The following is a 199338-nucleotide window of genomic DNA, read 5'->3' on the forward strand; positions in this document are numbered from 1 at the left end:
CGAGCGCCACGTCGATACGGTCATTAACCACCAATGGCACCCCCGTCCCCTTCAGTGCGGCATGGATAGTTCTGGCCCGCTCGACCATAAGTCGCGTTGGCGAGTTCTTGTCACGGTACTGGATGATCGTCGCGCCACCACGTGCAGCGCTAAGCGCAAGCTGGCCTAGGTCTCTGCCCCCGCCGATAGCATCGACATCGACAATGGCATTCAGCCGGTAATCTACTTTTGGCATGTGTTCTCTCTTTGGTTGAAGTATTCAGTATAATTCCACGGCGATTTCTTCGACCTTGGGGACGCTCTTGATCAGTCCCGCATCGTGCATGAAGACACCGAACCGTTCGTAGCGGCCGCGATCGAGCGCAGCGGGCCGCTTGGCAAATCGCGGCAGCGTGTCGATCCAGGCCTGCTTGTTCAGTGGATTGTCCAGATCCGGATAGGCCTTGACGAAGAGCTGCCAGGATTCGTCCGGGTGGTTGGTCAGATAGATCGCTCCCTTCTCCACCGCGGCGAGAAAGCGCTTGAGCCGGTCGTCCTTCAGCAAATCCGGGTGAGTGACGAAAATAAGCTCGTCATAGGGAGGCACGCCATGTTCTTCCGGGAAGAAGGCGAGCCCCTTGTGCCCTTCCTGCGCCATCTGTGTCAGCTCGAAATTGCGATAGGCACCGACGGTCGCATCCACCTGCCCGGTGATCAGCGAGGTGGAAAGGGCAAAGTTGACATTGATCAACTCGACATCCTTGGTCGACAGGCCTTCCGCTTTCAACATGGCGCCCAGCATCGCATCTTCGAAGCCCGCTACGGAAAAACCAACCTTCTTGCCTTTCAAATCCTTCAAGCTTTTGATTGGCCCGTCCGCCAGTGTCATCACCGTATTGAGCGGCGTTTCGACCAGCGTGCCGAACCGTACCAGCGGCAGGCCTTCGTCATGGTCGAGAAATAGCGTGGGCTGATAGTGGATGGCGATGTCCGCCTGCTTCGCCGCAACAAGGCGCGGCGGCGCTGCCGGATCAGCGGGCGGGATCAGCTCGACATCGAGACCAGCGCCCGCGAAGTAGCCCTTCTCTTTGGCGATGACCAGCGGCGCATGGTCGGGATTGACGAACCATTCCAGAAGAACAGTCAGCTTGTCGGCTGCCATGGCCTGACCGGAAATGCCGAAGGCAGAAACGGCGAGACCGATCATGAAAATCAGGGGATGAATGCGAAACATCGAAGATCCTTTTACATGCGATGAAATGAGGGAAATTGTCATGCCTCACGCGCCCATGGCGTCAGCCGTTTTGCCAGCGCATCCACAAGGAAGCGCAGGACAATAGTCAGCGTGGCGAGGATGATGAGGGCTGCAAAGAGCGTGTCCGTCTGCATGCGCGCGTTGGCCTGCAGCATGACGAAACCGAGGCCGCGCGACGAGCCAACCCATTCGCCGATGACAGCGCCGATTGGCGCGAAAACTGCCGCGACGCGCAAGCCGGAACCTAGTGCGGGCAAGGCGCTCGGCACACGCACGAGAAACAGTGTCGCGAGGGGCGATGCCTGCGTCAGCGCCGCTGCGTCGAGCAGATCCTGATTGGTGCGCTGCAGACCATCGGCGAAGGCCGAGGCCACTGGAAAGAAGATGATGAGGCTCGCCATGACGACCTTGGAGGCAAGGCCGAACCCAAACCACAGAACCAGCAGTGGCGCGATGGCGAAAACCGGCAACGCCTGCAGCACGAGCATCATCGGCCAGACGATCTGCCGGAAACCCGGCACAGCGCAGACGAGCAGCGCAGTCAGGATGCCGGCCAGCGCCCCAAACATCAGCCCAAGAATGATCTCCACCAGCGTGATGGCGGCGTTGGCCAGCAGATAGTGCTGCTTGTCGACCAGCGTAGCGATAACCGTCAATGGTCCCGGCAGGATGAAACGCGGCGGCGCCATCACCCAGACGATTACTTGCCAGCACAGGACCACCGCCAGTAAAGCTGCCGCTATCTGCAAAACCAGGCGCATGGCGCTGTTCACGCCACTACCGTTTCTGCCGGAGAAAATTTAAGGGAACGGGCACAGTTTGGACTCCATCATGATCGGAGATCCGGATATGTGCGAAGACAAGACTTGAGGTGTGCGAAGAAGGCTCAATTCCCGTTCCTACGCCGGCATAACCCGGATCAGGTTCAAGGGTCCAGCTCGACGCTATCTCAGCACTGTACAGTGCCCCCCTCGGAATGAAATCATGATGAAGCGGCGCAAGGACAAAGTCAATTGCGCCGCTGTGGTTGTTATCGGACTAGTTTGTCAGACGGACGTTCTCGCCGTCCACGGATTTACAGGCGGCCTCTACCTGGTAGAAAAAGTCCTGTTGCGTAAAGCCGCCCCCATCTTCCCAAGCGTGATCTTGCTTGCCGCCGCAATTGAACAGCTCGTCCAGTGGAGGGGTTGTGCCCTTCTTCAACCGCACGCCCTCAACGAACAGATAATCGACCGTATCTGGATCGTCGGTGCGCAACGTCAGGTTATAACTGCTAGAGGAAGCGCTCGGTACGCAAAGAGTATGGTTGGGGTCCGCGGGATCGGCGGTGTACTTGTATCCAATGTCGCAGCCATCGTTTTTGACTTCCATCTTGAGATACAACTTGTCGTAATCTCCGAGATTAATGGTCGTATTGTCCGGCGGCACCTGGGTTTTGACACCCGTACCACGACCATTCTCACTGTTGGGACCACTTCTGTAGGCACTTGTGTAGGTTACAGTTCCCATCACAGTTTCCACGCCATTCTTCACGACAACGATGGAAACCTTCTTGAAATACCAGCCGTACATGTCACCGGGAATGAATTTCGCCGTTGTAGGTTTCAATGGCGCCAAGGCCGTAGCATTCACGCCGATCGCAACCTTGTCCTGCTTTAGCAGATGCATGAACAGTGTGTTTGTCCCGCCGCTGATTGCCACGTTGACCTTTTGATCGGCCGCAGTGAATTTGATGGTAACCTTGTCCGCTGCCGCACCGAGATTAGCCTTGAGGTAGGCTTTTGCACGCGCTTCTGCCGCCGCAGAATTCGACCCGGTGAAAACCGACGCGCCGGCCAACGCGGCCGAGTCAGCGGCGTTCTGTAATTTGGACCGCTCATTGCTCGCGAGGCTGTAATCCACAGCCAGTCCGGTCATCCCCATGATCGGTATGAGCAGCAACCCGAAGGTTATTGCTGTTGCCCCGCTGCGGTCTTTGAGGAAATTTCGAATTTTTTTCATTGGCCCACTCCGTCGTTACATGGACCTTTGAATCTCCGGCGTAAATTCGTGCTTAGTAAATTCATTCATATTTTCACGATCATGCTCAGGCAGCACGATTTGTATAAAATCATTGTTGGAATGGTAAAAATCCGATGAAGATTGTTAGCGCTCAGGCTGGATATCCGGCCGGACGAAACCTTGGCTCGCGACGAGAAGATTGCGCGTGTAATCCTGCGTGACCTTGCGTTTGGCGAGTTCCGATGCCGTCAGCCGCTCTACCTCGGCACCATTCTGCATGACCATCAGCCGGTCGCACATATGGGTAACCACGGCGAGATCATGGCTCACCATGAGGAAAGTCAGTTTCCGGTCGCGCCTGATCTGCTCGAGCAAGTTCAATACCTCCGCCTGAACCGACGCATCGAGCGCCGATGTGGGCTCATCGAGAAGCAGGATCGACGGTTCCAGGATCAGCGCCCGGGCAATTGCAACGCGCTGACGTTGACCGCCCGACAGCTGGTGCGAATAGCGGAAGCGGAAGCTCGACCCCAATCCCACTTCATCCAGTGCGCGCAGGATACGCTTTTCGATATCACTGAACCCATGGATCACCAGCGGTTCCAGGAGTAATCGATCCACTGTCTGGCGCGGATGCAGCGAGCCATAAGGGTCCTGGAACACCATCTGCACTTCGCGGTAAAATGCCTTGGTGCGGGACGAACCCAGCGTTTTGCCGTTGACGGTAATCGTTCCGGCGCTCACCGGTGCCAAACCTGCGACAGCGCGCAGCAATGTGGACTTTCCCGAGCCGGATTCACCGACAAGACCAAAGGATTCGCCCGGCGCCACGTCGAAGCTGACACCGCGCAGGGCGAGAAAGCGGTCGAATTTCACTTCAAGCTTTGCAATGACCAATGCGTTGGACCGGGTTGGCGTCATGCGGCCCACTCCGGCTTGCGGTCGAGCACCGGCAGCGGATGCCGGTCGGCGCCGATCTGCGGCATGCAATTGAGCAACCCTTGCGTGTAGGGATGCTTGGCATTGTGCAAGTCGGTTGCGGCAATCTCCTCGACGATCCGCCCTGCATACATGACGATGACGCGGTCGCAGAACGATGAAACCAGCCGCAGATCATGCGAAATGAAAATCAGCCCCATGCCGCGATCCCGCACCAGATTGTCGAGAATCCTCAGCACGTCGAGTTGCACGGTAACGTCCAGCGCCGAGGTTGGCTCGTCGGCGATCAGCAGTTCCGGCCCGGTGATCAGCATCATGGCAATCATGGCCCGCTGACCCATGCCGCCCGAAACCTCATGCGGATGCAAATCGTAGACCCGCTCTGCATCACGGATCTGTACGGCGGCAAGCATGTCGAGCGCCCGTTTGCGTGCCTCGGCCTTGCTGACCTTCTCATGCGTCCTGAGCGTTTCGACGATCTGCCGGCCGATACTCATGACAGGATTGAGCGAATATTTCGGATCCTGCAGGATCATGGCAATGCGGTTGCCGCGAAGGCTCCGCCGCTGCTTCACCGAAGCCTCCAGCAGGTCGATGCCGTCGAAGTTGAGCTTCTGTGCAGTGATCTTCGCATGTGGCGGTGTCAGCCCCATGATGGCGCGGCCGGTCTGCGACTTGCCTGAACCGGACTCGCCGACGATGCCAAGCCGCTCGCGTCCAAGCGTGAAGGAAACGCCGCGCACCGCATCGACAGTGCCGGTACGGGTCGGAAACTGCACGCGAAGGTCCTCAACGGTCAGCATGGTGCTCATTGGTTGCTGCCCCGCGGATCCAGTGCATCACGTAAGCCATCACCTAAAAGATTGAAGCCGAGGCTGACTATAAGGATGGCGAAGCCCGGAGCTGCCGCAACCCACCATTGGTCCATTATGAAGCGTCGCCCTGAGGCAATCATCGCGCCCCATTCCGGTAGCGGCGGCTGCGCACCGAGGCCAAGAAAGCCAAGCCCGGCGGCCGTAAGGATAATACCGGCCATGTCGAGCGTTACGCGCACGATCAGCGATGAGAGACACAGCGGCATGATGTGGCGCAACACGATGCGAAACGGCGACGCACCCATCAACCGCACCGCGGCGATGTAGTCGGAGTTACGCACGGTCAGCGTTTCGGCGCGCGCGATACGCGCATAGGGCGGCCAAGAGGTGATCGCAATGGCAATGACCGCGTTCTCGATGCCAGGTCCGAGGGCGGCGACAAAGGCGAGGGCAAGAATGAGTTTGGGAAACGCCAGGAAGATATCGGTGATGCGCATCAGAATTGAATCGGTCCAGCCCCCGGCATAACCAGCGATGGTTCCAACCAGAAGGCCGATAGGCGCTGCGATGATGGCGACGAGGATGACCACATAAAGCGTCAGCCGCGAGCCATAAATCAACCGCGAAAGAATATCGCGGCCCTGGTCATCGGTGCCAAGCAAATATTCGCCGCCCGGTGGCAACAGCCGCGCATTACGCAAATCGCCGATCACGGGCGAATGTGGTGCAAGCACATTTGCAAAAGCGGCGACAAGCAGCAGGGCAATGATGATACAGAGACCAACGACGGCGAGCTTGTTGCTGGCGAAGCGGCTCCAGACCAGATAGGCCCGGCCAAGCCGAGCCTGCATGCGCGATTGCGGCCGGTCACTCATCAGCCATTCGCGGCGGGAAAGGGGGCGTGTTGTCATCTCAAAACCCATAAAATTGGGCAGAGGGTGGCGAAAACGTCGATTTTTGAGCACCGGAGCGCAGTGTACTTTTGGGTACATGAGCACCGGAGCACAGAAAATTGTCGTTTGCAGTCCGCTCTGGCAAATTTTTCATCGCGCGCGCGTCCGTGGATCAAGCGCCCGATACAGAAGATCGGACAAAAGGTTGATGGCGACGAAGACAGTGCCAATGATGATTGTACCTCCAAGCACCGCATTCATGTCGGCGTTCTGCAGCGAATTGGTGATGTAGAGCCCCAGCCCCGGCCATGAGAAAACCGTCTCGGTCAACACCGAGCCTTCGAGCAATCCGGCATAGGACAGCGCGATCACGGTGACCAGCGGCACCGCGGCATTGCGCAGGGCATGGCCCCAGATGATGCGCGTTTCGGAAAGGCCCTTTGCCCGCGCGGCCACGATATATTCCTGTTCCAGCTCATTGAGCATGAATGATCGCGTCATCCGGCTGATATAGGCCAGCGAGAAGTAGCCGAGCAGCGAGGCGGGCAGGATGATGAAGCTGAAAATGTTGCGAAACGCTTCCCAGTTCTGCTGCAAAACCGCATCGAGCAGGTAGAAGCCGGTGATCGGCGTGAATGTGTATTCATAGACGACGTCGATACGGCCCGGACCCGAAGTCCAGCCCAGCTTGGCGTAGAACACGACAAGACAGATCATTCCGAGCCAGAAGATCGGGACGGAGTAACCGATGAGGCCAATAACGCGAACGATCTGGTCGATGATGCTGCCGCGTTTGACTGCCGCGAGAACCCCTAGCGGCACACCAAAAACCGCGCCTATGAGTGTACCGAACGTCGCAAGCTCCATCGTGGCGGGAAAGACTCGCCTTATATCCTGCATGACTGGATTGGTGGTCAAAACCGAATTGCCGAAATTGCCTTCCAGGACGCCCTTCAGATAGATGAAAAATTGTTCGTAAAGCGGCAGGTTCAGGCCGAGTTCTTCACGCACCCGTTCGACCACGTGGGCGGGCGCCCGGTCACCAACGATGGCAAGAGCCGGGTCGATCGGAATGACACGTCCGATGAAGAACGTGACGGCGATCAGCCCCAGGAACGTGATGATGCCGATCAGGATGAACCTGCCGGCGGCCCAGGCGAAGTTGGAAGCCCAGGCGCCTGAGCGTCTGGTCTCCATTTGGATGTCGGGATTGGTCAACGATACAAGTCCCGGATCACTTCGAAATATTGAAAACGTAGTTCGTGTCGAATGACGGTCCGAGCTTGAAGCCCTTGAGGTTCGAACGATAGCCCGCAACCTCGATCTGCTGGAAAATCATGATGAAGGGACTGGTTGCGAGCACTTTTTTCTGCAGGTCCTGATACATCTGTGCTCGTTTGGCACCATCTCGCTCGAGGAGGGCAGCTTTGGTTTCCTTGGTCAGGTCCGGTACATCCCAGGCGTTGCGCCACGCCAATGTCTTATTTGTGCCTTCGTCGGAATTGTTGGGGTTGTTGGTGAAGGTGTCCGCGTTCGAGTTCGGATCCCAATAATCCACGCCCCACTGGCCGATATACATGTCATGGGTACGAGCCCGATACTTGGTTAGCGTCTGCTTACCATCACCTGGGATGATCTCCATCTTGACACCGCCCTGAGCAAACGTCTGCTGCACGGATTCGGCAATGCCCGTCACCGGCTGATTGTTGCGTACGTCCATGGTAACGGTGAAACCATCCTTCAGGCCTGCCTTTTCGAGCAGTTCCTTGGCTTTGGCGACATCGAGCTTGTAAGGATTCTCGTCCAGTTCGCCGAGGACGCCCTTCGGCAAGAATGTCTGGTGGATCTCGCCAATGCCCTTGATCAGCTTCTCGCCGATAGCGTCGTAATCGACGAGGTATTTCAGCGCTTCGCTCACACCTGGCTTGGCAAGGTCAGCGTTTTTCTGATTAAGGCTGATGTAGTAGACGGTGCCTTTTGGCGCGTTGGTGGTCGCAATGTCGCTGTTCTTGACCACCTGCTCCAGATCGTTGGGCTCGAGATTGCGGGCGATGTCGATATCGCCCTTCTCAAGCAGCAGACGCTGCGCTGCGCTTTCCTTCACGTGGCGATAGATGACACGCATGAGCGGCGCCTTGGTGCCCCAGTAGTTGTCATTGCGTTCAAGCACGATGATTTCGTTGGCGCGCCAGTCGCGGATTTTCATCGGACCGGAACCGGCATAGGCGGTCTTCAGCCACGCCCAGCCAAAGTCATCATTGACGACATGCTCGGAAACCAGCTTCTTGTCGACAACCGAAGCAACCGTTGCAGTCAGACAGTTCAAGACGAAACTTGGTGCGTAAGGTTGATCGACCGTGAATACGAAGGTCGAAGGATCGGTTGCCTTGGCCTTTTCGGTGACATTGTCCGGTTTCAGGCCAAACTGGGTCAGGATGAACGCCGGGCTCTTGTCGAGCTTGACGGCGCGCTCGAACGACCAGGCGACATCATCGGCCGTGACCGGATTACCCGATGCGAATTTCAGGCCCGGCTTCAGTTTGAACGTATAGGTCAGGCCATCGTCGGAAACCGTCCAGCTTTCGGCAACGTCTGCAACGACCTTCGAAGGATCGCTGATATCGAGCCGAACCAGCTTGTCGTAAGTGTTGCCGTTGATTTCACCGGTTGTGAGCTCGAAAGCTTCAGCGGGATCGAGCGTTATCACATCATCGATGGCGAAGGCTTCGACCAGGGTATCGGCTGGCGTCTCGGCCCATGCTGGCACGCCGGAAAGCAACGTCGCGGACAGCGCCGCACTGCCGAGCAGAAGGCGGAATTTCGGGTTTATCTGGTTCATCAACATTGTTCTGGTTCCCTGTTTATGAGCAATTTGACTTTTTTAATTTTCCTCGTGCCAGGCCGAGCGTAATACCCGCAGCCAGTTTTCGCGGCAGATTTTTGCCAGGTCATCTCCGGCATATCCGGCGTCCCGTAACGCCGCGACAAGATTTTGATTGCCACTCGCATCGGCAATCTCGCCGGGGATTTTAGCACCATCGAAATCCGAACCAAGCGCTACGCAATCGATGCCCATGCGGTTGACCATGTAGTCGATGTGGCGGACCATGTCGGTCAGCGGCGTATCGGCATTTTCACGCGCGTCGGGGCGCAGCATGGCGACCGCATAATTCAGCCCGACGAGCCCCCGGCTTTCTCGTATGGCGTCAAGCTGCTTGTCCGTCAGATTGCGTGCGACAGGCGTCAGCGCGTGCACATTGGAGTGACTGGCGACAAGCGGCTGATCGCTGATCCGCGCCACATCCCAGAAACCCTTTTCGGTGATATGCGCAAGATCGATGAGGATGCCGAGACGATTGCAGGCCTTGACCAGTTCCTCGCCGATCGCGGTGAGCCCGGGTCCGGTATCCGGGCTCATCGGATAGGCGAAGGGCACACCGTGCGCGAAGATATTGTTACGGCTCCACACTGGACCGAGCGAACGCAAGCCGGCGGCGTAGAATACATCGAGCGCGGCGAGATCGCCGTCAATCGCCTCGCAGCCCTCCATATGGAGCACCGCAGCGAACATGTCGTTTTGCATGCACTCGGTAATCTCGGCCGTGCTGCGGCACAATTTCCAGCCGCCGGAACGCTGGAGCTTCAGCGCGATCGAAGCCATTTCCAGCGCAATGTCGAGGGATGGGGCCCGCTCCAGCGGCGCGGCGAGCGGCGTAGAATAATGGCCATTGGCGTCTGGCGCCTTGAAGGCAAGATCACCGGATGGAACATAGATGGCACAGAGCCCGCCGATCAACCCGCCCTTGAGCGCCCTGATCTTGTCGATGTGCCCGGAGGTGGTGCCTTCGATGAACTCCTGAACCGGATCCGCTCCGTCTCTCGAATGTTTCCACAACCGGTAAAGCACATCGTTGTGACCATCGAAGACAGGCTGCATTTCAATTCCCGATCAGATTGACTTGAAAAAAGGCCACATGTTCGCCGGGTAATCTTTTGTCGACCCCTCGGCGCCCATCGCCCTTTTTTCACAAAAGATCATGATGCCCGCGAACAGGCAAGAGAGTTGTTGTACAAAAGTATAAAAAGCCGCTCACCGAGGCCAACGCCCAACAGGCGTAACTTGCCGGCCGTAGTGCGCCTGCGTCGATGACGAAAGGATGTCGTAGGGAGGAGCCAATGCGACATGGCAAATTTGGGCTGCCAAGGTAGTAGCCATCTTGATGGCAGTACCGATATGGCCTATATTCCTTCCAAAATGGAGTATCCTGATGGCCGAACCTCAATTGTCTGTGCGCAGCGCTAGAGCACGCGACTTGGCACACCGCCTGGCGAGCCGTGAAAACAGATCAATCGCCGAAATTGTAGAGCGGGCTCTTGAGTCCTATGAAATCCGCGAAACCGGCCGGGAGCCAGCGTCGACCTTCTACAGCCGCCTGTCAAAAGATGCCGGTACAGATATAGATCTGGAGGCTGTCATCAGACAAGAACGTCGCGGCCATCCGGGTCCTGAGCTTTGATATTTTTAGACACCAATGTTCTTTCCGAAACCTTACGCAAGGCGCCAAGCGAGGCTGTCATCTCTTGGCTTGTCCGGCATGATTCAGAACTGGCTTTGCCGACTGTAACCATCGCAGAAATTGCGTTCGGCATTCAGAAAATATTGCCTGATCAGCGCGCCCTTCGCCTGGAGCGGGGTCTCTCGGACTGGCGTCGGCGTTTTGCTGACCGCATATTTGGTCTAACCGAAGAGGCGGCGATGGCTTATGGCGAGATTATGGGAACTGCCACACGGCAAGGATCGATAATGTCGGCTCCTGATGGCATGATCGCAGCCATTGTTCGGGTGAATGGCGGCCGTTTGGCCACCCGGAATGTCACCGATTTCAGCACAACGGGCCTGGACCTCATCTCTCCTTGGGAAAGATGAGGCAATAACCTCTTAAGGCTATCTCAAATTTATGATGCCACTCAAACGTCGAGATTGGCCACGCTCAGTGCGTTATCCTGAATGAACTCGCGCCGGGGCTCGACGTCGTCGCCCATCAGCCTTGAGAACAGGCTGTCGGCATCCGTCGCGTCATTCACCTTCACCTGCAGCAATGAGCGGGCGTTGGGATCCAGCGTCGTTTCCCAGAGCTGATCGGCGTTCATCTCGCCGAGACCCTTATAGCGCTGCAACGAGAGGCCCTTGCGCCCGGCGGCAAATACAGCCTCCAGCAGGGCAATCGGTCCTGCGACGGAATCCGATTTGTCCTTGCGGCGCAGAACCGGCGGCTTGGAATAGATGTCATGCAGACGCGCCGAATAGCGGTCGAGCTGGCGCGCATCGGCAGAACCGATCAGCGCCATATCGAGCGTGACCGTTTCCTTGACGCCGCGCAGCGAACGCTCGAAGATATAGCCGTCGACACCGTCATCCGGCGCCGCCAGACGGCCGCTCCAGCCCTTTTCGGTTTCTTCGGCGATCAGATCGAGGCGTCCGGCAACCTCGGTCACCAGCGCCTGGGCTCTCGCCGTGTCGGAAATGGCTTCCGGGTTGAGCGCGCCGGCGATCGTCGCCTGTTCAACGACCGCGCGATCATAACGGGTGTTCAAACCCTGCAGCAGATGACGGACGGCGAGCGCATCGGTGATGACGGAGCGCAGGTCGGGACCGGTACGAACCTCACCGGAGTCGAGCTCCAGCGCAGCCTCTTCCAACCCGGAATCGATCAGAAACTCCTCATAGGCGACTTCGTTCTTGATGTACTGCGAGGATTTTCCGCGCGAAACCTTATAGAGTGGCGGCTGCGCGATATAGATATGGCCGCGCTCGATCAGCTCCGGCATCTGGCGGAAGAAGAACGTCAGAAGCAAGGTGCGAATGTGCGCGCCGTCCACGTCAGCGTCGGTCATGATGATGATCTTGTGATAGCGCAGCTTGTCCGGATTGAACTCGTCCTTGCCGATGCTGGTGCCGAGCGCCAGAATCAGCGTGCCGATCTGGTCGGATGACAACATGCGGTCAAGCTTGACGCGCTCGACATTGAGAATCTTGCCACGCAGCGGCAGGATCGCCTGGTTCTGGCGCGAACGCCCACCCTTGGCGGAACCACCGGCGCTGTCACCCTCGACGATGAAGATTTCCGACTTGGCCGGGTCCTTTTCCTGACAATCGGCAAGCTTGCCCGGCAGCGAGCTGATGCTCAGCGAATTCTTGCGGGTGATGTCGCGCGCTTTACGAGCAGCCTCGCGAGCGGAGGCAGCCTGGATGACCTTTTCGACGAGCACCTTGCCCTCAGCCGGATGTTCTTCGAGCCAAGTCGACAGCGCCTCGTTCACGAGGCTTTCCACGACCGCGCGCACTTCGGACGAAACAAGTTTGTCCTTGGTCTGCGAGGAAAATTTCGGATCTGGCACCTTGACGGAAAGAACTGCGGTCAAACCCTCGCGGCAGTCATCGCCGGTGAGCGTCACCTTGGCCTTCTTGGCCTGGCCGGTGTTTTCCGCATAGCCGGTCATCTGGCGTGTCAGCGCGCCACGGAAACCGGCGAGGTGTGTGCCGCCATCGCGCTGCGGAATATTGTTGGTGAAGCAGAGAACATTCTCGTGGTAGCTGTCATTCCACCACATGGCGACTTCCACCACGGTGTCGTCGCGCTCGCCGCGAATATAGATCGGCTCGGTGACCAGCTCTTTCTTGGTGCGGTCGAGATACTTGACGTAGGCGGTCAGTCCGCCCTCATAGAAGAGCTCGAGATCGACCGGATCGGCATGGCGGCGATCGGCAAGCAGGATACGAACACCTGAATTCAGGAAAGCGAGTTCGCGCAACCGGTGTTCGAGTGTCTTGAAGTCGAACTCCACCATCGTGAATGTGTCGGTCGATGGCAGGAACGAAACTTCCGTTCCGGTCAATCCGTCGGAATCGCCAGTCTCCTTCAACGGCGCATCGGCGACGCCATGCGTGAAGCTCATCTCGTAGATTTTGCCCTGGCGGCGAATCTTCAGCCTCAGCCAGACAGACAGCGCATTGACGACGGAAACGCCAACGCCATGCAGGCCACCGGAAACCTTGTAGGAGTTCTGGTCGAACTTACCGCCGGCATGCAGCTGCGTCATGATGACTTCCGCTGCGGAAACACCTTCGGAATGCATATCGGTCGGGATACCGCGGCCGTTGTCGGTCACCGTGCAGGAACCATCGGGATTCAGCGTCACGGTGACACGCGTCGCGTGGCCCGCCAGCGCTTCGTCGATGGCATTGTCGACGACTTCGTAGACCATGTGGTGAAGGCCGGACCCGTCATCCGTATCACCGATATACATTCCAGGGCGTTTGCGTACAGCATCCAACCCCTTGAGGACTTTGATAGACTCCGCACCATATTCCGGTGAGGATTCGACTGTCATCTCGGGTGTATCACTCATATAAAATTCAATCTTTCCTGACGCCTGAACTGGCACGCCCGTCCTTATAGCATAGCTTGGGCGAATCATGGCCCCCATTACCGCATTAGATATAGTGATTAATGCAGGTTTTTCCAATTCTGGAGGGCTTGATATCCACGGATGATGGCGGGATTTTGCCCTGGCGGCGCAACGTGCCTGCAAGCTGCCGCATGAATGCAGATTGGCAAGCAGCATTCCGTACCGCTCAAGACGCGGTGGACTTTGCATGCCAATATCCCCACATGCCATCCTGGAGGCCATTTATGGAAACCACGACCCAAGCCGCTTTTGTCCCGCCGGCGCCAGTACCGCGTACCGGTCCGGTCGGCACATTGCAGCTTATCCGCACCATTTACCGCAACCCGCTGGAGCTGTGGGGGGAGCCTTCTTATAATGAACCCTGGGTTTCCATCGACTGGTCCTTCGCCCACACGATCATCGCCAATGATCCGGGGCTGATCCGTCATGTGCTCGTCGACAATGCGAAGAATTACAAGATGGCGGCGGTACGCCAGCGCATCCTGCGCCCCATCCTGCGCGATGGATTGCTGACAGCGGAAGGCGATGTCTGGCGGCGTTCGCGCAAGGCGATGGCGCCGGTTTTCACGCCGCGCCACATCGATGGTTTCGCGGAAAGCATGAAGCGGACAACCGATGTTTTCGCTGATCGCTACGACGGTCTGACAGGCACGACCGATGTATCGCGCGACATGACCATGCTGACCTATGACATTCTTGCAGACACATTGTTTTCGGGAGAAATCGCCGGTGATCCGGACCAGTTTTCCCATGAGGTCGACCGCCTGTTCGAAACCATGGGCCGCGTTGATCCCCTCGATCTTCTCGGAGCACCTGCATGGCTGCCGCGCTTCACCCAGATAAGGGGCCGCCGCGCGCTCGCCTTCTTCCGCCAGATCGTCGCCAACACGATGGAGATGCGCAAGGCCCGCATGGCAAAGGAAGGCGACAAGGTCCCGAATGATTTCCTCACCCTCCTGCTGAAAGCCGAAGGCCCGCAGGGGCTTTCGCGCGCCGAGATAGAAGACAATATCATCACCTTCATCGGCGCGGGCCACGAAACCACGGCGCGGGCACTCGGGTGGACACTATATCTGTTGGCAAAGGCGCCATGGGAACGCGATTTGATCGAGCAGGAGATCGATGCCTTCATGGGTCAGCGCGAGGTCCCGCCGCCGCATCAATGGCTGGACGCCCTACCCTTCACCCGCTCGGCATTCGAGGAGGCCATGCGGCTTTATCCACCCGCGCCTTCGATCAACCGCGAACCGATCGAGGACGACCAGTACAAGGACCTGGTGCTCCCGAAGGGTGCCGCCGTACTCGTTATGCCGTGGACCGTACACCGGCACCGGCTTTATTGGGAAAATCCCGAAGCTTTCATGCCCTCGCGCTTTCATCCGGAAAATCGCGACAAGATCGACCGGTTTCAATATCTCCCCTTCGGTGCCGGGCCGCGCGTCTGCATCGGCGCAAGCTTTGCCCTGCAGGAGGCGATCATCGCGCTGGCGACCCTGCTCCATCGCTATCGCTTCGATATCGCAGCGGATATAAAGCCATGGCCCGTGCAGAAACTGACGACACAACCCGACGGCGGATTGCCGATGCGTGTGACTGCGAGACGGTAGATGCCGATTATCTCCCCTCTTGTGGGGGCCGAAGGCGGGCGAGACCCGTGGCTCGCCCCCGGTAGCGATTTCAGCATCTTAGCCTTGCTAAGTGCTAGAAATCGCAAGAGAGGGGATTTGCTTCCCTGAACTACCCCCTCACTTGGATTTTCCAAGGATTTAGCGAAGAGGCTAAATCCAGGAAAATCGCTTTCTCTCCCACAAGGGGAGAGATAACCGGCCACCATCTCTTGATTTCACCAGAAATTTAATATACATTTATTTCTAGTGAAAGGACCTCCCATGCGAACCACCGCGCAACATATTGAAGACACCCCAAGCAAGACCGCCGTCGTGTCCAAGGCGCTGCTGCGTTCCGCTGAATTGCTCGGCCTGACCGCCAGAGAGCTGTCAACCGTCGTCGGTCTGTCCGAACCCAGCATTTCCCGGCTCAAGCGCAGTGAGGGTAGCGGGGGGCCGCTCACCGGCAAGAGCTACGAACTCGCGCTCCTGTTCATTCGCCTCTACCGCTCGCTCGATGCCATTGTCGGCGGCGACGATAGCGTCGCGCGGCAGTGGATGCGCACTGACAATACCATGCTCGGCGGCAAGCCGCTCAACCGGATCAAAACCATTGACGGTCTCGCCCATGTCCTCGCCTATCTGGACGCCCGCCGCGCTCCTATCTGAGTCGCGATCTCTGCACGGCGCCTGCTGGCGTCTGGTTGAAGCGCAGCACCGCGTTTCCACCATGAAGCTGGTCGATACACTCGATGAGCAGGCCCTGCTTGAAGACGAGCTTGAGGCCACCAAGCCCCCGCTGCCGCCAGCGTGCGTACATCTCGATTACCTGTTGGCGACGCCGTTCCGCTATGGCCGCTATCCGGGCAATTCGCGTTTCCGCCGCGAAGGTTATTCGCCCGGCGTCTTCTATGCCAGCGAGAATGTCGAAACTGCCGTCGCCGAAACCGCCTTCTACCGGCTGCTATTCTTTGCCGAAAGTCCCGCAACACCCTGGCCGCGCAACGCACTGGAGTTCACCGCGTTCGAAGCGCGCTACGCCACCACCAGCGCAATCGATCTGACTGCAGTGCCTTTCATCGAGTTGGCGCCGCAGTGGATGCATCTGACTGATTATTCCGCTTGCCTCGATCTTGCCGACAAAGCGCATGAGGCGGGTATCGACCTAATCCGCTATCAATCCGTGCGCGATCCACATGGCGGGATCAATCTTGCGCTGCTTTCGTGCGGTTGCTTTGCCATGCCGAACCCGACGCGCATGACGACATGGCGGCTGCATTTCTCCAGCCACGGCGTCAACGCCATCTGCGACTATCCCGAACTCAGGCTTGGGTTCAGCCGGGAGATTTTTGCCAACGACCCGCGTCTGGCGGAAAAGGCCAGATCATAATTTCATTTTTTCGGCTTGACATATTCATAACTGTAGAGTTATTGATCTATTCATAGCTCGAGGGTTATCAATTATGGACACAACAGCCGACAGTATTTTCCGCACTCTCGCCGATCCGACACGCCGCGCAATTTTCGAACAGCTGATGCGGCACGGCGAGCAAAACGTGCGGGTGTTGACGGAATATTCCGGTATCTCACAGCCTGCCGTTTCCAAGCATCTCGGCGTGCTCAAGCTTGCCGGCCTGGTGCGGGATAGGCCCGACGGGCGCCAAACCCACTATAGCGCGGAACCGAAAGGTCTTGCGCCGCTGATCGACTGGATGGGCCTCTACGGCGCATTCTGGCGTGAGCGGTTCGATCGTCTCGAAGATTTGTTAAACAGGATGGACCAATGACCCAACATGCTACAGCTACAGCCGCACGTTCCCTCATCGTCGAACGGGAAATGCCGCACGCGCCGGAGAAGGTCTGGCGCGCACTCACCCAGGGCCCGCTCATCGCCGACTGGCTCATGAGCAACGACTTTGAGCCTGTTGTTGGCCACAAGTTCAACTTCCGCGCCCCGCCCATGCCGAACTGGAACGGTGTCACCGATTGCGAAGTCCTGATGGTCGAGCCGCAACAACGCCTCTCATATAGCTGGAGTGCCTCAGGCGATGACGCTGTAAATGGCGTCAAGACCATCGTCACATTCACGCTCACCCCGGTGAAAGACGGCACCTTCCTGCGCATGGAGCAATCCGGCTTCGGTCAAAACGAAGAAGCCAACTATCGCGGCGCACAATATGGCTGGCAGAAATTCATCGGACAGCTCGAGCACGTGGTTGATAAACTCGCCTGATATCGAACAGCGCGAAAAGCTGCGACCATCTCAAACCGATGAGATGGTCGCAGACGCTTAAGACAGTCTGTCAGCGTGCCAGGCGATATGATCGGCCATGAAGGTCGAGATAAAGAAATATGAGTGGTCGTAGCCGTCGCGCATGTTGAGCGTCAGCGGGATGCCGGCTTTGGCACAGGCCTCTTCCAACAGCCAAGGCCGAAGCCCGTCATCAAGAAAGCCGTCGGCCTTACCCTGATCCACCAGCAATTCGGGCACGCGGTAGCCGTCCTCGATCAATGCCACGCTGTCATAGGCGCGCCATGCCGACTCGTCCTCGCCGAGATATTTCTCGAAGGCGGGACGCGACCAGCCTGCAACCATCGGCCGTGCAATGGGCGCAAAGGCGGACACCGACCTGAAGCGTTCCGGATTCTTAAGAGCCAGGGTGATGGCGCCGTGGCCGCCCATGGAGTGGCCAAAAATGCTCTGGCGCGTCACGTCGACCGGAAACTGCGCGGCAACCAGTTCGGGAAGTTCATAGGCGATATAGCTCGCCATGCGATAATTCGTCGACCAAGGTTCCTGTGTGGCATCCAGATAGAAACCGGCGCCGCTGCCGAACTGCCAATTGTCCTTCTCGTCCGGCACATTTTCGCCGCGCGGGCTGGTATCCGGGCAGATTATTGCAATGCCAAGCTCGGCGGCAACGCGGCGGTATTCGCCCTTGTCCATCACGTTCTGATGAGTGCAGGTCAGGCCTGACAGGTACCAGAGCAGCGGCACCGGATGCTCTTTTGCCTGTGGCGGCAGGAAAACCGCAAAGGTCATGTCGCACTGACAGGCGTCGCTGCGATGGCGATAGACGCCCTGGATACCCTCAAAGCTTTTGGCAATCGATAACGTTTCCATAAATTCCCCTGATTATTGACCCAGCGAAACGATGACGTTGACAGCGGCCGCAACAAGCACCGTGTTGAAGATATACGAGACAATGGCGTGTAGCAGATTAATCTTGCGCATATCTGTACTGGTGATCGCAGTATCCGATGTCTGGGCCGTCATGCCGATGACGTATGAGAAGTAGAGAAAATCATAACCGCCGGGCTCCTTGTCGCCCGGGAAGTCGAGCCCGCCGACATGTTTGCGGGGCGTCTGCTTTGCACCCTCCGCCGTCTCGTCCGGCTGCCAGTAGAGATGGGCATAGTGGATGGCCGCCATCATGTGCACGGTGAACCAGCCAAGCGGCACTGCGGCGAGAGCCAGTGAGAGGTCGAAAGGATGCGGATCCTCACCGGAATTGATCAGCACGAACAGCGAGCTGACTGCGACGACGACCGTGCCGAAGGTCACCGCAAAAATGATCCACACCGGTTCATCGGATTTGGCCGCGTTGCGGTGCAGGTATTCCGGCGTCAGTTTCCGGACCTTGATGATGGAAAGAACCAGATAGATCACGAAGAAGACGTTGGCCGCGACGACATAAGCATTGCGTGGCGCGAAGAACAGCGCCAGAGCGAGAGCGACGAGCCCAACAGCCGCGGCAAGATAGAATGGATTATGCCGCTTCCACATCGCTTGTCACTCCGTGGTCAGCACAGCGGGGCGCTGCATGTCGACATGGGGAATCCCGTCTTCGAGATATTCTTCCGAGACCGGCACGAAACCGAAGGATTCATAAAACCGCAGCAACTGGCTTTGCGCCGATAGTTTGATCGGGCTTTCGGCATAAAGCCGCTCGCATTGTGCGATGGCCTCGACCATGAGCCTGTCGCCAAGCTTCTTGCCGCGATGTTCGGGTGAAACGACAACCCGGCCTATCCGGGCAGCCGGATCGGTCTTCGCGGGTTTGCGGATTCGCGCGCTCCCGACAAGATCGCCCCCCGAAAGCAGACGAAGGTGGAGTGCATCCAGATCCTTGCCGTCAAGCTCGGGATAGGGGCATTTCTGCTCGACCACGAAAACATCCACCCGCAATTTCAGCATGTCATACAGGTCGCGCGGGCTAAGTTCGTCCAGCCCGCTCAAGACAACCTTGACGTTCTCATCCATCAAAATGTCACAACGCTGCGGATCGACTTGCCCTCATGCATAAGGTCGAAGGCGGTGTTGATCTCGTCAAGCGGCATGGTGTGGGTGATGAGCGAGTCGATGTCGATCTTGCCTTCCATGTACCAGTCGACGATTTTCGGCACGTCCGTACGGCCGCGCGCACCGCCAAAAGCCGTGCCGCGCCAGTTGCGGCCGGTGACGAGCTGGAATGGCCGCGTCGAGATTTCCTTGCCGGCTTCCGCGACGCCGATAACAATGCTGGTGCCCCAGCCGCGATGGCAGCACTCCAGCGCCTGGCGCATCACATTGGTGTTGCCGGTCGCGTCGAAGGAGAAGTCCGCGCCGCCGTCCGTCAGGTCCTGGATCGCCTGCACGACCTTGTCGTTGCCAACCTCGTTGGGATTGATGAAATCGGTCATGCCGAACTTTTTGGCCATCGCTACCTTGCCCGGATTGAGATCGACACCGATGATCTTGTCGGCACCGACCATGCGCGCGCCCTGGATCACGTTGAGGCCAATCCCGCCGAGGCCGAAAACCACGACATTGGCACCCGGCCAGACCTTGCCGGTATAGATGACAGCCCCGATGCCGGTGGTGACGCCGCAACCGATATAACAGATCTTGTCGAAAGGCGCGTCTTCACGCACTTTCGCCAGCGCGATTTCCGGCAGGACGGTGAAATTCGAGAAGGTCGAGCACCCCATATAATGGAAGACCTCGCCGCCATCGCAGGAGAAACGGCTGGTGCCGTCGGGCATGACACCCTGGCCTTGCGTGGCGCGGATCGAGGTGCACAGGTTGGAGCGCTGCGACAGGCACGTCTTGCACTGCCGGCATTCGGGCGTGTAAAGCGGGATGACGTGATCGCCAACCTTCAGCGAGGTCACCCCGGCGCCAAGTTCACGCACGATGCCCGCGCCCTCATGGCCGAGAATGGCCGGGAATTTTCCTTCGGAATCAAGGCCGGAGAGCGTGTAGGCATCGGTATGGCAGACACCGGTTGCCATGACTTCCACCAGTACCTCGCCGGGCTTCGGCCCGCCGATCTCGATGGTTTCGATGGTCAGCGGTTTCTTGGCCTCCCAGGCAACGGCGGCGCGCGATTTCATGATTGTCTCCCTGATGCGTCTCGGTCAATGCAACGTAGTGATTTGCTGGTTGCACTATCAGGATCGCACCAAGGGTCGTCAATCGGACCGGCGACATTTCTCGCCGGAAATGGCGCGCTTCCTATGGCACGCCATGAGCCACAGCCTGCCGTCGCCTACTCCACCACCTGCACTTTCGCCGCAACCCTTGCTCTGGCGGCAGGCAGGGGCGAGCGGCCATCGAAGAAGGCCTGCACCTCATCGAAACTGGCGTAGCCGTCATGGTCGCGATCGATCTCGGCGAAATGATCGGCGACGAAGCCCCAGCCAGCATCATTGGCGTGCTTGAGTGTCAAAATTCCGCTCGCCCCAGTTGCAGATTCAAATCGGTCACGCAGATCGGCATCGAATAATCGCTGCATGTTTTCAGGTGTGATTTCGGGAGGAACCACACCGGGCGCATCAGGCGGAGGCGTTCCCAACTCCTCGGAAACACGGAGCAAAAGTGGCGGAGCCAATATTGTCGCGGTGACGGGGTGCGTCACCCCTGCCGAAGCAATACCGGACAGACCAAGGAGCGGCAGGGCGGCGAGCGCCAGGCGAACGGATTTCATTGGAGGGCTCCTGAAACAATGGCGGCCGTAACGGGCGATGCAGACGGCGCATAGGGCGGTGCTTCATAGAAGGCGTCGAGCGCTGCTTTCATCGGTGCACGCGATTCCTCCGTATTGTATGTCATATGACCGCCTGCAAAATTCTTGACCACTATCCGATCCTGAAGATTGACGTTCTTCAAATCGAGCTCAGTCTGGTAGGGCGGCGTTCTGATATCGTGATAGCCTCCGAGAATCAGTATCTTGGTGCCCGGTGCCAGCGTTGATATATTCGTCAGCTCCGGCAGGCTCGTTGTAGCATTGGATTTTGTGAAGGGTCGCTTGAAATCCCAGTTGTCGCGGAGGCCTTCTAAACTGGTGGTATAGGTCGAGTCATTCTTGTAGTTCAAATAATCGGTCCGCATCGTACGAAACTGATTAAGAAATGCATCGTCAATGTATTTATCGGCGTCGTAGCTGGTTGATGGCGTGTACATGCGCCCATCGAAACCGGACAACTTCTGGCCTTGCAGCAATTTCTCCCGGAATATGTCGACATTGAGAAGTGGTTCCGGTTCCCAGACCCTGCGCGAAATTCCAAGCCTTGTCTCAAGGTCTGTCAAAAGGGCTTTACCGCCAGCCATGGCTTCAAGTTCGGGCAGCCATTTGATTTTTTTTGATTTTGTACCGGGAGGCGGTGCCGGATATGAAAATTTATCGGCAAAGGGCGTAAATGTTTCGGCCGTGAATTTTTTCGACGCCTCGTAATATTCCGCTATCGTCTCCTTGTCCCCACGCACTTTCGCTTTTTTGTGAAAGTCTGCCAAGATTGCATAGGATGGCAGATACCCGGCGCAGGAGCGTGTCCTTGCCTGACCACAATCCGCGGAATAGTCCAGAATAGGCGAATTGAGAACGAGTCCTGTAAGAACGGTTGGCGGCTTGCCGGAAGGATCGTGTTCGTAATCGGCTGTTCCCGCCTGCAGGAGAAGATAGGCGGCAATGGGGGTGCGGATGCCACCATAGGATTCGCCGTAGAGATATTTCGGTGAGGCCTGGCGGTTATAATAATTGGTATAGCGCGTGACGAAATCCCTGAGCACGCCGGCATCTTTGTCAACTTGCCAGAAATCCTTGTTCTTGTTCGGACTGATAGCCTGCGAAAGGCCTGTCCCCACCGGATCGCAGAAGACCAGGTCCGTCTGGTCGAGCAGTGTCTCGGCATTTTCGGCCTTGTCAAATTGCTGTGGTTTCGTGCTCTTGTATTTTTCGGGTATTTCCGGAGCATTGGATATCAGACGCTGCGGCGCCCAAGATCCAAGGTGCAGCCAGATCGAGGCTGAGCCCGGGCCCCCATTGTAGAAAAAAGTCACCGGACGCTTCTCTTTCGGCAGATCTTCGCGCGTATAGGAGGTATAGAAAATCGAGGCCTTCGCGACCCGCATTTCTTTGGACTCGCTTTTTGGCGCATAGGCAATGAGGTGCCCGGCCCTGGCCGTGAACCATACTGTTTTTCCGCGGATGGACATCGAATGCCGCTTTACGGAGGATATCTCGTTGACCACTGAAGATTCGAGCGATGATTTCGCTAAATCAGCGATCTTGGACGCCATATAAGTGTTCGGATCCTCAAGCTCATAATCCTCCGGCGCGTAGAGCTTGTAGGCTTCTTCGTCCTTGCCGGCGCGGGTAAAGAGCGCCGCCACGGATTTGACCGGCGCGAACTCCTTCAATTTGCCCGCTGCCTCGATGGTCTTGCCATCCTTGACGAAAGCCTCGACGGCACGAAGCGATGCGCCTTCCGCCGTCAGACCTGCGGCATCGAGGATCTTTGCCGCCTCGGCAAACCGTCCGGTCTCGATCAAACCATCGCTGCGGATATGCGCTGCTTCGAGTTTTGCTGCCCTTGCATCCTCGATCGCAGCGTTCTTCAGCGTCTCGAGCCGTGCAAGCTCTGTCTTGGCCGTCTCGATCTTCCCGCCCGTACCCTCATATGTGGCCAGCTCATCCATCGCCAGCTTGATCTTGCCTGGGTTTGCCGTATCTCTCGGATCCCCCATCAGATCGGCAAGCTCGTCTTTTCGGACCTTCAGTTCATCGTCGGCAAGCTTGATCAATCCCGGCTTCGTCTGGTCTCCTTCAACTCCCTTCAGTTCGTCCCGGCGCTTTTCCAGATCGTCGCGCTCGCCTTTGAGCCCCGCAATTTCGCCCGGATCACCGTCCTTGACGCCCGCGAGACCATCGCGCGTCTTCTCCAGACCAGCGATTTCCCGGTTCAGTGTCTCGATCCTGCCGTTCGGCCCCTCGAGGCCGGCAAGTTCGTCCCGCCGGTCTTTGAGCGTCGTGCTCGCCGTTTCGACTTCCCCGGTCTTGGCAGCCGCCTCGACGAGCAGCCCGGCCAGTTGTTCTTCACCCTGCTGGATTTTGGCGGCAAGCGCCGCATCTGCCTGTTCAGTTTGGGTGAGTTTGGTTCCGGCGGCAGTCAAAGCAGTGGTCTTTTGACCGATCTCTGCGTTGAGCCCATCGAGCTTCGCCTGTGCCGCGGCAGTCTCGGCATCGAACGTACTCGTAGCTGTTGTGGAGGAATCGGAAGAATCGGAACCATTGCAAGCGCTGAGGCCGAGCGCTGCGAAAAGCAGCAAAAAGCGAAAATTCATAAGTGCAAAATCCTGATTACAATTGCTTACAACCCTTTCAAAATTTGCTGCGCTGCACAATTCGCCTAAAGTTTAATCAGACAAGAAAAATGCCCTTATGCGTGCATTTCATGAAGTGCACACAGTTATTGATGACCAATGATCTCGAAAAAGCTGCTGGACTTGCCGGCAGGAACCCTGTCAAAACGCCACACTATTGCAATGCCGGACACAATGCCTTGATCGACCTGCCTGCCCTTCCCGTCACCGAAATCTTTCCGGCGCTCGATGTTGCGCTGACCAATGGCAATGCTGGCGTCCTTGTCGCTCCGCCCGGTGCCGGCAAGACAACCCTCGTTCCGCTGCACTTGCTCGGTGCATCGTGGCGCAAGGACCGCACGATCATCCTCCTCGAACCACGCCGCCTTGCCGCGCGCGCCGCCGCCAGCCGCATGGCGAGCCTCATGGGCGAGGAGGTCGGCGCAACCGTCGGCTATCGTATGCGGCTTGAAAACAAGGTCTCGGCGAGAACGCGCATCCTCGTTGTCACCGAAGGCGTTTTCGCCCGAATGATCCTCGACGATCCCGACCTGAAAGACATCGCCGCTGTCCTATTCGATGAATTTCACGAGCGCAGCCTCGACGCGGATTTCGGCCTTGCGCTGGCGCTCGATGTGCAGGCGGCCTTGCGACCGGACTTGAAGCTCCTTGTCATGTCGGCAACACTCGACGGCGCGCGGGTTGGAAAACTGCTGGGCGATGCGCCGGTGCTGGAAAGCAAGGGGCGCTCCTTTCCCATCGATATCCGATATCGGGAACGCAAACCGGACGAGCGGATCGAAGATGCCATGGCCAGGGCCATCCGCGATACGCTCGCCGACGAGACCGGTAGCATCCTCGCCTTCCTGCCGGGCCAGCGCGAGATCGAACGCACCGCCGAAGCGCTGCAAGGACGCGTGCCCGCCGACGTCATGATCGTGCCGCTTTACGGTGCGCTGGAGGGTCGCGATCAGGACGCGGCGATCAAGCCGCCACCTCCCGGCAAACGCAAGGTGGTGCTTGCTACCTCCATCGCCGAAACCTCGATCACTATCGATGGCGTACGCGTTGTCATCGACAGCGGCTTGGCGCGACTGCCGAAATTCGAACCCGCCACCGGATTGACTCGTCTGGAAACCGTGCGTGCTTCCCGTGCGGCAGTCGATCAGCGAGCCGGGCGCGCCGGGCGAACGGAGCCCGGCATCGCACTGCGCCTCTGGCGAGCCGAACAGACGGCGGCGCTGGAAGCCTTCGCCCCGCCGGAAATCCTCGAAGCGGATTTGACCGGCCTCGTGCTCGATTGTGCCGCCTGGGGTGTTGCCGATCCGGCGAGCCTTGCCTTTCTCGACGCGCCGCCGGCCCCTGCAATCAAGGAAGCCAGGGCGCTTCTGGAAAATCTCGGAGCGCTGGAAAGCAATCGCGTCACGCCCATGGGCGACGCGATGCGGAAGTTGGCTTTGCCTGCGCGCCTTGCCCATATGGTGCTGACCGCGCGCGAACGCGGGCAGGCATACCGAGCAGCCGAACTTGCCGTCCTCCTTACCGAGCGCGGGCTTGGCGGCAATGATATTGATCTCGATGTGCGTCTTTCGCGCTTCCAGCGCGAACGCGGCGATCGTGCAACGCGGGCGCGTGGGTTGGCAAAGCGATTAGCGGGAAATGGCGGCGCTGCGCCTGAACCCGACAGTGTCGGCCGTCTGCTCATCGGGGCCTACCCCGACCGGATCGCCAAGGCGCGCGGCAATGGCCAGTTCACCCTTGCCAACGGGCGCGGCGGCGAGGTCGATCCAGCCACTTCGCTGGCGAAGTCGCCATGGCTGGTCGTTGCCGATCTTGCAGGCCGGGCAGGCCGTGCGCGCATCCTTGCCGCTGCGGAGGTGACGGAAGCGGAAATCCGCGATGCCTTGGCCAATCGCATCGTCAGCGGGCGGCAGGTGACCTACGATCCGACCCGCAACGCCCTGCAGGCACGCGATGCCACCCGCATCGGCGCGATTGCATTGTCCGAAAAGACGCTACCAGCACCTACAGGCGAGGAGGCTGATCTTGGCGTCATCGCCGCCATCCGCGCGCATGGTCCGGGCATTCTGCCATGGTCGAAGGAAGCGACGATCCTGCGCCGCCGGCTCGCCTGGCTGCATCAGGGGCTCGGTTCACCTTGGCCGGCGATGGACGACGATGCTCTCATCGCGTCGCTGGACGATTGGCTGTTGCCCTTCCTCAAGGGCTCTGCCCAGTTAAGCCAAATCCCCGGCCATGTGCTTGTCGAGGGGCTGCGCTCTGCTGTTCCCTTTGATCTCCAACGCAAGATCGACACTCTCGCACCGACCCATTTCGAAGTGCCGACCGGCTCGAATATCCCGATCCGTTACGATGAAGGGGAACCGGTGCTGAGCGTACGCGTGCAGGAGCTCTTCGGTCTCGGCATGCATCCCGCCATTGCCGGTGATACCATCCCGCTCCTGCTTGAACTCCTGTCGCCCGCACATCGCCCGATCCAGATCACACGCGATCTTCCCGGCTTCTGGAAAGGCTCATGGGCGGATGTGCGCAGCGACATGCGCGGCCGCTATCCGAGGCATGTCTGGCCGGAGGATCCAGCAAATGCATCGCCGACCGCCAGGGCAAAACCTCGGGGGACTTGAAGGCCGCAGCCTTGACCCTCCCCCTTGTGGGGAGGGAGGCTGCGCAGCAGCAGGGAGGGGCCCCCTCCCCGTCGCTTCGCTCCGCCCCCTCCCCACAAGGGGTAAGGCGGCAACGCTGCTGCCTCCCCAAAAACTCCACAATTCCCTTTGCACTCCGTTTGTTCTAAAGCTCCCGCATGGTTCAGGATTTCGGCATACGCTCATCTTATCTGTCGCGGCGGCTTCGGCTGACGACGCTCATTCGCCTGCGCTGGCTTGCCGTTGCTGGCCAGAGCATCGCGGTGCTTTTCGTGGCGCTCTATCTCAAATTCCCCTTCCCGGTCAGCATCTGTTTCGCGATGATCGCCTGTTCGGCGTGGCTGAACCTCCTGATGTCGTTCCGCTATCCGATCAACCACCGGCTCGAGCCGCGCGCGGCGGTCACAGTCCTCGCCTTCGATATCCTGCAGGTGGCGGGTCTCCTTTATATGACCGGCGGACTGCAGAACCCCTTCGCGGTACTGATGATCGTCCCGGTGATCATTTCTGCCACCTCGCTGCCAGCCTATTCGACCATAGCGCTCGGCCTTCTCGTCACCATCTGCGCCACAGTGCTTGCCAACGTCTACCTGCCGCTGCCCTGGTATGAGGGCCAGAGCATGCAACTTCCCTTCGTGCTCATTGCCGGCGTCTGGTGTTCGGTGGTCTCCGCCCTCGCCTTCACCGCCGTCTATGCCTATCGCGTCGCAGAAGAGGCGCGCCTCCTCGCCGATGCGCTTACTGCGACGGAGCTGATCCTGCAGCGCGAGCAACATCTCTCCGCACTGGACGGGCTTGCCGCCGCCGCTGCGCATGAACTCGGCACACCGCTTGCGACGATTGCCCTCGTCGCCAAGGAAATGGAGCGGAGCCTGAAACAGGATGACCGTTTTGCCGAAGACATCGAGCTTCTGCGTTCGCAGACCGACCGCTGCCGCGAGATTCTGAAGCGGCTTACCAGCCTGTCCTCGACCAGCGAAGAACACATGTCGCGGTTGAAGATCTCCTCGCTCATCGAGGAAGTCATCGAGCCCAACCGCAACTTCGGTATCAATATCGTGGTGAAGAAGCTGAGGGGCGAAGGTGTCGAGCCGATCATCCGGCGTAATCCCGGCATCATCTACGGGCTGGGCAATCTGGTCGAGAACGCGATTGATTTTGCCAGGGCGACAATCGAGGTCAGCTGGGGCTGGACCGACAGGACCGTGGAGATCATCGTCAGCGACGATGGCCAAGGTTTTGCCGCCGAAATTCTTGACCGGATCGGCGAGCCCTACACCACCGGCCGCGACCGCGAAATCAATGAACATGGCGGCGGGCTCGGGCTCGGCCTGTTCATCGCCAAGACGCTTTTGGAGCGTTCGGGCGCGACGATTACCTTCCGCAATCGCAACGATCCGGGACAGGGTGCGGAGGTCATCGTGAGCTGGCCGCGCAATCAACTCGCTGCCGATTGATAATCTTTGACTTTTTGTTCATTGCGAACCATTAACAACGAATAATATGAAAAAAAGAGCAGGAAACCCTGATGGAAAACACGGATCAGGACGATATTGCAGCCATAGGCGGCGATCCGACACTTCTTCTTGTCGATGACGACAAGCCGTTCTTGCAGCGTCTTGCACGCGCCATGGAAACGCGAGGCTTCACCGTCGCCATTGCCGATTCGGTCGAGGCCGGACTTGCCAGCGTCAAGACCCACGCCCCGGCCTATGCGGTGGTCGATATGCGACTAGGCGATGGCAACGGCCTCGACATTATCGAGGCTATCCGCGCCCGGCGCGAAGACACGCGTGCTGTTATCCTTACCGGCTACGGCAACATCGCGACCGCGGTCAATGCGGTCAAACTCGGTGCCATCGATTACCTGTCGAAGCCAGCCGATGCTGATGAAGTCTTTGCGGCATTGACGCGGCGTTCCGGTGAAAAGGTCGCTCCGCCGGAGAATCCGATGTCGGCCGACAGGGTTCGTTGGGAACATATCCAGCGCGTCTACGAGATGTGCGACCGCAATGTTTCCGAAACGGCCCGCAGGCTCAACATGCACCGCCGTACGTTGCAGCGTATTCTGGCCAAACGAGCTCCGCGCTAGCCTACTCTACGTCTGTTTCAGGCAAGTCTATCCCCGACAGTTCGGCCAAAGTCATGCGCGCTGCACTGACGCGGGCAAACCGCAGCGTCATCGCCTTGCGGGTTGCGCTTGCGAGCTTGTGCTCCGGCGCATCGCGGATGATCTCGGCGCCGTAGCCGTCCGAAAGAATGAACCCGCAATCTTCGGGGAAAATGTCCGCTGGAACACCCGGATGCGTGGCGAAGAACAACCGGTCGCAATGCGCGCGATAGATCGGCCATTTGCGATCCACTTTCCAGTCCTCGATCGAGGATTTGATCTCGACGATCCAGATCTCACCGCTGCGCGTCAATGCCACAAGGTCGGCGCGCCGGCCAGACGCCAAAGGCAATTCCGGCATCACCGCAAGCCCGAGTTCAAGAAAAAGCCGCTGCACACCGCGGCGCACCAGCATGGCGTTTTCCGATTGCCGCCCATCGATGAGCGGGCTTGTCTGACCCAGGCTGACTAGAGGCATGATCCGCAGAATATCGGCAAATTTGCAACCATGGCAAAAAAACTACACCGCCCGGTTGAGGATTGACAGGTTAACGAAAAACTTCGCTTTACGGTTAATCAGCCATTAACAATAATGGCGCTAGAGAGGCAACACAAGAAAACGCACATAGATTCGCTTAACATTGGGGTGACCATGCAACTCAAGACTATCGTCCTCGCAGTTGGGCTGATGGCTACAACTGCCTTGACCGGCTGTTCTACGATCGGTTTCAGCTATTCCACAGCCTCCTACAATTCCGTCGTCGACGCCGGCTACGTGATTCCCGCTGTTCCCCGCTCCAAGATCCCGCCACAGTATTTGCGCCAGCAAGTCAACTATGATGGCAGCGAGGCTCCGGGGACGATCATCGTCGATACGGGTACGAAATATCTCTATTATGTGCTCGGCGGCGGCAAAGCGATGCGCTACGGCATCGGCGTCGGCAAGCAGGGTTTCGAATGGCATGGTACCGCGCGCGTCGCGATGAAGCGCGAGTGGCCAACATGGACACCGCCGCGCGAGATGATCCAGCGCCAGCCCAAGCTTGCGGAATTCCGCGACGGCATGGACCCGGGCATCACTAATCCGCTAGGCGCCCGCGCGCTTTACCTGTTCAACAAGGGTGGCGACACCGGTTACCGCCTGCATGGCACACCGGAATGGTGGTCGATCGGCAAGGCCATGTCTTCCGGCTGTATTCGCCTGATGAACCAGGACATCATGGATCTTTATAACCGCGCGGAAGTCGGCGCCAAGGTCATCGTCAGATAATTTGCTGGCGCAGCAACGAGTCGAATAGGCCGCTTTCGAGCGGCCTTATTCGTTCCAGGGGTTGAAGATGGAAACTCCGGTGGATTGAAAGTCGGCCACATTGCGCGTGACGAGTGTCATCCCGTGAACAATTGCTGTTGCCGCAATAAATGAATCCCGTTCCGCTTGGGGATTTGGAACATGCAAATGCGCACAACATTGTGCAACAGCACTATCTACCGCAAGAATTCGTTCTCTGAATTCAATGAGAACCCAACCGTTCAGCCAAGCGCGTAAAACCAGGCCTTGCTTTGCATCTCTGCGCTCCATCAGCAGGGTACCTAATTCGAGCTCGAAGACGGTGATCGAGGACAGAAAAAAATCGTTAAAATTATTCGCAGCCGCCCAAGCCAATACTTTTGGATCCGCCTTGTTTGCCCGGCGCATCTCTGAGAGAAAATTGGTATCCAGAATGAACATCAAGAAAAATCAACAGGCTTGAAATGTATTTCCAGCTTTGGAAACTCGTAATCGAAATCTCCGTCATCACCTTGCTGGGCCAAGGCATCCGCAAGACTTTTGCCTGTTCCTGTCAACTTTCTGTATTCTTCGATGCTCAAGAGAACGTGCGCAGGCCGGCCCCGATCCGTAATGAAAACAGGTCCGTCATTCGCTGCCTTTTTAGCCTCGCTGGCGTGCTGATTGAATTCTCTACTGGAGATTGTGGTAATACCCATGAAGCCTCCTTTTTGTTGTAGATATGTTACTACATTCTCCTATCCCCTTCAAGCTTTGGAATTTCATAGTGCCTTCGAAATTCTGTCGTGTTGACCTGATACACGACCGGCCCATAGATTGTCGCAGACGCTTAAGTGAGACTGGAAGCCCATCATGTTCAAGACCGTTGCCACCAAGCCATTTGACGACCAGAAGCCCGGAACATCGGGCCTGCGCAAGAAAGTGCCGGAGTTTCAGCAGGAAAACTACGTCGAGAACTTCATCCAGTCGGTGTTCGATTCGCTTGAAGGCTTCAAGGGCAAGACGCTGGTGATCGGCGGCGACGGCCGCTACTATAATCGCGAGGTCGTGCAGATCGCCGTCAAGATGGCTGCGGCCAATGGCTTCGGGCGCGTTCTTGTCGGCAAGGGCGGCATCCTGTCGACGCCGGCAGCCTCCAATGTCATCCGCAAATACAAGGCGTTCGGCGGGCTCGTCCTGTCGGCCAGTCATAATCCGGGCGGTCCTACCGAGGATTTCGGTATCAAGTACAATATCGGCAATGGCGGACCTGCTCCCGAAAAGATCACCGAGGCGATCTTCGCCCGCTCCAAGACGATCACGCAATATGTGATCGCCGACGCCCCGGATATCGATATCGATACGATCGGCACGCAGAAGATCGGCGAAATGGATGTCGAAATCATCGATCCTGTGGCCGATTATGCCGAACTGATGGAACAGCTGTTCGACTTCGATGCGATCCGCGCCTTGATCAAGTCGGGCTTTACCCTGCGCTTCGATTCCATGCATGCGGTCACGGGCCCCTACGGCAAGGAAATCCTCGAGCATCGCCTCGGCGCACCGGACGGCACCTGCATCAATTTCGTGCCACTCGAAGATTTCGGCGGGCATCATCCCGACCCCAACCTCGTCTATGCCAAAGACCTCTACGATCTTCTGATGTCTCCAAATGGTCCTGATTTCGGCGCGGCCTCCGATGGCGATGGCGACCGCAACCTCATCATCGGCAAAGGCATCTTCATCACCCCTTCCGATTCGCTCGCCATGCTTGCGGCCAATGCGCATCTCGCGCCCGGCTACAAGGCGGGCCTCAAGGGCATCGCCCGCTCCATGCCGACCAGTGGCGCAGCGGACCGTGTGGCGGAAAAGCTGAAGATCGGCATGTATGAAACGCCGACCGGCTGGAAATTCTTCGGCAACCTGCTCGATGCGGATATGGCGACGATCTGCGGGGAGGAGAGCTCCGGCACCGGCTCCAACCATGTGCGCGAGAAGGATGGCCTCTGGGCAGTGCTGCTCTGGCTCAACATCCTTGCCGTGCGCAAGGTCAGTGTCAAAGAGATCGCGCACGAGCATTGGGCGACCTACGGCCGCAATTATTATTCGCGCCACGATTATGAAGGCGTCGATACGGCCGGCGCCAACAAATTGATGGACGATCTGCGGGCCAAGCTGCCAACGCTACCCGGTACCTCGGTCCAGGGCCTCAAGATCACGCATGCCGATGACTTCGCCTATCACGATCCGGTCGACAAATCGGTGAGCAAGAACCAGGGCATCCGCGTCCTGTTCGAAGGCGGCTCGCGCGTCGTCTTCCGCCTGTCGGGCACCGGCACGTCCGGCGCAACCATCCGCGTCTATATCGAGCGCTACGAGCCCGATCCAAAGCGCCACGATCTCGAAACGCAGGGCGCGCTCGCCGATCTCATCCGCGCCGCGCACGACCTTGCGGATATCAAAGGGCATACGGGCCGCAAGGAGCCAAGCGTAATTACGTGATTTGATCGCAAGCCCAAATAGAATATTTTCGGAGAGTTCGATGTTCTGAGGGCCGCCGGCAACGGTGGGTCTATACTCGCTATCAGCGGTTGCGGCCGTGTCAATCCAACTTCGCCACGCAACCCTGCCGCAATTAGACTTTTGAGCCCTTCGTCAAATTCTTTGGTACGGCTGTCATTCAAATGTTAACGAAACGAAATACTTAAATCATGAGGAAATTTGTAATATTCAAGACGGCCGGACGAGCTGTCTTGGAAGAGAGTTTTTGCGCGCTTGATAATACATGCTGGCGTTAGATTCGATGGCGGGGCTCAGCGATGGACAGGCACTTTCTTTGTATCCGATCGATTGGAGCAGCAATTGCAGGCGCCACGATCGCGGCTATCGTTTTGTGTTTCGGCACGTCCTCCCAGGCGGAACCCATTCGCGGTGCTGGCTCGACTTTTGCAGCACCAGTGATCGCCGCATGGTCGCAAGCCTATCGAGATGCTCGGGTGGACGGCGGTGACTTCATATCGCCCGACTGGACAGTCGACTACGAACTCGTTGGTTCGCTTGCCGGCGTAATGCGGCTCGACCAACCTGAACTCGACTTTGCAGCGACTGATGTCCCTGTTAATCCAGCCGATCTGAAAAGACACGGGCGCGAGCAGTTTCCGATCGTATTCGGCAGCGTTGCCGTGGTCGCAAATATCAACGGCTTTGAAAATGGGCGTTTGCGGCTTTCTGGCCCGGTGCTGGCCGACATCTATCTCGATAGGATAAGGTCCTGGTCCGACCCGGCCATCAAGGCTTTGAACCCGGATGCCGCCCTACCCGATCTAAAGATCAGCGTGCTTTATCGCACAGATGGTTCCGGGACGACTTTTGCCTTTACCGAGTATCTGTCCGCCGTCAGTGCCGATTGGAAAAAGCTCCATGGTGCCGACACACTGATCAAATGGCCGGTTGGGACAGGCGCTGAAGGCACGCAGGCTCTGATCAGTGCCGTCCACGCAACCAAGGGCGCGATCGCCTATGCCGAATATGGCCAAGTCGAGCGCGCCGGCCTTCCTTATGTATCGCTGCAGAACAAGGCGAACCATTTCGTGAAACCCGGTGCTGACGGCGTGCGGGATGCCGTGCACGCCATTGCCTGGGAAAAGACGCAGGACTTTCACGCCATATTGACTGACCTGCCTGGTGCCAATGCCTATCCCATAACCGCCGCGACCTTTGCGGTGGTCCCGGTCGTTGGACGTGCGGTAGATCGCTACGGCCGTGTTCATGATCTCTTCCGCCTCGCCTTCCAGATGGGCGCGGCCAAGGCGACCGAACTGGGCTATGTGCCGGTCCCGCCAGAACTGGTCAAGCAAATCGAGGACTACTGGGCGAAAGTGCCAAGCATAGAGAACTGATAACCCTTCGGTTGCCGCGGCAAGGGGACCGCACAACTGAACAGACGGATGTAATTGCGCCACCATGGCGCCTTTTGGGGACAGAGCGGATGAATATAGACCTCTTCAAGGACGTTTTCGTTCCAGTCATTGGCGGGTTGGGCATCTTCATGCTCGGGCTCGAGTTCATGTCGAATGGCATTCAGGCGCTATCTGTGACGAAGATGCGAGCGTTTCTCGCGAAGGCGGCCGGGACACCCGTAAAAGGTGTTATTGCCGGAACGCTGATTACCGGCATCATCCAATCGTCGACGGCTATGACCGTGATGGTGGTCGGCCTTGTAAACGCTGGTGTCGTAGCGCTCAGGCCGGCTATCAGCGTTATCATGGGCGCCAATATCGGCACAACACTCGGCAACGGCCTTATCGCGCTTCCACTCGGTCCGCTGGGTCTCATCCTCGCCGGGGTGTTCTCGCTGATCTATTGCTTCGCGAAGAGTGAGAAAGTCCGCAATATAGCCTTGGCCTGTATGGGTTTCGCGCTCATTTTCTATGGGCTCAATTTGATGACCGGCGGCCTTCGTCCGTTGCGCAACATGCCAGAAGTGATGGACATCCTCTCCACGCTGACGGCTGATTCTTACTTCAACTTGATCAAATGCGTTCTGATCGCCGCGCTCGTTACGGCGATGATCCACTCTTCCTCCGCGACGATCGGCATCGTCATGGGTCTCGGGGCTGCCGGGATTCTCGACTGGACAACTGCTGTGGCTTTCTCGCTCGGCGCCGATCTTGGCACGACCATTACCTCGTGGATGGCGTCGCTGAACCTGTCCAAGAACGCCAAGCGTGCGGCCTATGCCCATATCTCCTTCAATATCATCGGCGTCTGCATCACGGTTCCGCTCTTCTTCGTCTCGATCGAGGTGCTGAAATGGGTGATGCAATGGTTTGGCGGCGATCCGGGCATTCCGGTGATCGTCGACGGGAAAGAAACTTTCCCGCTGGTCCCTGTCGCCGTTGGTCTCTTCTCGACCGTTTTCAATGTCTTCAACACGGTGGTGCTCTTTCCTTTCATCGGCGTCTTCGAGCGAGTCCTGTCGCGTGTGGGCCGAACCGATGCAGAGGATATAGAGGACTACTCCACCCCGAAATTCCTCGATCGCAAGCTCGCCGGTGACTTTGCGAAAGCGATCCCGGCCGTGCAGCAGGAAACCGCCCGTCATTTGCAGGCCGGGGCATTATTCCTGGATATCGCCCGTTCATCCAAGGCGGCGCCATCCGATCCGGGTGAACACTATCTCGCGACTGATATCCTTAGCCGGGACATTCGCAGTTACACCGCGTCGCTCATGAAGGAAGATCTTCCGTATGAGCAGCTCGACCTCATCGCAAGCCTGATTGAGGAGGCTGACTTTACTGCCGCATTGACAGAATCGATGCATCAGGTCGCCAGGCGGGTCAAACGCGAAAAATTTACCCCGCAGGCCCAGCTAATCGTCGATACCGCCCTCGATAAACTCGACGCATCGCTACAAGACATCCTGCCGGACTATGGCGTCAAAAAACCGGATATGCCGGCAGGTCACGTCAGCTTGCCCGATGTAGAGGAACTTCGCGCACGAACTCTGGCGTTGGGACCGAATGCCGGCGCTGCCGAACGGGGCACCATGCTCGCCCTCCTCGGTTCCATTGAACGCGCTGAGCTCCTGATCCGCCGTATTGATCAAGAGCGCAAATCGGTCAATCGGCAGGCCGTTCTCGCCCGCTCGGCAGCTCACAAGGAGAGACAACGCCCCGTTATTGATGGAGGCATGAGTCCAATGCCGGCAGAATAGGGGCAACTCAGCCGCTGCAACAGAACCGCCGCCGCGGCTAGAGGATTCAACTGTCCTACTCGAACACAATCGCCGGGGCGGCGCGTCCGCCCTTGGCGGATGCCAGCTGGTCCCAGACTTGTGCCGCGATCTCGCGATAGGCTTGTGCCTGCGGACCGTCGGGATTGCTGACAACTATAGGCGTTCCCGCGTCGGAGGTCTCGCGGATTTCCATCACCAGCGGCACCTCGCCGAGGAAGGGCACGCCGAGGCGTTCCGCCTCCTTGCGCGCGCCGCCGTGGCCGAAGATGTCGTAGCGTGTGCCGGTGTCCGGGGCGATGAAATAGCTCATGTTCTCGACGATGCCGAGCAGCGGCACATCGACCTTCTTGAACATGTTCAAACCCTTGCGCGCATCGATCAGCGCGAGGTCCTGCGGCGTCGAGACGATGACCGCGCCGGCCAGCGGCACCTGCTGTGCCATGGTCAATTGCGCATCGCCGGTGCCGGGCGGCATATCGACGACGAGCACATCGAGGTCGCCCCACTGCACTTCGCGCAGCATCTGCGTCAGCGCCGACATGACCATCGGCCCGCGCCAGATCATCGGCGTTTCCTCATCGACGAGGAAGCCGATCGACATCACTTTGAGGCCATAACCTTCCATGGGCTTGAGCACGCGGCCGGACACAACCTCCGGCCTGCCATGCAGACCAAGCAGCCGAGGCATGGAGGGCCCGTAAATATCCGCATCCAGAATGCCGACGCTGTGGCCATTGGCCTTGAGCCCCAGCGCAAGATTGACGGCCGTCGTCGACTTGCCGACACCGCCCTTGCCCGAGGCAACCGCGATGATCGCGCCGACTCCGGGAACGCCTGATTTGACCGGCGCGCCGTGGCTGTGTCCATGCGCCGCTTGCGCGGGTGCACCTTGGGCTGCCGCGCCACTCTGGGCCACGACACGCGGTGGCGGAACTGCGCCCGCCGGAGCCGGACGTTGCGCCGGGCGCGCTGGGGGTGTTGGCCGGGGCGGGGCGTCATCGCTTGTCGGTCCGCCTTTTTTCTCGGCGGTCAGCGCAACGATAGCGCCGTTAACCCCCGGCATCGCCTTGACGACACGCTCGGCGGCGGCGCGCAAAGGTTCGAGTTCCTGCGCTCGCGCGGCCGGTACGGTGATCGAGAAGAACACCTTGTTGTCGGCGATGAAAATATCCGAAACCAGCCCGAGCTCGACAATGTTGCTGTTGAAGTCCGGCCCAGTCACCGTCTTCAATTGCTCGAGCACCTGCTCTTGGGTCACGCCTGCCATTCTAAATTCCATCCCTGTCATTCCTTCCAACTCAAATAGTGCAGTTGGAGCGAATCGCCAATGGTGAATTGCATCTAGGCGCAGCGCCTCGCCCTCCCCCTTGTGGGGAGGGAAGCTGCGTAGCAGCAGGGAGGGGTATCTTGCGGCCGCCTGAATAAGCCCCCTCCCCGTCGCTTCGCTCCATCCCTCCCCACAAGGGGGAGGGTGAGGAGTCAGGCAAAACCGGTCAAAGATGCCGTATTAAAGCTTGGAGAGGATCGGTGCCAGGCGCGCTTTATAAGCCGCGAATATTGCATCCCGGTCGCGGTGTCGGCCTTCATGCACCACATGCCGTCCGGCTGACCAGACATCGCTGACCGCGTGGCGGTCGCCCGCGAAGACCCAGCCGTCGAGCAGCCGGTCGCCTTTCAGCCCCAGCAGCGCAGGGTTTTGAGCATCGAGCGCGATCATGTCGGCCCATTTGCCTGGCGCGAGACTGCCCGCGTCGCGGCCGAGAGCCTGCGCACCGCCGGCGAGCGCCGTATCGTAGAGTGTGCGGCCGCAGGATTTGCCGACGACGGACAGCGTAACGCGGGAGACGTCACGCAAACGCTGGCTGTATTCAAGCTGGCGCAGCTCCTCCGATGGCGAAATGCGGATGTTGGAGTCCGATCCCGTGCCGAAGCGCCCGCCTGCAGCGAGATAATTCACCCCGTCGAATATACCATCGCCGAGATTGGCCTCGGTGATCGGACATAAGCCGACAACCGCGCCACTCTGTGCGACTCGGCGCGTTTCTTGCTGCGTCATGTGCGTCGAGTGGATCAGGCACCAGCGCTCACCGACCGGCAGGTGATCGAGCAGCCATGTCATCGAGCGTTGTCCGTAAGCCGCCTGCACTTCTTCGATCTCCGGGATCTGCTCGGCAATATGAATGTGGAACGGCATGCCGCGAAAATGCTGTTCCAGCGCCTTCAGATCGCTTTCGTTGACGGCGCGGATCGAATGCGGCGCGACGCCGAAACCCGCATCGGCGCTGACAGCTTTGGCCGCTTCCTGCGCCTGCCCGGCCAGTTTCGCATAGCGGTCGAAATCATTGCCGAAGCGCAATTGCCCGCCCGCCAGTGCCCGTCCGTCTACGCCGCCCTGCATGTAGGCGACCGGCAGCAGCGTCAGGCCGATGCCCGTGGCGCCTGCCGCTGCCGCGATCCGTTCAGACAACTCTGCGAGATTGGCGTAGGGCTGCCCGCCCGGCTGGTGGTGTACATAGTGAAATTCCGCAACGCTGGAATAGCCGGACTCCAGCATCTCGACGAAAGCGAAGGCGGCGATCGCCTCGATATCCTCAGGGTCCAGAATGTCGAGGAAACGGTACATGATCTCGCGCCACGTCCAGAAGCTGTCGCGCCCCGCAGGGCTGCGTGCTTCGGAAAGCCCGGCCATCGCCCGCTGGAATGTGTGACTGTGGAGGTTTGCCTGCGCCGGCAGCAGGACATCTACGGCGTAAGCATTCGGTGCAGTCTCGTTCCCGGCCACAACCGAGCCAATGCGGCCCACGCTGTCGATCTCGATCAGAACATTGTTCTCCCAGCCATTCGGCGTGAGCGCTGTCCGGGCGAACACCGATTTTCTAGCCTCAGTCATTTCTTTCCTCCCGCCGGATTGACACGTTATGTATATACATATTAACGTTACGGGCAAGACCAAAAAGGGAGCGGGCTGCGGCCGATGAGGAAAATTCTGTCCGGATTGAGGATCGCCACGCTGGAAGATATCGGCGCGCCGTATGGCCTCATTGAAAACGGCGCGATCGGCATCGATGGCGAGCGGATAGCCTGGGTTGGACAGTCCATCCCTTCCGACTGGAATGATGTCGAGCGCCAGGATTTCGGCGGCAGGCTGGCGACCCCTGCCCTCATCGATTGCCACACGCATCTGGTCTTTGGCGGTAATCGCGCCCGCGAGTTCGAGATGCGGCTCGAAGGCGCGACCTATGAGGACATCGCCCGCGCCGGCGGCGGCATCGTCTCCTCGGTCAAATCGACCAATGCCCTGAACGAAGAGGTGCTCCTTGCGCAAAGCCTGCCGCGACTCGATACCTTGCTTGCCGAGGGCGTCTCCACTGTCGAGATAAAATCCGGCTACGGGCTGAACATCGACGCCGAGCTGAAGATGCTGCGCGTCGCGCGCCGCCTCGCCACCATGCGTCCTGTGCGCATCCGCACAAGCTACCTTGCTGCCCATGCGACACCGCCGGAGTACAAGGGCCGGCCTGATGACTATATTTCCGAAGTCGTCCTGCCCGGTCTCGATGACGCACATGCGGAAGGTCTCGTCGATGCGGTGGATGGGTTCTGCGAGGGCATCGCGTTCTCGCCCGCACAGATCGCCCGCGTTTTCGACAAGGCGAAATCACTCGGCTTGCCGGTCAAGCTCCACGCCGAACAGCTCTCCAACCTGGGCGGGGCCAAGCTCGCGGCGTCGTATGGCGCGTTGTCCGCCGACCATCTCGAATACCTCGATGAGGAAGGCGCCAGCGCCATGGCGGCTGCCGGAACAGTCGCGGTGCTTCTTCCGGGCGCGTTCTATGCCCTGCGCGAAGAGCGCGCGCCGCCTGTCCAGATCCTGCGCGATGCCGGTGTCCGCATCGCCGTCGCCACCGATTGCAATCCCGGCACATCGCCGCTCACTTCGCTGCTCCTGACAATGAATATGGCATGCACGTTTTTCCGGCTGACCGTCGAAGAAGCGCTTGCCGGCGCCACGCGTGAAGCCGCGCGCGCCCTGGGCCTCGCTGACGAAATCGGCGCCATTGCGCCGGGCAAACGCGCCGAGATCGCCATCTGGAACGCAGAGCAACCAGCGGAACTTTGCTATCGCATCGGTTTCAACCCGCTCCACCAGCTCGTTTTGAAAGCATAATTGACGATGACAATAACACTCCATCCCGGCGCAGTGCCACTTGCCACTCTCGAAACGATCTACTGGCATGGCACGCCGGCAAAGCTCGATGCGTCCTTCCATGCCGGGATCGAATCGGCAGCGAAACGAATTGCCGAAATCGCCGCCGGGAATGCGCCGGTCTATGGCATCAATACCGGCTTCGGCAAACTTGCCTCGATCCGGATCGATGCTGCCGATGTCGGAACGCTGCAACGCAATCTCATCCTGTCCCATTGCTGCGGCGTCGGTAATGCGCTGCCGGAAAATATCGTACGCCTCATCATGTCGCTGAAGCTCATCTCGCTCGGTCGCGGCGCGTCCGGCGTGCGGCCGGAACTCATCAGCCTGATCGAAGCCATGCTGGAAAAAGGCGTGATCCCGGTCATTCCGGAGAAGGGTTCCGTCGGCGCTTCCGGTGATCTTGCGCCCCTCGCCCACATGGCCGCGGCGATGATCGGTGAAGGCGACGTCACGTTCGAGGCGAGACAGATGCCGGCCGCCGAGGGCCTTGCCCAGGCGGGCCTCAAGCCGGTCGTGCTCGCGGCCAAGGAAGGTCTCGCGCTTATCAACGGCACGCAGGTTTCGACGGCTCTCGCGCTTGCGGGGCTGTTTCGCGCCCACCGCGCAGGTCAGTCGGCACTGATCACCGGCGCGCTCTCAACGGACGCCGCCATGGGCTCGTCAGCACCGTTCCATCCGGATATTCATGCATTGCGCGGTCATCGCGGCCAGATCGATACGGGCACGGCACTTCGGCGATTGCTCGAAAACTCGCCCATTCGCGAGAGCCACATCGAGGGCGACGAGCGCGTGCAGGATCCTTATTGCATCCGCTGCCAGCCGCAGGTGGACGGCGCCTGCCTCGACCTGTTGCGCATGGCGGCGCGTACGCTCGAAATCGAGGCCAACGCCGTTACCGACAATCCGCTGGTACTCAGTGATGGCTCCGTCGTCTCGGGCGGCAACTTCCATGCGGAGCCGGTCGCCTTCGCCGCCGACCAGATCGCGCTCGCCATTTGTGAAATCGGCGCGATCGCCCAGCGCCGCATCGCCCTTCTGGTCGATCCGGCCCTGAGCTACGGCCTGCCCGCGTTCCTTGCCAGAAAGCCCGGCCTCAACTCCGGCCTGATGATTGCAGAAGTCACATCCGCCGCGCTCATGTCGGAAAACAAGCAGATGTCACATCCGGCGTCGGTGGATTCGACGCCGACCTCGGCCAATCAGGAAGATCACGTATCGATGGCCTGCCATGGCGCGCGCCGCCTGTTGCAGATGACGGACAATCTGTTCTCGATCATCGGCATCGAGGCGCTGACAGCCGCACAAGGGATCGACCTGCGCGAACCCCTGCAGACCAGCCCGGAACTCACCCGCGCGCATGGCGTTATTCGGGTCGCAGTGCCAACACTCGACGAGGACCGTTATATGGCTCCAGACTTGAAATCCGTTTCCGATCTCGTTGCTTCGGGCGCGCTCAACGCCGCGATTTCTTCTGATATTCTGCCGGTTCTGGATACACAATTATGAATGTGGTTGACGTCAAACAGGGATCATCCCCGATCATTCTCGGCTTTCCGCACACGGGGACCGAGGTGCCCGCCGACATTCACGCCCGGCTCAACGAAACTGGCCAGATGCTCGCGGATACGGACTGGCACATTGACAAGCTCTACGACGGCTTGCTGCCAGAGGTCACGACCGTCCGCGCTACCTTTCATCGCTATGTGATCGATGCTAATCGCGATCCCTCGGGCGTCAGTCTTTACCCCGGGCAGAATACCACCGGACTCATTCCCGATACCGATTTCGACGGCAAGCCGATCTGGCGCGGTGGCGAGAAGCCGACGGCAGCGGACATCGAATACCGGCTGAAACAGTTCCACAGCCCTTACCATGTGGCACTGGCCAAGGAGATCGAACGCGTGCACGAAGCCCATGGCCTTGTCGTTCTGTACGATTGCCACTCCATACGTTCGCACATCCCGTTTCTCTTCCAGGGCAAGCTTCCGGATTTCAACATTGGCACCAATGAGGGCAACAGCTGTTCCCCGGAAATCGCCTCGGCAGTTGGCCGTATCGCATTTGCGGCGCGCGGCTATGACGCCGTCATCAACGGCCGGTTCAAGGGTGGCTGGACAACGCGGCACTATGGCCAGCCAAAGCTCGGCATCCACGCCATCCAGATGGAACTGACGCAGTCCTCGCATCTGACGAAAGAAGCGCCGCCTTTCGCCTATGACGAGGCTAAAGCCGAACGGCTGCGCAAGCACCTCAAAGACATTCTCGAAATCATCCGACAGACCGCGATCAAGTTGGGGAGCAAATAATGAACAATCCGAGGCACAACATTCGTGAAGTGCGGGCTCCGCGCGGCGACAAGCTCAACACCAAATCGTGGATGACCGAAGCGCCACTGCGCATGCTGATGAATAATCTCGATCCCGATGTTGCGGAAAATCCTAACGAACTTGTCGTGTATGGCGGCATCGGTCGTGCCGCCCGCACATGGGACGATTTCGACAAGATCGTTTCCACCCTCAAAACACTGAACGAGGATGAAACGCTGCTCGTCCAGTCCGGCAAGCCGGTCGGTGTGTTCAAGACCCATGCCAACGCGCCGCGGGTGCTGATCGCCAATTCCAATCTGGTGCCGCACTGGGCAACCTGGGATCACTTCAACGAGCTCGATAAGAAGGGTCTCGCCATGTACGGCCAGATGACGGCCGGCTCGTGGATCTATATCGGCACGCAAGGCATCGTTCAGGGCACCTATGAAACCTTCGTCGAAGCCGGGCGCCAGCACTATAACGGCAATCTTAGGGGCAAGTGGATCCTGACGGGCGGACTTGGCGGCATGGGCGGAGCGCAGCCGCTGGCTGCCGTCATGGCCGGTGCCTGCTGTCTCGCCGTCGAGTGCAACCCGGACTCGATCGATTTCCGCCTGCGCACGCGATACGTGGACGCCAAGGCCGAAACACTCGATGAAGCGCTCGAAATGATCGAGCGCTGGACCAAGGCGGGCGAAGCCAAATCGGTCGGTTTGCTCGGCAATGCCGCCGATATCCTGCCCGAACTCGTCCGGCGCAATGTGCGCCCGGATATTGTCACCGACCAGACCTCGGCTCATGATCCGATCAACGGCTATCTGCCGAAAGGCTGGACTTTGGCCGAATGGCGCCAGAAGCGCGAAACCGACCCGAAAGCCGTCGAGAAAGCCGCCCGCGCTTCAATGCGCGAACACGTCGAAGCCATGATTGCATTCTGGGATCGCGGCATTCCGACACTCGACTATGGCAACAACATACGCCAGGTCGCCAAAGACGAGGGTCTCGAGAACGCCTTTGCCTTCCCCGGCTTCGTCCCCGCCTATATCCGTCCTCTCTTCTGCCGGGGCATTGGACCGTTCCGCTGGGCGGCACTGTCGGGCGATCCGGAAGACATTTACAAGACCGACGCCAAGGTGAAGGAACTGACGCCGGGTAACACCCATCTGCACAACTGGCTCGACATGGCGCGGGAACGCATCGCGTTTCAGGGTCTGCCGGCGCGGATATGCTGGGTCGGTCTCGGCGACCGCGACCGGCTTGGACTCGCCTTCAACGAGATGGTGCGTACCGGCGAGTTGAAGGCACCGATCGTCATCGGCCGAGATCATCTCGATTCGGGCTCCGTCGCCTCGCCGAACCGCGAAACGGAAGCCATGAAGGATGGCTCCGATGCCGTCTCCGACTGGCCGCTGTTGAATGCGCTGCTCAACACCGCCTCCGGTGCGACGTGGGTCTCCCTGCATCATGGCGGCGGGGTCGGCATGGGCTTTTCCCAGCACTCCGGTATGGTGATTTGCTGTGACGGGACCGACGACGCGGCGGAGCGCATCAAACGCGTTCTCTGGAACGATCCGGCAACCGGGGTCATGCGCCACGCCGATGCGGGCTACGAGATCGCCATAGAATGCGCGAAGGAAAAAGGCCTCAATTTGCCGGGCATTCTCGGCTGATGAGAATTCTGCGCGCCAGCAATCACCGGCAAATGCCGTGGAAGAATGGCGGCGGCGTCACCACCGAGATTGCCGTCGCTCCCCCCGGAGCTTCGGTTGGCAATTTCGACTGGCGCATCAGCATGGCGACTGTTGCTGCCGATGGACCATTTTCGCGGTTCGACGGCATCGACCGCACGCTGACCGTGCTCAGCGGTGAGGGACTGGAACTTACCGTCGAGGACGAAACACCGGTGCGATTGACGCCAGCAGGCAAGCCTCATCCATTCCCGGGAGACGTGGCTGCATCGGCAAAGTTGATTGCTGGACCAGTCACCGATTTCAATGTCATGACACGGTGGGGGCGCTGGACTCACAGCGTCGACAATCTGTCCATCGATGGGACACAGCTTCTGCCCGTCGCGGCAGATGTCTGCATCATCTTCTGCCGCAGTGGCCAGATCACCCTTGGTGAGTCGTCAGTGCTCGATGCGCATGATGCTGCGTTGATCGATGCTTCCGCAGATACGCCAGAGATTTCCGTTGGTGGGTCGGGAAAGGCAATCATCGTTCACCTGTCGCAAACTCTATCGCCCGAATAAGAGGTCGCCTTGGATCAGATGGAAAACCAGGTTACCGACACACCCAAGGGCCAGCTCTCCGCCCGTATCCACCATGACATCGAACAGCGGATCCTGCTCGGCGAATGGGCTCCCGGTTTTCGCATTCCGCTGGAACGCGAATTGATGGAAACCTACGGTTGTGCGCGGATGACGGTGAACAAGGCTCTGTCGGCGCTTGCCGCTTCCGGGCTCATCGAGCGCCGCCGCAAGGCGGGAAGCTTCGTTTCGCAGCCGCTGTCGCAATCGGCCGTTATCGAAATTCCGGATGTGCGTGCCGAAGTCGAGGCCATCGGGCAGGTCTACAGACTTGAAGTGGTCTCGCGGCAGCAGCGCCGCTCGACCCGAGACGACATGGAACGCCTTAATGTGCAAAGCCCGCGTCAGGTTCTGGCGATTCACTGCCGTCATTTCGCCGGCCGGCGCGTCCATGCTTTCGAGGACCGGCTGATCGATCTTGTCAGCGTTCCGGAAGCCGTCGATATCTCCTTTGCCGACGAACCTCCGGGAACCTGGCTGCGCGGTCATGTGCCATGGTCGGAGGCGGAGAACCGGATCAGCGCGTTCAACGCGGATTCCATGCTTGCCACTCGTTTGGACGTGAAGGAAGGCTCGGCCTGTTTGCAGGTCGAACGATCGACATGGAGAGGTAAAAGGCCGATCACCGCCGTGCGGATGTTTTACCCGGGTGAAACCTACCGGCTGGTCGCCCATTTCAGTCCGAAGGGCGCCATGCCGCGCCGCGATTCCGCCTAAACCTGAATTCGGAAGCAGGCTGGTCTGAACAGGGACATCTTTTGCGCAAGAATAGGCAAAACTCATGCAAGAGTTGCCGAAACTGGCGCAAGAATCATCGAATCTGCCTCAAGATTCTCTACCGTGACGGGAAATTTGAGTGTGCTCAGTTGCATTCCTCTTTGCCGCATGGATTTTCAGATCAGGCTGCTGTATTTAGAGCGCGAAGTGAAATGAGGCGGTAATGCGCAATATTCGGAACGACTGGCGATTGGCGGTGCGCATGCTTTGCGCATTGGCGCTCGTATTCGTTGCCTTCGCGCACCAGCCCATTTCAGCCTCTCCAGCCAGTGATATCGACCTTGCCGCCTATACTTTGCCGGACGGGTCCGTGCCCGTTCTCTGCCTCGACAACAAGGTGGATCAAGCTTCACACAAGAGCGCCTGGCACGGCAATGGCTGCGAGGCCTGCCGCCTCTCGGCATCCGTCGTTCTGCCGGTTCCGCTCATGGCGTCCGGCTTGAAAAACGAGCCGATTCAATCGCTTACGATAAAGCGGGAAGCGGTCCGGATCGCGCGCAGCCTCTTTCCGCCATCGGCTCCACCGCAAGCTCCTCCCCTCGTCTGACATAAAATGCGCCCTCGATGGCGCGTCACGGCGGCCTGCTCCAGCGGTGCCGTCACCCTTGCTGTCAGACGACTGGAACACATATGACCGTCTCAAGCATGGCTTCCGGGAAGCCTTATTATCTCAGCCTTTCACTCTACCGCGCCATCTGGCGCTGGCATTTTTTCGCCGGCCTTCTGGTCATCCCTTTCATGCTCAATCTCGCCATCACCGGCAGCCTCTATCTGTTCAAGGACGAGATCGACAACACCGTCTTCGCCTACCGCAACGTGGTTCAGCCGCGCGGCGAATCTCTTGCTCCTTCGCTCCTGACCGACAACGCGAAAGCGGCGGTGCCGGGATCAAAAGTGCTGCGATATCAATCACCTGGCACTCCAACACAATCGGCAAAAGTCACCGTCGGTACCCCCGATGGAAACGTTCTGGTCTTCGTCGATCCCTATAGCGGCGCGGTCCTTGGCAAGGTCGGCGAAAAGGAAGAATTCAGCTGGGTCGTCAAGAAAATTCACAGTCTTGAATATTTCGGCCTTGCCTTCAACCGCATCGTCGAAGCCGTAGGCGGCCTTGCGTTAGTCCTTGTAATTACAGGCTTTTATCTGTGGTGGCCGCGCAAACAGACTGGCGGTGTCGTCACTGTTCGCGGAACTCCGGACAAACGCGTGTTCTGGCGGGATCTGCATGCCGTGACCGGCGCAGGTGCGGGCGCATTGATCTTCTTCCTTGCGATCTCCGGCATGCCATGGTCGGGCTATTGGGGTGACAAGCTGAATACGACATTGTCCGGCTATGGACTTGGCTATCCCGCTCAGCTCTGGGACAACGTGCCGGTTTCAAAACTTCAGACAAAACAAGTACTTGGCAATTCCGGATGGACTGTCGAGAACGCACCGGTACCCGTGTCGACGCCAGGCGGGACGCCCGTCGGGCTCGACCGGATCGTCGCCTCCGCGGCGGCAGCAGGCATGACACCGGGCTTTGAAATTTCGCTGCCTTCTGGCAAGAAGGGGGTCTATACCGCTGCCGTTTTCCCAGACGATATCGCCAAACAACGTACTATCCACTTCGACCAATATAGCGCTAACCCATTGGTTGATTTGAAGTTTTCCGATTATGGAGCTGGAGCCAAAGCCATCGAGTTTGGGATCGGCGTGCATCAGGGCCAATATTGGGGGCTTGCCAACCAACTCGCCATGCTCGCGACATGCCTTGCCATCATCCTCGCCTCGGTTTCCGCCGTAATCATGTGGTGGAAGCGGCGTCCTTCAGGACGGCTCGGCGTGCCACCGATGCCGCAGCAGAAAAGTGTCTTTGCAGTATTTACCTTGGTCATATTGGTATTCGGCATCGCCTTTCCGCTGACCGGGTTTGCAATTCTCGGCATGTTGATCCTCGACCAGTTGATCACGCGCATCCCTTCGCCCTTGCAACGTGTATTCTCATAAAAAATATGGATAGGAGACGCCTCATGAAATCTTTTTCCAGAATTGCCGCCGTCGCGCTGGTATTTGTGTCAATCTCGTCCGCTCAGGCGCACGATCATTCCAAGATGATGCAGGGTGCCACCATGAGCGAAGACGACTCCATGGAGCCCGTAAAAGCTGGTGATCTGACCTTGAGCGGCGCCTTTACCCGCGCCACCCTGCCCGGGGCGAAAGTCGGCGGCGGCTATATCAAGATCGAAAATCAAGCGAACGAACCGGACCAGCTCATTGGCGGTTCGAGCCCTGTTGCTGCCCGGGTCGAGGTGCATGAAATGAAGATGGATGGCAACGTCATGCAAATGCGCAAGCTGAAGGACGGACTTGAGATTCCGGCTGGCGGCAGCGCCGAACTCTCTCCTGGAGGCACACATTTGATGTTGATAGACCTCTCAGCACCCCTGAAAGAGGGCGATATGGTGCCCGTTACGCTCGATTTTACCAAAGCCGGCAAGGTCGACGTCCAGTTCATGGTCGGGCCTGCAGGCGCAACAAGCATGGAGCACAATTGATGAATTTCCGTCTCTTGCGCTATGCATTATGGGCGCTGATCGCTGTATTGTGCGGCTTCCTGGTTTTCACTTACATCAACGCGCGAAATGGCGGCAATGCGCAGGCTGTGCAGCTCGGCGTCCCGTTCAATCTCGTCGACCAGAACAACGCTCCGATTACCGACGCGGCCTTCAAGGGCCATCCGACGGCGCTGTTCTTTGGTTTCACCCATTGCCCCGAGGTGTGCCCGACAACACTCTTTGAAATGGCGGGATGGCTGAAGACACTTGGCGATGAAGGCAAAGACCTGCGCGTCTTCTTCATTTCCGTCGATCCGGAGCGCGACACTCCGGGCGTCATGAAGGGCTATACATCAGCCTTCACAGACAGGATCACCGGCATCACCGGCAATCCGCAGGAAGTCGAGAAGCTCCTCAAGGGCTGGAAGATTTATGCGAAGAAGGTGCCAACCGAAAATGGTGGCTATACCATGGACCATACGGCATCAGTGATGCTGCTTGACCGCGACGGGCGGCTAAAAAGCACAATCGACTATAAGGAAAGCCCTGATGTCGCATTGAAGAAGCTTCGGCTGCTGATCGCCGGATGAAGCGTGCCATTACCATTCTCCTCCGGGCGTCAGTTTGGAGGGGAAGGATATGCTCTTTGCGGGTTGATCCGAACATTTGTATACTAAAAAACTCATAATTTCCTAGAATTATTCTAACCTATTGATATTTTTATAGGTTTTAAAGATTTAGTATTTGACATTGCGGTTTTCAGAAGCCTTTATGCGGAAAGTGCAAAAGCACATCCCTTTGATGTCTGGGCCTTGAACCCTTTCGATTGGAGGACCCTATGATAGGTCTTTTTCTGCCACGCCTGCGCGTGGTTTCCCTGCTGAACCATCAGCAACTGTATCCTGTCCCTGGCCGTAACAGCCCGAGGCAGTTGGTCACCCGCGGTCACCGCAGTGGCCCTCTCGCCCTGATCCGCAACAACGAGCAGGATGGGAGCGGCGATGTATCCGCGTATATCTGAAGCCGGCAACAATGCAGGTTGCTATTTCGATCGCACACCGGAAAAGCTCGTACTCGAAGGCTACCGGCGTTGGACGGCGGGTTTCGAAACCGGCTCTGTCATCGCTTGGGAAATGGCCTACGGGCTCTATAGCGAGCTTCTCGGTACGCGCAACGGCAACCGCGCACTATCCGAGCTGTCGTTCTTCATCCGAACCCTGCGCCACTGCGCATTATGCCCGCTCAAGACTTTTCCATTTGGTTCGCATCATGTCTGCCGGGAGGAATGCATGACTTTGGGGCTCATCGCCGGGATACAAAATTGCGACATGGTTGCGGCACGAACCTGCCTCAATGCCATGGCATGCCCCTCGCGCCAGGAGGAAGTGGAGAACGCAGCGATCAGTTTTGCCGAAACGCTGGCCGAGATGGATCAGATGCTCTTGCCGATCCCGAAATCCGCAATTGAGGACATTATTTCCCGCCCGTTGCGAGCGAACTTTCACTGAGGAGAGAAAGTGCATGATCATTACTTCACGTATGGAACGCCGCCTTTCCATAGCAGCCACCGCCTTGTTGACAGCCGCAATCTTTGTCTTGCCAATCAAGACGCGCGCGTTCAACGACGCCCGGACCAATCCAGCCAACTATACACGGCTTGCTGACGCGACGCCGGTGAAAATGCTATTGGGCAAATAGACATCCGAGCGAGTCTACCCAACTCGATCGGCCGAAAAGACGCGACTCGCTCGTGTCTTTTCAGGGCGGGACGATTATTCCAGCATGGTCGCATTTTCCAGAAAAGACCGCAGCGACCTACTCAATCGGCCACAAACGGCCGTGCTACTTAAGTTTGAGAGAATCCTATGCCCATGCGGAATAGACGACTGTTTCAGTAGACTATGCCGATACGGTAGAATATTCTAATTTTTCCCTGTAAAAGGAATTCTTTCTAACGCCCCTATTTGGAGGCGCTCTGCTACGCTTCAGTTCTAATCATACGGAGGCAGGCATGAAACATTCCCGATTTTCCCTTACACTGGCGGCTGTGTTGCTTGCAGCAACGGTCGCCATTCAGCCGATGTCTGCTGCCAACGCGGACACAACCCTTTTGAACGTGTCTTACGACCCGACACGCGAGCTTTACAAGGATTTCAATGCGGCGTTCGCAGCCAAGTGGAAAGCCGACACGGGCGAGACAGTGACCATCCAGGCATCTCACGGTGGCTCAGGTGCGCAGGCACGTTCCGTCATTGACGGGCTGGACGCCGATGTCGTGACGCTGGCGCTTGAAAGCGATGTGAACGCCATCGTCAAAGCCAAGAAAATCAATCCTGACTGGATCAAGAAATTTCCGCACAACTCTGCGCCCTACACGTCGACCATCGTTTTTCTCGTGCGCAAGGGTAATCCGAAGGGTATCAAGGATTGGGGGGACCTCGTCAAGGAGGGTGTAGAGGTGATCACGCCTAATCCTAAAACGTCCGGTGGCGCCCGCTGGAACTATCTGGCGGCCTGGGCTTGGGCCAACGCGCAATACGGCGGCGATGAAGCCAAGATCAAGGAATATATTGGAAATTTGTTCCAGCATGTTCCCGTGCTCGATTCCGGTGCACGCGGTTCGACCAATACATTCGCCCAGCGCGAACTCGGTGACGTATTGCTTGCCTGGGAAAATGAGGCCTACCTCGCATCAGCGGAATTCGGCGATGACAAATTCGATATCGTCGTTCCACCCAGCTCGATTCTCGCCCAGCCGTCGGTTGCCGTTGTCGATGCGAATGTTGATGCAAAAGGCACACGTAAGGTAGCCGAAGCCTATCTTGGATATCTTTATTCCAAGGAAGGCCAAACGATCGCAGCCAAGCACTTTTATCGTCCCTCCGAGCCTGAACTGGTACCGCCGGAGCTAATCAAAAAATTACCGGAGTTGAAACTGGTTACGATCGATGATCCAATCTTCGGCGGATGGGCAAAGGCACAGCCCTATCACTTCGGAGATGGCGGAACGTTTGACCAGATTTACAAGCCGAAACAGTAACAGCATGACATCCAACCTTGCGAAAGCGGGTTGGCGGTTTAAGCAGCCGAGCGTTATTCCGGGATTTGGAATGACGCTCGGCTTCACTCTTGCCTACCTCGCACTCATTGTTCTCATTCCTCTAACAGGCCTTGTCTTGCGCTCGGCTTCATTGGGTTTTCCCGGATTTTGGCACGTAGCGACTGATCCACGAACCGTAAATGCGCTGAGAATCAGCTTTGGGACATCCCTTATTGCTGCTGTGATCAACGTCATCTTCGGTGTCATCGTTGCGTGGGTTCTGGTGCGCTACCGGTTTCCAGGCCGTCGAATTGTCGATGCCATCGTCGACCTACCATTTGCGTTGCCGACGGCTGTTGCCGGCATTGCGCTGACGGCGCTCTATTCCAGAAACGGCTGGATAGGCCGTTGGCTCGATCTGATCGGGATCAAGGTCGCATTCACACCAATCGGCATAACGATCGCCCTGATCTTTATCGGTCTGCCCTTTGTGGTTCGGACCGTTCAGCCAGTGATGGAAGAAATCCGCAAGGAAGTCGAAGAAGCTGCAGCGACACTCGGCGCCAACCGCTTCCAGACAATTACACGGGTGCTTTTGCCGGGCTTGCAGCCGGCCATCCTGACTGGATTCGCGCTGGCATTTGCGAGGGCGGTAGGTGAGTACGGTTCTGTGATCTTTATCGCCGGAAACCTTCCTTATGTGTCGGAAATTGCGCCGCTTTTGATCGTGATCCGACTAGAGGAATTTGATTATGCAGGTGCGACCGCGATTGCTACGATCATGCTGCTGATCTCATTTTTCATGCTTTTCGTCATCAATCTCATTCAGGCCTGGAGCCGGAGGAGGTATGGTTATGGCGCTTGAACCTGTTCAAGTCATAGACCCAACAGCCACGGCGCGGCACGCCACCACCGAACGGCGCACGGCACGCTTTCTTCTGACTGGTATTGCCTTGGTCTTTCTTGCGCTGTTTCTTGTGCTTCCGCTCGTATCGGTTTTTGTCGAAGCGTTTCGCAAAGGCCCGGCCGAATATTTCGCTGCATTTTCAGAACCTGATGCTCAGGCGGCCATTCGTCTGACACTGCTGGTAGCTTCCATCGCGGTACCGCTCAACGTTGTTTTCGGCGTTGTTGCAGCGTGGGCGATCGCCAAGTTCGAATTCAAGGGCAAGGCTTTCCTGACCACATTGATCGATCTGCCGTTCTCGGTATCGCCGGTCATTTCCGGCCTCGTATACGTGCTGTTGTTCAGTTCGCAATCCGCACTGGGTCCCTGGCTGAAATCACATGGCATTGAGATCCTTTTTGCCGTGCCGGGAATCGTGCTGGCGACCATGTTCGTCACCTTTCCATTTGTCGCGAGGGAATTGATCCCGCTAATGCAAGAGCAGGGTACGACCGATGAAGAAGCCGCGTTATCGCTCGGGGCGAATGGCTGGCAGACGTTCTGGCATGTCACGCTCCCAAACATCAAATGGGGCTTGCTCTATGGCGTACTTTTATGCAACGCCCGGGCCATGGGGGAATTTGGCGCAGTGTCTGTTGTTTCAGGACATATCAGGGGCCTCACCAATACGATGCCGCTGCATGTCGAAATTCTTTACAATGAATATAATTTTGTCGCTGCTTTCGCAGTGGCTTCGCTCCTGGCGCTTCTTGCGCTGGTAACACTCGTTCTCAAGACTCTGCTGGAGCTGAGGTACGGCGCGGAGCTACGTGCAGTTGGCGGACACTAGAGAGGAATAGAATTTATGGATGTTCGCGTAAGTGGTGTGCGCAAGGAATTCGATCGGTTTCCAGCGCTGCACGACGTTTCACTTGATATCAATTCCGGCGAACTCATTGCGCTGCTTGGTCCGTCCGGCTCTGGCAAGACCACCCTGTTACGTTTGATCGCAGGGCTTGAAACTCCCACCGAGGGCAAGGTTTTCTTTGGCGATGAGGATGCTTCGCTGAAGTCCGTGCAGGAGCGGAATGTCGGTTTCGTCTTTCAACATTATGCTCTGTTCCGTCATATGACAGTGATTGACAATGTCGGCTTCGGCCTGAAGGTACGTCCGGGTTCAAGTCGGCCCAGCAAGGACGAAATTCGTCGCCGCTCGTCGGAACTTCTGGACTTCGTGCAGCTTTCCGGCCTTGAGAAGCGCTATCCGGCACAGCTTTCTGGCGGCCAGCGTCAACGCGTCGCGCTCGCCCGGGCCATGGCTATCGAACCACGTGTGTTGCTGCTGGACGAACCCTTTGGCGCGCTCGACGCGAAGGTCCGCAAGGAGCTTCGCCGCTGGTTGCGTGAGATTCACGACAAGACCAAGCACACGACTGTTTTCGTGACGCACGATCAAGACGAGGCGCTGGAATTGGCTGACCGCGTTGTGGTCATGAGCCAAGGCAGGATAGAGCAGATCGGCACCCCAGATGAGGTCTATGACCGGCCGAATTCGCCGTTTGTCTACAGCTTCATTGGTGAATCGAGTTCCATCGGCGTTCAGATCAAGAACGGCGAATTACGGCTTGATGGCCAAGCGTTGAGTATCTCGAGCGATCGACCTGACGGTGAAGCACTGCTGTATTTCAGACCGCACGATGTCGATCTTATTGAGGACTCCAACGGAGGCATCGCCGGTACAGTCGTTGCGAGCCGCCGTGTCGGTGCTACGCGGCGCATCGAGCTGCGAATAGCTGGGGTAACCGACCATGTGGAGATCGAAATTCCAGCGGACCATCCGGCAACGGAAACAAGCCGCATCGCTTTTCGCCCCAAACATTGGCGCGTCTTCCCGAAGAGCTGATACGACCCAACTGAGCGAAAGACCGGGATGGCCAAATCCCGGTCTTTTTTTGTTACAGTTAGTGGCCTTGCAGTTATCGCGAAGCGTTCGGTTGTTCGGCTGCAACCCGCCGCTACAATGGCTTTCCCCTGTGCAGAAGCTTCAAAATTGCGTACAAAGGCTAATAGAAATCTGACTCATTTTCATCAAAACTGATCGCTAACGATAAAAGTGGTGATAGCTTAATTGCCATGACCTGATTAGACCGTAAACTGAACGTGGGACGATCGGCCCCTGATCGCCTTAGTGCTGCAATCCCGAAGATTCTTTCTTCCAAACTGAAATGAAAACAATGCCCGTATTGAGCTTTTTTCAAGCGTTTGCATCCCAGAAGAAGACTGTTGGTCAGATTTTTGCTGTCCAACCTAACCCTATACGGGCTCATTATAAATCAATCGACGATTTGAGGGATCTTGGGACCCGGGTGGCGAAGGGCGAAGACGTTCGATTGCCCGATTACGAGCCGATGGTTTTCGAGCAGCGAACAGTCGAAAACGCCAGGCTGATCCTGCATTCCTACCGTTCCTCCGATGCGGCAGCACGCAACGGCGAAACGATAACACCAGCGGCTCAATGGCTTTTGGACAATTATTACCTGGTCGACCAGAACATACAGCAGGTCGAGCGCGATCTGCCCAAGAAATTTTTCAGGCAGTTGCCGCCACTTGCGAACCAGCCCAATATTCCGCGTGTAATGGCGCTCGCCTGGCTCTACGTCGCGCACACGGACAGCCAGTTTTCGCTGAATAGCCTGAGCGCCATCGTTGAAGGCTTCCAGACCGTCGAACCTCTGCATATCGGCGAATTGTGGGCACTTCCATCCGCCGTTCGCTTTATTCTAATCGAAAATGCCCGGCGTCTTTCGCTGCGCGTCGAGCGTGCCCGCCGCATGCGCGCCTATGCCAATAGCGTTGCCGACGAAATCACGCTGAACGCTGAGAAAGATACCCTCCCGCAGCTTCTGGCGCAATATGCGCCAGCGGCCAAGGACAGCACTTTTGCCACCCACCTGCTCTATCGTTTGCGTGGCGGCACCGCTCACTCTGGAGCCGCGGTCGCGTGGCTCGAAGACGAGCTCGAAAAGAATGGCAGCGATTCCGAGGATGCCATCATTCAGGAACATACACGCCAATCGACGGGCGGCGTGAGCATGGGCAATCTCATTCGCAGCCTGAAGGCGATCGATGACGTTGACTGGATTACCTGGTTTGAGACAGTTAGCGGCGTCGATGCCGTTCTGCGCGACAACTCCAATTTCGATGCACTCGACTTTCATTCTCGCAATGCCTACCGCGTTGCTATTGAAAAGATTGCCCGCCGCTCAGGCAAGAGCGAACACGACATCACACAATCGGCTCTCGAACTCGCACATAAAAGTGCTGAAGAAACCGCTGGCGAAGGTGGCGTTACCGAGCAGCGCAAACGCGATGTTGGCTATTATCTTGCTGGAGACGGCCGTCCGGAACTTGAAAAGACGTGTGACTACAAGCCGACTGTGCTTATACGCTGGGTACGTTTCTACCGGAGACTGGGTCTCGCCGGCTTGTGGGTGCCGGCTTCGTTCTTCTCAATCGCCATTCTCTTGCTGATAAATTATTTCCTGCGCCGTGCCGGATTGTCTGACGGCATGACCTGGCTGTTCACTTTGCTGGCAGTGTTCCCCACGATGGAAACAGCCAACGGCTTCGTTAACTGGATCATACCGATGTTCATGCCGCCGACGCGGCTAATCGGCTTCGAGTATAAGAATGGCCTGCCTCCGGAGGCAAAAACCCTCGTTGCCGTGCCGACGCTGATTACCTCGCGTGACTCCGTCGATGAGCATATTCGCAATCTCGAAGTGCACTATCTCACCAATCCGCGCGGCGAGGTCTATTTCGCCCTTTTGACGGACTGGGCCGACAGCAAATTCGAACAGACCGACGATGATCTCGACATCTTCGACTATGCGCGGGAGAAAATCACTGCGCTCAACGAGCACTACACGCAAAACAATCCCCGCTTCTTCCTGTTGCATCGCAAGCGTCTGTTCAATGCGCAGGAGAACCGCTGGATGGGCTGGGAACGCAAGCGCGGCAAGTTGCACGAGCTCAATATGCTGCTGCGCGGCGACAAGGATACGACGTATTTCCCGTCGAACGAGGAAGTCCCGACCGACATCAAGTTCGTGATGACGCTTGACTCGGACACACGCCTGACGCCTGACTCCGTCAATCGTCTGGCCGGCAAGCTTATTCACCCGCTCAATCGACCCATCTACAGCGCCAAGGCAGGTCGTGTGGTAAGTGGCTATGCTATCTTGCAGCCACGCGTCACCCCCTCGCTGACGACCGGCGATGATGCCTCGTTCCTGCAGCGCGTCTTTTCGGTCAATCGCGGCATCGACCCTTACGTTTTCGCGGTTTCCGATGTCTATCAGGACGTGCTGGGAGAAGGCACGTTCACCGGCAAGGGTCTTTATGACATCGATTTCTTTGAAGCCGCACTTGACGCAAAGATCGGCGAGAACGCAGTCCTGAGCCATGACCTGCTCGAAGGCGGCTATGCACGTAGCGCGCTCGTAAGTGATGTCGAGGTGGTCGAGGATTACCCCACTGGCTACAATGTCGATATCTCGCGCCATCATCGCTGGACGCGTGGCGATTGGCAGCTCCTGCCTTATCTTTTCAGCACACGACCGGGCGTCACCGCAGTCACGCGCTGGAAGATGGTCGATAATCTTCGCCGCTCGCTTACGCCGATCTTCTGGATCCTGGCTTCCATTGCAGGCTGGACATTGCTGCCACCGGGACTTGCCACACTGTGGCAGTGCTTCATGATTTTCAGCATGTTCATCGTGCCGACGATGATACTATTTACAAACTTGGTGCCGACAGACATGAACCTGTCGCTCAAAGGGCATTTTCAGGCGATTCTCACGGATATTTTTGCCGGGGCGGCAGACATTGCCCTGCGTATCACCTTCATTGCAAACATGGCTTGCTTGATGCTCGATGCGATCGTCCGGACGCTTTATCGTCTGTTCATTTCGCGCAAACATCTGCTTGAGTGGCGCGCTGCGGCCCAAGCAAAGACGAGTTCACCCGATACGCTGAGCTACTACCTGCAACTCATGTGGCCCGCGATAATTGTCGCCCTGATCGCTATTGGCCTTCCCTTGGCGATTCAAAGCCGAGCTTGGTTTCTCGCCGTCCCTTTCGCACTGATCTGGCTGCTATCGCCGGTAATTGCCTGGCTCGTCAGCCGCTCAGCCAAACCGCTCGATGATTTGAATGTGCGCTCATCCGACAAAGGTGAACTGCGGCGTTTCGCCCGCCGTACCTGGCACTACTACGATACATTCGTCACCAAAGAGCAAAACTTCATTCCACCGGACAATTTCCAGGAGGACCCGTATCCCGTTATTGCGACGCGCACGTCGCCAACCAATATCGGCATGTATCTGCTCTCGACTGTCGCAGCCCGGGACTTCGGCTGGATCAGCTTCAACGAGACCCTGACCCGTATCGACCAGACCCTCGAAACCCTCGAGAAGATGGAGAAATACCGCGGCCACCTCTACAACTGGTACGAAACGACAACCCTTCGCCCCCTACTTCCACTTTACGTTTCGGCAGTGGATAGCGGTAATTTGGCGGGTCATCTCGTCGCTTTGTCTTCGGCGCTGGAGAAATGGGCTGAGGCACCCTCAGTTTATCTACAGAGCGATCTCGACGGGGTTCTCGACGTCAGCGATATTCTTGAAGAAGCCATCAGTGACATTCCGGATGATCGCCGCGTTTTGAGGCCCTTGCGCCGTCGCCTTGAAGAACGCGTTTCCAATTTCCGCCGGGCAATCACGACGATCAAGGAGGAGCCCGAAACCGCATCGCTGCGCACAATCAACCTTGCTCTCTTCGCGGGAGATATCCAGCGCCTGACCGAAGAATTGCATGGCGAACTCGAAAGCCCGATCAGCGCCACCGCCAATGAGTGGGCGCTTCTGCTCGTCAAGACGTGTCAAGGACACACGGACGATGCAATCGGCAGTCACGAGAGCACAGACATTCTGCGCGAACGCCTGGGTACCCTCGCCACACGCGCGCGGCAACTTGCTTTCGACACCGATTTCACCTTCCTGGAGCGCAAGGAGCGGCGCCTTTTGTCCATCGGTTTCCGCGTGGAAACCAACGAGCTTGATGCAAGTTGTTATGACCTTCTGGCCTCCGAAGCGCGCCTGGCCAGCCTCTTTGCCATCGCAAAGGGCGATATCCCGGTCGATCACTGGTTCAAACTCGGGCGACTGCTGGTCCCTGTTGGCTGGCGTGGTGCGCTGGTCTCCTGGTCCGGGTCGATGTTCGAATACCTCATGCCGCCTCTGGTCATGATTGAACCACTCGGAAGCATGTTGGATCAAACCAACAAGTTGATCGTGCAACGGCAGATCGAATATGGTGAGTCCAAGGGGTTGCCTTGGGGCATTTCCGAAGCGGCTTATAACGCCCGCGACCCGGAGATGAACTACCAATACACCAATTTCGGGGTTCCGACACTCGGCCTCAAGCGCGGCCTTTCCAAGAATTACGTTGTAGCGCCCTATGCCAGCATTATGGCCAGCCAGTATCAACCGGCAGCCGCTGTCAAGAATCTGCAACGTCTGCGCGCCATGGGTGCACTCGGACAGTATGGTTTTTATGACGCCGTGGACTTTACCAAGTCACGCGTCCGCGAAGATGAAGAATATGCCGTGGTCCGCAATTACATGGCCCACCATCACGGCATGTCGATTGTCGCCGTCAACAATGTTGTGTTCGAAGGTCGCATGCGCGAGCGTTTCCACGCGGATCCTGTGATCGAAGCAGCCGAGTTGCTTCTGCAGGAGAAAGCCCCACGGGAAATACCGGTTCTCCAAGCCAAGGCAGAGAACCCGATGCGCAAGGCCGTGGAAAGCTCGGAAGAAACGGCCTCTATCCGCTTCATCCAAAATCCACTGAGTGCGCCAACCGCAACGCAGATAATGTCGAACGGACATTATTCGGTGATGGTCACTGCCAATGGCGGCGGATACAGCCGCTGGAATGGTCTTGCCATTACGCGTTTCCAACCGGACCCACTCGAAAGCGGTTACGGTACGTTCCTGTTCTTGCGGGATCTCGAAAATGGCGAATGGTGGTCAGCGACAGGCGATCCTGTGCGCGTTGCAGGCGAGAAAAGTACATCCATCTTCGCCGATTACAAGGCGGAATTCGTCAAGGAAAATGGCACGATCCATACTACCGTTGAGGCGATCGTTGCCTCGGATTCCGATGGCGAAGGCCGCCGTATCGTCATCACCAACACTGGCACCAAAGATCGCATCATCGAAGTCACGTCTTACGCCGAACTGGTATTGACGAACGAAGATACCGATACTGCTCACCCGGCCTTTGCCAAGATGTTCGTGGAGACCGAGATCGACAAGCGTGGCGATGCGATCTACGCCACGCGCCGCAAGCGGGGTAATGACGATCCGGATATCCACGTGGCCCATGTCGTAAGCGACAGTTCCGGTGCGATGCGCGAAATTCAGGCTGAAACCGACCGGCGCAATTTTATCGGCCGCGGGCGCTCTTTGCGCAATCCTGCTGCTTTCGACGAAGGCGCGACCCTCAGCGGCAGTCATGGTTTTGTGCTCGACCCCATCGCTTCGCTGCGTTGCCGTGTTCGCGTTCCCGCGCACAAGAAAGTGACGCTGGTCTTCTGGACTCTCGTACGTCCCAACCGTCAGGAGCTCGAGGAGGTCGTCTCCCGCTTCCGCCATCCGGATTGCTTTACCCGTGAATTCTCGCTGTCGTGGACGAGCTCGCAGGTTCGCCTTCACCACATCGGTATCAATCCCGACGAGGCAGCTGAATTCCAGCGCGTCGCAACCAGCCTGATCTATCCCGACAAGGCACTGCGCATGCCGTCCGAAAACATCGCAAGCGGGCTCGGCAGCCAATCCGAGCTTTGGCCCATGTCTATCTCCGGCGACTTCCCGATCCTTGCGCTGCGCATTGATGATGAAGCCGATATGGAAACCCTGAGGAACCTCTTGAAGGCGCACGAATATTGGCGTGCGAAGGGTCTTGTTGTCGATGTTGTCGTCATCAATGAACGTTCCTTCTCCTACGCGCAGGATTTCCAGCGCGGCTTGGAAGCGATCTGCGAAAATAGCCGTGCCCGCGGCGCTCAGCTCGGACCGCGTGTCCACATCTTTGCTGTCCGTAAAGATCAGATGAGCGACGCCAGCTACAACACGCTTCTGGCTGCAGCCCGTATTGTCCTGCACGCGCAAAATGGTTCGCTTTCCGAGCAATTGAAACGCATCGCAGGACTGACTGCGGACCTGGTGCCTGTCACGGAAACCAGGGGTAGATCTATAATAACCGGTGACATTGAGAATAGCGATTTGCGGGGGATCGCGCCGGCGCCGACACAGCTCATGAACAAACGGCGTCCCAAGATTTCTGCAGACGACCTATCATTCTGGAACGGGTTTGGCGGCTTCGACATGAAAAGCGGCGAATATGTCGTTCGTCTTGGTGGGCTGGGCAGCACCCCGCAGCCCTGGATCAATGTGATTTCCAACCCGAATTTTGGCTTTCACGTATCAGCCGAAGGCGCAGGTTTCACCTGGTCCGGCAATAGCCGCGACTATCAGCTGACACAGTGGTCGAATGATCCGGTCATCAACCGGTCCGGCGAGGCGATCTATGTGGTGGATACGGACAAGAACGCGGCGTTCTCACCGACGGCATCGGTGCTTCGCGACCCCTCTGTCCAGTATGAGACCCGGCATGGACAAGGTTATTCGACCTTTATTTCACGCCACGGCAATATAGGACTCGAGCTTACACATACGGTCGATCCTGACCAACCCGTTCGCCTATCGAGCCTCAAGATCACGAATAATGGCGGTACCGCCAAGCAATTGCGTGTCTATGGATTTGTTGAATGGGTGCTAGGCAATGCCCGCGCAAAGACTTCGCCATTCATCGTGCCGTCGTGCGACACTGAAACGGGAGTCCTCTTTGCTCGTAATCCATATGGCACGGACCGGCGTGAACGTGTGGCGTTCTATGCTGCCAGTGTAAAGCCGCAGTCCTATACGGCCGACCGCGCCGAGTTCTTCGGAGCGCTCGGTTCTGTCGATCGTCCAGATGCGGTGCTTCAGGCAAAGAGGCTGTCAAACCTGGTCGAAGCCGGCGGAGATCCCTGTGCTGCACTTGCAGTCGATATCAAAATCGCCGCGGGCGAAACGCAGGAGCTGGTGTTCTATATGGGCGATGCCGGCAGCCGGGAGGAAGCCCGAGCGATTCTTGCAACCCATAACAAGCGGCCGTTTGAAGACACTCTCTCGTCTTCGAGAGCGATCTGGACAGACTTCCTCGATGGATTGCAAGTTGACACTCCGGACGATGCTTTCAATGTCATGGTGAATCGCTGGTTGCCTTATCAGAGCCTCGCCTGTCGCATCTGGGCACGCTCGGCTTTCTACCAGGCAAGCGGCGCCTTTGGCTTCCGCGACCAACTGCAAGATACACTGTCCATGCTGATCCTGGATCCATCGCTCGCACGTAATCAAATTCTCAACGTGTCGGCCCGTCAATTCAAAGAAGGCGATGTCCAACACTGGTGGTTGCCAACGACTGGCGCAGGCGTTCGCACGAAGATCTCCGACGATGTGGTCTGGCTCGGCTATGCCATTGCCCACTATACCTCGGTGACTGGCGACATGAGTATACTGGATGAGCAGGTCGCTTTCATCGAAGGCAGGGCGCTCGAAAACGGTGAGCACGATGCCTTTTACCAGCCGACGATCTCAGACGAGAAAGTCAGCGTTTATGAGCACGCAGCCCGTGCGCTTGACCTTGCCGTTGCCCGCACAGGCCCCCACGGCCTGCCACTGATGCTGACGGGTGACTGGAACGACGGCATGAACCGTGTCGGTGAAGACGGCAAAGGCGAAAGCATATGGCTTGGCTGGTTCCTGATCAGCACTTTGCGCGACGTCTTGCCGATCGCAAGGCATTTCAAGGACAAGGAACGCATCCTACGATGGGAGGCCCATATTGAAAGTCTGAAAGCCGCTCTCGAGAAGGACGGTTGGGATGGCGAATGGTATCGTCGTGGCTACTTTGACGACGGTGCTCCGCTTGGATCGAAAAAGAGTGATGAGTGCAAGATCGACTCGATCGCTCAATCCTGGAGCGTCATATCCGGCTATGGCGATCCAGATCGCAGTAAGCGGGCAATGCACTCGGTCGCAACGCATCTCATCGACGATGACGTCGATATCATCAAGCTGTTCACGCCACCATTCAACAAGACGCGGCATGATCCAGGCTATATCAAGAGTTATCCGGTCGGCGTGCGCGAAAATGGCGGGCAATATACGCATGCGGCAACTTGGGCAGTTCTTGCCATGGCCAAGCTCGGTGATGCGGATGAAGCGTACCGCTGGTTCAAGAAGCTAAACCCCGTCAACCATTCGCTGACAATGGACAACGCCGAGTTTTATCGTGTGGAACCTTACGTGGTGGCTGCGGATGTTTATTCGGTAGATCCCATGCGGGGACGCGGCGGCTGGACTTGGTATACCGGATCCGCCGGATGGCTCTACCGTGTGGCGACAGAAGCTATCCTTGGCATCAGCCGCCGAAATAACAGGCTGTTCGTCGATCCTGCGCTTCCATCGGAATGGAGCGGCTTCAATTTCGTTCTGCGCAATGGCGAGGCCCGCTATTCGATAGAAGTCAAATCGGTATCAAAGGGTACCGCTAAGATCACCGTCAACGGTAAGAAGCTCACCAAAGCGGAAAATGGCATTCCATTGGAACCCACGGGTGAGCACAAAGTCATCATCGAAGTGCTCGCGTCATAACACTAGTTTCCGCGTTGTTATAACACTGCCGCCAGTGAAATTTCACTGGCGGCAGTGTTGTTTCAGGCTGAAGACCCCATTTCCAGTCGGATTACCAGTTGAGAATCTTTGCAACTGACGTCGATCTGGCGCATAGTCGAGGTTATGAAACATGCATTGAATCAGAAGCCGGATTATGAAAAGGAACTGCGCAAGGCTGGTGTTCGTATCACCAGGCCTCGGCGGATTATCATCGACATTCTGACATCTACCGAAGATCACCCCGATGCGATGAAGATTTTCCATCGTGCCATAGAGATTGACGACAGCATTTCTCTTTCCACCGTTTACAGGACCATGAATCTGCTGGAAGAGATGGGTGCCATCCATCGCCATGCTTTCAATGGCGGACCATCGCGTTTCGAACAGGCCCACGGCGAGCACCATGATCATCTGATCGATATCGATACCGGTGCGGTAGTTGAATTCAAGTCAGACAAGATTGAAAAATTACAGGAAGAGATCGCCAAGTCGCTCGGCTATGATATCGTCCATCACCGACTGGAACTCTACGGACGCAAGACCCGCCACTCCTCATAAAGCCGCTTAAAAACGGCGGCTTAATGAGCCAATACTCAGGCGGCGTTAGACGCTGGCTGCGATGTCAGCAGCTCGTAGATCAGGCCCGCATCGTGGGCGGTGCGCAGTTTTGCAATGCGCTCGGGATCACGCAGCATGCGCGCAATGCGGGATAATGCCTTAAGATGATCGGCCCCGGCATTTTCTGGCGCCAAGAGCAGAAACACGATATCGACCGGCTGGTCGTCCAGTGCCTCGAAAGCGACGGGCGTTTCGAGCTGAGCGAAAACCCCGGCAATTCGCTTCACGCTATTGATCTTTCCATGGGGAATGGCAATGCCGTCGCCAATGCCAGTTGAGCCCAAGCGTTCACGCTGTATGATCGTGTCAAATACTTCTCGCTCGCTCAGGCCGGTCAAGGCGGCCGCCTTTTCCGACATGATCTGCAAGAGTTGCTTCTTGGAATTGACTTTCAATGCGGGCAGGACAGCGTCGGGCTGAATGAGATCACCCAGATCCATTATCTCTCTTCCTTCCAATTACCACCCGCATACTGGCTGTACGCGGGCGGTAGTTCAAAATTCGCTATGAATCCGCTTCTTCACGTCGGAGCAACGTTTTCACCCGCCACTGTCGATGGATCGATCCAGCCAATATTTCCATCGGCGCGGCGATATACAATATTTACCTGCGTACTGCCAGCGTTTCGGAAAACAACGACGGGACTATCCTTCAAATCGAGTTCCACGACCGCAGAAGCCACACTCATGCTTCTCAGTGCCATCGATGTCTCCGCAACTATGGTTGGCGCATAATCTTCCGGAATATCCTCATCATCATCCGGTACGGGCGCCATCACCGTGTAAGAAACATCGTCGAAAACCCCATTTGAACCTGGAGCCTGATGCGACTTGAGACGTCTTTTGTAGCGCCGGAGACGCTTGTCCACGCGTTCACCCGCTGCGTCAAATGCAAGTAATGGATCCTGCGCTTCGCCCGCCGCCTGCAACACCGTACCGGTATCGAGGCGGACAAGACAGTCAGCAATAAATCGAGATCCCTGCTTTTCCACCGTGACATGACCGGCATATCCGCCATCGAAGTATTTGGAGACCATCTCCCCTATCCGCTCTTCAATACGAATGCGGAAAGCGTCACCAATGTCCATATGTTTCCCAGATACACGCAGACTCATGATACCTCACCTTCATTGCGATTTTTTCATTGCCCGAACCAATCTACACTGTTGTGGGGAGGCGAGCAAAGACATCCCGTACAACCCGTGCGAGCGTTTCATCGCGTTTTCAATTGCTGATTCTTCATTCAAAGGTGCGCTTTCACTTCAATTGTCGCAAATTACCGGCGCTTGTCTCCCTCACCAGACTTCTTCGGTCCGGTTCAATTACCCACTCAACAAAATTCTACACCCACGTGGCGGATGAATCCAGACTTTCCATCGTCCTTGTCCGCCGATGCCTGAGCTTTTTTTTCTCGCCGCCTTTGCACAGAGGAAGCAATATTCATCCCCTCCCGGTATTTTGCGACCGTACGCCGTGCAATCTCGATCCCTTGCTCCTTCAACAAATCCACAATTGTATCGTCCGATAGAATGTCGTCCGGTGTTTCCACGTCGATTAGCTGCTTGATCTGATGACGTACCGATTGCGATGAATGCTGCTCCCCACCTTCGGTTGCCGCGATCGCCGCATTGAAAAAATACCGTAATTCGAACACCCCCCGCTTCGTCAGCATGTACTTGTTCGCTGTGACCCGGCTGACCGTAGACTCGTGCATGCCGATCGCGTCAGCAACATTGCGCAAGTTGAGCGGCTTCAGATAGGCAACGCCGTGACGAAGAAATTGTTCCTGCTGGCGAACAATCTCACTGGCGACCTTGAGAATTGTTTGTGCCCGCTGATCAAGGCTACGCGTTAGCCAGTTGGCACTTTGCAAACATTCGCTCAGAAACGTCTTCTCGGCGGGAGAGGTTTTCGTTTTCGCTATCGTCGCATAGTAGCTGTTGTTGATAAGCACTCGCGGCAGGGCATCGGGATTAAGCTCAATTCGCCAACCTCCATCAGACGCGGTCTCCACCTGCACGTCGGGCACGATGCTATCCGCTACGCCAGAAGAAAAGGCTGTCCCAGGCTTTGGATCAAGATGCTGGATTTCCTGCAGCATAGCCAAAATATCCGCGTCACCTACATGACAAAGCTTCTTGAGACTGTGGAAATCGCGTTTGGCTAATAGATCGAGGTTCTGCAGCAAGGTTTTCATGCTCGAGCTTAAGCGGTTTTTTGCGCGCAGCTGGAGTGACAGGCACTCCGCAAGGTCGCGCGCGAACAGCCCTGTGGGCTCGAACCCCTGCAAGACTGCAATCAGTTTCTCGATGTGACTGGTATCGACACCAAACCTTGCGGCGATTTCTTCTACGTCAGCGCGCAAGTAACCTGTCTCATCAAGATGATCGGCAAGCTCAGCGGCGATAAGGCGGTCGCCCGCCGATGCAAAGGCGAAAATAATCTGCTCGGCGACATGGTCCCGAAGGGTCTGCGGCGTTGCTGTCACCTGTTCGAGGTTATATCCCTCGCCGCCTGTTGAAACATAGCCATCGCCGGAAGATGACTTCCACTGCGAAGCAAGGTCGCCGGCAATAAAATCATGTGTCCCCGGATCGTCGGGAAAGATGTTCTCGAGAGAACTATCAAACGTATCCGACATCGAACCAGAACTCGTCGATTCACCGCTCATCAGCCAATGATCGGCTTGCCCGTCCAAAGGGTTATCAGCTTCGGCATCAGTGCTCACCGCTCCTCTGCCGAATTCGCGTTCATCACTGGAAATCCGATCGATGCTGAAGCCGCGCTCATCAAGTGAAAAATGCTCGCCCGTTGTATCATCGCGCTCGAGCAGGGGGTTCTTTTCAATCTCCTGCTCTATGAATTGTTCGAGCTCGATATGCGTCAGCTGCAGCAGTCGAATCGACTGCATCAGCAGCGGCGTCATTACCAATGCCTGGGTTTGCCTGAGATCGAGCTTTGCCGACAGAGCCATGTTGGGCGAGGGTACTCCGGGTACGATTTCCTTTGCAGCTGTACAGAACTGGCCCAATCCTTGCTTGTCAATCACAAGCAAGGGAAAAACGTGTTGGTGCGGCAATTTTCAATCTAAAGACGTATAGGAAATGGCATTTCTTGCGAATGAAATCACGAAAATGGGAAAATCAGAGCTTGAACTGATCCCCAAGGTAAAGTCGTCGAACGTCCTGATTGGCAATAATTTCATCCGGTCGACCGTGGGTAAGCACTTGTCCTGCATGGATGATATAGGCCCTGTCGATCAGCTTCAGGGTCTCACGGACATTATGGTCGGTGATCAGCACACCGATGCCCCGACCGGTCAGGTGACGCACCAGTTGCTGAATATCAGCAACTGCAATCGGATCCACACCTGCAAAGGGTTCGTCCAGAAGCATGAAATTAGGACGAGACGCCAGGGCGCGGGCGATTTCCAGCCGTCGGCGTTCGCCACCTGACAGGGAAAGCGCGGGAGCCTTGCGCAGGTGAGCGATGTGAAATTCCTCAAGCAATGAGTCAAGCTCCTGAGCGCGAGCACTCCGATCTTTCTCGACAACCTCAAGGACGGCCTTGATATTGTTTTCAACCGAAAGACCTCGGAAAATCGAGGCTTCCTGCGGCAGATAGCCGATACCCAGCCGAGAACGGCGATACATCGGCATCGTCGTTACGTCGAAACCATCGATTTCTATCGTGCCCTTGTCGACCGGGACCAGACCCGTCACCATGTAGAAACAGGTTGTCTTGCCGGCGCCATTGGGACCCAGGATACCAACGGCTTCGCCGGCGCGTACCCCAAAGGAAACACCGTTGACGACCTGACGGCCATTGTAGCTCTTGGTGATGCCACGTGCGACAAGCGTGCCCTTCATACGGTCGACCGCCGCAGGGTCAGCAGGACGCATTTCCTGAGAGATGGTAGAGTCAGGCCGAGCGGAAAGCTTGCTGGAAGAGCGACGCGAAAACAAGGACACTACAGGCTCAGTTCTTCGGAGCGTTCTTGGGAGCCACAACGATAGAGACACGACCTGTCTGACCACTCTTGCAGCTTTCAAGCTGGGCCTCGCCCGTTTTGAGCTGCGCTGTCAGCTTGCACCCGACGGCAACATTGTCGCCTTGGGAAAGAACAACCTTGTTGCCAGTCAAAACCAGCACTTCAGTTTTCATATCGAAAGTGCCGTGATCACCAGTGGCGACCTGATCTTCGGATTTGACGTAGACCTTATCATTGACCTCTAGGTGATCGATATCCTGGGCTCCGGCACCAGTCACTCCCGTGGTTTTTGGCGCGTCAGCACCGGTTGTGTCTTTGCCGGTTGTGTCTTTGCCGGTCGCGTCTTTCTTGGGGCCTTTGACGTAATAAACAATCATGGAACCCGCTTTCAGAAGCGTGGCACCTTGTACGACGGTCACATTGCCTGTGAACGTAGCAGTGCCCTCATTGTCATGTACAACAAGCTTGTCCGCATCGATCTGGATCGGCTGGTCGCCTGACAATTTTATTCCGGTTGTTGCTGTGGCAGCATCCTGGGCGAGGACGGGAGCAATCATCATGGACGATGCCAACAGGCCCAACGCAACGGTCGAAATGCTGATCAGTTTTGCCCCGCACGACATCGTCTTCTCTCCTAAATTCGGGATTTCCCTTGAAATCAGCAATAATCCCCAGACGTTACTCTGACGATTTGATTTCCTTGTCACCTTCTTGCAGCTTTGTAGGCAGAATGACAAGCCTTACCCGCTTTTCAAAAGTCATTACCTTGCCGCTTTCGGTAATTTGCATACTGTCCGCGGTTATACTCGACTTGCTATTTTTTACGCTGACTGGATCGTCCGTCGACATCGTGTTGCCAGCTATATCTATATTAGCCGATTGCAGCAGGGCAGTAATGCCATCGGATGTTGTCAAGCTTATGGCGCTGTCGAGCGTCAACTGCCGGTTCGCATTGTCGTATACACCCGATTTCGCAGTGACCTGCGCTCGCAGCTCCTTACCAATCGGAATTTCCGCACTAATGCCCTCCAGAGAGATCACATTGCTGTTGCCTACGTCCTGCAACGCCTTTACGGCGCTCATTTTGTAGGGAAGCTTGTCCTTCGTAAATCCGTCAAGTTTCGGGTTGGTCATGACAAGTTTACCGTTTTCCATCCCAGCATTATCGAGCGATATATTGCTCGGCACACTCGATGTGGAAAAGAACGTGAACCAGGAAAAAACAGCGGCGCCGATCAGAGCGACCGCAGGCAAGGCAAACTTCAGAAACCGCACGCGCCTCGAGTGGCGTTCCGCAGCACGAAACACCATGGAGTCTTTGTCAGAGCCAGCGAACTGCCGGGCGACCTCAGCATGATGGTCGGCGTCGGCGGTGGCATCGCGCCCCGCATGCGTATCGTTTCTTTCAATGGACATAGGTCTGGTTGTGTTTACCGATTACAATATAATGGCTAGTTGAACGCCAATATGGTTATTTTTCGATGAAATGGACAAGTACCCGTCGCACAAGTTGCACTCGTTGCAACAAGTATGCCGTCGTTTGACGAGATACAAGGTCCAAACTGCCGAGCAAGCGCCCGCAGCAAGTCTGGACTTCGACGAAATGATGCCGCAAAGAATAACTGACCCTGGTTTGAGAGCGAATGGATAGGACGATGGCAAACGCTGCTGATGCAATTATCGATAGACGACGGCTTCGCAGGAAATTGACATTTTGGCGCGCTTTCACGCTCCTGCTCATCGCCCTTGCATTGATTTCACTTTATTTTTTTAATGCCGGCTCCGATGGGTTTTCCGGTAAATCAGCGCCGCATATCGCCAAGGTTCGCGTTGAGGGCACGATTTTTGAAAATGATGAACTGCTTAAACGTCTGAAGGACGTGGAGGATTCTGCCGCGGTCAAGGGCGTGATCCTCTCCGTCGATTCACCTGGGGGAACAACGGCCGGCGGTGAAGCTATCTATGAGGCTGTACGTAAGCTTGCCCTGAAGAAGCCTGTCGTTGCCCAAGTTGGAACGTTGGCTGCCTCGGCCGGGTACATGATTGCGAGTGCGAGCGATCACATCGTGGCGCGCCAGTCTTCGATCATCGGCTCCATTGGCGTGCTTTTCCAGTATCCTGATATTTCGGAGCTCTTGACCAAGATAGGCGTGAAAGTCGAAACGATCAAATCCAGCCCGCTCAAGGCAGAACCGAATTTTTTTAATCCCGCCAGCGACGAAGCAAAGGCGATGATTCATCGTATGATCATCGATTCCTATGACTGGTTTGTCGGCCTGGTTCAGGAGCGGCGTAAATTCACGCACGAGCAAGCTTTGGCCCTAGCCGACGGATCAGTCTTTACAGGTCGCCAGGCTGTTGCCAACAAACTGATTGACGAACTTGGCGGCGAAGACAAGGCAATCGCCTGGCTCAAAACAAAAGGTATCGATGCCAAACTTCCAGTCGTCGAATGGAAGCCCGTCGAGAAGTCCTCTCTCGGCATGTTTTTTTCGCATTCAGCCCTGAAAATGCTGACCAGATATCTCGGCCTTCCGGAAGAAAGTGCAGGGGTGCTGCGCGAATTGACAGGTGATCGCATGTTCCTTGACGGACTCGTTTCTGTTTGGCACGTTGACGGCAAGCCTGTCGGCGCGCAATAAGGATATTAAACTCATAAGATCAGTGACATAGTATTCAGGTTAGTTCTTTTTGACCTTGTCCTCCTGATCTTGAACCGGAAGGGATTTCGCTGTGATCAAATCAGAGCTCGTGCAGATCATTGCCAACCGCAATCCGCATTTGTTTCAGCGTGATGTGGAGAACATCGTCGGCGCCATCTTTGACGAGATCACCGATGCGCTTGCCGAGGGCAATCGGGTCGAGCTGCGTGGCTTCGGCGCATTTTCCGTCAAGAACCGCCCAGCGCGCAGCGGACGTAACCCGCGCACCGGCGAAAGCGTCGACGTTGAGGAAAAGTGGGTGCCCTTCTTCAAAACCGGCAAAGAATTGCGCGACAGGCTGAATGGCAACGGCTAGCGAGGCGTCGTCCAAGCATCAGGGTTGCAGGAGAGAAATATGATCAATCGTATTGTCATTGTCCTCATTCTGGTGCCGCTTGCCGTCATCCTGATTGCCCTGTCAGTAGCAAATCGCGAGGCGATATCGTTCACAATCGATCCTTTTAACCCGGGTAATCCTGCCCTCTCCTACTCCGCTCCGCTTTTCGTCTGGTTGTTTGCCTCTCTGATACTCGGTTTGATCCTCGGGAGCTTGGCAACTTGGTATAATCAGGGCAAACATCGAAAACTCGCCCGTCAGCGCAAGCTCGAAGCGGAGTTATTGCGCAAGGAAGCCCGCAAGGCGTCGGCCGAGACACCGTCTACGCCAAACCTTCCTTCACTCCATTAAACAACCGTCAAGGATATGAAATGAAACTGATCTCCCCGGCCGAGGTCGATGGGCTATTGAAGTGGCCGGATATGATCGACGCACTCGAACAGGCTTTCCGTCAAGGAGTGATTCAGCCTGTGCGCCATCATCACACCGTCGATCGCCCGGATGGCGCCGCTTCCACGCTGCTGCTGATGCCTGCCTGGTCCGACTTCAATGCTTTGGGGGATTCCTCAAAAGGCTATATGGGCGTGAAGATCGTTACCGTATCCCCGGACAATGGTGCCATTTCGAAACCAGCTGTCATGGGTGTGTATCTTTTGCTTGACGGCAAGACCGGCGAACCACGCGCGCTCATTGACGGACAGCGGCTTACCCTGTGGCGCACTGCTGGCGCATCGGCGCTCGCGGCTCGGTATCTGGCTCGTGAAGATGCGTCCAATCTCGTGGTGCTCGGAGCCGGCGCGCTTTCCGGCTTTCTCGCACGCGCGCACAGCGCCATCCGTCCTATCACGAAAATATCCATCTGGAACCGCAACTTCGCCGGTGCCGAGAAAGTAGCTTCCGAGCTCGCTGCGGATGGCTTCAACGCCAAGGCTGTGAATGATAAGCATGAGGCAATCGCCGAAGCCGATATTATAACTGCGGGCACGCTTTCGACTGAACCATTGATCCTTGGCAAACACTTGAAACCCGGCGCCCATGTGGATCTGATTGGGGCATTCACGCCTTCCATGCGCGAAAGCGACGACGAATGCGTCAAACGCGCGCGTGTTTTTGTCGATACCAAGGACGGTGCACTGAAAGAGGGTGGTGATATCGTGCAACCGATCAAGGCGGGCGTCGTCAACGAAAGCCATGTCATCGGCGATCTTTTTGACCTGACGCGCGGCACGATCAAGGGGCGCCAATCCCCGAGCGAAATCACGCTGTTTAAATCTGTTGGCGCCGCTCTGGAAGACCTTGCGGCGGGCATTTTGATCTATGAAAGGGCGATCTCGGCTTCCGCGTGAGCGTTTTTGCTTTCGCCTTCCCTCCTCTTGACATAGGAAACATCCAATCAACTGCGAGGGTGCACGGCTTGAAATCGTCTGGCGGAAAAATCAAGAAGGCAAAAGGGCTCGGTCCGAAAGCGAGCGCTCCGAAAGGAGCGGCGCATCGGCAAACCGCAGTGAAGCCGCGTCCGCAATTTGCCAAAGCCCCCCGCGCCACCGATATCGATTCTCAGCAGAAATCCGCGCCTCGTTCGGAAGCGGCTCCAAAGCGCGTTTTGACACGCCGTACCGGCGTACGCCCCCAGGAGCGGACCGGCCTCATCCTGGAAACCTCGCCTTCCGATGATTATGCACTGCTTGACAGCGGCAATGGTCTAAAGCTTGAACAGTACGGCCCCTATCGCATCGTCCGCCCAGAAGGTCAGGCGATCTGGCTACCTGCCTGGGACCGAACGGAGTGGGACAAGGCCGATGCGCTATTCACCGGCAATACGGATGAGGAGGGCGTCGGACGTTGGCACTTTCCAAAAGTTCCGCTCGGCGAGACCTGGCCGCTTGCCTTTGGCGGCATCCCGTTTTTCGGACGCTTCACGTCGTTCCGGCACGTCGGCGTTTTTCCTGAACAAGGCACGCATTGGTCACACATGGACCAGCTGATCCGCAACGCCAAACGCCCGGTCAAGGTGCTTAATCTCTTCGGTTACACAGGAGTCGCATCCCTTGTTGCTGCGCGAGCGGGAGCCGAGGTAACGCATGTTGACGCTTCGAAGAAAGCCATCGTCTGGGCGCGGGAAAATCAGGAGATGGCAGGGCTCTCCAGCAAACCCATTCGCTGGATATGCGAAGACGCAATGAAATTCGTCGCACGCGAAGAGCGGCGCGGCAGTGGCTACGACATCATTCTTCTCGACCCGCCCGCCTATGGACGCGGACCCAATGGCGAGGTGTGGCAGCTGTTCGACAATCTGCCGGACATGGTCGACCTTTGTCGCTCGATCCTAACGCCAAATCCACTTGCAGTCGTTCTGACCGCCTATTCGATTCGCGCTTCGTTTTTTGCGATCCACGAGTTGATGCGCGATGCGTTCACCGGGCTTGGGGGACAGGTCGAGTCAGGCGAACTTATCCTGCGGGAGCGTTCATCCGATCGTGCCCTTTCCACCTCCCTCTTCAGCCGCTGGAGTGCTTAATGACCCAACGGGATGATCACCAGCGCGGCAGTGGACTGGTTCGCCCTGGCAGGGTCAAGGAGGTCACCAGCCTGACCAATCCGATCGTCAAGGATTTGCGTGCGCTGGCGATCAAAAAATTCCGTGACCAGCAAGGTGTTTTCCTCGCCGAAGGACTGAAACTCGTCATCGATGCCCTTGACCTGGGCTGGATCATCAAGACCCTCGTTTATTCAAAAGCAGGCAAGGGCAATTCGCTGGTCGAGCCCGTTGCCGCGCGCACGATCGCCAAGGGTGGTGATGTTCTTGAGGTTAGCGAAAAAGTCATTGCTGCCATAACGCGTCGCGATAATCCGCAAATGGTAGTCGGTGTTTTCGAACAGAAGGTGCAATCCTTGCTGGTGATCAAACCGCAAGGCAATGAGGTCTATGTGGCACTCGACCGCGTGCGCGATCCCGGAAATCTCGGCACGATTATTCGAACCGCGGACGCAGCAGGCGCAAAAGGCGTCATTCTCATTGGGGATACCACTGATCCGTTCTCGCTGGAAACGATCCGAGCCACGATGGGCTCGGTTTTTGCAATGCCTGTCATACGTGCGACCGAAGCCGAGTTTCTCTCCTGGCGAAAAGGTTTCTCTGGGCTAGTTGTTGGAACACATCTGAAAGGTGCCGTCGATTATCGAACGATTCCCTATGCCAATAAACCGGTCGTTTTATTGATGGGGAACGAGCAACAAGGCTTGCCGGATCAATTGGCTTCATCGTGCGACAAGCTGGCGCGTATTCCGCAGGAGGGCCGTGCCGATTCGCTCAATCTCGCCATTGCGACTGGCGTCATGTTGTTCGAGATCCGGCGCGACGCATTGAAACTTGCCCCTGACGTTTGAGAAAATGGATTTATGAAAAGCAAAGCATTCTACAGTCTTCTGGCCATCATCGCCTTCGCCACGGTCAGTGATCAGATCGTCAAGTATCTCATCGAGACTGGCATGGACTACCAGCAGCAAATCGATCTCTTGCCTTTTTTCGCGTTGTTTCGCGTGCACAATGATGGGATCGCCTTTTCGATGTTAAGCGGGTTCGGAGATACAGCGCTGATAGCCCTGACGATAATCGTCATTTGTTTTGTCAGTTATCTGTGGTGGAGCACGGCCTCCACGCGCTGGATTTCACGGTTTGGTTTTGCCCTTATCATTGGTGGTGCGATCGGCAATCTCATCGACCGCATCCTGCATGGGTATGTCATAGATTATTTTCTTTTCCACCTGCCGTCATGGTCGTTTGCCGTCTTCAATCTCGCTGACGCTTACATATCGGTTGGCGCAGCATTGGTCGTAATCGAGGAAATTTTTGTCTGGTTGCGCGACCGGCGGACGGGCGGCGGGCAAACCGGCAAAAATTGAAGCGAAACTGGGTAATTAGCCCATTATCACGTCATGTAGCCGTCATCCAATTGTTGTATTCAACGAACGAACGAATACCGATAAATCTCCTGGATGAGCCAAATCGATATGACCATCGCCTTGCTTGAACCGGCTTCAATCACTAAAGATCAACGCGTGATGTCGCACGTTGATTCAACTCCCTCGCCGTTTACGGCGCCACACCTTGCGTCGGTGCTTGGCCGCATCGGCACGATGGAGGTTTGCCTCGCGCAAACGGAAGATGAGATCGCTTCGTCACAACAATTGCGTTTCAAGGTTTTTTTTGACGAGTTGGGTGCCAAAGGTTCTGCCACGATGGAGCAGCGCGATGCAGACCGTTTCGATCCCTTTTGCGATCATCTTCTCGTCTATGACACTTCAATAGCTGGCCCAAAACACAAGCAGATTGTTGGCACCTATCGGCTGCTGCGCTCCGAAAAAGCTTTCGAAACCGGCGGTTTCTATTCAGCCAGCGAATTTTCGATCGAACGCCTTGTTGCCGCCAAGCCGGAATTGCGCTTTCTTGAGCTCGGCCGTTCCTGTGTCCTCCCGGAATACCGGTCAAAGAGGACGGTCGAATTGCTCTGGCAAGGTATCTGGACCTATTGCCGCCACCACTCGATTGGCGTGATGTTCGGTTGTGCATCCTTCCAGGGAACGGTTCCTGCCGCGCACGCACTGCCTTTGTCCTTCCTGCAGCATAATTGCCGTGCGACAGCCGACTGGGACGTTCGCGCATTGCCCGCGCTTTACCATGCGATGGATCTCGTTCCGAATGAAGCGATCAATCCAAAAGTTGCCCTCTTCGCCATGCCGCCGTTGATCAAGGGCTATTTAAGGCTTGGCGCGATGATTGGCGATGGCGCCGTGGTCGACCATGACTTTGGTACAACCGATGTCTTCATTATTCTGCCAGTCAGCCGCATTTCGGAACGCTATGTCAGCCATTACGCTGCTGAAGCGAAGCGCTTCGTCTAGAGACCTTCGACTTGGACCGATCATCTGTGGAGAAAAGCCATGGATGAACTCGGAAGAGGTGTGTAAATCCCCCGTTAGCGAATAGATTGCTCCTTGATCGAAATCAGGAGAGCGTCTTGGCCGAACTGGCAGCCATCATCGAACCGTCCCCTTATGACGCTGACATATTGGCGCGACCAACGCCGATGATGGAGCAGTATATCGAAATCAAGGCGACGAATCCGGATAGTCTCTTGTTCTATCGCATGGGCGATTTCTATGAATTGTTTTTCGATGATGCGGTCGAGGCGTCGCGTGCACTCGGCATCACGCTGACGAAGCGCGGAAAGCATCTGGGCGACGATATTCCCATGTGCGGCGTACCGGTCCACGCCGCTGACGATTATCTGCAGAAGCTGATCGCGCGTGGCTTTCGCGTCGCGGTATGCGAACAGATCGAAGATCCTGCGGAGGCCAGAAAACGTGGGGCAAAGTCCGTCGTCAAACGTGATGTCGTTCGATTGGTGACACCCGGCACGATTACCGAGGAAAAACTGCTCGACCCATCCGAAGCCAATTATTTGATGACGCTCGGCCGCGTAAAGGGCTCGGATAAAGGTCAATTTGCGCTTGCCTGGATTGACATATCAACCGGCACATTCCGCGTCAGCGAAACCGATCCTGGCCGGTTGCTCGCGGACATCCTGCGTGTGGATCCACGCGAATTGATTGTCGCAGATCCGGTATTTCATGATCTGGAACTGCGGCCGGTGTTCGATGTCATCGGCCGGGCGGTTAGCCCGCAGCCACCCAGTCTATTTGACAGCGCTACGGCAGAAAGCCGTATCCAGCGCTATTTTGACGTCAGCACGCTGGATGGATTTGGCCAATTCTCGCGTGCCGAGCTTTCAGCCATTTCCGGTGCTATCGCCTATGTCGAAAAGACACAGATTGCCGAACGTCCGCCGCTGATGCGGCCAGAACGGGAGTCGGAAGGTTCCTCGCTATTCATCGACCCTGCAACCCGCGCCAATCTTGAACTTCTTCGCACGCTTTCCGGCAAACGCGAAGGAAGTCTGCTGCGAGCGATCGACAGAACGGTGACAGGTGGCGGTGCGCGGCTCCTGGCGGAACGGCTGACCTCACCTCTGACTGATCCGGCAGCGATCGCGGAACGACTGGATTCGATCTCGTTTTTCCTCCTTCGCCAACCGCTGGCAGATTTGGCGCGTGAAGCGCTGAAGGGCGTGCCCGATATGCCCCGCGCCCTGTCGCGGCTTGCAGTCGGTCGCGGCGGTCCGCGCGATCTGGGTGCACTCGCCCGCGGTCTTGAAGCAGCCGGCGATATCGCACAATTGCTGGAGCGCGAGGAACTGCCGACAGAACTCACGCGAGTGAGAGAATGTCTTCGCCAATTGCCGCTGGAATTCGCCGAACACCTTGACCGGGCGCTTGCCGATGAGCTGCCGCTTCTCAAACGCGACGGCGGGTTCGTCCGGACGGCATATCATGCCGAGCTAGACGAAATGCGGGCACTGCGGGATCATTCGCGCCGCATAATCGCCGGCCTGCAAGCCGACTACATGGAAACGACTGGCGTCAGATCGCTGAAGATCAAACACAATAATGTGCTTGGGTATTTTATCGAAGTGACCGCCAACAATGCCTCGGTCATGACCGATACGGATGAAGCCAAGAGCAAGTTCATCCACCGCCAGACCATTGCCAATGCGATGCGGTTTACGACGACGGAACTAGCAGAGCTTGAGACAAAGATAGCAAATGCCGCCGAACGCGCGCTTTCAATCGAGCTTGGCGTTTTCGACGCCTTGACCAATGAGACCGTGGCCAACGCCGATACCATTCGTGCAGGCGCTGCGGCGCTGGCGGCGCTTGACGTCTCCGTATCGCTGGCGGCTCTCTCCGAAGAACAAGGCTACTGCCGACCCCTGGTCGATGACAGCCTTGCATTCGAGATTGTGGCCGGACGGCATCCCGTTGTCGAGCAATCGCTGCGCCGGCATGCCGCCGCTCCCTTCGTTGCCAATGATTGCAATCTTTCTCCAGAAGGAGCCGGCAAGGGAGCAATCTGGCTGCTGACCGGCCCGAATATGGGCGGTAAATCCACCTTCCTGCGCCAAAATGCATTGATTGCGATTCTCGCGCAGATGGGTTCGTTCGTTCCGGCCGGCTCTGCTCATGTCGGCATTGTGGATCGTTTGTTCTCCCGCGTCGGCGCTTCGGACGATCTTGCGCGCGGGCGTTCTACCTTCATGGTGGAAATGGTCGAGACCGCCGCCATTCTCAACCAGGCCAGCGATCATTCGCTCGTCATCCTCGATGAAATCGGCCGTGGTACCGCTACCTTCGACGGCCTTTCGATTGCATGGGCTGCGGTTGAATACTTGCACGAAAAGAACCAGTGCAGGGCGATTTTTGCAACGCACTTCCACGAAATGACCGCACTTTCAGAAAAACTCGAACGGCTCAGCAATGTGACCATGCGCGTGAAGGAATGGGACGGCGATGTTGTGTTCCTGCATGAGGTCGCCAAGGGCGCCGCTGACCGATCATATGGCGTGCAAGTGGCTCGTTTGGCTGGTCTGCCGGAAGCCGTTGTCAACCGCGCCCGCGATGTTCTGCACCAGCTCGAAGCGGGAGAGACCTCTGGCAAGGCCGACAAGCTGATCGACGACTTGCCGCTGTTTTCCGTTGAAGTGAAGCGCCAGGCACCCAAGCCTGTTCAGGGTAAGGATAGTGGTCTGCTAGCAGCTATATCCACCATCAATCCGGATGAGATGACACCGCGTGAAGCGCTGGAAGCGCTCTATCGGTTGAAGGGCCTCGTCGCGAACACGACATCTTGACTGGTCTCCACAGGGAACGCGTCAAATGTAATCGTTTCGTTTGACGCAAATTCGCGCTATAGCGTGCGGCCATTATCCATAAAGACGTATTCATGAACGCTTCAGACCTGAGACTGGAACAGATCGTCAACCCGGCCAAGCTTCATCGCCAATTTGAAGAGTTGGTCACGTCAACGAACAAACTGGGCACTGCCACCGTCGAGCGAAACGACGTGTTGCAGCTTGTGAAACAGACGCTGATCGCGGGTCGCAAGTCGGCCGAAGACATGCTGATGAAGGATGCTAGCGGTACGCACTGTTCCATCCGGCTTTCTTATCTGATGGACCAGATTATTTCTGCGCTCTATGACTTCGCAATTACCCACGTATATCCCGCTGTGAACCCATCTACTGCGGAACGGATGACGGTTGTGGCGGTTGGCGGTTATGGTCGCGGGGGACTGGCCCCCGGTTCCGATATCGATCTGCTATTCTTGCTTCCTTACAAACAGACACCTTGGGGCGAGCAGGTCGTCGAGTATATTCTGTACATGCTGTGGGACGCCGGTCTCAAAGTCGGCCACGCGACCCGTAATCTGGATGAGTCCATCCGTCAGTCGCTGGGCGACATGACGATCCGCACCAGCATTCTGGAGGCCCGTTACCTTTGCGGGAATGAAGACCTTTTCGCAAAACTGGTGCAACGCTTTGATGCCGAGGTGGTCAAGGGTACCGGGCCGGCTTTCATCGAGGCCAAGCTTGCCGAACGTGACGCCCGTCACCGCAAGGCGGGCGAGACGCGGTATCTGGTGGAGCCGAACGTCAAGGAAGGCAAGGGCGGCCAGCGCGATCTGCATACGCTGTTCTGGATTGCAAAATATTATTACCGGGTGAAGACAAGTGATGAACTGGTCGACCTGGGGGTTCTTTCTCGTGCGGAACACAAGATCTTCCGTAAGGCGGAAGATCTGCTATGGGCCGTACGCTGCCATATGCATTTCTTGACAGGCAAAGCAGAGGAACGCCTTTCGTTCGATATCCAGGGTGAGATCGCCCGGCGGCTCGGCTACACCGCCCATCCTGGTCTGCGAGACGTCGAGCGGTTCATGAAACACTACTTCCTTATCGCCAAGGAGGTCGGTGATCTTACACGCATCATCTGCGCCGCTCTGGAAGAAGAGCAAGCCAAGCACGTTCCCGGTTTCAACCGGATTTTCCTCACCTTTTCGCGCCGCAAGCGAAAACTCCCGGGCACAAGTGATTTCGTCGTCGACAATCACCGCATCACCATTGCCAATGACGACGTCTTCCGGAAAGACCCAGTCAATATAATCCGCCTGTTTCGTCTGGCGGACCAGCATGGCCTGGAGTTCCACCCCGACGCCATGCAATTGGTGTCGCGTTCGCTGTCGCTGATCAAAGCTGATCTGCGGGAAAACCCCGAGGCAAACAGGCTTTTTCTGGAAGTGCTGACCTCGGAGCGCAACCCCGAGCTCATCCTGCGGCGAATGAATGAATCGGGCGTACTTGGCAAATTCATTCCCGATTTTGGCAAGGTCGTCGCGATGATGCAATTCAACATGTATCATCACTATACTGTTGATGAACATTTGTTGCGCTGTATAGCAGTCATGTCGGAAATCGACCACGGCGATCTTGGACAGGAACACCCTCTTGCCAATCAGATCATGCCCGGTTTGAAAAAAGACCGGCAGGTCCTCTACGTGGCGCTGCTCCTTCACGATATTGCCAAGGGAAGGCCGGAAGACCACTCCATTGCCGGCGCGAGGATCGCCCGGCGGATTTGCCCTCGTCTGGGCCTGTCACAGGCCGACACGGAAACCGTTGCCTGGCTCGTCGAACAGCATTTGACGATGAGTAGAGTGGCACAGTCTCGCGATCTGAACGACCGCAAGACGATCGAAGATTTTTCTGAGATTGTCCAAACCCTCGACCGAATGAAACTACTGCTGGTTCTGACTATCTGCGATATCAAAGCAGTCGGACCCGGGGTCTGGAATGGCTGGAAAGGCCAGTTGCTACGCAATCTCTTCTATGAAACGGAATTGATGCTGACTGGCGGATTTTCTGAAGTCTCCCGTAAGGACCGCACCGATCACGCCCGCACCCAGCTCGACAATGCGCTGTCATCGTGGCCGCAGATTGAGCGCCAGTCATACCTCGCATTGCACTATCAAAACTACTTGTTGACTGTCAGCCTCGAAGATCAGGTTCGCCACGCCAATTTCGTGCGCGAGACCGATGCCAGCGGCAAAGCACTCGCCACCATGGTAAAAACCCATGATTTCGAGGGTGTAACGGAGATCACCGTGCTCTCCCCCGACCATCCGCGTTTGCTTTCAATCATCGCGGGCGCTTGCGCCGGCGCCGGCGCCAACATCGTCGATGCGCAGATCTTCACGACCAGCGACGGGCGCGCACTTGATACGATCCTTATTAGCCGCGAATTCCCGACCGACGATGATGAACGGCGGCGCGCCATGCGCGTCGGCCGCCTGATCGAAGACGTGCTTTCCGGGAAGTCCTATCTGCCGGAAATGCTGGCAAGCCGCACCAAACCGAAGCGCGCGGTCAAAGCCTTCCGCATCACGCCGCGTGTCGAGATAAACAATACGCTGTCCAACAAATTCACGGTCATCGAAGTGGAAGGCCTGGACCGTCCCGGTGTTCTATCTGAGATAACCGGTACTATCTCTGATCTCTCACTCGATATTGCCTCTGCGCACGTGACGACCTTCGGTGAGAAGGTCATCGACGTGTTCTATGTCACCGATCTTGTCGGTCACCAGATCACCAATACGACACGCCAGAATCGTATCCGCAAGAAGCTGCTTGCGCTCTTTGGCGAAGGTGACATCACGACCGCCCAGCCGCAGCGGCAAAACATCCTCATGACGGCTGAATAGAGCCCTTTCTGACCATATTGACCTATTCTGACGGAGGCATGTTGTGACAAGATCAAGCAAAGACACGAAGACCCGCACTCTACATGCGGGCGAGTGGCTTAGCGCCGATATTGGCGCAACAGGTCCCGTCCCACTGGTCGAACCGCATTTCCGTGGAAATGCGGTTAATTCGACCAGCAGATATGACAGCTTGTTGGTTTGCAAGGCAAACCAACGGCTGGGTTTCCGGCTGACGGACACCCGCTTTGTCAGGCGGCTTCGTCCGATGAACCACATCGACCTTGCCACCTTCCGCGCAGATTGTCTCGTCATCCGGGAAACAGAATACGGCCAATATGGCCGGAAAGGGCTCTAAATGAGCTTGGTCAAGAAATTTGCAACGGTTGCGTCCGGCACGTTGATGAGCCGCGTGTTTGGTTTCACGCGCGAAATGCTGATGGCCTCTGCTTTGGGCACGGGTCCTGTAGCCGATGCTTTCAATGCTGCCTTCCGTTTTCCCAACACGTTCCGGCGGCTCTTCGCGGAAGGCGCGTTTAACTCTGCTTTCGTGCCCTTGTTCGCCAAGGAAATCGAAGCCAATGGGCTTGATGGAGCGCGCCGTTTTTCCGAAGAGGTATTCGGGGTCCTTTTTACCGTGCTGCTCGGCCTGACGATCCTGATGGAACTGTCAATGCCGCTGATCGTGCGCTTCGTCATAGCTCCGGGCTTCGTGGCTGACCCGATGAAGTTCGACAATACCGTATCGATGGCGATCATCATGTTCCCCTACCTCGCCTGCATGTCGCTCGCCGCTATGATGAGCGGGATGCTGAATTCATTGCATCGCTATTTCGCTGCGGCGATCGCTCCCGTTTTCCTGAATGTCATTCTCATCGGCGTGCTCGGCTATGCCTGGTGGAAGGGCCAAGACGGCAGGGCGGTAGGCTATGCACTGTCCTGGGGGGTTATGGTCTCCGGCGTGGTTCAGCTGGCCATTGTCTGGTTTGCGGTGCGCAATGCCGGCATTTCCATCGGATTTCGATTGCCCCATATAACCGCCAACGTCAAACGCCTGCTGATATTGGCCTTCCCCGCCGCCGTAACTGGCGGCATCACTCAAATCAATTTGTTGATCAACACGAACATCGCTTCAGCAAAATCTGGCGCCATCTCGTCTCTGGCCTATGCCGATCGCATCTATCAATTGCCGCTCGGTGTCGTCGGCATAGCAGTCGCGACGGTTCTCCTGCCCGAACTAGCGCGTGCGCTGCGCTCTGGAAATCTTAAGGAAGCCGGCAGCCTGCAGAACCGCTCGGTCGAATTCACACTGTTTCTTACGCTTCCTGCTGCTGCGGCGCTATTGGTGATGTCCGAACCGATCGTTCGGATGCTATACGAACGCGGCAATTTCTCCACCGCATCGACGCACACTGTCGGCAATATCCTCGCGATCTACGGGCTTGGCCTCCCGGCATTCGTCCTGATCAAAGCCTTCTTGCCGGGGTTTTTCGCCCGCGAAGATACGCGCACACCGATGATCTTTGCGGCCATTGCCGTCATCGTGAACGTCAGTCTCGCACTGACGCTATTTCCGATCATGGCAGAGACCGGTATCGCAACGGCCGAGATCGTCGCCGGGTGGACGAATGCAATTCTACTTTTCGTTACCCTCGTCTGGCGCGGACATTGGGGGCGCGACATTCCTTTGCTTACCCGCATCCCACGACTGATTGTTTCCGCAGGTCTCATGGGTCTTGCACTCTATTACGCAATTCGCTGGATGGGCCCGGCGCTCGAACCACATGCGCCACTGCATACGCAAGCCATCGCAGTCGTGTCTCTGGTCGGGTTATCGATGGTCCTCTACTTTGCGCTCGCTTTCGGTACAGGTGGTGCCAGCTTCGGCATGATCCGCCGGAATGTGAAACGGGGAACAAAGATGCCTGAGGACGCGTCGTGAGCCGGTTCATCGGCATGATCACACTTGTCGTGCGCGATTATGACGAGGCGATTGCCTGGTACACAAAGGTGCTCGGCTTTTCGCTTGTCAACGATACGGCGCTTTCCCAAACCAAACGTTGGGCTGTCGTTGCGCCAGGGAGTGATGGCGCCCGGCTATTGCTGGCAAAAGCGGATGACGACACGCAGAAAGCCAGCATCGGCAACCAGACCGGCGGCCGCGTCGCACTGTTTCTGCATACGGACGATTTCCCCGTGGACCACGCGAAGATGGTGGAGGCGGGCGTACATTTTCTTGAAGAGCCTCGCCATGAGCCCTATGGCAGCGTCGCGGTGTTTGAAGACCTCTATGGTAATAAATGGGATTTGCTGGAGCTCAAATGAAGGTTGGTATCGATAAGGCTTGAATAGAGCGTCTCCCTCTGCCAAAAGCTCGGTTTCATTGCTTTCGGAGCCTGCAAGCCCGATCCCCGAACGATCAAGGACGATTTTATGAGCACGTTTGAACCGCTCGTCTTTTCCGGTGTCCAGCCTACCGGCAACCTGCATCTTGGCAACTATCTCGGCGCGATCCGTCGCTGGGTTGCTTTGCAGGAAAGCAGCAAATGCATGTACTGTGTCGTGGACCAGCACGCGATTACCCCTCCGATCTCCGTCTGGGGCGGGCCGGCCGAACTCATGCGCAATACGCGTGAGGTCACGGCAGCCTTCCTTGCTTCTGGCATCGACGCAAAAAAGAACATCGTTTTCAACCAGAGCCGCGTGCACCAGCATGCGGAGCTGGCATGGGTTTTCAACTGCGTTGCCCGGATGGGTTGGCTCAACCGCATGACCCAGTTCAAGGACAAGGCTGGTAAGGACCGAGAAAATGCCTCCGTCGGCCTCTTCGCATACCCGAACCTGATGGCAGCGGACATTCTTGTCTACCGTGCGACGCACGTACCCGTCGGTGAAGATCAGAAGCAGCATCTGGAGCTGACGCGCGACATCGCCCAGAAGTTCAACACTGATTTTTCGGACCGGATCGCTGAACTCGGGCTTGGTGTTGAAACACAATCGGGTGATGAAACGATTTCCAGTTTCTTTCCGCTGACCGAACCGGTCATCGGCGGGCCAGCAGCACGCGTCATGAGCTTGCGCGATGGGACCAAGAAGATGTCAAAGTCCGATCCATCGGACCTCTCGCGCATCAACCTGACAGACGATGTGGATACGATCTCGAAAAAGATCCGGAAGGCCAAGACCGATTCAGAACCGTTGCCGTCCGAACTCGAAGGATTGAAGGATCGGCCGGAAGCTGACAATCTCGTCGGTATCTATGCCGCGTTGGTCGATAGCGATAAGGTCACCGTGATCCGCGATTTCGGCGGACAGCAATTCTCAACCTTCAAGCCTGCCCTTGCTGACCTCGCGGTAGAAAAGCTTGCGCCGATCGCTGCGGAAATGCGGCGAATTTCTGCCGACCCCGGCTTTGTCGATGCCGTCCTCAAAGATGGTGGTGAGCGGGCGAGCGTTCTTGCAGAGAAGACGATGCGCAATGTCCGTGATATTGTCGGATTTCTGCAGAACTAGACCGCGCCAGGGAAGGCCTTGCGGATGTTCAATGCTTAGGGCAGGTTGCGCACATGGTATCAAGACGTCTTAGCCGCGAAGCCGGCCACCGCCGCAAATTTCTGGCCGTCATTGACGAAACGCCGGAATGCGAGCGAGCTGTTGCCTATGCCTCGCGCCGGGCCAAGACGACCGGCGGTGTGCTCTTGCTGCTGTTCGTTATCGATTCAGCAGACTTTCAGCAGTTTCTTGGGGTTGAACAGATCATGCGTGCGGAAGCCCAGGAGCGGGCCAATTCGACGCTCAGCAAGTTTGCCGCCAGCGTCCGGGAAACGATAGGCATCGAGTCGGAACTTGCTGTTCGCGAAGGCATTACATCCGAAGAGATCCGGAAGCTCATCGAAGAAGATCAGGATATCGCAATCCTTGTCCTGGCGGCTGGTTCCGGCAAGGACGGACCTGGCCCGCTTGTTCAATCGCTGGCAGGGCGAGAATCCTTTTCCATTCCGGTCACGGTCGTGCCCTATAATCTATCGGACGAAGATGTTGACGCGATTACCTGATTTCCGTCGACCAAACGTGATATAATCCTGACTTGAAGAGAATGGTTTAAAGGCCTATATGGCTATTTGAATAGTTCTAAACTAGATACGCGAGATCCGCCATGTTCATCCAGACCGAAGCAACGCCCAATCCAGCGACCTTGAAGTTCTTGCCTGGAAAGGTGGTGCTTGAAGAAGGAACCGCCGATTTCCGCGACGCAGTAAGTGCTGGCGAATCTTCACAGCTTGCTGGCAAGATTTTTGGCGTCCCGGGCGTCACCGGCGTATTTTTCGGCTATGATTTTGTCACCGTCACCAAGAGCGAAGGCCCCGAGTGGCAACACCTGAAGCCTGCCATTCTAGGCGCGATCATGGAGCATTTCATGTCCGGCGCGCCGGTCATGGCCAATGTCAGCCAAATCGCTGACACCGCCCAGCGGGAGACCGATGGTGAATTCTTCGACAGCGCCGATACGGAAATCGTCGATACGATCAAGGAGCTTCTTGAAACCCGCGTCCGTCCCGCTGTGGCTCAGGACGGCGGCGATATCACATTCCGCGGTTATGAGAACGGCACAGTGTTCCTGCACATGAAGGGTGCATGCTCGGGCTGCCCATCGTCGACTGCGACCCTTAAGCACGGCATTCAGAACCTTTTGAAGCATTTCGTTCCGGAAGTTCAGCAAGTCGAGTCGATCTGAATTTTCAGTTTGGTGATTGAAAAGGCCGCTTTTGAGCGGCCTTTTTTATTGCTCTACTTCACCGCGCCAGGTCCTGGTATCGCACCGGGCGGGCATTTGCCGAGGATGATCATGCCGAGCACTTCGTCCTCGTTGACATCGCCAACCTTGGCGGTGCCAACCACCTGACCGTTTTTCATCACCGCCACCCGATCAGCGAGATGGAATACGTCATGGATATCGTGGCTGATGAGAAAGATACCGATGCCTTCACTCTTCAATTGCTTGATTAGTTCGCCGACCTGTGCGGTTTCCTGTGGTCCCAGCGCCGCAGTGGGCTCGTCCATGATCAGTATTCGGGCGTTGAACAAGATCGCACGTGCAATCGCCACGGATTGCCGCTGACCGCCCGAGAGTGCCTTGACGGGGTCCTTGAAGCGCTGAAACCGTGGATTGAGCCTACCCATGACTTCGCGCGCGCTGTGCTCCATCGCGACGTCATCGAGAGTACCCCAAGGTGTCATCAATTCTCGGCCGAGATAGAGATTGGCGGCTGTGTCCACATTGTCCGCCAGTGCCAGGGTTTGATAGATCGTCTCGATGCCATAGGCCTTGGCGTCACGCGGATTGTTGATTGCCGCTTCTTCCCCGTTGACCTTGATCGTACCATTGTCGCGCTTGTAGGCGCCCGACAGTATCTTGATCAAGGTCGATTTGCCGGCACCGTTGTGGCCGAGAAGAGCAACGACTTCACCCGGAAAAAGATCGATCGAAGCTCCATCAACTGCACGGATGCCACCAAAGGCAATAGAGATATCTTCCATGTCGATGAGAGGCGTGTGTGTGTTGATCATGATTTGTCCTCCCTCAAGCTGTACGGCGGCGATAGATTGTGTCCAGCCAGACGGCTACGACAAGAACCAGACCGACAACGATATTCTGCAATGGCGTATCGAGACCAAGCAAAACCATGCCTGTGCTTAGTGATTGCATCAGCACCGCACCGATCATGGCACCGGCAATGGTACCGACACCGCCAGCGAGGGACGTTCCACCGATAACAGCTGCGGCGATGGTCAGGAGTTCATCGAGGGTGCCTTGTGCATTGGTTGCCGCGTTGAGTCGAGCAGTGGAAATGGCGCCCGCAATAGCGCAGAGAATCCCCATAATGATGAAAATCTTCATCGTCACCCAGCGCGTATTGATACCGGCAAGGTCTGCCGCTTCCGGATTACCACCCATGGCGAAGACATAACGGCCGAAACGGGTGCGCGTCGACATGAACGTCATGATAAGGCCCGCCGCAACAGCAATCAGCACCGGAATTGCAATGCCGTGTGAGATTAACAGCCCGCCATCGGGAATTGTGATGTTGTTGGCTTCGGCATATTTACGGACGATACCGATCGGCCAGTAATATGCGTTGGCAATGGCGACTGCGCCGAGCACAAGAACGCACCCCACGGCGGCCATGAAGACTTCCGCCCATATCGGACGACGGGGAAAGTTGAAACGTTTACGCTGTCGCCGGCCGTTAATGATCATGCCGACGATGGCGACACAGGCAATGACGCCGACAATCCAGCTCCAGAATGCACCGATTGAACCCTCAGGGCCTCCGCCCATAAGACGGAATGTCGAGTCCATCGGCGCAACCGTGCGGCCTGAGGTAACCCACCATGCAGCACCACGCCATACCAGAAGGCCACCAAGCGTAACGATGAAAGCGGGCACGCCCAGGAATGCAATTATAAAGCCCTGAAAACCGCCGATGAGCGCGCCGGTGATGACGCCAACACCAAGTGCAATGATCCAAGTGGCCGGATGCTCGAAACCAATTAGCCTTGGCAGGAACTCGGCTTGCGTCACGCCCATGATCATACCGACAAAGCCGAGAATCGAGCCAACAGACAGATCAATGTTACGCGTAACTATGATCAGCACCATGCCTGTTGCCATGACAGCAATAGACGATGTCTGTACCGAAAGGTTCCAAAGATTGCGTGGCGTCAGAAACTGACCGTCGATGAAATTGTTCAGTGTCAGAAATTGCCCGTTGACCTTTGCACCAGTCATAAACTGGAAAACAAGCCAAATGACGACCATCGCTCCGATCATGCCGAGAAGGCGTGTGTCGAGCTCTGTCGCCTTGAAGAACCTGGCGACAATGCCGAGCTCCGAAGAGCGGGCCCGATCAAGACTGATGGCCGGATCACTCATTTTATTCTCCCAGTTCCATGTTCTTTTTAAAACGCCGCCGATCCAGTAGACCAGCGGCGTTCGATTTTAACAGATTTGAACGGTTTACTTGCAGGCTGGTACCGAACCCGCCTTCACGCCCTGACAGACCACGTCCTTCTTCACCCAGCCAGCGTCGATGACGACATCGAGGTTATCCTTGGTGACAGGAACCGGAGTGAGGAATACAGCGTTGACCTCAACCTTGTTGACGCCGCCAGCAAACTTCTGAACGTTCGGAATTTCTTCCATCTTCTTGCCGTCTGCTAGGGCCGAGGCGATGCCTGCAGCTTGCTTGCCAAGTTCACGGGAGTCCTTCCAGATCGTCACGGTCTGCGTGCCGAGTGCTACGCGGTTAAGTGCGGCGAAATCGGCATCCTGACCGGAAACGGGAACCGTGCCGGCAAGACCTTGAGCCTGCAGCGCTGCGATAGCACCGCCGGCTGTTCCATCGTTGGCAGCAACGACGGCATCGACCTTGTTGTCATTGGCAGTCAGAAACTGTTCCATGTTCTTCTGGGCGTTGGCAGGAAGCCAGCCATCCGTATAGGCTTCACCGACGTTCTTGATCTTGCCGGAGTCGATGGCCTCTTTCAGCACTTCCTGGGCGCCGGAGAAAAGGAAATCTGCGTTCGGATCAGCGGAGCTGCCCTTGATGAAGACGTAGTTGCCTTCAGGCTTCACAGCAAATACGCCACGCGCCTGCATGCGGCCGACTTCCTTGTTGTCGAACGTAATGTAGAACGCATCCTTGTTTTCGATCAGGCGGTCATAGCCTACGACCGGAATGCCTTCAGCAACGGCCTTCTCGACAGCAGGTCCGATGGCGCTTGAATCTTGCGCCAAAATGATAAGGGCATTGGCGCCTTGCGAAATCAGGCTTTCAACATCGGTCAACTGCTTGGAAGCAGAGGACTGTGCATCTGCCGAGATGTACTTGTCGCCATTGGCTTCCAGCGCTTTCTTGATCGCAGCTTCGTCTGTCTTCCAGCGTTCTTCCTGGAAATTCGACCACGATACACCGACGATCTTGTCCTTCGCCAGAACGGGGCCGGCAAATGATACAGCAAGGACAGCAGCCCCCGCCAATGCGGTTGCATATTTCTTCATGGTAACCCTCCCGGTGCATTTAGCACGTTGACTGAATGGATGCAGGCACTTTACCTCCGGCCAGCATCTCAAACCTCTTTAATTCGAGGCTCGAAAAAAATAGTGACTTAAAAGCATTTACGTGTCAACTTAGATTTTCGTAGCATGGCACACCGCGCCGCATGGGGTATTGTGGTGCACTGGAATCAGGTTTTTGGGAGGAAATCGTTTGTTCCTAGATGAGATTGCGCGTCCTGACGACGTCAGGCGGCAGAACCGACGGCTTGTGCTCGCTACGTTGCGGCGTCACGGACTACTTTCTCGCACAGACATCGTAGCGCAAACCGGCCTCAGTCCGTCTACCGTCTCAGCCATCACGACCGCGCTCATTTCGGAGGGAATTATAGCCGAAAGCCGCGACGGCGATATCATCGCCAATAGGCGTGGACGCCCTCAGGTGGCACTCACGCTGAACCCGGCGGTAGCGACGGTTGCAACCGTCGAACTCGCGCTCAATCTCGTCCATGCAGTTCTGTTCGACTACAAAGGCCAGATGATCGCCGAGGAATTCCACCGCGTTTCAACACTCGATGCAAAGTCGGATGATCTGATCCATTCCATATGCCTGATGCTTGACAATCTGCTCGAAAGCCGTCCGCCCAACGCAGGTCGGCTCATGCATATTTCGATGGGCGTGCAGGGCGTGACCGACGCGGCAAGAGCAACCATGCTGTGGTCGCCGATCACTCCGGATAGCAATATCTCTTTTGGAGATGCCCTCTCCAAGCGGTATGGTGTTGCAGTCGCTGTTGCCAATGACTGCAACATGATTGCCGAGGCGCTACGCTGGATTGATCCAGAGCACTACGCAGAGGACTTTGCGGCAATCCTCCTATCCCACGGGATCGGCATGGGCCTTTACCTTAAAGGCAAGCCCTTTCTCGGTGCTCACTCCTCCGCCGCGGAGTTCGGTCACATGTTGCATGTACCAAATGGCGCACTTTGCCGTTGCGGACGTCATGGGTGTATCGAAGCCTATGCCAGTGACTATGCCATTTTAAGGAGGACATCCGGTCAGGACGAGAAAGCCCAGCCGGCACAGGATGTCGACGCTGCAACCTATAATGAGATTGCCAACCGGGCGCGCACTCGCGACGGCGAAGAGCGCGCCGCTTTCCGCAAGGCAGGTCAGGCAATAGGTTCCGGTTTGCGGAGCCTGTATTCCCTGATCGACCCCATTCCGGTCGCATTGGTTGGATCGGGCGCAGCTGTTTTCGACCTCATCGAAGATGAACTGCGCGATATTGTTTCCAGCACCTCCGGCTGGGGGGCAGCGCAGGAGTTGAGCATACGTTGCTATCCGGATGAACATCCGCTCATCCTGCAAGGCTGTATGATGACTTCACTGCTTCACCTCGACACACAGGTTTTTGCCCCGGGCGACGCAGGTGATACGCCAATTAAACGGGCAATTTGAACAGAATTCAGGAGGAGAATCCATGTATCTTGGCCTTGATTTGGGCACGTCCGGCGTCAAGGCGCTGTTGATCGGCGAAGACCAATCGGTCATCGGATCCGGAACCGGGACGCTCGATATTTCACGACCGCATTCCGGCTGGTCGGAGCAGGATCCATCGCATTGGATCAAGGCCACCGAAGACGCAATTCAGGCGCTCAAAACCACGCACGCAAAGGAGCTCGCTGCGGTCAAAGGTATTGGCCTATCCGGCCAGATGCATGGCGCGACGCTGCTCGACAGCAATGACCAGGTACTTCGCCCCTGCATCCTGTGGAATGATACCCGCAGCCACAAGGAGGCTGCTGAACTCGACAGCGATCCGAAGTTTCGGGCGCTGAGCGGCAACATTGTTTTTCCGGGGTTTACCGCACCGAAGGTCGTTTGGGTCAGGAACAACGAGCCCGAGATCTTTGCCAAGCTGCGCCGCGTGCTGTTGCCAAAAGATTATTTGCGGTTGTGGCTCACCGGGGAACATGTGTCGGAAATGTCGGATGCTGCGGGAACGTCATGGCTCGATGTCGGCAAGCGCGCATGGTCGTCGGAGCTTCTCGCCGCAACCGGTCTCGATGTCAGCCACATGCCTTCGCTGGTCGAGGGGACCGAAGTCTCCGGTACCCTCAAGGCTGATCTCGCTTCGCGGTGGGGCATGGGCAGCAGCGTTGTGGTTGCGGGCGGAGCGGGCGACAATGCCGCTTCGGCCTGCGGCATGGGGACGGTCGGCGAAGGCCATGCCTTCGTCTCGCTGGGAACATCCGGCGTGATCTTTGCTGCCAATGGCTCCTATCTGCCAAATCCGGAGAGCGCTGTTCACACATTCTGCCATGCCCTGCCCGATACCTGGCACCAGATGGGTGTTATCCTGTCGGCGACCGATGCCCTGAATTGGTACGCTGGCATTACATCACGCAAACCTGCCGAACTTACCGGAGAACTCGGCGATGAGCTGCGTGCACCTTCCGGCGTGACATTCCTGCCCTATCTTTCCGGTGAACGTACGCCGCTGAACGATTCCGCAATTCGGGGTTCGTTTCAAGGGCTTGAGCATGCCAGCGACCGCGCGGTCCTCACACAGGCAGTCTTGGAGGGCGTGGCTTTCGCATTTCGCGATTGCCTCAACGCACTTGCGGCGGCGGGCACTAAACTCGATCGTGTTACCGCGGTCGGCGGCGGATCACGTTCGACCTATTGGCTTAAAGCCATCGCAACTGCGCTCAATATCCCCATCGACGTGCCGGCGGATGGCGATTTCGGCGCGGCTTTCGGCGCCGCGCGCCTCGGATTGATCGCTGCTGAAAAAGCCGATCCACGGGCGATTTGCGCCGCGCCAGCAACCGACTACACGATCGAACCGGAAGCCAGGCTCACCGGTGATTTCGACGCGGCGTACAATCGCTACCACAATCTCTACCCAGCATTAAAAGGAGTTCAATCATGAGCAGCGGATTTTTCGGCGACGTAAAACCAGTCAAGTACGAAGGGCCGGACAGCACCAATCCGCTCGCCTATCGCTTTTACAACCCTGACGAGATCGTTCTTGGCAAACGGCTTGAGGACCATTTGCGGTTTGCCGTCGCCTATTGGCATTCGTTCGTCTGGCCGGGCGGCGACCCGTTCGGCGGACAGACCTTCGAGCGTCCCTGGTTCAACGATACGATGGATGGGGCCAAGCTCAAGGCGGACGTGGCATTCGAAATGTTCTCGATCCTCGGCGCGCCCTACTTCTGCTTCCATGATGCGGACGTGCGCCCGGAAGGCGACAGCATCGCGGAAAGCGACAAGCGCCTGCATGAAATTGCTGATTATTTTGCGGCAAAGATGGAAAAGACCGGCACCAAGCTTCTGTGGGGCACCGCCAACCTCTTTTCCAACCGCCGCTACATGTCGGGCGCCGCGACCAATCCTGACCCGGAGGTCTTTGCCTATGCCGCCGCGACGGTGAAAACCTGTATCGATGTGACGCAAAAGCTGAAGGGCGAGAACTACGTTCTTTGGGGCGGACGCGAAGGCTACGAAACGCTGCTGAACACCGACATGAAGCGCGAACTCGACCAGATGGGCCGGTTTTTGAGCCTCGTTGTCGACTACAAGCACAAGATCGGTTTCAAGGGCGCGATCCTGATCGAACCGAAGCCACAGGAGCCAACCAAGCATCAGTATGACTACGATGCCGCGACGGTTTATGGTTTCCTCAAGCGTTTTGGCCTCGAGAAAGAGGTCAAGGTCAATCTGGAACAGGGCCACGCCATTCTCGCCGGGCATTCCTTCGAGCATGAAATCGCCACGGCGGCCGCGCTTGGCATTTTCGGTTCGATCGACATGAACCGCAATGATTACCAGTCCGGCTGGGATACGGATCAGTTCCCGAACAATGTCCCGGAAGTTGCGGTCGCCTATTACGAGATTCTCAAGGCTGGCGGCTTTACGTCTGGCGGCACGAACTTCGACGCCAAGCTGCGCCGCCAGTCGCTTGATCCGCAGGATTTGTTGGTCGCGCATATCGGCGGCATGGACACTTGCGCGCGGGGCCTCAAGGCTGCGGCGAAGATGGTCGAGGACAAGGTTTTGACCGGGTTTGTCGATGATCGCTATGCCGGCTGGTCGACACAGCAAGCGCAGGCCATGCTCTCTGGAAAGGTCTCGCTTGAAGAGATCGCAAAGCAAGTGAACGACAGAAACCTGCAACCGCAGCCGCGGTCCGGACGCCAGGAATATCTGGAAAACGTCGTCAATCGCTACGTTTGACGCTACTCGTGAAAGGAATAAGTTCTCAGCTGAGAACTTATTCCTTAGAGCTTTGGGAATAGAGCCGGCGAATCTTTGTGCGGGTTCACTCCGTTTTTGCGTGAAAACAAGCTATTCTTGCGCCAAATTCGCCAAAACTTATCCCGAATTTCGTGGCGAAACCGTGACTTTTTCGCGGCATTGCGCCGCAATTGGCGCCGGCCAAGCGCGCTCTAAACGTGCTGGCCGCCGTTGATATGGATCTCGGAACCCGTCACATATGATGACGATTCGGTGCACAGGAAGTAGATCGTTTCAGCCACCTCGGCCGTCTTACCCAGCCGCCGCAGCGGCAGATGTTCTATCATTTTGTCGGTGCCAGGAGACAAGATCGCCGTGTCGATTTCACCCGGTGCAATTGCATTGACGCGAATGCCATGCGGCCCGAAGTCTGACGCCATTTCGCGTGTAAGAGATGCCAGTGCCGCCTTGGACGTGGCATAGGCGGTGCCCGCGAAAGGATGGACGCGGCTGCCGGCAATCGATGTCACGTTCACCACAGATCCCTGCGCCGCCTCAAGTTCGGCAAAAAGCCCCCGCGCCAGCATGATAGGCGCGAAGAAATTTACCTGGAATACGCTCATCCATGTCTGCATGGGGGTCTCGATGGAATCGAGACGGGCACCCGAACTGTTCTTCGGTGAAATACCGGCATTGTTGACCAGCGCATTGAGCTTGCCGCCCTCCACCGCGAGCCTCTGCCGGATTTCAGACACCGCATGATCGACATCGGCGGGGTCTGCAAGATCGACTTTTATGTGATCGTCGGGGCCAGCCGGCCAGGGGCAATTATCGTCGAAGCTTTGGCGGGAACAGGTGATGACTCGCCAACCGGCGCGCGAGAAGCGTTTTACAGTGGCGTGGCCGATACCGCGGCTCGCGCCCGTCAGGACAAGTACCTTGCGTGGTTCTTCGTTGGTCATGGGAATACTCCGTTGCACCAGCAATAGCTTATCGCACTGCAAAATTCGAGGCATATCATGTCGCAACGATTGATCCGCCCGGGCGAAGCCAATATCGTGGCGCGCAGATCAAGGGGGGAAGCATGAACGGATATGTTCTGGCCATCGACCAGGGAACGACGTCGAGCCGCGCTATTGTTTTCGACAAGAACCGCAAGGTTGCGGGCAAGAGCCAGCAGGAATTCACACAGATTTATCCGCAATCTGGCTGGGTGGAGCATGATCCGGAAGAAATCTGGCGGTCTGTACTCAAAACCTGCGAAGTGGCGATCGAGAACGCCAAGATAGAGGCTGGCGACGTTGCGGCTATCGGCATCACCAATCAGCGCGAGACGGTCATCGTCTGGGACAAGGAGACCGGCAAACCAATTCACAATGCCATCGTCTGGCAAGACAGGCGCACGGCATCGCTTTGCCAGAAGCTGAAAAAGCAGGGCCTCGAAAAGACGTTCACGAAGAAGACAGGCCTGCTGCTCGATCCGTATTTTTCCGGCACCAAGCTCTCTTGGATCCTCGACAAGGTGCCCGGTGCCCGCAAACGTGCGGCAAATGGCGAGCTCCTCTTCGGCACAGTCGACAGTTTCCTCATCTGGCGGCTGACCGGCGGCAAGGTGCATGCAACCGACGCTACAAATGCTTCGCGCACGTTGATCTTCAACATAGCGACGAATGAATGGGACAATGAGCTCCTCGAGATTCTCCGCATTCCTCGCGCCATGCTGCCGGAGGTAAAAGACTGCGCGGCAAATTACGGCGCCGCCGAAGCTGACATTTTCGGCGCTTCAATTCCCATTCTTGGCGTGGCCGGTGACCAGCACGCGGCGACTATCGGGCAAGCCTGTTTCGAGCCGGGCATGTTCAAATCCACCTATGGAACCGGATGCTTTGCCGTTCTCAACACAGGCAGCGATATGGTGCTGTCGAAGAACCGGCTGCTGACGACAATTGCCTACCGCCTCAATGGCAAGACGACTTATGCCCTGGAAGGCTCGATCTTCATTGCCGGCGCCGCCGTACAATGGCTGCGCGACGGGTTGAAAATCATCGGCTCGGCGCCCGAAACCGGCAAACTCGCCGACCAGGCCGATCCAAGCCAGAACGTCTATCTTGTTCCGGCCTTCGTCGGCCTTGGCGCGCCGCACTGGGATGCCGAGGCACGCGGCGCGATTTACGGCCTTACCCGCAACACCGGTCCGGCGGAATTTGCCCGCGCCGCTCTCGAATCGGTTGCCTATCAGACGCGAGATCTGCTCGATGCGATGCGCAAGGACTGGAAGTCATCCGGTACGAAGACCGTTCTGCGTGTCGATGGCGGTATGGTCGCTTCCGACTGGACAATGCAACGTCTCGCCGACATTCTCGATGCGCCGGTGGATCGTCCGACGATTCTCGAAACGACAGCACTCGGAGCCGCATGGCTGGCGGGCTCGAAGGCGGGCATCTGGCCGGGTAAGCGCGATTTCGCCAAAACCTGGGAACGCGACATACGGTTTGTGCCGAAGATGGACGACAAGACGCGCAAGGCGAAAATCGCCGGGTGGCGGGCGGCGGTGAAACGGACTTTGACGAGTTAGCGAGATTGATGGAATGGCTCGACTCTTAACCCTCCCCCTTGTGGGGAGGGAGGCTGCGCAGCAGCAGGGAGGGGCATTTTAAACAACCTCGCACTGCCCATTCCATATAATTAGAAAGACCCCTCCCCGTCGCTTCGCTCCGTCCCTCCCCACAAGGGGGAGGGTAAGGGGGCGACGTTGGCGCTACGCATATAAATCCAAATCAATTGCCCATGATCAGATCGAACAGCGTCGTCTTGCGGCCCTTGTGGCCAACCTCGCCGGGAGGCACGGGCCGGGTTGAGCCGGTTTGATCACCGAGATCCGCAGGAGGAACCGGGCCGACCGGATCGAGTTGCGCGGAAGGCACGCCCTCGGCAGCCGGCACGGTTGGATCAACCCCGGAAGAGGGCAAGATATCGTTGCCGTCATTGACTTGCTGATGCAGCTGATAATCACCCGGCAACTGCGCCACCGGCACGCCCTTGTGTGCAGCGACCATGAAGTCTTTCCATGCGATGGCTGGCAGCGAGCCGCCGGTGATCTTCTTCGTCGGCTTGCCGTCATCATTGCCGAACCAGACGCCGGTCGTCAGGTTCGCTGTATAGCCGATGAACCAGGCATCGCGGAAGTTCTGGCTGGTGCCGGTCTTGCCCGCTGCCGGCCAGCCGAATTTGGCTTTCGTCGCCGTGCCCGTATCGACTGTCTGGCGCAGCATGGCATTCATCATACCGACGTTGCGCGGATCGATGACACGGTCTGTAGCGGTGTTCTTGTGCTGGTAGAGGACCTTGCCTTCATTGGTCGTCACGCGGCGGATGATATAGGGCGGCGCCCTATAGCCGCCATTGGCAAACGGCACGAAAGAGTCGGTCAGTTCCAGAAGCGTGACTTCCGACGTTCCAAGTGCCAGTGAAGCATTTGCCGTAAGGTTCGATTCGATGCCGAGGCGATGGGCTGTCGACACGACTGTCGTCGGGCCGACTTCCATCACGAGCTGCGCCGAAACCGAATTCAGCGAGCGCGCCAGGGCTTCAGCCAGGGTGACTTTGCCGAAATATTTGCCGTTGAAGTTGCCGGGCGTCCAGTTGCCGATGCGAATGGGCGCATCGTTGCGTACGGATTCGGGTGTGAACCCTTGCTCGAGCGCGGACAGATAGACAAACGGCTTGAACGCCGAGCCTGGTTGACGCTTGGCCTCGCTGGCACGATCGAACTGGCTATTGGCATAATCGTAACCACCGACCAGCGCCCGCACCGCACCGGTGCCATCCACCGAAACCAGGGCGCCCTGCGAGACATTGAGTTTCTCGCCATTTTTGCTGATCAGATCGCGGATCGACGCCTCGCCGAGCTTTTGCAGCCCGAGATCGACAGTGGTGTCGACGATCACATCGCTACGCACATCGCCGATCAGATCCGGCAAGTCTTCCATGACACGATCGGCGACATATTGCTCCGAACCGCTCCAATAGGAGGCGGCGCGGGTTGCCGGCTGTTTCATGGCGAAGTTGAGTTCCTTGTCGCCGATCATGCCCTGTTCGCGCATTGCCGCGAGCACAAGCTGCGACCGTTCACGCGCGGCTTTCGGATCACGCGCAGGCGACAGGCGCGATGGTGCCTTCAACAGCCCGGCAATCAATGCGGCTTCCGGCAAGGTCACTTCCTTGGCCGATTTGTTGAAATAACGCCGGGAGGCTGCGGCAACGCCATAGGAACCGGAGCCGAGATAGACCCGGTTCAGATACATTTCGAGAATTTGGTCCTTGGTGTATTTCTGCTCGAGCCAGAGGGCGAGCATGACTTCCTGCACCTTGCGTTCGATGGTGCGGTCCGGTGTGAGGAAGAGGTTCTTGGCCAGCTGCTGGGTGATGGTCGAGCCGCCCTGAACAAGCCGGCCGGACATGACATTGGCAACCATCGCACGGGTGAAGCCGATCGGATCGACGCCGAAATGCGAATAGAACCGGCGATCCTCGATGGCGACAACGGCTTCCGGCAGATAGGGCGACATATCATGCAGACTGATCGCCTCGCCGCCCGAAGCGCCGCGGTTGGCGATCAGATCACCCTCGACCGAAACGATCTTGACGTTGGGCGGACGATCGGGAATGGCCCATGTGGTCGTCTGCGGCATCTTCGCGGCAAAGTAAATGACGGTGCCCGCCAAGGCTATACCGCTCCAGATGCACAGAACGAATGACCAGTAGACCAGACGGCGCAGCGCACCGAAAACCCCGCCGCTGCTGCGGGCGCGACGCGATCTGCTTCGTTGCGATTTCGCCGGTTTACGTGCCGTCTTGCGTTTTGCCACAGGCCTGTCCTCCGGATCTGCGCGCAAATCATCGCCCGAACGGCGGTCCGTACCGAACCCCGGCTCAATGCGCTGTCTGCCCTTGTCGCGTGATGCCATTGATGAGAAGTCCCGCCCCGATGAGCCCGAATAGTTGCAAGCGCCCCGTTGCAGGGTAAATGCGGCGATTTAAGGTGCGGTTAAGACCCGATCCGCGATTTGGATCGAGGACTATCGCGATTGAGAAACCGGCCAACCAGCGCTAGGGTCGACGGAGCAATCTCACGGAGTACATTATGCGTTTTGTCGTTTTAGCAGGTTTGGTGGCGATTTTGAGCGGTTGTGGCGGTGGCGCGTTCCAGAGGCTTAGTCCCAACCCTGACGCGGAAGCGCAGTATCGCCTCGGCGGCTGTCAGCTTCGGGGACATGGCGTTTGCAAGGACCTGCAGGAGTTCTCCGTTCCAAGCCAATAAATGCAATAATTTCGGGGATTTTGCATAAAAATTATCGCGCGCGTAAAATATTATTTTGCGGCCCTTGAAAACTTGCCCGGGTGGTTCTACTTTAATCCTTGCGTAACGAGTGGTTCTCCTCCCATTTTCACTCGTTGCGTGTTCCCCTCTGGACGCTTTAGCGTTCACAATTCGCCGGGCTTCTGCCCGGCTTTTTTGTTTCTTCGATTTCGACCTGTTATCACCCGAATTTTACTTTCCCTTCTCAATTTTCGCGTATCAAAGGGAAACGGGTTCTGGGGTACAAAAAGTTATGAGCACGGGTGAAAAAGCGCGCGTCGATTGGGTCGACATCGCCAAGGGTATCTGCATCATCTTTGTCGTGATGATGCATTCGGTGCTCGGCGTTGAGAACGAAGCCGGTGCGCGCGGCTGGATGCACCCTGTCGTTGCTTTTGCCCAGCCTTTCCGCATGCCGGACTTCTTCATGATCTCCGGTTTGTTTCTCAGCCTTGTGATCGACCGCTCGTGGCTGCGCTATGCCGACCGCAAAATCGTGCACTTCGCCTATTTCTACGTGCTTTGGCTGACCATCCAGTTCCTGTTCAAGGCGCCGGGCATCGTGGCGGAGAGCGGTACAGGGGGCGCGTTGTCCGCCTATCTCCTGGCCTTCATCCAGCCATTCGGCACGTTGTGGTTCATCTATCTTTTGCCGGTTTTCTTTGTCGTTACGCGCCTTATCAAGGGCGTCAATGTCTGGCTCGTCCTGCTAATCGCCGCCGTGCTCGAAACATTGCCGATCCATACAGGCTGGCTGGTGGTCGATGAATTCTGCAGCCGTTTCGTTTATTTCTTCGCTGGCTATGCATTTGCGCCGGCGATATTCCGCCTGGCCGAATGGCTGCGGCAGCGGCCCGTTACGGCACTCCTCATCCTTGGCGTATGGGCATTGATCAATGGCTTGCTGGTGTTCACGCCCGCATCCGAGGCTTTCGCCGCCTGGATACCCGCGGAGGCCTATACGTCGGGCGGGCTTGGCGGATGGGCTAACGTGCCGCTGATCTCACTTGCGGCTGGAGGTGCCGGAGCGCTGGCCATCGTTTCCGTTTCCGCGCTGATCGCCCACATGGCGCAGTCGTGGGAAGCAATCGTGAAACCTCTGCGCTGGCTCGGAGCGCACTCGATCATCGTCTATCTCGCCTTCTTCCTGCCGATGGCGCTGGCCCGTACCGTTCTCCTGAAGACCGGCATTGTCACCGATATCGGCACGATCTCGCTTCTGACCGTGATCTGCGGCGTCATTGGTCCGGTCGTTCTCTATTGGCTGATCCAGTGGAGCGGCTACGGCCAGTTTCTGTTCAAGCGGCCGCAATGGGCCCATATCGATCGAGCTCCGGCTCCAAGAGGGGCGCTGGCCTCGGCTGAATAATTAGCTATGAGCGAAGATATCCTGCTCGTCCCATCCCATCAGATCGAGCCTGGAACGGGTTGGCAGGAACTCGAAGCAAGCTGCCGCTTCCTCCGAACGCCCATCGCGAATGAGCCGCTGCTGCAGGATCGTGCGCAAACGGTGCAGATAAAGTACATCTGAAGCGGCATATTCAAGCTGCGCCTGCGACAGGTCGGGGGCTCCCCAATCCGATGATTGCTGCTGCTTGGACAGATTGACTTCCAAAAGCTCGCTGCAGAGATCCTTCAGACCATGGCGGTCCGTGTATGTCCGCACCAGACGCGAGGCGATCTTCGTGCAGAACACCGGCTTCGGCATGACACCAAAAGCGTGGAAAAGCACCGCCAGATCAAACCGTCCGAAATGGAAAATCTTGGTGATGGCGTCATCACCAAGCAATTTGACGAGATTGGGCGCCGCTGTCTGACCCTTGTCGATCTGGATCACATCCGCCGAACCATTGCCCGGCGATATCTGCACGACGCAAAGCCGGTCGCGATGCGGATTGAGCCCGAGCGTTTCGGTGTCGATGGCGACAGCATCGACCTGATAGTGCTTGAGATCGGGCAGATCATTGCGGTGAAAGCGGATGGTCATCGTCGTTTCCTGTCACTTCTATTTTTGTCTACGCAATTCCGATTGGTAAAACCGCTTCACACTTTTCCTGGAGTTGCCAAAGCGTCGAGAATACGCGCCCAGGAGCGCTGACCCTTGTGGAACGAGGTCAGCTCGTATTTTTCATTCGGAGAGTGGATGCGGTCATCTTCCAAACCGAAGCCGACCAGCAGCGATTCCATGCCGAGCATACGCTGGAAATCCCCGACGATCGGAATCGATCCACCCATGGCGATCAACACGGCAGGCTTCGGCCACTCGTCGCTCAAAGCATTCTTCGCCTTGCTGAGCAGTGGCGATTCGTAGGAAAGCTGGATTGCAGGCGATGCCCCGTGTTCATGGAACTCGACCGAGCAATCGGCGGGAACACGTTCGCGGACGAAGGCACGAAAAGCTTCGCGGATTTTCGCCGGATCCTGCTTGTGCACAAGCCGGAACGACACTTTGGCAGAGGCTTCAGCCGCGATCACAGTTTTGAAGCCCTGTCCCGTATAGCCGCCGGTGATGCCATTGAATTCGGCTGTCGGGCGAGCCCAGATCAGTTCGAGTAGCGAACGACCCTTCTCTCCGGATGGTATCGAAAGGCCGACTGGCCCCAGAAAATTCTCCGGCGTGGCATCGAGCCCTTTCCACATCTGCAGGATCTGCGTCGGCGTTTCCTCAACCCCGTCATAGAAGCCAGGAATGGTCACCGCGCCATTCTCGTCGTGAATATCGGCAAGAATTTTGGTGAGGATGCGGATCGGGTTGGCGGCAGCGCCACCAAACATGCCGGAATGAAGATCGCGATCGGCAGCCTTGATGACGATTTCTTCGCCGACAAGACCACGCAGACCAACCGAGATCGCCGGTGTCTCTCCGTCCCACATGCCCGTGTCGCAGACGAGAGCAAAATCCGCCTTCAATTCGTCCCGGTGAGCGTCGAGAAACGGCTTCAGCGATGGCGAGCCCGATTCCTCTTCGCCCTCAAAGAGAATGGAGATCTTGACCGGCAACTTGCCGTGCACTTCCTTGTACGCGCGGCAAGCTTCGACGAACGTCATCAGCTGGCCCTTGTCATCGGATGTGCCGCGACCCGTCAGGATCTTGCGGCCATTACCGGCATCCTTGATCGCCGGTTCGAAAGGATCGTGATCCCACAGATTGAGCGGATCTACCGGCTGCACGTCGTAGTGACCATAGAACAGTACGTGGGGCGCATCGGCGCCTGGACCTTCATGATGGCCAACGACCATGGGATGGCCGGACGTGTCGCGGACGCTGGCTTCAAACCCTATCGATTTCAGATCGGTAGCCAGCCATTCGGCTGCCCTGCGGCATTCGGATTTGAAGGTGGGATCGGTCGAGATGGACTTGATTTTCAGGAGATCGAAAAGTCGCTCCAGGCTTTTATCCAAATTATTATCGAGCGTATTCAACACAGGTTCGAGAGCTGACATGCTATTTCCTGAAAGGCTGGAATTCGTGAAGGGAGTTCTTCTTAGCGCATTTTGGATGCGGCGGCACATAAAATTGCTGCGTCCCATCGCCCAAAGAAATGGCCGCCGTGGCGGGGGGACCACAGGCGACCAGATCACTACACTCACTTTGCGGTCAACCCTGGAGAGGGGGATGAGGCTGGCCGCAAGTCCGGTGTTAGGCGGGGGACGAGCCTTATAAACCGGACATCGATCTAACGTCGACAAGTATGGATTTGGGGGGCAAACCGTGGCAATTCAAGGGCACAAGAGATTACATATTTGTAACAAAGGTGTGATGCGCAAATGTCAGGATGATTATGTTTCCACGGGTAGTTTCCGTGAAACCGAAAGACACCGCATTCCCTTTTTCCCGATCATCATTTAATCGTAGGCGCCATGAAAAAAGGTGATCATCTCTTCCTCGTCGACGGTTCCGGTTATATCTTCAGAGCCTATCACGCATTACCTCCGCTGACCCGCAAATCCGACGGTTTGCCGGTCGGCGCTGTGTCGGGTTTCTGTAACATGCTGTGGAAGCTGCTGCGGGAAGCGCGCGACACGTCCGTCCGCGATACGCCCACACACTTTGCCGTGATCTTCGATTATTCGTCGCATACATTCCGCAAGGAAATCTATCCGGAATACAAGGCAAACCGCTCGGCACCGCCGGAAGATCTCATTCCGCAGTTCGGCCTGATTCGCCAGGCAACCAAGGCTTTCAACCTGCCTTGCATCGAAAAGGACGGCTACGAGGCGGACGATCTGATCGCCACCTATGCCCGCCAGGCCGAAGCGGCCGGCGCGGAGGTCACCATCATCTCTTCAGACAAGGATCTGATGCAGCTCGTCACGCCGATGGTGACGATGTACGATAGTATGAAGGACAAGCAGATCCGCATCCCCGACGTGATCGAGAAATGGGGCGTACCGCCTGAGAAGATGATCGACCTGCAGGCGATGACCGGCGATTCAACCGACAACGTGCCGGGAATTCCCGGCATCGGACCGAAAACGGCGGCGCAGTTGCTGGAGGAATTCGGCGATCTCGATACGCTGCTTGCACGGGCCGGCGAGATCAAACAGCAGAAACGGCGCGAGAACATTATCCAGTATGCAGAACAGGCTCGCATCTCCCGCCAATTGGTAACTTTGAAGACAGATACGCCGGTCGACGTCGGCATCGAGGATTTTAGCCTCGAACCTCAAAACGGCCCCAAGCTCGTCGCCTTTCTCAAGGCAATGGAGTTCAATGCGCTGACGCGCCGTGCGGCAGAGGCAACGGGCGTCGAAGCCAGCGAGATCGAACCGGCGAATGTGCCCATTCAGGCTGTTGCGGAGGCGCATGGACCTGACCTTGATATCGCATCCGGAGACGATCTCCCCAACCCGCCAAAACCCGCTGCATCGGCAGCACCGAACGGCGCCAAACCGGCTTTTGGCAATGTTGAGGGGACACCCGCCGGCCTGGTGAAGGCCCGCACCGACCAGGCGCTTGCTGCCAAGATCGATCGCAGCTCCTACGCCACCATTCGGGACGTCGCTGCATTGCAGGTCTGGATTGACGAAGCGATGGCATCGGGTGTCATCGCTTTCGACACGGAAACCACGTCCGCAGACCCTATGCAAACCGAAGTCGTTGGACTGTCGCTGGCGACGCGGCCGGGACGTGCCGCCTATATCCCGATCAATCACGTATCAGGCGACGGCGATCTTCTCGGCGGCGGGCTGGTCGAACACCAGATACCCGAGCGCGAAGTGTTTCGCATGTTGAAGCCGCTTCTCGAAGACGCGTCGGTCCTCAAGATAGCGCACAGCATGAAATATGAGTGGCTGGTGATGCACCGCTATGGCATCGATCTTCATCCACTCGACGATACGATGCTTATCTCCTATGTGCTCGATGCCGGTGAAGGCAGTCACAGCATGGACAGTCTTTGCGATCGCTGGTTGGGTCACAAGCCACTCGCCCACAAGGAGTTGATTGGCTCGGGCAAGTCATCGGTCACCTTCGACAAGGTTTCCATCGAGCGCGCAACGGAATATGCGGCGGAAGACGCCGATGTCACCTTGCAGCTCTGGCGTCTGCTAAAGCCTCGTCTCGTCGCTGACGGGTTGATGTCAGTGTATGAGCGGCTGGAGCGGCCGCTTATACCTGTGCTCGCGCGCATGGAAGAGCGCGGGATTTCCGTCGATCGCCAGATTCTTTCGCGCCTGTCGGGTGATCTCGCCCAATCCGCCGCAGCAATCGAGGAAGACATTTACCGGCTCGCTGGCGAGAAGATCAATATCGGATCGCCGAAGCAGATGGGCGATATCCTGTTTGGCAAGATGGGTCTGCCCGGTGGTTCCAAGACGAAGACCGGCCAGTGGTCCACATCGGCCCAACTCCTTGAAGATCTTGCTGCGGAGGGTCACGAGTTGCCGCGCAAGATCGTCGACTGGCGTCAGCTGACGAAGCTCAAATCGACCTATACGGACGCCCTGCCCGGCTATATCAACCCCCGGACCAAGCGCGTGCATACCTCCTACGCCATGGCGGCGACCTCTACAGGCCGCCTCTCGTCGTCTGAGCCGAATTTGCAGAACATTCCGGTGCGCACGAGCGAGGGCCGCAAGATCCGCACCGCCTTTATTGCCGAGCCGGGCAACAAGCTGATTTCCGCCGACTACAGCCAGATCGAATTGCGGGTGCTGGCGCATGTTGCCGAAATTCCGCAACTGACGCAGGCTTTTGCCGATGGCATCGACATTCACGCCATGACTGCTTCCGAAATGTTCGGCGTGCCGGTGAAGGATATGCCTTCTGAGGTTCGACGCCGCGCCAAGGCGATCAATTTCGGCATTATCTATGGCATTTCGGCATTCGGTCTCGCCAATCAGCTGTCTATTCCGCGCGAGGAAGCCGGCCAATATATCCGCACCTATTTCGATCGTTTCCCCGGTATCAAGGATTACATGGAAGCGACGAAAGCCTTCGCCCGCCAGCATGGCTATGTCGAGACGATCTTCGGCCGGCGCGCGCACTATCCGGAGATACGTTCGTCCAACCCGACACACAGGGCATTCAACGAGCGTGCCGCGATCAATGCGCCGATCCAGGGCTCAGCAGCCGATATCATTCGCCGGGCGATGGTGCGCATGGAACCAGCCTTGAATGAAGCCAAGCTTTCGGCTCGCATGCTGCTGCAGGTGCATGACGAATTGATCTTCGAGACTGCCGACGAGGAGGTCGAGGCGACGATTCCGGTCATTCGTCATGTGATGGAAAATGCCGCCATGCCTGCAGTGTCGCTGTCAGTGCCGCTGCATGTCGATGCGCGCGCGGCTCACAATTGGGATGAGGCACACTAATCCATGCGCTGCATGTCTATTGTGCGTGGTTCGACGGGGCTCACCATGAGGGAGGTGGGTTGTTTGCAGTAAGGATACCAAGAATTGCAAAAAATGCGATTATCGTTGCAAAACTCCTACCTCCCTCATGGTGAGCCCTGTCGAACCACGTACAATCGCAATGCAACCTTCCTCAATAATTACTGCAGCGTGTCCAGCACTTTGCGCTGGGCATGCATCTCAAGAAAAATACGGTAATCCCTGTCGAGACGGTTGCGCGCGGACGGGTCCGGTTGGCGCGGCCGCCCACCCTGTTTCATGGCCATGCAGGCGGAAGGCAAGTCGGGATAGAGGCCGGCCGCCGTTGCAGCCACCATGGCCGTGCCGAGCAGTACAGCATCTTCGGCTGCCAACGCGATCACCGTGCAGCCGGTAGCATCGGCATAAAGCTCCATCAGCAGCGGACTTTTGGTATGACCGCCCGTCACATGCATCGTATCGATGGCATAGCCCTTGTCGTTGAGCGCATCGAGAATGTGCCGGACACCCAGTGCAATCCCGACGCAAGTACGCCAGTAGAGGCGGCAGAGGCTGTCGAATGATGCATCCAGTGTGAGACCGCTGATAACACCCACCGCGTGCGGATCAGCGAGCGGTGAGCGGTTGCCATGAAAATCCGGAAGTACATGTAGGCGGCTGGCGAGATCCGGCCCTTCCCTTTCGCGCAGTTCCATGATCCGCTCGGTGATTTTCTTGTGTACGGCAGCGTTCGGATCACCAACGGCTCCATGCCAGCGGGTGATATGGTCCAGCAACGCTCCGGTCACGGACTGGCCGCCTTCGCTGAGCCAGCAATCCGGCAGAGCAACGCCATAATACGGCCCCCAGCCACCGCTGAAGGAAATCGGCTCCGGCGACAAGGCCATAAGGCAGCTCGACGTACCAGCGATCAGCGCAAGGTGGCGATCGATCTGCGACAGATCGCCGGCAAAGCCGCCGAGCACGCCGAGCGCGCCGGCATAGGCATCGATCAGCCCTGCTCCGACATGGCAGGAAGTGGTCAGTCCGAGAGCCTTGGCAGCTTCGGGCGTCAACCGCCCGACATCTGCCCCCATAGGACTGGCACGCTCGGGCAGATTGCCGCGCTCGACGAGATCCTCCAGGCCAATGGTTTCAAGGTAGTCCGGCTGCCAGCCTTCCAGCTCATGCGCAAGGTAAGTCCATTTGCAGGTCAACGTGCATTGCGAACGGGCCAGCGAACCTGATGCTCTCCAGCTCAAATAATCGGCAAGGTCGAAGAAATAGCCGGCTTTGTTCCATGTCTCCGGCAAATGCCGCTTCAGCCACATCAGCTTCGGTGTCTGCATTTCCGGCGACATGACGCCGCCGAGATAGCTCAGCACTTTGTGGCCGGTCGCCGTGCATTCATCCGCTTCATCCAGCGCGCGGTGATCGAGCCAGACGATTGTATCCCAGCGTTTCTCGCCGGACGTCGAGACAGTCAGCGGACTGCCCTCTTCATCTCGAACGACGAGGGAACAGGTGGCATCAAAACTAATGCCAACGACATGAGAGGGATCGACCTTGGACGCAGCAACGGCGCCCTGTACAGCGATACACACGGATTTCCATATGTCTTCCGAATCATGCTCCGCATGACCGGCAAGCGGCTGGTTCATCAGGATTGGATGTTCGACACGACCAAGGAGTTTTCCACTGGCATCCAGAATGCCCGCACGCGCGCTACCTGTCCCGACATCTACAGCACAGACAAATTGAGAGCCTCTTGCGATAATATTGGCGCTGTTCTGTTTCTCGGATGGCGAGACAATCCACGCGGAAGGTGGCGAGGCCGATGTGTGTACATCGGACGACGACGCCTGACAAAGTGGTTGGCCGCCAGCCGGAAACCCGAAGGGCCGGGTGAATTCGGGCCAAATCCTTCGGGCTTCGGCGTCGTCCGATGCACACACATCGGCCTCGCCAAACCCCTCGACCTTGTCCACAAATTCCCTCCGGCAGAACGCGTCAATATTGTCGCAAGAGGCTCTAAGCATCAACGAACTTTCGGTGTGGCCTGCGTGAGCAAGCCCGGCAACTCCAACATGTCGCTGAATATACGGTCTGGATGACGGGACGCAAGTGCAGCCTCAAGCCGCCCGCCGCGCGAATGCGTGCCGCCTGTGAAAGCAAAGACCCGCATGCCGGCGCTCTTGGCCGCTTCGATTCCGGCCGGGCTATCCTCGATCACAAGGCAGTCCTTCGGCTCGACCATCATCGTCTTCGCTGCCAGCAGAAAAAGATCCGGTGCGGGTTTGCCGTGTTTTACCATGGTGGCACTGAAAATATGCGGATCCAGAAGATCGAGCAATCCTGTCAATTTCAACGACAGGCGAATGCGATCGGGCTGACTCGATGATGCCACGCACCGCGGCACATCAAGTTTGCGCAGAGTCTCCGCTATACCCGGTATCGGCTTCAGATCGAGTTCGAAGCGGGCGAACAGATTGGCCCGCATTTCATCGAGATCCGCCTCGCTTGCGGCGAAACCGTAATCTTCATGCAGGACCTTGCTGATCGTCGTCATGCTGCGCCCGAGGAAGCGATCATAGGCGTCATCCTCCGACATGACAGTGCCGTTCTTGGCAATCATCTCAAGGAGGACAGCGATGGAAATCGGTTCGCTGTCGACGAGAACGCCGTCGCAGTCGAATATGACCAGATCTGGTTTCGCTGTCGTCAAAGCTTGTCATCCAGGTAGAGCCTGAGGGTCTCGCGAGCACCCTTGTCCCAGAGCGTCCGGAGGATGCGCGAGAACGATTCGGTGAAAATCGGCGATGTGCCGACCTCTCCGAAAATATCGGTCATCGCGAGGAATGCCTTCGGATCGTCCTTGGCTTTCAAGGCTTCAACTTTCAAGCGTTCAGCGCTGGCATCAAGATAGTTCGTCGGCTTGCCTGTGTCGGTCGTCCCTGCGCAGAAGCGGCACCAAAGCGCCGAAACCAGCGAGAGGCCGGTTACGCTCTTGCCGGCTTTCAGCCGGTCGGCAGTCGTCGGCAGAATAAACTTCGGCTGGCGATTGGATCCGTCCTGGCAGAGGCGCTGGATCGTGTCGCCGATCTTCGGATTGGAGAAACGCCGTACGATGAGGTCGAAATAATCCTCGAACGGCATATCGGGTACGGGCGGCAGGACCGGAATGATCTCCTCCCGCTCAAGTTTGGTCAAAAATTCGCGAATCAATGGCTCTTCCATGGCCTCGTGGACAAAATGAATATCCATCAAAGCTGCGGGATAGGCAATCGCCGCATGACCGCCATTGAGAATGCGGATTTTCATCAGCTCATAAGGTGCGACATCCCTGACGAAGGTAACGCCAACTTTTTCAAGCGCCGGCCGCCCGGTAGGGAAATGATCCTCCAGAACCCATTGCTTGAATGGCTCGCAGAAAACCGGCCAATTATCGTCTATGCCGAAATCCGTCGCCAAGAGGTTGTGCTCGCGATCGGTGGTCGCAGGGGTGATGCGATCGACCATGCTGTTGGGAAATGCAACGTTTTGCCTGATCCATTCGGCCAGATTTGTATCGACTAGCGCGGCCAATCCGCTGACCGCATCGCTGGTTACATGGCCATTGCCCGGAATATTATCGCAGGACATGACGGTGAACGGTGCGGTGCCTTCATTGCGGCGGCGAATGAGCCCGGCAAGGATCAGGCCAAACACGGTTTTCGGATTTGCGATGTCGGCGGCATCGGCCACGATTGCAGGATGCTGCGGGTTGAAAACACCGGAAGCCGGATCGATGAAATAGCCGCCCTCGGTGATGGTCATCGAAACGATGCGGATTTCGGGATCCGCAAGTCGTGCGATGGTGTTTGCACTGTCGCCGGGCTGCAGATAATCGATCATCGACGACGTGACATGCGCGACCCGGTGCCCACTGTCCTGTTCGACGACCGTGGTCAGCCAATCCTGCTCCTTCAGCTTCTGCCGCATGACCTCATCGGAGGCAAGCACACCTGCACCGACAAGACCCCATTCATGATCTGTCCCGGCGTTGAACAACGCATCGAGATAGACGGCCTGATGTGCACGGTGGAAATTGCCGATGCCGAAGTGAATGATCCCGGCCTTCAGGTCGGACTGGCTATAGCCGGGAACGCCGACCTTCTCCGGTAGGTTCTGCAGCGCCGCTTTCGAGAGTTTTACAGTCATCGGGCCTAACCCTTCTATTTTTATAGGTTGCATGCACCGTCAGCGCTGCGGAAACGTCAGCTCATCCAATTGCCGCCGTCGACATTGTAGGTCTGCGCGACGATGTAATCGCTCTCGCTGCTTGCGAGGAAAATCGCCATGCCAGTCAGATCTTCGGCGGTGCCCATGCGGCCGTAGGGCACTGCTTCACCGACGAGGCGTTTCTTCTCGCCGCGCGGCCTGTTTTCATACTTTGCAAAGAGAGCATCGACGCCTTCCCAGTGCTCGCCGTCGACCACGCCGGGGGCAATGGCGTTCACATTGATACGGTGTTCAATGAGATTCAGCCCGGCGGACTGGGTCAGGCTGATCACCGCAGCTTTGGTGGCGCAGTAAATCGCCACGAGTGGTTCGCCGCGACGCCCTGCCTGACTGGCCATGTTGATGATCTTGCCGCCCTTGCCGCGCGCAATCATCGCCTTGGCGACAGCCTGCAGTGTGAACAGCGTGCCGGAGAAATTGACCGCGAACAGCTTGTCGTAACTCTCGCGGGTGATTTCGACGATGGGCGCCAGGTCGAACAAAGCGGCATTGTTGATCAGCACGTCGATGCCGCCAAACTTGTCGACCGTTTCCTTGACCGCGGCATCGATCGAGGCCTGATCTGTAACATCAAGCCGAACTGCGTACGCCTGGCTGCCAAGTTCCCTGGCAGTCTCCTGCGCACGTTCCAGATTGATGTCGGCGATGACCACATTGGCGGCGCCTTCACGTATGTAGGCCTCAGCGAACGAACGCCCGATGCCCCGCGCCGACCCGGTGATAAATGCCGTCTTTCCTGCCAGTCTGTTCATTTCATTGTACTCATTATCTCTGTTTTATTTCGCAATTCCCGGACGGAAAACCGGTTCCCACTTTTCCTGGAATTGTTCAGATTGCCTGGCCGTTCGCATCAAAGCGATGCAGCCGCGCTGGTTCCGGAGTGAGAAACACCTGCTGGCCGAAATCGGTGCTGAAATCGCCATCGGTCCGCACGGTGATCTTGCCTACGCCGTCGACCTGTACGTGGATGAAGGTGTCGGAGCCGAGGTGTTCCGTCACTCCCACAGTGCCTTTCCAGGCGCCCTCGGTCTTCGAGATACGGACATGTTCCGGCCGCACGCCGAGTGTGACCGCATTGTGCTTGGCAGCTTCCTGTCCCTCGATAAGGTTCATGCGCGGCGAGCCGATGAACCCGGCAACGAAAACGTTCCTCGGGCTGCGGTAGAGGTCAAGCGGCGATCCGACCTGCTCGATGCGTCCGGCATTCAGTACGACGATCTTGTCGGCCATCGTCATCGCCTCCACCTGATCGTGGGTGACGTAAATCATCGTCGTTTTCAGCTGGTGATGCAGATCGCTTATCTCCAGCCGCATGTTGCCGCGAAGTGCCGCATCAAGATTGGATAGCGGCTCGTCGAAGAGAAACGCCTTGGGTTGGCGCACGATTGCACGACCGATTGCGACACGCTGGCGCTGACCGCCGGATAGTTGTCCGGGCCGGCGATCGAGATAGTTGGTGAGATTGAGGATATGCGCCGCATCCTTCACCTTCTTGTCGATCGCAGCCTTGTCCTGGCCATCCATCTTCAGGGGAAACGCGATGTTGCCGTAGACGCTCATGTGTGGATAAAGCGCATAGGACTGGAATACCATGGAGAGGCCGCGCTTGGCGGGCGCCTCGCTCGACATATCCTTGCCATCGATGATGATACGGCCACCGCTCAAATCCTCAAGTCCCGCGATCATCCGCAAGAGTGTGGACTTGCCACAGCCCGAGGGACCGACGAAGACAACGAATTCGCCGTCAACGATTTCAAGGTCGATTTCCGGAATCACAGCTGTGGTTCCAAATGATTTCGATACTTTTTCGAGTGTAATGCTTCCCATAATATTTCCCCCTTATTTCACAGCGCCGAAGGTCAGACCCCGTACCAGCTGCTTTTGCGAAAACCATCCCATGATCAGGATCGGCGCAATCGCCATGGTGGATGCAGCCGACAATTTGGCCCAGAACAGGCCCTCGGGACTGGAATAGGACGCAATGAAGGCGGTGAGAGGTGCGGCATTCGCGGCTGTCAGGTTCAGCGTCCAGAACGCCTCGTTCCATGCAAGAATGATGTTGAGCAGCATGGTCGACGCGATCCCAGGCACGGCCATCGGCGTCAGCACATAGACGATCTCCTTCATCAGCGATGCGCCGTCCATGCGCGCCGCTTCGAGGATTTCACCCGGAATTTCCTTGAAGTACGTGTAAAGCATCCAAACAATGATCGGCAGGTTGATCATGGTCAGGACTGCTACAAGGCCAAGACGCGTGTCCAGAAGCCCCCAATCGCGGAAAATCAGGTAGAGCGGAACCAGAACGCCGACCGGCGGCATCATCTTGGTGGACAGCATCCACATCAACACGTCCTTGGTGCGCTTGGTTGGCGAGAACGCCATCGCCCATGCCGCAGGAATGGCGAGAGCCAGACCGATAAGTGTCGAACCGACGGAAATCACCACCGAATTCGTGACGTGCTTCATATAGTCGGATCGGCTTTGCACCTCGTGGTAGTTTTCAAGGGTCCAGTCGAAGAACAGGAACTGCGGCGGCGTTGCGACCGCCGTTCCTTCCGTCTTGAAACTGGTCAGGAATGTCCACAGGATCGGAAAGAAGATCAGCAGACCGATAGCCCAACCGAGGATGGTGAATGTCAGCTTCCGCTGTGTTGTGACTGAGCGGGCCATGATTCTACCTCTCCAGGTTCTTGCCGATGAGGCGAATGAGGAAGAAAGCGACGATGTTGGCGAGGATCACCGCGACAATACCGCCGGCCGAAGCGCCACCGACGTCGAACTGCAGGAGCGCCTGCGCATAAATCAGATAGGTGATGTTCGTCGTCTGAAGTCCCGGACCGCCATTGGTCGTCACCAGAATTTCGGCGAAGACGCTGAGCAAGAAGATGGTCTGGATGAGGATAACCACGGTGATGGCACGCGACATGTGCGGCAAGACCAGGTAGAAAAACCGGGAGAGCGCCCCGGCACCATCCATTTCCGCCGCCTCTATCTGTTCGCCGTCAAGCGATTGCAAAGCGGTCAGCAGGATCAGCGTGGCGAAAGGCAACCATTGCCAGGCGACGATGAGAATGATCGAAAACAGCGGGAGCTGGGCGAACCAGTCGATGGGCTGGAACCCGAAGGAGCGTGCGATCCACGCGAAGAGGCCGTTTACGGGATGCATCAGCATATTCTTCCACACCAGCGCCGAAACAGTCGGCATGACGAAGAACGGCGCGATGACCAGAAGCCTGACGATGCCCTGACCCCAGAATGGCTGGTCAAGTACCAACGCCAGCAGGACGCCGCCAATGACTGTTATCAGCAGGGTGCCGCCGACCAGCATGAGCGTGTTGCCGAGCGCGGTGAAAAATGCCGGGTCAGTGAGAAAGTACTGATAATTGAGAAAGCCAATAAATTCCTCGGTTCCAGGCATCAAAAGATTGTAGCGCAGGAACGAAAAATACAGCGTCATGACAAGCGGCACGATCATCCACAAAAACAGAAGGATGACGGCGGGCGACATCATGAGACGGGCGGTTGCACGTGTCTGAAGCGTAGCCATGGTCAGGGTTCCAATACAGCAATCATCAAAAAGCGAGAATGCAGAAGGAGGCCCGGGCGGATCCTGACATTCGCGTCAGGAAACCGTCCGGATGCCTGAGAGGAGTCTACTTGATGTAGCCGCCCTTGGTCATCTCGCGAGTCGTGAGCGCTTGCGCACTCTGCAAAGCCTGATCAACCTTCATCGAACCGGCAAGCGCCGCCGAAAACTGCTGCCCCACGGCTGTGCCGATACCCTGGAACTCGGGAATGGCGACAAACTGGCCACCGGTATAAGGCACCGGCTTGACGGTCGGCTTGGTGGTATTGGCCGCATTCATCGCGTCGAGCGTAATCTTGGCGAAGGGAGCTGCCTTCTCGTATTCAGGATTGGCATAAAGCGACTTGCGTGTGCCAGGAGGAACGTTGGCCCAGCCTTCCTTGCTTGCGACAAGCTCCGTATAGGCCTTGTCGGTCGCCCAGGAGACGAACTTCTGCGCAGCTTCCGCCTTCTTCGTGCCTGCAGGAATACCGAGGTTCCAGGCCCATAACCAGTTGCCATGGTTTTCGAAGCCGCCCGTCGGGAACAGCGCATAGCCCACCTTGTCGGCAACCTTGGAGTCCTTCGGGTTGGTCACGAAGGACGCAGCCACCGTCGCATCGATCCAGATGCCGCATTTGCCGGTCTGGAACAGCGCGAGATTTTCATTGAAGCCATTGGACGAAGCTCCGGGAGGGCCGGCTTCCTTCATCAGGTCGACGTAGAAGGTCAGCGCCTTCTTCCATTCAGGCTGGTCGAACTGCGGCTGCCACTTTTCATCAAACCAGCGCCCGCCAAACGAATTCGACATCGCGGTCAGGAGCGCCATGTTCTCGCCCCAGCCAGCCTTGCCGCGCAGGCAGATGCCATAGGTCTCGGTCGACTTGTCGGTCATCTTCTTCGCCGCGTCGGCGATCTCGTCCCAGGTCGGCTTTTCCGAAATCTTGACACCGGCCTTTTCGGCCAGGTCCGTGCGGTACATGACCATTGCGCTTTCGCCGTAGAATGGCGAGGCGTAGAGCTTGCCGTCAACAGAGACGGCAGCGTCAATAGCCGGCAAAAGGTCGGCCTTGTCATAGTCGGCGCCAAGGCCGTCGAGCGGCAGGAGCCAGCCCTGCTTGGCCCAGATCGGCACTTCATAGGTGCCGATGGTCATGACGTCGTACTGGCCACCCTTGGTGGCAATGTCGGTGGTGACGCGCTGACGCAACACGTTTTCTTCGAGCGTCACCCACTCAAGCTGGATGTCCGGATTTTTCTTGGTGAAATCTTCAGTCAATTTCTGCATGCGGACCATGTCGCCATTGTTGACCGTGGCGATGGTCAGTGTTTCCGCATGCGCAAAACTCGACATGGCGAGTACCGACGCCGCGCCGAGCAGAAGCGTTCTTGATAACATTTCATTCCTCCCGAATGTTATGAGCAATTGCTTGTGGTATGGGCAAATACTCACATAATGGCAAAACAAGTCAAGGGCAATTCGTCGTTGCGCTGCAGCAAATGAAAAAAGTCAGCTGGCGAGCAAGGCTTCCGCCGTCGCTTCGTCGGTGATCAAGCCATTGATAAGGCTGCCTTTCAGCGCCGCCTCGATGCCTGGCAGCTTTTTCGGCCCCTTGGCAATGGCGATGACCATGGCAGTGTCGCGCGACGGAATATGCGCACTGGCGACGCGATCATTGGTCAGGCCCTTGATCGGCACACCGTTGCGGTCGAAGGCGCGCCCGACGATTTCGCAGACCGCGCCGGCCTGCCTGAGCGCCAGAAGTTCCTGGCGCGAGATGAAGCCATCGATGAAGAGCGGCGCATCGTCCTCGAGGTCGCCGATGCCGACAAAGGCGACAGTCGCCTGCGCCGACAATTCCAGCACCGGGCGGATCATCGCCTGGCTGTGCAGGAGCTCGCGCTCCTCCGGCGAAGAGGCGATGACAGGCAGCGGCATCGGGAAGGAGCGCGCCTTGATCTTGTCGGCAATGTTGAAAATAACGTTGTAGAAAGCCGCCGAACCATCCGGGGCGATATTGCCGGTCAGCGACACCACTTTGTGCTGCGGACATTCGATCGGCGACAGCAGCTCGATCGCCGCCTTCAGCGTGCGGCCCGTGCCGATGCCGAGAACGATCGGCGTTTCCGACTTCAGCCAGCGCGTCATCTCGGCCGCCGCCGCATCGGCAACGCCGAGGGTCGTCGAGGTCGAGCCCGGATCGGTCGGCACCACTTCCGCCATCTTCAGGCCGAAGCGCTGCTTCAGTTGCTCGGCGAGATCGAGGCAACGGGCAATCGGGTGGTCGAGCCGGACCTTGACCAGCCCTTCCGACACGGCGAGCGATACCATGCGCTGCGCCGACTGGCGCGAAATGCCGAGCTTGGCGGCAATCTCATCCTGCGTGTTGCCGGCAACATAATAGAGCCAGCCAGCGCGCGCCGCATCGTCCAATCTCGTTGTGGTCAGGTCGGGCTTACTCACTTATTTGCCCCGTCTGGTGAAGCTGGGATTCCCGCCATGCGTGGTTCGACAGGCTCACCATGAGGGACCTTGGAGGGCTCCACTTTGTCGATGGCAGGCTCCTGCTCCCTCGTTCCTGAGCTCCCCTCCTCCCTCATCCTGAGCTTGTCGAAGGACGCACCTTTAGCCTTATGCCCGTCAGAGTGGCCGAGATCGCGTTCGGGCCAGACGATATCGCGCACCTTCTGCTTCAAGACCTTCGCCTCGGGAAAGCCGCCATCGCGTTTGCGCTCCCAGATGAGATCGCCGTTCACATGGATCTCGAAGATGCCGCCGGTGCCGGGAATGAGCGCCACCTCGCCAAGATCGGCGCCGAAGGTGGACAGCAGTTCCTGCCCCATCCAGGCGGCGCGCAGCATCCAGCTGCATTGGGTGCAATAGGTGATGGTGATGCGCGGTTTTGTTGTCATGTTCTGTCTATTATCATTTCCTCATCGGTATGTAAGCTGCTTCGTAGAGGCCAGGTTTTCCCCTTGCCACGCCCTCATCCTGAGTCTGGCCATTGCTTGCATGCTGGGAAGACGGGCGGTCGTCGAAGCGCGTCTTTGTAGATAAGGTGTGCGATCCGAAGACCGCCCGCTGACGTTGTCTCCCTGCCGGCCAGCTTCTGCTTGTTCCGCGGGGCGAGTGGATGAACGCCTGGAGTCCGGGCCCATCGTCGCCGTCGGTGCAGTGTCCGCACGATTGGCGTTGGCGTCAACAATGGAGGCAATATCTGCCTAAAATGCGCAGATTGACCCCCGAAGACGAACAGGTCGGCCAGCGCTTGGGTCCGTTGCCCGCCCGCTGATACGCCGTCCTTCCCCACTTTCGAACGGCTCCGGAAGCAGCTCCCCATGGAAAGGACGGGAATAGGATAACTCAGGTTTTGGAGGCGTGGATAAATGGCCAGGATTGTTTTTGTCCGAGGCTGCTGATTGTCTTGATGGCAATGCTGCTGTGCGTGGTTCGACAAGCTCACCATGAGGGAAGTGGGTTGATTGCAGGGAGCCAGGAAAAGCAAAGCTGATGCCTGTCGCGACGCCTCCGCTTATCGTGCAGCCCACCCATCTCCCTCATGGTGAGCTTGTCGAACCACGCACAGCAGCGATGCCATCCGGCAAATCAACGCACCCAAAAAATCCCCCACTTCCTGACATCCTCCTGACAGTAGGTTGTCAGTAGCCCTGCGTTATATCTATCCACGAAACGGGATGAAATAACGGGAGGACGGTATCATGGACGGAGCGATCGACACCCTTGGCAGCGCGGCGGATTTTGATTTTTTCATCGGCGACTGGAACATCCGCAATCTGCGCCTGAAGGAACGTTTTGCCGGCTCCGACGACTGGGAGATCTTCCCCGCCACGTCGAGCGTGCGCAAGATTCTCGAAGGCACGGGGAATTTCGAAGAGATGCACATGCCCTCGCAGGGCTTCACCGGGATGACGCTGCGCCTGTTCAACCCGCGCGACGGCTCATGGTCGCTGCATTGGGCCGACAGCCGCTCGAATGTGCTGTTTCCGCCGGTGATCGGCCATTTCGACAATGGCAAGGGCGTTTTCTACGGCGAAGATATGGATGATGGCGTGCCGGTGCGCGTACGCTTCCTGTGGACCCCCTCGCCCGAAGCACCGCTCTGGGCGCAGGCGTTTTCGAAGGATGGCGGCGAAACCTGGGAAACCAACTGGGTGATGGAGTTTACGAGGGCGTAGCTTGCAGGAGATGCAGTGGACAATCACATTGCAGTGGCGCTATGCGTGGTTCGACAGGCTCACCATGAGGGAAGTGGGTGGGCTGCATCGATAGTCACCAGCGTTGCAGAACCTCACTCCCTGCAATCAACCCACTTCCCTCATGGTGAGCTTGTCGAACCACGCAAAAATCAGCGGCGCGACATCTCGCGCGCAATGCGGGCGAAATCCGCCTGCTTGATGCCGATATCCGCACGATCCCGCGCGCTCATGCCCTGCAGCATGGCAAGCGCCTCGCGATAGGCACTGTCATTTTGGCGGTGGCTGCGCGTGGCGAAATCAATCAGAAAGCTCATGGCCTGTTTCCTGGTGGGTCTGGTTCAACTGACACAGGATAGGCGCAGGTGCAGATATTGTGCAGTGCAATATACGCATGGGAGGTATGTTGGGAGAGAATCGAAACTATACGTCATACAAATTGTTGCTCCCCCCAGTTTCGGAAACCAAGGAGTAATATTGCGGATTTTCGAAATCGTCCAAACCATACTGTTTGTACTTTTTCCTAGAAGCACGCCAAGCCAACACGAAGCTCGGTAGTCCGAGTTCAACTCAAGTTTGGATGGCCCATCGTACCATTGCCCGCTTAAAAGCGATTGGAAATTGGGTACTTCTTTGACTACTGGTTTCCCTTTCATAGCGAAAACGAGCCTGTAACGCTCTTTGAGCGCGCGCTTTACTACACTGACCAGCCAACCATCCAGTTCAGCAAACTGATCGACGGACGAGATCAGCGGGCAGAAAGCAATAAAGCCGCGAAATTTCCCAAGTCTCTGGTTTCGATCAAGAAAGCTTCTTATTTCATGCTCTCGCAATCCGCCATAAATAAACTTTCTAATCTCGTTGACGCAGGTAACCAAATCCCAATCAAAATGCGAGCCAACGACTCTACTTTTGTCAAATTTCTTCAGGCTTTTGAGGCTATACAGAAGGTGAATATAGATTATTCGGCTTAACCTCCGCTTTGTTTTTTTATTCCGCGACTCGAAAGTTGAATTTCGTCCTTCGAAAACTTATGTCCGATATAGTCAAATTCTTCGATAACATCCACTTGATCTCCATCACCGTTATTAACGTAAAAACTGCGCATCTCAGACTTAACGTCTGTGGCAAGGATTGATATCCCGGGTGACTTCTGGTGATTTATTGAAATACCAGAGTACTCACAGTGGTCGTCGAATGCTGAGAGGATCTGAAGAGCGTCGTTGTGATTGTTCGTCACGGCGACGATATCATCCGCAAACCGAACGAACTGTCCATTTGTCGATTCAAGTCGGCGGTCAAGCTGGTGTCCCGCCAGATTCGCAAGAAAAAGAGATAAAGACGAACCCTGCGGTACGCCCACTCTTCTAATTTCGGCAGGACCGTGACCATAGTTCTTCGAGTCGAATATTTTGTGCTTAAGGAAAGACCTCATCAAATACAGTTCCGTATTTGACAAATTAAACCCGGTTATCTCGAAGAGATGCTCCAAATATTTGTGGTCTATACTATCAAAGTATTTGGCAAAATCGAATTGTATAACATATTTCTTCCCGCCGTCTAAGAATGACCTCAATTGAATAACGGCATCAAAAAGACCCCTATCTTTCATGTACGCGTAACTGAATGGAGAGAAAAGATTTCTGTTTTTATCTCTCAACCTTCGATAGAACAGATTAGATATTGCTGAATCGGGAATGGAAAATACCATAATTTCTCGAAATCCGCCGGTGTCCTTGGCAATTCTATAGCGGATTGCGGGTTGAGGTTCGAATTCGCGGCTGCGTATCTTTAGCCAAATAACTTTGGCCAAAAACTTCGAATGCGTAATGCAGTATCGAGGGTTGAAATGGGGCGCCACCCCCCAGATGCTCGGCTCCCGATAGTCAGACACCAGAGGTGTCGAGCCCGTTCTTAATTTGTGCTTTCGCTGGTATTTCCTGTTCGCAAATCTTTGCTTTTCTTCTTTCCGAAGTATCTTGCGAGCTTGAAATTCAATCGCCTTGCGAATCACATCTTCCATTAAGAACCCTTTCGGGTTGAGCCACGCCAAGTCAGGGTCTCCTTAAAGGAGACGGCGTTTGCGAAGGGCGACGTCACTTGCGATGACACCTGCATAGGGAGTTTTCGTGGCTCAACTAGCACAACACGTGCATTGAACTACCTTCTATTGTTTTGCTCTAAAGAGAAAGGCTTTTTCTACTTCAATCTAAATATCTTCTTAAACTTACGATCACTCAGAATTACCAAACTGCTCTTCCTGCTCAACGGTCAGCGGCTTGATGCCGGGCGTTGGCAGTTCGGGCTGGTTGTCGCCCTGCGCGACAGGTGCCGCCACGGGCGGGGTGCGCGGCGCGGTTGTGGTGCAGCCGGCAAGCGCCGCGCTGCACAGGATCAGGGCGAGAAACGCCCCTCCCCGTCGCTTCGCTCCGACTTCCGGGGCGAGCCACGGGTCTCGCCCGCCTTCGGCCCCCACAAGGGGGAGGGTAAAGGGTGGCGGAGCCCTCAACTATCGCCCATCTTCAGCGCCTGGATGAAGGCTTCCTGCGGGATTTCGACCTTGCCGAACTGCCGCATGCGCTTCTTGCCTTCCTTCTGCTTTTCCAGAAGCTTGCGCTTGCGCGAGACGTCGCCGCCATAGCACTTGGCCGTCACATCCTTGCGCAGGGCCGAGATGGTTTCGCGCGCGATCACCGTGCCGCCGATGGCCGCCTGGATCGGGATCTTGAACATGTGCTTGGGGATCAGGTCCTTGAGCTTTTCGCAAAGGTCGCGGCCGCGCTTTTCGGCGGCGGCGCGGTGCACCATCATCGACAATGCGTCCACCGGCTCGCCATTCACCAGCACCGACATCTTGACGAGATTGCCTTCGCGATAATCGGACAGATGATAATCGAAGGAGGCATAGCCCTGGCTGATGGACTTCAGCCTGTCGTAGAAATCGAACACCACCTCGTTGAGCGGCAGGTCATAGGTGACCATGGCGCGCTTGCCGACATAGTTCAGATCGATCTGGATGCCGCGGCGGTCCTGGCAGAGCTTGAGGATCGAGCCGAGATAATCATCGGGGGTGAGGATCGTCGCGCGGATCCACGGCTCCTCGATGGAGGCGATCTTCATCACCTCCGGCATGTCGGCGGGATTGTGCAATTCGCGCTGGGTGCCGTCGGTCATGTTGAGCTTGTAAACGACGCTCGGCGCAGTGGCGATGAGATCGAGGTTGAACTCGCGCTCCAGCCGTTCCTGGATGATCTCGAGGTGCAGCAGCCCGAGGAAGCCGCAGCGGAAGCCGAAACCGAGCGCGGCCGAGCTTTCCATCTCGAAGGAGAAAGAGGCATCGTTGAGGCGCAGGCGGCCCATGGCGGCGCGCAGATCCTCGAAATCCGCCGCATCGACGGGGAAGAGGCCGCAGAAGACGACGGGCTGCGCCGGCTTGAAACCGGGCAGGATCGACGCGGTCGGGCGCTTGTCCTCGGTGATGGTATCGCCGACGCGGGTGTCGGCGACTTCCTTGATCGAGGCGGTAATGAAGCCGAACTCGCCGGGGCCAAGCTCATCGACGGCGAGCATCTTCGGCGTGAACACGCCGGTGCGCTCCACCGGATATTTGGCGCCGGTGCCCATCATGCGGATGGTCTGGCCCTTTTTCAGGACGCCATCGATGATGCGCACGAGAACGATGACGCCGAGATAGGCATCATACCAGCTATCGACCAGCATGGCCTTCAGCGGCTTGGTGCGGTCACCTTCGCGCGGCGGCGGCAGCTGGTTGACGATGGCTTCCAGCACATCCGGAATGCCGAGGCCGGTCTTGGCGGAGATGAGCACGGCCTGGCTCGCATCGATGCCGATGACTTCCTCGACCTGCTCGCGGATACGCTCCGGCTCGGCGGCGGGGAGATCGACCTTGTTCAAGACCACGACGATCTCGTGGTTGTTGTCGATGGCCTGATAGACATTGGCGAGTGTCTGCGCCTCGACGCCCTGGCTGGCATCGACGACGAGCAGCGAGCCTTCGCAGGCGGACAGCGACCGCGACACCTCATAGGCGAAATCGACGTGGCCGGGCGTGTCGATCAGGTTGAGGACATAGGTCTCACCATTGTTGGCCTTGTAGTTCAGCCGAACGGTCTGCGCCTTGATGGTGATGCCGCGCTCGCGCTCGATATCCATCGAGTCGAGCACCTGCTCCTTCATGTCGCGCAGCTCCAGCCCGCCGGTCGATTGGATCAGCCGGTCGGCAAGGGTGGATTTGCCATGGTCGATATGGGCGACGATGGAGAAATTACGAATGTGATCTAGTGGAGTGCTCATGCGCGCCACATAGAGCATTTCGGCCGGATTTGGAAGGGTAGCATGCGGGTGGTGACAGAATAGCGGAGAATAATTTTACCCGGGTATATTGACGACGGTATTTTACCCGGGTAAAAGCCCGCCATCCAACAGGTGAGCAGGATCATGGAAACGACAGAACAGACATGCACGGCCTTTCAGGGCATGCGGAAGATCGCGAGCGGCACGCGGGTTGAGGTCGCGCTGGCGCTGAAGCGCGCGTCCGATACAGGCGAGGCGATCTTCGTCTTCGACGATGCCACGGGGAAACAGGTGGAGTTCGACCTGCGCGGCAGCGATGCGGAAATCGCAGCACGGCTGGATACGAGCGAGCCGCGCAAGCCGGGGCGACCGAAGCTCGGCGTTACGGCACGTGAGGTAACGCTGCTGCCGCGGCAGTGGGACTGGCTCAACGGCCAGCCGGGCGGCGCTTCCGTTACGTTGCGCAAGCTGGTCGATGCGGCACGTAACGAAAATGGCGGGCGCGAAAAGAAGCGGCAGGCCCAAGGTGCAGCCGACAGCTTCATGATGGTGATGGCCGGTAACGAGCCGCATTACGAGGAAGCAGCGCGGGCGCTTTATGCCGGCAATGTGCAGCGGTTCACGGATTTGACGGAAGGCTGGCCCGCTGATGTGCGCGACCATGTGCGCAAATTGAGCGAGCCGGCGTTTGGCTGGGAGGACTGACCGGAACTTAAGACAGGCCTTGCCCTCATGGCTCTGGGTACCATGAGGGCAAGTAACGTTTTCGATCAAACGCCGATCTTGCCGCCGCCCTTTTTGGTGATGGCGAGGACGGAGGGGCGCACCGGCATGTTGTCCTTGAAGTCCGGCCAGTGGGTCGACAGGTCCTCGTAATAGGATGGACGGCCGAAGGGCTTCCAATCGTCGCCGCCATCGCCCGGATGCTGGACAGCAACCATGAAGGTTGCCATGTCCGGCAGCATGAGCGGGCCGCACATTTCCGCGCCGACCGGCACGCGGAAGAACAGTTTCGACGTGCCGCGGGCGGGACCGTCCGTATCCACAGCCCAGATGCCATCGGTGCGGCCAGTTTCCTTGGGTGAATTGCCATCGGTGGACACCCAAAGGCGGCCTTCCGCATCGACAGCGCAATTGTCCGGCATGCCGAACCAGCCATTCTTGGTGGTATCGGTGGAGAAGGATGCGCCGACATCGGCGACTGATGGATCACCGCATTTCAAGAGGATTTCCCACTTGCCTTTGGTGGCGGCGAAGTTTCCATCTTCCTCGGCAATCTCGACTATATGACCGAAGGCGTTCTTGGCGCGCGGATTGACGGCGTCGACCTGATCGTCCTTGCGCTTGGTATTGTTGGTCAGCATGACATAGACCTTGCCATTGACCCCGTTCGGGCCAATGTCTTCGGGGCGATCCATCTTGGTCGCGCCGAGCAGATCGCCAGCGCGGCGGGTTTCGATCAACACGTCTGCCTGGCTGGCAAAGCCATTGGCTTCCGTCAGCGGGCCCTCGCCGAAGACGACCGGCAGCCAGTTGACCGAGCCGTCGACATCGAACTTGGCGACATAAAGCGTGCCATCATCCAGAAGATCCATGTTGGCGGCGCGGTCGTCCGGATTGAATTTGCCGGTGGTGACGAACTTATAGACATAATCGAAACGCTCATCATCGCCGAGATAGAAGACGACACGGCCGTCCTTGGCGACGATGGAATCGGCGCCCTCATGCTTGAACCGGCCCATGGCAGTCCGCTTCTTGGGAATGGAATTGGGATCGTTCACATCGATCTCGATCACCCAGCCAAAGCGGTTGGCCTCGTTCGGGTCCTTCGACAGATCGAAGCGATCATGGAAGTTGCCCCAGTCGTAAACGCCTTCAGGAATGCCCATCCGCTTGTAATTGGCGGCTTCCTTGCTGTCTTCCGGCAGTTTGCCGGTGAAATAGCCATGGATATTTTCTTCGCCCGATACATAGGTGCCCCAAGGGGTAACACCGCCGGAGCAATTATTGATCATGCCGAAAACTTTTTTGCCGGAAGAATCGGCATTGGTCTTGACGCGGTCATGGCCGGCAACCGGGCCGGACAATTGCATTTCCGTATTGGCAGTGATGCGCCGGTTAAGCTTGCCGTCCTTGACAACCTGCCACTTGCCGTCGGTCTTTTTGATTTCGACAACTGTGCCGCCATGGGCGGCCATTTCGATATCGACACGCTTCTGGTCAGCCGGCGCGATCTCGATCTTGGCGTCGCCTTTGTCATCCTTGACGACTTTGACAATACCCGGGAACATCAGATGTTCATTGGTGTATTCGTGATTGACGACGAGCAGGCCGTGCTCGGAAGAACCGTCGATCGGAATATAGCCGACATAATCATTATTGTAGCCGAACTGCTTGGCCTGGCTTTCCGGTGTCTGGTTCAGCGGATCGAACTCGGGCGAATCTGCAAAAATGCCATCACCCCAACGCAGAAGGACATCCGCGTCATAACCGGCGGCGACATGGTGCGTCTCATCGATGCCGACCTCGACTTCCTCAAAAGTGAAGGCGGATTTGCTTTCGGCACGCGCATCGTCGGCCATCATCAGCGCCATGGGGCTAACAGTCGCGGCGATGGCGGATACGGCGAGAGAGCCCTTGAGAAAACCCCGCCGCGAGAAGCGCGCGGCAATGAGTTCGCCCATGGTGGCATTGTCGGTCGGGTTGTGGCCCGGACCGTCATTTTCCTCGAGCTGGCTGGTGCGGAATGTCGGAGACTGGTCGTTCATGGCGCTTACCTCTGGCTATCTGGCTGGGTCCTCAACGTCTCTTAAACGTATCCCCCCGCTATGACGCCAGAGTAACAATATGATGACAGACGCGCGCTATTAGTACGAAGGTCTAAGCTGCAGCGATGAATTCGCCATAGAGGTCGAGATCGACATTGCCGCCGGATAGCACGACAGCAACCGTCTTGCCTTCGATATCGACTTCGCCGCTCGCCAAAGCCGCAAGCCCAGCGCAGCCGCCGGGTTCGACGATCAATTTCAGGTAGTTCGCTGCATCGCGCATTGCGGCCTTCACGGCGTCATCGGTGACTGCGATGGCGCCGGCAAGATTGCGCTTGTTGACCGGGAAGGTGAGATTGCCCGGCTGCGGCGTCAGAATCGCGTCGCAGATCGAGCGATGCCCGGGTTCATTGGCGACCGGTTCACCGGCGATGAGCGAACGGCGCAGATCATCGAAGTTTTCCGGTTCTACGCCCCAGATACGCGTTCCAGGAGAACCAGCCTTCACCGCCACGGAAATGCCGCTGATAAGACCACCGCCGCCCGTCGGTACGAACAAGTGGTCGAAGGTTAGTCCACGCTCATTGGCATCGGCCACAAGCTCAAGGCCGATCGTCCCCTGCCCCGCCATGATCGATGGATCGTCATACGGTGGCACCAGCACCATGCCGCGCTCCTCGATATAGGGTGCGGCAACCTCATCGCGGGTTTGATTGTAGCGGTCGTAAAACACGACTTCCGCGCCGTAGGAGCGCGTGTTGGCGACCTTTGTCTGCGGAGCATCAAGCGGCATGATGATGGTGGCATGAATGCCGAATAGCTTGGCTGAGCTGGCAACGCCCTGGGCGTGATTACCCGAGGAATAGGCGATGATGCCGCGCTTGTGCTCGTCCCCGGTGAACTGGCTGATACGGTTGTAAGCGCCGCGGAATTTGAAAGAGCCTGTGCGTTGCAGACATTCCGGCTTGAACAGTATACGCGCCTTGTACTTCGCGTTCAGGGCTTCGGATTCTACAAGCCGCGTCGACACGATCTGGCCCTTGAGCCTTGCTGCGGCCGCCTCGACGTCACCTATATCAATCGCCAAACCCTGACTGTCCATGCTGTCCTCGCTTTAGGTCTTTCAATGCGAAGGATTGATAGCACCGCGATCCGTAACAGGCACTCAAATCATTGTCATCATAGCAATCGGAGGGTCATCGACTCGCCAGAAGTCCCCTCCCTGCTGCTACGCAGCTTCCCTCCCCACAAGGGGGAGGGTAACAGCACTATTCCTGCAAGCCTCCATCACCTGACGGGCGCGCCACCTACCCTCCCCCTTGTGGGGAGGGACGGAGCGCAGCGACGGGGAGGGGTCTTGTTTCAGCACGCTTTTCCAGAAACTGCGGCAATTCGGCGATGGAACCCAGGATGGCGTCGCTGAGATGCGCAAGGTCATCCAGCGTGCTGTTACCGGACAGGACGCCGATGGCAAGGCCGGCGCCAGCTGCATGGGCCATTTCCAGATCGTGGGCGTTGTCGCCGACCATGGCAATAGACTTTGGCTCGAGGCCCGTCTTGGCCGCAAACAAATGCAGCTGGTCCGCATGCGGCTTGGCGCGCGCCACGGAATCATAACCGATAATCACGCTGAACAATGCAGTCAGACCGAGCGCTTCCGCCGTTGCTCGGGCGCCGGCTTCCGAGTCGTTCGTGGCGATGCCAAGAACAAACCCTTGTGCGACCAGCGCTTCCAGCGTCACGTGCAACCCTCCGATGCCGATGGCACGGCGCGAGCCTTCTTGCACGGCATAAGCGTTGTAAGCGCTGATGCGCGCGCGCTTTTCTTCTATTGTCAATTCGGGATGCCACAGGTCGACAATGTCATTGACGGTTCCCGCGGCGATGACCGAGCCGCCACGAAACTTTTCCATCTCCCAATCATAACCGCCCGCTTCGACCAGTGCGCGCGCCCGTGCCTCATCACCATCGGCTGCCTTGTGCGCCAGTTCCATGGTGATGCCGAACCAGGTGCGGTTGAAATCGACGAGCGTGCCATCCTTGTCGAAGAGAATGCCGCGGATCTGGGAGGAGCCGGCCGTCGGCATCAGGCTTCCAGTGAGCCCGGCCGGGCGTTTTCCGAACGCTCGCCGCCGAGGAGTTTCAACAAATCATCGCCGCGACGGGTATAACGGTGGCTACGGCGCGTGAGAATCCGACCCGCCTGCGGTGCGGTCAGCGTGATATCGCCGCTCGGATCACCCGGGACAGTCACGACTGTCACCAACTTGGCGCCCGCTTGCACCTCATCGCCGATATCGACGTGGAACAGGATCATCCCGCCCTGCGGCGCCCGGATCATCTCGACGTTTTCGAGTGGCGTCACCGGGCCATTGAAATCAACATTCAGCTTGACGTTGTCGTCGATGATCACACCGCGGTGGACCAGGAACCTGTACAGGCCTTCGGCGTCGTGTTTGCCAGTTTCGATATCGACATCGTTCAGGCCGCGAAACTCGACGGTGGTGACCGCGCGGGCCTTTCGTTCTTGCTCGGACAGATGCAATGCCGGATGCGCACACGCCTCCTCGAAGGCGGCATCGGCCGTGCTGTCCCATGAAAGGATGGCGGTCGAACCGAGTGCTGAAGCGAGATCGTACATTTCCGGCAAGAAAGCCTGATGGATATAAAGGTAGTTTTCGCTCTCGTCGTCGCAGTGCAGGTCGAGCACGATTTCGTGCGGCAACGCCAGACGCAGAAGCTGCGCCTTCAACCGCTCCGCCAGAGATTTCGGCGCATCTATAGCGGGGAGCCCAGTGGTATCGAAGGATTCGAGCAGCGGGAAAGAACGGTTGAAATTGACGCCGGAAAAATAATCGAAACGGCCGAGATGCTGATGCGCCTGCCATTGCGCCGAGCCGATCGGATTTGCCTGCGGAACGACGGTGATATTGCCCGCGACGCGGCCTTCCTTTTCGGCCTTTTCAAGCATCGGAATGAGGAAATGCAATGCGGCCTGGCCCGGCAGTTCCGAACCATGTAGCGACGATTGCAAATAAGCACTCACGGTTTCGTTGTTTCCGCCCTCAAAGCGCAGGACGCGCAGTTCGATTAAGTTGCCCGGCACATCGCCGGCCAGCGTGATCTTTTCCGTCTTCATCATTCTTTTCCGATTATTTCGTGTGACTTTAGCTCTATTTGCCGCGGCGCTTGCGCAGGTGCGCGACAAGACCTTGCGTGGAAGCGTCCTTGTCCTTCGGCTTCACGTCACCGGAGACTACCGGCAGAAGTTCCGTCGCCAGTTCCTTGCCAAGCTCGACGCCCCACTGATCGAAGGCATTGATGCCGTAAAGCTGCGCCTCGACGAACACCCGATGCTCATAAAGCGCAATCAGGCGGCCAAGCGTATAGGGATCGAGAAGGTCATGGATAATGGTAATCGACGGGCGGTTGCCGGTGAAAACCCTGTGCGGCGCAATGCGGTTCACCTCGGATTTGGGCAGGTTCTTTGCCGCGAGTTGCGCCTTGGCTTCGTCCAGTGTGCGGCCGCGCATGAGTGCTTCGGATTGAGCGAGGCAATTTGCGAGCAGCATTTCGTGCTGGTTGTCGAGCTGTGGCTCATGACCCTTGGCCGCAACGATGAACTCCACAGGAATCGTATCTGTACCCTGATGCAGAAGCTGGAAGAATGCATGCTGACCGTTGGTGCCGGGCTCGCCCCAGACGACGGGTCCGGTCGGCCCGGTAACCGGCTTGCCGTCGATGGTAACGCCTTTGCCGTTCGATTCCATGTCGAGTTGCTGCAGATAAGCAGGCAACCGAGCCAGCCGCTGGTCGTACGGGATTACGGCGCGGCTGGTATAGCCCGAAATGGCGCGGTGCCAGTAGCCGATCAGACCCAGCATCATCGGCAGGTTTTTCTTCAACGGAGTTTTGCGGAAGTGCTCGTCCATGGCATGGGCGCCATCGAGAAAGCGGCCGAAATTTTCCGGTCCGATGGCGATCATCAGCGGAAGACCGATCGCCGACCAGATGGAATAGCGACCGCCAACCCAATCCCAGAAACCGAAAATGCGGTCTGCGGGAATACCAAAGGCGTCGACCTTGTCGAGTGCGGTGGAAACAGCGGCGAAGTGCTTGCCGACGGCATTCTCGCCCAGCGCATCGGCGATCCATTTGCGCGCCGCCTTGGCGTTGGTCATGGTCTCGATGGTGGTGAAGGTTTTCGAAGCGATGATGATCAACGTTGTTGCCGGATCGAGACCGGCAAGCGTATCGGCGATATGAGCGCTATCGATATTGGAGACGAAATGCGCTTTGGGGCCATCATGGTAGGGCGACATGGCAAGCGTGGCCATGGCTGGACCAAGATCGGAACCGCCGATGCCTATATTGACGATGTCAGTGATCGGCTTGTTCTTTGCACCCTTGATTTCGCCGGAACGCAGACCGTTGGCGAATGCCGCCATGCGATCGAGCACCTCCTTGACGCCAGGCATAACATCCTCGCCATCGACCTTGATCGGCTTGCCGGAGCGGTTGCGCAATGCAATGTGCAGCACTGCGCGGCCTTCCGTATTGTTGATTGGTTTGCCGGCAAACATTGCGTCGCGACGTTCTTCAACCTTGGCAACCTTGGCCATTTCGCCAAGCAGCGACAACGCTTCGTCGTCTACGAGGCATTTCGACCAGTCGAGCAGCAGATCGTCGAGCTGGAGTGAATAGCGGGAAAAGCGCTTCGGGTCATCGGCGAAGGTCGCGCGCATGTCCTTCGGCGCACCCTTTTTCCAATGTGCTTTCAATGCCAACACCTGCCGCTTGAGGTCGTTCGCTTGTCCTGATGCCATGTCTGTCTCCTGAAATCACGCTTGATGGTGGGCAAACTGCCACCGGAATGGTTTTAGTTCAATCAACCGGAAGAAGAATTTCGGTCTTTCCATACTACGGCAAGTCTGTGCCGCAAATGCTGGCGGAACTGCGGCGCTTCAAGCGCTTCTATTTGCCTGAATAGTATTCTAATTTGCTCCAAAAGGGAGGGCTGAGCATGGACTTGACCGGAGAAGAACGCATTGCCGCATCGCGCGACACTGTCTGGAAAGCCTTGAACGATCCGGAAATATTGAGGGCGTGCATACCCGGATGCGAAAGCCTCGAGAAAATCTCGGATACGGAGCTCGAAGCCATCGTCGGCGTCAAAATCGGTCCGGTCAAGGCACGTTTCAACGGCAAGGTGCAGCTGACGAATCTCAATCCGCCCTCCTCCTATACGATCTCCGGCGAAGGCAAGGGCGGAGTTGCCGGATTTGCCAAGGGCGGAGCCGATGTCACGCTGATCGAGGAAGGTAGCGAGACCGTGCTGGCCTATGTGGTCAACGCGGATGTCGGTGGCAAGATCGCCCAACTCGGCAGCCGGTTGATTGCCTCGACCTCCAAAAAACTTGCCACGCAGTTTTTCGAGAACTTCAACGCAGCGGTGAGCGGGACCTAGGAAAGGACCATCTGTCGCAATTTCCATAAGCCATGGCGGAAAGCCGTTTGGGTTTAAGGAGTCGAAGCCGGATATCCTGAACGCATGCAATAACGCATTTGGAATGGCATGCATGCGCTCCTTTGATTTTATCATTGTCGGATCAGGATCGGCGGGATCGGTCGTCGCGGAGCGACTTTCAGCAAGTGGACGACATTCCGTGCTGGTGCTGGAAGCTGGCGGCTCGGACCGGCGCTTCTTCGTGACCATGCCGCTCGGCTATGGCAAGACGTTTTACGACAAATCCGTCAACTGGATGTACCGCGCGGAACCTGATCCTGGCCTTGATGGCAATGCCGACTACTGGCCGCGCGGCAAGGTGCTTGGCGGATCGAGTTCGATCAATGCCATGGTCTATGTTCGCGGCGCACCCGAAGACTTTGACGAGTGGCGCGACAGGGGCAATCCGGGCTGGGGCTACGCCGATGTTCTGCCGGTATTCCGCTCGCTTGAGGATCATGACGGGCCGGCACAGAGCCTTGGCAAGGGCGGACCGCTGCATGTCAGCGACTGCTCAAAGCTGTTTCACCCGCTTGCCAACCAACTGATTAAGGCGGCGCAGGAAGCCGGACTTGCCTATAACCCTGATTTCAATGGCGCGCGCCAGGAAGGCGTCGGGCCTTTTCAATTGACGACGAAAGGCGGAAGGCGGATGTCCGCCGCTCGGGCTTTCCTGCGACCTGCGATGAAGCGGCCCAATGTCACCGTCATCACGCAAGCGATGGTGACGCGCATTCTTTTCGAAGGAAACCGCGCCTCTGGCGTCGAATTCATCCGGAACGGCGAGAGCGAGACTGTCATGGCCGGCCGCGAAATCATACTCTGCGGCGGCACGATCAATACGCCGCAGCTCCTGGAACTGTCGGGCATCGGCGACGCCACGCGGCTGCGCGATCTTGGCGTTGCTGTGGTACACGACAACGCCCAGGTGGGCGAAAATCTGCAGGACCATCTTGGTATCAACTACACCTACCGGGCCAATGTTCCATCGCTCAACCAGATGTTGCGACCATGGTGGGGAAAGACGCTTGCGGGCATGGAATACCTGCTGCTGCGGAGCGGACCCCTGTCAATCAGCATGAACCAGGGCGGCGGCTTTTTTCGTAGCGACCCATCGCGCAAGCGCGCCAACATGCAGCTCTACTTCCAGGCTTTTTCAACGCTAGTCCCCAAGAATGGCGAACGGCCGATACTGACGCCCGACCCGTGGCCGGGCTTTTCCATCGGGCTTTCGAACTGCCGTCCGACGAGTACGGGTTCGATCCACATTCGCTCAAGCAACCCGCTGGAGCCCCCGCGCATCGTGCCGAACGCGTTCTCCACTAACCATGACGTGGCAGAGATGCTCGACGCGGTGAAATTCCTGCGCAAGATCGCCGCAACGCCGACAATGTCCAAGCTGATCGTGGAGGAATTGCTGCCGGGCGCGGCTTGCCGGCGCGATGATGAATTGATCACGGATTTCCGGCGGCGCAGTGGCACGGTCTACCATCCCGTTTCCACCTGTCGCATGGGCCCGGATCCGGCGCAATCGGTGGTCGATCCGCGTTTGCGGGTTCACGGCGTAGAGGGACTACGCATCATCGACTGCTCGGTATTTCCCAATATCATTTCCGGCAATACCAACGCCGCTGCCATGATGGTAGGTGCCAAGGGAGCAGAACTTGTTCTGGAAGACAGTGACAAGTACTGAATAGCACGCTCGAAGTCGAAGCCGCTTCCGGCGCCTGCCGACATACCGTTCCAACGATAACCGTTCGAAAACTGTTGCCACAGCTCTGCCGCCGGCGTCGACTCCGGTTATTCGACGCCCCGCAACTTGAATGGCAGGACCTATACCGTGGTATGGCTCGCCCTACCCCTCGACCCCAATTTACCGCGAACACGCCTCAACGTAGCTTCGTCGATGCCGTGTGTAAGGCGGCGGTCAGCAAACACAGGAGGCAAACATGAACCTACAACACACTTCACATCCCGCTAGATCGGCCCCCGACGAGTTGGTTCCGTCGCGCTACGCGTTGAAGATCGGCGAGATCGACGTAATGGTGATCAGCGACGGGGTGCTTCCGTTGCCAGGCAAGATGTTGGGCCACAACGCCGAAGCGGCCGACCGGGCGGCTTGGCTCAACTACAATTTCCTGCCGACGGATAAGCTCGACTGGGGGCTGAACGTGGTCGTGGTTCGAAGCGGCGGCAAGACCATCCTCATCGACGCCGGGCTGGGAGACGATCCGAACTTGAATTTGCCGCGGGCCGGGCAGTTGGCCCATCGACTAAAGGCCGCCGGCATCGATCTTGGGTCCGTGACCGACGTGGTGCTTACCCACATGCACATGGACCACATTGGCATGCTGCTCGTCGACGGGGTGAAAGACCAACTGCGTAAGGACTTGCGGATCCACGTTGCAGCCGCCGAGGTCGAGTTCTGGACGCACCCAGATTTCTCCCACGTCTCCATGCCGGAGGGGTTCCCGGACGCGCTTCGGGCCGCCGCCAAGCGGTTTGCGGAAGAGTACCGCAGCAATCTGCAGACGTTCGAGGAGGAGTACGAGGTTGCGCCGGGGGTGGTCGTCACCCGCACCGGCGGCCACACCCCAGGGCATAGCGTGGTGCGCCTCGCGTCCGGCGGCGACCGGCTGATGTTCGCCGGCGACGCCGTATTCGCGGTCGGGTTCGAACATCCCGACTGGTTCAACGGCTTCGAACACGACCCCGAAGAGGCGGCGCGTGTCCGCGTCCGTCTTTTGAAGGAGCTGTCGGCGACCGGCGAGCTGCTGGTGGCCACTCATCTGCCGTTCCCATCCATCGGTCATGTGGCGACCGACGGCGATACCTTTCGTTGGGTACCGATATTCTGGGACTACTGACCCTTGTTGGGTTAGGGCTGCACCAGGGCGCGTACTCATAGGGTTTGTGAGCCCGTGCCCTAGTCAGCTATATCTTGCTTCGAGCAGATCGATATCGCGCACCATTTTGCTGGCGACGGTGCTTTCCAGCCGCCGCGCCCGCACCAGACGGTAGATTTCCTGCCGCTCTGCCTTCAGCGCGGTAATGTGCAGCTGTTTTCCGATTTCCTCGCTTCGTGCCGCCTGTTCGCGTTCCTCACCAAGATGCATGCGCCCGTCGATGCGCTTGCGATAGAGCTCCATGATCTGCGTAGCCACATCGGTGAAAGCATCGGCGTCGGCACGGCCGGATGCGAGTTCGTGTTGGGCCTTTTCGATGGCCATGATCGCGGCTTCCGCGGCGGCAATACGGGCGTAATCCTCCTCCCGTTGGTGGGAATCTTCTATCGGCAGGTCGATATTCTTAAGCACGCGCGGAAGACAAATGCTTGCCATAATGAGGGACAGGATAATGACGCCTGCCGCCAAGAATATTACAAGATCACGGGCGGGAAACAGGCTTCCATCATTGAGGAAAAACGGTAGCGTCAGGATACCGGCCAGGGTGATGGCACCACGAACCCCGGCAAAGGACATGGCGGCGACGAGCTGCCAACTTGGCCTCACGCCGGGCTGTCCACTTTTGGAAGACCGGCGAAAGGCGAAGCGCCACGAGACCCAGACCCACGCAAAGCGAAGCGCGACCAGCGACGCATAGATAACCACCACATAGACCGGCAGCCACCAGTAACTCGCCCTACCCACGTGATGGACGTTGTCGACCGCACCTGAAAATATGCCCGGGAGCTGCTCGCCCAGAAGCACGAAAATGGCGCCGTTGGCTGCAAATTGTGCCGTGTCCCAGACGGCAGTGCGTCTTACCCTTGTCAGAGCCAGAGACTGGCCGGTGTTCTCGGCGTAGCTCATTGTGATGCCGGCGGCGACGGCTGCAAGAATGCCGGAGGCATGTACATGTTCTGCCAGGAGATAGGCACCAAAGGGGATGAGCAGGCTGATAAGGATTTGCGAGCCGCTTTCTTCACCAAGATGCCGGGTCAGGAACGCCTTGCCCCTTGTGACGCCAAGGGTGACACCAACACCGATTATAATTCCCGCAAAGGCAAGCCAGAGGAATGTCAGGAATGCCGCCTGCAGCGAAAACGCGCCGGTAAGCATGGCGGCAACCGCAAAGCGCATGCAGACAAGGCCGGACGCATCGTTCAGGAGCGATTCGCCTTCGAGAATATGCATCATGCGCGAGGGGATTGGCACGCGTGCCGCAATGGCGGAAACGGCGATCGGGTCGGTCGGCGAAAGGATTGCGGCAAGCGCAAAGGCGACCGGCAACGGCACGGACGGGATCATCCAATGGACGAAGAAGCCGACGCCGATAACCGTAAAAATAACAAGCCCGAGCGCCATTTCGAGAATGATGCCCTTGTCGCGGAAGAGACCTTCCTTGGGGATGCGCCAGCCATCAAGGAACAGCAGAGGCGGCAGAAACAGCAGGAAGAAGATGTCCGGATCAAGCTGGACGCGAATGTTCGTCACCGAGGCGATCGCCGCTCCGAGGCCGATCTGCACCAGCGGCAGCGGCACTGGAAGGGGAAGGACCCGGATGATGGAATCGCTGACCACCACGGCCAGGAGCATCAGCAGGACAATGGTTATTGTTTCCACGGAGAATCCAGTTTTGATCGGGAACAGGATGGAGGAAGTGCGGGTGCTTTGTCGAGCCGAACCTTGGCGACTTTGTGCCCAGATAGTGCCGAAGAGGTGAATTGCACGATTTCGCCAAAGGACGGGGCAAAATGATTTTACGTTTACGTCAATGTAAATACTTGCAAGCAACCTGCCTCTCGCAATAGATAGCGTTGTTAAGTAGCATGCGTGCGGGTTTGGAGAACTACGCGCAGGCTTCAAAGAAAATCAACTGGGAGGTTAATGTGGCGAAAGAGACAACACCGGCAAGAACAACCAAGAACGCGGCAAAAGCGCCAGTTGATAAAGCGGCAAAGATTGCTGCGCCAGCTTTGAAAAAGCAAACCGGTAACGTCAGGAAGGCCGCAACGGACAATTCGGTAAAAGCGCGTGCGAAACCGAAAAACGCAAGCGCTTCAAAGGCGCCTGCCCAAGCAAAAGCCGCTGCGCTTGCTGAAGTCCCAGCGAAAACGAGAACTGCCCGCGCGTCCAAGGCAGCAGCTGTCCCAACAAAATCTGTTGTTGCGGAAGCCGCTGCAAAACCGAAAACAACGCCTGCCAAGGCAAAATCGGTGGCAAAGCCAAAAGCCGGGACTGCCAAGGTGGCAAGCGCCAAGCCTACGCCGCGCGAGTGGGTGAAATCCTATCCGGAAGGTGTTCCGGCGGAGATCTCTGCATCGCAATATGAGTCAGTTGGCGATTTGCTTGCGAGGGCTTTCAAGCAATATGCCGACCAACCCGCATTCAGCTGCATGGGCAAGAGCATGACCTATGCCGATCTCAATCGCCACTCGCGCGCCATGGCCGCATGGCTGCAATCGCGCGGACTGGTCAAGGGCGATCGCGTCGCTGTCATGATGCCCAATATTTTGCAATATCCAGTCATGATCGCCGCGATCCTTCGCGCGGGCCTGACGGTCGTCAATATCAATCCGCTTTATACGCCGCGCGAGCTCGAACACCAGTTGAAGGACAGCGGTGCCAAGGCAATTATTATTCTAGAAAACTTTGCCTCAACGCTGGCAAAAGTTGTCACCAAAACGCCTGTTCAGCACGTGATCGTAGCGGCGATGGGCGATATGCTGGGCCTGAAGGGTCATCTCGTGAATCTCGTCGTGCGGCGCGTCAAGAAGATGGTGCCCGCGTGGTTTTTGCCGGGCCATACGCCATTCAAAACAGCACTCGCTCAAGGTGCAGCTCAAAAGTTGAAACCCGTTGAAGTAACCGGCGCTGACGTTGCCTTCCTGCAATATACCGGTGGCACCACAGGTATTTCCAAAGGCGCAATCCTTACACACAGCAACATTGTTTCCAATGTCGCACAAATGCGCCTGTGGTGCGATGTCGGGTTTCGCGTGAAAGGACGCCCGAAGGACATCGTCTACATTTGCGCGCTGCCGCTTTATCACATTTTCGCTCTGACGGTAAATGCGATGATGGGCATCGATCAAGGTGCGCTGAATGTGCTCATTCCAAATCCCCGCGATATTCCCGGCTTTGTCAAAGAGCTGCAGAAGTACAAGTTCCACATTTTCCCCGGGCTAAACACGCTGTTCAACGGCCTTCTCAACAATGAAGAATTCCGGAAGCTCGACTTCAAGGAATTGATCCTCTCGCTTGGCGGCGGCATGGCGGTGCAGAAGCCGGTAGCAGAGCGCTGGAAGGAAGTAACAGGCTGCCTGATCACGGAGGGCTATGGCCTGTCGGAGACATCTCCGGTTGCTTCGGCAAACCGGCTCGATGCAACCGAATTCTCCGGCACGATTGGATTGCCGCTCCCCTCGACGGATTTCTCCATCCGCGATGATGAAGGCAAGGAGCTTCCATTAATGGAGGTCGGCGAGATCTGCATCCGCGGTCCGCAGGTCATGGCAGGCTACTGGAACCGCCCGGACGAAACCGAGAAGGCGATGACATCGGACGGCTTTTTCCGTTCCGGCGATATGGGCTACATGGATGAACGTGGCTACACCAAGATCGTTGACCGCAAGAAGGACATGATCCTGGTCTCGGGCTTCAATGTCTATCCGAACGAGATCGAGGAAGTGGCGATGGAGCACGTTGGCATACGCGAAGCGGCGGCTATCGGCGTGCCGAATGAGCATTCGGGAGAGATCGTCAAACTCTTTATCGTCCGCAAGGATCCGGCGCTGACCGAGGAGGCCGTGAAAGCCTTCTGTGCCGAACGGCTGACCAACTACAAGCGCCCGCGCATCGTGGAGTTTCGCGATGAGTTGCCGAAGAGCAATGTCGGCAAGATATTACGGCGCGAACTGCGGGATTGATCGGGGGCTAAGCAGCCTTGTCGCGAACCTGATAATCCTTGATCGCGGCGAAGCGGATCGCCTTCCAGCGCTCCGCTTCATAAGACAGCGAAAACGTGTTCTGAGCCAGAAACACCGGATCATTGTCGAGATCATGTGCGATATCGGCACGATGTGAATTGATGAAACGCTGCAACTCTGCCGGATCGTCCGCGGAAATCCAGCGCGCGACAGTAAAGCGGGCGGGTTCGAAGCCAACGGGGAGCGTATATTCCACCTTCAGCCGCTCGGTCAGAACGTCGATCTGCAGCGCGCCAACAACACCGACGATAGCGGGCGAGCCGTCATCCGGCAGGAAGAGCTGGACCACGCCCTCCTCCGCCATCTGCTGCAGGGCCTCGCGCAGCTTCTTTGCTTTCATCGCATCGTCGAGACGCACGCGGCGCAGGATTTCCGGCGCAAAGTTGGGCACGCCGCGGAACAGAAGGTCCTCGCCCTCCGTCAGCGTGTCCCCGATACGCAGCGTTCCATGATTGGGAATGCCCACCACATCGCCGGCCCAAGCCTCATCGGCGATCTGGCGGCTGCGCGCGAAGAAGAACTGCGGCGCAGACAGGCTCATCGGTTTGCCTGTGCGCACCAGCTTGGCTTTCATGCCGCGCGACAGTTTTCCGGAGCAGACACGCAGAAAAGCGATGCGGTCGCGATGGTTGGGATCCATGTTCGCCTGAATCTTGAAGACGAAGCCGGTCATCTTGTCTTCGGTTGCCTCGACCTTGCGCGTATCGGCATCCTGCGCACGCGGGCTCGGGCCATAATCGCAGAAGGCTTCGATCAGATCACGCACGCCGTAGTTGCGCAGCGCCGAACCGAAATACACAGGGGTAAGATGACCCTCACGGAAAGCCTGCAGATCGAACGGATTGCAGGCATCGCGCGCCAGCGTCACCTCGTCAATCCACGCTTGACGTTCATTTTCCGGCAAAAGACCGGATGCAGCGGAGGATTCAGGACCATTGACCGGCGTCGGCACCTCTTCCTCGTCGCGCCGGCGCACCGTGTTGTTCTGCAGATTGTAGGTTCCGGCAAAGCTCTTGGCGCGGCCAATGGGCCAGGTGATTGGCGCGGTGTCCAGCGCAAGTTTTTGCTCGATCTCGTCGAGAATTTCGTAAGGGTCGCGGCTTTCGCGATCCATCTTGTTGATGAAGGTAACGATTGGAATATCGCGCATGCGGCAAACTTCGAAGAGCTTGAGCGTACGCGCTTCGATGCCCTTCGCGGCATCGATAACCATGACCGCGCTATCGACGGCAGTCAGCGTGCGGTAGGTGTCATCGGCGAAGTCCTCGTGACCAGGCGTATCAAGCAGATTGAAGATGCAATCCCTATACTCGAACGTCATGACCGAAGTGACCACCGAAATACCGCGATCACGCTCGATATTCATCCAATCGGAGCGTGTCTGGATACGATCCTTCTTGGCCTTGACCTCACCCGCGAGCTGGATCGCTCCGCCGAACAGCAGCAGCTTTTCGGTCAGTGTGGTTTTACCGGCGTCAGGGTGTGCGATGATCGCAAAGGTACGGCGCTTGGAAACGGGATGGTCGGCAGAAGACATGGAAGCTCAAACTCGATGAAGGAAAGGTTGCGCGCCTTCTATCAGCCGCAGGCTTCGCAGTCGATGGTTGATTGCGAGGCGCTGTGCACGCTATGGTGTTCGGCGCGTAATATGTGCAAACAACGCACCCTTCATATCTTGTGAGTTGACCATCGCCGCCGTCTGGTGAAAAAGGTCTTTTCATGTCCAAAATATCCGATTCCGCTCGCCACAAGAATCCTGCTCTCGGTATTATCCGGTTGCCGCATGGGCTGGATCTTGAATTGCCCTCCTATGAAACGTCAGGCTCCGCCGGCATGGACCTTCGGGCCGCCGTGCCGGAAGACCGGCCATTGCTGCTTTTGCCCGGTCGGAGAGCGCTCGTGCCAAGCGGCTTGATCTTTGAAATACCACAAGGTTTTGAGGCACAGATCCGGCCACGTTCGGGCCTCGCACTGAAAAACGGAATTACCTGTCTCAACACCCCCGGAACGATTGATTCCGACTATCGCGGTGAGGTAAAAGTATTGTTGATCAATCTCGGCGACGACGATTTCTATGTGACGCGCGGCATGCGTATTGCACAGGTCATCCTCGCTCCGGTCGTGCAGCTTGATGTCGAAGAACGGCAGCATGCCAGCGAGACAGTGCGAGGCGCCGGAGGGTTTGGTTCAACAGGTACGTCCTGAAAAAGGACGTCCGCACTGGAGGTTGTCATGGACAAGGGCAGGGTTTTTCGTCAGCTGCATGAAGCACCCGGGATTTTTCTCATGCCCAACCCGTGGGATCCCGGTACAACGATGCTCCTGGCATCGCTCGGGTTCAAGGCACTTGCGACAAGCAGCGCGGGTTTTGCGTTTTCACGTGGTCTTCCGGATGGCGGTGTGCCGTTTGACATGATGATCCAGCATTGCAAGGATCTCATTTCCGCCACGGGTCTTCCGATGAATGCCGATCTCGAAAAGGGCAAGGGTGACAGTCCAGACAGCGCGGGCGAAACGATTTTCGCGGCCCAAGCTGCAGGGCTCGCCGGCTGTTCGATCGAAGACTATTCCGGGGACGACCATAACCCCATCTATGATTTCTCGCTTGCTGTCGAGCGTGTCGCTGCAGCGAGCGAGGCAGCCAAGGCGTTGAAGGGAGATTTTGTCTTTACCGCCCGCGCTGAAAACTTCCTGCATGGCAGACCCGATATCGAGGACACGATCAAGCGGCTGCAGGCATTCGAAGCAGCTGGCGCCGACGTTCTTTATGCGCCAGGTATCGGCGATATCAATCTCGTCCGGCAAGTCTGTTCGTCGGTTTCCAAGCCGGTTAACGTGATGGCGGGGCGCACCTTCACGGTTGCGCAGCTTTCAGAGGCGGGCGTCAAGCGTATATCGCTTGGTCCATACCTGACGACCGTCGCCTTTGCGGCGGTCCGGGATGCAGCGCGCGAGCTATTGGACAAAGGCACTTTTGAATTCAGTCAGCAGGCGATGCCCTTCGGCGAATTGCAGCAACTCTTTTCGCAGGGCGCAGACAAGGACAATTGAAATAATGACAAAACCCGAGCTGGTGATCTTCGACTGTGACGGAGTTCTGGTCGATACGGAGACACTCGGCAATCAACATCTCGTCAAAATGCTCGACGCTTCCGGCTACGCAACCACTTTCGAGGCTGTACGCAAAGATTTCTGCGGCATGCCCATGCGTGCAGTGAAAGAAAAGATCGAAGCCGAAGGTTATTTGCTTGGCGACGATTTCGTCGACCGCTGGTATCAGGCCATACCTATCATCTTCGAAAACGGCGTCGAGGCCATCCCGCATATCGAAGAGGTCATCGCCGCGGTCAAAAAGGCGGAACTTCCCTACTGCGTTGCTTCATCGGCCAATGTCGAGAAGATGCACATCACACTGGGCAAGACCGGTCTGATAGAGCATTTTCAGGATGTGCTCTACAGCGCCTCGATGGTGGCCCGTGGCAAGCCGTTCCCTGACCTGTTCCTGCATGCGGCCAAGGAAATGGGTTGCGAGCCATCCCGGTCCGTCGTCATCGAGGACAGTGTTGCGGGAGCCAAAGCCGGCACAGCAGCCGGCATGCGCGTGTTTTCTTACTGCGGCGACAAGCATGCAGACCACGAGGGTCTGGCGGCTGCCGGCGGCATTCTCTTCGATGACATGCGCCAATTACCCGCACTGCTGGGAGTCGCCTGATGGCCGAGCCCTTGACTGCTATCGATATGCACACGGGCGGTGAACCCTTGCGTATTGTTACCGGCGGCTATCCCAAACTGCCAAAGGGCACCATCCTCGAAAAGCGCGCCTATGTGCGTGACAGGCTGGATCACCTCCGCAAGATACTGATATTCGAGCCTCGCGGCCATTTTGATATGTATGGCGCAGTTCTGGTCGAGCCAAACCTGCCCGGCGCCGACCTGGCAGTGCTGTTCATGCACAATGAAGGCTATTCCACCATGTGCGGCCACGCCATCATGGCGCTCGGCCGCTACGCTGTCGATTACGGGATTGTGGCGAAGGTGGAGCCCGTGACGACAGTCCACATCGAATGCCCTTGCGGCATGGTCGTAGCATCGGTCGAAATACGCGACGGCAAATCCGGCGGTGTCTCATTCGAGAGCGTGCCTGCCTTTCTTTATACTGGCGACCAGATGATCGAGCTGCCGGGGTTCGGCAATATCAATTTCGATGTGGCCTATGGCGGGGCCTTCTATGCCTTGGCGGACTGTCATCAGTTTGGACTCGAATTCGGCCGCGATCCGGCGAGAAATTTCATTGACGCTGCAACTGTCCTCACCGAGGCGGTAAAGGAGGCGGTGTCGCTCGACCATCCAGACCATAAGGACCTAGCGTTTCTCTACGGATCGATCCTGACAGATGGGGCGGACGACTGGAATGAAGGCCCGACGAAGAATGTCTGCATCTTCGCCGACGCGCAGCTTGACCGCTCCCCGACGGGTTCAGGCGTGACCGCGCGGCTCGCTGCAATGTTCGCCAAGGGACAAATTCGCGAAGGGAATGCGCGGATATTCGAAAGTATTGTAGGCTCACGCTTTGCGGGCTTCGTTGCCTCAACGACCAAGGCGGGCGACTTCGACGCCATTACCGCACGCGTTTCCGGCCACGCTTATTATAGCGGCAAGGCTGAGTTTATCGTCGAGGACGACGATCCCTTGGGCCAAGGTTTTCTGGTTCTCTAGAGCAAATTCGCTCCGTTTTCACAGGCTCCAAACACTGCCTGAAAATTTATTAAACCAAATGGTTGACTATTGCATATTGCGATGATATTAAACCATATGGTTGAATTTCAGATACCTCACCTCGACGCCGTTTTCCACGCTCTCTCCGATCCAACACGGAGAGCCATTCTGCACCGGCTGACCGGGGGCGAACGTACCGTCAGCGAGCTTGCGACGCCCTTCAACATGTCGCTCGCTGGCGCATCGAAACATATCAAGGTGCTGGAAGGAGCCGGATTGGTGCGCCGCCATGTCCAAGGCCGCACGCATTATTGCCAGCTTGAGGCGGCGCGCCTTGCGGAGGCGCAAGAATGGCTACGTACCTATGAGCGGTTCTGGACAACGCGTCTCGACGATCTCGAGGAAATCCTGCGCGAGGAAGATCGCGCGTTGGCTCGATCAAGCGAACAGTCGCCGTCGAGCCCTGCCAAATCTGATAAAACGTCAAGGAGCACGAAATGAACGAGCATGTCGGAAATGATCGTCTCGGTGTTGTGACAGCACCTCGTACGATTCGCATCGAACGCATCCTTCCCGGCCCAGTCGAACGCGTCTGGGCCTATCTCACTGAATCGGACAAGCGCAAGAAATGGCTGGCCGAGGGGCCCATGGCCAATCATGTCGGCGGCGATGTTGAACTGACCTTTTACCACTCGCAGTTGTCAAACGAGCCCACCCCGGCCGACTACCAGAAATATGAGGGTCACACCAACAAGGGCAAGGTCACTCGTTATGAGCCGCCGTCATTCCTCAGCTTTACCTGGCCGGAATCCACAGGCGAACCTTCCGAAGTAACATTCGAACTTACGGCTTCGGGATCGGATACATTGCTCAAAGTTACGCACACACGACTCGGCAGCAACGACTCCATGGTGAGCGTTGCCAGCGGCTGGCACACACATCTGGGTGTCCTCATCGATCACCTTAGCGGCGAACAGACCAGCGGATTCTGGGACAAGTTCACCCGGCTCGAGAAGGAATACAAGCACATCATCGCTGGCTGATTGCGAAGATATATCGCCTATACGATATTGTTGGCCGGCATCGTCTGCCGACCTTAGAGCAATTTCCGATCATATTGAACCAGTTCTGTTTCACGGACGGCGAGACAATCCACGCGGAAGATGGCGAGGCCGATGTTTATCCATCGGACGAAGCCGCCTGACAAGGTGGTTGGCCGCCAGCCGGAAACCCGAAGGGCCGGGTGAATTTGGCTCAAATCCTTCGGGTTTCGGCGTCGTCCGATGGAGAGACATCGGCCTCGCCAAACCCCTCGACCTTGAACCAAATTCCCTCCGGCAGAACGATTCAATATGGTCGGAATTTGCTCTAACTACGGTCGAAATCGCCTCTCGAACATCCAGACCGGCTCCCCCGTATAGGTCGTTTCGGCAATCTTGCAGAAACCATTCTTTTCAGCGATCCGCTGCGATGCAGCGTTTTCCGGAGATATGATACAGACCGCCCGATCGTGCTTGAAGAAAGCATCGCCCCAGGCGACTATCTTGGCAAGGGCTTCACTTCCGAAGCCTTTGCCGTGGATTTCCGGCGCGAGAACCCAGCCCATCTCCGGCGTATCGCCAAAGCTTGGTTCCATATCGCGCTCGAAATTGCCAAAGCCGAGCTCTCCAACGAAACGTCCGCTTGCCTTCTCCTGCATCGCCCAGAAACCGTAGCCAATAAGCTGCCACATGCCGGCATAACGCAGGAGTCTCGCCCAGGATTGCTCCCGCGTGGAGGGCTTGCCCGAGATGTATTTATACACCGAAGGATGCGCCCACATTGCATGGAGCGCCTCAAAATCCTCGCGCCTGTGAGGACGCAGGATGAGGCGTTCGGTTTCAAGCGCTGGAATCACGATCTCAATCTCCCGATCCACACTTAGACTTCCACCGTCTGCAATGCAGCTGCTATTTTCGCTGCCAGGCGCTCCGCGACCTCTTCCTTGCTCATATCCGGCCATTCCTCGACCCCTAATCGGGTGACAATCCGCACGGCGTTGCGGTCGCCGCCCATGACACCGGTGGCGTGGCTGACATCATTGGCGACGATCCAGTCCGCAGCCTTCTTGTCAAGCTTCCGCTTGGCATTGGCAAGCAGGTCCTGTGTCTCGGCAGCAAAGCCGACGACCAGACGCGGACGCGATTTGCTGTGACCCACCCCGGCAAGAATGTCCGGATTTTCGATCATCTGTAGCGCCGGAGCTTTTTCACCCGGCTTCTTCTTGATCTTCTCGCCCGCTTCGTTCGCGGTGCGCCAATCCGCAACGGCAGCTACCATGATGGCGGCATCGGCGGGCAAAAGCTGCTCCACAGCATCGCGCATTTCACGTGCCGTTGAGACGTGGATCACCGTAACATCTTCCGGGTCCGGGATAGTGACGGGACCAGAGACCAGACGAACCGTTGCGCCGAGCCTGGCAAGGGCCGCGGCAATGGCGTGGCCCTGCTTTCCGGACGAGCGATTGGCTATATACCGAACCGGATCAATGGGCTCGTGGGTCGGCCCCGAGGTCATGACAATGGTTTTCCCCGCCAGCGGTTTCTGACGGCGGGCCAGTAGCCCCTCGATTGCTGCAACAATTTCAAGTGGTTCCGCCATACGGCCATCTCCGCTTTCACCACTCTCCGCCATTTCGCCCTTGTTGGGGCCGACAAAACGAATGCCGTCCTTTTGAAGCATCGCGCGATTTCGCCTCGTTGCCGGATGGTTCCACATTCTCGGATTCATCGCCGGCGCTATCAGCACGCGTTTATCGGTCGCCAGGAGGATTGCCGAGGCCAAATCATTGGCAAGGCCACTCGCCATCTTTGCCATCAGGTCAGCTGTTGCCGGCGCGACGACGATCAAATCAGCCTCCCGGGATAGGCGGATATGGCCGACATCATGCTCGTCTTCGCGCGAGAAGAGTTCCGTGAAAACCTTGTCAGCTGCGAGCGCACCCACTGCCAATGGCGTCACGAATTCTTCTGCCGCTTTGGTCAGTACCGGACGCACCTGTGCACCACGCTCGCGCAGACGCCGGATAAGATCAAGGCATTTATAGGCTGCAATTCCCGCACCGATGATCAAAAGGATTCGGCGCCCGGATAACGAGCCGGAGGCACGTATCGTCGTTGACATTGCGGGGGTCGCCATCGGGATTGCATTCCCCAGTTCTCCGAGGATAAGCCGCACTTCTTCTTCCATCGAGCGGCCATGCGCTGCGGCACGCAAACGCAGCTTTTCCTTGATGGAGACGTCAAGATTGCGGATGGTGATACTGGCCATATGATTGCGTCCACTTGGATAACGATCGCTGGAATGCAATCATTGCAATCACATTAGCCGATATATACCTAGCTGAGAAGCTCGTACGTGATGATGACAAGACAAATTGCAATCACCCAGAGCGCGATACGCCCCGAGCGTGTATGGCGGGCCTCCGCCTTGCCGATAGCGTGTGCCGTCTGATCATCAAACCGCAAGCCATGTTCCGCCATCCTGTCGAGTTCCTTCGACAGCCGGTCAGCCCGCCCGACCAATTCCGGCACCTGACGTGCCAGATGCAGGACTGCCTGAGCCCCTTCACGCGCATCGACGAGAATGCCCTGCGGCCCGAGATTGCGGCGAATCCAGCTCCCGACCACCGGTTCCGAAGCCTTCCACATGTTGAAATGCGGATCCAGCGTGCGCGATACCCCTTCGACCACAACCATGGTCTTCTGCAGCATGACAAGTTCGGGCCGCGTTTCCATATCGAAGAGTTCCGTGACCTCGAAAAGCAGTGTGAGCAGCTTTGCCATCGAGATGGTTTCGGCCGGCTGGCCATGGATGGGTTCGCCGATGGCGCGAATTGCCTGCGCAAAGCTCGCGACATCATGCCGGTGCGGCACATAACCGGCCTCGAAATGCACTTCGGCAACACGGACATAATCGCGCGTTATGAAGCCGTAGAGGATTTCTGCGAGGAACCGGCGCTCCTTCTTGCCAAGCCGTCCGGTGATACCGAAATCCACCGCAACGATATGGCCCTCGTCGTCGACGAACAGATTGCCGGGATGCATGTCTGCATGGAAGAAGCCGTCGCGCAATGTATGGCGCAGGAATGACTGGATCAGCGTTTCGGCGAGCTTGATGAGGTTGTGTCCGGCTGCGCGCAAGCCCTCGATGTCCGACATTTTGACGCCATCGATCCACTCGAGGGTCAAGACATCGCGTCCTGTACGCTCCCAATCGACAGTCGGAACACGAAAGCCCGGATCATCCTTGGTGTTCTCGCCGATCTCCGAGAGCGCGGCGGCCTCAAGGCGCAAATCCATCTCGATACGGGTCGTCTGCGCCAGCGTCCGCGTAACTTCAATCGGGCGCAGGCGGCGCGTGGCGGGTACATAGCGCTCCTGCCATCTTGCCACCAAAAAGAAACTCTCGAGGTCGTTGTTGAAACGCTGGCGCACACCCGGGCGCACAACCTTGACCGCAACCTTCTTGGTTTCGCCATTGCTTGCAACGAAGGCCGGGTGCACTTGCGCAATCGATGCCGCAGCAATTGGTTCATCAAGACTTACGAAAAGGTCGGACACAGACCGTCCAAGCGAACCCTCGATAGCCTTGATCGAAGCGTCCATAGGGAAAAAATCGAGCTGATCCTGCAGGAGTGCCAGATCGTCGGCCACTTCGGTCCCGACCACATCGGGCCGCGTTGCGAGGAACTGCCCGAGCTTGACGTAGGATGGTCCAAGCTTGTTGATGGCGCGCGACATGCGCTCGGAGCGCTGCGCCGTCATGGCGCGGCGCCGGGCCAAAAGGCCGGCCATTCGGTGACCAAAGGCGGGGAGACCACTCAGGCCCTCGGCTGGCAAAGCGGATATGACGCCTTCACGCGTCATGATCCATCCGGCCCGCATCAGGCGAAATATTGCTGCAGGACTACTCATGCTGCGATCACAGCTTCCAGCCGGAATGCAGCGCGGCGACACCACCGGTGAAATTGCGCCAGCTGACCCGTTCGAACCCGGCCTTGCGGATCATTTCGGCGAAATCGGACTGGCGCGGAAACTTGCGAATAGACTCCACCAGATATTGATAGCTGTCAGCATCGCCGGTCACGGCCTTGCCGATCTTTGGAATGGCCTTGAACGACCACGCATCATAAATCTTGTCGAGAACCGGCAATTCGACCTCGGAGAATTCGAGGCAAAGAAAGCGTCCGCCGGGCTTCAGCACGCGAAAAGCCTCAGCCAATGCCCGATCGATATGCGGCACGTTGCGGATACCGAAGGCGATCGTATAAGCGTCGAAACGTGCATCCTCGAAGGGAAGTTCTTCGGCATTGGCCTCCACAAACTCGGTATTGTCGGCAAGCCCCTGCTTTTCAGCGCGATCGCGGCCGACGCCAAGCATCGAACCATTGATATCGAGGATTGTCGCATGGGCATTGCGGTTTGACGCCTCAACGATACGGAAGGCAACGTCGCCGGTGCCGCCAGCGACGTCGAGCACATTCCAGCTGGCCGTTTTTGAGGGGGCGAGCCAGGCAATCATCGAATCCTTCCAGACACGATGCAGGCCGCCAGACATCAAATCGTTCATCACGTCATAGCGTTTGGCGACGCGGTGGAAGACGTCATTGACGCGTGTCTGCTTTTCCCCATCGCTGACATCCTGAAACCCGAAGGACGTTTCCATGCCGCCGTGGGCACCGGTGCGTTGCTGGCTCATTGTGCTACCTGTTTTTCAAATCGCCAGAACCATAGAAGATTGAAACGCATAAGGCTATTGTCTCTTGCGCGATGAAGCGCCGCGTTGATCTGTTTTGTCGGGGGTGACCGGGATGGTTCTGAAAGCCGAATTGCATTGCCATATCGAAGGCGCCACCTCACCCCGTCTGGTCGAACGGAAAGCCATCAAATATGGTGCCGACGTCTCCGCATTCATCCAGGATGGCAAATTCATCTGGCACGATTTCACCTCGTTCCTGCACGCATTCGATCAGGCTTCGATGCTTTTCCGCACGGCAGAGGATTATGCGGATCTCGCTGAAGACTATCTTCTGTCGTTGAGCCGGCAAGACGCCATCTATTCGGAGTTTTTCATATCGACGGATCACGCCATTAGCGCCGGGCTCGACCCGCGCGCCTACATCGATGGTTTGGCGGAAGGGATGCGCCGGGCCAAGGCTGCGACCGGTATCGAATCCCGGATGATTGCGACTGGCCTGCGCCACAAGGGACCGGAGGCCGTCACGGCAGCAGCACAATACATTGTAGCCAATCCGCACCCCTTGATCACCGGTTTCGGCATGGCAGGCGATGAGCGCATGCATCACCCTGGCGATTTTGCAGCTGCATTCCATATCGCGCGCAATGCGGGGCTCGGAATAACTGTGCATGCGGGCGAGCTGGCGGGGTGGGAAAGCGTGGCTGACGCGCTAGACACTTTGAAACCCGCGCGTATTGGTCATGGTGTTCGAGCCATTGAAAATGCCGACCTCGTTAAGCGGCTGGCCGAGGACCAGATCGTTCTGGAGTGCTGTCCCGGCTCGAATATCTCGCTGGGCGTTTATCCGGATTTTCCATCGCATCCTTTTGCGGCGCTTGCCGAAGCTGGCGTCCCGATAACGCTCAATGCCGACGATCCGCCCTATTTCCATACGGATCTTGCGCGCGAATATGAGATCGCAGCCACATATTTCGGCTATGACGACGGGAAACTGACGGAAGTCACCGCGACCGCGCTCAGGGCCGCTTTTGTCGATGAAGACACCCGAACTGCGCTGCTGGTGCGGCTCTATCCGGACAAAACTGTGCGCGTTTCGGATGAGGTCTTTGCAGGATCAGTCTCAAGCAGCTAAGAACCCGTCTTGAAACTCTACTGCGGCGGTCATCTGACGTGGTTTTCTGCGCTTCCGGTGCTCACGGACTTAATGTACGCTGTGCTCCGGTTCTCGAAGACCACTCCACTGACTCGCCGCAGCGACTTTCAAAACAGGCTCCAAAGTCTGCAGAATTTTTAGTAAGAGGGGTTTCCAATGGGCGTGACGATTGTTTCCCACCCGCTTGTCCAGCACAAGCTTACCATAATGCGTGACAAGGATACCTCTACCGCGGGCTTCCGGCGACTGCTCAAAGAAATATCGCTGCTCCTTTGCTATGAGGTGACGCGTGACCTGCAATTGACCAATATCCGCATCGAGACTCCTTTGACGGAAATGGATTCCCCGGTGATCGAGGGCAAGAAACTGGTCTTCGCCTCGATTCTACGCGCGGGCAATGGCCTGCTCGAAGGCATGCTCGACCTCGTTCCGGCGGCGCGGGTCGCGCATATCGGACTTTATCGTGATCATGAAACGTTGCTGCCGGTCGAATATTATTTCAAGGCACCCGAAGATATCGTCAACCGGCTAATTATCGTGGTCGACCCTATGCTTGCAACAGCCAACTCGGCCATCGCCGCCATCCAGAAGCTGAAGGATCGCGGAGCCAGCAATATCCGTTTCCTCTGCCTTCTCGCGGCGCCGGAAGGCATCGAGCGCTTTACCAATGCGCATCCGGACGTGCAGGTTTTCACCGCGGCGATCGACAGTCACTTGAATGAAAAGGGCTATATAGTTCCCGGCCTCGGTGATGCTGGCGACCGCATGTACGGGACGAAATAATCAAGGTCCTACCCGGCGAAGCACTGGGGCAATCGTGCGGGGTTTGCGCTCGGAAAACCCGTAGGCGGCCTGGATTACCTTTACTGCTGCTGCTGCATCGGCGTCGGTTCGGGCGTGGACCAAGGCAATTGGTTCTCCCTCTTCCATTCTTGCCCCGATTGGCTGTAACGCCGTGATACCGACCGCATGATCGATGGGGTCCTGCGGGCGAATGCGCCCACCGCCGAGTGTTACGACAGCCACCCCGATAGCGCGCGTGTCGACGGCCGCGACATAGCCTGCCTGCGCGGCTTTGACTTCATGCGTGATGGGCGCAACAGCCAGATGGTGGCGGGTCCGGGAGATGAAATCCGTTGGCCCGCCTAGGCCTGCGACCATCCGGCCGAAAATCTCCGCCGCCTTACCACTGCTCAAGGCTTCGCTTGCCTTGTCAGTTGCGGCTTTATGATTTGGGGCAAGTTTGGCCGAAACCAGCATCTCTGCGGCAAGCGCCAAAGTCACCGCTTCGAGCCGCGTATCACGCCGGTCCCCGGTAAGGAAATCGACGGCATTTCTGACCTCAACCGCATTGCCGGCGGCTAGTGCCAGAGGTTCGTTCATATCCGTGAGAACGGCCGTCGTTGTCAGCCCGGCTCCAGCCGCGACCGCCACGATACTTTCAGCCAATGACACAGCATCGCGGTTTCTGGTCATAAAGGCGCCATTGCCCGATTTCACGTCCAGCACCAGCGCATTCAGGCCAGCGGAAAGTTTCTTGGACAAGATTGAAGCGGTGATAAGCGGGATCGATTCGACGGTCGCCGTCACATCGCGGATCGAATAGAACCGCTTGTCGGCGGGTGCGAGATTGGCGGTCTGGCCGATAATTGCGCAACCCACCTCGTGGACGACCTTGCGAAACAAAGCGTTGTCGGGCTGGCTGCGATAGCCGGGGATTGAGTCCATCTTGTCGAGTGTACCGCCGGTATGACCGAGCCCTCGTCCCGAGATCATCGGTACGTAAGCACCGCAGGCTGCTACGATTGGCGCGAGTATCAGCGAGACGTTGTCACCAACGCCGCCAGTCGAATGCTTGTCGACGGCAGGGCCGGGCAAGTCCGACCAATCAAGAATATCGCCGGAATCGCGCATGGCCAAGGTGAGTGCCACGGCCTCGTCCCGTTTCATGCCATTGAAAAATATGGCCATGGCAAAGGCGGCAACCTGTCCCTCGGTGATCGACCCTGAACTCATCGCGTTGATGAAAGCTGTGATATCGGCAGCGTCCAGAGTATGACCGTCGCGCTTTCGCCGGATAATTTCCTGCGGCAACAACATTGCTTAGCCTATCTCCCCGATCAGTACGCGGATGATCTTTTGAAGACGGACGCCGCCCTTCGGCGCAACATCCTTGGTTTCCTCATGCGAAAGTTCCGCACCAGTCATGCCTGCCCCATAATTTGTGACGACCGAGCAAGCGACGACACGCAGTCCAAAAAATCGGGCCAAGATGACTTCTGGAACAGTAGACATGCCGACCGCGTCCGCGCCCATAGTGCGTGCCATGCGAATTTCTGCCGGCGTTTCGAAGGACGGACCTGAAAACCACATGTAAACGCCCTGTTCCAGCTTTTCGTCGACCTCGCCGGCAGCAAGGAGAAATGCCTCTCTCAGTTGTCTGTCGTAAGCTGTCGTCATGCCGACGAAGCGCTGGTCGGACGGTTCGCCGATGAGAGGGTTGAGGCCGGAGAAATTGATATGGTCGTCGATGAGCATCAGACTACCCGGTGCAAGATCGTGGCGGACCGAGCCGGCCGCATTTGTGAGGATCAGTATCTCGACGCCGAGATCGGCTAGCGCAGCGATAACCGGCCGCATGACCGAGGCATTTCCCTGCTCGTAATAATGAGCACGACCAGCCAGCATCAGAACCGGCTTACCCGAGAGGTAACCGGCAACTATCTCCCCAGCATGGCCGGAAACGCCACTATGCGGGAAGCCGGGCAGGTCGGCATAAGGAATTCGAACCGCATCTTCCACGGCATCAACCAGCGAACCGAGGCCCGAGCCAAGCACCAGCGCAACACGCGGCGCCAGACCGTTAAGTCTCTGAAAAAGCGCGCTGGTCGCGGGCGCGATCATGCGGCACCCTTGCCCAGGACGTCCGCCTCGAAGCCGTAAGGGAAAATATCCTTCATGGTCAGCGTTTCAACGATGCCGTTGTTATCGCAGAGGTGCAGACGGGTATCCGGCCCGGCGAACTCCGCCAAACGCTGACGGCAACCTCCGCAAGGTGTGCATTTCGCCTTCTTTTCAGCAACGACGGCGATATCCGTGATCGTACCGCCGCCACCCATGACGAAGTGACCCAGCGCCGTCGTTTCGGCACACCAGCCTTCAGGATAGGAGATGACCTCGATATTGCAGCCGGAATAAATGCGTCCGTCGCTGGTACGAATGGCCGCTCCAACCGGAAACTGCGAATAGGGCGAATGCGTCTTCTGCATGGCGGCGAATGCCGCATCGAACAGGTCTTTCATTATCTCTCTTTCACATAAGCGACACCGCCGGCCTTTGGCGGGATCGCCTTGCCGATGAAACCGGCCAGAAGCACAACGGTCAGTATATAGGGCAGAGCCTGCATAAATTGCACCGGCACCTCGCCGATAAGTGGCAGCGGATGCCCCTGCATGCGTATTCCCACCGCGTCAAGAAAACCGAATAGCAGGCACGCGAACATGGCCTGAACCGGGCGCCATTTGGCGAAGATCAGTGCCGCGAGCGCGATATAACCCTTGCCGGCAGTCATGTCCTTGACGAAACCGGCCCCTTGCGCCGTCGCCAGATAGGCGCCTGCGATACCGCAAAGCACGCCGCAGCAGATCACCGCGCGGTAGCGCAGCCAGGGCACCGAAATGCCGGCCGTATCCACAGCTGCCGGATTTTCACCAACTGCGCGCAGGCGCAGGCCAAAGCGCGTGCGATAAAGCACCCACCACGTAAAAGGCACAAGCAAGAACGCGAGATAAACCAAGATCGAATGGCCGGAGATCAGTTCGTAGTAGAGCGGGCCGATGACCGGTACACCGCGCATGGCCTCTGCACCCGGAAGATTGATCGGATTGAAGCGCGCAGCATTCGGCAAGGACGGCGTCCGCCCGCCCTGGCTGAACCATGCCTGGCCGAGGATGACGGTCGTGCCGGCGGCAATGAAATTGATCGCAACGCCAGAGACAATCTGATTGCCGCGGTGGGTGATGGACGCGAAACCATGCACAAGCCCGAGCGCGACCGATACCAGAACTGCCGCGAGCAACGCGAGGTAAGCAGAACCAAACCAGGTAGCGACTGCGCCAGCGGCAAAGGCACCGGCCAGCATCTTGCCCTCAAGGCCAATGTCGAAAATGCCGGCACGCTCGGAATAGAGCCCGGCAAGACAGGCAAGCAGGAGAGGCGCCGAAAGCCTGATGGTCGAATCGAAAAGCTGCAGGCCCGTTGTGAAAGAATCCATCACTGGTTTCCTCCGGCAATGGCGGCTGCGGCAGTTCGATTTTTTGCACGTCCAAGACGATAGAATATCCGTTGCAGCGAGGGCCGGAACATGTGTTCGAGGGCGCCCGCAAAGAGGATGACCAAGCCCTGAATAATGACGATCATATCCCGCGATATATTGGGCATATCGAACGCGATTTCCGCGCCGCCCTGATAGAGCATGCCGAAGAGAATCGCCGCGAGAACGATCCCGGCCGGATGCGACCTGCCCATCAGTGCGACGGCAATACCGACGAAGCCTGCACCGGCGACGAAATCCAGCTGCATGCGATGCTGCGCCCCCATGATCGGATTCAGCGCCATCATCCCTGCCAGCGCCCCCGAAATCATCATCGTGATGATGATTATCCGCAGCTCACTGATACCGGCATAGCGAGCCGCTTTCGGGCTAAAACCCATAGTACGAATTTCATAGCCGAGCTTGGTGCGCCAGATCAGCACCCAGACCAGAAAGGCCGCCACCAGCGCCAGCAGGAAACTGACATTCAAGGGAGCCGAGCGCATTGAAAGACCAACGAGGTCGAGCAGCCAGCCGAGACCCGGCAATTGTCCGCCTTCGGCAAAGACGCGCGTCTCTGGCGCCTGGCTGCCCGCAGGCTTTAACACCCCTACCAGCACGTAGACCATGATACTTGCAGCGATGAAATTGAACATGATCGTCGTGATGACGACATGTGAGCCGCGCTTGGCCTGAAGCCACGCGGGGATAAGCGCCCACAGCGCTCCGACCAGCGCCGAGGCGAGGATCGCCAGAGGGAAAGTCAGCCACCACGGCAGAAAATTGCCGAGCCAGAGCCCGACCAGCGAAACGCCAAGACCGCCAATATAGGCTTGGCCCTCCCCGCCGATGTTGAACAGTCCGCAATGGAACGCAACGGCCACGCAAAGCCCGGTGAAGATAAAGTTCGTCGCATAATAAAGCGTGTAGCCAACACCGTCACCCGAACCGAATGCCCCCTTGACCATCAACACAGCCGCATCGATCGGGCTCTCGCCAACCAGAAGCACCACGAGGCCAGCGACCAGAAATGCAACAATCAGATTGATCAGCGGAAGAAGGCCGTAGTCCGCCCAGGCAGGCAGTTTGGCAAAAGGCTGGCTCATGGCAGGGTCTCGATAATTTCGTCGGACGTGGTGATGCGGGCATACTCGCCGTCCAGCACGGACAATGCCAGCGCGTGTACGTCCTCGGCCGCCCACAGCTTGCCGCGGTGATCCTTCCTGTCGATGCTTGCAACGGCATCTTCAGGGATACTCACCTCAAATCCGAGATTGGCTGCCATGCGTACAGTCGCATCGACAGAGTTTTCCAGAAGTACGCCTGTCACGACAAGGCTGTGAACCTGCAGTTCATCCAGAACATCCATCAGATCCGTGCCGATAAAGGCATTGTTGGTCCGCTTGTCGACGACGGGTTCACCAACTTGGGGTGCGACTTCCGATTTGAATTCATTGCCCTCTGTGCCGGGCCGGTAGGGCGATTCCGGATCAGTGGAATCGTGCCGGATATGAATGACCGGCAGGTGCCGCTCGCGCCAGGCGGCAAGCAGTTTGGCAATCATGGCCTCGGTGTCTGGCTGGCCGCGCCTCCCCCACTTCGGGTCATCGATGGCATTTTGCACATCGACGACGATAAGCGCCTGCGTCGTCATTCCGCGGCCTCCTTGTGTTCGACACCGGCCATCAGCAAGCCAAGTTCGCCCTCGTCGGCGTCGGAGTCGCGTTCACCGACGATGCGACCGGCAAACATCACCAGGATACGGTCAGAAAGCGAGCGAATCTCATCAAGCTCAACCGAAACAAGCAGCACGGCCTTGCCGGCGTCGCGCATCTCGATGATGCGCTTGTGGATGAATTCGATCGCGCCGACATCCACGCCGCGTGTCGGCTGGCCGATGATCAGAACCCCAGGATCCCGCTCCATTTCCCGTGCAAGCACGATCTTCTGCTGATTACCGCCGGAAAAATTGGCCGTCTTCAACCGCGGATCACTCGGCCGGATATCGTACTTCTCGATCTTCTTGCGTGCATCCGCTTTTATCGCCTCCAAATCAAGAAATGGCCCATTCAAATAGAGCGGATCGTCATGATAGCCGAGGATCGAGTTTTCATATTCCTCGAAGGCGAGGACGAGCCCCATATGGTGGCGATCTTCCGGCACATGGGCGAGGCCCCGGTCGCGCAGTTCTCCAGGATCGGCAGCGCCGGTTATATCGATGATCTGCCCATCGAGCAGTACACGGCCCGAAACGGCAGCACGGATACCGGCGATCGTTTCGATGAGCTGTGACTGGCCGTTTCCCGCAACACCTGCAATACCGACAATTTCGCCTGCACGCACTGTAAATGACGCGTCATCAACCATCACCACGCCGCGACTGTCACGCACCGTAAGGTTTTCGACGGAGAGCTTGACACCGCCTGGCTTTGCCTCACCCTTTTGTACCCTTAGAAGCACGCGGCGGCCGACCATCAGCTCAGCCAATTCTTCGACAGTGGTTTCCTCGGTTTTACGCGTTGCAACGACCGCACCCTGCCGCATGACCGAAACATTGTCCGTCACGGCCATGATCTCGCGCAGCTTGTGCGTGATGAGCACGATCGTCTTGCCCTGACTTTTCAACTGCTCGAGAATACGGAAAAGGTGATCGGCCTCCGGCGGTGTCAAAACACCGGTCGGCTCATCGAGCACCAGGATTTCAGCCCCACGATAGAGCGCTTTCAGGATTTCCACGCGCTGTTGCAGCCCTACCGGCAGCTCCTCGATCGGCGCATCGGGGTCGACATCGAGTTGATATTCCTTTTCAAGCCGCTTCAGTTCGGCTCGAGCCTTGGAGATGCCGTTTTTGAGCAGCGGCGCGCCCTCGACACCAAGCATGACATTTTCAAGCACTGTGAACTTTTCAACCAGCATGAAATGCTGATGCACCATGCCGATGCCGAGCGCGATGGCAGCATTGGGATCTGCGATCCTGGTCGCTTGTCCATTGATGCGTATCTCGCCGCTGTCAGCTTGATAAAACCCGTAAAGGATCGACATCAAGGTAGATTTGCCCGCGCCGTTCTCACCGATAATGCCATGGATCGTGCCCTTTTCGACACGCATATGAATATCGCGATTGGCATGAACGGCACCAAAGCGCTTATCGATTCCAACTAGTTCGATCGCCGGTTCGGCCATATCCCCATCCGCTGTTGTTCAGCTTTTCGTCTTTTCAAGCTTTCGACCCTAACACGGGATTTTTTTCTTTCCAGTCAAGAAACACAAGAATAGACAAGCTATTGAAGATGGAGACGAGCAATGACAGCCGACGACGACCGGGAGCGTTTGACCCGCCTCGAAATTCTTGTGACGGAGCATGAGAAAACCGTCGAGGAGCTTTCCGGCCAGATCGCGGAGCAATGGAAAGTGATCGAAGCCATGCGCCGCAGGCTCGACGCACTGACGGATCGATTTCTGGTTCTGGAGGAGCAGACGGCGCCCGATGTTCCCGTGACCAAACCGCCGCATTATTGATGATCAAAATAGAGCCTCTGGAGAACCACCCTGAGCTAGTGCCGTTGTGTGCATGTTGGAATTTCGAGGAATGGGGCCAAGCAGTTGGTCGAACATTGCAAGAGACCATCGACGGGTTCGAACCCTTTCTAAACCCGGCAGGCCAGCAAAAAGCCTTCATAGGTTTTGACAACGACTTGCCAGCAGGCTTGGTGCTTCTGATTGACAACGACCTTGAAAGCCATCCGCACTTGAAGCCATGGCTTGCCAGCCTCTTTGTAGTGCCTGAAATGCGTGGGAAGGGCATCGGAACCGCGTTGATCCACGCTGTGGAAAATGCCGCGCGCGATCAAAGGCATGCGGCGCTTTATCTTTATACGGGCAAGGCCAACTACTATCGAAATCTCGACTGGCAAGACCATGAAGAGCTCAGCGGCGACTACAATGGTTTGATGATCCTCATTCGCAAACTTTGACTACGGCTTGGCCTTCAGCGCTTCAACCATGAGCTTGATGCCTAGCGCTCCCATCACCATACCAGCGCCGCGATCGATCCACTGTTTCAGCCGGATATAGGCAGACTGCGCGCGAGAACCTGAAAAGGCAAAGGCAACGACCGCGTACCAGCCGGCTTCGACGCAAAACAGCATCGGTGGCAGCGCTAGCAACAGCCATAGCGGCGGCGAAGGCGGCATGAGAGCGGCAAAGATGCTGGCATAGACGATCGACGTCTTGGGATTGCTAAGCTGTGTGATCAGCCCGAGGAAAAACGCGCGGGAAACGGATATGGCCTTCGCGGTTTCGCCAGCGCCTGACGTCGTCAGTGGTTCGGACGCTCCGCGCCAGATGCGGATCCCGATGTAGATCAGATAGGCTCCGCCAAGCAGCTTGAGAATAAGGTAGAGCCACTCGAACTGCATCAACAACGCCGTGAGGCCGAGGACGGCGAGCGCCGCAAATATGGCGCCGCCCAGACCCATGCCCAAAGCCGAAGCGAGACCATGCGTTCGCGACGATGCGATGGCAACGCGTGAGACAAGGACGAAGCTTGGGCCGGGGCTCATTGCGCCAATAATAATCGTGGCGAGGATGCTGAGAAGAACGGCAAATGCTGTCATGGGGCATTCTCCTTTCATGCAATCTTCGAGCGAAAACCGCCGATCCTATGACCGGCGGTTTCATGGCTAGTATCACTTATTTGTACGGGCAGGCATTGTCCGAGAAATAGCTGTGAACCTTGATCTTGCCGGAAATGATATCCGCCTTGGCAGCTTCGACAGCCTTCTTGACATCGTCGGTCATCAGTTTGGCGTTGTTCTCGTCGACCGCATAGTCAACGCCGCCTTCCTTGACGCCGAGAACATTGACGCCGGGGGTAAACTTGCCATCCGCGGCATCCTTGAAGGCATTGTAGGTCGCGACGTCGACCCGCTTGAGCATCGAGGTCAAAACCTTGCCCGGATGCAAGCCGTTCTGATTGGAATCAACGCCGATTGCCAATTTGTCAGCGTCGGCAGCCGTCTGCAGAACTCCGATGCCCGTGCCGCCGGCAGCCGCGAAGATGACGTCGGAACCCTGGTCGATCTGTGACTTGGCAATTTCGCCGCCCTTGGCCGGATCGTTCCATGCCGCCGGCGTATCGCCGGTCATGTTCTGGATAACCTTGGCGTCGGGGTTGGTGGCCTTGACGCCGCCAACATAGCCGCAACCGAAATTGCGGATGAGCGGAACGTCCATACCGCCGATGAAGCTGACGGTTCCGGTTTTCGACGATTTTGCCGCAATCACACCAACAAGATAGGAACCCTCATTGTCGTTGAAGACAACGGAACGCACGTTCGGCTTGTCGACTTCCGCATCGATAATGACAAACTTGGTATCCGGAAATTCCGCAGCAACCTTTTCGATCGCAGCAGCGGCGGAGAAACCCGCGATAACGATAGGGGAATTGCCATCCGATGCGAATTTGCGCAAAGCCTGTTCGCGCTGCGCCTCGTTCTGGATTTCGAACTCGCGATATTTGACGCCGGAGTCGGCCGTATATTTTTCGGCGCCATTGAACGCGGCTTCGTTGAAGGATTTGTCGAATTTTCCGCCAAGATCGTAAATGACGGCCGGCTTGTCATCCGCAGCAAAGGCCGAGACGGACATTGCTGTGGCAGCCAGGAGACCAAGAACAACACGCTTCATTTGATACCAACCCTCTGGATTTTGTTGAGCAGATTCAACTTCTGTCGAACCTTAAAATCGTTGCGGATGGTCACTCCCCAACCGCCCCGGAAGCAATCTTGCATGCCAAGAAGCAAAATTCACGCGGAATTTTGCCTCTTGGTCAAAGATCCTCCAAAAATACAGTCAAGTCAGTCTGTTAGATCGTTCTCGCATCTAGCGGGGACGGGAAATACCGGCTACAGGCACCGGATACTCAACGGGCGGCGAAACGACCGGCCCTGTTCTCGCGCTTATAACCCATCGCATAGAACAGAAATGCGAGCAGCGCGAAAATAACGAAGGTTGGTGCCTCAAGAATCCAAAGCATCAAAGGGTCCCATAATATTGGGTATATGTGGGTTTTGATGCTTGTTTCGGCGAGGGCGAGCGAGGAGGGGGAAATAGACTGCCAGCTTTCCTGCAGCGATGTCATGGTCAATTGCGATGCCCCGACGGAACGTGCTGCATCGAGAACAGCGGCAATGATAGCAAGGCTCAAAGCGATGTAGGCGAGAAGCCTGAACATAAATCGGATCACAATGGTCTCCAAAATAAGGCAATACGAGCCGGGTCGCTGCACTGGTGGAATAACATGGTAGCGCCGGATCGAGGCCACATGAATTCACTTTTACCGGCATTTTGACGGTATGCGATGAATTATTCGAGAAAATTCCCAGCAATTTCAGCGGGAAACCCGGCAAATCCACACAAAGCATGATTATGTTGAAATAGGTGTTGATCAAGTGCCTGTTCTGACTATAGTGCGCGCCGCACGGGGTCGCTGTCGGCTAACCATCGACGGGTGTCGCGTGTCTATCCAGATCTGAGTGACCGATGGTTGACGGTGCTCTTGAAGCCGGTTTTTCCGGCTGCAATAAACAACCCGACCGGCCAGAGGCCGGCCGTATTGCGGAGAGGTGGCCGAGTGGTTGAAGGCGCACGCCTGGAAAGTGTGTTTACGTCAAAAGCGTAACGCGGGTTCGAATCCCGCTCTCTCCGCCATATACACCAACTAAAGTATTGTTTCTATTGTCTTATTTTATCGATACGGGTTTTCAGCCCATCACGTAGCCCATCTTGATTCATCTGCCGCGATGGAGATTCTGATCACGCTGTGAAAAACTCCCACTTGCAAGATAAGACTATATAAGGCAATTTAATTCGTATGGCGATGTATTGAGATCGCTACAACATGCGCATGACGTGCTCCAAAAGTGTACTCGCCGCTCTACGGTGGGTCGGAGTTCCTCATGCTGCCAGGTACCCAGCTCTCCTTTCTCGATGCCGCTGAAACGCAAGCCGTTCAATCAGACACGCAGATTTGCGACGAAGCGGCCTTCTCGACGCAACAGAAATCGGCACACTCTTCAATTCGCACACCAGCAAACCCTCTTGGCAACGAAAGCGCCTCAGGTGAATTAGCCCCTCCAAAATTTTCAAAGGCGCCAATCGATAGCCGGCCGGTGGCAAAATCTCTTAAGGGATATGATGCGCCACCTTCGCCAGAAGAGTGGTATCTTTCCGTTCGCCAGGTAGCAAAACGCTATTCAGTAAGTGTCCCAACAGTATGGCGCTGGGTTCAGGTAAAAAGCGACTTTCCAAGTCCTGTTTCATTGCATCGAGGCACTACGCGTTGGCGCATGAGCGATCTCCTAGCGTATGAACTTCGGTCTCTGGGCGCTTGATATGGACGCCACCACGACCAACACTCGAAACCTTCGTCGGCGAAATGCACGCGCCGCCCGGAAGCACTGGATCTACAAATCGGAAGACGTATTGCGATTATATGAGATTGCGCCGAACACATTGACGGGATGGATAAACTACGGCCTCCCCTATACGCGCAGCACTTGCAATCTTTTCCTTGGTCGGGACCTGAATGCGTTCCAGGAATGGTTTCGGAAAAAGAACCGGCGGCCGCTTGCGACGGGCGACGCTTATTGCGTTCATTGTAAAAACGTTCATTCCGCCTACGATAATGAATGGCGGATAAAGCAAAACACATCTGACTATCAACAGTTGCTCGTTGAATGCCCCCAAACCGGGAAAGATGCCTATAAGATCGTGTCGAAGGCCGAGATTGATGCGATTGATGGGGCCGTCAACCGCAAAACCAGAGACGAGAAAGGACACTGTGATGTCGTTGGACTCGGCTCTAAAACTGCGATTTTTCCATCCGATGGCGCGACACACTTAAACGCCGCCAATTTGGCTTTGCGTTACGACTATCAAATCCACCTCAAACAAGCGGCCGGGTTTGCCGAAACCACCATCCTCGCAGCCCTCCGCCACATCGCCAAATTTGAGGGATTTGCTGATTATGCGGACTACAAATCCACGCACCGCGACGCTGTTATTCGGTTCAAGGAATTTCTCGAAGCGACGAATAGCGTGAGTGATGGACAATTGTCTGCATCTACCATTGTCCACGCATTGCTTGATTTGAAATCGTTTTTTGCATGGCTAAGTCAAAGACCGGGCCAGAAATCAATCTCGCCAGACATTGCAGCCTTGTTCACACCTTCGAAAACACTGATGTCGCTTGCAACAATATGCGATGAGAGGTTCGTTCCCTCACTTCCTCAAGTGCGCAAGATGATCCACGCCATGCCGAGTACGTCGTTTATTGAAGTGCGAGATCGCGCCATCATGGCATTCCTGCTTCTTAGCGGGGTTCGTATTAGCTCGCTGCTGTCGTTACAGATCCAACATATCGACATTGAAAGCCGCATGGTTTTTCAGGATGCGAGGGTGGTCAAAACCAAGAATAGAAAGACGATGCGCACCGCTTGGTTTCCGGTGGGCGAGGATATCGAAACCGTGTTTGTCAACTGGATTCAATATTACAGGGAGCAAGGGGCGACTGATACCAGTCCTTTATTTCCCAGGGCGCTCGATCCTATCAGGCTGACCTACAGCAACACGCACTTGGAACCATTGACGGATCAAGGCAAAGTGCGCGCCATTATAAAGGGCGCGAGTGCGCATATCGGCATCCCATATTTCAACCCTCACAATATTCGCAAAACGCTTGCCCTTTACGGTGATACGGTAGCCCGCACGCAAAAGCAGAAGAAGGCGTGGAGCCAAAATCTGGGTCACCGGCACATCGCCACAACAGAAAACTACTACGGCAAGCTTGATCTAACGGAACAGATCGAAACAATGAATGATATCCGCGCTACGAACGCCCGCACGGAAACAATGGAGCTGCTGCAAATTGTTCAAAGTCTTGCGGCCGACCAAGTTAATGTTTTGACGATGATGGCAAAAGCGCTGGCCGAAAAACAACACTGAAAGTATGTCTGAAGCGGTTCGACGTGAAGCGAGGAATCGTATTCGGCGCGGATATGGGCGGGCTGACTGTTAAAGCCGCGCCGCTCACGCGTTTCCGGATTGATGTCGAAGCCCTTCGCCTACAAGTTCCTCGTTGACGAACGGTCCATAGACTTCTGCCGTATCGAAGAAATTTTCACCGAGCTCGACCGCCCTGCGCAGCAGCGCGATCATCTCGCTTTTGTCGGGTGCAGGTCCGTAGTTGGTGCTCATGCCCATGCAGCCAAGGCCGATGGCAGATACTTCAAGACCGCCTTTTCCGAGGGCGCGCTTCTTCATGGTTTTGTCCTTTGTTCTTCTTGTTATTTCGGTGCCAGTTCGCCGTACCAGTAGGAAGCGGTGACACCGCCATCCATAAGGAAGTCACTGCCGGTGATGAAAGCGCCGTCCGGGCCCATAAGCAGGGCACCAAACGTTGCCGACTTTGTCCGGCGTCGCCGCGCGGCCGACCGGGCAAAGCTCGATCATGCGGCGATAAGCTTCACCGCGCGGGCCTGTACGGTGTTCGCCGCAGCCCTAGATGGCTGCCCATTCTAAAGGCGGCGCTCGCGGACCACGGCGTGGCATATATACCGGAAGACGCGGTTTCATGCCACGTTGCCGGAGGCAGTCTCCAACGGCTGCTCACGACGTGGTGCCCGACTTTCATGGGCTATCACCTCTACTATCCCTCTCGGCGACAGACATCTCCCGCGTTCCAGCTGCTTCTGGAGGCGTTGCGGGTAAAGGGTTGATTGGGCAGGGTCTCTTTTGTGGTGTGCCCTTCGGGCCGGGCTCTAGGCGATGCCCCGAGCCGTTTCCCGTCTCGTCCCTCAGCGGGTGGCGATCCCTTTGCGAAGAAAGAGGCTCAGGAACTCACCACCAAAGTGATCATAGACTTTGGCAGGATATCGCCTGATACAATCGGCGCTCCTTTTGAGCCCAAACCCGCCTCCCTGTTCATTGAAGGGAAGGAGGTTTTCGCTGCTCAAGACCAGTTTGCGGGAATCCCAACGAGGCTTTTGAAATTGTGGTGCAGGTAAGCCGAAGCAGCGGTAAAAACTTCGCTGCCTCCAGGCTCTACAGCTTCGCAGCTTTACCTTGAACGCGCTGGGCTCTTAAAAGAACTCGAAGCTCTTGAATTTGGCATTGTTGGCTTTCGTAGTACTACCTGCATCAGCAATGCTGGCTCGCTGTATGATGAGGTCATGGCTGCAATCAAGCAGGGTCATCACAACGGAGGGGCGATCCGGAAACCGCAGTGTTCCAGGTAGAGTCCACCCCGCATTGCAAAACGGCTTTCTCGTTTCGCCGCCACTGGTAGTGGCATACGCACCGGCTAGGGATGTCAACGGGGACATCACCGTTGATCCCATAACCACGACGCCGTCCGACGAGGACTCTTTTCTTTTAGGGCTCTCTGAGCATTCCTCGTGTCAACGGAGTTCATTGCTCCGTTACTGCATACCCCAGCCGTGACTGACGACGATTGATTGTCCCGTTAGTGCGTTTGAACGGAATGCGGCCAGGAAAAGGGTGGTCTGCGCCACATCCTCTACAGTGGTGAACTCCCCGTTAACAGTCTCCTTCAGCATGACGTTCCTAATGACGTCCTCCTCGGAAATCCCAAGTTTCTTCGCCTGTTCCGGGATCTGCTTGTCGACGAGCCGAGTTCGCACAAAGCCCGGGCAAATGACGTTGGCGCGGACACCGTGTACAGCGCCCTCCTTGGCGACGACCTTGGCAAGTCCCATAACGCCGTGCTTGGCCGTGACATAGGGGGCCTTCAACACCGATGCCTCCTTCGAATGCACCGAGCCCATATAGATGATGCTCCCGCCACGGCCGTGCTTGCACATCTCGCGCAAACAGGCCCGCGTCGTGAGAAAAGCCCCGTCCAGATGAACGGCGAGAAGCTGTTTCCATCGATGGAACTCGAACTCGTGGAGCGGGGCCACGGTCTGGATGCCGGCATTCGAAACCAGAATGTCGACTTTGCCGAAGGTGGCGACAATCTTGGCGACGCAGGCTTCGACCTCGGCTTCGTTGGTCACATCGACGGCAATCCCAATCGCGTGTTCATGTCCGCCGAGCTCGTTGGCCACTGCGTTCGCGCGCTCCTGGTCTTGGTCAGCGATTGTCACACGCGCGCCTTCGCGCACGAAGAGTGCTGCAATTTCCATGCCGATGCCGCTCGCCGCTCCGGTGACAATGGCAACTTTGTTATCAAGAAGCATAATTTATTCTCCTGTGTGCGGGGTTTAGCGCAGATAGTCGTGGACGACGTTGCCGAGACCGAGGGTCAGGTCGGCGATGAAATGCATTGTCGAGACCACCTCAAGCACCGGCAGGTCGGCGACGGGTGCCAACGCATGTGCGTGGAGATCGAGCGCGCCCGGCCCCGTCCATGCCCCGTGGAGTGCGATATCCTCGAGATAGTATTCAACCAGTTCGCAAATGCGCGGACTGCCGTCGACATGTGGAATGATCTTGAGCAGGAAATTGGGCGCGGCGAGCGAGGCGAGCACCGCAGCCGCATCAGCGGCTTTGTGCTTGTAACCCATGGTGCCGGTGGCTACGCGCACGGGCCCATAGTCGAGGGTACCCACGAGTGTGTCGGTCTCGGCGCCAAGCGTTGGTTGAGCAAACTTTTTCGGAAAGCCCCAAAGCTCCCGCCCGGCGGCAATCGGCGATTCGTCGTTGAGGAAGTGACCGCGCCGACGCTGAAGCGCATGGCCCCGCTGTTGATGCGGTCGAAGTCAACCAGCCGCTCTAGCGTCGACTTGAGCGCTTGCGTGTCGTAGTAACTGGTGGCTTCGGTGGAACCATGGGGCCAAAGCCAGGGCGTAGCAGGCGGGGCTTGAAAAAACCCGGCGCGCCCAGGCACAAAGCCCGGGCTGCGCTCCATTGATTTGACAAGGCGCGGACGACATCGCCCTTTGATGGGTCAAATTGCGCCAACAACGTCGCGATATTATCGTTGCCGTCGGCTGCCGAGCTGGGCGGAAACTGCCAATATGGATCGGTTGAAGTGACAAGCTCCCAGAATTGCCGGAGCTTTGCGACGCGGTCCTCGTGCGGATTGCCAGCTATGAGGGCAGCGTTGATCGCGCCGATGGAAATCCCGGCAGTCCAGTCGGGATGAAGACCGGCCTCTGCCAGTCCTTGATAGACGCCTGCCTGATATGCGCCGAGGGTACCGCCCCCCTGCAGCAAAAGCGCAATGCGTTCGAAGGGCGGTCGTCCCCTCCGCTGAGGATGTTCCGATACTGGATCCGTAAGAACATGTTCGTTCATGATGATTTCCTCTCGCCGTCTTCTAATGATGCGACGGCAACTTGATGACTCTTGATAAAAGACTGTTGTCGGCCGAAGGCGTTCGCGTCAGACCATAGATCGTTGCAAGCTCGCCAGGTCTGCAGCGCAGACAAGACTGAATGCCAGGAGCGGATCGGGATCCAGACTCTTGGTCAGCGCTTCCGTGGCGAGTTGCCGAAGTTCCACTCTCGGCTTCAGGGATATCTCGAGGATGGCCCTGAGCGCGGCCTCCGCTGCGCCGATGACATCGGATGAAGCAAAGAACCGCATTCGGTTGATAAGCCCGATCAGGTGTTGTTCCTCGCCGCTGAGCTCGATGTCGTCTCGCGTGTAAGCGCGCAGCAGCAGGTTCGACGCGTACATCACGAAGTCGACGTAGACCCCCTCCCGCTTTGTGATTTCCTCGGCGACACGCTGCAGCCGATATTGACCGCGATGCGTGTAAATTGCCGCCATCAGCGAAGCCCCGGCACCAAGGAGCGCTCCCAGCAGCGCGAAGACAGGACTGAGAAAGGCTGGATCAATGTTCATATCAATACGAGACCTGACCGTCGACGAGCTGCCCGCTCGAAGGAGAAAGTTCGCGTTTCAATACGTCGCGAGCCTCGCCGCTGATAACCGAGACCGGGGCCGCAACGGCCACGCGGGCCGCCGACCCGGCAAAATTGGCAGCCGCCACCCCCGCTTGATCCGCAAATGACGCTTCTCGTCCCGATAGCGATTGCCCGGCCAGCCGTCTCCCAAGCAGGCGTACGATCTCAGGACTGTCGGCAAAGGCATTGTGGCCGAGCGGATCGTTCGAGGCGATGGCGCTCGTGTCGATGACCGAAACGCCAAGTTCTTCAAGCACAGAGGCATATGGTTTGAGATCTGCGCCACCGACACGGTCGACGCCGCCTGAGAGCCAGCCAGAGACCTCCAGAGCCTTGTCGTGTGTCGACATCAGGATCGCAAAATGCGGCCGCTTTGGCCCCATTTCGATGAACTGGCGGCGAAACACATCGATATCGATGTCTGGCGATGCAAGGATGACATTCTTGACCTTGGCCGGGATCGACTTTTCGCGCATGGCAACACCGCGCAGTGCCTCGGCCGCGAGCCAGGTCCCCATCGAATGCGCGAGAATAGTCACGTCATCGACATCGGGGCTTCGGGTGGCCTGAAGGATCAGATCCTCCAGGGCTCGCCGCGAGTAGTTGGCGCTTTCCTTGTCATAGAGGTAGTCCAAAACCCGCGCCCGCGATGGCCAGGCGAAGAGAATCGGTGCCGCATCGGTGCCCGAGTCGTGAACGATCTGGGCGAAGCGGAAGACGGCGTCGGCATAGGTGTTGTTGAAGCCATGGACAAAGATGAGTACCTGCCGCCTGGCGTTGCGGTTCTTGCGAAACCACTGGAAAGCCTGACCTTCCGTCGCAACCTTGCCGGCTTCAAGGACTGCAAACTCCTTTTGCGGATTCGGCGGTACGCGTGAGGGCCATTGCACCTTGCCGATCTCGCGGTTTCGATCCGGAGGAATGGAGACGGAGACGTTGTTGAGCGAGATCGCCGTTCCACGCTCGCCCGAATAGAGTCGACCGGGATCGTCCGATGACTTGCGCGTCGTCGCCACCAGCATGTTCACCCGGCTGGCGTCGCTCGCGGCCACGGCCACCTGAGGAGGTTGAAGCACGTTTTCCACCCGGGTCGCGCAGCCGGTTATTGCGACGGACATGAGCACCGCCACCGGGAGCAGCTGGGGTGCGCATCTTCGAAAGGGGTTGGGAGACATTTTGGCGCCCATCTCAGTGCTCCCCGGCATCGCGCGGAATCCGGAACCAGGCAACGTAGAGCGCCGGCAGGAAGAGAAGCGTCAGTGCCGTTCCAACGACGATGCCGCCCATCATGGCGTAGGCCATGGGTCCCCAGAAGATCTCGTGCGAAATGGGGATCAGCGCCAACGTCGCAGCAGCCGCGGTCAGCATGATCGGCCGCATCCGATGCTCGGTCGCCTCGACGACCGCCTTCCATGGCGACATTCCCTCCGCGCGCAATTCCTCGATCTGCACGATCAAAATCACCGAGTTGCGGATAAGAATGCCGACGAGCGCGAGCACGCCAAGGAGGGCGACGAAGCCAAGGGGGGCATGGCTCAGATACAGGGCCGCGACGACGCCGATGAGGGCCAACGGGGCAACCGAGAACACCAAAAACAGCCTGTGGAAGCTTTGAAGCTGCACCATCAGCAGTGTTGCCATGACGAGGAGCATGGCCGGGATCACGCTCGCGATCGGACCCTGCGATTTGGCGCTTTCCTCGACCGCTCCGGCGACTTCGAGGTGATAGCCTGCCGGCAACGTCTTTTCGAACGCCGCAATCTTGTCGGTGAGCGCTTTAACAATGGTTGCGGGCTGCGTCGTGTCGCTGATCCCGGCCTTGACAGTGATCGTCGGGAGCCTGTCGCGCCGCCAGACCGTCGGCTGTTCGAGTTCATATCGGAACGTTGCGACCGACGACAACGGCACCGACTGGCCGCTGCTGGCTTGCAGCTGCAGGTCGAGCAGCGTGTCGATCGAGCCGCGCTCCTTTTCCGCAGCGCGGCCAACGACATCGACGAGATAGATGTCGTCCCGGACTTGTGTTACCGAGTCCCCTTGAACGACGGTGTTGAGCGCCATGGCGATGTCCTGGGACGAGACGCCAAGCTGCCTTGCCTTGTCCTGCATCACGTCGATCTTCACAACGCGCGCCGGTTCATTCCAGTCAAAGGCAAGGTTCTTGAGGGAAGGATTGGTGCCTACGACAGTCCCCAGTTTTTGTGCCAGATCGCGCACCGTCTGAAGATCCTCGCCGGACACGCGGTACTGAATCGGCTTGCCGACGGGGGGGCCGATTTCCAGAAGCTTCACATAGGCGTCAGTTCCGGGAAAGGTCTTCTGAAGGTAAGCTTCGACGTCCTTCTTCAGATTGTCGCGTACATCGAGCCCTTTGGTGACGATGACGGTCTGCCCGAAGGCAACGTCGGCCGGCTGGACGTCGAAGGAAAGAACGAAGCGCGGCGCGCCCCGTCCGACATACGTCGACCAATGCTCGACCGCAGGGTTGCCGGCCAGCACTTCACGCTCGAATTGACCCATCTGACGGCCCGTTTCGGCGATCGAACTGTTCTGCGGCAGGTTCCAGTCAATGATGAGTTCCGGACGGTCGGAGCTCGGAAAGAACTGCTGCTGCACCATGGACAGGCCAACGACTGATCCGGCGAAGAGGAGAACAGTGGCGATGATCGTCATCCAGCGCCAGCGCAGGCAGAATTGCAGCAAGTGCGAAAACGCCTTCGCGGACCAGCCCTTGTGATCTGCATGCTTCTTCATCGACTTGGGCAGCAGGGTCACACCGATGAGGGGGGTGAATACCACGGCAACGATCCAGGATACGATGAGTGATACGGCGATGACGACGAAGAGAGTGAAGGTGAACTCACCGGCGCTGCTCTTGTTGAACGCGACCGGGATGAAACCCGCGACGGTCACGAGCGTGCCGGTGAGCATCGGGAAGGCTGTGGACGTGTAGACATAGGTGGCCGCCTTGGTAAGACTGTCACCCAATTCCAGACGCGCCACCATCATCTCGACCGCGATCATGGCGTCGTCAACGAGAAGGCCAAGCGCGATGATGAGCGCCCCGAGCGAGATTCGCTGCAGCGAAATGTCAAAATAGAGCATCACCATGAAGGTGATAGCCAAGACGAGCGGAATCGCGATCGCCACGACAAGCCCGGCACGGAACCCGAGACTGATGAAACTGATCGCAAGCACGATGGCGACCGCCTCGAACAGGGCTTTTGTGAAGCCTCCGACTGCCTCGTGAACCACTGCCGGCTGATCGGAGACCCGTTCGACCGAGACGCCTACCGGAAGTTCCTGAATGATCCCGGTGATGGTCTTGTCTAGTGCTTCGCCGAAGGCCAAAAGGTTGCCGCCTGTCTTCATGCCAATCGCAAGCCCGATTGCCGGCTTCCCGTTGAAGCGGAAGAGCGAGCGTGGCGGATCGACATAGCCGCGGCTTATGCTGGCTACGTCCGTCAGCGCAAAAAAGCGGTCGTTTACCCTCAGATTGATACCGCGCAAGGTGTCTTCGGAAAGAAAGCGGCCGCCGACGCGCAAGGCGATGCGCTCCGGACCCGCCTCAACGAAACCGGACTGCGTCACGGCGTTTTGCGCCTGCAGTGCCGAGATAATCGCGGCGCGGTCGAGGCCGAGGGCAGCGATCTTGCGGGTCGAGAACTCGAGATAAATGACCTCGTCCTGCGCACCCACGATGTCGACCTTGCCCACATCCGGCAGTTTGAGGATCTGGGTTCGGGCGTCCTCGGCGAAATCGCGCAACTCCCGCTGACTCAGCCCGTCACCGCTAAAGGCAAAGATATTGCCATAGACGTCCCCGAACTGATCATCGAAGAACGGACCGGCCACCCCTTGGGGGAACTCGTGCCTGATATCGTCAATCAGGTTGCGCACCCGCGACCAGGCGGGCTTGACGTCCTGCGCGTTTGTTTTCGGCAGCAGATCGACGAAGACGATCGTCTGACCGGCGGTGGTGATACTGCGGGTATGCTCGAGATTGTCGAGTTCCTGCAGCTTCTTTTCGATGCGGTCGGTGACCTGCTGCGTCACTTCCTGAGCAGACGCCCCTGGCCACTGAGCCTGGATCACCATGGTTTTGATTGTGAAGGACGGGTCTTCCTCGCGGCCGAGGGCCATGTAGGCATACGCGCCGGCCACTGCGAAGATGATCATGAAATACCAGACGAGCGAGCGATGCTCGAGCGCCCAGTCTGAAAGGTTGAACTTGTTCACGGGCGCTGCTCCTGTTGTGTTCTCACGGCCTGACCCTCGGCCAGCTGGTCGACGCCGGCGACGACCACTTCTTCTCCGTCCTTGAGCCCGGAGAGGACCCGGATAGAGCGGACGCCAGTGGGGGAGATGTCGAGCCGTACGGATCTCAGTGAAACGGTGTGGGTTGTGGGGTCGACCACCCAGACACGGTCAGTGCCATCGCTCTTGACGAGCGCCGTTGCAGGCAGCACGACGGGGAGCCCCTGCTGCGTCTGTGGCGGCGTGGCCCTGACCACCGATCCAAAACGGAAAACGTCCGGTGCCTTGTCGATGGCGATTTTCAGCCTGTGGGTGCGGGTGCCGGCATCGGCCTGCGGCCCGATCTCGCGCAGGATGCCTGAGGTCCGCAGCGTATCATCGAGCTGAAGTGCGATGTCGAATCGGTCGCCGACGCGCACGGATCGGAGGTACTCTTCCGGAACGTCGACGATCACGTCACGCTGATCAAGGCGAGCGATTGTGAGGACTGGCTGACCGGCGGTCGCTGTCTGTCCGACTTCCACGGGCGTGGCCGCCACAACACCATCGAACTCGGCCTTCAGCTTGGCATACCCAAGCTGCTCGCGCGCCTTATCGAGGCTGGCATTTGCCTTTGCCACGTTCGCCTGCGCCGACTCCAACTCCTGCTCGGCAAGATCCAGATCCGCGGCGCTCGCCGCGCTCGTCGCGGCCAGCCTCTGCTTGCGCTCCTGCGTCAACAGGGCGTTCCCACGCTGCGCTTCAGCGCTGCGCAGATCGGCTTCGGCGCTGCGGACGGCGAGTTCAAGAGCGAGCGGATCAATCTCGGCCACGATGTCGCCCGCCCGCACCAGGTCGCCCACACTCGCTTTACGCGATACGACGCGCCCCAGCGTGCGGAATGCAAGATCGGTTTGCACCCCCGCCTGGACGACGCCGGGGAAGCGCACTGTCTGCGCCTGCGCAGCACTGGCGGCTGCGGACTTGACGGAGCGCGGCCCGGCCAGCTCGCTAGAGCCGGCGTCCTGATCGCAGCCGGCAAGAAGTGCGACTGCCGCAAGGACTGAAAGCGAGTAATGAAAACGGTAACGGGCCATCTTATCTATCCTCCCAGGCCACGGTTTGACCTTCCTTGAGAAACTTCCCTCCCTCGGTGACGATCAGGTCCTGCGGGGCGATACCGCCGGAGGCGATCAGATCACTGTCGCGATACCTCGCCACCGCGATCTTCCGGAGGGAGACAGAACTGCTGCCCGGGGCGACAAGCCACACGGCGGGCTCGCCTTTGGCGGAGGCGATAGCGCTCGCAGGCAGGACGATCCCCTCGCGCGGCGGGGAGCGAAATTTACCGACTACAGGCGTGCCGAGCGGCCATTGCGCAACATCGGGGAGTGCCACCTTGATACGGATGGTTCCGGTTCTCGTGTCGATGAAGGGAGAGACCTCCCTGACCGTCGCCCGCGTTTCGGGTGCGCGATCCGCCACCGGCGCAACATCGACACCGGGTAACGGCTGACCTTCGATAAAAAAGGCCTCGAAGACATTGAAAACGGCATCGCGGGCCCCGTTATGGGCGAGTGTGAAGGCGGGCTGCGCCGCCGACACCACCCGTCCGACCTCGATGTCCCGCGCGGTTATGATTCCGTCGGCGTCGGCTTTCAGTTTGGTGTAGGAAAGAGCGTCCTCCGCCGTCCCCAGTGCCACTTCGGCAGCCTCCAGTGAGGCTTGCGCCGTGCGCAGATCCTTATCCGCTTCATCAAAGGTGGCCTGCGAAATGGACCGCGAGTGCAGCAGCGCCTCATACCGCTCGAACGTCAGCGCCTTCTGTCTGGCAATCGCCTGCGCCGACTGCAGCCCGGCCCGGGCGACTTCCACATCGGCACGCTGTTCGCTGTCATCGAGGCGAGCGAGAATGTCGCCGGCGTGCACGGGCGAACTGACGTCGACAAAGCGCTCGATCACCCTGCCGCTTACCCGGAACGAAAGGTTAGACTGGATCCGCGCCTTCACCTCGCCAGTGATTTCCGCTCGCGGCTGATATTCGGCGGACGAGGCGCGAATGGCCTGAACATGCTGTTGCGGAGGTAGGACTACCGCTTTTTCGTCGCAGGCGGCGAGTAGGACGCAGGCGAGACCGATTCCAATAAGACGTACAGGCTGCATTTTTTGCTCCATTACCGTTTGCAACCAAAGAGGTATGAGCCAGGCATGCAGCTCAGCCTCCGCGAGAGGGTTCGAGTTTTTATGGTGGTGAGGAATCCGCGCTTGCCGTTGGCGGCTCATCAATTGTGTGACTATTAAGTCATTTCGACTTTCTAGTCAATATGAAATACGCGCATAAGTGCTATGCAAAAGAATGGGTACGCAAAGTCTCTTCGGCTTCGGAATGGACTTTCAGGTCAATATGACTTATTTGTAGGTAGAATTTGAGGAATCACGATGGCAAATGTTAACCTGATCCGCCGAGCCGAAATTGGACGCGAAAAGCGCGTGAGGACCCGTGCGCAGCTTGTTGAAGCTGCCAATACGCTGTTTGCCAGGCGGGCCGTGGAATCTGTCACGGTGGATGACGTGGTTCAGGAGGCTGGCGTCGCAAAGGGAACGTTCTACACTCATTTTGATAGCCTGGAAGCATTGACTGCAGCGGTCGCGGAGGAATTGGTCCAGTCGTTCGATGAGCTGCTGCAGCCGGGCCGGACCGCCATTACCGAGCCTGCCCTGCGCATTGCCTTTGGCTGCAGAGCATTCATCGATAAGGCGCTCAATGACTCCCGATGGGCCGCAGTGGCAGCAAGAATGACAGCCGCCAATCCGCAAAGCGGCGAGAACCTCCGCCGCCGTCTTCTCGAGGACCTCCAACACTTATCGGCGGAACCGCCGTCCGCGGAGCTGAAACTCGAGATTGTCGTGGGGATTATGCTCCACATGTTGCGCGTCCTCGGTGAAGGCAGGCTGTCCTCGTTCGACCCTGACGCTGTCGTCAGTGCTATCTTGCGCGCGATCGGCCTCAGTCTCCAGGAGGCGCGATCCGTGCTCAAACGCCTGCCAGCTGCTGGCACGGAGAAGTCCTTGCGCACCACGGCGAGTTGACAAGTAGCCAGCGGACAAACGACAAACTCCGTATACGGAGGGTCTCAAAAATAGCCTGGCCGGGCATAGTCATCATGTCGATATGGAGAGGCCCTCAGGCGGAGCGCTCCCGAGTGCTCGAAGCGCCGCCTCGAGGGCTTTGCAAGTCAAATCAGGCGTTGGGGCTCGCGCGAGAGTGCCACGGGTCACCTGCAGCCAAATTCCGACGAAGATGTCAGTGGCGAGTTCCGGGTCCAGCACGGCCATGTGTCCTTGTCTTATGGCTTCGGCGATATCTGCCGTAAGCTTTTTGCGAACTCCGCGGCCGAACTCGTTCGGCTTTTGCGAGGTTTGAACTACCAACCGCGCCCAGGCAGTATCCGAAACCGCCTTTTCCAGGGATTGCGCAAATGCAAAAGACAGGCGCGCGACCGGATTGCTTAAACCGGCATGAGGAGGTGTCAGCACCTCGTCAAAGCTCCCTTCCAGCTGCACATTCACCGCCGCAATCAACTCCTCGACGTTGCCGAAGTGATAGTAAAACGTGCCCTTGGCGAGGCCCGCCGCCTCTGCCACGGCGTCCAACGTCAGCGCAGCCCCTTCCGCAAGCAGCGTCGCTCCCGCCTTGACGATTTGGGCGCGTGTCCTCTCCCGCCGGTCGCGTCCGATTTTTGCCCGACGTGCCAGATCAATCTTCGCCATTAGCCATCCTTTTTCGGGATTTCATATTGACCTTTTAGTCGAAATGACATAAAAGTGCAATTGACGTATAACGGACGACTGCCCGTTTGTTATGAAATTCTGCTGCTACAAACGTATGAGGTTACTGATGCCATCCCTTCTTCATCTCGATTCCAGTATACTCGGGGAAAACTCAGTGAGCCGGGCGCTTTCGGCGGCGGTGGTCGCACGGATCCAGTCTCTCGATCCGATGACGGAAGTGGTCTATCGCGATCTTGCGGCCCAACCGATCCCGCACCTGTCGGGCAAATACGTGGGCGTGGTCCGGGCGGGTCTGGAAGCCGGCCACGATGCTGCATTAAAGGCGGACGTTGCGCTTGGGGCAAACGTTCTAGAGGAGTTTTTGACCGCCGATACGGTCGTTCTCGGCGTCGCACAGTACAATTTCAGCGTGCCCAGCCAGCTGAAGGCGTGGATCGATCGTATCGCGGTCCCCGGCAAGACCTTCCGTTACACGGAAAAGGGACCCGAAGGATTGCTTGGCAGCAAACGCGTCATCATAGCGCTTGCGCGCGGCGGCTTTTACGGACCGGGCTCCCCCGCCGAGAGTTTCGAGCACACGCTGAGTTATTTGAAGAGCGTGTTCGCCTTCGTCGGAATCGTTGATCCTGAAGTCATTACTGCCGACGGCGTCAATATCAGCGCCCAGCAGCGCGAGGTATCGCTAAAGGCGGCGCAGGCCGAGATCGGTACACTTGCAATAGCATAAGGGCTTGACCTGAATCGCGAGTTCTTCGATCAAACCATTTTCTGATCGTCGAGCGAACAAAGGAGATTCCCGAGGAGCTGAAGCGTCGTCGCATTGCGATCAGCCGTGCAGCGAACACAATAGCCGGTGAAAGCTCCGCAGAGGTCAGTAGGCATGAGGAAGCCACGCAAAAACCGGAGGGATGTCTTGCACACGAAGTGCCCTACTCCGCCGCCATTGCCCTCCGTGGTGCCAGTTCCTCAATCGTTTCCCCGTGGCTGTCTTCTTTCGTTGTCTTGATCCGGAACCACACAGCGTACAGTGCCGGAAGGAAGAGGAGGATCATCACGGTACCCGCCGCCGTTCCGCCAATCAGCGTGTATGCCATCGATCCCCAAAACACCGAGTGGGTCAGTGGAATGAAGGCCAGGATCGCTGCAAGCGCGGTCAGGATGACAGGGCGTGTCCGCTGCACAGTCGCTTCAATGACGGCGTGATAATCATCGAGCCCGGCAGCTTGGTTTTCCTTGATTTGCTCGGTCAGGATCAGCGTGTTGCGCATGAGGATACCTGCCAATCCTATCAACCCGAGAATGGCGTTAAAGCCGAACGGCTGATTGAAAAGAAGCAACGTCGGGACCACCCCGGCAAGTCCGAGGGGTGCGGTCAACATGACCATCGTCATCGTTGACAGGCTGCGAACCTGGAGGATGATGACGATCAGCATGGCTGCAATCATGGCCGGAAATATCTTGACGAGTGCGACATTGGCCTTGAGGGATTCCTCGATGTTGCCGCCCATTTCGATGCGGTACCCGACGGGAAGCGATGCGATCAGCGGCTGAAGCGCCTTCATGACTTGCTGTGAGACTTCCGGGGGTTGCGTTGCCTCGTTGATATCGGATCTTATCGTGATAACCGGTGTGCGATCGCGGCGTTTGAGAATTGGCTCCTCAAACCGGATCTCGGAATGGCCGATCTGATCAAGGGGGACCTGACGGCCATCCCTGCTCATGAGCGAGAAATCGCCCAGCCTTGAAGGATCGAGCCGGTTGTCACCTGCGCTACGTGCGACAACAGGGACGTTGCGGATGTTGTCGCGCACTTGCGTGACAGGGATGCCGCTGAGCAGCAACTGCATCTGCTGGGCTGCCTCAGAGGGGGAGAGACCGATCAGATTGAGCCGATCCTGGTCGGGGACAAACCGCAGCACCGGAGTTCGGTTGCCCCAATCCCGGTTGGCCTGTCGGACATCTGGAACACTTTTCATGATAGCAAGAGCCTGCTCGGAGATTTTGTAAAGTTCATCCGGATCCGGTCCCATGATCCGAAACTCGACCGGAAACGGCGTGTAGGGCCCAAAGACAAGCTGCGTTACGCGGACGGACGCCTCAGGGACAAGCCCCCCGGAAATGGCGGCGCGCAGACGATACTTCAAAGCCTCACGCGCATGGGCATCGGGGGTGAGCACAACGACCTTGGCGAAGGCGGGATCGGGAAGTTCCGGTGCCATGGCAAAGAAGAAGCGGGGCGCACCCTGCCCTACATAGCAGGTGACGATTTTTGCTTCCGGCTGAGTTTGCAGCCAGCCCTCGACTTTCTCCACTGCGGCTGTCGTGGTCTCGATGCTTGTGCCTTCGGGCATGCGAACTTCGACCAGCACTTCAGGCCGATCCGATGTCGGGAAGAACTGTTGTTTTACAATTCCCATCCCCATGACCGAAACAGCCATCGTGATGCCGACCACGGCGCATACCATGAATTTATGGCGAACCGCGAACTCGATGAGGGAGCGCAGGCGACGATAGTTCGGCGTATCATAGATGGCGTGATGTCCACCCTCGACCGGCTTGATGTCAGGCAGCAACTTGACGCCGAGGTACGGGGTAAAGATCACGGCAACAAACCACGAAACGATCAGCGCGAAGCCCACGACCCAGAAAATGTTGCCGGCATATTCACCTGCAGTCGATCTTGCAAAGCCCACGGGCATCAGACCAATGATTGTGACGAGGGTGCCGGACAGCATTGGCGCCGCCGTATGGCTCCAGGCGTAGGCGGCCGCCTTGATGCGGCCCATGCCCTCCTCCATCTTCACCACCATCACCTCAATGGCAATGATGGCGTCGTCTACAAGAAGTCCTAGCGCAAGGATCAACGCGCCGAGCGTGATACGATCGAAGAACCGGCCGGTTTCCAGCATGATGAGGAAGACCACCGCAAGCGTCAGCGGCACAGCGAGCGCGACAACGATGCCGACGCGCCAGCCGAGGGCGACGAGGCTCACGAACAACACGACGCCAAGCGCCATTGCGAACTTGAGCATGAATTCGCCGACCGCCTCGTCGATGTTGACGGCCTGATCGCTGACTTTGGTGAGCGTCATGCCCAGCGGCAGTGTCTGCGCGATCGCGGCGGATCGCGCTTCAAGCGCCTTGCCGAGATCAAGACCATTCCAGCCCTGTTGCATCACGGCACCCAGCATGATTGTCGGCTCGCCCTCATGGCGGATGACGTAAGTCGCGGGATCCTGATACCCGCGCCGCACATCCGCTAGATCGGAGAGCTTCAGCGTCCGTCCGGCCGCAGCGATTGGCGTATCGGCGATCGCCTGCACGCTGTTATAGGCTCCGTCGAAACGGATGAAGACCTGTGGCCCACGCGTATCGATGGAGCCGGCGGGCGTGACCGTATTCTGTCTCTGCAAAGCTGCGGCGATATCGGTCGCCGATATTCCAAGTGTCGCAAGCTTGGCATAGGAAAATTCGACGAAGATCTGTTCGGGGCGCTCTCCAAGGATGTTGATTTTCTTGACACCCGGAACATGCAGGAGATCTTGACGGATGACCTCCGCCTGCCGAACCAAGTCGCGCATCGGCATCCCCTTTGCCTTAAGTGCATAAAGACCGAAGCTCACATCGGAATATTCATCGTTGACGAAGGGACCAATGACGCCTGGAGGGAGATTTCGGGCTTCATCGCTCAGCTTCTTGCGCGCCTGATAGAACTCCTCTTCGACGGCGGCCGGCGGCATGCTATCCTTCAAAGTCACGGTGAGGAAAGCGTAGCCAGGCCGGGCAGTTGTTTCGACACGGTCATACCAGGTGAGTTCCTGGATGCGCTTCTCAAGTGGCTCGGCGACAAGATCCTGCATTTCACGCGCAGTGGCACCTGGCCAGACTGAAGTGACCGTCAGGGTCTTGATGGTGAAGGAAGGATCCTCGGCGCGTCCCAGCTTGACGAAGGCGTACGCCCCCGCCACGGCCAACAGAACGATAAAGAAAAAGGTAACGGCGCGTTCGCGAACCGCGATGGCTGAAAGATTGAAGCTCATTACCTTGTCACCTCTTGCTGCGAGGCAGTTCTGACGGCTGCGCCATTTTCCAGAAGATGCGCGCCCAGAGCGACAACCTGCTCACCAATTCCAATGCCCGTGACAAATGCCGTCTCCTCGCCGATCCGCTGAACTTTGACCGGGGTGAACTTCACAGTGGACGTGGCGCCGTTGACAACCCACACACCTGTCCGGCTACCGTCGTCCAAGATGGCGCCTACAGGAATGGCGACTTCCGATTGCCTGTTCGTGTCCAGGATTCTAATCGTCACCGTCGAACCGAGCGGGGCCGCAGCGGCGGCGCCCTCGAGAACATACCGCGCATCGTAAGTACGGGTTTGCGGATCGGCGGCATCAGAGATCTGTCGCAAGCGAGCTTTTCCGCTTAGACTGCCGCCACCATAGACATTGGCCTCAGCTTCGGACCCTATGTCGGGCCGCAAAGTCTCAGGTAGCCAAACAACAGCTTCACGTGGCCCAGCCTTCGCGAGTTGCACGACCGTCTGGCCCGCAGCCACGACCTGTCCGGTATCTCCAAGAGTATCGACGACGGTTCCATCTGAATCTGCAAGAAGGACGGTATAGGAAGCTGCGTTTTCTGCGACCCTGGCGTCAGCTTCAGCCGCGGCAAGCTGGGCAGTGGCCGTGTCGAGAGCCGCTTTGGCTTGTTCATAACGCTGTGGGGTGGCAGCCAATCCATTTTTCACCAGCGCCGCATAGCGCTTCTCATCTGCTTGTACCTGGATCAGGACAGCCCGCGCTGCGATGACCGTATTGCGCTTCGCTGTAAGCGCGAGTTGGAGATCGGTTTCATCGATGCGCATCAGGGCCTGGCCTTGTCTCACCTGCTGACCCACATCGACCATCCGCTGGACGATCTTGCCCGGAACCCGAAACCCGAGATTGCTCTGTACGCGCGAAGCGACGGTGCCGGTAAACGACCTCTCCGCTGTATCCATCTTCTTCGCCTCGGCCACCCTTACGAGCGGCGCAACCGTCCTTGGATCTGCGGCTTCGGCTTTCCGTTCAGTGGTTTCGGACACCAGGAAAAAGGCAGCGGCCGCCGCCACTCCCAAGAGACCCACAAAAGTCAGGACGTATTTGCGTTTCATTTTACATTCTCTACTTGACGAGCGATCTGCACCAATTAGATTGTGATCTAAATCTAATTACGCTATAGATGTCAAACGAAATCTAATTGGAGGTCGACATGAGAGTGAGCCGCGCACAGGCCGAGGAAAATCGGGAAACCGTGATCAACGTCGCGAGCCGTCTCTTTCGAGAGCATGGCTTCGATGGGATCGGCCTGAAGGATCTGATGAAGGGTGCCGGCCTAACGCAAGGCGCGTTCTACAAGCAGTTCTCGTCCAAGGACGACCTTGCTGCGCAGGCCTCCAGGCGGGCAATGGAAAGCGCCACGCGCAGATGGTCGACAGCAGCAGCGAAAAGCTCCGATCCTCTCGAAGCAGTCCTGGAGTTCTACCTCTCACCGGGACATGTCGGGGAAAAGGCCGACGGTTGCCCTCTCGTAGCGCTGGGATCTGACGCGGCGCGCCAGAGTGAAGAGGTCAGGCGTCCATTTGAGGATGGGATCCGGGCTCACTTTGAGGTCCTGGATGAACTGATGGACGACGCCAAGAGCTCCAATCCCAGCGGCAAGGCAATGGCGATATTGTCTCTGATGGTGGGTGCTGTCACGCTATCGCGCCTCATTAAGGAAGAGGATTTATCGCAAGGCATTCTCGACGCAGCCGCCGGTGAAGTTAGACGTATTGCAAGCGGTAAAGATGTCGCCTGAAGCGATCACTATCGCCCAAGTGATATCGCTGGCTTCGACTATCCGGTCGGATCAGGGGTCTAAGACCTCGTCTGTTCAATTTCTGACCGCTCCAATCGAGCCAGCAAGACCTGAAATACTTCCTCGATCCCGATTGGAAAGTGGCCAGACTAATTGCCGCCTGAAAATCATGGCCGCCACGTCCATTTTTTGGGCTAAAAGCGGTCATCACGAGCCACATTGAAGGTTTTCGAGTGTGCAGTTCCAGTCGAGCCGTTATGCAACTTTCAAGGCACAGATCGAGAACATCGAGACCGTTTTAACTCAAAGTTGTGACAACCGATAGTAAGACGAAATTCTGCAATGACTGCCGTGATCATCAAGTCTGATCCCACTAGCAGAAACGCGACTTGCCGATGCAGGACAGACGACTCGCCGTGGCTATAGTCTTCATGCGTTGCGTATCTCTTCGCTGGTGGGGCATTCTGATCAAGATAAGTGCAGCGCCTACGCTGCATCTCTGTCGAGGTCATATCTCGGCCTGACGGCAAGGTTTGCACCCGCCCAGCGACATAGTTCAGTCGGCGGAACCGGCAGGTTTTCGCTGGTAAACGTGGATGTAGTCGACTAGTAAAAAGGACGGGTTCGGCGTTTCATCGATCGGCCAACCAGATCCGAGCGCAAGGTTCACTAACGGATAAAACGGGGTATGGAACTCCTTTGGCGTCTCGAAACTCCATATGGATTTGCGATCGAGATAAATGGTCGTCTTGTCCGGTGAAATTTCCACGCCGTAGGTATGATATTCATTGCTCAACGTCCCGTCCTTGACAGTTGTCCAATGGCCGCCGGTGGTATTCTCACCGCCCTGGCTCTGACGCCAGATATGAAAACCGCTGCTGAATTCGTACGGCACGCGACCGTAATATTCCATTACGTCTATCTCCGCAGTGTATTTCGACCGGTCGATGCCGATGAGCCAGAAGGCCGGCCAGACTCCCTTGCCTGGCGGCAGCTTCATCCGGGCCTCGAAGTAGCCGAATTGCTGCGAGAACCCCTGCCCTTTCGCGTTCGTCGAAGCCAGGAGGCCCGAGCGCCAGTTTCCATCGGAGCCTTTACGCGCCTCGATCCGTAAGATCCCCTCGTCGACGGTAAAGGGAAACCCGTCGGTCGGATCGGTGAAACGGGCATCGCCAAAATCTCCATTCCAGGGTGTATGGGCAATCCAGCGCGAGCCGTTCTTTCCCCAGGCCGAGACATCCAGCTTATCGAAGTTCTCCTCGAAGGTCATTTGGAACGCATCGATATTGATCTGCTCTTGAGCCGCGGAGGGCTGCTCCAGGAATCCTAATGAACCAAGGGCGATGAGAAAAACGAGTCTCTTAGCAAATCTGCAATACATTGTGCTTCTCCGGAAATGCCAAAACAACCGTCGGATTAGTCTGAATTTCGATCACGAGGTGAGAGCCCCGCTTCTTCGTGGCAAAATTTTCTGAACGACGATGGTCTCGAGGCCATCGGGCCTTCCAACGATTTGCCATAACAACAGCGCGGAGACCCAGAAGATCGTGACCGCAGCTCCGCCGCAGAAGGTCAAACCTGTAATGAGATTCAGGCTAGGAGGCATGGCACTGAGCACTGGCTGCACGCACAGCAGGAAACCGATCATGGGCAAACTGGCAGCAAGCGGCCTGAAAAAGGCATTCAGCTGAGCACCGAATGTCGCGCCGATCAGGTGTCGCGTGATGACGAGCGATGCGGCATAGGCGACAAGAACTGCCACAATACGCGCAGCGAGTGCCCCTGCAAGTCCGAAATAGGCGATTCCCAGGATCGTTACCGGAACTCTTATGGCGAACTCGACGAACATTCTAAGTGCGACATAGCGGGTGTTGTCCATGACCATAGCCAACGCCGGCATGATGGTTGCGGGAAGACCGATCAGGCTGACGAGACACAGCCATTGGAGAATCGGGATGGCGAATGCCCATTTCTCGCCGACAATGATGCGCACGACCGGGTCGGCAAGCAAGGCGAGGACGAGAAGGACCGGAGCTGCGACCAGGGTGATTGCGTTTGTCGCTTTCAGATACGCGGTTATCAGCTTGTGATGATCGTCGACATTGGAGAAGGCGGCCATCAAGGGGCGCATCAGTGGCCCTACAAAGGTCTGGTGCGGAATGCCGGCGAGATTATCCGCCACGCTGAAGGCGCCGAACGTCGACAGGCTTGTAAAGCGAGGTAGGAGCAGCCGATCCAGTTGCCAGTTGATGGAATTCAGGATCTGCGCAACCGTGTTCCAGCCAATCATATCCTGGAAGTGCTTCCACTCCGAAAGGGTCAGAGTGGGGCGCATCGGAGCGAAGACATATGAGGTGATCGCCGCCGCGAATGGACCCGCGACCGCCCCTATCGCCAGTCCCCAGTAGCTGCCGGTCACTAGCGTCACCCCGACGCCGAACAGGAGCGTAGAGCCCTTGGCAATGATGTCGAGCGCAAACTCGCGTCTGAAATCAAAGTGTTGCATGAAAAGAACCATGCGCGGACTGATCAGGCTGCGCATAGCCGGTGCGAGGGAGAGAACGGCGACAAGTGAGACGAGCCGAGAATCACTATAGATAAGCGCCATCGGCCAGGCGACGATCACCATCAAGAGGCTGATGGCCGCCCCCCTGAGAACGCTCAGCGTGAACGCCGTGGCGAACATCCCCTCTGAAGGAGATCGCTGACGTACCAGGGCTTGGGTCAGTGGCAGGTCCAGGATCGCCTCGACGATTACCAGGACCGAAGTCGCGATGGCAACAAGGCCAAAATCCGCCGGGCTCAGAAGCCTTGCCAAGACCAGAAGACTTACGAAATCGAGCAGTCGTGCGAGGAATTTTCCGCCAATAGTCCAGATGCTCGCCGTCGCCGTCCTTTGCGATACGCTTGACACGGCTCTATTCCTCGTCGGCGGGTTGAGACGAATTAAATCGAGCGGGAAAAGGATGATGGCTGCACCGTCGCCGTTTGGCAGTGAGGCGCCTTAATCTGCTGAATACATCAATGTCCGCCCGGCCCATCAATGCGACCGACCTTGGAAAGAGCTGGCCGATGCGTCAGTACGCCTGCTCAACTGTTCCTCAATGAGGGCGTTCAGGCGCTCGCGGAAGACCATGGAGGAGAACTTCAGGGCATGTTCGCGGATCGCGTTCGGATCAAAATCGTCCTCGATTTCCTCGAACGTTACCATCGTGTCCAGAAGTGATTCCTTGGATTGTAGTGCAAAGCGAAGCCCAACATGGGGTGAAGAGACGGTCTCGCGGGCCCCGCCAGCGTCGAACGCCAGAACTGGCCGCCCCGATGCCATAGCTTCCACCGGCAAAATGCCGAAATCTTCGGTGCCGGGAAAAAGCAAAGCGCGGCATCGCGACAGATGATCGCGCAAAACGGAGAACGGCTGGTGGCCGAGGAATTGAACGGTGGGGCCGGCAATCGATTTGAGATATGCTGTCTGCTCTCCCTCTCCGATCACGATCAGTTTGCGGCCAGTCTCGCTACAGGCGCGAACGGCGATATCCGGCCGCTTGTAGGCCGTCAACTGCCCCGCATAGAGGTAGAACTCGCCCCTCCCTTTGCCCACTGCAAAATCATCAGTTGCAACGGGCGGATGAATGACGGCCGAATCGCGATCGTAGAAGCGTTGGATGCGGTTTGCGACATAGCCGGAGTTCGCCACAAAGACATCGACCCGCGAAGCGGTTGTCACGTCCCAGGCGCGCAGCATCGGTGCCGTAATCGACATCAATGCCCGACCCAGCCACGGAAGGCCCAGCCGATACACGTGAAACTGATCCCAGATGTAACGCATCGGCGAATGACAGTAGCATATATGAAGGGCGTCCGCGCGCGTAATGACGCCTTTGGCAGGTCCGGATTCGCTTGACAGCACCAGATCGTACTCCTGCAGATCGAACTGCTCGAGCGCGAACGGCATCAGCGGCAGCATCTTCGTGTAATGCCGTTTCGCACCGGGAATCTTCTGGAGAAAAGACGTGCGGATATTGCGCGTCTTCAGAAAATCGCTGATACGATCCGGATTGCAGACAAGGGTGAAGATATCGGCCTGCGGAAACATGCGGCAAAGCTCTTCGACGACTTTTTCGCCGCCACGCATCGACACAAGCCAATAGTGCACGATGGCGACGCGAAGCTGCTTGGTATCGCTTTTGCCGCTGGTCTCGATGGACCGGCTTTTCGTCATTACCGGTGCATCGGCGAGAAATGCCATGACTTCCGGAAGAGAGGTTGTTGCTTCGAGGGTCAACTGAGTGCTCCTTGTTTCATCACCGCGTCCGACGGCCCGGGCATTACATTTGTCGAAATCAGGCTGTGGTATTGTGCAAGAAGGGCATCGCGCCATTCTTCATGTGTTGAGGCGAGGTTTGGTGACAACTGGAAGGCACGCTCGCTCATCCGGCGAACATCGCGCTTCGGCATCTTGCGGAATGTCATCAATGTATCCGCAAAGGCGCGCTCGTTGGTCGTGTCGCAGGAAAGTGCGATGCCTGCTTTCTCCATTTCTTCGGCAAGAAAGGCCCCTTGAGACATGATGATGGGAAGGCCGCTCGCGGCCGCCTCTATGGCGACAAGTCCGAACGGCTCGGGATAGCGCGAGGGCATCAGCAACGCGCTTGCCTGACGAATCGTCTTGCCGATCTCCGCGTGCGACTGCCAACCGACTGTCCGCACGTGATCTCCGGACGTCGCCACCCGTTCCATCAACGGCCCGTCCCCGATCACGCAAAGGTTTGCGCCAGCTCTGCGCGTGGCGGCTACGGCGTCTTCCACGCCCTTCTCCTCGTCCAATCGTCCGATGAAGACGAATTCGTCATTGGTTTCTGCCTCAACGCGTTGGCTAGACAGCGGTGCGATGGGATTGCGGATCGTCGTCAGGCGTTCGGCCGGATAACCCGCACGAAGGAAGAAGCTCGCCATCTTCTCGTGCAGCAGGACTATTTTACCAAAATCGGCCTGATTGCGCAGAAGCCGAACGAGATTGGAGCCGCGGGCAACCCGCCACAATTTGTGCGAATAGTTTCTCTTGTCGCAGGCGGTGGCGATGCAGCTCACCCCGAGCGGACGCCGAAGACAAATCTCTTGCGCCTGGTAATCAAAGAAGGCGCCGTTGGGACAAGCGGTGAAGAAATCGTGCGCGTGAACCACACATCGCCTCGCGACGGGCACCAGCGCCTTGAATATCGCCGGAGACAGGATCTTGGACCAGCCATGGACGTGATAGCTTGTGTTCGGTGTGTCGTTTGCACGGATCCAGGTCGCGATCATCCGAACGGCGAGGACATTGTGAATACCTGAGACAAAAGCCTTCGCGCGCTCGGCGTTGATCAGATCGCGGCTGTTGAGCGGCACGATGGAAACTCCAAGGGCAGCAAGTTCTGTGTTGGCGCCGTCGTCCCCGCAAATATAAGTCACCGCGATGTCGAGGCCACGAAACAGTTTAGCCGACAGTACGGAGAGAGCTGTCGCGCCGCCTCTAGCCGTCGAATAATCATCGATGATGACCACGCGATCAATTGTTGAGCTATACAGCGCGGCATTTCCAGGCCACTTCCCATATCTCCCGGGACTTAGTGATCGTACGGTCGACCCGGCCGATCCAAGTTGGTCAGAACAATCCGGGTTGGGAAGGAAAGTCGGCATCATTTCACCAATGCCGCGCCATCGGCATAGGCCTCAAGTGCTTTGCGGTTAAGAATGCGAATCTTGCCTTGAGATCCGTCGACTATCTTGCGCTCGCGCCAGCGTCGCAGACACTGATTGACCTTTTCGCGGGAAGCAGGAAGAGTTGCGGCCAAGTCGTATTGCGAAATGATCAGCTCGTCCTGGTTATCCGGAGTATCTTTCCCATAGACGGTGGAGAGCCGCAAAATCGTGCTGGCCAGCCTGGATTGCAAGCACGACCCTGCGTTTGAAATGATCCGCAGCTCGAGCTCCGCAACACGAGCCAATGCCCTGTAAACAACCTTCTCCCGGAAACGAGGATCGCTGGCATATCGTTCGCGCAGCAAGCGGCCTTCGAAAAAATGCAGTTCGCAATCGGAACTGGCTCGATACTCGAGGTTCAACATCTGCCTACGCAGGACCTCGAGATCGCCGATGAGCCCCGCTTTCGGAATAATTTCAACGATGAATTCCCTGCCGTCGGGCAGCATCGTGCTCGCGCTCACGAAGCCCCGCTGAACGCGAGCAAACATATCAACGAGGACACCGGCTCCGGCGATGATCTCACCGCGCTGGAAGCTTCGAGCGTTTGAATGGCAGAAGGAGAATTCATCATCCGGTACACTACGGTTGCTTAACTGGATGCCCTCTGGAACCGCTGCCTTAACGATACCGACTCTGCAATCGTGTGTGTGTGTAGCCCCGTCCATGCGCATAACTCCCAAATTCTGGATGGTTATAGTTGATGCTGCACTGCATCATTTATAATGGCTCAGTTTGAGTGTCAAGTAACATTGCATGTCGAGTAAGGTATACATGAATATAATGTATCGCATATATTATTGACGGCGATTTAATTTATTGCATATTGCCTAACAATTGTGTAGTAATGTGCTCATATATGAACCATTCGTGACAAAAATCCTGCAATGCTTAGTTAAAATCCGCGAATTTATACGTGTAAAGTAACTCTCGATAGACTTTTTTATTTAAACTGTTAGTCACTTAGATTTAGTCATCGGAGCTTGCCGTCGCAGGATTCCCCTGCGTCGTCTTATTACCATAAAGAATTTGTTCACGATTATGACCTCGGTCACAGACAATCCGGTTGCAGTGCACCAAAGTTTCACTGGTAACCGGAAATTGTAGGAGACGACCGATGACATGGGATGCACAGGGCATTGAAGTTGGCGAATCCTGGTCGGGCGTCCAGAAGCCCGAGCAAGGCGATGATCTCCACGTTGCTCGACCTCATGCGATCGGCAGATGGTCAAAGCGAACGGTAGACCTTTTGATAGCGATCGCCGCTTTGGTGCTCCTCTCCCCGCTTTTCCTGATAGTCGCAATAATCGTGAAGCTTGGTGACAAAGGCCCGGTCTTTTATTCCCATACCCGGATCGGCTTTGGTGGCGCTGCGTTTGGATGTCTCAAGTTTCGTACCATGAAGACTGATGCGAGTGACCAGCTTGCGGAATTGCTGCGAACCGATCGGGCGGCAAGAACCGAATGGGAGGCGACGCGGAAACTGAAGAACGACCCCAGGGTCACGGTCGTCGGCGAGATTCTTCGAAAATCGAGTATCGACGAGCTTCCGCAACTGCTGAACGTCGTGCGCGGCGATATGAGTCTGGTGGGACCACGGCCGATCACGCTCGAGGAGCTGCCACGCTACGGTGAGCATATCTCGGCCTACATGGAGGGTAGACCCGGACTGACCGGTCACTGGCAAACCAGTGGGCGCAACGATGTCAGCTACCAGCATCGGGTTTCTCTCGACGTTCACTATCTCGACAATTGGTCGCTTGGTCGGGATTTTCTCATCATGGCGAAGACCATTCCGGTCCTGTTTTTAAGGCGCGGTTCCTACTAGACGGGTTCGGGGAGCGTTGCCGTCCTTGTCCAAAAATCGAAAGACATTCCTCTACATGTTTAACCTGCGACTAGCCCCTGGCTATACTGTGATCGTGCCCTTTTGGATTGAGACTAAATGACCTCCAGTCGCATCTTTAGCGGTGTTTCCTCAATACCCCTGCCTGCCCCAACCGCGGGTGGGAGTTCACCGCTGACCATGCGGGACATGCTCTTTTTTCTAAGGATGCGCTGGGCGTGGATCATCCTAACGACCAGTGCCTTCCTCGGCGTGGCCGCGGCCTATGTCCTCACCGCCCAGCCGACATTCGTTGCCAGCACCCAACTTTTGGTCTTTCCCCAAGTGAACGGTTCTGACGCGCAACGGGCCGTCGAGGCGGACGCATTCCTTGAGGCACAGCTGGAAATTGCCAAATCCAGCGATGTGCTCGGTCAAACGGCGAAGGCGCTTGATCTTGCCAGCGATCCTGCATTTGCTGACAAGGCGCCTTCGCTGCAGGACACTGCAAAAGGTTGGCTGACGGGAAGTTTGCAAAAGGATGCAGAAACAGACGATCCGACAGCTGCGGCGCAGCCAGCATCGCTGGCCAAAGAGACGCAGCGGTCCGATCGGGTTACCGCCAGGTTGCGAAACATGGTGGCACTGCGCCGGATTGGACGCTCGACGATCATCGAGGTGTCGGCCGATGCATCCAGCCCCAAGAAAGCGGTCGAAATTGCCGATACGGTCGCCGAGGAATACATCCGGAAAAACATACTGATGAAGGCCGAAGCCGCGCGGCAATACAGCGCGTGGCTGGAAAAATTTGTTATCGAGCAACAGCGCGGACTAACCGAAGCTGCCAATGCTTTGGCCACGTTCAAAAGTAATCCGCGCGATCAGTTCAAACTCGCGGAATTGCAAAGTGCGGCGGATGCGCGCCGCACTTTATACGAGAATACTCTTACTCAGTTTACTGAGGCCAAGCAGCGTATATCCTTCCCTGTGTCCGATGCCACGATTGTCTCGCAAGCCACGTTGCCGCTTTCCAAGGCAAGGCCGCGCAGCGGGCTCATCGTTGCCTTCGCTACAGCGGTAGGAGCGGGCGCCGGCCTGATGCTGGCCATGATTCGGCACGCGGGTGACCGCCGGATCGTCCGCGGCCAACGACTCGCGGAGGCGGCTGAACTGCCATTCGTCACATTATTGGCGAGATCGGAAAAGACGCGCCGTGGCCACCCTGCATACTTCCTGGCCGCTGAAGCCCGCAGCGGCAGCACGGCCACTTATCCGATCATACCTGGTATGGCGGAATTGGGCGCAACGATCGCAGGACTTCGGCGGAGGCGAAAGGTCGTCATCGGGATCGTTGCCGTCAATCCGGGCAGCGGAGCGTCGACTATAGCTTGCGAGCTTGCGGTCCAGTCAGCCGAGTCGGGATCTCGCACACTCCTGATCGATGCGGCGGCGGAAAAATCTTCCCTCAGCGGTTCGATCGCGCCGCATTGCTCGGCAGGCCTTGTCGACGTTCTCGATAATGCCGATCTGATCCAGACAGCTGCATTGCCCCTCACCCCCACGTTGAAATTTCTTCCTCTCGGCAAGATGCGCGGGATAACGCCGGCCATTCGCCTGAGCTCCGGTCGCACGCAATTGAACTTCAACGATCTGAAAAAGGAATTTGACGCCATATTCGTTGACATTTCCGCCGTCTCCATATCCCCGGATGCGAATGCGATAGCGCCAGAGCTGGACGGAGTCCTGGTGATCACATGGCATGGACGGACCTCGATCGACGATGCCGTGAAAGTCATCGACGGTATGCGAAATGTCGGCGCGGAGGTTCTCGGCGCGATCATCAACAAAGCGCCGCCGAGAATGCAATCATGACCCGGCAATCAAGTATTTCCGTGGGCATCGCTTCAGCAGGCCGCCCCGCAACGTTGCTGGCAACGATCGACTATCTTGCTGGCCTGCGAAACCGCCCAGAGCGGATCATCGTCTGCGTACCAGACATCAACGATGCAGCCGGGCTCGATAATCGCCTCGACGTGGAGCTTATTGTCGGCTCCCGCGGGTTGACCTGCCAACGCAACAGGATCCTCCGGGCGGCCGTCCCCGATACGGATATTCTGATCTTTCTGGACGACGACTTCATTCCGGCCCCGAACTTCATATCACGTATGCAAGCGGTCTTCGCTCGCGAACCGGACGTGACCATCGCAACGGGCGAGGTCCTGGCCGATGGCATCCTTGGCGGTGGCCTTACCATGTCCGCGGCCCTGGAAATCATCGAGACGGCTGGCGAGCGGGCTGAGTTGGTGACGGATGTCTATAACGCCTACGGGTGCAACATGGTGGTCCGCCTGTCGGCCGTTATCGAGCATGGCCTTACCTTTGATGAGCAGCTCCCGCTTTATGGCTGGCTCGAGGATGTCGATTTCAGCAGATCCATCGCCCGTTACGGCAGATCGGTGCGCGTTGCGGGCGCCTGCGGTGTTCATCTGGGTGTCAAATCCGCGCGTCAGCCCGGTCTACGGCTCGGCTATTCGCAGATAGCCAATCCTGCCCACCTGATCAGGAAGGGCACGATGTCGAAGGCGCGCGCGATCGCACAAATTGGCCGCAACATTCTGGCTAACGCTCGCGGCGCGCTGCTCGGCGACCGTTCCATCGATCGGCGGGGACGTTTGGGCGGTAACGTGCTGGCCCTGGCAGATCTTCTCATAGGTCGCGCGTCTCCCTCGCGCATCCTCGAATTCGGCATTTCTTCTAATCGCGAGATGTCTTCACCATCCATCGCAACAAAACGGAGGTAGCAGACGTCATGCAATGCATGTCTTTGCCAGTGCTCAACAGGCGGTCAAGTCCCCCTATAGGACACGCCGGTAGACCGCTGCGTCCGTCATACTCGAAAATTCGGATCTTGCCCGATCGCCTCGTATTTGCCGGCCTTCTCTTGCTTGTCTTTGCGTGCATGACCAACTGGAGCGCGGCCAGTGCCGACACATATACGCTGGTGGCAGAAGACAAGATAAAGTTACGCGTTGTCGAGTGGCGATCGTCCGATACCCGATACGCCAGTTGGGAGGCGCTTGAGGGAATATATACCGTCGACGATATGGGCAATCTATCGATCCCGATCGTCGGTCAGATAAAGGCGAACGGCAAGACGACAGAGCAACTGGCCGACGCCATCGCGAGCGGGTTGGCCGAGAAAGCCGAGTTGCCGGGAAAACCCTTTATTGCCGTCGAGATCGCCGAGCACGCGCCAGTCTTCGTGACAGGAACCGTGCAGACCCCGGGGCGCTATCCTTTTGTGACGAACATGACCGTAATGAAGGCGGTGAGCATCGCCGGGGGCTTTTTGCGGGCGCGTGAGGGCAACGCCGTCTTCGAGCGCGATCGGATCCAGGCTGCCGGGGCCTATCGCACCGCCATCCTCAGCCGGCGTGATCTTCTGATGCGGCAGGCCCGTTTGCGCGCCGAGATCGCCGGCGAACCCAGCTTCGCTATTCCTGGCGAACTCGTGGGCACGCCGGATGTCGAGAAACTGAAGACGGAGGAGTCCAACCTGATGCGGCTGCGACGCGTCGAGTCCGACAGCCAGATCGCGGCGGCGAATGATCTCAGCCGTCTGTACAGTCAGGAAATCCAGTCACTCGAAGCCAAGATCATCTCGCAAAAACGACAGATCGCCCTTGCGCAGGAGGAACTGGATGCCGTCAACGGCCTCGCGAGCAAAGGTCTGTCGAACAACGCACGCCAATTTTCACTCGATCGCGCATTGGCGGATGCCCAAGGCAGCATGCTCGATCTGGAAATCGCCCTGACCAAAGCCCGTCAGGCGCTGAGCGACAGTGAGCGCGAAAAGACCGGGATCATCAACAAGCAGAACGCAGAAAACCAACAGCTGCTCAATACGGTTGATCTTGATATCAGCAAGGCGGCAATCGACATCCAGGTAGCGCAGCTGCTGGGCGAGCAGGCGGGGTATAGTGCGCAAGTCGCCCGGATCGGAACGGAGACGACGAGCCTCGGAAGTACACAGAAAACCTTCAGGATCGTGCGTCGCAGCGATGATGGAACCTATCATACGATCGAAGCGGATGAGACGACCGCCCTGCTGCCGCACGACCTCGTCGAGATCGGTGTCGACACTGACCCGCAGGCGTCTTTTCTGCTGCAACCGCAGGTTGGACGGCCCGATGTAACCGGAAGCGCCCAGTCGGCTTCCCGCCAGGATATCTCAAGCAGGAGCGACGGAGGCATCCGTGATTGAGGAAGATGCCATCAGGGCCGGTGGCCCGGCCTGCCCTCTTTCCGGCAGCTCCGGGAAAGCCGGCTGGAAACGCCACCGGCGTGCATTGCAAATGCAGGCCATGCAATCACTGTCCAGATCGGAAGCTGAAGCATGACGATAGAACCGATCGGCTACTTCGTCCTCCTGCTTGGCGCACTTAGTGTGGTCTACGGAGCACGCTTTGCAATCGGGACACTTTGTTTGTCGACGCTCTTTGGAGCCGCGGCGGCGCTCCAGCTGCCCTCGCTTGGTGGTGGTAGCATCCAACCCAGCCATCTTCTGGTGCTTTTCTTTGTCGCGACCGCCTTGCTGCGCCCCATAGAAACACAGGCGGCCTTGGCCAGCATTGCGTATCCGGGCCCCGGCTTCTGGTTCGCTGTCTATATCCTGTTTTCCGCCGTATCGGCTTTCTTTCTGCCCCGCATCTTTGCCGGTGCAACGCTCGTCTACTCGTCCGCCCGCGACGCGTCGGGGACGATGTCGACAGTGGCCTCTCCGCTGGCTCCAGGTTCGTCCAATTTTACCCAGGCTGTCTATCTACTCGGCGACCTCGCCTGCTTTGCCGTCATCAGTGGGCTCACCCGGCTCGGGCACGCCCGTTTCATCGCTCGAAGTTTGATCGTGACGGCGATAGTGTGCCTCGGCCTGGCGCTGCTCGATATCGGAGCGTTCATGACCGACCAGGCCGAATTACTCGATTTCATACGCAATGCCAACTATACGATGCACACGGCCGAGACGATCAGCGGTTTCAAACGCATCGTCGGTTCCTTTCCTGAAGCAAGCTCCTACGGATCGGCCGCATTGGTCTTCTTTTCTTTCACGCTCCTGCTTTGGCTGGAGCGTTTTCCAAGCCGCCTGACCGGTCTGGCAACGATATCTGTTGGCGCGACTATCATACTGTGCACGTCGACAACTGCCTACATTGCGGGTCTGCTTGTTCTCGGCCTCGTCGTACTGCTAAGCCTGAAACGCCTCCCTAGTGGCCGTGCTACGGCCCCCTATGCTGCTTTCCTGATCGTCACACTGTTCATGGTTCCCTGCACGATCGTTGCACTCATGCTGATACCGGATGCGTGGAATTCGGTAACGGAACTCATGAGCATTACCTTCGCAGACAAGCTCCAGTCACAATCTGGCGAAGAACGCACCGCCTGGAACACTCTGGCGCTCGTCTCATTCGTGGAGACGGCCACTTTCGGCGCCGGGCTCGGCACAGTTCGAGCCTCCAGTTTTATTGCCGCATTGCTGTCGAATGTCGGATTGTGCGGCACCGTGCTTTTCGCCATCTTTCTGTACAGCCTCCTGACAGCGGCCGGGCGGAACGAATCAGACGCCCGGGAGGACCGGGCAATCGGAATTGCCGCCGTGATGGCGTCAATCGCCCAGATCGCCTCGGCGACGATCTCCGGGAGCAGTACTGACCTCGGCTTGCTGTTCAGTATTACCGCAGGGCTGGCCACCGGTTGCCTGGCTGGCTCCCACGTCTTGCCACGACGCGCGGCTCGGTCGCCTGTGAGCCCATATCCCTTGGAGGCATCGGCATCTTTGATGAGAACGCCGATGGTTTCGGCGCCATGATACGCCACTTGCGATCCCGTCCAACCATAGCCGCATCCGGGCGGACCCGAAGATTTTCTACGTGGCGCGCCTCGAAGATCGTCAATGACAGGTGGTTGGCGCACGAAAGCAGTTCGGCAAACCTCTGCGGAAAGTCAGCTCCCGCGGTGCTCGTCTGCCGCATGCGCCGCGTCAGCGGTGGAACCATTTTTTGGAAGTTTGCGCGTGCGACGCCAAAGTCCCGACAAAAAGACGCCCACCAGGTAACTGACTTCCATGAGCGCAAGGACAGCAATGCTGGAGAGCGCAGCGGCAATCAGGGAAGAGCCCTGGGTGAAGGTCACGACCCCCAAGCCAGTTGCCACGAAAAACGCAAAGATTGCGAATGCCCAGACACGGATGGCGGTCCCGGCCGTGATCGAAATCACCATCACGATGATTGCGCCGCTCAGCATTGTCATCCTCCCTCCCCTTGCATCACGACCAGGGTTCCAACTGCTGGTCTTTGCGATTTGGCACCGCAGACTTACGATATTGGAACGCCCGCTGCGGTTAAAATTTCAACAATTAAACGCTCAAAAATCGTCGTCAACCAGCCCTTTATTTCAAACCGACGGCGCTCAGTTACGCATTTGGCAACAAAATACCGGATCGCGTTTCCATACGACAGTATCAGTGACGGGTTCAATAAGGGGTGTTCCCGGCGAAGACCAATCAGAGGGGCGGTGATATGAACAATCAATGCGTCGTTTACGTTACGGATGTCGAGTATGCGTTTCCCACTATTCTTTCGGCCCTCCAGGCTCGCAAATTCGCCAGCGCAGCGACCGACGTCTGCGTCCTCATGTCGGAACACCTTGATAATTTTGCAGAGCTGAAAGGCCTGCTCGCGATGAGCGGGGTCGAACTGATCGATGCGACTGCAGCATTGAAGGACTCGCTCGGCAAACTCGACGGCTCGCATTTTCAGCGACGCATCAGCGTCAGCACGATGGCCAAGCTTGTCCTTTGCCAGGTCCTGCCCGCTGAGTACACCCAGATTATTTACCTCGATGGGGACACGCAGGTCGTCAGCAATCTGGCTGAGCTCGAAAACGCCGTCGCCCCTGAGGGAAAGTTCTTTGCAGCGCGTGATTACACATCGATCCACAAGCTCCTCCTCAGCGGAAGAGACAGCCACTATTTCAACGCGGGTGTTCTGAAGTTTCACCGTAACGGCTGGATCGGGCAAGAGGCGTTAGAACTTTTTATGAAAAATCCGGAGGCCTGCGAGGGCAAACATGATCAAGGTGCACTGAACTATGTCTGCGGATCTTCACTCATCCTCGTGTCGAACCGCTGGAACTTTCCGAAGCAGTTTCTTCATCTTGTGAACATGTCCTCCTTATCCATCGTGCACTACATGGCGCATCCAAAGCCGTGGCACGGGACTTTCTTTCCATGGAGCGATGCGGAAAGCCAGGTTTACGTCGACTTACGCAAATCGCACCCGGTATACGACGCGCTATACCGCGGAATAACATTCGACCGTAAAATGTTATACAAGTATCGTTCAATTCGGGAACGTATCACACACGCGTTGCAGGAGGACAAGCCCAACCCGCAAGTCCAGGGTCTGCTTGTCGGCGATTATGTCGTGTGATGGTCGAAAGAGCATGATTAACAGTGCTTCCCTTGCCAGCATTTCACACTACGCAAAGGCCCGACTGCGGCGGTCTCTGAAAGCCAGGCAGGTCAAGTGCGACCTGCTGCGCGGCGGGCTCAAGCACGCGCGCCATGTTGTCATATGCGTCATCCGCGACGAAGGGCATCGGCTGGCCTTCTTTCTGCAGTATTATCGCGATCTTGGATTTGAGCATTTTCTTTGCATCGATAACGGGTCGACCGATGGGACGGTAGAACAGCTGTCCAGCTTCGACGACGTGTCCCTCCTTTCGGCCAACGGGTCCTACAAGGCAGCAAGGTTTGGAAACGACTGGATCAACGAAGTCATCAACCGGTATTGCCAGGAAAAATGGGTCCTTTACGTCGATGCCGATGAATTTCTGGTTTACCCGCATTGCGACACAAGGCCGATCAGCCAGTTGACCGCTTACATGGATTCCGTGGGCGGTCGTTCTCTGCGATCGGTCATGGTCGATATGTACAGCCGTAATCCAATTGTTGAAAACGTATGCGAGCCCGGAAGAAACCCCCTGGGTGTTTGTAACCTCTTCGACCGTTCGGGTTACGAGTCACATTTCGACAAACGCAATTTGACGATATGGATCAAGGGCGGGGTCCGTGGGCGGGTCTATTTCCAGGGCCGTATCTGGGATGGTCCTGCACTCAACAAGATACCCCTCGTTTACGTAGCGGGAGAGTGCCTGTTTCTCAAGTCATCGCATCAGGTTTGGCCGTTGTCCTTGAATTTGGGCGATATGCGTGGAGCACTTGGCATATCGGGTGCCCTCTTGCATTTCAAGTTTCTATCGACCTTTGTTCATAAGGTTTCGGATGTGGCAAACCGATCGGAGCACACCGAAGAATACGCCGTATATTCCTCAGGCGAGGACGTGCGTCATTTCTTGTATGAGGACACGGGTGTTTACAAAAACTGGAAAGATTTGGCTGATCACGGTCTTATACAAGGGGAAGGTTGGAAATACTGGAAGAATGTTTCAACTGTGAAGTCTAGTGGATTGATCGAGACTAAAGAGTTCGATCCAGGTGTTGGCACTTCACGCAAAAAAGTTCCGGTCACTTGTGCAATCCAATCCCGCCGAGGCTGACACAATTGGCGTCGAACTGGCGAGGCTGGATCGCGAGATGACTCCCACATTGGTGTGATTTTTGCAACTGGTCAGGCTGATAGGTCGTGGGGCTTCGCATCAGTCGGGCCATACTCGACCGATATAGTTCATGTACCTTGCCATTCAGGAAAGGGAACAGGGACTGAGTGATTCTTCGCGAATGCGCGCTGCCAAAATCCAGTCAACTGCCGCGGAAATGTCATTGACGGTTGCGGTTGGTGGGGGGTTGAAACGGTCCTCGTCGCCGGGGCGGTATTTGCCCGTGCGTACCAGCAACGCGTGAGCAAGTCCGGTCCGCAAGGCCCCTGCGATGTCGGTTTCCGCATCGTCGCCGACTATTACGGCTTCTGCAATTGGGCATTGCATGCTGGCTAGTGCGGACAGGAAGAACGCAGGCGACGGCTTTCCCAAGACAACAGCACTTCTTTGACTGGCGAATTCCAGTGCCGCAACGAATGCTCCCGCGTCGAGACTGAGTTCTCCATCTGCATCCTTGAATGTCCGGTTCGGCGCCAGCGCCAGGAATTCCGCGCCCTGGATGAGCTCTCGAAACGCCCTGTTCAGCGCCAGGTAATCGAAGGCCTTGCCTGCATCGCCGACAATGACCGCCCTTCCATCCCCGCCCGCCACATCGTGGAAATCCGCCACCAGGTCCGGGTGAACCAGGAGGTATGGCGATCGATTGTGTTGACCAAGCCATTCACGCGCTATTTGCGCTGGAGTTAAAAGCTCGCTGGATGAGACAGAAAAGCCAAGCCTGTCGAGCTGCTTAAGAACGGATTCTTTGCTCGACCGTGTCGTGTTGCTCACGAAGCGTACAGGAAGGTCAGCCTCGTGCAGGCGGGCAACAGCATTCGTTGCGCCCGGAATAACCTCTTTGCCATCATAGAGGACGCCAGCAAGATCCAGAAGCACACCGCTAATCATCGAAGCAGAATGGACGTGGACAAATTGGGCGTCAACGTCTTCAAGCGACCTTCCAACGATCAACGTTCGTCTCGGAAGGCTTCAGGGGATGAGGAAACCGGCCTGTCCGAAAACTATCCTGACTTTTACAGTACCCCGCAGTTACTGAGAAACGATCCTCTGAAAAGCCGTGCTAAACGCTTCTTGGAAGGGAAGTGACCGCGGTAATAACCGTCCTTCTTGTGTTTTGGTAGAACCACGATGTTCAGGAGATCCGAAATGCTCGAGACTACGCCTACCCTTCTATTCACGATCGAAGCACATGGCCGACTTGTTTATGGTCCGATAAAGACCACAGCTGACGCTCTGGCCGAGAAGCTTCGAGCTATCGGCAAGTTCAGCGACGACGAGGTTGAACAGGTGTTACATGAGATCGACAACCTTGGGAGCGTCGAGGTCAAGCCGGACGAAGGGAAACATGAAACAATCACCATCTCGAAGATACTCGCATCTTGAACATGCCGTCCGATGGCATTGTCACATTATTTGAGAGAGGTGAGCATGAGCAGCGATGTGAATGTCCCGGGATTCAAGCCGACATTTGTGTCAGAATTCTTGTTATTAAATCGACTATCTGCCCTTTTCTGAACCAACACCATACAATAGGGGCAGGCAGCAGCAACTGAAAATGCCGATATTAGCGGATCTTCCACCGAATCCGATTGGTTCATAAGATTCTACAATCACTCTTTAGAGCATATCGGGATGAGTGATTTCCAATGAGCGCCTTGAATTCTAGAGAGAAATAGCTTGGCCCAGACCTAGGCGTTTGGCCTCGCGGTAAGCGAGGTCGGCTGCCACCATATCCTCCATGGCGACGCCCATGGCCTTGTAGATCGTGATCTGCTGATCTGACGTCCGACCTGGTCGCAGTCCCAGCAACATCGCACCAAGATCGATGCCTGCCTCCGGATCGATATTTGCAAGTTCGCAACAACCCACGGGTGTTGGCGAGAAGGCGTCCCGCGTCTCAACGAAGAGCTTGCCGCGAGCGATCAAATCGATCGGAAGTTCGCCGCCGGGTGGCGCAACACCGACCGAGGACACGTGCGTTCCTGGTTGAACCCATTCTGCGGATATCGCGGGGACGTAGGAGTGCGTTGCGAGGCACACGACATCCGAAGAGCGTACCGCGGCCTCGAGGTCCTCGACGGCCGTGGTACCTGAATGACGTGAGGACAGAACCTGCGCATCAGAAAAATCCTTCGAGAAAACTCGGATTTCCTGGAAATCTCGAACTAGTGGCAACAGGTGAAGGTGCTGGCTAGCTTGAACGCCAGCGCCCACGACGGTCGCGACCTTGGCATTACGCCTGGCGAGCTCTCGCACTGAGAGGACGGCCGAGCCAGACGTGCGTACGGCCGTGATGTAGGTGCCATCCATAATGCAAACAGGCATTCCTGTTTCTGGATCGAAGAGATGTATTGTTGCGAGGTGACTTGGGATGCCCCGAGCGATATTGCCTTCGAACACGTTGACGAGTTTTACGGTCAAATGCATTCCCTTCATCCAGGCAGGCATCGCCAACGAATAGCCGGCATTCGGAATATCGAGTTGTGGCCGCGCTGGATTAACGACACGATCGTCGGAAAGCGCTTTGAACCCGTCCGCTAGCGCATCTAGCAGCTTGCGCAGGTCGATACATTTTTTGATCTCCGCTTCGCTCAGCGAGAGAATCTTGATCTCACCCTTTGTGTGATTGCTCGAGGCAGGTTGTGTGCTGTCCATGATCTTGCTTGCCTTCGTCCGGTTATGCGTTCAGTGCCTTTCCAACCGTATTGAGCAAATCGGTGTGATGAAATATAGTAATTTCGACTTCCTAGCGTGATTGTCGCGCGTTTGGACCCACGAAAGTGTGAATCAAAATGAACGATCTGGACCGTATCGACCGGATGTTGCTCGGGCTATTGCAAGAAGACGGTCGCCGGACCGTACTTGACCTCGCCGAACGCGTTGGACTGTCACCGACCGGCGCATCACAGCGCATCAAGCGGCTTTTCAGTGAAGGCTTTATCCGCGCCGTGCGGGCTGTGCTGGAGCCCTCAAAGATTGGACGCGGCGCTGTCGTCTTTGTCGAGGTAAGACTCGATCACACCGCGCCGCACGTCTTCGACCGCTTTGCAGAGGCTGTTGCGAAGGCACCCGAAATCATCGAATGTCATATGGTGATTGGTGGATTCGACTACCTGGTCAAAGCACGAATAGCTGACATGGCAACGTTTCAGGAATTCCTGCAGCGGGTCATTCTGCCGCTTCCTGGTGTCAGGGAAACGCACACTTACGCATCAATCGGTGATGTGAAGCCTGACGCATTGTTGCCGCTTTGACACCTCCGGTTTTCTGGCCGGTTGAAGCTGGAATAACTCGGTCAAGACGGAGTTTTCGGCGTGAAGCCGTCATAACGTATCGCCTTAAAGGGTTTCGAATGTGCGTTCCAGTCGAGATGGGATGGTTGCCGCCCTCCCCTGACGGCATCGCAATGTGCCAATGTTGTGGTGCGTTAACCCACGAAGTAGAGAAGGCGGCAAAATGAAGGATACGATGATTGGTGTGGACCTGGCAAAGAGTGTTTTTGTGCTCCACGGAGCGTCGATGACGGGTCAGGTGAAGTTTCGCAAAAAGCTCTCACGGTCCCAGTTTCTGAAGTTCATAGCGGATCAATCACCTGCGGTCGTGGTGATGGAAGCCTGCGGCAGCGCGCACTATTGGGCTCGACAGGTCGTGGAACTGGGCCATGCAGTGAAACTGATTGCGCCACAATATGTCCGGCCGTTCGTGAAGCGGCAGAAAAACGATGCGGCCGACGCCGAGGCGATCGTGATCGC

Annotated in this window: 172 protein-coding genes, 1 tRNA gene, 6 pseudogenes and 1 riboswitch (1 of these 180 running past the window's edge); of the genes and pseudogenes, 90 read left to right on the forward strand and 89 right to left on the reverse strand. The window is 57.3% G+C overall.

Annotated elements, in window-relative coordinates:
• The 10 genes from thiE to FHS21_RS04135 all read right to left on the reverse strand — a co-directional run.
• Nucleotides 1-235: the start of a thiamine phosphate synthase gene (thiE, locus tag FHS21_RS04090; RefSeq protein ID WP_112531072.1), read on the reverse strand. 425 nt of this gene lie to the left of the window's left edge; only the first 235 of its 660 coding nucleotides appear in the window; it begins with the start codon at nucleotides 233-235; its stop codon lies off the left edge, out of view.
• 24 nt (nucleotides 236-259) lie between these two features.
• On the reverse strand, nucleotides 260-1186 hold the full coding sequence (locus FHS21_RS04095) for an ABC transporter substrate-binding protein (protein WP_112531094.1): 927 nt from the start codon (nucleotides 1184-1186) through the stop codon (nucleotides 260-262).
• A gap of 65 nt (nucleotides 1187-1251) precedes the next feature.
• Nucleotides 1252-1995 (reverse strand): ABC transporter permease, encoded by a 744-nt coding sequence (locus tag FHS21_RS04100; protein ID WP_112531071.1) that lies wholly within the window; start codon nucleotides 1993-1995, stop codon nucleotides 1252-1254.
• A 118-nt stretch (nucleotides 1996-2113) separates the two neighbouring features.
• Nucleotides 2114-2216, reverse strand: a riboswitch (TPP riboswitch).
• A 56-nt stretch (nucleotides 2217-2272) separates the two neighbouring features.
• The gene (locus FHS21_RS04105) at nucleotides 2273-3235 is read right to left on the reverse strand and encodes a TadE/TadG family type IV pilus assembly protein (RefSeq protein ID WP_112531070.1); all 963 of its coding nucleotides are present in this window, start codon (nucleotides 3233-3235) and stop codon (nucleotides 2273-2275) included.
• Nucleotides 3236-3379: 144 nt separating this feature from the next.
• Complete coding sequence (locus tag FHS21_RS04110) at nucleotides 3380-4156, reverse strand: ABC transporter ATP-binding protein (RefSeq protein ID WP_183661009.1); 777 nt, start codon at nucleotides 4154-4156, stop codon at nucleotides 3380-3382.
• The gene (locus tag FHS21_RS04115) at nucleotides 4153-4986 is read right to left on the reverse strand and encodes an ABC transporter ATP-binding protein (RefSeq protein WP_112531068.1); all 834 of its coding nucleotides are present in this window, start codon (nucleotides 4984-4986) and stop codon (nucleotides 4153-4155) included. The genes FHS21_RS04110 and FHS21_RS04115 overlap by 4 nt, the downstream gene beginning before the upstream one ends.
• On the reverse strand, nucleotides 4983-5900 hold the full coding sequence (nikC, locus tag FHS21_RS04120; RefSeq protein ID WP_183661011.1) for a nickel transporter permease: 918 nt from the start codon (nucleotides 5898-5900) through the stop codon (nucleotides 4983-4985). Before nikC ends, FHS21_RS04115 begins: the two co-directional genes overlap by 4 nt.
• Nucleotides 5901-6032: 132 nt before the next feature.
• On the reverse strand, nucleotides 6033-7079 hold the full coding sequence (locus tag FHS21_RS04125; protein ID WP_112531093.1) for an ABC transporter permease: 1047 nt from the start codon (nucleotides 7077-7079) through the stop codon (nucleotides 6033-6035).
• Between the two features lie 37 nt (nucleotides 7080-7116).
• Nucleotides 7117-8727: an ABC transporter substrate-binding protein gene (locus tag FHS21_RS04130; protein ID WP_162701989.1), complete on the reverse strand. Its 1611-nt coding sequence runs from the start codon at nucleotides 8725-8727 to the stop codon at nucleotides 7117-7119.
• A 36-nt stretch (nucleotides 8728-8763) separates the two neighbouring features.
• Nucleotides 8764-9819: a dipeptidase gene (locus tag FHS21_RS04135; RefSeq protein WP_112531066.1), complete on the reverse strand. Its 1056-nt coding sequence runs from the start codon at nucleotides 9817-9819 to the stop codon at nucleotides 8764-8766.
• A 331-nt stretch (nucleotides 9820-10150) separates the two neighbouring features.
• Between FHS21_RS04135 and FHS21_RS04140 the strand changes: the two genes are divergently transcribed.
• Entirely contained in the window at nucleotides 10151-10399 is a 249-nt protein-coding gene (locus FHS21_RS04140) for a type II toxin-antitoxin system VapB family antitoxin (protein WP_112531065.1), read from the forward strand.
• On the forward strand, nucleotides 10396-10809 hold the full coding sequence (locus FHS21_RS04145) for a type II toxin-antitoxin system VapC family toxin (RefSeq protein WP_112531064.1): 414 nt from the start codon (nucleotides 10396-10398) through the stop codon (nucleotides 10807-10809). The genes FHS21_RS04140 and FHS21_RS04145 overlap by 4 nt, the downstream gene beginning before the upstream one ends.
• 41 nt (nucleotides 10810-10850) lie before the next feature.
• Here the strand turns inward: FHS21_RS04145 and gyrB are convergent, their stop codons facing one another.
• Nucleotides 10851-13292, reverse strand: a complete 2442-nt coding sequence (gene gyrB, locus FHS21_RS04150) for a DNA topoisomerase (ATP-hydrolyzing) subunit B (protein ID WP_112531091.1) — start codon at nucleotides 13290-13292, stop codon at nucleotides 10851-10853.
• A gap of 284 nt (nucleotides 13293-13576) precedes the next feature.
• Here gyrB and FHS21_RS04155 point away from each other — a divergent pair, with 284 nt between their 5' ends.
• From FHS21_RS04155 to FHS21_RS04175, 5 genes are all read left to right on the forward strand, one after another.
• Nucleotides 13577-14959: a cytochrome P450 gene (locus FHS21_RS04155; protein WP_112531063.1), complete on the forward strand. Its 1383-nt coding sequence runs from the start codon at nucleotides 13577-13579 to the stop codon at nucleotides 14957-14959.
• Between the two features lie 282 nt (nucleotides 14960-15241).
• A complete protein-coding gene (locus FHS21_RS04160) occupies nucleotides 15242-15628 on the forward strand; it encodes an MbcA/ParS/Xre antitoxin family protein (RefSeq protein WP_112531062.1) in 387 nt (128 codons plus the stop codon).
• Nucleotides 15588-16349: an RES family NAD+ phosphorylase gene (locus tag FHS21_RS04165; RefSeq protein ID WP_112531061.1), complete on the forward strand. Its 762-nt coding sequence runs from the start codon at nucleotides 15588-15590 to the stop codon at nucleotides 16347-16349. The genes FHS21_RS04160 and FHS21_RS04165 overlap by 41 nt, the downstream gene beginning before the upstream one ends.
• 73 nt (nucleotides 16350-16422) lie before the next feature.
• Nucleotides 16423-16746 carry an ArsR/SmtB family transcription factor gene (locus tag FHS21_RS04170; RefSeq protein ID WP_112531060.1) on the forward strand — a complete coding sequence of 108 codons (324 nt, stop codon included), beginning with the start codon at nucleotides 16423-16425 and terminating at the stop codon, nucleotides 16744-16746.
• Entirely contained in the window at nucleotides 16743-17192 is a 450-nt protein-coding gene (locus FHS21_RS04175; RefSeq protein WP_112531059.1) for an SRPBCC family protein, read from the forward strand. The genes FHS21_RS04170 and FHS21_RS04175 overlap by 4 nt, the downstream gene beginning before the upstream one ends.
• A 57-nt stretch (nucleotides 17193-17249) precedes the next feature.
• Here the strand turns inward: FHS21_RS04175 and fghA are convergent, their stop codons facing one another.
• From fghA to FHS21_RS30405, 6 genes are all read right to left on the reverse strand, one after another.
• On the reverse strand, nucleotides 17250-18083 hold the full coding sequence (gene fghA, locus FHS21_RS04180) for an S-formylglutathione hydrolase (RefSeq protein WP_112531058.1): 834 nt from the start codon (nucleotides 18081-18083) through the stop codon (nucleotides 17250-17252).
• Nucleotides 18084-18095: 12 nt separating this feature from the next.
• Nucleotides 18096-18746: a DUF1345 domain-containing protein gene (locus FHS21_RS04185; protein ID WP_112531057.1), complete on the reverse strand. Its 651-nt coding sequence runs from the start codon at nucleotides 18744-18746 to the stop codon at nucleotides 18096-18098.
• A 6-nt stretch (nucleotides 18747-18752) separates the two neighbouring features.
• Nucleotides 18753-19223, reverse strand: a complete 471-nt coding sequence (locus FHS21_RS04190) for a GNAT family N-acetyltransferase (protein ID WP_112531056.1) — start codon at nucleotides 19221-19223, stop codon at nucleotides 18753-18755.
• Nucleotides 19223-20335, reverse strand: a complete 1113-nt coding sequence (locus FHS21_RS04195; protein WP_112531055.1) for an S-(hydroxymethyl)glutathione dehydrogenase/class III alcohol dehydrogenase — start codon at nucleotides 20333-20335, stop codon at nucleotides 19223-19225. The genes FHS21_RS04190 and FHS21_RS04195 overlap by 1 nt, the downstream gene beginning before the upstream one ends.
• 155 nt (nucleotides 20336-20490) lie before the next feature.
• Nucleotides 20491-20928, reverse strand: coding sequence for a hypothetical protein (locus tag FHS21_RS04200; RefSeq protein ID WP_112531054.1), 438 nt, complete (start codon nucleotides 20926-20928; stop codon nucleotides 20491-20493).
• Nucleotides 20925-23564, reverse strand: a complete 2640-nt coding sequence (locus FHS21_RS30405; protein WP_210283324.1) for a S10 family serine carboxypeptidase-like protein — start codon at nucleotides 23562-23564, stop codon at nucleotides 20925-20927. The genes FHS21_RS04200 and FHS21_RS30405 overlap by 4 nt, the downstream gene beginning before the upstream one ends.
• Before the next feature lie 218 nt (nucleotides 23565-23782).
• On the opposite strand from FHS21_RS30405, the gene hrpB reads away from it, so the two are divergent.
• The 3 genes from hrpB (at nucleotide 23783) to FHS21_RS04220 (ending at nucleotide 28337) form a co-directional block, all read left to right on the forward strand.
• Nucleotides 23783-26227, forward strand: a complete 2445-nt coding sequence (gene hrpB / locus FHS21_RS04210) for an ATP-dependent helicase HrpB (protein WP_183661137.1) — start codon at nucleotides 23783-23785, stop codon at nucleotides 26225-26227.
• Nucleotides 26228-26403: 176 nt separating this feature from the next.
• A complete protein-coding gene (locus FHS21_RS04215; protein WP_112525469.1) occupies nucleotides 26404-27702 on the forward strand; it encodes an ActS/PrrB/RegB family redox-sensitive histidine kinase in 1299 nt (432 codons plus the stop codon).
• Between the two features lie 71 nt (nucleotides 27703-27773).
• Nucleotides 27774-28337, forward strand: coding sequence for an ActR/PrrA/RegA family redox response regulator transcription factor (locus FHS21_RS04220; RefSeq protein ID WP_112525471.1), 564 nt, complete (start codon nucleotides 27774-27776; stop codon nucleotides 28335-28337).
• Between the two features lies 1 nt (nucleotide 28338).
• On the opposite strand, the gene FHS21_RS04225 is transcribed toward FHS21_RS04220, so the two are convergent.
• The gene (locus tag FHS21_RS04225; RefSeq protein ID WP_112525473.1) at nucleotides 28339-28833 is read right to left on the reverse strand and encodes an MmcB family DNA repair protein; all 495 of its coding nucleotides are present in this window, start codon (nucleotides 28831-28833) and stop codon (nucleotides 28339-28341) included.
• Nucleotides 28834-29007: 174 nt separating this feature from the next.
• On the opposite strand from FHS21_RS04225, the gene FHS21_RS04230 reads away from it, so the two are divergent.
• Nucleotides 29008-29625, forward strand: a complete 618-nt coding sequence (locus FHS21_RS04230; protein ID WP_112525747.1) for a L,D-transpeptidase — start codon at nucleotides 29008-29010, stop codon at nucleotides 29623-29625.
• A gap of 45 nt (nucleotides 29626-29670) precedes the next feature.
• On the opposite strand, the gene FHS21_RS04235 is transcribed toward FHS21_RS04230, so the two are convergent.
• Nucleotides 29671-30084, reverse strand: coding sequence for a type II toxin-antitoxin system VapC family toxin (locus FHS21_RS04235; protein WP_112525475.1), 414 nt, complete (start codon nucleotides 30082-30084; stop codon nucleotides 29671-29673).
• Nucleotides 30084-30341, reverse strand: coding sequence for a type II toxin-antitoxin system Phd/YefM family antitoxin (locus FHS21_RS04240; RefSeq protein ID WP_112525477.1), 258 nt, complete (start codon nucleotides 30339-30341; stop codon nucleotides 30084-30086). Before FHS21_RS04240 ends, FHS21_RS04235 begins: the two co-directional genes overlap by 1 nt.
• A gap of 151 nt (nucleotides 30342-30492) precedes the next feature.
• Here FHS21_RS04240 and FHS21_RS04245 point away from each other — a divergent pair, with 151 nt between their 5' ends.
• The 3 genes from FHS21_RS04245 (at nucleotide 30493) to FHS21_RS04255 (ending at nucleotide 35338) form a co-directional block, all read left to right on the forward strand.
• The gene (locus FHS21_RS04245) at nucleotides 30493-32124 is read left to right on the forward strand and encodes an alpha-D-glucose phosphate-specific phosphoglucomutase (protein ID WP_183661140.1); all 1632 of its coding nucleotides are present in this window, start codon (nucleotides 30493-30495) and stop codon (nucleotides 32122-32124) included.
• Between the two features lie 317 nt (nucleotides 32125-32441).
• On the forward strand, nucleotides 32442-33521 hold the full coding sequence (gene pstS / locus FHS21_RS04250) for a phosphate ABC transporter substrate-binding protein PstS (RefSeq protein ID WP_112525481.1): 1080 nt from the start codon (nucleotides 32442-32444) through the stop codon (nucleotides 33519-33521).
• 89 nt (nucleotides 33522-33610) lie between these two features.
• On the forward strand, nucleotides 33611-35338 hold the full coding sequence (locus FHS21_RS04255) for a Na/Pi cotransporter family protein (protein WP_183661013.1): 1728 nt from the start codon (nucleotides 33611-33613) through the stop codon (nucleotides 35336-35338).
• A 55-nt stretch (nucleotides 35339-35393) separates the two neighbouring features.
• Here the strand turns inward: FHS21_RS04255 and FHS21_RS04260 are convergent, their stop codons facing one another.
• Together FHS21_RS04260 and FHS21_RS04265 are read right to left on the reverse strand one after the other, a co-directional pair.
• Nucleotides 35394-36626 carry an Mrp/NBP35 family ATP-binding protein gene (locus FHS21_RS04260; protein ID WP_112525485.1) on the reverse strand — a complete coding sequence of 411 codons (1233 nt, stop codon included), beginning with the start codon at nucleotides 36624-36626 and terminating at the stop codon, nucleotides 35394-35396.
• Between the two features lie 240 nt (nucleotides 36627-36866).
• On the reverse strand, nucleotides 36867-38249 hold the full coding sequence (locus FHS21_RS04265) for a formimidoylglutamate deiminase (protein WP_112525487.1): 1383 nt from the start codon (nucleotides 38247-38249) through the stop codon (nucleotides 36867-36869).
• Between the two features lie 84 nt (nucleotides 38250-38333).
• Between FHS21_RS04265 and hutI the strand changes: the two genes are divergently transcribed.
• From hutI to FHS21_RS04360, 19 genes are all read left to right on the forward strand, one after another.
• Entirely contained in the window at nucleotides 38334-39527 is a 1194-nt protein-coding gene (hutI, locus tag FHS21_RS04270) for an imidazolonepropionase (RefSeq protein ID WP_183661015.1), read from the forward strand.
• Entirely contained in the window at nucleotides 39528-41075 is a 1548-nt protein-coding gene (gene hutH / locus FHS21_RS04275) for a histidine ammonia-lyase (RefSeq protein WP_183661017.1), read from the forward strand. It abuts the gene before it with no gap.
• Complete coding sequence (gene hutG / locus FHS21_RS04280) at nucleotides 41072-41875, forward strand: N-formylglutamate deformylase (protein ID WP_112525490.1); 804 nt, start codon at nucleotides 41072-41074, stop codon at nucleotides 41873-41875. The genes hutH and hutG overlap by 4 nt, the downstream gene beginning before the upstream one ends.
• Nucleotides 41875-43545, forward strand: a complete 1671-nt coding sequence (gene hutU, locus FHS21_RS04285; RefSeq protein ID WP_112525492.1) for a urocanate hydratase — start codon at nucleotides 41875-41877, stop codon at nucleotides 43543-43545. Before hutG ends, hutU begins: the two co-directional genes overlap by 1 nt.
• Complete coding sequence (locus FHS21_RS04290) at nucleotides 43545-44126, forward strand: HutD/Ves family protein (protein ID WP_112525494.1); 582 nt, start codon at nucleotides 43545-43547, stop codon at nucleotides 44124-44126. The genes hutU and FHS21_RS04290 overlap by 1 nt, the downstream gene beginning before the upstream one ends.
• Before the next feature lie 18 nt (nucleotides 44127-44144).
• A complete protein-coding gene (hutC, locus tag FHS21_RS04295) occupies nucleotides 44145-44900 on the forward strand; it encodes a histidine utilization transcriptional repressor HutC (RefSeq protein WP_112525496.1) in 756 nt (251 codons plus the stop codon).
• A 223-nt stretch (nucleotides 44901-45123) separates the two neighbouring features.
• Nucleotides 45124-45507 carry a hypothetical protein gene (locus FHS21_RS04300; protein WP_183661020.1) on the forward strand — a complete coding sequence of 128 codons (384 nt, stop codon included), beginning with the start codon at nucleotides 45124-45126 and terminating at the stop codon, nucleotides 45505-45507.
• A gap of 83 nt (nucleotides 45508-45590) precedes the next feature.
• Nucleotides 45591-46949: a PepSY-associated TM helix domain-containing protein gene (locus FHS21_RS04305; RefSeq protein WP_112525500.1), complete on the forward strand. Its 1359-nt coding sequence runs from the start codon at nucleotides 45591-45593 to the stop codon at nucleotides 46947-46949.
• 23 nt (nucleotides 46950-46972) lie between these two features.
• Nucleotides 46973-47497 (forward strand): copper chaperone PCu(A)C, encoded by a 525-nt coding sequence (locus FHS21_RS04310; RefSeq protein WP_162701803.1) that lies wholly within the window; start codon nucleotides 46973-46975, stop codon nucleotides 47495-47497.
• Nucleotides 47497-48087: an SCO family protein gene (locus FHS21_RS04315; RefSeq protein ID WP_112525504.1), complete on the forward strand. Its 591-nt coding sequence runs from the start codon at nucleotides 47497-47499 to the stop codon at nucleotides 48085-48087. Before FHS21_RS04310 ends, FHS21_RS04315 begins: the two co-directional genes overlap by 1 nt.
• Before the next feature lie 248 nt (nucleotides 48088-48335).
• The gene (locus FHS21_RS04320; RefSeq protein ID WP_112525506.1) at nucleotides 48336-48518 is read left to right on the forward strand and encodes a hypothetical protein; all 183 of its coding nucleotides are present in this window, start codon (nucleotides 48336-48338) and stop codon (nucleotides 48516-48518) included.
• Nucleotides 48499-49005: a hypothetical protein gene (locus FHS21_RS04325; protein ID WP_112551372.1), complete on the forward strand. Its 507-nt coding sequence runs from the start codon at nucleotides 48499-48501 to the stop codon at nucleotides 49003-49005. Before FHS21_RS04320 ends, FHS21_RS04325 begins: the two co-directional genes overlap by 20 nt.
• 13 nt (nucleotides 49006-49018) lie before the next feature.
• Nucleotides 49019-49195 (forward strand): hypothetical protein, encoded by a 177-nt coding sequence (locus FHS21_RS04330; RefSeq protein ID WP_162701804.1) that lies wholly within the window; start codon nucleotides 49019-49021, stop codon nucleotides 49193-49195.
• 313 nt (nucleotides 49196-49508) lie between these two features.
• Nucleotides 49509-50537 carry a sulfate ABC transporter substrate-binding protein gene (locus FHS21_RS04335; protein WP_112525510.1) on the forward strand — a complete coding sequence of 343 codons (1029 nt, stop codon included), beginning with the start codon at nucleotides 49509-49511 and terminating at the stop codon, nucleotides 50535-50537.
• Nucleotides 50538-50541: 4 nt separating this feature from the next.
• Entirely contained in the window at nucleotides 50542-51402 is an 861-nt protein-coding gene (cysT, locus tag FHS21_RS04340) for a sulfate ABC transporter permease subunit CysT (protein ID WP_183661023.1), read from the forward strand.
• Entirely contained in the window at nucleotides 51392-52273 is an 882-nt protein-coding gene (gene cysW / locus FHS21_RS04345; protein ID WP_112525514.1) for a sulfate ABC transporter permease subunit CysW, read from the forward strand. The genes cysT and cysW overlap by 11 nt, the downstream gene beginning before the upstream one ends.
• 15 nt (nucleotides 52274-52288) lie before the next feature.
• On the forward strand, nucleotides 52289-53326 hold the full coding sequence (locus tag FHS21_RS04350) for a sulfate/molybdate ABC transporter ATP-binding protein (protein WP_183661026.1): 1038 nt from the start codon (nucleotides 52289-52291) through the stop codon (nucleotides 53324-53326).
• Between the two features lie 331 nt (nucleotides 53327-53657).
• Entirely contained in the window at nucleotides 53658-62249 is an 8592-nt protein-coding gene (locus FHS21_RS04355) for a glycoside hydrolase family 94 protein (RefSeq protein ID WP_183661028.1), read from the forward strand.
• 144 nt (nucleotides 62250-62393) lie between these two features.
• Nucleotides 62394-62828 carry a ferric uptake regulation protein gene (locus FHS21_RS04360; protein WP_112525751.1) on the forward strand — a complete coding sequence of 145 codons (435 nt, stop codon included), beginning with the start codon at nucleotides 62394-62396 and terminating at the stop codon, nucleotides 62826-62828.
• A 35-nt stretch (nucleotides 62829-62863) separates the two neighbouring features.
• Here FHS21_RS04360 and ptsN read toward each other — a convergent pair whose 3' ends face one another.
• The 5 genes and pseudogenes from ptsN to FHS21_RS04385 form a co-directional block, all read right to left on the reverse strand.
• Nucleotides 62864-63328: a PTS IIA-like nitrogen regulatory protein PtsN gene (gene ptsN / locus FHS21_RS04365; RefSeq protein ID WP_112525519.1), complete on the reverse strand. Its 465-nt coding sequence runs from the start codon at nucleotides 63326-63328 to the stop codon at nucleotides 62864-62866.
• An 80-nt stretch (nucleotides 63329-63408) separates the two neighbouring features.
• Nucleotides 63409-64002 carry a ribosome hibernation-promoting factor, HPF/YfiA family gene (gene hpf, locus FHS21_RS04370; RefSeq protein WP_183661031.1) on the reverse strand — a complete coding sequence of 198 codons (594 nt, stop codon included), beginning with the start codon at nucleotides 64000-64002 and terminating at the stop codon, nucleotides 63409-63411.
• A 215-nt stretch (nucleotides 64003-64217) separates the two neighbouring features.
• On the reverse strand, nucleotides 64218-65861 hold the full coding sequence (gene rpoN, locus FHS21_RS04375; RefSeq protein WP_112525523.1) for an RNA polymerase factor sigma-54: 1644 nt from the start codon (nucleotides 65859-65861) through the stop codon (nucleotides 64218-64220).
• A 169-nt stretch (nucleotides 65862-66030) separates the two neighbouring features.
• Nucleotides 66031-66759 (reverse strand): annotated as a pseudogene (gene lptB, locus FHS21_RS04380) (LPS export ABC transporter ATP-binding protein); the annotation flags it as partial.
• Nucleotides 66760-66865: 106 nt separating this feature from the next.
• Nucleotides 66866-67438, reverse strand: coding sequence for an LptA/OstA family protein (locus tag FHS21_RS04385; RefSeq protein ID WP_246410804.1), 573 nt, complete (start codon nucleotides 67436-67438; stop codon nucleotides 66866-66868).
• Here FHS21_RS04385 and FHS21_RS31130 point away from each other — a divergent pair.
• Nucleotides 67437-67565 (forward strand): hypothetical protein, encoded by a 129-nt coding sequence (locus tag FHS21_RS31130; RefSeq protein WP_281385875.1) that lies wholly within the window; start codon nucleotides 67437-67439, stop codon nucleotides 67563-67565. The genes FHS21_RS04385 and FHS21_RS31130 overlap by 2 nt on opposite strands.
• On the opposite strand, the gene lptC is transcribed toward FHS21_RS31130, so the two are convergent.
• A complete protein-coding gene (gene lptC, locus FHS21_RS04390; protein WP_246410805.1) occupies nucleotides 67557-68132 on the reverse strand; it encodes an LPS export ABC transporter periplasmic protein LptC in 576 nt (191 codons plus the stop codon). The two genes, FHS21_RS31130 and lptC, sit on opposite strands and share 9 nt — an antisense overlap.
• Before the next feature lie 401 nt (nucleotides 68133-68533).
• On the opposite strand from lptC, the gene sppA reads away from it, so the two are divergent.
• The 16 genes from sppA (at nucleotide 68534) to FHS21_RS04470 (ending at nucleotide 85303) form a co-directional block, all read left to right on the forward strand.
• The gene (sppA, locus tag FHS21_RS04395; RefSeq protein ID WP_112525753.1) at nucleotides 68534-69520 is read left to right on the forward strand and encodes a signal peptide peptidase SppA; all 987 of its coding nucleotides are present in this window, start codon (nucleotides 68534-68536) and stop codon (nucleotides 69518-69520) included.
• A 91-nt stretch (nucleotides 69521-69611) separates the two neighbouring features.
• Nucleotides 69612-69896, forward strand: a complete 285-nt coding sequence (locus tag FHS21_RS04400) for an integration host factor subunit beta (protein WP_106662485.1) — start codon at nucleotides 69612-69614, stop codon at nucleotides 69894-69896.
• Between the two features lie 39 nt (nucleotides 69897-69935).
• Nucleotides 69936-70268, forward strand: a complete 333-nt coding sequence (locus tag FHS21_RS04405; RefSeq protein WP_112525531.1) for a lipopolysaccharide assembly protein LapA domain-containing protein — start codon at nucleotides 69936-69938, stop codon at nucleotides 70266-70268.
• 20 nt (nucleotides 70269-70288) lie between these two features.
• On the forward strand, nucleotides 70289-71263 hold the full coding sequence (gene lhpI / locus FHS21_RS04410) for a bifunctional Delta(1)-pyrroline-2-carboxylate/Delta(1)-piperideine-2-carboxylate reductase (RefSeq protein WP_112525533.1): 975 nt from the start codon (nucleotides 70289-70291) through the stop codon (nucleotides 71261-71263).
• Between the two features lie 68 nt (nucleotides 71264-71331).
• On the forward strand, nucleotides 71332-72435 hold the full coding sequence (locus FHS21_RS04415; RefSeq protein WP_210283325.1) for an RsmD family RNA methyltransferase: 1104 nt from the start codon (nucleotides 71332-71334) through the stop codon (nucleotides 72433-72435).
• Nucleotides 72435-73304 carry a TrmH family RNA methyltransferase gene (locus FHS21_RS04420; RefSeq protein ID WP_112525535.1) on the forward strand — a complete coding sequence of 290 codons (870 nt, stop codon included), beginning with the start codon at nucleotides 72435-72437 and terminating at the stop codon, nucleotides 73302-73304. The genes FHS21_RS04415 and FHS21_RS04420 overlap by 1 nt, the downstream gene beginning before the upstream one ends.
• Nucleotides 73305-73316: 12 nt before the next feature.
• Nucleotides 73317-73820: a signal peptidase II gene (gene lspA / locus FHS21_RS04425; protein ID WP_112525537.1), complete on the forward strand. Its 504-nt coding sequence runs from the start codon at nucleotides 73317-73319 to the stop codon at nucleotides 73818-73820.
• 108 nt (nucleotides 73821-73928) lie between these two features.
• Nucleotides 73929-74819, forward strand: coding sequence for a l-ornithine N(alpha)-acyltransferase (olsB, locus tag FHS21_RS04430; protein ID WP_376772064.1), 891 nt, complete (start codon nucleotides 73929-73931; stop codon nucleotides 74817-74819).
• A gap of 116 nt (nucleotides 74820-74935) precedes the next feature.
• On the forward strand, nucleotides 74936-77665 hold the full coding sequence (gene mutS, locus FHS21_RS04435; RefSeq protein ID WP_210283326.1) for a DNA mismatch repair protein MutS: 2730 nt from the start codon (nucleotides 74936-74938) through the stop codon (nucleotides 77663-77665).
• A gap of 92 nt (nucleotides 77666-77757) precedes the next feature.
• Nucleotides 77758-80571, forward strand: coding sequence for a [protein-PII] uridylyltransferase (locus FHS21_RS04440; protein ID WP_112525539.1), 2814 nt, complete (start codon nucleotides 77758-77760; stop codon nucleotides 80569-80571).
• A gap of 43 nt (nucleotides 80572-80614) precedes the next feature.
• A complete protein-coding gene (locus FHS21_RS04445; RefSeq protein ID WP_112525541.1) occupies nucleotides 80615-80926 on the forward strand; it encodes a hypothetical protein in 312 nt (103 codons plus the stop codon).
• Nucleotides 80927-82510, forward strand: a complete 1584-nt coding sequence (gene murJ / locus FHS21_RS04450; RefSeq protein WP_112525543.1) for a murein biosynthesis integral membrane protein MurJ — start codon at nucleotides 80927-80929, stop codon at nucleotides 82508-82510. It abuts the gene before it with no gap.
• A gap of 14 nt (nucleotides 82511-82524) precedes the next feature.
• Nucleotides 82525-82893, forward strand: a complete 369-nt coding sequence (locus FHS21_RS04455; RefSeq protein ID WP_112525761.1) for a VOC family protein — start codon at nucleotides 82525-82527, stop codon at nucleotides 82891-82893.
• A gap of 108 nt (nucleotides 82894-83001) precedes the next feature.
• Complete coding sequence (trpS, locus tag FHS21_RS04460; protein WP_112525545.1) at nucleotides 83002-84081, forward strand: tryptophan--tRNA ligase; 1080 nt, start codon at nucleotides 83002-83004, stop codon at nucleotides 84079-84081.
• A gap of 53 nt (nucleotides 84082-84134) precedes the next feature.
• A complete protein-coding gene (locus FHS21_RS04465) occupies nucleotides 84135-84623 on the forward strand; it encodes a universal stress protein (RefSeq protein ID WP_112525547.1) in 489 nt (162 codons plus the stop codon).
• A gap of 101 nt (nucleotides 84624-84724) precedes the next feature.
• Nucleotides 84725-85303 (forward strand): NifU family protein, encoded by a 579-nt coding sequence (locus FHS21_RS04470; RefSeq protein ID WP_112525549.1) that lies wholly within the window; start codon nucleotides 84725-84727, stop codon nucleotides 85301-85303.
• Nucleotides 85304-85356: 53 nt separating this feature from the next.
• Here FHS21_RS04470 and FHS21_RS04475 read toward each other — a convergent pair whose 3' ends face one another.
• The 3 genes from FHS21_RS04475 to xylF form a co-directional block, all read right to left on the reverse strand.
• Nucleotides 85357-86136 carry an ATP-binding cassette domain-containing protein gene (locus tag FHS21_RS04475; RefSeq protein WP_112525551.1) on the reverse strand — a complete coding sequence of 260 codons (780 nt, stop codon included), beginning with the start codon at nucleotides 86134-86136 and terminating at the stop codon, nucleotides 85357-85359.
• 13 nt (nucleotides 86137-86149) lie between these two features.
• Complete coding sequence (locus FHS21_RS04480) at nucleotides 86150-87502, reverse strand: sugar ABC transporter permease (protein WP_112525553.1); 1353 nt, start codon at nucleotides 87500-87502, stop codon at nucleotides 86150-86152.
• Between the two features lie 84 nt (nucleotides 87503-87586).
• The gene (gene xylF, locus FHS21_RS04485) at nucleotides 87587-88630 is read right to left on the reverse strand and encodes a D-xylose ABC transporter substrate-binding protein (RefSeq protein WP_112525555.1); all 1044 of its coding nucleotides are present in this window, start codon (nucleotides 88628-88630) and stop codon (nucleotides 87587-87589) included.
• 208 nt (nucleotides 88631-88838) lie between these two features.
• Between xylF and FHS21_RS04490 the strand changes: the two genes are divergently transcribed.
• The 3 genes from FHS21_RS04490 to xylA are packed head-to-tail and all read left to right on the forward strand — an operon-like array spanning nucleotide 88839 to nucleotide 92870.
• Nucleotides 88839-90086 carry an ROK family transcriptional regulator gene (locus FHS21_RS04490; protein ID WP_112525557.1) on the forward strand — a complete coding sequence of 416 codons (1248 nt, stop codon included), beginning with the start codon at nucleotides 88839-88841 and terminating at the stop codon, nucleotides 90084-90086.
• A gap of 22 nt (nucleotides 90087-90108) precedes the next feature.
• Nucleotides 90109-91563: a xylulokinase gene (gene xylB, locus FHS21_RS04495; RefSeq protein WP_112525559.1), complete on the forward strand. Its 1455-nt coding sequence runs from the start codon at nucleotides 90109-90111 to the stop codon at nucleotides 91561-91563.
• Nucleotides 91560-92870, forward strand: a complete 1311-nt coding sequence (xylA, locus tag FHS21_RS04500) for a xylose isomerase (protein ID WP_112525561.1) — start codon at nucleotides 91560-91562, stop codon at nucleotides 92868-92870. Before xylB ends, xylA begins: the two co-directional genes overlap by 4 nt.
• A 212-nt stretch (nucleotides 92871-93082) precedes the next feature.
• Here xylA and FHS21_RS04505 read toward each other — a convergent pair whose 3' ends face one another.
• Nucleotides 93083-93886 carry an SDR family NAD(P)-dependent oxidoreductase gene (locus FHS21_RS04505; RefSeq protein ID WP_183661034.1) on the reverse strand — a complete coding sequence of 268 codons (804 nt, stop codon included), beginning with the start codon at nucleotides 93884-93886 and terminating at the stop codon, nucleotides 93083-93085.
• Nucleotides 93887-93954: 68 nt separating this feature from the next.
• Between FHS21_RS04505 and glpK the strand changes: the two genes are divergently transcribed.
• Nucleotides 93955-95445, forward strand: a complete 1491-nt coding sequence (gene glpK, locus FHS21_RS04510; protein ID WP_112525565.1) for a glycerol kinase GlpK — start codon at nucleotides 93955-93957, stop codon at nucleotides 95443-95445.
• A 202-nt stretch (nucleotides 95446-95647) separates the two neighbouring features.
• Here the strand turns inward: glpK and FHS21_RS04515 are convergent, their stop codons facing one another.
• Nucleotides 95648-97837, reverse strand: coding sequence for a transglycosylase domain-containing protein (locus tag FHS21_RS04515; RefSeq protein ID WP_112525567.1), 2190 nt, complete (start codon nucleotides 97835-97837; stop codon nucleotides 95648-95650).
• A gap of 645 nt (nucleotides 97838-98482) precedes the next feature.
• Here FHS21_RS04515 and FHS21_RS04520 point away from each other — a divergent pair.
• A complete protein-coding gene (locus FHS21_RS04520; protein ID WP_112525571.1) occupies nucleotides 98483-99598 on the forward strand; it encodes an acyltransferase family protein in 1116 nt (371 codons plus the stop codon).
• On the opposite strand, the gene FHS21_RS04525 is transcribed toward FHS21_RS04520, so the two are convergent.
• Together FHS21_RS04525 and FHS21_RS04530 are read right to left on the reverse strand one after the other, a co-directional pair.
• Nucleotides 99599-100216: a ribonuclease D gene (locus FHS21_RS04525; protein WP_112525573.1), complete on the reverse strand. Its 618-nt coding sequence runs from the start codon at nucleotides 100214-100216 to the stop codon at nucleotides 99599-99601.
• A 56-nt stretch (nucleotides 100217-100272) separates the two neighbouring features.
• On the reverse strand, nucleotides 100273-101673 hold the full coding sequence (locus tag FHS21_RS04530; protein WP_112525575.1) for a M20/M25/M40 family metallo-hydrolase: 1401 nt from the start codon (nucleotides 101671-101673) through the stop codon (nucleotides 100273-100275).
• Nucleotides 101674-102090: 417 nt separating this feature from the next.
• Between FHS21_RS04530 and polA the strand changes: the two genes are divergently transcribed.
• The gene (gene polA / locus FHS21_RS04535) at nucleotides 102091-105045 is read left to right on the forward strand and encodes a DNA polymerase I (protein ID WP_112525578.1); all 2955 of its coding nucleotides are present in this window, start codon (nucleotides 102091-102093) and stop codon (nucleotides 105043-105045) included.
• 179 nt (nucleotides 105046-105224) lie between these two features.
• Here polA and FHS21_RS04540 read toward each other — a convergent pair whose 3' ends face one another.
• From FHS21_RS04540 to FHS21_RS30550, 10 genes and pseudogenes are all read right to left on the reverse strand, one after another.
• A complete protein-coding gene (locus FHS21_RS04540; protein ID WP_183661146.1) occupies nucleotides 105225-106817 on the reverse strand; it encodes an FGGY-family carbohydrate kinase in 1593 nt (530 codons plus the stop codon).
• A gap of 263 nt (nucleotides 106818-107080) precedes the next feature.
• On the reverse strand, nucleotides 107081-107767 hold the full coding sequence (locus tag FHS21_RS04545) for an HAD family hydrolase (protein WP_112525580.1): 687 nt from the start codon (nucleotides 107765-107767) through the stop codon (nucleotides 107081-107083).
• Nucleotides 107764-109242 carry a mannitol dehydrogenase family protein gene (locus FHS21_RS04550; RefSeq protein ID WP_112551368.1) on the reverse strand — a complete coding sequence of 493 codons (1479 nt, stop codon included), beginning with the start codon at nucleotides 109240-109242 and terminating at the stop codon, nucleotides 107764-107766. The genes FHS21_RS04545 and FHS21_RS04550 overlap by 4 nt, the downstream gene beginning before the upstream one ends.
• Nucleotides 109243-109298: 56 nt before the next feature.
• On the reverse strand, nucleotides 109299-110075 hold the full coding sequence (locus FHS21_RS04555) for an L-iditol 2-dehydrogenase (RefSeq protein ID WP_112525584.1): 777 nt from the start codon (nucleotides 110073-110075) through the stop codon (nucleotides 109299-109301).
• A gap of 76 nt (nucleotides 110076-110151) precedes the next feature.
• Nucleotides 110152-111150 (reverse strand): ABC transporter ATP-binding protein, encoded by a 999-nt coding sequence (locus FHS21_RS04560; protein ID WP_112525586.1) that lies wholly within the window; start codon nucleotides 111148-111150, stop codon nucleotides 110152-110154.
• A gap of 12 nt (nucleotides 111151-111162) precedes the next feature.
• The gene (locus tag FHS21_RS04565; RefSeq protein WP_112525588.1) at nucleotides 111163-111993 is read right to left on the reverse strand and encodes a carbohydrate ABC transporter permease; all 831 of its coding nucleotides are present in this window, start codon (nucleotides 111991-111993) and stop codon (nucleotides 111163-111165) included.
• 4 nt (nucleotides 111994-111997) lie between these two features.
• A complete protein-coding gene (locus tag FHS21_RS04570; RefSeq protein ID WP_112525590.1) occupies nucleotides 111998-112870 on the reverse strand; it encodes a carbohydrate ABC transporter permease in 873 nt (290 codons plus the stop codon).
• Nucleotides 112871-112976: 106 nt separating this feature from the next.
• Nucleotides 112977-114287, reverse strand: coding sequence for an ABC transporter substrate-binding protein (locus FHS21_RS04575; protein ID WP_112525592.1), 1311 nt, complete (start codon nucleotides 114285-114287; stop codon nucleotides 112977-112979).
• 111 nt (nucleotides 114288-114398) lie between these two features.
• On the reverse strand, nucleotides 114399-115352 hold the full coding sequence (locus FHS21_RS04580) for a sugar-binding transcriptional regulator (RefSeq protein WP_112525594.1): 954 nt from the start codon (nucleotides 115350-115352) through the stop codon (nucleotides 114399-114401).
• Between the two features lie 176 nt (nucleotides 115353-115528).
• A pseudogene (locus FHS21_RS30550) lies at nucleotides 115529-115801 on the reverse strand (Rdx family protein); the annotation flags it as partial.
• 807 nt (nucleotides 115802-116608) lie between these two features.
• Here FHS21_RS30550 and FHS21_RS04590 point away from each other — a divergent pair.
• Nucleotides 116609-117085, forward strand: coding sequence for a hypothetical protein (locus FHS21_RS04590; RefSeq protein ID WP_183661036.1), 477 nt, complete (start codon nucleotides 116609-116611; stop codon nucleotides 117083-117085).
• Between the two features lie 170 nt (nucleotides 117086-117255).
• Here the strand turns inward: FHS21_RS04590 and FHS21_RS04595 are convergent, their stop codons facing one another.
• On the reverse strand, nucleotides 117256-117420 hold the full coding sequence (locus FHS21_RS04595) for a hypothetical protein (RefSeq protein ID WP_183661039.1): 165 nt from the start codon (nucleotides 117418-117420) through the stop codon (nucleotides 117256-117258).
• Nucleotides 117421-117717: 297 nt separating this feature from the next.
• On the opposite strand from FHS21_RS04595, the gene FHS21_RS04600 reads away from it, so the two are divergent.
• On the forward strand, nucleotides 117718-118077 hold the full coding sequence (locus FHS21_RS04600; protein WP_183661042.1) for a hypothetical protein: 360 nt from the start codon (nucleotides 117718-117720) through the stop codon (nucleotides 118075-118077).
• Here FHS21_RS04600 and FHS21_RS04605 read toward each other — a convergent pair.
• Together FHS21_RS04605 and lepA are read right to left on the reverse strand one after the other, a co-directional pair.
• Nucleotides 118074-119156, reverse strand: a complete 1083-nt coding sequence (locus FHS21_RS04605) for a reverse transcriptase domain-containing protein (protein ID WP_183661045.1) — start codon at nucleotides 119154-119156, stop codon at nucleotides 118074-118076. The genes FHS21_RS04600 and FHS21_RS04605 overlap by 4 nt on opposite strands.
• Before the next feature lie 452 nt (nucleotides 119157-119608).
• Nucleotides 119609-121417 (reverse strand): translation elongation factor 4, encoded by a 1809-nt coding sequence (gene lepA / locus FHS21_RS04610; RefSeq protein WP_112525767.1) that lies wholly within the window; start codon nucleotides 121415-121417, stop codon nucleotides 119609-119611.
• Nucleotides 121418-121561: 144 nt separating this feature from the next.
• Here lepA and FHS21_RS04615 point away from each other — a divergent pair, with 144 nt between their 5' ends.
• Complete coding sequence (locus FHS21_RS04615) at nucleotides 121562-122122, forward strand: DUF2239 family protein (protein WP_183661048.1); 561 nt, start codon at nucleotides 121562-121564, stop codon at nucleotides 122120-122122.
• A gap of 65 nt (nucleotides 122123-122187) precedes the next feature.
• On the opposite strand, the gene FHS21_RS04620 is transcribed toward FHS21_RS04615, so the two are convergent.
• The 5 genes from FHS21_RS04620 to pgi form a co-directional block, all read right to left on the reverse strand.
• On the reverse strand, nucleotides 122188-124185 hold the full coding sequence (locus FHS21_RS04620) for a PhoX family protein (RefSeq protein WP_183661051.1): 1998 nt from the start codon (nucleotides 124183-124185) through the stop codon (nucleotides 122188-122190).
• A gap of 112 nt (nucleotides 124186-124297) precedes the next feature.
• On the reverse strand, nucleotides 124298-125287 hold the full coding sequence (locus FHS21_RS04625) for a threonine ammonia-lyase (protein ID WP_183661054.1): 990 nt from the start codon (nucleotides 125285-125287) through the stop codon (nucleotides 124298-124300).
• 205 nt (nucleotides 125288-125492) lie between these two features.
• Nucleotides 125493-126272 (reverse strand): HAD family hydrolase, encoded by a 780-nt coding sequence (locus FHS21_RS04630; protein WP_183661057.1) that lies wholly within the window; start codon nucleotides 126270-126272, stop codon nucleotides 125493-125495.
• Entirely contained in the window at nucleotides 126272-127324 is a 1053-nt protein-coding gene (locus FHS21_RS04635; protein ID WP_112525614.1) for a M14 family metallopeptidase, read from the reverse strand. Before FHS21_RS04635 ends, FHS21_RS04630 begins: the two co-directional genes overlap by 1 nt.
• Before the next feature lie 34 nt (nucleotides 127325-127358).
• Complete coding sequence (gene pgi / locus FHS21_RS04640) at nucleotides 127359-129011, reverse strand: glucose-6-phosphate isomerase (RefSeq protein WP_183661059.1); 1653 nt, start codon at nucleotides 129009-129011, stop codon at nucleotides 127359-127361.
• A 197-nt stretch (nucleotides 129012-129208) separates the two neighbouring features.
• On the opposite strand from pgi, the gene FHS21_RS04645 reads away from it, so the two are divergent.
• The 3 genes from FHS21_RS04645 to FHS21_RS04655 all read left to right on the forward strand — a co-directional run bounded on the left by FHS21_RS04645 (nucleotide 129209) and on the right by FHS21_RS04655 (nucleotide 132558).
• Complete coding sequence (locus FHS21_RS04645) at nucleotides 129209-129652, forward strand: SRPBCC family protein (RefSeq protein ID WP_112525618.1); 444 nt, start codon at nucleotides 129209-129211, stop codon at nucleotides 129650-129652.
• A 112-nt stretch (nucleotides 129653-129764) separates the two neighbouring features.
• Nucleotides 129765-131384 (forward strand): GMC family oxidoreductase, encoded by a 1620-nt coding sequence (locus tag FHS21_RS04650; RefSeq protein ID WP_112525621.1) that lies wholly within the window; start codon nucleotides 129765-129767, stop codon nucleotides 131382-131384.
• Between the two features lie 256 nt (nucleotides 131385-131640).
• Entirely contained in the window at nucleotides 131641-132558 is a 918-nt protein-coding gene (locus FHS21_RS04655; RefSeq protein ID WP_112525623.1) for an MBL fold metallo-hydrolase, read from the forward strand.
• Nucleotides 132559-132621: 63 nt separating this feature from the next.
• Here FHS21_RS04655 and FHS21_RS04660 read toward each other — a convergent pair whose 3' ends face one another.
• On the reverse strand, nucleotides 132622-134256 hold the full coding sequence (locus FHS21_RS04660; protein ID WP_112525625.1) for a Na+/H+ antiporter: 1635 nt from the start codon (nucleotides 134254-134256) through the stop codon (nucleotides 132622-132624).
• 266 nt (nucleotides 134257-134522) lie between these two features.
• Between FHS21_RS04660 and FHS21_RS04665 the strand changes: the two genes are divergently transcribed.
• On the forward strand, nucleotides 134523-136562 hold the full coding sequence (locus FHS21_RS04665) for a long-chain-fatty-acid--CoA ligase (protein ID WP_376772059.1): 2040 nt from the start codon (nucleotides 134523-134525) through the stop codon (nucleotides 136560-136562).
• 7 nt (nucleotides 136563-136569) lie between these two features.
• Here the strand turns inward: FHS21_RS04665 and FHS21_RS04670 are convergent, their stop codons facing one another.
• On the reverse strand, nucleotides 136570-138159 hold the full coding sequence (locus FHS21_RS04670) for a peptide chain release factor 3 (protein WP_112525629.1): 1590 nt from the start codon (nucleotides 138157-138159) through the stop codon (nucleotides 136570-136572).
• A 182-nt stretch (nucleotides 138160-138341) separates the two neighbouring features.
• On the opposite strand from FHS21_RS04670, the gene dut reads away from it, so the two are divergent.
• The 6 genes from dut (at nucleotide 138342) to FHS21_RS04700 (ending at nucleotide 142381) form a co-directional block, all read left to right on the forward strand.
• Nucleotides 138342-138827: a dUTP diphosphatase gene (gene dut, locus FHS21_RS04675; RefSeq protein WP_112525631.1), complete on the forward strand. Its 486-nt coding sequence runs from the start codon at nucleotides 138342-138344 to the stop codon at nucleotides 138825-138827.
• 27 nt (nucleotides 138828-138854) lie between these two features.
• A complete protein-coding gene (locus tag FHS21_RS04680) occupies nucleotides 138855-139673 on the forward strand; it encodes an isocitrate lyase/PEP mutase family protein (RefSeq protein ID WP_112525633.1) in 819 nt (272 codons plus the stop codon).
• 4 nt (nucleotides 139674-139677) lie between these two features.
• Nucleotides 139678-140334, forward strand: coding sequence for an HAD family hydrolase (locus tag FHS21_RS04685; protein WP_112525635.1), 657 nt, complete (start codon nucleotides 139678-139680; stop codon nucleotides 140332-140334).
• Nucleotides 140334-141338 carry a proline racemase family protein gene (locus FHS21_RS04690; RefSeq protein ID WP_112525637.1) on the forward strand — a complete coding sequence of 335 codons (1005 nt, stop codon included), beginning with the start codon at nucleotides 140334-140336 and terminating at the stop codon, nucleotides 141336-141338. The genes FHS21_RS04685 and FHS21_RS04690 overlap by 1 nt, the downstream gene beginning before the upstream one ends.
• 96 nt (nucleotides 141339-141434) lie before the next feature.
• Nucleotides 141435-141839 (forward strand): ArsR/SmtB family transcription factor, encoded by a 405-nt coding sequence (locus FHS21_RS04695; RefSeq protein ID WP_183661063.1) that lies wholly within the window; start codon nucleotides 141435-141437, stop codon nucleotides 141837-141839.
• Nucleotides 141836-142381, forward strand: coding sequence for an SRPBCC family protein (locus FHS21_RS04700; protein WP_112525641.1), 546 nt, complete (start codon nucleotides 141836-141838; stop codon nucleotides 142379-142381). The genes FHS21_RS04695 and FHS21_RS04700 overlap by 4 nt, the downstream gene beginning before the upstream one ends.
• A gap of 329 nt (nucleotides 142382-142710) precedes the next feature.
• Here the strand turns inward: FHS21_RS04700 and FHS21_RS04705 are convergent, their stop codons facing one another.
• The 4 genes from FHS21_RS04705 to ubiE form a co-directional block, all read right to left on the reverse strand.
• Nucleotides 142711-143256 carry a GNAT family N-acetyltransferase gene (locus FHS21_RS04705; protein WP_312879838.1) on the reverse strand — a complete coding sequence of 182 codons (546 nt, stop codon included), beginning with the start codon at nucleotides 143254-143256 and terminating at the stop codon, nucleotides 142711-142713.
• A 2-nt stretch (nucleotides 143257-143258) separates the two neighbouring features.
• The gene (gene coaBC, locus FHS21_RS04710; RefSeq protein WP_112525643.1) at nucleotides 143259-144647 is read right to left on the reverse strand and encodes a bifunctional phosphopantothenoylcysteine decarboxylase/phosphopantothenate--cysteine ligase CoaBC; all 1389 of its coding nucleotides are present in this window, start codon (nucleotides 144645-144647) and stop codon (nucleotides 143259-143261) included.
• Between the two features lie 68 nt (nucleotides 144648-144715).
• Nucleotides 144716-146293: a 2-polyprenylphenol 6-hydroxylase gene (ubiB, locus tag FHS21_RS04715; RefSeq protein WP_112525645.1), complete on the reverse strand. Its 1578-nt coding sequence runs from the start codon at nucleotides 146291-146293 to the stop codon at nucleotides 144716-144718.
• 7 nt (nucleotides 146294-146300) lie between these two features.
• Nucleotides 146301-147077 carry a bifunctional demethylmenaquinone methyltransferase/2-methoxy-6-polyprenyl-1,4-benzoquinol methylase UbiE gene (ubiE, locus tag FHS21_RS04720; RefSeq protein WP_112525647.1) on the reverse strand — a complete coding sequence of 259 codons (777 nt, stop codon included), beginning with the start codon at nucleotides 147075-147077 and terminating at the stop codon, nucleotides 146301-146303.
• 112 nt (nucleotides 147078-147189) lie between these two features.
• Here ubiE and FHS21_RS04725 point away from each other — a divergent pair, with 112 nt between their 5' ends.
• Nucleotides 147190-148209: an adenosine deaminase gene (locus FHS21_RS04725; protein WP_183661066.1), complete on the forward strand. Its 1020-nt coding sequence runs from the start codon at nucleotides 147190-147192 to the stop codon at nucleotides 148207-148209.
• A gap of 177 nt (nucleotides 148210-148386) precedes the next feature.
• Nucleotides 148387-149013, forward strand: a complete 627-nt coding sequence (gene upp, locus FHS21_RS04730; RefSeq protein ID WP_112525651.1) for a uracil phosphoribosyltransferase — start codon at nucleotides 148387-148389, stop codon at nucleotides 149011-149013.
• On the opposite strand, the gene deoA is transcribed toward upp, so the two are convergent.
• Genes deoA through FHS21_RS04765 form a run of 7 tightly spaced genes read right to left on the reverse strand, consistent with a single transcriptional unit; the run spans nucleotide 149014 to nucleotide 155725 of the window.
• On the reverse strand, nucleotides 149014-150327 hold the full coding sequence (deoA, locus tag FHS21_RS04735; protein ID WP_112525771.1) for a thymidine phosphorylase: 1314 nt from the start codon (nucleotides 150325-150327) through the stop codon (nucleotides 149014-149016).
• Between the two features lie 6 nt (nucleotides 150328-150333).
• Nucleotides 150334-151134, reverse strand: a complete 801-nt coding sequence (locus FHS21_RS04740) for a purine-nucleoside phosphorylase (RefSeq protein ID WP_112525653.1) — start codon at nucleotides 151132-151134, stop codon at nucleotides 150334-150336.
• Entirely contained in the window at nucleotides 151131-151535 is a 405-nt protein-coding gene (locus tag FHS21_RS04745; RefSeq protein ID WP_112525655.1) for a cytidine deaminase, read from the reverse strand. The genes FHS21_RS04740 and FHS21_RS04745 overlap by 4 nt, the downstream gene beginning before the upstream one ends.
• Nucleotides 151532-152503 (reverse strand): ABC transporter permease, encoded by a 972-nt coding sequence (locus FHS21_RS04750; protein WP_183661068.1) that lies wholly within the window; start codon nucleotides 152501-152503, stop codon nucleotides 151532-151534. Before FHS21_RS04750 ends, FHS21_RS04745 begins: the two co-directional genes overlap by 4 nt.
• On the reverse strand, nucleotides 152503-153648 hold the full coding sequence (locus FHS21_RS04755; RefSeq protein WP_112525659.1) for an ABC transporter permease: 1146 nt from the start codon (nucleotides 153646-153648) through the stop codon (nucleotides 152503-152505). Before FHS21_RS04755 ends, FHS21_RS04750 begins: the two co-directional genes overlap by 1 nt.
• Nucleotides 153645-154196 (reverse strand): cysteine hydrolase family protein, encoded by a 552-nt coding sequence (locus FHS21_RS04760; RefSeq protein WP_112525661.1) that lies wholly within the window; start codon nucleotides 154194-154196, stop codon nucleotides 153645-153647. The genes FHS21_RS04755 and FHS21_RS04760 overlap by 4 nt, the downstream gene beginning before the upstream one ends.
• Nucleotides 154193-155725: an ABC transporter ATP-binding protein gene (locus tag FHS21_RS04765; RefSeq protein WP_112525663.1), complete on the reverse strand. Its 1533-nt coding sequence runs from the start codon at nucleotides 155723-155725 to the stop codon at nucleotides 154193-154195. The genes FHS21_RS04760 and FHS21_RS04765 overlap by 4 nt, the downstream gene beginning before the upstream one ends.
• Before the next feature lie 120 nt (nucleotides 155726-155845).
• Between FHS21_RS04765 and FHS21_RS04770 the strand changes: the two genes are divergently transcribed.
• Both FHS21_RS04770 and FHS21_RS04775 read left to right on the forward strand, forming a co-directional pair.
• Nucleotides 155846-156061, forward strand: a complete 216-nt coding sequence (locus FHS21_RS04770; protein ID WP_112525665.1) for a SlyX family protein — start codon at nucleotides 155846-155848, stop codon at nucleotides 156059-156061.
• Nucleotides 156062-156156: 95 nt separating this feature from the next.
• Nucleotides 156157-156516 carry a GNAT family N-acetyltransferase gene (locus tag FHS21_RS04775; protein ID WP_183661071.1) on the forward strand — a complete coding sequence of 120 codons (360 nt, stop codon included), beginning with the start codon at nucleotides 156157-156159 and terminating at the stop codon, nucleotides 156514-156516.
• Here FHS21_RS04775 and FHS21_RS04780 read toward each other — a convergent pair whose 3' ends face one another.
• From FHS21_RS04780 to FHS21_RS04790, 3 genes are all read right to left on the reverse strand, one after another.
• Entirely contained in the window at nucleotides 156517-157158 is a 642-nt protein-coding gene (locus FHS21_RS04780) for a LysE family translocator (protein ID WP_112525668.1), read from the reverse strand.
• Nucleotides 157159-157234: 76 nt separating this feature from the next.
• On the reverse strand, nucleotides 157235-158230 hold the full coding sequence (locus FHS21_RS04785) for a BMP family lipoprotein (RefSeq protein ID WP_112525670.1): 996 nt from the start codon (nucleotides 158228-158230) through the stop codon (nucleotides 157235-157237).
• Between the two features lie 235 nt (nucleotides 158231-158465).
• Nucleotides 158466-158789 (reverse strand): hypothetical protein, encoded by a 324-nt coding sequence (locus FHS21_RS04790; RefSeq protein WP_112525672.1) that lies wholly within the window; start codon nucleotides 158787-158789, stop codon nucleotides 158466-158468.
• Nucleotides 158790-159162: 373 nt separating this feature from the next.
• Between FHS21_RS04790 and FHS21_RS04795 the strand changes: the two genes are divergently transcribed.
• The 3 genes from FHS21_RS04795 to FHS21_RS04805 all read left to right on the forward strand — a co-directional run bounded on the left by FHS21_RS04795 (nucleotide 159163) and on the right by FHS21_RS04805 (nucleotide 161548).
• Nucleotides 159163-159253: transfer RNA gene (locus FHS21_RS04795), tRNA-Ser, on the forward strand.
• A gap of 248 nt (nucleotides 159254-159501) precedes the next feature.
• Nucleotides 159502-159936: a helix-turn-helix transcriptional regulator gene (locus FHS21_RS30410; RefSeq protein WP_210283328.1), complete on the forward strand. Its 435-nt coding sequence runs from the start codon at nucleotides 159502-159504 to the stop codon at nucleotides 159934-159936.
• Nucleotide 159937: 1 nt separating this feature from the next.
• Nucleotides 159938-161548: a tyrosine-type recombinase/integrase gene (locus tag FHS21_RS04805; protein WP_183661074.1), complete on the forward strand. Its 1611-nt coding sequence runs from the start codon at nucleotides 159938-159940 to the stop codon at nucleotides 161546-161548.
• Nucleotides 161549-161656: 108 nt separating this feature from the next.
• Here the strand turns inward: FHS21_RS04805 and FHS21_RS04810 are convergent.
• Nucleotides 161657-161866: pseudogene (locus tag FHS21_RS04810) on the reverse strand (aldo/keto reductase); the annotation flags it as partial.
• Nucleotides 161867-162120: 254 nt separating this feature from the next.
• On the opposite strand from FHS21_RS04810, the pseudogene FHS21_RS04820 reads away from it, so the two are divergent.
• Nucleotides 162121-162321: pseudogene (locus tag FHS21_RS04820) on the forward strand (LysR substrate-binding domain-containing protein); the annotation flags it as partial.
• Nucleotides 162322-163023: 702 nt separating this feature from the next.
• On the opposite strand, the gene FHS21_RS04830 reads toward FHS21_RS04820, so the two are convergent.
• From FHS21_RS04830 to FHS21_RS04865, 8 genes and pseudogenes are all read right to left on the reverse strand, one after another.
• Entirely contained in the window at nucleotides 163024-163803 is a 780-nt protein-coding gene (locus tag FHS21_RS04830; protein ID WP_183661077.1) for a 3-hydroxybutyrate dehydrogenase, read from the reverse strand.
• A 24-nt stretch (nucleotides 163804-163827) separates the two neighbouring features.
• Nucleotides 163828-164274, reverse strand: a pseudogene (locus FHS21_RS04835) (acetoacetate decarboxylase); the annotation flags it as partial.
• A 64-nt stretch (nucleotides 164275-164338) separates the two neighbouring features.
• A complete protein-coding gene (locus FHS21_RS04840; RefSeq protein ID WP_312879839.1) occupies nucleotides 164339-164863 on the reverse strand; it encodes a patatin-like phospholipase family protein in 525 nt (174 codons plus the stop codon).
• Nucleotides 164864-164950: 87 nt separating this feature from the next.
• Nucleotides 164951-165415, reverse strand: a complete 465-nt coding sequence (locus FHS21_RS04845; RefSeq protein ID WP_183661080.1) for a hypothetical protein — start codon at nucleotides 165413-165415, stop codon at nucleotides 164951-164953.
• 1 nt (nucleotide 165416) lies between these two features.
• Complete coding sequence (locus FHS21_RS04850; RefSeq protein ID WP_376772060.1) at nucleotides 165417-166595, reverse strand: alpha/beta hydrolase; 1179 nt, start codon at nucleotides 166593-166595, stop codon at nucleotides 165417-165419.
• Nucleotides 166596-166665: 70 nt separating this feature from the next.
• Entirely contained in the window at nucleotides 166666-169716 is a 3051-nt protein-coding gene (locus FHS21_RS04855) for an efflux RND transporter permease subunit (protein ID WP_112525686.1), read from the reverse strand.
• Entirely contained in the window at nucleotides 169713-170810 is a 1098-nt protein-coding gene (locus FHS21_RS04860) for an efflux RND transporter periplasmic adaptor subunit (protein ID WP_183661083.1), read from the reverse strand. Before FHS21_RS04860 ends, FHS21_RS04855 begins: the two co-directional genes overlap by 4 nt.
• 1 nt (nucleotide 170811) lies before the next feature.
• On the reverse strand, nucleotides 170812-171876 hold the full coding sequence (locus FHS21_RS04865) for an efflux RND transporter periplasmic adaptor subunit (protein ID WP_112525690.1): 1065 nt from the start codon (nucleotides 171874-171876) through the stop codon (nucleotides 170812-170814).
• A gap of 276 nt (nucleotides 171877-172152) precedes the next feature.
• On the opposite strand from FHS21_RS04865, the gene FHS21_RS04870 reads away from it, so the two are divergent.
• On the forward strand, nucleotides 172153-172803 hold the full coding sequence (locus FHS21_RS04870; protein ID WP_112525692.1) for a TetR/AcrR family transcriptional regulator: 651 nt from the start codon (nucleotides 172153-172155) through the stop codon (nucleotides 172801-172803).
• A 72-nt stretch (nucleotides 172804-172875) separates the two neighbouring features.
• Here the strand turns inward: FHS21_RS04870 and FHS21_RS04875 are convergent, their stop codons facing one another.
• The gene (locus FHS21_RS04875; RefSeq protein ID WP_112525694.1) at nucleotides 172876-173484 is read right to left on the reverse strand and encodes a TetR/AcrR family transcriptional regulator; all 609 of its coding nucleotides are present in this window, start codon (nucleotides 173482-173484) and stop codon (nucleotides 172876-172878) included.
• Between the two features lie 127 nt (nucleotides 173485-173611).
• Between FHS21_RS04875 and FHS21_RS04880 the strand changes: the two genes are divergently transcribed.
• Nucleotides 173612-174232: an FMN-dependent NADH-azoreductase gene (locus FHS21_RS04880; RefSeq protein WP_112525696.1), complete on the forward strand. Its 621-nt coding sequence runs from the start codon at nucleotides 173612-173614 to the stop codon at nucleotides 174230-174232.
• 202 nt (nucleotides 174233-174434) lie between these two features.
• Here the strand turns inward: FHS21_RS04880 and FHS21_RS04885 are convergent, their stop codons facing one another.
• The gene (locus FHS21_RS04885; RefSeq protein WP_112525698.1) at nucleotides 174435-177545 is read right to left on the reverse strand and encodes an efflux RND transporter permease subunit; all 3111 of its coding nucleotides are present in this window, start codon (nucleotides 177543-177545) and stop codon (nucleotides 174435-174437) included.
• The gene (locus FHS21_RS04890; protein ID WP_112525700.1) at nucleotides 177545-178657 is read right to left on the reverse strand and encodes an efflux RND transporter periplasmic adaptor subunit; all 1113 of its coding nucleotides are present in this window, start codon (nucleotides 178655-178657) and stop codon (nucleotides 177545-177547) included. The genes FHS21_RS04885 and FHS21_RS04890 overlap by 1 nt, the downstream gene beginning before the upstream one ends.
• Before the next feature lie 98 nt (nucleotides 178658-178755).
• Here FHS21_RS04890 and FHS21_RS04895 point away from each other — a divergent pair, with 98 nt between their 5' ends.
• Nucleotides 178756-179343, forward strand: a complete 588-nt coding sequence (locus FHS21_RS04895; RefSeq protein WP_112525702.1) for a TetR/AcrR family transcriptional regulator — start codon at nucleotides 178756-178758, stop codon at nucleotides 179341-179343.
• Between the two features lie 556 nt (nucleotides 179344-179899).
• On the opposite strand, the gene FHS21_RS04900 is transcribed toward FHS21_RS04895, so the two are convergent.
• The 5 genes from FHS21_RS04900 to FHS21_RS04920 form a co-directional block, all read right to left on the reverse strand.
• Nucleotides 179900-180724: a glycoside hydrolase family 16 protein gene (locus FHS21_RS04900; protein WP_112525704.1), complete on the reverse strand. Its 825-nt coding sequence runs from the start codon at nucleotides 180722-180724 to the stop codon at nucleotides 179900-179902.
• Nucleotides 180725-180775: 51 nt separating this feature from the next.
• Nucleotides 180776-182257, reverse strand: a complete 1482-nt coding sequence (locus tag FHS21_RS04905; RefSeq protein ID WP_183661086.1) for a lipopolysaccharide biosynthesis protein — start codon at nucleotides 182255-182257, stop codon at nucleotides 180776-180778.
• 126 nt (nucleotides 182258-182383) lie between these two features.
• Nucleotides 182384-183628: a glycosyltransferase family 4 protein gene (locus tag FHS21_RS04910; protein ID WP_183661089.1), complete on the reverse strand. Its 1245-nt coding sequence runs from the start codon at nucleotides 183626-183628 to the stop codon at nucleotides 182384-182386.
• Entirely contained in the window at nucleotides 183625-185022 is a 1398-nt protein-coding gene (locus FHS21_RS04915; protein WP_183661150.1) for a glycosyltransferase family 4 protein, read from the reverse strand. Before FHS21_RS04915 ends, FHS21_RS04910 begins: the two co-directional genes overlap by 4 nt.
• On the reverse strand, nucleotides 185022-185753 hold the full coding sequence (locus tag FHS21_RS04920; protein WP_183661091.1) for a Crp/Fnr family transcriptional regulator: 732 nt from the start codon (nucleotides 185751-185753) through the stop codon (nucleotides 185022-185024). Before FHS21_RS04920 ends, FHS21_RS04915 begins: the two co-directional genes overlap by 1 nt.
• Before the next feature lie 449 nt (nucleotides 185754-186202).
• On the opposite strand from FHS21_RS04920, the gene FHS21_RS04925 reads away from it, so the two are divergent.
• The 5 genes from FHS21_RS04925 to FHS21_RS04945 all read left to right on the forward strand — a co-directional run bounded on the left by FHS21_RS04925 (nucleotide 186203) and on the right by FHS21_RS04945 (nucleotide 192776).
• Complete coding sequence (locus FHS21_RS04925; RefSeq protein WP_183661093.1) at nucleotides 186203-186913, forward strand: sugar transferase; 711 nt, start codon at nucleotides 186203-186205, stop codon at nucleotides 186911-186913.
• Between the two features lie 117 nt (nucleotides 186914-187030).
• A complete protein-coding gene (locus FHS21_RS04930; RefSeq protein ID WP_183661095.1) occupies nucleotides 187031-188782 on the forward strand; it encodes a GumC family protein in 1752 nt (583 codons plus the stop codon).
• Nucleotides 188779-189711: a glycosyltransferase family 2 protein gene (locus tag FHS21_RS04935; protein ID WP_183661098.1), complete on the forward strand. Its 933-nt coding sequence runs from the start codon at nucleotides 188779-188781 to the stop codon at nucleotides 189709-189711. The genes FHS21_RS04930 and FHS21_RS04935 overlap by 4 nt, the downstream gene beginning before the upstream one ends.
• A gap of 158 nt (nucleotides 189712-189869) precedes the next feature.
• Nucleotides 189870-191174 carry a polysaccharide biosynthesis/export family protein gene (locus tag FHS21_RS04940; RefSeq protein ID WP_246410829.1) on the forward strand — a complete coding sequence of 435 codons (1305 nt, stop codon included), beginning with the start codon at nucleotides 189870-189872 and terminating at the stop codon, nucleotides 191172-191174.
• A 132-nt stretch (nucleotides 191175-191306) separates the two neighbouring features.
• Entirely contained in the window at nucleotides 191307-192776 is a 1470-nt protein-coding gene (locus FHS21_RS04945) for a hypothetical protein (RefSeq protein WP_183661102.1), read from the forward strand.
• 134 nt (nucleotides 192777-192910) lie between these two features.
• Here the strand turns inward: FHS21_RS04945 and FHS21_RS04950 are convergent, their stop codons facing one another.
• Complete coding sequence (locus tag FHS21_RS04950; protein ID WP_376772061.1) at nucleotides 192911-193216, reverse strand: hypothetical protein; 306 nt, start codon at nucleotides 193214-193216, stop codon at nucleotides 192911-192913.
• Nucleotides 193217-193485: 269 nt separating this feature from the next.
• On the opposite strand from FHS21_RS04950, the gene FHS21_RS04955 reads away from it, so the two are divergent.
• Both FHS21_RS04955 and FHS21_RS04960 read left to right on the forward strand, forming a co-directional pair.
• On the forward strand, nucleotides 193486-194397 hold the full coding sequence (locus tag FHS21_RS04955) for a glycosyltransferase family 8 protein (RefSeq protein ID WP_183661105.1): 912 nt from the start codon (nucleotides 193486-193488) through the stop codon (nucleotides 194395-194397).
• 13 nt (nucleotides 194398-194410) lie between these two features.
• Complete coding sequence (locus FHS21_RS04960) at nucleotides 194411-195526, forward strand: glycosyltransferase family 2 protein (protein ID WP_183661108.1); 1116 nt, start codon at nucleotides 194411-194413, stop codon at nucleotides 195524-195526.
• Between the two features lie 144 nt (nucleotides 195527-195670).
• Here the strand turns inward: FHS21_RS04960 and FHS21_RS04965 are convergent, their stop codons facing one another.
• The gene (locus FHS21_RS04965) at nucleotides 195671-196474 is read right to left on the reverse strand and encodes a TIGR01458 family HAD-type hydrolase (protein ID WP_183661156.1); all 804 of its coding nucleotides are present in this window, start codon (nucleotides 196472-196474) and stop codon (nucleotides 195671-195673) included.
• A gap of 258 nt (nucleotides 196475-196732) precedes the next feature.
• On the opposite strand from FHS21_RS04965, the gene FHS21_RS04970 reads away from it, so the two are divergent.
• Nucleotides 196733-196969: a hypothetical protein gene (locus FHS21_RS04970; RefSeq protein WP_183661111.1), complete on the forward strand. Its 237-nt coding sequence runs from the start codon at nucleotides 196733-196735 to the stop codon at nucleotides 196967-196969.
• A gap of 279 nt (nucleotides 196970-197248) precedes the next feature.
• Here the strand turns inward: FHS21_RS04970 and FHS21_RS04975 are convergent, their stop codons facing one another.
• Nucleotides 197249-198241, reverse strand: a complete 993-nt coding sequence (locus FHS21_RS04975; RefSeq protein ID WP_183661114.1) for an ornithine cyclodeaminase family protein — start codon at nucleotides 198239-198241, stop codon at nucleotides 197249-197251.
• Nucleotides 198242-198378: 137 nt separating this feature from the next.
• On the opposite strand from FHS21_RS04975, the gene FHS21_RS04980 reads away from it, so the two are divergent.
• Both FHS21_RS04980 and FHS21_RS04985 read left to right on the forward strand, forming a co-directional pair.
• The gene (locus FHS21_RS04980) at nucleotides 198379-198840 is read left to right on the forward strand and encodes an Lrp/AsnC family transcriptional regulator (RefSeq protein WP_183661117.1); all 462 of its coding nucleotides are present in this window, start codon (nucleotides 198379-198381) and stop codon (nucleotides 198838-198840) included.
• 202 nt (nucleotides 198841-199042) lie between these two features.
• A pseudogene (locus FHS21_RS04985) lies at nucleotides 199043-199338 on the forward strand (IS110 family RNA-guided transposase); the annotation flags it as partial.

It is taken from the genome of Phyllobacterium trifolii (assembly GCF_014192095.1).
GTDB lineage: Bacteria > Pseudomonadota > Alphaproteobacteria > Rhizobiales > Rhizobiaceae > Phyllobacterium > Phyllobacterium trifolii.

Bases quoted from the DNA above. Each gene is read 5' to 3' on its own strand.
- FHS21_RS04095 (WP_112531094.1), bottom strand. From the start codon at position 1,186: ATGATCGGTCTCGCCGTTTCTGCCTTCGGCATTTCCGGTCAGGCCATG.
- FHS21_RS04100 (WP_112531071.1), bottom strand. From the start codon at position 1,995: ATGCGCCTGGTTTTGCAGATAGCGGCAGCTTTACTGGCGGTGGTCCTG.
- FHS21_RS04105 (WP_112531070.1), bottom strand. From the start codon at position 3,235: ATGAAAAAAATTCGAAATTTCCTCAAAGACCGCAGCGGGGCAACAGCA.
- FHS21_RS04110 (WP_183661009.1), bottom strand. From the start codon at position 4,156: ATGACGCCAACCCGGTCCAACGCATTGGTCATTGCAAAGCTTGAAGTG.
- FHS21_RS04115 (WP_112531068.1), bottom strand. From the start codon at position 4,986: ATGAGCACCATGCTGACCGTTGAGGACCTTCGCGTGCAGTTTCCGACC.
- nikC (WP_183661011.1), bottom strand. From the start codon at position 5,900: ATGACAACACGCCCCCTTTCCCGCCGCGAATGGCTGATGAGTGACCGG.
- FHS21_RS04125 (WP_112531093.1), bottom strand. From the start codon at position 7,079: ATGGAGACCAGACGCTCAGGCGCCTGGGCTTCCAACTTCGCCTGGGCC.
- FHS21_RS04130 (WP_162701989.1), bottom strand. From the start codon at position 8,727: ATGTTGATGAACCAGATAAACCCGAAATTCCGCCTTCTGCTCGGCAGT.
- FHS21_RS04135 (WP_112531066.1), bottom strand. From the start codon at position 9,819: ATGCAGCCTGTCTTCGATGGTCACAACGATGTGCTTTACCGGTTGTGG.
- FHS21_RS04140 (WP_112531065.1), top strand. From the start codon at position 10,151: ATGGCCGAACCTCAATTGTCTGTGCGCAGCGCTAGAGCACGCGACTTG.
- gyrB (WP_112531091.1), bottom strand. From the start codon at position 13,292: ATGAGTGATACACCCGAGATGACAGTCGAATCCTCACCGGAATATGGT.
- FHS21_RS04155 (WP_112531063.1), top strand. From the start codon at position 13,577: ATGGAAACCACGACCCAAGCCGCTTTTGTCCCGCCGGCGCCAGTACCG.
- FHS21_RS04160 (WP_112531062.1), top strand. From the start codon at position 15,242: ATGCGAACCACCGCGCAACATATTGAAGACACCCCAAGCAAGACCGCC.
- FHS21_RS04165 (WP_112531061.1), top strand. From the start codon at position 15,588: ATGTCCTCGCCTATCTGGACGCCCGCCGCGCTCCTATCTGAGTCGCGA.
- FHS21_RS04170 (WP_112531060.1), top strand. From the start codon at position 16,423: ATGGACACAACAGCCGACAGTATTTTCCGCACTCTCGCCGATCCGACA.
- FHS21_RS04175 (WP_112531059.1), top strand. From the start codon at position 16,743: ATGACCCAACATGCTACAGCTACAGCCGCACGTTCCCTCATCGTCGAA.
- fghA (WP_112531058.1), bottom strand. From the start codon at position 18,083: ATGGAAACGTTATCGATTGCCAAAAGCTTTGAGGGTATCCAGGGCGTC.
- FHS21_RS04185 (WP_112531057.1), bottom strand. From the start codon at position 18,746: ATGTGGAAGCGGCATAATCCATTCTATCTTGCCGCGGCTGTTGGGCTC.
- FHS21_RS04190 (WP_112531056.1), bottom strand. From the start codon at position 19,223: ATGGATGAGAACGTCAAGGTTGTCTTGAGCGGGCTGGACGAACTTAGC.
- FHS21_RS04195 (WP_112531055.1), bottom strand. From the start codon at position 20,335: ATGAAATCGCGCGCCGCCGTTGCCTGGGAGGCCAAGAAACCGCTGACC.
- FHS21_RS04200 (WP_112531054.1), bottom strand. From the start codon at position 20,928: ATGAAATCCGTTCGCCTGGCGCTCGCCGCCCTGCCGCTCCTTGGTCTG.
- FHS21_RS30405 (WP_210283324.1), bottom strand. From the start codon at position 23,564: ATGAATTTTCGCTTTTTGCTGCTTTTCGCAGCGCTCGGCCTCAGCGCT.
- FHS21_RS04215 (WP_112525469.1), top strand. From the start codon at position 26,404: ATGGTTCAGGATTTCGGCATACGCTCATCTTATCTGTCGCGGCGGCTT.
- FHS21_RS04220 (WP_112525471.1), top strand. From the start codon at position 27,774: ATGGAAAACACGGATCAGGACGATATTGCAGCCATAGGCGGCGATCCG.
- FHS21_RS04225 (WP_112525473.1), bottom strand. From the start codon at position 28,833: ATGCCTCTAGTCAGCCTGGGTCAGACAAGCCCGCTCATCGATGGGCGG.
- FHS21_RS04230 (WP_112525747.1), top strand. From the start codon at position 29,008: ATGCAACTCAAGACTATCGTCCTCGCAGTTGGGCTGATGGCTACAACT.
- FHS21_RS04235 (WP_112525475.1), bottom strand. From the start codon at position 30,084: ATGTTCATTCTGGATACCAATTTTCTCTCAGAGATGCGCCGGGCAAAC.
- FHS21_RS04240 (WP_112525477.1), bottom strand. From the start codon at position 30,341: ATGGGTATTACCACAATCTCCAGTAGAGAATTCAATCAGCACGCCAGC.
- pstS (WP_112525481.1), top strand. From the start codon at position 32,442: ATGGACAGGCACTTTCTTTGTATCCGATCGATTGGAGCAGCAATTGCA.
- FHS21_RS04255 (WP_183661013.1), top strand. From the start codon at position 33,611: ATGAATATAGACCTCTTCAAGGACGTTTTCGTTCCAGTCATTGGCGGG.
- FHS21_RS04260 (WP_112525485.1), bottom strand. From the start codon at position 36,626: ATGGCAGGCGTGACCCAAGAGCAGGTGCTCGAGCAATTGAAGACGGTG.
- FHS21_RS04265 (WP_112525487.1), bottom strand. From the start codon at position 38,249: ATGACTGAGGCTAGAAAATCGGTGTTCGCCCGGACAGCGCTCACGCCG.
- hutI (WP_183661015.1), top strand. From the start codon at position 38,334: ATGAGGAAAATTCTGTCCGGATTGAGGATCGCCACGCTGGAAGATATC.
- hutG (WP_112525490.1), top strand. From the start codon at position 41,072: ATGAATGTGGTTGACGTCAAACAGGGATCATCCCCGATCATTCTCGGC.
- hutU (WP_112525492.1), top strand. From the start codon at position 41,875: ATGAACAATCCGAGGCACAACATTCGTGAAGTGCGGGCTCCGCGCGGC.
- FHS21_RS04290 (WP_112525494.1), top strand. From the start codon at position 43,545: ATGAGAATTCTGCGCGCCAGCAATCACCGGCAAATGCCGTGGAAGAAT.
- hutC (WP_112525496.1), top strand. From the start codon at position 44,145: ATGGAAAACCAGGTTACCGACACACCCAAGGGCCAGCTCTCCGCCCGT.
- FHS21_RS04300 (WP_183661020.1), top strand. From the start codon at position 45,124: ATGCGCAATATTCGGAACGACTGGCGATTGGCGGTGCGCATGCTTTGC.
- FHS21_RS04305 (WP_112525500.1), top strand. From the start codon at position 45,591: ATGACCGTCTCAAGCATGGCTTCCGGGAAGCCTTATTATCTCAGCCTT.
- FHS21_RS04310 (WP_162701803.1), top strand. From the start codon at position 46,973: ATGAAATCTTTTTCCAGAATTGCCGCCGTCGCGCTGGTATTTGTGTCA.
- FHS21_RS04315 (WP_112525504.1), top strand. From the start codon at position 47,497: ATGAATTTCCGTCTCTTGCGCTATGCATTATGGGCGCTGATCGCTGTA.
- FHS21_RS04320 (WP_112525506.1), top strand. From the start codon at position 48,336: ATGATAGGTCTTTTTCTGCCACGCCTGCGCGTGGTTTCCCTGCTGAAC.
- FHS21_RS04325 (WP_112551372.1), top strand. From the start codon at position 48,499: ATGTATCCGCGTATATCTGAAGCCGGCAACAATGCAGGTTGCTATTTC.
- FHS21_RS04330 (WP_162701804.1), top strand. From the start codon at position 49,019: ATGATCATTACTTCACGTATGGAACGCCGCCTTTCCATAGCAGCCACC.
- FHS21_RS04335 (WP_112525510.1), top strand. From the start codon at position 49,509: ATGAAACATTCCCGATTTTCCCTTACACTGGCGGCTGTGTTGCTTGCA.
- cysT (WP_183661023.1), top strand. From the start codon at position 50,542: ATGACATCCAACCTTGCGAAAGCGGGTTGGCGGTTTAAGCAGCCGAGC.
- cysW (WP_112525514.1), top strand. From the start codon at position 51,392: ATGGCGCTTGAACCTGTTCAAGTCATAGACCCAACAGCCACGGCGCGG.
- FHS21_RS04350 (WP_183661026.1), top strand. From the start codon at position 52,289: ATGGATGTTCGCGTAAGTGGTGTGCGCAAGGAATTCGATCGGTTTCCA.
- FHS21_RS04355 (WP_183661028.1), top strand. From the start codon at position 53,658: ATGCCCGTATTGAGCTTTTTTCAAGCGTTTGCATCCCAGAAGAAGACT.
- FHS21_RS04360 (WP_112525751.1), top strand. From the start codon at position 62,394: ATGAAACATGCATTGAATCAGAAGCCGGATTATGAAAAGGAACTGCGC.
- ptsN (WP_112525519.1), bottom strand. From the start codon at position 63,328: ATGGATCTGGGTGATCTCATTCAGCCCGACGCTGTCCTGCCCGCATTG.
- hpf (WP_183661031.1), bottom strand. From the start codon at position 64,002: ATGAGTCTGCGTGTATCTGGGAAACATATGGACATTGGTGACGCTTTC.
- rpoN (WP_112525523.1), bottom strand. From the start codon at position 65,861: ATGGCTCTGTCGGCAAAGCTCGATCTCAGGCAAACCCAGGCATTGGTA.
- FHS21_RS31130 (WP_281385875.1), top strand. From the start codon at position 67,437: ATGGACGATGCCAACAGGCCCAACGCAACGGTCGAAATGCTGATCAGT.
- FHS21_RS04385 (WP_246410804.1), bottom strand. From the start codon at position 67,438: ATGATGATTGCTCCCGTCCTCGCCCAGGATGCTGCCACAGCAACAACC.
- sppA (WP_112525753.1), top strand. From the start codon at position 68,534: ATGGCAAACGCTGCTGATGCAATTATCGATAGACGACGGCTTCGCAGG.
- FHS21_RS04405 (WP_112525531.1), top strand. From the start codon at position 69,936: ATGATCAATCGTATTGTCATTGTCCTCATTCTGGTGCCGCTTGCCGTC.
- lhpI (WP_112525533.1), top strand. From the start codon at position 70,289: ATGAAACTGATCTCCCCGGCCGAGGTCGATGGGCTATTGAAGTGGCCG.
- FHS21_RS04420 (WP_112525535.1), top strand. From the start codon at position 72,435: ATGACCCAACGGGATGATCACCAGCGCGGCAGTGGACTGGTTCGCCCT.
- lspA (WP_112525537.1), top strand. From the start codon at position 73,317: ATGAAAAGCAAAGCATTCTACAGTCTTCTGGCCATCATCGCCTTCGCC.
- olsB (WP_376772064.1), top strand. From the start codon at position 73,929: ATGACCATCGCCTTGCTTGAACCGGCTTCAATCACTAAAGATCAACGC.
- FHS21_RS04440 (WP_112525539.1), top strand. From the start codon at position 77,758: ATGAACGCTTCAGACCTGAGACTGGAACAGATCGTCAACCCGGCCAAG.
- murJ (WP_112525543.1), top strand. From the start codon at position 80,927: ATGAGCTTGGTCAAGAAATTTGCAACGGTTGCGTCCGGCACGTTGATG.
- FHS21_RS04455 (WP_112525761.1), top strand. From the start codon at position 82,525: ATGATCACACTTGTCGTGCGCGATTATGACGAGGCGATTGCCTGGTAC.
- trpS (WP_112525545.1), top strand. From the start codon at position 83,002: ATGAGCACGTTTGAACCGCTCGTCTTTTCCGGTGTCCAGCCTACCGGC.
- FHS21_RS04465 (WP_112525547.1), top strand. From the start codon at position 84,135: ATGGTATCAAGACGTCTTAGCCGCGAAGCCGGCCACCGCCGCAAATTT.
- FHS21_RS04470 (WP_112525549.1), top strand. From the start codon at position 84,725: ATGTTCATCCAGACCGAAGCAACGCCCAATCCAGCGACCTTGAAGTTC.
- FHS21_RS04475 (WP_112525551.1), bottom strand. From the start codon at position 86,136: ATGATCAACACACACACGCCTCTCATCGACATGGAAGATATCTCTATT.
- FHS21_RS04480 (WP_112525553.1), bottom strand. From the start codon at position 87,502: ATGAGTGATCCGGCCATCAGTCTTGATCGGGCCCGCTCTTCGGAGCTC.
- xylF (WP_112525555.1), bottom strand. From the start codon at position 88,630: ATGAAGAAATATGCAACCGCATTGGCGGGGGCTGCTGTCCTTGCTGTA.
- xylB (WP_112525559.1), top strand. From the start codon at position 90,109: ATGTATCTTGGCCTTGATTTGGGCACGTCCGGCGTCAAGGCGCTGTTG.
- xylA (WP_112525561.1), top strand. From the start codon at position 91,560: ATGAGCAGCGGATTTTTCGGCGACGTAAAACCAGTCAAGTACGAAGGG.
- FHS21_RS04505 (WP_183661034.1), bottom strand. From the start codon at position 93,886: ATGCCTCGAATTTTGCAGTGCGATAAGCTATTGCTGGTGCAACGGAGT.
- glpK (WP_112525565.1), top strand. From the start codon at position 93,955: ATGAACGGATATGTTCTGGCCATCGACCAGGGAACGACGTCGAGCCGC.
- FHS21_RS04515 (WP_112525567.1), bottom strand. From the start codon at position 97,837: ATGGCATCACGCGACAAGGGCAGACAGCGCATTGAGCCGGGGTTCGGT.
- FHS21_RS04520 (WP_112525571.1), top strand. From the start codon at position 98,483: ATGAGCACGGGTGAAAAAGCGCGCGTCGATTGGGTCGACATCGCCAAG.
- FHS21_RS04525 (WP_112525573.1), bottom strand. From the start codon at position 100,216: ATGACCATCCGCTTTCACCGCAATGATCTGCCCGATCTCAAGCACTAT.
- FHS21_RS04530 (WP_112525575.1), bottom strand. From the start codon at position 101,673: ATGTCAGCTCTCGAACCTGTGTTGAATACGCTCGATAATAATTTGGAT.
- polA (WP_112525578.1), top strand. From the start codon at position 102,091: ATGAAAAAAGGTGATCATCTCTTCCTCGTCGACGGTTCCGGTTATATC.
- FHS21_RS04550 (WP_112551368.1), bottom strand. From the start codon at position 109,242: ATGACTGTAAAACTCTCGAAAGCGGCGCTGCAGAACCTACCGGAGAAG.
- FHS21_RS04555 (WP_112525584.1), bottom strand. From the start codon at position 110,075: ATGAACAGACTGGCAGGAAAGACGGCATTTATCACCGGGTCGGCGCGG.
- FHS21_RS04560 (WP_112525586.1), bottom strand. From the start codon at position 111,150: ATGGGAAGCATTACACTCGAAAAAGTATCGAAATCATTTGGAACCACA.
- FHS21_RS04565 (WP_112525588.1), bottom strand. From the start codon at position 111,993: ATGGCCCGCTCAGTCACAACACAGCGGAAGCTGACATTCACCATCCTC.
- FHS21_RS04570 (WP_112525590.1), bottom strand. From the start codon at position 112,870: ATGGCTACGCTTCAGACACGTGCAACCGCCCGTCTCATGATGTCGCCC.
- FHS21_RS04575 (WP_112525592.1), bottom strand. From the start codon at position 114,287: ATGTTATCAAGAACGCTTCTGCTCGGCGCGGCGTCGGTACTCGCCATG.
- FHS21_RS04590 (WP_183661036.1), top strand. From the start codon at position 116,609: ATGGACGGAGCGATCGACACCCTTGGCAGCGCGGCGGATTTTGATTTT.
- FHS21_RS04595 (WP_183661039.1), bottom strand. From the start codon at position 117,420: ATGAGCTTTCTGATTGATTTCGCCACGCGCAGCCACCGCCAAAATGAC.
- lepA (WP_112525767.1), bottom strand. From the start codon at position 121,417: ATGAGCACTCCACTAGATCACATTCGTAATTTCTCCATCGTCGCCCAT.
- FHS21_RS04615 (WP_183661048.1), top strand. From the start codon at position 121,562: ATGGAAACGACAGAACAGACATGCACGGCCTTTCAGGGCATGCGGAAG.
- FHS21_RS04620 (WP_183661051.1), bottom strand. From the start codon at position 124,185: ATGAACGACCAGTCTCCGACATTCCGCACCAGCCAGCTCGAGGAAAAT.
- FHS21_RS04625 (WP_183661054.1), bottom strand. From the start codon at position 125,287: ATGGACAGTCAGGGTTTGGCGATTGATATAGGTGACGTCGAGGCGGCC.
- FHS21_RS04630 (WP_183661057.1), bottom strand. From the start codon at position 126,272: ATGCCGACGGCCGGCTCCTCCCAGATCCGCGGCATTCTCTTCGACAAG.
- FHS21_RS04635 (WP_112525614.1), bottom strand. From the start codon at position 127,324: ATGAAGACGGAAAAGATCACGCTGGCCGGCGATGTGCCGGGCAACTTA.
- pgi (WP_183661059.1), bottom strand. From the start codon at position 129,011: ATGGCATCAGGACAAGCGAACGACCTCAAGCGGCAGGTGTTGGCATTG.
- FHS21_RS04645 (WP_112525618.1), top strand. From the start codon at position 129,209: ATGGACTTGACCGGAGAAGAACGCATTGCCGCATCGCGCGACACTGTC.
- FHS21_RS04650 (WP_112525621.1), top strand. From the start codon at position 129,765: ATGCGCTCCTTTGATTTTATCATTGTCGGATCAGGATCGGCGGGATCG.
- FHS21_RS04655 (WP_112525623.1), top strand. From the start codon at position 131,641: ATGAACCTACAACACACTTCACATCCCGCTAGATCGGCCCCCGACGAG.
- FHS21_RS04670 (WP_112525629.1), bottom strand. From the start codon at position 138,159: ATGTCTTCTGCCGACCATCCCGTTTCCAAGCGCCGTACCTTTGCGATC.
- dut (WP_112525631.1), top strand. From the start codon at position 138,342: ATGTCCAAAATATCCGATTCCGCTCGCCACAAGAATCCTGCTCTCGGT.
- FHS21_RS04680 (WP_112525633.1), top strand. From the start codon at position 138,855: ATGGACAAGGGCAGGGTTTTTCGTCAGCTGCATGAAGCACCCGGGATT.
- FHS21_RS04685 (WP_112525635.1), top strand. From the start codon at position 139,678: ATGACAAAACCCGAGCTGGTGATCTTCGACTGTGACGGAGTTCTGGTC.
- FHS21_RS04690 (WP_112525637.1), top strand. From the start codon at position 140,334: ATGGCCGAGCCCTTGACTGCTATCGATATGCACACGGGCGGTGAACCC.
- FHS21_RS04695 (WP_183661063.1), top strand. From the start codon at position 141,435: ATGGTTGAATTTCAGATACCTCACCTCGACGCCGTTTTCCACGCTCTC.
- FHS21_RS04700 (WP_112525641.1), top strand. From the start codon at position 141,836: ATGAACGAGCATGTCGGAAATGATCGTCTCGGTGTTGTGACAGCACCT.
- coaBC (WP_112525643.1), bottom strand. From the start codon at position 144,647: ATGGCCAGTATCACCATCCGCAATCTTGACGTCTCCATCAAGGAAAAG.
- ubiB (WP_112525645.1), bottom strand. From the start codon at position 146,293: ATGAGTAGTCCTGCAGCAATATTTCGCCTGATGCGGGCCGGATGGATC.
- ubiE (WP_112525647.1), bottom strand. From the start codon at position 147,077: ATGAGCCAGCAACGCACCGGTGCCCACGGCGGCATGGAAACGTCCTTC.
- FHS21_RS04725 (WP_183661066.1), top strand. From the start codon at position 147,190: ATGGTTCTGAAAGCCGAATTGCATTGCCATATCGAAGGCGCCACCTCA.
- upp (WP_112525651.1), top strand. From the start codon at position 148,387: ATGGGCGTGACGATTGTTTCCCACCCGCTTGTCCAGCACAAGCTTACC.
- FHS21_RS04740 (WP_112525653.1), bottom strand. From the start codon at position 151,134: ATGATCGCGCCCGCGACCAGCGCGCTTTTTCAGAGACTTAACGGTCTG.
- FHS21_RS04750 (WP_183661068.1), bottom strand. From the start codon at position 152,503: ATGGATTCTTTCACAACGGGCCTGCAGCTTTTCGATTCGACCATCAGG.
- FHS21_RS04755 (WP_112525659.1), bottom strand. From the start codon at position 153,648: ATGAGCCAGCCTTTTGCCAAACTGCCTGCCTGGGCGGACTACGGCCTT.
- FHS21_RS04760 (WP_112525661.1), bottom strand. From the start codon at position 154,196: ATGACGACGCAGGCGCTTATCGTCGTCGATGTGCAAAATGCCATCGAT.
- FHS21_RS04765 (WP_112525663.1), bottom strand. From the start codon at position 155,725: ATGGCCGAACCGGCGATCGAACTAGTTGGAATCGATAAGCGCTTTGGT.
- FHS21_RS04770 (WP_112525665.1), top strand. From the start codon at position 155,846: ATGACAGCCGACGACGACCGGGAGCGTTTGACCCGCCTCGAAATTCTT.
- FHS21_RS04780 (WP_112525668.1), bottom strand. From the start codon at position 157,158: ATGACAGCATTTGCCGTTCTTCTCAGCATCCTCGCCACGATTATTATT.
- FHS21_RS04785 (WP_112525670.1), bottom strand. From the start codon at position 158,230: ATGAAGCGTGTTGTTCTTGGTCTCCTGGCTGCCACAGCAATGTCCGTC.
- FHS21_RS30410 (WP_210283328.1), top strand. From the start codon at position 159,502: ATGCTGCCAGGTACCCAGCTCTCCTTTCTCGATGCCGCTGAAACGCAA.
- FHS21_RS04805 (WP_183661074.1), top strand. From the start codon at position 159,938: ATGGACGCCACCACGACCAACACTCGAAACCTTCGTCGGCGAAATGCA.
- FHS21_RS04830 (WP_183661077.1), bottom strand. From the start codon at position 163,803: ATGCTTCTTGATAACAAAGTTGCCATTGTCACCGGAGCGGCGAGCGGC.
- FHS21_RS04840 (WP_312879839.1), bottom strand. From the start codon at position 164,863: ATGAACGAACATGTTCTTACGGATCCAGTATCGGAACATCCTCAGCGG.
- FHS21_RS04845 (WP_183661080.1), bottom strand. From the start codon at position 165,415: ATGAACATTGATCCAGCCTTTCTCAGTCCTGTCTTCGCGCTGCTGGGA.
- FHS21_RS04850 (WP_376772060.1), bottom strand. From the start codon at position 166,595: ATGTCCGTCGCAATAACCGGCTGCGCGACCCGGGTGGAAAACGTGCTT.
- FHS21_RS04860 (WP_183661083.1), bottom strand. From the start codon at position 170,810: ATGGCCCGTTACCGTTTTCATTACTCGCTTTCAGTCCTTGCGGCAGTC.
- FHS21_RS04865 (WP_112525690.1), bottom strand. From the start codon at position 171,876: ATGCAGCCTGTACGTCTTATTGGAATCGGTCTCGCCTGCGTCCTACTC.
- FHS21_RS04870 (WP_112525692.1), top strand. From the start codon at position 172,153: ATGGCAAATGTTAACCTGATCCGCCGAGCCGAAATTGGACGCGAAAAG.
- FHS21_RS04875 (WP_112525694.1), bottom strand. From the start codon at position 173,484: ATGGCGAAGATTGATCTGGCACGTCGGGCAAAAATCGGACGCGACCGG.
- FHS21_RS04880 (WP_112525696.1), top strand. From the start codon at position 173,612: ATGCCATCCCTTCTTCATCTCGATTCCAGTATACTCGGGGAAAACTCA.
- FHS21_RS04885 (WP_112525698.1), bottom strand. From the start codon at position 177,545: ATGAGCTTCAATCTTTCAGCCATCGCGGTTCGCGAACGCGCCGTTACC.
- FHS21_RS04890 (WP_112525700.1), bottom strand. From the start codon at position 178,657: ATGAAACGCAAATACGTCCTGACTTTTGTGGGTCTCTTGGGAGTGGCG.
- FHS21_RS04895 (WP_112525702.1), top strand. From the start codon at position 178,756: ATGAGAGTGAGCCGCGCACAGGCCGAGGAAAATCGGGAAACCGTGATC.
- FHS21_RS04900 (WP_112525704.1), bottom strand. From the start codon at position 180,724: ATGTATTGCAGATTTGCTAAGAGACTCGTTTTTCTCATCGCCCTTGGT.
- FHS21_RS04915 (WP_183661150.1), bottom strand. From the start codon at position 185,022: ATGCCGACTTTCCTTCCCAACCCGGATTGTTCTGACCAACTTGGATCG.
- FHS21_RS04920 (WP_183661091.1), bottom strand. From the start codon at position 185,753: ATGGACGGGGCTACACACACACACGATTGCAGAGTCGGTATCGTTAAG.
- FHS21_RS04925 (WP_183661093.1), top strand. From the start codon at position 186,203: ATGACATGGGATGCACAGGGCATTGAAGTTGGCGAATCCTGGTCGGGC.
- FHS21_RS04930 (WP_183661095.1), top strand. From the start codon at position 187,031: ATGACCTCCAGTCGCATCTTTAGCGGTGTTTCCTCAATACCCCTGCCT.
- FHS21_RS04935 (WP_183661098.1), top strand. From the start codon at position 188,779: ATGACCCGGCAATCAAGTATTTCCGTGGGCATCGCTTCAGCAGGCCGC.
- FHS21_RS04940 (WP_246410829.1), top strand. From the start codon at position 189,870: ATGACCAACTGGAGCGCGGCCAGTGCCGACACATATACGCTGGTGGCA.
- FHS21_RS04945 (WP_183661102.1), top strand. From the start codon at position 191,307: ATGACGATAGAACCGATCGGCTACTTCGTCCTCCTGCTTGGCGCACTT.
- FHS21_RS04950 (WP_376772061.1), bottom strand. From the start codon at position 193,216: ATGACAATGCTGAGCGGCGCAATCATCGTGATGGTGATTTCGATCACG.
- FHS21_RS04955 (WP_183661105.1), top strand. From the start codon at position 193,486: ATGAACAATCAATGCGTCGTTTACGTTACGGATGTCGAGTATGCGTTT.
- FHS21_RS04960 (WP_183661108.1), top strand. From the start codon at position 194,411: ATGATTAACAGTGCTTCCCTTGCCAGCATTTCACACTACGCAAAGGCC.
- FHS21_RS04965 (WP_183661156.1), bottom strand. From the start codon at position 196,474: ATGATTAGCGGTGTGCTTCTGGATCTTGCTGGCGTCCTCTATGATGGC.
- FHS21_RS04970 (WP_183661111.1), top strand. From the start codon at position 196,733: ATGCTCGAGACTACGCCTACCCTTCTATTCACGATCGAAGCACATGGC.
- FHS21_RS04975 (WP_183661114.1), bottom strand. From the start codon at position 198,241: ATGGACAGCACACAACCTGCCTCGAGCAATCACACAAAGGGTGAGATC.
- FHS21_RS04980 (WP_183661117.1), top strand. From the start codon at position 198,379: ATGAACGATCTGGACCGTATCGACCGGATGTTGCTCGGGCTATTGCAA.